Origin of the sequence: Gluconobacter sp. DsW_058, from assembly GCF_002153615.1 — a bacterium.
In the GTDB taxonomy this organism is placed as follows: Bacteria; Pseudomonadota; Alphaproteobacteria; order Acetobacterales; family Acetobacteraceae; genus Gluconobacter; species Gluconobacter cerinus.
In genome coordinates this window covers 56,130-286,815 of the sequence record NZ_JOPH01000005.1, presented here as the reverse complement: position 1 = coordinate 286,815, position 230,686 = coordinate 56,130, and the positions used below count along the sequence as shown (strand labels likewise).

General features: G+C 55.9%; 208 protein-coding genes, 3 tRNA genes and 1 riboswitch (2 of these 212 only partly in view). Of the genes, 124 read left to right on the top strand and 87 right to left on the bottom strand.

The genetic code is table 11. From position 1 onward, the window contains the following. The 11 genes from rapZ to HK24_RS04660 all read left to right on the top strand — a co-directional run. Nucleotides 1–926 carry the 3' portion of an RNase adapter RapZ gene (gene rapZ, locus HK24_RS04710; RefSeq protein WP_086633510.1) on the top strand. 43 nt of this gene lie to the left of the window's left edge, so only the last 926 of its 969 coding nucleotides appear in the window; the start codon falls outside the window, past its left edge; the stop codon is at nucleotides 924–926. Next, complete coding sequence (locus tag HK24_RS04705) at nucleotides 923–1,363, top strand: PTS sugar transporter subunit IIA (RefSeq protein ID WP_086633509.1); 441 nt, start codon at nucleotides 923–925, stop codon at nucleotides 1,361–1,363. Before rapZ ends, HK24_RS04705 begins: the two co-directional genes overlap by 4 nt. 1 nt (nucleotide 1,364) lies before the next feature. Continuing rightward, the gene (locus tag HK24_RS04700; protein ID WP_086633508.1) at nucleotides 1,365–1,649 is read left to right on the top strand and encodes an HPr family phosphocarrier protein; all 285 of its coding nucleotides are present in this window, start codon (nucleotides 1,365–1,367) and stop codon (nucleotides 1,647–1,649) included. Next, nucleotides 1,636–3,513 (top strand): phosphoenolpyruvate--protein phosphotransferase, encoded by a 1,878-nt coding sequence (gene ptsP / locus HK24_RS04695; protein ID WP_369826508.1) that lies wholly within the window; start codon nucleotides 1,636–1,638, stop codon nucleotides 3,511–3,513. Before HK24_RS04700 ends, ptsP begins: the two co-directional genes overlap by 14 nt. Nucleotides 3,514–3,576: 63 nt before the next feature. Further along, nucleotides 3,577–4,116, top strand: coding sequence for a Fur family transcriptional regulator (locus tag HK24_RS04690; RefSeq protein WP_046900634.1), 540 nt, complete (start codon nucleotides 3,577–3,579; stop codon nucleotides 4,114–4,116). Between the two features lie 6 nt (nucleotides 4,117–4,122). Continuing rightward, nucleotides 4,123–4,584: a hypothetical protein gene (locus HK24_RS04685; protein ID WP_086633506.1), complete on the top strand. Its 462-nt coding sequence runs from the start codon at nucleotides 4,123–4,125 to the stop codon at nucleotides 4,582–4,584. 18 nt (nucleotides 4,585–4,602) lie between these two features. Beyond that, on the top strand, nucleotides 4,603–5,628 hold the full coding sequence (locus HK24_RS04680; protein WP_086633505.1) for an asparaginase: 1,026 nt from the start codon (nucleotides 4,603–4,605) through the stop codon (nucleotides 5,626–5,628). An 84-nt stretch (nucleotides 5,629–5,712) separates the two neighbouring features. Continuing rightward, nucleotides 5,713–7,137 carry a sugar porter family MFS transporter gene (locus HK24_RS04675; protein ID WP_233126109.1) on the top strand — a complete coding sequence of 475 codons (1,425 nt, stop codon included), beginning with the start codon at nucleotides 5,713–5,715 and terminating at the stop codon, nucleotides 7,135–7,137. 88 nt (nucleotides 7,138–7,225) lie between these two features. Further along, complete coding sequence (locus tag HK24_RS04670; protein WP_086633503.1) at nucleotides 7,226–7,636, top strand: hypothetical protein; 411 nt, start codon at nucleotides 7,226–7,228, stop codon at nucleotides 7,634–7,636. Between the two features lie 130 nt (nucleotides 7,637–7,766). Further along, a complete protein-coding gene (locus tag HK24_RS04665; RefSeq protein WP_086633502.1) occupies nucleotides 7,767–8,177 on the top strand; it encodes a hypothetical protein in 411 nt (136 codons plus the stop codon). Next, the gene (locus HK24_RS04660) at nucleotides 8,138–8,935 is read left to right on the top strand and encodes a DUF4097 family beta strand repeat-containing protein (protein WP_233126108.1); all 798 of its coding nucleotides are present in this window, start codon (nucleotides 8,138–8,140) and stop codon (nucleotides 8,933–8,935) included. The genes HK24_RS04665 and HK24_RS04660 overlap by 40 nt, the downstream gene beginning before the upstream one ends. On the opposite strand, the gene HK24_RS04655 is transcribed toward HK24_RS04660, so the two are convergent. The 5 genes from HK24_RS04655 to HK24_RS04635 all read right to left on the bottom strand — a co-directional run bounded on the left by HK24_RS04655 (nucleotide 8,926) and on the right by HK24_RS04635 (nucleotide 14,589). Continuing rightward, the gene (locus tag HK24_RS04655) at nucleotides 8,926–9,648 is read right to left on the bottom strand and encodes an RluA family pseudouridine synthase (protein ID WP_086633501.1); all 723 of its coding nucleotides are present in this window, start codon (nucleotides 9,646–9,648) and stop codon (nucleotides 8,926–8,928) included. The genes HK24_RS04660 and HK24_RS04655 overlap by 10 nt on opposite strands. Continuing rightward, nucleotides 9,638–12,346 (bottom strand): DNA translocase FtsK, encoded by a 2,709-nt coding sequence (locus HK24_RS04650; protein WP_086633500.1) that lies wholly within the window; start codon nucleotides 12,344–12,346, stop codon nucleotides 9,638–9,640. The genes HK24_RS04655 and HK24_RS04650 overlap by 11 nt, the downstream gene beginning before the upstream one ends. A 117-nt stretch (nucleotides 12,347–12,463) precedes the next feature. Further along, entirely contained in the window at nucleotides 12,464–13,063 is a 600-nt protein-coding gene (gene rsmD / locus HK24_RS04645; protein WP_086633499.1) for a 16S rRNA (guanine(966)-N(2))-methyltransferase RsmD, read from the bottom strand. Between the two features lie 3 nt (nucleotides 13,064–13,066). Further along, the gene (locus HK24_RS04640) at nucleotides 13,067–13,852 is read right to left on the bottom strand and encodes a pseudouridine synthase (protein WP_086633498.1); all 786 of its coding nucleotides are present in this window, start codon (nucleotides 13,850–13,852) and stop codon (nucleotides 13,067–13,069) included. Further along, nucleotides 13,849–14,589 carry a gamma-glutamyl-gamma-aminobutyrate hydrolase family protein gene (locus HK24_RS04635; protein ID WP_086633497.1) on the bottom strand — a complete coding sequence of 247 codons (741 nt, stop codon included), beginning with the start codon at nucleotides 14,587–14,589 and terminating at the stop codon, nucleotides 13,849–13,851. The genes HK24_RS04640 and HK24_RS04635 overlap by 4 nt, the downstream gene beginning before the upstream one ends. A gap of 6 nt (nucleotides 14,590–14,595) precedes the next feature. Here HK24_RS04635 and HK24_RS04630 point away from each other — a divergent pair, with 6 nt between their 5' ends. From HK24_RS04630 to pgm, 3 genes are all read left to right on the top strand, one after another. Next, nucleotides 14,596–15,060 (top strand): nucleoside deaminase, encoded by a 465-nt coding sequence (locus HK24_RS04630; RefSeq protein ID WP_086633496.1) that lies wholly within the window; start codon nucleotides 14,596–14,598, stop codon nucleotides 15,058–15,060. Nucleotides 15,061–15,173: 113 nt separating this feature from the next. Then, the gene (locus tag HK24_RS04625) at nucleotides 15,174–16,697 is read left to right on the top strand and encodes a Do family serine endopeptidase (RefSeq protein WP_086633495.1); all 1,524 of its coding nucleotides are present in this window, start codon (nucleotides 15,174–15,176) and stop codon (nucleotides 16,695–16,697) included. 190 nt (nucleotides 16,698–16,887) lie between these two features. Further along, nucleotides 16,888–18,534, top strand: coding sequence for a phosphoglucomutase (alpha-D-glucose-1,6-bisphosphate-dependent) (pgm, locus tag HK24_RS04620; RefSeq protein WP_086633494.1), 1,647 nt, complete (start codon nucleotides 16,888–16,890; stop codon nucleotides 18,532–18,534). A gap of 111 nt (nucleotides 18,535–18,645) precedes the next feature. On the opposite strand, the gene hflX is transcribed toward pgm, so the two are convergent. Continuing rightward, nucleotides 18,646–19,998 carry a GTPase HflX gene (gene hflX / locus HK24_RS04615; RefSeq protein WP_086633493.1) on the bottom strand — a complete coding sequence of 451 codons (1,353 nt, stop codon included), beginning with the start codon at nucleotides 19,996–19,998 and terminating at the stop codon, nucleotides 18,646–18,648. Between the two features lie 191 nt (nucleotides 19,999–20,189). On the opposite strand from hflX, the gene HK24_RS04610 reads away from it, so the two are divergent. Further along, nucleotides 20,190–21,218: an MYG1 family protein gene (locus HK24_RS04610; RefSeq protein ID WP_086633492.1), complete on the top strand. Its 1,029-nt coding sequence runs from the start codon at nucleotides 20,190–20,192 to the stop codon at nucleotides 21,216–21,218. Nucleotides 21,219–21,287: 69 nt separating this feature from the next. Here HK24_RS04610 and HK24_RS04605 read toward each other — a convergent pair whose 3' ends face one another. Beyond that, nucleotides 21,288–22,352: a low specificity L-threonine aldolase gene (locus tag HK24_RS04605; RefSeq protein WP_143412291.1), complete on the bottom strand. Its 1,065-nt coding sequence runs from the start codon at nucleotides 22,350–22,352 to the stop codon at nucleotides 21,288–21,290. Between the two features lie 83 nt (nucleotides 22,353–22,435). Between HK24_RS04605 and folD the strand changes: the two genes are divergently transcribed. The 3 genes from folD to HK24_RS04590 are packed head-to-tail and all read left to right on the top strand — an operon-like array spanning nucleotide 22,436 to nucleotide 26,086. Beyond that, a complete protein-coding gene (gene folD, locus HK24_RS04600; RefSeq protein ID WP_086633491.1) occupies nucleotides 22,436–23,344 on the top strand; it encodes a bifunctional methylenetetrahydrofolate dehydrogenase/methenyltetrahydrofolate cyclohydrolase FolD in 909 nt (302 codons plus the stop codon). After that, complete coding sequence (locus HK24_RS04595) at nucleotides 23,344–24,093, top strand: 5,10-methylenetetrahydrofolate reductase (RefSeq protein WP_086633490.1); 750 nt, start codon at nucleotides 23,344–23,346, stop codon at nucleotides 24,091–24,093. The genes folD and HK24_RS04595 overlap by 1 nt, the downstream gene beginning before the upstream one ends. A 28-nt stretch (nucleotides 24,094–24,121) precedes the next feature. Continuing rightward, entirely contained in the window at nucleotides 24,122–26,086 is a 1,965-nt protein-coding gene (locus HK24_RS04590; RefSeq protein ID WP_086633489.1) for a M1 family metallopeptidase, read from the top strand. 84 nt (nucleotides 26,087–26,170) lie between these two features. On the opposite strand, the gene HK24_RS04585 is transcribed toward HK24_RS04590, so the two are convergent. Next, a complete protein-coding gene (locus tag HK24_RS04585; RefSeq protein WP_086633488.1) occupies nucleotides 26,171–26,581 on the bottom strand; it encodes a flagellar biosynthesis regulator FlaF in 411 nt (136 codons plus the stop codon). A 110-nt stretch (nucleotides 26,582–26,691) separates the two neighbouring features. Next, a complete protein-coding gene (locus tag HK24_RS04580) occupies nucleotides 26,692–28,620 on the bottom strand; it encodes a flagellin (protein ID WP_233126107.1) in 1,929 nt (642 codons plus the stop codon). Nucleotides 28,621–28,803: 183 nt separating this feature from the next. Here HK24_RS04580 and HK24_RS04575 point away from each other — a divergent pair, with 183 nt between their 5' ends. The 4 genes from HK24_RS04575 to HK24_RS04560 all read left to right on the top strand — a co-directional run bounded on the left by HK24_RS04575 (nucleotide 28,804) and on the right by HK24_RS04560 (nucleotide 34,385). After that, on the top strand, nucleotides 28,804–30,036 hold the full coding sequence (locus tag HK24_RS04575) for a putative DNA modification/repair radical SAM protein (RefSeq protein ID WP_086633486.1): 1,233 nt from the start codon (nucleotides 28,804–28,806) through the stop codon (nucleotides 30,034–30,036). Further along, the gene (locus tag HK24_RS04570; RefSeq protein ID WP_086633485.1) at nucleotides 30,037–31,470 is read left to right on the top strand and encodes a UdgX family uracil-DNA binding protein; all 1,434 of its coding nucleotides are present in this window, start codon (nucleotides 30,037–30,039) and stop codon (nucleotides 31,468–31,470) included. Between the two features lie 246 nt (nucleotides 31,471–31,716). Further along, complete coding sequence (locus HK24_RS04565; protein ID WP_046900655.1) at nucleotides 31,717–32,814, top strand: HlyD family secretion protein; 1,098 nt, start codon at nucleotides 31,717–31,719, stop codon at nucleotides 32,812–32,814. Next, nucleotides 32,811–34,385 (top strand): DHA2 family efflux MFS transporter permease subunit, encoded by a 1,575-nt coding sequence (locus HK24_RS04560; RefSeq protein WP_086633484.1) that lies wholly within the window; start codon nucleotides 32,811–32,813, stop codon nucleotides 34,383–34,385. Before HK24_RS04565 ends, HK24_RS04560 begins: the two co-directional genes overlap by 4 nt. Here the strand turns inward: HK24_RS04560 and HK24_RS04555 are convergent. After that, the gene (locus tag HK24_RS04555) at nucleotides 34,379–35,047 is read right to left on the bottom strand and encodes a TetR/AcrR family transcriptional regulator (protein ID WP_086633483.1); all 669 of its coding nucleotides are present in this window, start codon (nucleotides 35,045–35,047) and stop codon (nucleotides 34,379–34,381) included. The two genes, HK24_RS04560 and HK24_RS04555, sit on opposite strands and share 7 nt — an antisense overlap. Nucleotides 35,048–35,145: 98 nt before the next feature. Between HK24_RS04555 and HK24_RS04550 the strand changes: the two genes are divergently transcribed. Then, nucleotides 35,146–36,723 (top strand): efflux transporter outer membrane subunit, encoded by a 1,578-nt coding sequence (locus tag HK24_RS04550; protein ID WP_086633482.1) that lies wholly within the window; start codon nucleotides 35,146–35,148, stop codon nucleotides 36,721–36,723. Nucleotides 36,724–36,750: 27 nt separating this feature from the next. Here the strand turns inward: HK24_RS04550 and fbaA are convergent, their stop codons facing one another. Beyond that, on the bottom strand, nucleotides 36,751–37,824 hold the full coding sequence (fbaA, locus tag HK24_RS04545) for a class II fructose-bisphosphate aldolase (protein ID WP_086633481.1): 1,074 nt from the start codon (nucleotides 37,822–37,824) through the stop codon (nucleotides 36,751–36,753). A gap of 161 nt (nucleotides 37,825–37,985) precedes the next feature. Here fbaA and HK24_RS04540 point away from each other — a divergent pair, with 161 nt between their 5' ends. The 6 genes from HK24_RS04540 (at nucleotide 37,986) to HK24_RS04515 (ending at nucleotide 42,485) form a co-directional block, all read left to right on the top strand. Next, complete coding sequence (locus HK24_RS04540) at nucleotides 37,986–38,750, top strand: response regulator (protein ID WP_064274614.1); 765 nt, start codon at nucleotides 37,986–37,988, stop codon at nucleotides 38,748–38,750. Between the two features lie 20 nt (nucleotides 38,751–38,770). Beyond that, on the top strand, nucleotides 38,771–40,123 hold the full coding sequence (locus tag HK24_RS04535; protein WP_046900660.1) for an ATP-binding protein: 1,353 nt from the start codon (nucleotides 38,771–38,773) through the stop codon (nucleotides 40,121–40,123). Between the two features lie 96 nt (nucleotides 40,124–40,219). After that, nucleotides 40,220–40,783, top strand: coding sequence for a NifU family protein (locus HK24_RS04530; RefSeq protein WP_046900986.1), 564 nt, complete (start codon nucleotides 40,220–40,222; stop codon nucleotides 40,781–40,783). Nucleotides 40,784–40,786: 3 nt separating this feature from the next. After that, nucleotides 40,787–41,425, top strand: coding sequence for a malonic semialdehyde reductase (locus HK24_RS04525; protein WP_086633480.1), 639 nt, complete (start codon nucleotides 40,787–40,789; stop codon nucleotides 41,423–41,425). Beyond that, a complete protein-coding gene (gene tsaB, locus HK24_RS04520) occupies nucleotides 41,416–42,042 on the top strand; it encodes a tRNA (adenosine(37)-N6)-threonylcarbamoyltransferase complex dimerization subunit type 1 TsaB (RefSeq protein WP_198942054.1) in 627 nt (208 codons plus the stop codon). Before HK24_RS04525 ends, tsaB begins: the two co-directional genes overlap by 10 nt. Continuing rightward, on the top strand, nucleotides 42,039–42,485 hold the full coding sequence (locus HK24_RS04515; RefSeq protein ID WP_086633478.1) for a GNAT family N-acetyltransferase: 447 nt from the start codon (nucleotides 42,039–42,041) through the stop codon (nucleotides 42,483–42,485). Before tsaB ends, HK24_RS04515 begins: the two co-directional genes overlap by 4 nt. On the opposite strand, the gene HK24_RS04510 is transcribed toward HK24_RS04515, so the two are convergent. After that, complete coding sequence (locus HK24_RS04510; RefSeq protein ID WP_086633477.1) at nucleotides 42,469–42,711, bottom strand: sulfurtransferase TusA family protein; 243 nt, start codon at nucleotides 42,709–42,711, stop codon at nucleotides 42,469–42,471. The two genes, HK24_RS04515 and HK24_RS04510, sit on opposite strands and share 17 nt — an antisense overlap. A gap of 87 nt (nucleotides 42,712–42,798) precedes the next feature. On the opposite strand from HK24_RS04510, the gene HK24_RS04505 reads away from it, so the two are divergent. The 5 genes from HK24_RS04505 (at nucleotide 42,799) to HK24_RS04485 (ending at nucleotide 46,903) form a co-directional block, all read left to right on the top strand. After that, nucleotides 42,799–43,206, top strand: a complete 408-nt coding sequence (locus HK24_RS04505) for a MucR family transcriptional regulator (protein ID WP_046900664.1) — start codon at nucleotides 42,799–42,801, stop codon at nucleotides 43,204–43,206. A 100-nt stretch (nucleotides 43,207–43,306) separates the two neighbouring features. Continuing rightward, the gene (locus HK24_RS04500) at nucleotides 43,307–43,840 is read left to right on the top strand and encodes a Fur family transcriptional regulator (RefSeq protein WP_052750032.1); all 534 of its coding nucleotides are present in this window, start codon (nucleotides 43,307–43,309) and stop codon (nucleotides 43,838–43,840) included. A 74-nt stretch (nucleotides 43,841–43,914) separates the two neighbouring features. Further along, complete coding sequence (locus HK24_RS04495; RefSeq protein ID WP_174694812.1) at nucleotides 43,915–44,745, top strand: GNAT family N-acetyltransferase; 831 nt, start codon at nucleotides 43,915–43,917, stop codon at nucleotides 44,743–44,745. A gap of 55 nt (nucleotides 44,746–44,800) precedes the next feature. Then, the gene (gene lnt, locus HK24_RS04490) at nucleotides 44,801–46,327 is read left to right on the top strand and encodes an apolipoprotein N-acyltransferase (RefSeq protein WP_233126106.1); all 1,527 of its coding nucleotides are present in this window, start codon (nucleotides 44,801–44,803) and stop codon (nucleotides 46,325–46,327) included. A 57-nt stretch (nucleotides 46,328–46,384) separates the two neighbouring features. Then, nucleotides 46,385–46,903: a helix-turn-helix domain-containing protein gene (locus HK24_RS04485; RefSeq protein WP_086633475.1), complete on the top strand. Its 519-nt coding sequence runs from the start codon at nucleotides 46,385–46,387 to the stop codon at nucleotides 46,901–46,903. Between the two features lie 8 nt (nucleotides 46,904–46,911). On the opposite strand, the gene HK24_RS04480 is transcribed toward HK24_RS04485, so the two are convergent. Further along, on the bottom strand, nucleotides 46,912–47,574 hold the full coding sequence (locus HK24_RS04480) for a tyrosine-protein phosphatase (RefSeq protein ID WP_086633474.1): 663 nt from the start codon (nucleotides 47,572–47,574) through the stop codon (nucleotides 46,912–46,914). Nucleotides 47,575–47,677: 103 nt separating this feature from the next. On the opposite strand from HK24_RS04480, the gene HK24_RS04475 reads away from it, so the two are divergent. Further along, complete coding sequence (locus HK24_RS04475) at nucleotides 47,678–48,040, top strand: hypothetical protein (RefSeq protein WP_046900668.1); 363 nt, start codon at nucleotides 47,678–47,680, stop codon at nucleotides 48,038–48,040. Nucleotides 48,041–48,149: 109 nt separating this feature from the next. Further along, nucleotides 48,150–49,661: a globin-coupled sensor protein gene (locus HK24_RS04470; protein WP_086633473.1), complete on the top strand. Its 1,512-nt coding sequence runs from the start codon at nucleotides 48,150–48,152 to the stop codon at nucleotides 49,659–49,661. 13 nt (nucleotides 49,662–49,674) lie between these two features. Here the strand turns inward: HK24_RS04470 and HK24_RS04465 are convergent, their stop codons facing one another. Genes HK24_RS04465 through HK24_RS04455 form a run of 3 tightly spaced genes read right to left on the bottom strand, consistent with a single transcriptional unit; the run spans nucleotide 49,675 to nucleotide 51,480 of the window. Next, nucleotides 49,675–49,854: a Trm112 family protein gene (locus HK24_RS04465; protein WP_046900670.1), complete on the bottom strand. Its 180-nt coding sequence runs from the start codon at nucleotides 49,852–49,854 to the stop codon at nucleotides 49,675–49,677. After that, nucleotides 49,851–50,531: an LON peptidase substrate-binding domain-containing protein gene (locus HK24_RS04460; RefSeq protein ID WP_046900671.1), complete on the bottom strand. Its 681-nt coding sequence runs from the start codon at nucleotides 50,529–50,531 to the stop codon at nucleotides 49,851–49,853. The genes HK24_RS04465 and HK24_RS04460 overlap by 4 nt, the downstream gene beginning before the upstream one ends. A gap of 4 nt (nucleotides 50,532–50,535) precedes the next feature. After that, nucleotides 50,536–51,480 carry a co-chaperone YbbN gene (locus HK24_RS04455; RefSeq protein WP_086633472.1) on the bottom strand — a complete coding sequence of 315 codons (945 nt, stop codon included), beginning with the start codon at nucleotides 51,478–51,480 and terminating at the stop codon, nucleotides 50,536–50,538. 217 nt (nucleotides 51,481–51,697) lie between these two features. On the opposite strand from HK24_RS04455, the gene HK24_RS04450 reads away from it, so the two are divergent. Together HK24_RS04450 and HK24_RS04445 are read left to right on the top strand one after the other, a co-directional pair. Then, nucleotides 51,698–51,772: transfer RNA gene (locus HK24_RS04450), tRNA-Gly, on the top strand. Between the two features lie 151 nt (nucleotides 51,773–51,923). Then, nucleotides 51,924–53,291 (top strand): FAD/NAD(P)-binding protein, encoded by a 1,368-nt coding sequence (locus HK24_RS04445; RefSeq protein ID WP_143412290.1) that lies wholly within the window; start codon nucleotides 51,924–51,926, stop codon nucleotides 53,289–53,291. Nucleotides 53,292–53,338: 47 nt separating this feature from the next. Here HK24_RS04445 and HK24_RS04440 read toward each other — a convergent pair whose 3' ends face one another. From HK24_RS04440 to HK24_RS04425, 4 genes are all read right to left on the bottom strand, one after another. After that, the gene (locus HK24_RS04440) at nucleotides 53,339–54,871 is read right to left on the bottom strand and encodes a carbohydrate porin (protein WP_086633471.1); all 1,533 of its coding nucleotides are present in this window, start codon (nucleotides 54,869–54,871) and stop codon (nucleotides 53,339–53,341) included. Nucleotides 54,872–55,060: 189 nt separating this feature from the next. Further along, nucleotides 55,061–55,582 (bottom strand): inorganic diphosphatase, encoded by a 522-nt coding sequence (gene ppa / locus HK24_RS04435; protein WP_046900674.1) that lies wholly within the window; start codon nucleotides 55,580–55,582, stop codon nucleotides 55,061–55,063. A 204-nt stretch (nucleotides 55,583–55,786) separates the two neighbouring features. After that, a complete protein-coding gene (locus HK24_RS04430) occupies nucleotides 55,787–56,188 on the bottom strand; it encodes a hypothetical protein (protein WP_046900991.1) in 402 nt (133 codons plus the stop codon). A 115-nt stretch (nucleotides 56,189–56,303) separates the two neighbouring features. After that, nucleotides 56,304–58,442 carry an FUSC family protein gene (locus HK24_RS04425; protein ID WP_086633592.1) on the bottom strand — a complete coding sequence of 713 codons (2,139 nt, stop codon included), beginning with the start codon at nucleotides 58,440–58,442 and terminating at the stop codon, nucleotides 56,304–56,306. Between the two features lie 219 nt (nucleotides 58,443–58,661). Between HK24_RS04425 and HK24_RS04420 the strand changes: the two genes are divergently transcribed. From HK24_RS04420 to HK24_RS04405, 4 genes are all read left to right on the top strand, one after another. Next, nucleotides 58,662–58,735, top strand: a tRNA-Ile gene (locus HK24_RS04420). Between the two features lie 76 nt (nucleotides 58,736–58,811). Further along, complete coding sequence (gene ettA / locus HK24_RS04415; protein ID WP_086633470.1) at nucleotides 58,812–60,491, top strand: energy-dependent translational throttle protein EttA; 1,680 nt, start codon at nucleotides 58,812–58,814, stop codon at nucleotides 60,489–60,491. A gap of 74 nt (nucleotides 60,492–60,565) precedes the next feature. Beyond that, on the top strand, nucleotides 60,566–61,063 hold the full coding sequence (locus tag HK24_RS04410) for a GNAT family N-acetyltransferase (protein WP_046900676.1): 498 nt from the start codon (nucleotides 60,566–60,568) through the stop codon (nucleotides 61,061–61,063). An 85-nt stretch (nucleotides 61,064–61,148) separates the two neighbouring features. Next, nucleotides 61,149–61,505 (top strand): pilus assembly protein N-terminal domain-containing protein, encoded by a 357-nt coding sequence (locus tag HK24_RS04405; RefSeq protein ID WP_086633469.1) that lies wholly within the window; start codon nucleotides 61,149–61,151, stop codon nucleotides 61,503–61,505. Between the two features lie 77 nt (nucleotides 61,506–61,582). Here the strand turns inward: HK24_RS04405 and HK24_RS04400 are convergent, their stop codons facing one another. Then, the gene (locus tag HK24_RS04400; RefSeq protein WP_086633468.1) at nucleotides 61,583–62,179 is read right to left on the bottom strand and encodes a phospholipid-binding protein MlaC; all 597 of its coding nucleotides are present in this window, start codon (nucleotides 62,177–62,179) and stop codon (nucleotides 61,583–61,585) included. Nucleotides 62,180–62,189: 10 nt separating this feature from the next. Then, nucleotides 62,190–62,996 carry a VacJ family lipoprotein gene (locus HK24_RS04395; RefSeq protein WP_046900679.1) on the bottom strand — a complete coding sequence of 269 codons (807 nt, stop codon included), beginning with the start codon at nucleotides 62,994–62,996 and terminating at the stop codon, nucleotides 62,190–62,192. 317 nt (nucleotides 62,997–63,313) lie between these two features. Here HK24_RS04395 and HK24_RS04390 point away from each other — a divergent pair, with 317 nt between their 5' ends. Further along, entirely contained in the window at nucleotides 63,314–64,474 is a 1,161-nt protein-coding gene (locus HK24_RS04390) for an aldose epimerase family protein (protein ID WP_086633467.1), read from the top strand. Between the two features lie 75 nt (nucleotides 64,475–64,549). Here the strand turns inward: HK24_RS04390 and cysE are convergent, their stop codons facing one another. From cysE to HK24_RS04375, 3 genes are all read right to left on the bottom strand, one after another. Further along, the gene (gene cysE / locus HK24_RS04385) at nucleotides 64,550–65,326 is read right to left on the bottom strand and encodes a serine O-acetyltransferase (RefSeq protein WP_086633466.1); all 777 of its coding nucleotides are present in this window, start codon (nucleotides 65,324–65,326) and stop codon (nucleotides 64,550–64,552) included. Beyond that, nucleotides 65,323–66,540, bottom strand: a complete 1,218-nt coding sequence (locus tag HK24_RS04380) for a UbiH/UbiF/VisC/COQ6 family ubiquinone biosynthesis hydroxylase (protein WP_064274630.1) — start codon at nucleotides 66,538–66,540, stop codon at nucleotides 65,323–65,325. The genes cysE and HK24_RS04380 overlap by 4 nt, the downstream gene beginning before the upstream one ends. Nucleotides 66,541–66,605: 65 nt before the next feature. Next, complete coding sequence (locus HK24_RS04375) at nucleotides 66,606–68,798, bottom strand: TonB-dependent siderophore receptor (RefSeq protein WP_086633465.1); 2,193 nt, start codon at nucleotides 68,796–68,798, stop codon at nucleotides 66,606–66,608. Between the two features lie 415 nt (nucleotides 68,799–69,213). Between HK24_RS04375 and HK24_RS04370 the strand changes: the two genes are divergently transcribed. From HK24_RS04370 to HK24_RS04345, 6 genes are all read left to right on the top strand, one after another. After that, entirely contained in the window at nucleotides 69,214–70,419 is a 1,206-nt protein-coding gene (locus HK24_RS04370; RefSeq protein WP_086633591.1) for a mechanosensitive ion channel family protein, read from the top strand. A 171-nt stretch (nucleotides 70,420–70,590) separates the two neighbouring features. After that, nucleotides 70,591–73,116 carry a TonB-dependent siderophore receptor gene (locus tag HK24_RS04365; RefSeq protein WP_086633464.1) on the top strand — a complete coding sequence of 842 codons (2,526 nt, stop codon included), beginning with the start codon at nucleotides 70,591–70,593 and terminating at the stop codon, nucleotides 73,114–73,116. A 149-nt stretch (nucleotides 73,117–73,265) separates the two neighbouring features. Continuing rightward, nucleotides 73,266–73,604, top strand: coding sequence for a P-II family nitrogen regulator (locus tag HK24_RS04360; protein ID WP_029495718.1), 339 nt, complete (start codon nucleotides 73,266–73,268; stop codon nucleotides 73,602–73,604). Continuing rightward, on the top strand, nucleotides 73,604–74,947 hold the full coding sequence (locus tag HK24_RS04355; protein ID WP_086633463.1) for an ammonium transporter: 1,344 nt from the start codon (nucleotides 73,604–73,606) through the stop codon (nucleotides 74,945–74,947). The genes HK24_RS04360 and HK24_RS04355 overlap by 1 nt, the downstream gene beginning before the upstream one ends. A gap of 58 nt (nucleotides 74,948–75,005) precedes the next feature. Continuing rightward, complete coding sequence (locus tag HK24_RS04350) at nucleotides 75,006–75,548, top strand: hypothetical protein (RefSeq protein WP_086633462.1); 543 nt, start codon at nucleotides 75,006–75,008, stop codon at nucleotides 75,546–75,548. Nucleotides 75,549–75,684: 136 nt separating this feature from the next. Further along, nucleotides 75,685–76,728: a hypothetical protein gene (locus HK24_RS04345; RefSeq protein ID WP_233126104.1), complete on the top strand. Its 1,044-nt coding sequence runs from the start codon at nucleotides 75,685–75,687 to the stop codon at nucleotides 76,726–76,728. A gap of 11 nt (nucleotides 76,729–76,739) precedes the next feature. Here the strand turns inward: HK24_RS04345 and HK24_RS04340 are convergent, their stop codons facing one another. Next, nucleotides 76,740–77,525 carry an SDR family NAD(P)-dependent oxidoreductase gene (locus tag HK24_RS04340; protein ID WP_086633461.1) on the bottom strand — a complete coding sequence of 262 codons (786 nt, stop codon included), beginning with the start codon at nucleotides 77,523–77,525 and terminating at the stop codon, nucleotides 76,740–76,742. 77 nt (nucleotides 77,526–77,602) lie between these two features. On the opposite strand from HK24_RS04340, the gene HK24_RS04335 reads away from it, so the two are divergent. Further along, entirely contained in the window at nucleotides 77,603–77,887 is a 285-nt protein-coding gene (locus HK24_RS04335; RefSeq protein WP_086633460.1) for a helix-hairpin-helix domain-containing protein, read from the top strand. On the opposite strand, the gene HK24_RS04330 is transcribed toward HK24_RS04335, so the two are convergent. Then, nucleotides 77,884–78,783: a retroviral-like aspartic protease family protein gene (locus tag HK24_RS04330; protein WP_086633459.1), complete on the bottom strand. Its 900-nt coding sequence runs from the start codon at nucleotides 78,781–78,783 to the stop codon at nucleotides 77,884–77,886. The genes HK24_RS04335 and HK24_RS04330 overlap by 4 nt on opposite strands. Then, nucleotides 78,780–79,730: a tyrosine recombinase XerC gene (locus tag HK24_RS04325; protein ID WP_086633458.1), complete on the bottom strand. Its 951-nt coding sequence runs from the start codon at nucleotides 79,728–79,730 to the stop codon at nucleotides 78,780–78,782. Before HK24_RS04325 ends, HK24_RS04330 begins: the two co-directional genes overlap by 4 nt. Nucleotides 79,731–79,763: 33 nt before the next feature. Between HK24_RS04325 and HK24_RS04320 the strand changes: the two genes are divergently transcribed. Further along, entirely contained in the window at nucleotides 79,764–82,004 is a 2,241-nt protein-coding gene (locus HK24_RS04320) for a primosomal protein N' (protein ID WP_086633457.1), read from the top strand. Nucleotides 82,005–82,070: 66 nt separating this feature from the next. Here the strand turns inward: HK24_RS04320 and HK24_RS04315 are convergent, their stop codons facing one another. From HK24_RS04315 to ykgO, 3 genes are all read right to left on the bottom strand, one after another. Further along, nucleotides 82,071–82,301: a hypothetical protein gene (locus HK24_RS04315; protein WP_046900693.1), complete on the bottom strand. Its 231-nt coding sequence runs from the start codon at nucleotides 82,299–82,301 to the stop codon at nucleotides 82,071–82,073. Nucleotides 82,302–82,365: 64 nt separating this feature from the next. Beyond that, complete coding sequence (locus HK24_RS04310) at nucleotides 82,366–82,992, bottom strand: M48 family metallopeptidase (protein WP_233126103.1); 627 nt, start codon at nucleotides 82,990–82,992, stop codon at nucleotides 82,366–82,368. A gap of 41 nt (nucleotides 82,993–83,033) precedes the next feature. Beyond that, the gene (gene ykgO, locus HK24_RS04305) at nucleotides 83,034–83,159 is read right to left on the bottom strand and encodes a type B 50S ribosomal protein L36 (RefSeq protein ID WP_007281615.1); all 126 of its coding nucleotides are present in this window, start codon (nucleotides 83,157–83,159) and stop codon (nucleotides 83,034–83,036) included. Between the two features lie 142 nt (nucleotides 83,160–83,301). Here ykgO and HK24_RS04300 point away from each other — a divergent pair, with 142 nt between their 5' ends. The 5 genes from HK24_RS04300 to HK24_RS04280 all read left to right on the top strand — a co-directional run bounded on the left by HK24_RS04300 (nucleotide 83,302) and on the right by HK24_RS04280 (nucleotide 88,444). Beyond that, nucleotides 83,302–83,790, top strand: a complete 489-nt coding sequence (locus tag HK24_RS04300) for a hypothetical protein (protein WP_233126102.1) — start codon at nucleotides 83,302–83,304, stop codon at nucleotides 83,788–83,790. Between the two features lie 166 nt (nucleotides 83,791–83,956). Continuing rightward, on the top strand, nucleotides 83,957–85,966 hold the full coding sequence (locus HK24_RS04295; RefSeq protein WP_086633454.1) for an FUSC family protein: 2,010 nt from the start codon (nucleotides 83,957–83,959) through the stop codon (nucleotides 85,964–85,966). Further along, a complete protein-coding gene (locus tag HK24_RS04290; RefSeq protein WP_046900697.1) occupies nucleotides 85,960–86,160 on the top strand; it encodes a DUF1656 domain-containing protein in 201 nt (66 codons plus the stop codon). Before HK24_RS04295 ends, HK24_RS04290 begins: the two co-directional genes overlap by 7 nt. A 16-nt stretch (nucleotides 86,161–86,176) precedes the next feature. Next, on the top strand, nucleotides 86,177–87,127 hold the full coding sequence (locus HK24_RS04285; RefSeq protein ID WP_064274642.1) for an HlyD family secretion protein: 951 nt from the start codon (nucleotides 86,177–86,179) through the stop codon (nucleotides 87,125–87,127). Nucleotides 87,128–87,256: 129 nt separating this feature from the next. Then, nucleotides 87,257–88,444 (top strand): lipase family protein, encoded by a 1,188-nt coding sequence (locus HK24_RS04280; RefSeq protein ID WP_086633453.1) that lies wholly within the window; start codon nucleotides 87,257–87,259, stop codon nucleotides 88,442–88,444. Nucleotides 88,445–88,488: 44 nt separating this feature from the next. Here HK24_RS04280 and HK24_RS04275 read toward each other — a convergent pair whose 3' ends face one another. Then, nucleotides 88,489–89,604: a hypothetical protein gene (locus HK24_RS04275; protein ID WP_086633452.1), complete on the bottom strand. Its 1,116-nt coding sequence runs from the start codon at nucleotides 89,602–89,604 to the stop codon at nucleotides 88,489–88,491. Nucleotides 89,605–89,832: 228 nt separating this feature from the next. Here HK24_RS04275 and HK24_RS04270 point away from each other — a divergent pair, with 228 nt between their 5' ends. Continuing rightward, nucleotides 89,833–91,146 (top strand): lipopolysaccharide biosynthesis protein, encoded by a 1,314-nt coding sequence (locus HK24_RS04270; protein WP_086633589.1) that lies wholly within the window; start codon nucleotides 89,833–89,835, stop codon nucleotides 91,144–91,146. A 40-nt stretch (nucleotides 91,147–91,186) separates the two neighbouring features. On the opposite strand, the gene HK24_RS04265 is transcribed toward HK24_RS04270, so the two are convergent. Beyond that, nucleotides 91,187–93,298, bottom strand: coding sequence for a S9 family peptidase (locus HK24_RS04265; RefSeq protein ID WP_233126101.1), 2,112 nt, complete (start codon nucleotides 93,296–93,298; stop codon nucleotides 91,187–91,189). A gap of 232 nt (nucleotides 93,299–93,530) precedes the next feature. On the opposite strand from HK24_RS04265, the gene HK24_RS04260 reads away from it, so the two are divergent. Then, the gene (locus HK24_RS04260) at nucleotides 93,531–94,013 is read left to right on the top strand and encodes a DUF2501 domain-containing protein (protein ID WP_086633450.1); all 483 of its coding nucleotides are present in this window, start codon (nucleotides 93,531–93,533) and stop codon (nucleotides 94,011–94,013) included. 73 nt (nucleotides 94,014–94,086) lie between these two features. On the opposite strand, the gene HK24_RS04255 is transcribed toward HK24_RS04260, so the two are convergent. Beyond that, nucleotides 94,087–94,851 (bottom strand): SDR family oxidoreductase, encoded by a 765-nt coding sequence (locus tag HK24_RS04255; RefSeq protein WP_086633449.1) that lies wholly within the window; start codon nucleotides 94,849–94,851, stop codon nucleotides 94,087–94,089. A 105-nt stretch (nucleotides 94,852–94,956) separates the two neighbouring features. On the opposite strand from HK24_RS04255, the gene HK24_RS04250 reads away from it, so the two are divergent. Then, the gene (locus tag HK24_RS04250; RefSeq protein WP_086633448.1) at nucleotides 94,957–95,379 is read left to right on the top strand and encodes a helix-turn-helix domain-containing protein; all 423 of its coding nucleotides are present in this window, start codon (nucleotides 94,957–94,959) and stop codon (nucleotides 95,377–95,379) included. A gap of 36 nt (nucleotides 95,380–95,415) precedes the next feature. Here the strand turns inward: HK24_RS04250 and mdoH are convergent, their stop codons facing one another. From mdoH to HK24_RS04215, 7 genes are all read right to left on the bottom strand, one after another. After that, complete coding sequence (gene mdoH, locus HK24_RS04245) at nucleotides 95,416–97,590, bottom strand: glucans biosynthesis glucosyltransferase MdoH (RefSeq protein ID WP_086633447.1); 2,175 nt, start codon at nucleotides 97,588–97,590, stop codon at nucleotides 95,416–95,418. Further along, nucleotides 97,566–99,113, bottom strand: coding sequence for a glucan biosynthesis protein (locus HK24_RS04240; RefSeq protein ID WP_086633446.1), 1,548 nt, complete (start codon nucleotides 99,111–99,113; stop codon nucleotides 97,566–97,568). Before HK24_RS04240 ends, mdoH begins: the two co-directional genes overlap by 25 nt. A 168-nt stretch (nucleotides 99,114–99,281) precedes the next feature. Beyond that, nucleotides 99,282–99,932 carry a dethiobiotin synthase gene (bioD, locus tag HK24_RS04235; RefSeq protein WP_086633445.1) on the bottom strand — a complete coding sequence of 217 codons (651 nt, stop codon included), beginning with the start codon at nucleotides 99,930–99,932 and terminating at the stop codon, nucleotides 99,282–99,284. Further along, complete coding sequence (locus HK24_RS04230; RefSeq protein ID WP_086633444.1) at nucleotides 99,929–100,696, bottom strand: methyltransferase domain-containing protein; 768 nt, start codon at nucleotides 100,694–100,696, stop codon at nucleotides 99,929–99,931. Before HK24_RS04230 ends, bioD begins: the two co-directional genes overlap by 4 nt. After that, complete coding sequence (locus HK24_RS04225) at nucleotides 100,689–101,315, bottom strand: biotin synthase (RefSeq protein WP_086633443.1); 627 nt, start codon at nucleotides 101,313–101,315, stop codon at nucleotides 100,689–100,691. Before HK24_RS04225 ends, HK24_RS04230 begins: the two co-directional genes overlap by 8 nt. Continuing rightward, a complete protein-coding gene (locus HK24_RS04220) occupies nucleotides 101,312–102,493 on the bottom strand; it encodes an 8-amino-7-oxononanoate synthase (protein ID WP_086633442.1) in 1,182 nt (393 codons plus the stop codon). Before HK24_RS04220 ends, HK24_RS04225 begins: the two co-directional genes overlap by 4 nt. Further along, on the bottom strand, nucleotides 102,490–103,842 hold the full coding sequence (locus tag HK24_RS04215; RefSeq protein ID WP_086633588.1) for an adenosylmethionine--8-amino-7-oxononanoate transaminase: 1,353 nt from the start codon (nucleotides 103,840–103,842) through the stop codon (nucleotides 102,490–102,492). The genes HK24_RS04220 and HK24_RS04215 overlap by 4 nt, the downstream gene beginning before the upstream one ends. Nucleotides 103,843–103,968: 126 nt before the next feature. On the opposite strand from HK24_RS04215, the gene HK24_RS04210 reads away from it, so the two are divergent. Next, entirely contained in the window at nucleotides 103,969–104,172 is a 204-nt protein-coding gene (locus HK24_RS04210) for a hypothetical protein (protein ID WP_086633441.1), read from the top strand. A 6-nt stretch (nucleotides 104,173–104,178) separates the two neighbouring features. Here HK24_RS04210 and HK24_RS04205 read toward each other — a convergent pair whose 3' ends face one another. Continuing rightward, on the bottom strand, nucleotides 104,179–105,633 hold the full coding sequence (locus HK24_RS04205) for a YdiU family protein (protein WP_086633440.1): 1,455 nt from the start codon (nucleotides 105,631–105,633) through the stop codon (nucleotides 104,179–104,181). Nucleotides 105,634–105,976: 343 nt separating this feature from the next. Between HK24_RS04205 and HK24_RS04200 the strand changes: the two genes are divergently transcribed. The 6 genes from HK24_RS04200 to HK24_RS04175 all read left to right on the top strand — a co-directional run bounded on the left by HK24_RS04200 (nucleotide 105,977) and on the right by HK24_RS04175 (nucleotide 116,935). Continuing rightward, nucleotides 105,977–108,199: a peptidase domain-containing ABC transporter gene (locus HK24_RS04200; protein ID WP_369826507.1), complete on the top strand. Its 2,223-nt coding sequence runs from the start codon at nucleotides 105,977–105,979 to the stop codon at nucleotides 108,197–108,199. A 3-nt stretch (nucleotides 108,200–108,202) separates the two neighbouring features. Further along, entirely contained in the window at nucleotides 108,203–109,660 is a 1,458-nt protein-coding gene (locus HK24_RS04195) for an HlyD family type I secretion periplasmic adaptor subunit (protein WP_198942053.1), read from the top strand. A 63-nt stretch (nucleotides 109,661–109,723) separates the two neighbouring features. Further along, a complete protein-coding gene (locus HK24_RS04190; protein ID WP_086633585.1) occupies nucleotides 109,724–111,496 on the top strand; it encodes a tetratricopeptide repeat protein in 1,773 nt (590 codons plus the stop codon). A 6-nt stretch (nucleotides 111,497–111,502) separates the two neighbouring features. Further along, on the top strand, nucleotides 111,503–114,457 hold the full coding sequence (locus tag HK24_RS04185; protein ID WP_086633439.1) for a glycosyltransferase: 2,955 nt from the start codon (nucleotides 111,503–111,505) through the stop codon (nucleotides 114,455–114,457). 172 nt (nucleotides 114,458–114,629) lie between these two features. After that, the gene (locus tag HK24_RS04180; protein ID WP_086633438.1) at nucleotides 114,630–115,553 is read left to right on the top strand and encodes a hypothetical protein; all 924 of its coding nucleotides are present in this window, start codon (nucleotides 114,630–114,632) and stop codon (nucleotides 115,551–115,553) included. 146 nt (nucleotides 115,554–115,699) lie between these two features. Then, nucleotides 115,700–116,935: a glycosyltransferase family 4 protein gene (locus HK24_RS04175; RefSeq protein WP_086633437.1), complete on the top strand. Its 1,236-nt coding sequence runs from the start codon at nucleotides 115,700–115,702 to the stop codon at nucleotides 116,933–116,935. A 16-nt stretch (nucleotides 116,936–116,951) separates the two neighbouring features. On the opposite strand, the gene HK24_RS04170 is transcribed toward HK24_RS04175, so the two are convergent. Next, nucleotides 116,952–118,088, bottom strand: coding sequence for a hypothetical protein (locus HK24_RS04170; RefSeq protein WP_086633436.1), 1,137 nt, complete (start codon nucleotides 118,086–118,088; stop codon nucleotides 116,952–116,954). Nucleotides 118,089–118,306: 218 nt separating this feature from the next. Between HK24_RS04170 and HK24_RS04165 the strand changes: the two genes are divergently transcribed. After that, the gene (locus tag HK24_RS04165) at nucleotides 118,307–118,717 is read left to right on the top strand and encodes a hypothetical protein (RefSeq protein WP_086633435.1); all 411 of its coding nucleotides are present in this window, start codon (nucleotides 118,307–118,309) and stop codon (nucleotides 118,715–118,717) included. Nucleotides 118,718–118,762: 45 nt separating this feature from the next. Here the strand turns inward: HK24_RS04165 and HK24_RS04160 are convergent, their stop codons facing one another. From HK24_RS04160 to HK24_RS04150, 3 genes are all read right to left on the bottom strand, one after another. After that, entirely contained in the window at nucleotides 118,763–119,989 is a 1,227-nt protein-coding gene (locus tag HK24_RS04160; RefSeq protein ID WP_233126100.1) for a hypothetical protein, read from the bottom strand. 163 nt (nucleotides 119,990–120,152) lie between these two features. Then, nucleotides 120,153–120,692, bottom strand: coding sequence for a DNA starvation/stationary phase protection protein Dps (dps, locus tag HK24_RS04155; protein ID WP_046900719.1), 540 nt, complete (start codon nucleotides 120,690–120,692; stop codon nucleotides 120,153–120,155). A 59-nt stretch (nucleotides 120,693–120,751) separates the two neighbouring features. Beyond that, nucleotides 120,752–123,265: a glycosyltransferase family 2 protein gene (locus HK24_RS04150; RefSeq protein WP_233126099.1), complete on the bottom strand. Its 2,514-nt coding sequence runs from the start codon at nucleotides 123,263–123,265 to the stop codon at nucleotides 120,752–120,754. A 272-nt stretch (nucleotides 123,266–123,537) separates the two neighbouring features. Between HK24_RS04150 and pstC the strand changes: the two genes are divergently transcribed. The 6 genes from pstC to HK24_RS04120 are packed head-to-tail and all read left to right on the top strand — an operon-like array spanning nucleotide 123,538 to nucleotide 128,871. After that, nucleotides 123,538–124,506, top strand: a complete 969-nt coding sequence (gene pstC, locus HK24_RS04145; protein WP_046900721.1) for a phosphate ABC transporter permease subunit PstC — start codon at nucleotides 123,538–123,540, stop codon at nucleotides 124,504–124,506. After that, nucleotides 124,503–125,375 carry a phosphate ABC transporter permease PstA gene (gene pstA / locus HK24_RS04140; protein WP_086633433.1) on the top strand — a complete coding sequence of 291 codons (873 nt, stop codon included), beginning with the start codon at nucleotides 124,503–124,505 and terminating at the stop codon, nucleotides 125,373–125,375. Before pstC ends, pstA begins: the two co-directional genes overlap by 4 nt. 17 nt (nucleotides 125,376–125,392) lie before the next feature. Beyond that, nucleotides 125,393–126,163: a phosphate ABC transporter ATP-binding protein PstB gene (pstB, locus tag HK24_RS04135; protein WP_283092261.1), complete on the top strand. Its 771-nt coding sequence runs from the start codon at nucleotides 125,393–125,395 to the stop codon at nucleotides 126,161–126,163. Between the two features lie 6 nt (nucleotides 126,164–126,169). Continuing rightward, the gene (gene phoU / locus HK24_RS04130; protein ID WP_086633432.1) at nucleotides 126,170–126,889 is read left to right on the top strand and encodes a phosphate signaling complex protein PhoU; all 720 of its coding nucleotides are present in this window, start codon (nucleotides 126,170–126,172) and stop codon (nucleotides 126,887–126,889) included. Further along, entirely contained in the window at nucleotides 126,886–127,608 is a 723-nt protein-coding gene (locus HK24_RS04125) for a response regulator (RefSeq protein WP_046900725.1), read from the top strand. The genes phoU and HK24_RS04125 overlap by 4 nt, the downstream gene beginning before the upstream one ends. Before the next feature lie 3 nt (nucleotides 127,609–127,611). Next, on the top strand, nucleotides 127,612–128,871 hold the full coding sequence (locus HK24_RS04120; RefSeq protein ID WP_086633431.1) for a cell wall metabolism sensor histidine kinase WalK: 1,260 nt from the start codon (nucleotides 127,612–127,614) through the stop codon (nucleotides 128,869–128,871). Between the two features lie 61 nt (nucleotides 128,872–128,932). Here the strand turns inward: HK24_RS04120 and HK24_RS04115 are convergent, their stop codons facing one another. Together HK24_RS04115 and HK24_RS04110 are read right to left on the bottom strand one after the other, a co-directional pair. Further along, on the bottom strand, nucleotides 128,933–130,348 hold the full coding sequence (locus tag HK24_RS04115) for an amino acid permease (protein ID WP_086633430.1): 1,416 nt from the start codon (nucleotides 130,346–130,348) through the stop codon (nucleotides 128,933–128,935). A gap of 169 nt (nucleotides 130,349–130,517) precedes the next feature. Next, nucleotides 130,518–131,759 carry a lytic transglycosylase domain-containing protein gene (locus tag HK24_RS04110; RefSeq protein WP_086633429.1) on the bottom strand — a complete coding sequence of 414 codons (1,242 nt, stop codon included), beginning with the start codon at nucleotides 131,757–131,759 and terminating at the stop codon, nucleotides 130,518–130,520. A 63-nt stretch (nucleotides 131,760–131,822) separates the two neighbouring features. Here HK24_RS04110 and fliL point away from each other — a divergent pair, with 63 nt between their 5' ends. From fliL to HK24_RS04085, 5 genes are read left to right on the top strand one after another with little or no spacing between them, the layout of a single operon-like run. After that, entirely contained in the window at nucleotides 131,823–132,296 is a 474-nt protein-coding gene (gene fliL / locus HK24_RS04105) for a flagellar basal body-associated protein FliL (protein ID WP_086633428.1), read from the top strand. Continuing rightward, nucleotides 132,296–133,402, top strand: coding sequence for a flagellar motor switch protein FliM (gene fliM / locus HK24_RS04100; RefSeq protein ID WP_086633427.1), 1,107 nt, complete (start codon nucleotides 132,296–132,298; stop codon nucleotides 133,400–133,402). Before fliL ends, fliM begins: the two co-directional genes overlap by 1 nt. Before the next feature lie 18 nt (nucleotides 133,403–133,420). Then, nucleotides 133,421–133,924 carry a DUF6468 domain-containing protein gene (locus HK24_RS04095; RefSeq protein ID WP_086633426.1) on the top strand — a complete coding sequence of 168 codons (504 nt, stop codon included), beginning with the start codon at nucleotides 133,421–133,423 and terminating at the stop codon, nucleotides 133,922–133,924. A gap of 5 nt (nucleotides 133,925–133,929) precedes the next feature. Further along, complete coding sequence (locus HK24_RS04090) at nucleotides 133,930–134,649, top strand: MotE family protein (protein ID WP_086633425.1); 720 nt, start codon at nucleotides 133,930–133,932, stop codon at nucleotides 134,647–134,649. Next, a complete protein-coding gene (locus tag HK24_RS04085) occupies nucleotides 134,649–137,084 on the top strand; it encodes a lipopolysaccharide assembly protein LapB (protein ID WP_086633424.1) in 2,436 nt (811 codons plus the stop codon). Before HK24_RS04090 ends, HK24_RS04085 begins: the two co-directional genes overlap by 1 nt. A gap of 5 nt (nucleotides 137,085–137,089) precedes the next feature. Here HK24_RS04085 and HK24_RS04080 read toward each other — a convergent pair whose 3' ends face one another. Further along, on the bottom strand, nucleotides 137,090–137,746 hold the full coding sequence (locus tag HK24_RS04080; protein WP_232309175.1) for a TetR/AcrR family transcriptional regulator: 657 nt from the start codon (nucleotides 137,744–137,746) through the stop codon (nucleotides 137,090–137,092). A 115-nt stretch (nucleotides 137,747–137,861) separates the two neighbouring features. On the opposite strand from HK24_RS04080, the gene HK24_RS04075 reads away from it, so the two are divergent. The 5 genes from HK24_RS04075 to HK24_RS04055 all read left to right on the top strand — a co-directional run bounded on the left by HK24_RS04075 (nucleotide 137,862) and on the right by HK24_RS04055 (nucleotide 146,630). Then, nucleotides 137,862–139,070: an efflux RND transporter periplasmic adaptor subunit gene (locus HK24_RS04075; RefSeq protein WP_086633423.1), complete on the top strand. Its 1,209-nt coding sequence runs from the start codon at nucleotides 137,862–137,864 to the stop codon at nucleotides 139,068–139,070. A gap of 6 nt (nucleotides 139,071–139,076) precedes the next feature. Continuing rightward, complete coding sequence (locus HK24_RS04070) at nucleotides 139,077–142,253, top strand: efflux RND transporter permease subunit (protein ID WP_086633422.1); 3,177 nt, start codon at nucleotides 139,077–139,079, stop codon at nucleotides 142,251–142,253. Beyond that, nucleotides 142,250–143,704, top strand: a complete 1,455-nt coding sequence (locus tag HK24_RS04065; protein ID WP_086633421.1) for an efflux transporter outer membrane subunit — start codon at nucleotides 142,250–142,252, stop codon at nucleotides 143,702–143,704. Before HK24_RS04070 ends, HK24_RS04065 begins: the two co-directional genes overlap by 4 nt. Nucleotides 143,705–143,716: 12 nt before the next feature. Continuing rightward, nucleotides 143,717–144,058 carry a hypothetical protein gene (locus HK24_RS04060; RefSeq protein WP_046900735.1) on the top strand — a complete coding sequence of 114 codons (342 nt, stop codon included), beginning with the start codon at nucleotides 143,717–143,719 and terminating at the stop codon, nucleotides 144,056–144,058. Between the two features lie 355 nt (nucleotides 144,059–144,413). Continuing rightward, nucleotides 144,414–146,630 carry a TonB-dependent receptor domain-containing protein gene (locus tag HK24_RS04055; RefSeq protein ID WP_086633583.1) on the top strand — a complete coding sequence of 739 codons (2,217 nt, stop codon included), beginning with the start codon at nucleotides 144,414–144,416 and terminating at the stop codon, nucleotides 146,628–146,630. 64 nt (nucleotides 146,631–146,694) lie between these two features. Here the strand turns inward: HK24_RS04055 and pnuC are convergent, their stop codons facing one another. From pnuC to HK24_RS04040, 3 genes are read right to left on the bottom strand one after another with little or no spacing between them, the layout of a single operon-like run. After that, nucleotides 146,695–147,255: a nicotinamide riboside transporter PnuC gene (pnuC, locus tag HK24_RS04050; protein ID WP_086633420.1), complete on the bottom strand. Its 561-nt coding sequence runs from the start codon at nucleotides 147,253–147,255 to the stop codon at nucleotides 146,695–146,697. After that, nucleotides 147,246–148,388 carry a phosphotransferase enzyme family protein gene (locus HK24_RS04045; protein WP_086633419.1) on the bottom strand — a complete coding sequence of 381 codons (1,143 nt, stop codon included), beginning with the start codon at nucleotides 148,386–148,388 and terminating at the stop codon, nucleotides 147,246–147,248. Before HK24_RS04045 ends, pnuC begins: the two co-directional genes overlap by 10 nt. Nucleotides 148,389–148,392: 4 nt before the next feature. Then, a complete protein-coding gene (locus HK24_RS04040; protein ID WP_086633418.1) occupies nucleotides 148,393–150,768 on the bottom strand; it encodes a TonB-dependent receptor in 2,376 nt (791 codons plus the stop codon). A gap of 84 nt (nucleotides 150,769–150,852) precedes the next feature. Next, a riboswitch (TPP riboswitch) is annotated at nucleotides 150,853–150,985 on the bottom strand. A gap of 138 nt (nucleotides 150,986–151,123) precedes the next feature. Here HK24_RS04040 and HK24_RS04035 point away from each other — a divergent pair. The 3 genes from HK24_RS04035 (at nucleotide 151,124) to HK24_RS04025 (ending at nucleotide 155,131) form a co-directional block, all read left to right on the top strand. Then, nucleotides 151,124–153,205, top strand: coding sequence for a S46 family peptidase (locus tag HK24_RS04035; protein ID WP_233126097.1), 2,082 nt, complete (start codon nucleotides 151,124–151,126; stop codon nucleotides 153,203–153,205). A gap of 118 nt (nucleotides 153,206–153,323) precedes the next feature. Then, a complete protein-coding gene (locus tag HK24_RS04030) occupies nucleotides 153,324–154,553 on the top strand; it encodes an MFS transporter (protein ID WP_198942052.1) in 1,230 nt (409 codons plus the stop codon). Continuing rightward, complete coding sequence (locus HK24_RS04025) at nucleotides 154,550–155,131, top strand: YdcF family protein (RefSeq protein WP_233126096.1); 582 nt, start codon at nucleotides 154,550–154,552, stop codon at nucleotides 155,129–155,131. Before HK24_RS04030 ends, HK24_RS04025 begins: the two co-directional genes overlap by 4 nt. Here HK24_RS04025 and HK24_RS04020 read toward each other — a convergent pair. Further along, nucleotides 155,125–156,384: an AGE family epimerase/isomerase gene (locus tag HK24_RS04020; RefSeq protein ID WP_086633415.1), complete on the bottom strand. Its 1,260-nt coding sequence runs from the start codon at nucleotides 156,382–156,384 to the stop codon at nucleotides 155,125–155,127. The two genes, HK24_RS04025 and HK24_RS04020, sit on opposite strands and share 7 nt — an antisense overlap. A gap of 161 nt (nucleotides 156,385–156,545) precedes the next feature. Between HK24_RS04020 and rpe the strand changes: the two genes are divergently transcribed. From rpe to HK24_RS04000, 4 genes are all read left to right on the top strand, one after another. After that, on the top strand, nucleotides 156,546–157,220 hold the full coding sequence (rpe, locus tag HK24_RS04015) for a ribulose-phosphate 3-epimerase (protein ID WP_046900742.1): 675 nt from the start codon (nucleotides 156,546–156,548) through the stop codon (nucleotides 157,218–157,220). Next, nucleotides 157,220–158,887 carry a heparinase II/III family protein gene (locus HK24_RS04010; RefSeq protein WP_086633414.1) on the top strand — a complete coding sequence of 556 codons (1,668 nt, stop codon included), beginning with the start codon at nucleotides 157,220–157,222 and terminating at the stop codon, nucleotides 158,885–158,887. The genes rpe and HK24_RS04010 overlap by 1 nt, the downstream gene beginning before the upstream one ends. Nucleotides 158,888–158,897: 10 nt before the next feature. Continuing rightward, nucleotides 158,898–160,016, top strand: a complete 1,119-nt coding sequence (locus HK24_RS04005; protein ID WP_086633413.1) for a glycosyltransferase family 4 protein — start codon at nucleotides 158,898–158,900, stop codon at nucleotides 160,014–160,016. 105 nt (nucleotides 160,017–160,121) lie between these two features. Continuing rightward, a complete protein-coding gene (locus tag HK24_RS04000; RefSeq protein WP_086633412.1) occupies nucleotides 160,122–161,348 on the top strand; it encodes an SMP-30/gluconolactonase/LRE family protein in 1,227 nt (408 codons plus the stop codon). Between the two features lie 19 nt (nucleotides 161,349–161,367). Here the strand turns inward: HK24_RS04000 and HK24_RS03995 are convergent, their stop codons facing one another. The 5 genes from HK24_RS03995 to HK24_RS03970 form a co-directional block, all read right to left on the bottom strand. Then, the gene (locus HK24_RS03995; protein WP_086633411.1) at nucleotides 161,368–161,973 is read right to left on the bottom strand and encodes a response regulator transcription factor; all 606 of its coding nucleotides are present in this window, start codon (nucleotides 161,971–161,973) and stop codon (nucleotides 161,368–161,370) included. Continuing rightward, on the bottom strand, nucleotides 161,970–163,094 hold the full coding sequence (locus HK24_RS03990) for a sensor histidine kinase (protein WP_086633410.1): 1,125 nt from the start codon (nucleotides 163,092–163,094) through the stop codon (nucleotides 161,970–161,972). The genes HK24_RS03995 and HK24_RS03990 overlap by 4 nt, the downstream gene beginning before the upstream one ends. Next, entirely contained in the window at nucleotides 163,091–163,705 is a 615-nt protein-coding gene (locus tag HK24_RS03985) for a hypothetical protein (protein WP_086633409.1), read from the bottom strand. The genes HK24_RS03990 and HK24_RS03985 overlap by 4 nt, the downstream gene beginning before the upstream one ends. Nucleotides 163,706–163,730: 25 nt before the next feature. Next, nucleotides 163,731–164,981 carry a tyrosine--tRNA ligase gene (gene tyrS / locus HK24_RS03980; protein ID WP_086633408.1) on the bottom strand — a complete coding sequence of 417 codons (1,251 nt, stop codon included), beginning with the start codon at nucleotides 164,979–164,981 and terminating at the stop codon, nucleotides 163,731–163,733. A 553-nt stretch (nucleotides 164,982–165,534) separates the two neighbouring features. Next, entirely contained in the window at nucleotides 165,535–166,200 is a 666-nt protein-coding gene (locus HK24_RS03970; protein ID WP_064274695.1) for an alpha/beta hydrolase, read from the bottom strand. Between the two features lie 137 nt (nucleotides 166,201–166,337). Here HK24_RS03970 and HK24_RS03965 point away from each other — a divergent pair, with 137 nt between their 5' ends. Beyond that, nucleotides 166,338–167,429: a cysteine desulfurase family protein gene (locus HK24_RS03965; protein WP_086633406.1), complete on the top strand. Its 1,092-nt coding sequence runs from the start codon at nucleotides 166,338–166,340 to the stop codon at nucleotides 167,427–167,429. On the opposite strand, the gene HK24_RS13565 is transcribed toward HK24_RS03965, so the two are convergent. Beyond that, the gene (locus tag HK24_RS13565) at nucleotides 167,426–167,590 is read right to left on the bottom strand and encodes a hypothetical protein (protein WP_158092987.1); all 165 of its coding nucleotides are present in this window, start codon (nucleotides 167,588–167,590) and stop codon (nucleotides 167,426–167,428) included. The genes HK24_RS03965 and HK24_RS13565 overlap by 4 nt on opposite strands. Nucleotides 167,591–167,683: 93 nt before the next feature. Here HK24_RS13565 and HK24_RS03960 point away from each other — a divergent pair, with 93 nt between their 5' ends. From HK24_RS03960 to HK24_RS03945, 4 genes are read left to right on the top strand one after another with little or no spacing between them, the layout of a single operon-like run. Beyond that, a complete protein-coding gene (locus HK24_RS03960) occupies nucleotides 167,684–168,832 on the top strand; it encodes a cysteine desulfurase family protein (protein WP_086633405.1) in 1,149 nt (382 codons plus the stop codon). Nucleotides 168,833–168,849: 17 nt separating this feature from the next. Continuing rightward, on the top strand, nucleotides 168,850–169,164 hold the full coding sequence (locus tag HK24_RS03955) for a ferredoxin family 2Fe-2S iron-sulfur cluster binding protein (protein WP_046900759.1): 315 nt from the start codon (nucleotides 168,850–168,852) through the stop codon (nucleotides 169,162–169,164). A gap of 5 nt (nucleotides 169,165–169,169) precedes the next feature. Continuing rightward, complete coding sequence (gene mnmA / locus HK24_RS03950) at nucleotides 169,170–170,252, top strand: tRNA 2-thiouridine(34) synthase MnmA (protein WP_086633404.1); 1,083 nt, start codon at nucleotides 169,170–169,172, stop codon at nucleotides 170,250–170,252. A 2-nt stretch (nucleotides 170,253–170,254) separates the two neighbouring features. After that, on the top strand, nucleotides 170,255–170,911 hold the full coding sequence (locus HK24_RS03945; RefSeq protein WP_086633403.1) for a glutathione S-transferase family protein: 657 nt from the start codon (nucleotides 170,255–170,257) through the stop codon (nucleotides 170,909–170,911). 144 nt (nucleotides 170,912–171,055) lie between these two features. Here HK24_RS03945 and HK24_RS03940 read toward each other — a convergent pair whose 3' ends face one another. Then, nucleotides 171,056–171,202, bottom strand: a complete 147-nt coding sequence (locus HK24_RS03940; RefSeq protein ID WP_233126095.1) for a hypothetical protein — start codon at nucleotides 171,200–171,202, stop codon at nucleotides 171,056–171,058. 93 nt (nucleotides 171,203–171,295) lie between these two features. Between HK24_RS03940 and HK24_RS03935 the strand changes: the two genes are divergently transcribed. The 3 genes from HK24_RS03935 (at nucleotide 171,296) to HK24_RS03925 (ending at nucleotide 174,308) form a co-directional block, all read left to right on the top strand. Continuing rightward, nucleotides 171,296–172,381, top strand: coding sequence for a DNA topoisomerase IB (locus HK24_RS03935; protein WP_086633401.1), 1,086 nt, complete (start codon nucleotides 171,296–171,298; stop codon nucleotides 172,379–172,381). Nucleotides 172,382–172,530: 149 nt separating this feature from the next. After that, nucleotides 172,531–173,784 (top strand): sodium:proton antiporter, encoded by a 1,254-nt coding sequence (locus tag HK24_RS03930; protein WP_086633400.1) that lies wholly within the window; start codon nucleotides 172,531–172,533, stop codon nucleotides 173,782–173,784. A gap of 59 nt (nucleotides 173,785–173,843) precedes the next feature. Then, the gene (locus HK24_RS03925) at nucleotides 173,844–174,308 is read left to right on the top strand and encodes a hypothetical protein (protein WP_233126094.1); all 465 of its coding nucleotides are present in this window, start codon (nucleotides 173,844–173,846) and stop codon (nucleotides 174,306–174,308) included. 17 nt (nucleotides 174,309–174,325) lie between these two features. On the opposite strand, the gene HK24_RS03920 is transcribed toward HK24_RS03925, so the two are convergent. Together HK24_RS03920 and HK24_RS03915 are read right to left on the bottom strand one after the other, a co-directional pair. Beyond that, nucleotides 174,326–175,270: an SMP-30/gluconolactonase/LRE family protein gene (locus HK24_RS03920; RefSeq protein ID WP_086633399.1), complete on the bottom strand. Its 945-nt coding sequence runs from the start codon at nucleotides 175,268–175,270 to the stop codon at nucleotides 174,326–174,328. A 138-nt stretch (nucleotides 175,271–175,408) separates the two neighbouring features. After that, nucleotides 175,409–176,341 (bottom strand): hydrogen peroxide-inducible genes activator, encoded by a 933-nt coding sequence (locus HK24_RS03915; protein WP_086633398.1) that lies wholly within the window; start codon nucleotides 176,339–176,341, stop codon nucleotides 175,409–175,411. Between the two features lie 145 nt (nucleotides 176,342–176,486). Here HK24_RS03915 and HK24_RS03910 point away from each other — a divergent pair, with 145 nt between their 5' ends. From HK24_RS03910 to HK24_RS03880, 7 genes are all read left to right on the top strand, one after another. Further along, nucleotides 176,487–177,218 (top strand): SDR family oxidoreductase, encoded by a 732-nt coding sequence (locus HK24_RS03910; protein ID WP_086633397.1) that lies wholly within the window; start codon nucleotides 176,487–176,489, stop codon nucleotides 177,216–177,218. A gap of 119 nt (nucleotides 177,219–177,337) precedes the next feature. Next, nucleotides 177,338–178,462, top strand: a complete 1,125-nt coding sequence (gene add, locus HK24_RS03905) for an adenosine deaminase (protein WP_086633396.1) — start codon at nucleotides 177,338–177,340, stop codon at nucleotides 178,460–178,462. Between the two features lie 167 nt (nucleotides 178,463–178,629). Further along, nucleotides 178,630–179,193: an alkyl hydroperoxide reductase subunit C gene (gene ahpC / locus HK24_RS03900; RefSeq protein WP_046900770.1), complete on the top strand. Its 564-nt coding sequence runs from the start codon at nucleotides 178,630–178,632 to the stop codon at nucleotides 179,191–179,193. Nucleotides 179,194–179,291: 98 nt separating this feature from the next. Then, nucleotides 179,292–180,854, top strand: coding sequence for an alkyl hydroperoxide reductase subunit F (ahpF, locus tag HK24_RS03895; protein ID WP_086633580.1), 1,563 nt, complete (start codon nucleotides 179,292–179,294; stop codon nucleotides 180,852–180,854). Between the two features lie 35 nt (nucleotides 180,855–180,889). Continuing rightward, nucleotides 180,890–181,552 carry a LysE family translocator gene (locus HK24_RS03890; RefSeq protein ID WP_233126093.1) on the top strand — a complete coding sequence of 221 codons (663 nt, stop codon included), beginning with the start codon at nucleotides 180,890–180,892 and terminating at the stop codon, nucleotides 181,550–181,552. Between the two features lie 110 nt (nucleotides 181,553–181,662). Continuing rightward, nucleotides 181,663–181,995 (top strand): YegP family protein, encoded by a 333-nt coding sequence (locus HK24_RS03885; RefSeq protein WP_086633394.1) that lies wholly within the window; start codon nucleotides 181,663–181,665, stop codon nucleotides 181,993–181,995. A gap of 173 nt (nucleotides 181,996–182,168) precedes the next feature. After that, on the top strand, nucleotides 182,169–183,215 hold the full coding sequence (locus tag HK24_RS03880; protein ID WP_255376432.1) for a Hint domain-containing protein: 1,047 nt from the start codon (nucleotides 182,169–182,171) through the stop codon (nucleotides 183,213–183,215). Nucleotides 183,216–183,272: 57 nt separating this feature from the next. Here the strand turns inward: HK24_RS03880 and acnA are convergent, their stop codons facing one another. Continuing rightward, nucleotides 183,273–185,963 (bottom strand): aconitate hydratase AcnA, encoded by a 2,691-nt coding sequence (gene acnA / locus HK24_RS03875; protein ID WP_086633392.1) that lies wholly within the window; start codon nucleotides 185,961–185,963, stop codon nucleotides 183,273–183,275. 33 nt (nucleotides 185,964–185,996) lie between these two features. Then, nucleotides 185,997–187,019 (bottom strand): isocitrate/isopropylmalate dehydrogenase family protein, encoded by a 1,023-nt coding sequence (locus HK24_RS03870; RefSeq protein ID WP_086633391.1) that lies wholly within the window; start codon nucleotides 187,017–187,019, stop codon nucleotides 185,997–185,999. Between the two features lie 107 nt (nucleotides 187,020–187,126). On the opposite strand from HK24_RS03870, the gene HK24_RS03865 reads away from it, so the two are divergent. Continuing rightward, nucleotides 187,127–188,059, top strand: a complete 933-nt coding sequence (locus HK24_RS03865) for a LysR family transcriptional regulator (RefSeq protein WP_086633390.1) — start codon at nucleotides 187,127–187,129, stop codon at nucleotides 188,057–188,059. Here HK24_RS03865 and HK24_RS03860 read toward each other — a convergent pair. Beyond that, the gene (locus tag HK24_RS03860) at nucleotides 188,056–189,138 is read right to left on the bottom strand and encodes a putative zinc-binding metallopeptidase (protein WP_086633389.1); all 1,083 of its coding nucleotides are present in this window, start codon (nucleotides 189,136–189,138) and stop codon (nucleotides 188,056–188,058) included. The two genes, HK24_RS03865 and HK24_RS03860, sit on opposite strands and share 4 nt — an antisense overlap. A 39-nt stretch (nucleotides 189,139–189,177) precedes the next feature. Further along, complete coding sequence (locus tag HK24_RS03855; RefSeq protein WP_086633388.1) at nucleotides 189,178–190,026, bottom strand: transglutaminase family protein; 849 nt, start codon at nucleotides 190,024–190,026, stop codon at nucleotides 189,178–189,180. Nucleotides 190,027–190,287: 261 nt separating this feature from the next. Between HK24_RS03855 and HK24_RS03850 the strand changes: the two genes are divergently transcribed. Then, the gene (locus tag HK24_RS03850) at nucleotides 190,288–191,760 is read left to right on the top strand and encodes a circularly permuted type 2 ATP-grasp protein (RefSeq protein WP_086633387.1); all 1,473 of its coding nucleotides are present in this window, start codon (nucleotides 190,288–190,290) and stop codon (nucleotides 191,758–191,760) included. Nucleotides 191,761–191,786: 26 nt separating this feature from the next. Next, complete coding sequence (locus HK24_RS03845) at nucleotides 191,787–192,785, top strand: alpha-E domain-containing protein (RefSeq protein ID WP_086633579.1); 999 nt, start codon at nucleotides 191,787–191,789, stop codon at nucleotides 192,783–192,785. Nucleotides 192,786–192,861: 76 nt separating this feature from the next. Here HK24_RS03845 and HK24_RS03840 read toward each other — a convergent pair whose 3' ends face one another. Beyond that, entirely contained in the window at nucleotides 192,862–193,425 is a 564-nt protein-coding gene (locus HK24_RS03840; RefSeq protein WP_143412289.1) for a hypothetical protein, read from the bottom strand. A gap of 1,043 nt (nucleotides 193,426–194,468) precedes the next feature. After that, complete coding sequence (locus HK24_RS14025; RefSeq protein WP_086633385.1) at nucleotides 194,469–194,771, bottom strand: DUF6538 domain-containing protein; 303 nt, start codon at nucleotides 194,769–194,771, stop codon at nucleotides 194,469–194,471. A gap of 318 nt (nucleotides 194,772–195,089) precedes the next feature. On the opposite strand from HK24_RS14025, the gene HK24_RS03830 reads away from it, so the two are divergent. Next, nucleotides 195,090–195,287: an AbrB/MazE/SpoVT family DNA-binding domain-containing protein gene (locus tag HK24_RS03830; protein WP_008851648.1), complete on the top strand. Its 198-nt coding sequence runs from the start codon at nucleotides 195,090–195,092 to the stop codon at nucleotides 195,285–195,287. Nucleotides 195,288–195,289: 2 nt separating this feature from the next. After that, entirely contained in the window at nucleotides 195,290–195,718 is a 429-nt protein-coding gene (locus tag HK24_RS03825; RefSeq protein WP_086633384.1) for a PIN domain-containing protein, read from the top strand. Here HK24_RS03825 and HK24_RS03820 read toward each other — a convergent pair. Both HK24_RS03820 and HK24_RS03815 read right to left on the bottom strand, forming a co-directional pair. After that, the gene (locus HK24_RS03820) at nucleotides 195,704–196,858 is read right to left on the bottom strand and encodes a carbohydrate porin (protein WP_158092986.1); all 1,155 of its coding nucleotides are present in this window, start codon (nucleotides 196,856–196,858) and stop codon (nucleotides 195,704–195,706) included. The two genes, HK24_RS03825 and HK24_RS03820, sit on opposite strands and share 15 nt — an antisense overlap. Before the next feature lie 435 nt (nucleotides 196,859–197,293). Beyond that, complete coding sequence (locus HK24_RS03815) at nucleotides 197,294–197,935, bottom strand: TetR/AcrR family transcriptional regulator (RefSeq protein ID WP_086633382.1); 642 nt, start codon at nucleotides 197,933–197,935, stop codon at nucleotides 197,294–197,296. 206 nt (nucleotides 197,936–198,141) lie between these two features. Between HK24_RS03815 and HK24_RS03810 the strand changes: the two genes are divergently transcribed. Together HK24_RS03810 and HK24_RS03805 are read left to right on the top strand one after the other, a co-directional pair. Next, complete coding sequence (locus HK24_RS03810) at nucleotides 198,142–200,586, top strand: membrane-bound PQQ-dependent dehydrogenase, glucose/quinate/shikimate family (protein WP_086633381.1); 2,445 nt, start codon at nucleotides 198,142–198,144, stop codon at nucleotides 200,584–200,586. A gap of 228 nt (nucleotides 200,587–200,814) precedes the next feature. After that, nucleotides 200,815–201,396: a recombinase family protein gene (locus HK24_RS03805; protein ID WP_086633380.1), complete on the top strand. Its 582-nt coding sequence runs from the start codon at nucleotides 200,815–200,817 to the stop codon at nucleotides 201,394–201,396. A gap of 381 nt (nucleotides 201,397–201,777) precedes the next feature. Here HK24_RS03805 and HK24_RS03800 read toward each other — a convergent pair whose 3' ends face one another. The 13 genes from HK24_RS03800 to HK24_RS03740 all read right to left on the bottom strand — a co-directional run bounded on the left by HK24_RS03800 (nucleotide 201,778) and on the right by HK24_RS03740 (nucleotide 215,266). Next, a complete protein-coding gene (locus tag HK24_RS03800; RefSeq protein WP_086633379.1) occupies nucleotides 201,778–202,899 on the bottom strand; it encodes a DUF3800 domain-containing protein in 1,122 nt (373 codons plus the stop codon). Between the two features lie 261 nt (nucleotides 202,900–203,160). Beyond that, nucleotides 203,161–203,886, bottom strand: a complete 726-nt coding sequence (locus HK24_RS03795) for a hypothetical protein (RefSeq protein WP_143412288.1) — start codon at nucleotides 203,884–203,886, stop codon at nucleotides 203,161–203,163. Nucleotides 203,887–204,408: 522 nt separating this feature from the next. Continuing rightward, nucleotides 204,409–206,973: a DEAD/DEAH box helicase gene (locus HK24_RS03790; RefSeq protein WP_086633377.1), complete on the bottom strand. Its 2,565-nt coding sequence runs from the start codon at nucleotides 206,971–206,973 to the stop codon at nucleotides 204,409–204,411. Further along, entirely contained in the window at nucleotides 206,970–207,941 is a 972-nt protein-coding gene (locus tag HK24_RS03785; protein ID WP_086633376.1) for a DUF1837 domain-containing protein, read from the bottom strand. The genes HK24_RS03790 and HK24_RS03785 overlap by 4 nt, the downstream gene beginning before the upstream one ends. Before the next feature lie 99 nt (nucleotides 207,942–208,040). Beyond that, nucleotides 208,041–208,613 (bottom strand): recombinase family protein, encoded by a 573-nt coding sequence (locus HK24_RS03780; protein WP_086633375.1) that lies wholly within the window; start codon nucleotides 208,611–208,613, stop codon nucleotides 208,041–208,043. Nucleotides 208,614–208,805: 192 nt separating this feature from the next. Continuing rightward, entirely contained in the window at nucleotides 208,806–209,183 is a 378-nt protein-coding gene (locus HK24_RS03775; RefSeq protein WP_086633374.1) for a nuclear transport factor 2 family protein, read from the bottom strand. Nucleotides 209,184–209,383: 200 nt separating this feature from the next. After that, nucleotides 209,384–211,147 carry a DUF6538 domain-containing protein gene (locus HK24_RS03770; protein WP_233126091.1) on the bottom strand — a complete coding sequence of 588 codons (1,764 nt, stop codon included), beginning with the start codon at nucleotides 211,145–211,147 and terminating at the stop codon, nucleotides 209,384–209,386. 34 nt (nucleotides 211,148–211,181) lie between these two features. After that, a tRNA-Leu gene (locus HK24_RS03765) sits at nucleotides 211,182–211,267 on the bottom strand. Between the two features lie 7 nt (nucleotides 211,268–211,274). Further along, a complete protein-coding gene (locus tag HK24_RS03760) occupies nucleotides 211,275–211,958 on the bottom strand; it encodes a M48 family metallopeptidase (RefSeq protein WP_086633373.1) in 684 nt (227 codons plus the stop codon). A 4-nt stretch (nucleotides 211,959–211,962) separates the two neighbouring features. Further along, a complete protein-coding gene (locus tag HK24_RS03755) occupies nucleotides 211,963–212,451 on the bottom strand; it encodes a YcgN family cysteine cluster protein (protein WP_046900785.1) in 489 nt (162 codons plus the stop codon). Then, the gene (locus HK24_RS03750; protein WP_086633372.1) at nucleotides 212,448–212,879 is read right to left on the bottom strand and encodes a hypothetical protein; all 432 of its coding nucleotides are present in this window, start codon (nucleotides 212,877–212,879) and stop codon (nucleotides 212,448–212,450) included. Before HK24_RS03750 ends, HK24_RS03755 begins: the two co-directional genes overlap by 4 nt. Next, nucleotides 212,876–214,063, bottom strand: coding sequence for an extracellular solute-binding protein (locus HK24_RS03745; RefSeq protein ID WP_233126090.1), 1,188 nt, complete (start codon nucleotides 214,061–214,063; stop codon nucleotides 212,876–212,878). Before HK24_RS03745 ends, HK24_RS03750 begins: the two co-directional genes overlap by 4 nt. Nucleotides 214,064–214,105: 42 nt before the next feature. Continuing rightward, on the bottom strand, nucleotides 214,106–215,266 hold the full coding sequence (locus HK24_RS03740; protein ID WP_086633371.1) for an ABC transporter ATP-binding protein: 1,161 nt from the start codon (nucleotides 215,264–215,266) through the stop codon (nucleotides 214,106–214,108). 86 nt (nucleotides 215,267–215,352) lie between these two features. On the opposite strand from HK24_RS03740, the gene HK24_RS03735 reads away from it, so the two are divergent. From HK24_RS03735 to HK24_RS03695, 11 genes are all read left to right on the top strand, one after another. Beyond that, nucleotides 215,353–215,631: a hypothetical protein gene (locus HK24_RS03735; protein WP_046900788.1), complete on the top strand. Its 279-nt coding sequence runs from the start codon at nucleotides 215,353–215,355 to the stop codon at nucleotides 215,629–215,631. An 82-nt stretch (nucleotides 215,632–215,713) separates the two neighbouring features. Further along, nucleotides 215,714–216,148 carry a hypothetical protein gene (locus HK24_RS03730; RefSeq protein ID WP_086633370.1) on the top strand — a complete coding sequence of 145 codons (435 nt, stop codon included), beginning with the start codon at nucleotides 215,714–215,716 and terminating at the stop codon, nucleotides 216,146–216,148. Between the two features lie 171 nt (nucleotides 216,149–216,319). After that, complete coding sequence (locus HK24_RS03725) at nucleotides 216,320–216,514, top strand: DUF1656 domain-containing protein (protein ID WP_086633369.1); 195 nt, start codon at nucleotides 216,320–216,322, stop codon at nucleotides 216,512–216,514. A gap of 12 nt (nucleotides 216,515–216,526) precedes the next feature. Then, nucleotides 216,527–217,438 carry an HlyD family secretion protein gene (locus tag HK24_RS03720; protein WP_046900790.1) on the top strand — a complete coding sequence of 304 codons (912 nt, stop codon included), beginning with the start codon at nucleotides 216,527–216,529 and terminating at the stop codon, nucleotides 217,436–217,438. Between the two features lie 2 nt (nucleotides 217,439–217,440). Continuing rightward, a complete protein-coding gene (locus tag HK24_RS03715; RefSeq protein ID WP_086633368.1) occupies nucleotides 217,441–218,946 on the top strand; it encodes an efflux transporter outer membrane subunit in 1,506 nt (501 codons plus the stop codon). A 50-nt stretch (nucleotides 218,947–218,996) separates the two neighbouring features. Beyond that, nucleotides 218,997–219,965 carry an alpha/beta hydrolase gene (locus HK24_RS03710; protein WP_233126089.1) on the top strand — a complete coding sequence of 323 codons (969 nt, stop codon included), beginning with the start codon at nucleotides 218,997–218,999 and terminating at the stop codon, nucleotides 219,963–219,965. A 49-nt stretch (nucleotides 219,966–220,014) separates the two neighbouring features. Continuing rightward, nucleotides 220,015–220,173, top strand: a complete 159-nt coding sequence (locus HK24_RS13680; RefSeq protein WP_167386127.1) for a hypothetical protein — start codon at nucleotides 220,015–220,017, stop codon at nucleotides 220,171–220,173. Beyond that, the gene (locus HK24_RS03705; protein ID WP_086633367.1) at nucleotides 220,170–221,081 is read left to right on the top strand and encodes a DnaJ C-terminal domain-containing protein; all 912 of its coding nucleotides are present in this window, start codon (nucleotides 220,170–220,172) and stop codon (nucleotides 221,079–221,081) included. Before HK24_RS13680 ends, HK24_RS03705 begins: the two co-directional genes overlap by 4 nt. Before the next feature lie 2 nt (nucleotides 221,082–221,083). Continuing rightward, the gene (locus tag HK24_RS13675) at nucleotides 221,084–221,233 is read left to right on the top strand and encodes a hypothetical protein (RefSeq protein ID WP_167386128.1); all 150 of its coding nucleotides are present in this window, start codon (nucleotides 221,084–221,086) and stop codon (nucleotides 221,231–221,233) included. A 34-nt stretch (nucleotides 221,234–221,267) separates the two neighbouring features. Further along, entirely contained in the window at nucleotides 221,268–222,776 is a 1,509-nt protein-coding gene (locus HK24_RS03700) for a peptide MFS transporter (protein ID WP_086633366.1), read from the top strand. A 194-nt stretch (nucleotides 222,777–222,970) separates the two neighbouring features. Beyond that, a complete protein-coding gene (locus tag HK24_RS03695; RefSeq protein WP_086633575.1) occupies nucleotides 222,971–224,518 on the top strand; it encodes a carbohydrate porin in 1,548 nt (515 codons plus the stop codon). Between the two features lie 80 nt (nucleotides 224,519–224,598). Here HK24_RS03695 and HK24_RS03690 read toward each other — a convergent pair whose 3' ends face one another. Next, a complete protein-coding gene (locus HK24_RS03690) occupies nucleotides 224,599–226,848 on the bottom strand; it encodes a TonB-dependent siderophore receptor (protein ID WP_086633365.1) in 2,250 nt (749 codons plus the stop codon). Nucleotides 226,849–227,018: 170 nt separating this feature from the next. Continuing rightward, the gene (locus HK24_RS03685; protein WP_086633364.1) at nucleotides 227,019–228,587 is read right to left on the bottom strand and encodes a carbohydrate porin; all 1,569 of its coding nucleotides are present in this window, start codon (nucleotides 228,585–228,587) and stop codon (nucleotides 227,019–227,021) included. A 299-nt stretch (nucleotides 228,588–228,886) separates the two neighbouring features. Here HK24_RS03685 and HK24_RS03680 point away from each other — a divergent pair, with 299 nt between their 5' ends. Then, complete coding sequence (locus HK24_RS03680; protein ID WP_086633363.1) at nucleotides 228,887–229,543, top strand: POTRA domain-containing protein; 657 nt, start codon at nucleotides 228,887–228,889, stop codon at nucleotides 229,541–229,543. 13 nt (nucleotides 229,544–229,556) lie between these two features. Here the strand turns inward: HK24_RS03680 and HK24_RS03675 are convergent, their stop codons facing one another. Both HK24_RS03675 and HK24_RS03670 read right to left on the bottom strand, forming a co-directional pair. Continuing rightward, entirely contained in the window at nucleotides 229,557–230,165 is a 609-nt protein-coding gene (locus HK24_RS03675) for a DUF1643 domain-containing protein (RefSeq protein WP_086633362.1), read from the bottom strand. Nucleotides 230,166–230,191: 26 nt separating this feature from the next. Beyond that, nucleotides 230,192–230,686 carry the 3' portion of a peroxiredoxin gene (locus HK24_RS03670; RefSeq protein WP_046900798.1) on the bottom strand. Its footprint extends 51 nt past the window's final position, so the window shows 495 of its 546 coding nt (coding positions 52–546); its start codon lies beyond the right edge, outside the window; its stop codon occupies nucleotides 230,192–230,194.

Here is a 230,686-nt window from a genome sequence, read left to right as displayed (position 1 = left end):
ATGGTCCTGGTTCCAGACAGATCCTGATTGTCACAGGGCTTTCCGGTGCCGGAAAATCATCCATTTTACGTGTGCTGGAAGATCTGGGCCACGAAGTTGTGGACAATCCGCCATTGCATCTGCTCGAGGCTTTGGCTTCTCGAAGTGGTGAACGTCTGGCCATTGGCATTGACGTTCGAAGCCGCGGTTTCGAAGCCTCTGGTGTTCTCGATGAAATCGATAAGCTGAAAGCCTTGCCGGGAAGTCAGGTCCAGCTCCTTTACGCAACAGCAGAGCCGGAAATCCTGCTGCGCCGTTTTACAGCCACCCGTCGTCGTCATCCGCTGGTCAGTAGCGGAACGGTTCTTCCGGGTATCGAACAGGAAACGCGTCTGCTGGCACCTCTGCGTGCACATGCGGATTTTGTGATCGATACCTCTGATCTGCCTGCTCCGGAATTGCGTCAGCTCATCGAAACACGCTTTGGAAATGACGCAAAAGATGGCCTGACCGTGGCTCTCATGTCTTTTGCATATCCATCTGGTTTGCCGCGCGAAGCCGATATGGTGTTCGACGCCCGCTTTCTACGTAACCCTCACTATGACGCCACGCTTCAGCCCATGACGGGGCTGGATCAGGCTGTCGTGCAGCACGTTAAAGCCGATCCCGCCTACGGTGCTTTCTTCAGTCATGTGCACGGCCTGCTCGATCTGGTGCTCCCGCGCTTCGTTGAGGAGGGCAAGAAATATGCCACTATTGCTGTCGGATGCAGCGGTGGTCGCCATCGTTCAGTAACCATCATTGAAGAGCTGGCCCGTCTTTTGCCCAGAACTGCTCCTGTTGGCCCGATGATGGTCCTGCACAGAGAGCTCGCCCGAAAAGGACTGTCCTCATGGCGCTGGGCTGTTCCCCCTCATGATGCGTCGGTCCAGGACAAGTCTGCATGATTGGTCTGATGCTGGTGACGCACGGCAGGCTGGGTGAAGTTCTGCTTGAAACGATGGTGCACGTGGTCGGGCCTCAGGCTCAGATCGGCATTGTCGGTGTCGGCGATGACGATGATCCGGCACTTCTGCGGCCAGAGGCGGACAAGCTCCTGCATCAGCTTGATACAGGTGAGGGTGTTCTTGTCCTGACGGATATTTTTGGGAGTTCACCGTCCAATCTGGCCCTGTCCCTTCGGGAACCGGGGCATGTTGAAGTTGTGTCTGGTGTGAATGTTCCCATGTTGGTCAAGCTGGCCAAGACCCGTGTTGGGCTGGATCTTGAAGGCTGTATCGAAAAAGCAACCATGGCTGGGCGTAAGTATATCGCGGTGGCTTCCCAGCTCCCTGACCCCTGTCTGCATGGGGGGCCGCGCCCCTGTGTCATGCCGGTCCCATAAAATGAGCGAAACAACTCTCTCGCCCCGCACTCTGACCATCGTCAATCGGCTGGGGCTTCATGCCCGTGCCGCCGCTAAGCTCGTAACCACGGCCGAGCGATTTGACGCGGAAACCACAGTGGAACGCGGCGGCAACGTCGTCTCGGCTCTGTCCATCATGGGGCTCATGATGCTGGGGGCTGGGGAAGGCGAGACTGTTACCCTCAGGTCACACGGCCGACAGGCTGCTGAAGCACTGGATGCTGTCGAAGCGCTGATTTCTGACGGATTTGGTGAGCGTGACTGAAACGCCACTTCGGGCACCACGTCCAAGAGGAAGCCGTTCCCGCAAGGCGTCCAACACATCCCTGACCCTTCAGGGTAAAGCCATTACCCAGGCGATTGGTCTTGGCCCGGCAGGGCGTGTGGAAGAACTTCCCCTTCCGGAAATTGTCGAGCGATACAGCCAGATTGGTTCTGAGGCAGAGCTGGCAAGGCTTCAGAGCGCCATCACCCGCGCCCTGCGACAGATCGAGAAAATGCGCGACAGGCTTGTCGGGCTTCCTGAAGAAGGGCGCGAAGAGATCGCGACGCTTCTGACGGTTTATGAGCGCATGCTTGGCCCCTCGCGCCTGACGCGGCAAGTCAGGATGCGGATTGAGGAAGAGGGGCTCTGCGCTGAGGCTGCGGTCGCAGATGTGAGTGAAGCGTTGGCGCTTCAGGTTCTGAGAACTGCCGAAGCCATGGCTGGGGAGAATGGCGGGCAGGAGCAGGACGCCAATCTAAGGCTGGCAGGCGAGTTTGAGGAAATTGGGCGCAGGTTGATCCGCAACCTGACGGGCGTCTCTTACCGTGCATTCTCCAGCCTTCCTCCGGGGTCAGTGCTGGTGGCGGAACAGCTTCGTCCGGCGGATGTGGCGATGATTGATCCCGCCCGGATTGCCGCCGTCGTAACAGAAGGCGGTGGTGGCGCTGATCATACGGCCATCTTGCTGCGTGCGCTCGATATTCCAGCCATTCTGGCCGTACCAAACCTTATGGCGCAGGTCACGGAAGGCGATATGCTTGTCGTTGACGGGCATCTTGGCACCATCACTCTGTCTCCCAATGAAACAGAGTTGCGTCTGGCACGGGAAGCTGCCCAGAAAGAGGCCAAGGAAAAGCGCACTTTCGGTCGCCTGAAAAAGCTTCCTGCCCAGCTTCAGGGTGGCGAACCCATCGAGCTTCTGGCCAATCTGGAGCTCCCGGCCGAATTGCCCATGCTGTTGCGCAATGGTGCCAAGGGAATTGGCCTTCTGCGTAGTGAATTCCTGTTCGGCGAGCGGGACGATCTGCCGGATGAAGACGGGCAGACAGCAACGTATCGCTCCATCATTGAAGGCATGGACGGCCGACCGGTCACAATCCGTGTTCTGGACTGGGGCGGTGAAAAAGGGCGGGCCTGCATGCGTCGCCTGGGTCTCGCGGAACAGGTGGCGGATGGAGACAACCCCGCGCTCGGTTTGCGGGGTATCCGCCTCCTTCTGCGCGTTCCGGATGTGCTGGAGACGCAGTTTGCCGCCATTCTGCGGGCAGCCTCGCCTGCAGACGGCAATACGGCCATTGGCCCGGTCCGCATTCTCCTTCCGATGGTAACATCGGCGGATGAGGTGATTGAGGCGCGGGAAATTTATGACAAGGTCGCTCGCCGCCTCAAGCGCCGTCAGATCGTTTTGCCGGACCCGCTGCCGCCCTTAGGCATCATGGTTGAAACGCCCGCAGCAGCTCTGACGGCCAATACCATGGCCCAGCATGCGGACTTTATGGCCCTCGGGACCAACGATCTGACGATGTACACGCTGGCTGTGGATCGGGCGGATTCCATGGTGGCGGACCGCTACAGCCCGCTGCACCCTGCCGTACTTCAGCTGATTGCCCTGACAGCAGAGTCCGCTTTGCGAGCTCATCGTCCTATCTCGGTATGTGGAGAAATGGCATCGGACCCGCGGGTGGTCGCGCTGCTGATTGGACTTGGCCTACGGTCGTTTTCCATGAATTCTGCCTCTCTTCCACGCGTGAAACGCCTGATCAGAACGCTGAAGATGGAAGACTGTGATCACCTCAGACGCCATGTGATGATGGAGACAGATCTGGCTTCCATTCAGTCGCTGATCCGTGATTTCGCACTCTGATTCTGGTCCGCTTCAAGGCTCTCTATCGAAAAACAGTCGGCATGATGCCATATAGGAGAGACCATGCCGGATTCGTCTTTTGAGACCTCCTCTGCGGAGGACCTGTCCTTTTCCCCATCCATCACCTCCCGTCTTGAGCGGGCTGGGGACTGGTGCCGTCACCGTGGCCAACGCCTGACGGAGACGCGACGTCAGGTTCTGGGGCTGATCCTGTCTTCCGATAAGCCGTCCGGTGCTTACGATTTGCTGGCGCGATTGCGACCAGCGCACCCCAATGCCGCTCCTCCGACCGTCTATCGTGCACTGGATTTCCTTCTGGAACAGGGGCTGATCCATCGGCTTGAAAGACTGAGTGCTTTCGTTGCCTGCTCCCATGCGACAGACTGCCACCATGGGTGCGATCATGGAGAATGGGGCGTTCATCGTGCTCAATTCCTGATCTGCAAATCCTGTGGGCGGGCGTGGGAGCTTGAACAGGAAACGATTGTGCCGGCCCTCATGCTGGCGGCCAAGGATGTTGGATTTCGGGCTGAGGCTGCGACTGTAGAAATTGAGGGTGTTTGCGCAGCCTGCCAGAAAACCGGCGCTCGAAGCGGGAACTGACCCATCATGGGCGTGAGACGTTCTCCACCGCCCGCCCTGCCGTTTGACACTCTTCCAGAGCGCTCATCACCTCCGCCCCAAGTTCGCCGCGCAAAAAAAACGCAGGCTATCTCTCAGCCGGATCTTTTGGACTGGCAGCCTCCAGTGACACATCTGACTGCTGAAGATGTAGGCGCCGTCATGCTTGATGCTGAGGCGTTCCATCCCCCGGCTGGTGAGACCTTTCTGTACGCCCTGATGGGCCGCGCAGAGGGACAAGCTATTCTCGACGGCGGATTACCCCTCGCAGACCGGTTGATTTTTCTTGAGGGATCTCTGGCCGCACTGGCTCTAGCCGATATCCCGCCCGAGCAGGACATCGGAATTCTGCGTGTGCGACGCCGGTTGATCCAGTCCTGGCTGGAGGTGGCTCACGAGGGTCACGGGCCGTGCTATGTGCTGGTCGCAAAAGATCCATCAGGTCGCTGACAACAAAGGTTAAAAGACATGACAGCACACACGGGCTCCGGATTGCTCGCGGAAGTCACGCGCGGAAAACAGGTTGAATCACGGCATCTGGGCCGGGCTGTGGTTGTGGATGCCGATGGCTCTGTCGTGTGGTCCTGCGGGGATGTGGATGCAGCTGTCTTTCCGCGTTCGACCGTCAAGTCCCTGCTGGCAATTGAACTCGTCGAAAGTGGAGCGGCTGATCGGCTGGGCCTTTCCGACGAAGCCCTTGCGCTCGCCTGTGCCTCTCATAATGGCGAAGAGGCGCACGCCAAGGCTGCTGCTTCCATGCTCGCCGCCGTGGGACGGGATGTCGCGGCCCTGGAATGTGGAACTCATTGGCCAACGTATGAGCCTGCGGCCCGTGCCCTGGCCGCCGCGCATCAGTCCGCATGCCCGCTTCACAACAACTGTTCCGGCAAGCACGCCGGTCTCATCTGTCTGGCTTGTGACCAGGGGGTTGATCCTGTGGGCTACATTGATCCCGCTCATGAGATCCAGCGCCGTGTGACAGATGTTCTGGCCTCCATGACCCAGACGCCTCATACAGATGCCAACCGCGGAACGGATGGCTGTTCGATGCCAACATATGCGGTGCCTCTAAAGGCTCTTGCCCATGGTTTTGCCCGGTTCGGGAGTGGTGTCGGCCTTTCTTCTGAAAGAGCCAAAGCGACAGAGCGGCTTCGGGAGGCTGTGGCAGCTCATCCGTTCATGGTGGCCGGAACCGGACGATACGACACAACGGTCATGAACAATTTCGAAACTCGTGCGTTCATCAAAATGGGCGCTGAAGGTGTCATGATCGCAGCATTGCCGGAACAGGGACTGGGTTTCGCCATCAAGACGGATGACGGTGCCAACAGGGCGGCAGAAGTGGCCATGTCGGCTCTGCTGCATCATTTCGGTGGTGAAACGATGTGCCGAACGGCAAAAGATCATGCGATTTTCGCTGACACCAAAACGCAGACACTGCGTAACTGGCAGGGCGTTACGGTGGGTGAAATCAGGGCTGCCCTCACGATCTAAGCGAGATCGTGCTATAAAGATGACAATTCAGGCATCCACCAGAACTGGTGGGTGTCATTTTTTTGCGAAGGATACCCGCCAAGCATGACGGATCAGGTCAGGACCGAAGAGACCACCCAGCCAGATAACAGTGGAACATCTGTTTTTGATCCAACACGGTTCAAGATCATCGCCATTGGAGTGATTGCCGCCCTCGCAGGGTTAATGTCCGGTCTGGATATCGGTGTTGTTGCGGGTGCTCTGGATCTGATCGGTCAGGAATTCCATGCGTCTACGCTGGCGCTGGAATGGGTCGTCAGCTCCATGATGGCAGGTGCCGCCGCTGGTGCTCTTGGTGCAGGCTGGCTTTCCCATCATCTTGGCCGCAAGCGATCCCTTATTCTTGGCGCAGCAGTGTTCGTGGTTGGAACGCTGGGCTGTGCGATGGGATGGTCCCTTCCATCCATCATTGTCTTCCGCGTCATCATGGGAATTGCGGTGGGTATTTCAGCCTTTACGGCGCCATTATACCTGTCGGAAATCGCCAGCGAAGAGTCTCGTGGCGCCATGGTCTCGACCTACCAGCTGATGGTGACGGTCGGTATTTTCGTCGCGTTCCTGTCAGACACCTATTTTTCCTACAGTGAAAACTGGCGCTGGATGTTTGGTGTCGCAGGTATTCCTGCGGTCCTGTTTCTGATTGGCGTTCTGTTTCTGCCATACAGCCCGCGCTGGCTGATTATGCAGGGACGTCACAAGGAAGCCCGTGAGATCCTCGTGGATCTGCGGAATGACCCGCTGGAGGCTGCCAAGGAAATTCGCGCCATTCGTGAGCAGCTTGAAACCAAGCAGGAAGGCTTCAAGCTTTTCCGTACGAACAGCAATTTCCGTCGTTCTGTCGCTCTGGGCATCATGTTGCAGGCGATGCAGCAGCTCGCGGGCATCAATATCGTGATGTATTACGCCCCGAATATCCTGGCGGCGGCTCATTTCGATGCGCATTCCCAGATGTGGTGCACGGCCATTATCGGCCTGGTCAACATGCTGGCAACGTTTGTGGCGGTTGGTCTTGTGGATCGCTGGGGCCGTAAGCCAATCCTGTATGCTGGCTTCACAGTCATGGCGATTGGAATGGGCGTGCTTGCCATGCTGCTTCAGGGCGGCATGACAACGCAGTCTTCCCAGATCGCAGCCGTGTTCCTGCTGATGATCTTCTGTGCCGGATTTGCGATGTCTGCTGGCCCGCTGATGTGGGTTCTCTGTGCGGAAATTCAGCCTCTTGGCGGTCGCGATTTCGGTATTGCGATGTCAACATTCACAAACTGGATGACCAATCTTCTGGTGGGTGTGAGCTTCCTGTCGCTTATGAAAGCCATTGGAACAGGCGGAACATTCTGGCTCTTCGCAGGCCTGAATGCACTGTTTTTGCTGCTGACAATCCTGTTCGTGCCAGAAACAAAGGGTATGTCTCTGGCCGTTATTGAGAAGCGACTAATGCAGGGCACAAAGCTGCGCAAGCTCGGCCGCTAATCTCCCAAAATATATTCTGCCCGATAGAAACGTTCGGCTTTTGGTCGGACGTTTCTGCTATAAAGGGGACCAGCTGAAGGAGGCTGTCATGACCAATTTTTCTCTCTCGTCCGAAGGTCCGGGTCGTGGAGGCGTTCTCCTTGTTTATGGGCTCTATATCGCCCGATTTTTCACGGGCATTTCCCTATTGGCGGGAGTAATTCTCGCTTACGTCCTGAAAGGCTCCAGCCACGGTGTGGTTCGAACGCATCTGAGCTGGCTCATTCGTTTATTCTGGTATGACGTTGCCTTCATCATCGGGTGTGCTGCTCTTTTCGGCGCCTGCTTCATCACTGAACCTCCTGGAAGTTCCGGGCCAGGACAGCTCCTCTTCCTGATTCCGATTGGTATTTTTGCTCTGTGGAACATCGCTCTGCTCCTGTCGCTGTTTTATGGCGTACGGTCCCTGACGCAGAACCAGGGGCCACTACCTGATCGCTTTCGGGCGCTTGGCGAATAAACTGGCGAATTACGCCATTCTCAGTCTGTCTTGCAGTGAGTGGCAAGGCAGGCTGATAGGAAAATCGGGAACTGGCACGGTTTCTGCATGAGCTCTTCTGTTGAGGATCATCCTCCAGAGGAGTTCATTCATGTACACCACGACGATGTCCGGTTATGGAGCCGCCCGACAGGATACGGGCCGTGACTACGTCCTGCTGATTTATGCGCTGTATCTCGCCGGCTTCTTTACGGGAATTACGGCATTCGTGGGCGTAACACTCGCCCATGTAGCGCGCCGCTCCGCAACTGGCCTGAAACGTGCCCAGCTGGACTGGCAGATCAGACTGTTCTGGTATGGGGTATTTGCGCTGACAGTTATTGGCCTGATTCACCTGATGGTCGCAGGGCTTGGCGCCATCACGGGTGGTCTTGGTCTGGTCTTCATGGTCGTGCCGTGGGGACTGACCCTGACATGGGGTATTCTCACCGCCTGGGCCGTCGTGCGTGGAATGTATGCAGCATGGATGAACCGCCCGGTTGCATCATCCAACTCCTTCTGATGCCAAAGAAAGCGAATACAATGCCTGTTTTCCGTGCCGTTTTCCCTGTGCTGCTTGCTGCAACCTGCCTGACTTCCAGCGCGCTCGCTGCTCCGCTCAGTCAGAGCACATCCAGCGAAGATCTATCCTACGCAACCCTGCCGGAAGGGGGGATCATTTCCACCATCAGTGGGGATGTAGAAGTCAAAACCTCTTCCGGGCCGCTGTCCATCCGAAGTGTCAGTGGTGATACGGACGTTTCATCATCCAATGGCCCTGTATCCGTCTCAACGGTCAGTGGTGATACCCAGATTGGTCAGATTCAGGGTGCGCTTCAGATCAAGTCCGTTAGCGGCGATATCACTGTTGCCGGGGCAGCTGGGGCCGCGATACTGATGACTGTGAGCGGTGACGCGCATCTTGAGAAAGCAGCCGGGGACGTCACGGCCAAAAGCTCCAGCGGCGATCAGGACATCACCCTGATTTCAGCACCCAATGCGCGCACTGCGCTTTTGGAATCTGCGTCCGGCGATATCACGCTTCACTTGCCGAAGGGTTTCGGTGGAACCTTCGACATCCAACTTCGTCAGGGACGTTCGCAGAAAGACTTTCCCCTTGAGCAGTCCCTAGGTCTGGCTGTGAATGTTGGTCCATGGGAGAAACCGAGCCTTGTCTCAAGTGAGTCCCGGAAGATTGCAGCAAGTGGAAAGGTCGGTGACGGGAAAGACCATGTCACGCTCCGGAATGTCTCCGGAACCATCCGTATCGTTCAGGACTGACCGTCCCATCCTAAATGACGCAGCGCCTCGGCCATGGCTGGGGCGGGTGGCGCAACAGCGTCGAGGGTTTCTTCAGCGAGCGGTACGTGAAGGCTACGAGCCAGAAGATGCAGGCCCCCTGCATTTTCTGAGCCGTAAACCCGGTCACCCACAATCGGCGTCCCGAGATGCGCACAATGGATGCGGGCCTGATGGGTACGTCCTGTCAGAAGTTCCAGCTCCAGCCAGCTCCGGCTGCCTGCCTGGCCCAGAACGCGCCACCGCGTGATGGCAGCATCGCCTTTCGGGTCCACAATCATACGCCAGCCTGAGGGCATCGAATGTCGGAGCAGGGGAGCGGAAATTTCGCCTTCCTGCTGAGCTGGGACGCCTTCAACAACGGTCCAGTACAGTTTGCGGACCTGGCGCGCCTGAAAAGCATTCTGAGCTTCGATCAGAGCCGTCTTGCGGCGTGCAATCAGCAGGCAGCCAGATGTATCCGCATCAAGGCGGTGGGCCAGCCAAGGCCCGCCGCGTGGATGGGTCACAAGGCGCGTCTCTACCGAATCCTGAGTGGATGGACCGGGATGAACAGCCAGCCCGGCGGGTTTGTTCAGGATCAGGAAGCGCGAGGTTTCCAGCAGAACAGGAAGATCCTGCCCCAGATAGAAAAGACCACGCGGGGCAGGGGAGGGGGGAGTTTCGCCGCGGCTTCTGCGTCTGTCAGTCCTCATGGGATGCCGGACGACGGGCTAGAATTTCACGTTTGCCCACATGGTTGGCTGGCCCGATGATGCCTTCCTTTTCCATCTGGTCAATCAGTTTCGCTGCGCGGTTATACCCGATCGAGAGATGGCGCTGGATAAAGCTGGTCGAGGCGCGACCTTCCGTCATGACAATGTCTACGGCCTGTTCGAACAGGCTACCTTCACCATCTCCACCGCTTCCGCCGCTGCTCATGCCGCCACTGGAGGAGCCACCTTCTTCATCTTCCCCGGAGACAACGTCATCGTTGTAGATCGGATCGCCCTTGGAGCGCAGATCTGCCACGACTTCTTCAACCTCATCATCCGCCACAAACGGGCCATGGACACGCGTAATGCGGCCGCCGCCCTGCATGAACAGCATGTCACCCTGGCCAAGAAGCTGCTCGGCACCCTGTTCCTGCAGAATGGTACGACTATCGAACTTGCTGATGACCTGGAAGGAAATACGGGTTGGGAAGTTGGCCTTGATGGTGCCGGTAATCACGTCAACGGACGGGCGCTGCGTTGCCATGATAACGTGAATACCAGCAGCACGCGCCTTCTGCGCAAGGCGCTGTACTGCCGTCTCGATTTCCTTGCCAGCGACCATCATCAGGTCAGCCATTTCGTCGATCACCACGACGATATACGGCAGGTTTTCCAGCGGAACCTGCTGTTCGTCAAAGACGGGCTTGCCTGTCTCAGGATCAAAGCCGGTCTGAACGCGGCGGGTGACCATCTCCCCGGATGCCCGAAGCTGGCTGACGCGTTCGTTGTAGCCGTTGATATTACGGACCTGAAGCTGCGCCATCAGACGATAGCGACGGTCCATCTCCTGCACGGTCCACTTGAGAGCACTGACAGCCTTTGCCGGTTCCGTCACCACAGGGGTCAGAAGATGCGGAATTCCGTCGTAAATCGACAGTTCCAAGATCTTTGGATCAATCATGATCAGACGGCACTCTTCCGGGCTAAGCCGATAGAGCAGTGACAGGATCATGGAGTTGATACCAACGGACTTACCCGATCCAGTCGTACCAGCGACCAGTAGATGCGGCATTTTTGCCAGATCCGTATAGACCGGAACGCCAGCAATATCCTTGCCCAGCGCAATCTGGAGGCGGCCCACGCCATTGGTCCATTCCGGCGTCATAAGCAGTTCGGAGAAGAACACCATCTCGCGCTTGGCGTTCGGAACCTCGATACCAATGACATTTCGGCCCGGCACCGTCGCGATGCGCACACTGAGAACGGAGAGGGACCGCGCCACGTCATCTGCCAGACCGATCACACGTGACGATCGGATACCCGGAGCAGGTTCAAGCTCATAAAGCGTGACAACCGGACCTGCGTGAATGTCGCCAATCGTGCCCTGAACGCCGTAATCCGCCAGAACACTTTCCAGCAGTCGTGCATTGGACTGAAGCGTTTCCTGCGAGGGACCTGTGGAGGCGTGTGCAGGCGGTGGGTTCAGCAGAGACAGCGGGGGAAGTTCCCAGCCTGTTGCTGCGGGGGTGCGCGGTGGCATCGGGCGTGCCGCAGGTTGTGGCTGAGCCGGGCGCTCAGGACGACGCATTCCGAAGAGGCTGCGGCGCTGTTCCGGCTCTGGTGCAGGCGGCTCGATGCTGCTCTGCGGCCCATCTTCATCCGCATCGTCTTCAACATGCGAACGCTGGATTGTTTGAACATTCCTCTGGCGGGCAATCTGCGCCAGTCGTTCAGCATAAGGGTTGGACGGCGCTTCTTCCTCTTCCGGCACCTGCGGATCCGGGGCCGCGGCGTTGGCAGCTTCTTTCCGCATGACTGCCGGATGCTCGTAAGGATCCTCCGCCGTTTCCATGGGAGGCTGCATCCAGCCCGTGTTCTGCGGCACGAAGGGAGACGGGCGCGTGCTTGGGTCGCTCTTGCCGAAGCTGCGACGCAGAAAAGACAGGGGCGCTGCATCTGGTGCAGGGCTGCTTCCCGTATTGCCGCGCTGGAATTCGTACTGACGCGGGTCGGGAGCAGGACGATCGGACGTCTGCGGGCCGTTCATGCGTCGGGCAAGAGCCACGGGCTGGCGGGCCAGCAATGCGGCGCCCTGTCCCATGGCGCGCCATTCGCGCCACTGAAGCCCCATGGCAAGTGGCAACAGAATGCCCATCAGGAGCAGAACAAGAAACACTGCCAATGCGCTGCCTGCTGAACCGGCTTCAGCGTGTGCGGCGTCAAGCAGACGATGAGCACAGGACACGCCCATTTCGCCGCCCAGACCGGCCGCGGTCGGCCAGGCTACTTCAAGCCCCGGAATAAGCAGCTGGAGCGTGCCAATGAACGTGGCGCCGGCTGGAAGAAGCAGAAGTGCAGCAATAATCCGGACGATGGGTGCGCTCATGCCGTGATGGCGGACCATACGCCAGGCCCAGGCCAGCAGCACGACAATCGGCAGACCACTTCCCAAGCCCAGCCACTGCACCAGACCGTCCGAAATAGTGGCGCCGGTCCGGCCCAGAAGGTTCGTAGGTTCTGTTCCCGTGGACGTATTGAACGACGGATCGTGCGGGTTGAAGCTCCACAGCGCGATGCCGATGGCAACAGCCGCAATCAGAAAGCCCAGTCCCAGAAGCTCCATGAGGCGGGCGTTCAGCGCACTCCGGAGCTTTGGTGTCATGTGACGGTCGTGTGCTTCACGAACGATGTTGCGCACTGTGCTGGTCGAACGGCTGAACACGGCCAAGTCTCGTCACCCCGTCGGTTTTCTGGATTACGGCTTTCAGATCAAGACTGAATTATACCTGACAGGCCACTGAATACAGTAGGAAAATTAAGGAACAGTGGATGAATGTCGCCAGATGGTCACCTTTGCCGCGCCGAATTTCCGGATCACGAGTGGCTCGGCAGGAAGTGTGGGGGAAAAGTGTTCGGAAGGTGGCACAAACGGGGCAAAATCTTCAGTCGCTCCCGTCTCTGCAACGATCAGTGCACCTTCAGCAATCCAGCCCCCTCGCGCCAGAGCGCGCAGACCCGATTCGACCAGTGTTTTCCCGTAAGGTGGATCCAGGAAAATCAGCGTATGCGACTCTGTTGCGCGGGGTGGATGTGTCACGCTGCAACTCAGCACGCGGGAGATGTCCCGAGCGCGGCAGATATCGAGATTGGCGCGCAGGGCGTTCAGGGCATTGCGGTCCCGCTCAATGAAAGATGCGCGCTGAGCACCGCGGGACAGGGCTTCCAGGCCCATCGCCCCTGTTCCGGCATAACCGTCCAGAACAATGGCCTCTTCAAGCTCATCATGCCCGTACCACGGGGCATGAGCCAGCATGTCAAAGATGGCCTGCCGCGTCCGATCAGATGTCGGGCGCGTTCCTTCTCCCCGTGGGGCCATAAGTGCACGGCCCTTGTTCTCTCCGCCAACAATCCGCATGAATCAGCGGGTCCGCTTACGGGTCGGAGCAGGTAGATCGGGGATCTGCTCGCGCAGCGTCTTCCCGTTGACTTCCTCAAGCTCACGCGCCTTCAGGGAGCCGAGTTGAAACGGACCATACGACAGACGGATCAGACGGCTCACATGAAGGTTCAGTCCGCGCATGACCTGACGAATTTCCCGGTTCTTGCCTTCACGCAAAGAGACGGTCAGCCAGGAGTTGTCACCCTTGACGGAATCCAGTTCGGCTTCGATCGAGCCGTAACGGATGCCTTCAAATTCAAAACCATCGACCAGAGAGGCCAGACGTCTCTCGTCCACCATGCCGAAAACGCGCACACGGTAACGGCGGACCCAGGCATTGCCGGGCAGTTCCAGACGACGTGCCAGTTCGCCATCGTTTGTCAGCAGCAGCAGACCCTCGGAATTGATATCCAGTCGGCCGACGCTGATAACACGCGGCATTCCCTCAGGCAGGGAGTCAAAAACTGTCCGGCGTTCCTGCGGGTCACGATGCGTGGTCAGAAGGCCGTCAGGCTTGTGATAACGCCACAGACGGGTACGCTCGGGATTATCCACGGGCTTACCGTCAACCAGCACGATATCACCCGGCTGAACGAATGTTGCGGGATGCGTGACGGGTTGGCCGTCCATCTTGATCCGGCTGTCTTCGATCATGCGTTCCACGTCACGACGGCTGGCAACGCCAGCGCGCGCAAGGAACTTCGCGATGCGTTCGCCTCTTGGGCCGTCGGATGTTTCAGGGGTCGGGTTAAGTTCTTCGGTCATCGTGCTGCTGCCTCCACCAGCGCCGCATACAGGCGACGGTCGCCGGGGTCGAGGGTGAATTCAGGATGCCACTGTACACCAATGGCGAATTTTGCGTCGTCCAGTTCGATTGCCTCGATCACACCGTCCGCCGCTACAGCCGAGATTTTTGCCCTTCCTGCCGTCCGCACAGCCTGATGGTGGGACGAATTGACGTGCATGATCTCGGTGTCAGCAATGCGGGCCAGGCGGGTGCCAGCTACAACGGAAACCGTATGTCCGGGTTCATGGCGCGGGTTGGGCTGCTCGTGTTCCAGTTCGGGTGGAAGATGCTGGATCAGCGTCCCGCCCGCATTCACGGCCATAAGTTGCATGCCGCCACAGATTCCCAGAACAGGAATGTTCCGCTTGAGTGCAGCACGCAGAAGGGCAAGCTCGGCAGATGTTCTGGCGGGACGGGGGGTGGTCAGAGGATGAGGCTCTTCCGCATACAACGCCGGATCAACGTCAAACGCACCGCCAGTGATAACGAGGGCGTCCAGGCGCTCTACCATCGCTTCCGCGTTCCCCACATATCCCAGGCAGACTGGTAAGCCGCCAGCGTCACTGAGGGCCGTGAGATAATTTTCTCGCAAGGCATGATAAGGATAGCGAGAAAATTGCCCCGGACCGCCAGGCTCATGATCGAGCGTAAGACCAATGAGCGGAGCTGTGTTCCGGGAAGGGGATGGACGGGCGGTGGTCATACGCCCCATCATCGCATCATGATTCAGGCCGATACAAGCCGGGCCATGCAGTTGGCTCTTGATGCCGCAGACGAAGCGGCCCGACAGGGTGAAGTTCCCGTGGGGGCGGTTGTGCTGGATGCGGCGGGAGATGTCGTGTCCGTGGCGCGCAACCGCGTAGAGGAACTGTATGACGCCTCTGCCCATGCTGAACTTCTGGCCATGCGTGCGGCGGCGGTGAAGCTTGGCTCGTCGCGCCTGACAGGATGTACGCTTGTTGTCACGCTGGAACCCTGCCCGATGTGCGCGGGCGCCATTGTGCATTTCAGGTGCGAGCGTGTCGTGTTCGGTGCTTATGATCCCAAAGGTGGCGGGGTCGAACATGGTCCGCGTGTGTTTGAACGGCCGACCTGCCTGCACAGGCCGGAAGTGATCGGCGGACTACGTGAACGGGAAGCTGCTCTTCAGCTCAGGACATTCTTCCAGCGGCTGCGGAAAGGGTGACAAACAAAGACTTACGGATGTTTCACCTCCCGGTCAGCTTGGTGAATGGGAACGCAGTGCATAGTGCGGACTTATAACGACCGAACCGTTCTTCTGTAACAATCGGGACTGACATGACCACACGCTTCCGCGCTTCCCTTGCTGCCCTCGCTGCCACGACCTTTCTGGTCGCCGCTCCCGCTGCCATGGCGGATAACGGAGCCATCAAGCCGCAGACCAATGTTCAGGCGCTGCCCAACTTCGTCACTCTTGTGAAGCAGGTGAAGCCTGCCGTTGTTTCCATCACGGCACACATCAAGGCCGATGTTGCCGAGCAGGAAGAGAACGGCCCAGGCGGTGATGGCGGCGGAATGCAGGGCTCGCCTTTCCCGTTTCCTTTCCCGTTCCAGATGATGCCGCAGCAACAGCAGCAGAACCGCACGGTGGAAGCTCGCGGATCAGGCTTCATCATCTCGGCTGATGGTTATGTGGTAACCAACAACCACGTTGTGAATGGCGCCACGAAGGTGACGGTCACGCTGGATGACGGGACCACATTGCAGGCCAAGATCATTGGCCGTGATCCGAAGACGGACGTGGCTCTTCTGCGTGTGAAGCCAACCGGAAAACTGCCGTTCATCGACCTCGGTGATTCTGATGATGTCCAGCCGGGCGAATGGGTCGTTGCCGTCGGCAATCCTTACGGTCTTGGCGGAACCGTGACGGCAGGTATCGTCTCGGCTCTGGGCCGTGATCTGCATTCCGGCGCGTATAACGACTTCATCCAGGTTGATGCGCCGATCAACCACGGCAACTCCGGTGGCCCGCTGTTCACGCAGGATGGCAAGGTCGTGGGCATCAACTCCATGATCATTTCGCCGAACGGTGGTGGCTCAATCGGTATCGGCTTTGCCATTCCGTCCAACACGGTGCGATCTGTCGTCGATCAGCTTGAAAAGACGGGTCATGTGACGCGTGGCTATTTCGGCATCGAGGGGCAGGATATTTCTCCGACGATGGCTCAGGCGCTCAACCTGAAGTCCCCGGAGCCCGGTGCTCCGCCGCATGGTACGCTGGTGGCGTCCGTCTCCAAGGGTAGCCCGGCTGAAAAGGCTGGTATCAAGAGCGGTGACGTCATCCTGACGCTGAATGGCCATCCGGTGAAGAATGGCCATGATCTGGCTGTGAAGGTTGTCTCCATTGCGCCTGGGACAGACGCTACGGTGAACCTGCTGCGTGACGGCAAGCCGATGGATGTGAAGTTCACGGTGGGCAACCTCGCCAATCAGGATCATGGCAGTGGTGGTGCAGATAGCAGCCAGTCCGCCGGTGCTGGCAAGCTTGGTGTGTCTTTGGCATCCCTGACGCCGCGCGCGCGACAGGAGCTGGGCTTGGATGACAGCGTGCAGGGTGCCGTCGTTGCTGACGTTGTTCAGGGTTCCCCGGCTGATCAGTCTGGCATTCGTCCGGGCGACATTATTGTGGCCGTGGGAAATCACGTCACGCCGTCTCCGAAGGCTGTGGTAGCGCAGGTGCGTGACGCTTTGTCCCGCAAGCAGCCCCCTCTGCTACGCATCCTGCGTGACGGGCAGCAGCTCTTTGTTGCTGTCTCGCCTGATGGTTCGGATGATGGCAGCTCAGGCGACGATCTCCAGTAATTCTCGTATCGGGTTTTACGAAACAGAGCGGGGGGACAGATGTCTCCCCGCTTTTTTTATGTTCGCCACAAGGGAAGGCGTCAGAGTTCTGTAACTGGACAGAAGGCCCGAGATAAGTTTTTCTGAGCCGCAATTGGCGTTCGTGCGTTACGGTCGCTTAAAACGCGGATCTGTTAAGGATTTTGGATTAATGGCCAATATCAGCCCCCTCGCCGGAAAAACGCTCGATCAGTCGCAGTTGACGGATATATCGGCCCTGGTTGCCGCTTATTATGATCGCAAGCCAGACGTCTCCATCCCAACCCAGCGTGTTTCGTTCGGTACTTCCGGACACCGTGGTTCGTCTTTACATACCAGCTTCAATGAAGGCCATATCCTCGCTATCTGTGAAGCAATCTGTCGGTATCGTAAGGCGGAGGGGATTGATGGCCCGCTTTTCATTGGCATTGACTCGCACGCCCTGTCGGCCCCGGCACAGCGCTCGGCCATTGAGGTTTTCGCGGCCCACGGCATTGACGTCCGCATTGACCAGAACGATGGCTACACGCCGACGCCTGTCATTTCCCACGCCATTCTGACCTACAACAAGGGCCGCACAGCGGGGCTGGCCGATGGTGTTGTCGTCACGCCGTCCCATAACCCGCCGACGGATGGTGGTTTCAAGTACAATCCGACGAATGGTGGTCCGGCAGATACGGCCGTGACGAAAGCCATTCAGGACATGGCGAATGACCTGCTGGCGAATGGCCTGAAGGACGTAAAGCGCCTGCCTTACGACGAAGCCAAGAACGCACCGTCCATCAAGCGCTATGATTACGTCACGCCGTATGTGGCCGATCTGGAAAACGTCATCGACATGGCGGCCATCCGTGATGCGGGCGTGAAGATTGGTATTGATCCGCTGGGTGGCGCTGCTGTTGGTTACTGGAAGCCGATTGTTGAGAAGTATGGCCTGAACGCTACGATCGTCAGCGATGTTGTGGACCCGCAGTTTGCGTTCATGACGGCAGACTGGGACGGGCAGATCCGTATGGACTGTTCTTCGCCCTATGCCATGGCGCGTCTCATCAAGATGGGCCAGGATTTTGACGTTGCGTTCGCCAATGACACGGATGCAGACCGTCATGGCATCGTGGCCATGCCGGATGGCTTGATGAACCCGAACCACTATCTGGCTGTGGCGGTTTCGTACCTGTTCCAGAACCGTCCGGACTGGAAGCCTGATCTGGGTGTCGGCAAGACGCTGGTGAGCAGTGGTCTGATTGATCGCGTTGTCGCGGATATGGGCCGCAAGCTGGTCGAAGTGCCGGTCGGTCTGAAATGGTTCGTGCCGGGCCTGATGGATGGCTCGCTAGGCTTCGGCGGTGAGGAAAGTGCCGGCGCAACTTTCCTGCGCCGGGATGGCTCTGTCTGGACGACCGACAAGGACGGTCTCATTCTCGGCCTTCTTGCTGCGGAAATCACAGCCAAGACGGGCAAGAATCCAAGCCAGCACTACCATGAGATCATCGCTCGCCTCGGAACGCCGTACTATGCGCGGATCGACGCAGCGGCAAACCCGGAGCAGAAGGCCAAGCTCAGCAAGCTGGCGCCTGAGCAGTTCCCGCTTGAAGAACTGGCTGGTGACAAGATCATTGCCAAGCTCACGAAGGCACCGGGCAATGGCGCGGCGATCGGCGGCCTAAAGGTTGTGACGGAAAACGGCTGGTTCGCAGCCCGTCCATCCGGCACGGAAGATGTCTATAAGATCTATGCCGAGAGCTTCAAAAGCCCAGAGCACCTGAAGGCCATTCAGGAGGAGGCGCAGGCTGCGATTTCCAAAGTCTTTGCGTCTTGAAGGTGTCGCCTTCAAAAGCGCAGTAACAACATTGGGCCACCATCTTTAACGAGATGATGGCTTTTTTTAGAATGTTATTCCTGCTCGGTAAGTTATGGGCAGTACGAGCCTTTATTTTCCCGAGAGGCTTCGGTGCAACCGCGCAATGGCACCCGGCAGGCCCCGGATTTTCAGAATACGACCTGTCTCGTCGTGATCTTCGGACAGGACGCGGGCGCTCTCGTAAATCTCGCCGATCAGTCCCTGTTTCGAGTAGGGCAGTACCAGAACATCATCGACCATTTTCGTCTCGAAGAAGGCGATCAGGCTCTCTCGTAGAGCACTCACATCGTCCGGCCGATGTGCAGACAATGGAATGGCGTCTGGATGCCTTTCAAGCAGTTCAGCGCGCCGGGCGTCATCCACCTTATCCATTTTGTTCAGAACAAGCCGGGACGGCACAACATCCGCTCCGATTTCATGCAGAACACTGCGGCTAACCTCAAGCTGCGCTTCGTAAGTCGGGTCCGAGGCATCTACGACAAACAGCAGTAGTGACGCTTCCAGTGCTTCAGACAGCGTAGAGCGGAACGAGGCGACCAGATCATGGGGGAGCTGTTTGATGAAGCCCACCGTGTCGGACACAAGAATACGCGGACGTGTCTCGGGCTGAAGCGTCCGAACTGTCGTATCGAGCGTAGCGAAGAGCTTGTCCTGCACCAGAACTTCGCTACCGGTTAGCGCGCGCATCAGGGAGGACTTGCCAGCATTGGTGTAACCCACCAGAGCGACGCGGAGCTGATCCCGCCGTGCAGAACGCCGGTTATCGCTATCGCGTTGCACGGCTTCCAGCTGGGTTTTCAGCTCGGCAAGGCGGTCCCGGATCTTGCGGCGATCAAGCGACAGATTGGTTTCGCCAGCCCCAGGCCCCTGCTGTCTGCCGCCACCATTCGAAGATTCCCGCAGGCGTGGTGCAACGTATTTCAGCCGCGCCATCTCCACCTGAAGCTTTGCTTCGCGGGTATTGGCGTGACGATGGAAAATTTCAACAATGACACCCGTACGATCCAGCACCTGCGCGCCGGTAGCGCGTTCGAGATTGCGGATCTGACTGGGTGTCAGTTCGTGGTCAACAATGACAAATTCTGGCTTGCGGGGGCCATCTGAGTCTTCTTCATCGGGCTCTGATGCTTCAACGGTGCCCTCAAAGCGTTTGCGGGCCTTTGTCATCGGGGTCTTGACCATCGGTGTGATGATCCCGCGGCCGCCGGTAATGTCTGCGAGCTCTTCCAGCTTGCCAGCGCCAAGGAGCGACGCAGCACCCGTACCTTCGCGCTTTTGCGAGACGGACCCGATGACGTCATAGCCAAGGGTTTTAACCAGTCTCCCAAGTTCTTCCAGGCTGGCTTCGTGTGCGACGTCATCGACGTCAGGGGTCTGGATGCCGACGAGAACGGCGAGCGGAATGGGGAGCTTTGTTTCCATTCGCCCTTACATAGCACGGATTATGACAACGCCATCGAAATGCATGGACGGCGTGATTCACTGTTTCGATGAAGCGGAAAACAACGCATTTTCTGCACGTTTCTGACGAAGTTTGTTGTCTGGGGCTGGGGGGTGCGGCATGAGAAGGCACAATCAGAAACCACCCCTTTGCCGTCAGCAGGTCCGTACAGATGTCAGAACACACCCCAATTGGTCTCGGAAAAGAAGCCAGAACCGTCAAGGCATTGACCCATTCGGGCAATTTCCATGCCGACGAGACGCTGGGTTACGCCATTCTTCACTACGCTCTTTCGCCGGAAGGCAGCCTGCGTGGCCGTGTGCTCGGTGAGGACGCAGACAACCGCCTGCAGTTTGTTCGCACCCGGTCGCCGGAGCGTATTGCAGAAGCCGATATCGTTTTTGATGTCGGCGGTGTCTTTGATCCGTCCATCGGGCGCTATGACCATCACATGAAGGACAAGCCCCTGCGTGAAGACGGGACGCCGTATAGCGCTGCGGGTCTGTTGTGGAAGGACTACGGTCACGCAGCCATCCGCAATATCGTCACCACACCGGTGACCGAGGACATGGTTGCCGCCATCTGGCAGTCGCTCGACAAGTCCCTGATCATTCCTGTTGATCAGGATGACAATGGTGTAGCCAAGATGGGCAAGCTGTCTCTTGCGGATATTGTTTCTGCGTGCAGCCCGGCCTGGGATACTGCGGAGCTGTACGGAGCGCAGGAAGCCAAAAAGCGTGAAGCTTTAGGGTTTGCGAATGCGGCAACGGCCGTCGCATCCCATCTGGTCAATATGGTTGACCGTGTACGGGCCAGCCTCAAGGCCGCTAACCGCGTTGTGGAAGCTTACGAGGCTGCGGAAGACAAGCGCATCCTTGTCATGGAAACAGGAATGCCCACGGAAAAGGTCATTTTCGAGCGGGATCTTCCGGTTGTGTATGTTGTCTCTCCAGCAGGCCCGGAGCAGTGGAACGTGAAGGCCATTCCCCCTGTGCGTGGCGATTTCGGGCAGCGCGTCTCTTTGCCGGAGGCCTGGGGTGGGCTGGAAAAAACTGCGCTAGCGGCCGTTTCGGGCGTTCCGGATGCAGTTTTTGCTCATCCGGCCCGTTTCATCTGTGGTGCGGGAAGCCGGAATGGGGCCATCACCATGGCGCGCCTGGCGTTGGAAATCGATGCGGCCCTGAAATCTAAAGCTGACTGATCACCGGCATTAGAAAACCGTTGATCCGGAAAAAGCGCCCGGATCAACGTCTTGTTTGTAAATGCTGGTTCAGGCTGCAATTTCTGCAAGCAGCGCGTCTACATCTTCTGGCCGGGTGTAGTAACTCGTGACCAGACGGATCAGTGTGCCAGAGACGTCTTCCGGTGTAGGCCAGCGGTAGAATGTGTAGCCAACGGTTTCCAGATCTTTCAGAACCAGATCTGGCAGAATGACGAAAACCTCGTTGCTCTGCCGCTCATAAGGCATCTGGGCCGCCGGATGGCGACGAAGCCCATCGACAAGGCGCTGGGCCATCTGGTTCGCATGCGCGGCGTTCTGGAGCCACACATCGTTTTCCAGCAATGCGTGAAGCTGCGCACTCAGGAAACGATGCTTGGACCACAGATTGCCACTGCGTTTGATGCGACGCAGAAACTCTTTAACCAGTGGGCGTGTCCGCTCATTGAGGAAAAAGACCACGGCTTCCGCCGCCATTGCGCCAGCCTTGGTGCCTCCGAAGCTCAGAACATCCACACCTGCTTTCCACGTCACGTCTGCCGGAGAGCAGCCAAGATGGGCCACCGCATTCCCCAGGCGCGCGCCATCAAGATGCACACTTAGGCCATGGTCGTGTGCGATGCGCGTCAGTGCGGCCAGCTCCTCCAGACTATAGACAAGTCCCCATTCGTTCGCCTGTGTGAGTGACAGGGCCTGAATGACAGGGCTGAGAATGCCGCGTTCCTCATTATTCCTGAGAACGGCAGGCATTGTCGCCGGGTCCAGCTTTCCTTCTGCGGACGGGATGCAGACGAGCTTGGCGCCATGCATGTAGAATTCCGGAGCGCCACCTTCATCCGTGTTGATATGGGCGCTCTGGTCGCACAGCACGGCTCCGTAAGGTGAGACCAGCGCGGAAAGCGCGATACTGTTGGCGGCAGTTCCAGTCGCGATCGGGAAAACAGCCACTTCCGTCTCGAAGATGTCCCCAAACCGTTTGTTCAGGGATTGGGTAAGATCATCTGCTCCGTAAGATCCAACACTGCCCGCATTGGCGGCCAGCAAGGCTGCCATGACTTCAGGGCAGATGGGGGTAACATTGTCACTGGCGAAGTTCTTGCGTATTTCCTCGGACATAAAACCATCCTTTTCCTGCGCACGACGCGGGCTGTAGCCTGAATCGTAACTGAAACTGCAGCCTGTTGCCATCCGGAGAGCCCATGAGCACGTTTCCCCCTGAACTGGCCGGCAAACTCATAGATGGCAAAGGTATTGCCCGGTCTCTGACAGACCGTATCGGTCGTGAAGTTTCCAGCTTTATCGAGCAGGGCAATGCCGTGCCGGGTCTGGCGGTTGTTCTGGTCGGCAACGATCCTGCATCTGAAGTCTATGTGAAGAACAAAGCTATTCAGACGCACCGTGCAGGCATGCGCTCCTTCATGCATATGCTGCCGCAAAGCACGAAGCAGGAAGAGCTTCTGGAGCTCCTTGCACAGCTGAACGCGAACCCGCAGATTCACGGTATTCTCGTCCAGCTTCCGTTGCCGCCCCAGATTGATCCGGTTGTCGTGACGAATGCGATCGCGCCGCATAAGGATGTCGACGGGTTGGGTGAAGTAAATGCCGGGCGCCTGTCTCTGGGCATTGACGGGCTCGTCCCCTGCACGCCGCTGGGATGTCTTATGCTGCTACAGTCTGTTCATAAGGACATGACGGGCAAGCATGCTGTGGTGATCGGGGCGTCCAGTCTGGTTGGAAAGCCCATGGCGCAGCTTCTGTTGAAGCAGAACTGCACGGTCTCGGTCGCGCATATCCATACGCGGGACACACGAGCACTGGCACGTGAGGCAGACATTCTGGTTGTGGCAACTGGCAAGCATGGTCTTGTTCGCGGAGACTGGATCAAACCGGGCGCCACCGTCATTGACGTTGGTATTACGCGCGTCCCGACGCCTGAAGGGCGGACGCGGCTTGTGGGAGATGTTGCTTTTGAGGAAGCGCTTCCGATTGCAGGCCATATTACGCCTGTTCCGGGTGGCGTTGGCCCAATGACCATTGCCTGCCTCCTGCACAATACGCTTCAGGCTGCGCGCGTTACACAGGGGCAAAGCAAGGGTGAAGCCCTCTGATGCGTGTTTCTGTTGAACTTGTTCCCCGCTCGGAAGACGCGCTGTTTGATGATGTTGCGGTGGTACAGAAAGTGCTTCCGCAGGTTGATCTTCTGAACATTCCAGACCTGATCCGTTTCGACCTGCGCAGTGACGATGCTGCTGCACAGGTTAACCGTCGGTCAGGCATGGATGTGATTCCGCATATTCGGGCGATTGATATCGCTCCTGGAGCACCTCTTCCGGGCGCAGATCGTCCAGAATTGAAATCCGTGCTTGTGGTGGCAGGCGATCCACTGCCTGCGGGAAGTGATCGAGTTTCCTACCCTAATACTTCTGCGGAAATCATTGCGCGGTATCGCAAGGAAGCGCCGCATCTGGACGTTTATGCGGTATTTGACCCTTACCGCCGGGCTCCCTGGCGGGAGCTGGAAGATATCGCCCGGAAGAAAGACGCCGGGGCCTGCGGTTTCTTTACTCAACCGCTGTTTGATCTGCACATGCTCCAGCTCTCCATGGACTGGTTGCGGGACGACACGGTGTTCTGGGGCGTTTCACCCGTCTTGGGCGAACGATCCCGTCGATACTGGGAGCGCGTTAACCATGTGGTGTTCCCCAAAGACTATGACGATACCCTTGAAGGGAACGTGCATCTTGCGCGCCAGATGCTGACACTGGTGCGCGAAAAGAACGACAATGCCTATCTTATGCCTCTGAAAGTTGATCTTGCATCTTATCTAGGCGGCCTAGGTGATATTATAACGGGGTAGGAACTAACGAGCGGAGATCATAGCCCGGATGCGCGTATGCCTTTTTCTCTTACCCCTTCTGGGAGGCGCGCTGGTTCCGGCCGCTCTTTCGGCCAAAACCCTCTCTGATCCGGCTCCGGTTTTTGCTCCGCTGACACTGCCTGATGCCCCGAACGTTTATCGTTCGGGCTCTGGTCTGCCCGGACCACAATACTGGCAGAACCGAACGGATTACGTCATTCGATCCCGCATCGACACGCAGGCGCATGTCCTGCATGGGGCCGAAACCGTCACATACAGCAACAACAGCCCGGAAACGCTAGACGTTCTGTGGGTTCAGCTTGAGCAGAACCTCTATCGCACAGACTCACGGGCCTCGTTCTGGGGTAAATTCCCATCGGGTGGTCATCATACTTCCGGCATGGAAATTGAGCGTGTTTCCATTGTGCAGGGCGGCCATGAAGTTGATGTCACGCCGCTGATTACTGACACTCGGATGCAGCTTCGACTACCCCGAGCTCTGGATGCTCATGGCGTCGCAGTCATCAAAATTGAGTGGCACTATACAATCCCGGGAGAGTGGGGAGGTCGTACAGCTGTCACCCCGTCTCGCGAGGGTGAAATTTACGAGATTGCTCAATGGTACCCGCGCCTGAGCGTGTATGATGATCGCGCGGGATGGAACACTCTGCCCTATCTCGGGCAGGAGTTTTATCTGGAATATGGCAATTTCGATTACACCGTCACTGTTCCGTGGAACTTTACGGTCGTTGGGTCCGGGGCACTCCTGAATCCGGAGCAGACCCTGACGACAACCGAGCGCGCGCGACTGGCTCAGGCAGCGCAGAGTGACAATCGCGTCATGATCCGGACCATTGATGACGTGACAGATCCCAAAAGCCATCTCAGGCAGTCTGGGGAAGTGTCCTGGCATTACGTTATGCGCAATAGCCGCGACGTGGCCTTTACGGCATCGCCGGCGTTCCTCTGGGATGCTGCTCGTATTAACCTACCGCCGGTTGCGCCCTGGGCCAATTATCGCCCGGCTCCGCGGCTGGCGATGTCCGTCTATCCCCGCGAAGGCATTGGCCCGCATGGATGGGACCGATCAACGGAATACGTCAAACACGCCATCGAGTATTTTTCGTCTCAGTGGTACGAATATCCATGGCCAAATGCCGTCAATCTGGGCGGGCACGGGGCCGGAATGGAATATCCGGGTATCGTGTTTGACGGCATGAGTGACCGGGACCCGGAGCTCTTCTGGATTACGACGCATGAGTTGGGTCATGACTGGTTCCCGATGATTGTGGGTTCTGATGAGCGGCGTAATCCGTTCATGGATGAAGGGTTCAACACCTTTATCGATGCGTATGCGTCAGATCATTTCCACAACGGGGAATTCGCGCCAAAGCGGGACCCGGAATTTGCTCCAAAAACGGGCAATCCTGCGCAGGATATCGTTCCTGTCCTGACGGATTCAAAAGCACCTAATCTGATGGCAGGGGCAGACGAGGTCTCCGAAACTTACCGCCATAGCGTTGTCTATTTCAAAGGAGCTTACGGGCTGAAGCTTCTGCGAGAGCAGATTCTCGGGCCTGTGCGTTTTGACGCTGCCTTCCGTCGCTATATTGCCGTCTGGGCTTTTCATCACCCATCGCCCTCGGATTTTTTCCGCTTGATGAGCAGCGAAGCCGGTGAGGATCTCTCATGGTTCTGGCGCGGATGGTATTTCTCTAACGCCGCGCCTGATTATGCTGTTGGAACTGTGGAGCAGAAAGGAACGGACCCTGTGTCTGTACAGGTTCTGAACTACGGCACCTTGCCTCTTCCTGTTGTTCTGCGCGTCGAATATCAGGACGGAACAACGCTGGACCGCCGTATCCCGACGGAAGCCTGGCGGCAGACCAGCGATTTGAAGGTCACGTTTGAAGCCCATGGTTCGGTGAAGGCCGTAACGCTTGATCCGGACCATGTCATTCCGGACATTGACCGCAGCGATAACCGTAAATGATGCTTCACCGTTCCTGACATGCAATGTGTGTCAGGAATGGAAAAAACCTCCCATGTCCTGCCAAAGGCATGGGAGGAGTAGTTTTCACCCGACCATTTGAATAGCTGCGCGAGTTTCGTTGGATGCCGCAGGTCCCGCATATGGTGAAGGGGCAGCAGACGCTGACAGACCTTCAATCATGTCCATGTTGATATCAATGAGAGCCTGAAGGGATGTATCCGAGTTTAGCGCAACATTGGCGTAACGCATGGACCAGGTTCCGACGGTCGTCAGGTCTTTGCGCAGAATGGCATCCAAAGGGCAGTCCGCCCGCTGAACCCCCTGCATCAGAATGCCCCAGAGTTTGAGGTTGGCAGACAATGCGGCCTGTCGATCTGAGCGTGTTTTTGCGGCCGAAAGCAGCCCATTAACGTGTCTGAACGCCATGGCTTCCACTTCTCGCGGTGGAAGATAGGTGCCGGACTGGTTCTGGTATTGTGACATGCCATAGGTCACGGATATGATGCTCCTTTACAAAAGGACTGTTTCAAAAGGCTCCCGGGAAACGGGAAACTTTTGGAACAGTTCAGGAAGGGGCGCTGGCTTTCACCTGCGCCCCGCCGACATCAACCGCGGAAGAGCGACATGATGTTGGAAGACTGCGAATTCGCAATCGAGAGCGACTGAATGGCCAGCTGCTGCTTCGTTTGCAGGGACGTAAGCTTGGCGCTTTCCGCTGCAAGATCAGCATCCGTCAGAGCGCCTACGCCCGTCGTCAGAGCATCCGATAGCGTGCTGTTGGACGTCTGAAGCTGTGTAACGGTATTGGAAGCCACACCAATGCTGGAAGAAATGCGGCTCATCTTGTTGATGGCGCCCGTGACAACAAGCTGTACGACATTCGTGCCAGTGGTGGAGGCAATCGAGACAGGTTTCTGAATGCTGGCACCCACAATGCCATCACCTAGTGTCAACGTTGTGCCCTGAGCCACGCCCGTCAGCTTGCCGCTTGAGTTTGTTAGGCCCGTGGCCGTTGCCAGTGAGGCTGTGTAGCTGGCTTCTGTTCCATCTGTTGATGTGACAGCATCGAATTTGGTTGTCTGGTTCGTCGTTGTGTTTGTAACGGTGTAAGAACCAGCGGACCCACTGACAGTATAACCCGCCGTTGCAGTGGGAGCAGCCGTCAGGGTGCCATCGGCAGCGATGCTGATCTTGTGATCGCTATCCGTTGCGCCAAGAATTGCGTTGATGCTGTCGGTCATTGCCGAAGCTGCATTGCTAGACAGCGGGCTGCCAGCACTTGCCACATAATTGGTGACGTTCCCGGTGCTGTCGGTGGCGGTGAGCGCTGTATGACCGTCAACATATGCTGCAGAAGACGGAACTGACAGGGTCGTCGTTGCTGCGCTGCCGTTGGAGAGGTTGACGCTGGAAGAATCCAGGTTGCCGCCAGCGACTGTCAGCGTACCGTCGTTTTCCAGCTCTGCGCCAAATCCGGCATTTCCAATGGCTGTGACAAGCGTGGAAAGTTGATCGGCCTTCGTGTTCGTCGCGGAATCCGTGCGTGCACCGCTGATATTGACGTCCACGATATTGGTCATGGCTTTTGCATTGCCATTCGCATCAAGGTCCGCAGCCTTCGTGACGCTGTAGGCCATATTGCCACTGGCGTCAGCTTTGGCAGAAATGGAGTCCCCGTTTTTGAGCGTATAGACTGTTGTGCCGTCGGACTGACTCTTCGACGTAGCGCCATCAATGCTCAGAGCGCCGTTTGACCCGACGGTAACAGTCGCTGCCGTCGTCAGTGCATTGGAAATTGCCGATCCAACTGCTGAGGATGCCCCCTTTGCTGAGGAACCGGGCTGAGAATCCATTACAAAAGACGTCGTAATGGCCGGGTTGGCAGCAGTTGCACTGGAGGCACTTGCTGCAGACAGGTTCTTCAGTGTCAGGCTCGTCGCAGTGGTGCTGTCGCCGGTGCCCGTGATGCTCATGGCCGTGGCATCAATGGTTGCGCCCTTCATGTCCGTGCTCAGCCCCTGCAAGCCCAGACCTGTCGAGGTGGCATCAGCGCCATTCAGCGTGAAGAGGTTTCCGTTGATGTCCTGAGCAGCAGAAATCTGCGTGTACTTCACGCTGCTGCTGGTTGAGCCGGACAGCAGGTTCACACCCTGGAAGGTGGAGTTCGAAGTCGCCACATCAACCTGGGACAGGTAGCTGCTCAGCTGGGTGTTCAGCGTATCCTGATTTTCACCGTTATTGGCAGCGTTCGTTACGGTCTCGGAGATGTTGCTCAGGACGGTCGAGATAGACCCGGCCTGCGAAGAGGCCGTGCTGAGAACCTGCCCTGCGAACTGAAGACCTGTCGAGACACCGGACAGGGCCGAAATCTGGGAATTCATTGTCTGGGAAATGGCGTAAATGGCCGGGCTGTCAGAGGCGGAGCTGACGCTCTTGCCCGTGGACACGGCGTTCTGCGTCTTGCTCAGCTGGTCCGTCGTCTGGTTCAGGACCTGAAGAGCCGACATGGCGGCTGTATTTGTATTGATTGACATGGACATCGAGACATTCTCCGTCGGTGCAGTTTTGCTCCTTCACGATAGGCCTCGAATGGTTAAGGGAACCTGAATCTTCATCTTTAAAAAACGGTGACAGGGTTTGACAGGAAATAGGCAAACAACCGGTAAATTTTCAGCAGTTCTTGCATTTTATAGACAGGAACGAAATAAGAACAATGCATGAAGAAATCTCTGTCTGAACGTCTTGCGATTCTGTCCGATGCGGCAAAATATGATGCGTCCTGCGCGTCCAGTGGATCGACGCGCCGGGACGCTGCCAAAACGGGCGGTCTGGGCTCCACGACCGGGAACGGGATCTGTCACGCCTATACGCCGGATGGCCGTTGTATTTCGCTTCTCAAGATCCTGCTGACCAATTTCTGCGTTTATGACTGCGCCTATTGCATAAACCGCTCGTCCTCGAATGTTGAGCGGGCGAAATTTACGCCTGATGAAGTGATCTGGCTGACGCTGGAGTTCTACCGTCGGAACTGTATTGAGGGGTTGTTCCTGTCTTCGGGGATTATCCGGTCGTCCGATCATACGATGGAGCAGCTTGTTCAGGTCGCGCGGGACCTGCGGCTCAAGCATGGTTTCCGCGGATATATCCATCTCAAGACGATCCCGGACGCGTCTCCCAAATTGCTGGAAGAAGCTGGGCTTTATGCGGATCGCTTATCGATCAACGTCGAGATGCCAACAGAAACGGGCCTGAAGGATTACGCGCCGGAGAAGGATGCCGGAAATATCCGCCGCGCGATGGGGGATATGCGTCTCAAGATTGATGCAGCCAAAGAAAAGACACATACAGGCAGGCGTGCAGGGCGCTTTTCGCCGGGCGGTCAGAGCACACAAATGATCATCGGGGCAGACGCTGCAACGGATCAGGATGTTCTGGCCAGTAGCTCAGGCCTTTACGGGTCTTATGGTCTGCGCCGCGTTTACTATTCAGCCTTCAGCCCCATTCCGGATGCTTCAGCGATCCTGCCTGTGCGTAGCCCCCCGTTACAGCGGGAGCACCGGCTGTATCAGGCGGACTGGCTGTTCCGGTTCTATGGCTTTGATTTTGGCGAACTGACAGCATCACGGCCCAATGGAATGCTGGATCTAGAAATTGATCCCAAGCTGGCCTGGGCTCTGGATAACCGCGCGCAGTTTCCTGTAGACCTGAATCTGGCCTCCAAAGAAATGCTGCTACGGGTTCCCGGACTTGGGGTTCGGACCGTTGCTGCGCTGCTGTCTGCGCGAAAGCACACGACAATCCGTCTGGAAGATCTGGCGCGGCTGAACGTGTCCATCAAAAAGGTGCGTCCGTTCGTCAAGGCATCCGGATGGAGCCCCGCGCGTCTGACGGATCGTCAGGATTTGCGCACTCTTTTTCTGCCGGCTCCACAGCAGATGCGGCTTCTGTAAATGCCGGTGACAGTCAGGCTCGCGGATACCAGCGCGTTTGAAGGCTGGCGCGAAAAGGCCAGAATGGCGCTTCAGCGTGACATTCCTCCAGACCAGATCCTCTGGCGCTATCCTGAGGCCGATCTGGATCTTTTTCACGCCGCTGAAAATCAGACGTTTGAGGGCGAAGTCGTGCGGGATGTTCGCCTCAAAGCGTCGAGCCTGCCCCTTTTGAAAGATGTTCTCTGCCACTCCAGTGCTGAGCGGTTCGCATTAGCTTATCGGCTGCTCTGGCGTCTTCAGAGTGATCCGAACCTGTTGTCGGTGGTGACAGATCAGGATGTGGCGCAGGCGCGTCGCATGGTGCATCAGGTTCGCCGGGCGGCTCATAAAATGACGGCTTTTGTGCGCTTCCGGGAGCAGGGAACGTCGGAGACGGGTCGGCGGCGTTTTCTTTCCTGGTTTGAGCCGGACCATCATGTGCTGGAAAAAGTCTCTTCTTTTTTCGCGGGCCGTTTCGCGGATATGGACTGGATGATCCTGACACCGCGCGGCTCTCTGCGATGGGATGGCAAGACGGTACATTGCTCTTTCGAGCCCTGTGAAAAGCAGGTGCTTGATGATGACGTGGATCAGCTCTGGCAGACCTATTACGCCTCGACTTTCAATCCTGCCCGTGTCCGGACGAAAGCGATGCGCAATGAAATGCCGCGGCGCTACTGGCATAACCTGCCAGAAGCGAACCTGATTCCCCATCTGGTGGCTCAGGCGGAAAAACGCGTGGCTGAAATGGCGGCACAGGAGGCTCTTCCCGCGCCTAAATTTCATCAGGCTCTGCAGAATCGCCAGAAAGCCGTTCCGGCTGCGGTGCCAACAGCAGGCAGTTGGGCAGATCTGAAACAGCAAATTCGCACCTGTCAGGCCTGCTCGCTTCACTGTCATGCTACGCAGGCGGTCCTTGGGGAGGGGCCTGAGACGGCAAAAATCATGCTGGTCGGTGAGCAGCCGGGCGATCAGGAAGATCTGGCTGGGCGTCCTTTTGTCGGTCCCGCAGGCTCTCTTTTAAAAGAGTTTATGGCGGAGGCGGGCGTTGAACCCCAGGCCCTCTACATGACGAATGCTGTAAAGCATTTCCGGTCCACCACGCGTGGCAGACGGCGCATTCACCAGACGCCTGGCGCTGAGCATGTTCAGGCGTGTCAGCCCTGGCTGCGGCAGGAAATAGCCTTGGTTCGGCCGCAACTTGTCGTGACGCTTGGGGCGACAGCATTGCGCGCAGTTGCGGGGCCTACGGCTCAATTGAAAGACTTTCGGGGGCTTATGCGTGAGGACGCGCAAGGCGGACACCGTCATCTGAGCCTCGCTCATCCCTCATGGATTCTGCGTCTGGGACCAACCGAGCAGGAACGTCAGCGCCTGATTGAGGGTCTTAGAAAGATGCAGACCGCCCTTTAAGGGCAACATTCTGCTCAGGCGTTGCGCGGAGACCCTTTCAGGATAAGAAAATTTCGTCTCACGGATGAGCGCACGCAAGGAAAAATCTTCCCGGCCTGAAAGGAAACGCATCAGTTTTTTCCGGCTTGAAGACGGCCATACAATATGTCATGGATGACCGAACCGATCGGTCAATCGGCCTTTTCACGAGGCCATTTCATTCAGCCGGTCACTTCGGACAGACCCGTTTAAAGCGAGAGAGACGATATGGCGCAGGGCGACCAAGCGCAGGCCGAACAGCAGTCCGGAGCGTCCGGAAAACCGCAGAAAAAGCGCAATCCCCTTGTACGGGTGCTTTTGATCTGTCTGGTTGTTCTGGTGCTGGTAGGGATTGGTTCATACCTCTTCCTGACCCGCAATAACATCGAGACGGACGACGCTTATACGGCCGGTCGCAAGATCGCCATTGCGCCGCACGTGAACGGGTATGTGACGCAGCTGCTGGTGAACGATAACCAGTATGTGCATCGCGGTGATCTTCTGCTGACCATTGATGACCGCGACTACGCGGCATCCCTGCACAAGGCACAGGCGTCAATCCAGCAGGCACAGGCCAACATGCAGGCCTATCAGTTGATGGTTGAAGTGGCGCACAAGAATTTCCCGGGTCAGCTCGTAACGGCTCAGGGCAGTCTTTCTGCCGCTCAGGCCCAGCTGACGAAGGCTGAAGCAGATTACAAGCGCCAGCGCAGTGTTTCACGTGCCGCAACGTCCCAGCAGGACATTGACTACGCTCGTGCAGCTCTTGAAGAAGCGAGAGCCCGTGTCATGCAGGCGCAGGGTCAGTTGACGCAGGCTGAGCCCGTGAAGGCCAATGTCGCGAACGCGGATGCCCGCGTCTCGCAGGAAGAAGCCAATCTGAAGTCTGCCCAGGCATCCCTGGAACAGGCTGAGCTCAACATGGAATGGACGCAGGTTCGTGCCCCTCATGATGGTTGGGTGTCCCAGCGTAGTGTCGAGCGTGGCAACTTTGTCCAGACCGGCCAGCAGATGTTCACGATCGTCCAGCCAGAAGTCTGGGTTGTGGCCAACTACAAGGAAACACAGCTGACCCACATGCGTCCGGGTCAGAAAGTGGACATCGAAGTTGACGCGTACCCACAGCTTAAGCTGCAGGGCCACGTGGATTCCATTCAGCTTGGCTCGGGTGAATCCTTCAGCACCTTCCCGCCAGAAAATGCGACAGGCAACTTCGTGAAAACGGTGCAGCGTATTCCGGTGAAGATCCTGATCGACAGTGGTCTTGATCCGCAGTTGCCGCTCGCTCTTGGTCTTTCCGTCGTTCCTACGGTCTATGTGAAATGAGCGATACTGCCGGGCATCAGGACTGGAAACCCAGTCATAATCCGTGGGTTGTGGCCATTACGGTCACGCTGGCGGCCTTCATGGAGGTGCTGGACACCACCATCGTCAACGTGGCGCTACCGCATATCGCGGGATCGCTCGGCAGTTCCTATGACGATGCCACCTGGGCGCTGACGTCCTATCTGGTGGCAAACGGTATCGTTCTGACGATTTCCGGCTGGCTTTCACGCTTGTTCGGACGCAAGCGCTACTTCCTCATCTGTATTGCGATGTTCACCGTATCGTCCTTCCTATGCGGTCTGGCGACATCGCTGCCCATGCTGGTGGTCTTCCGACTGATGCAGGGCTTCTTCGGTGGTGGCCTGCAACCCAGTCAGCAGTCCATCATCCTTGATACCTTCCCGCCCGAAAAACGTGGTGCAGCCTTTGGCATGACCGCGATTGCGACCATCGTCGGACCGGTTCTCGGTCCGATGCTGGGTGGCTATCTGACGGACAACTTCTCCTGGCGCTGGATTTTCTTCGTCAACGTTCCCTTCGGGATCCTGACAGTCATGGCCGTAACGGCTTTCGTTGAGGATCCGCCATGGGAGCGGAAGAAGCGTGAGAAGGTGGATGTGATCGGCATCAGTCTCATTACGCTGGGGCTGGGCTGTCTTGAGGTCATGGTCGACCGTGGTGAAGATGATGACTGGTTCGGCTCGAACTTCATCATCACCATGGCTGTTCTGGGCGTGATCGGTGTGCTCGGTGCCATCGTCTGGCTCTGCTATGCCAAGGACCCGCTGGTGAAGTTGACGGTTTTGAAAGACCGCAACTTCGCAACCGGCATGTTCCTGATCTCCATGGTGGGGGCGACCCTCTACGCGTCTGCCATTATCGTTCCGCAATTTGCGCAGCAGGTGCTTGGTTATACGGCAACCACGTCTGGTCTGCTGCTTGCACCAGGTGGGGTCGCGGTAATTTGCCTGATACCGATTGTTGGTCGCCTCATGAAGGTCATTCAACTGAGGTATCTGATTGCCTTCGGGTTTTTCTGTATGGGCATGGCCATGTTCCAGGCTGCCCATCTGTACGCGGCAATCGATTTCAAACACCTGATGTTTTATCGAATCAGTCAGACCGCGTCTCTGGCTTTCCTCTTTGTGCCGATTTCAACGATCGCGTATTCGACGCTGCCACGTGAGTTGAACTCGGACGCATCAGCCCTGTTCAGTATGGCGCGAAACTATGTGGGGTCGATGGCCATCTCGCTGGCAACTGCTGCAATTATTGAGACCCGTCAGCGGCACCAGGGTTATGTGGCCGATAATATGACGCCGGGGCGGCAGGAGTTCACGAACTATATCAATCATGCGCAGACCGTTGGGGAAGCGCATGGCCTGACGCCGGCGGCCGCGCATACGTTTGCGATCCATCGTCTGTTCATGGACTTCACGTCCCAGATCTCGATGCTGGCCTACAACGAGGTGTTTCGCTGGGTCGGCATCATTGCGATGTTTGTTGTCCCGCTCTGCTTCCTGCTGTCACCGAACAGCACGAAGAAGACGAAGCCGGCGGGAGGTCACTGATGATGCGGGCCGTAGATCTTCATGAAGGAATCGGCCGTAATGTTGGCCAGTCGGCTGATGGCTTCCGGGCTGTCATCGACGGGCAGCATGAGCCGGCGGCGATGCACGATACGGGCCTGGCACAGGATCATAAGCTGTTCGGCAGCGAAATCCGGGTCTTCGATCTGGAGCTCGCCCGCATCCCTGCGGCGACGCAGCCAGTCGGAGAGGTTGTTCAGGGTGCGCCCAAAACCGTAGCGCCAGAAGGCGTCAGCAAGGTTCGGGAATTTTCCCGCTTCGCCGACGATGATGCGATACAAATCCATGGACGTCGAGTGGAGCATCATTTTGATGGCAGTTTCCGTCAGGCGGCGCAGACTCGTATGAACGTCCGGCCCATCCTCTCGGGAAATGGCCTCAATAGCCGCCAGCTTGGTTTTGCTGCGTTCTTCGAAGAACGCGGAGAAGAGCGACGCCTTACCATCGAAGTGATTGTAAAGCGTGCCCTTCGAAACACCGGCTTCCCGCGCAATCTGCGACATGGACGCGCCTTCATAACCGTTTGCGAGAAAGACCTTTTCCGCTCCCTGCAGAATCTGCTCGCGCTTGGCGCGCATCTGGCACAGAGATGCGCTGGCCTCGTCAGGCATACTCTCGGGGCGGTCAGTCGGCGTGCTGGTCATGAGTGGGCAAGGTCCTTTTCCGGAAAAAATACCATCTCCAACATGCTGACCGAACTGGTCGGTCACCGCAAGATCATTTCCGTTTCAGGAGTTTCTTTGTGAGCGCAGCCTTTCTATCCCGCGCGCTGCTGTCTGGCTGCGCCCTTGTTGCTCTTTCCGGCTGCCTGCGGGTCGGACCGGAATATCATGAGCCTCATCCCTGGTCTCCAGCACACTATGCCGATCACATGGCAGGAGCCCCTGACAGTGTGACGAGCGAAGCTGAAGCTGCCAGCAAATGGTGGACAGTCTTCAATGATCCGGAGCTGGTTTCCCTGGAAGACCGCCTGGTTCAGCAGAACCTGTCCTTCCGTCTGGCAACGGCCAATCTGGCACAAAGCCGCGCGCAGCTCATGATGGCGGGGGCCGAGCGCTTTCCTGGATTGAGTGCTTCTGGCTCCTACACGCGGAGCCAGTTCAGCACGAAACAGATGCAGGAAATCATCAATCGTGTGGGCGGCAATATTGCCAAGTCCGACAACGGGCTTTTGGGAGATCAGGGCAGTAGCATTCTCAGTGGTGCAGCTAGTGGGGCCACGATCCCTCTGCTGAACCAGTGGAAGACATCGATTGATGCCAGCTACGAAATCGATCTCTGGGGCCGCGTGGCCCACCAGTACGATGCTGCCAAAGCAGACCTTCAGGCAACGGATGAAGAGCGTCGCTCGGTCCTGATTGCCCAGCAGGCCGATATGGCGCGTGGATACATGACGCTCCGCGGGGACCAGAAGCGCCTGAAGGTCCTTCAGGACAATCTCGGAACGCTGAAGCAGATCGTGGATATTTCCCAGAGCCGCTATCGCAGTGGTCTGGTCACGGAAGTGGATGTCGATTCCGCGCAGGCCCGGCAACATGACACCGAAGCGCAGGCTGCTCAGCTTCAGCAGGGTGTGGCGCAGGAAGAAAACGCACTCGCGCTGTTGCTGGGTGCGCCTCCGGGTAGTCTGAATGCCGAACTGAACAACGACGCAGGCATTCCTGTGGTGCCGCCGGTCGTTCCTGTCGGGTTGCCGTCTGAATTGGCGCATCGCCGTCCCGATATCCGGGAAGCTGAAGCCAAACTGCGTGCCTCTGTCGCAGAAGTGGGTGAAGCCACGGCCGATTTCTATCCGAAGATTACCATCAATGCAGACTTCGGATTCCAGACCCTGTCATTCCGTGATCTCGGATTCTGGAATGCGCGGGCGTGGAACGTTGGCCCGTCCATTTCCTTGCCGATTTTTCAGGGAGGACGTCTGCGCGGCCAGCTTGAGCTGAAGAAATATGCCCAGAAAGCTGCGGCAATTTCCTATCAGCAGACGGTCATTCAGGCGTGGCATGATGTCGATAATGCGCTGATCGCTTACCGGGATGAGCAGCTCCGTCATCAGGGGCTTGAGCGGGCTGTGAACGACAACCGCAAGGCGCTCCAGTTGGCCCAGAGCCAGTATCGCAGCGGTCTGACGAACTACCTGAATGTGTTGAACGCGCAGGGTCAGCTACAATCCGCTGAAATGAGTCTTGCTGACAGTGATGCGACTGTCGCGACCAATTTGGCGCGTCTCTACAATGCGCTTGGCGGAGGCTGGGAAGAGGTTGTCCCCGCAGCGCAGGACGTGACCAAGACGAAGCTTGCCTCGGCAACGCCGGGGCCCTGAGACCCGGCGCTATCGCTGGGAGCTGTTTCAGCTCCCAGCGATGGACTGACCTTTGGAGCCGAGGATTTCAAAAGCCTCGCTCATCCGCTCCACGATAGACTTCTCACCCGCACGCAGCCATTTGCGAGGGTCGTAGAAGGACTTCATGGGTTTGTCCGTGGCGGGATCAATCTGGTGCTGGAAAGCGACCGGGTGCGTGCTCACATAGGAGCCGACGCCATGAGCAAATGCGAACTGGATGTCCGTATCCAGGTTCATCTTGAAGGTCCCGTAGGACACTGCATCCCGGATTTCTTCCAGGCTGGACCCTGATCCACCATGGAAGACCAGCGGGAGCGGCTTCGGCCCGCTTCCTGTGGCTTTCTGTACGGCGTCCTGAGAATTTTTCAGGATTTCTGGTCGAAGTTTGACGTTGCCTGGCTTGTAGACGCCATGAACGTTGCCGAAAGACGCGGCGATGGAAACCATGCCAATAGGCGAGAGCAGTTCCCAGGCTCTCAGCACGTCTTCCGGCTGGGTATAGAGATGCGCATTGTCCGCACCTTCTTCCAGATCATGGCCAACGCCATCTTCTTCACCGCCCGTAACGCCAAGCTCGATTTCCAGACCCATACCCAGCGGGGCGAGGCGCGTCAGAAGTTTCTCGGAAAGGGCCAGGTTGTCATCCAGTGTTTCGGCCGAGAGGTCGAGCATGTGGGATGAAAAAAGCGGGCGGCCTGTATTTTTGAACTCTGCTTCACTTAGGGAAATCAGGTCTTCCAGCCAGGGAATCAGCTTTCGATCAGCATGATCCGTGTGAAGGATGACGGCGATTCCATACTCTTTGGCCAGCAGATGGACATGATGAGCCATCGATGCTGCGCCAAGAACACGGGCGCGATGGGCATCCGGAAGACCCTCGCCCGCGAAGAAGCGTGCGCCACCGTTTGAAACCTGGATGATCACGTCCGAGCCGTTGGCTGCGGCCGCTTCCAGAACGGCGTTGACGCTGTTCGTACCAACGACATTGATGGCTGGAAGGGCGTATCCGCCGTCCCTGCACGCCTGAAGAAGAGTTTGGTAGTCGGCGCCCGTTACGACGCCGGGAGAAACGCTTGTCATGGGAGACTCCGGTCGAGTGCAGGAACCGAGATAGGCTGTTCCTGCGTTTCGTGTATTGTAAGCCAGAAAATGTTTTCCGTCATGAGCGCTAAAGATGAGGGAACAGTTTCAGCCCAGATTTGTTGCTTGTGGTATCTGCCCTGCTGCGATTATGGAAAAGTATGGTGCCAAATCTTTCCGATCCCGATCTTCCCGCCCGTATCCTTGTTGTCGAAGATGACGCAGGAATGCGGACCCTCATTCTGCGCGCATTACAGGGCGGCGGTTTCCGCGCCCGTGGTGTGGCAAGTGGAGATGAGATGTGGGCCGCTCTTGAAGTGGCTCCGGTTGATCTCATCATCCTTGACATCATGTTGCCAGGCACGAACGGCATTGAGCTGTGCCGTGCCCTGCGCAATGGCCAGGGGGCCAGTCATGTTGACGAAACGCCCCCCTCGCAGGTTCCCATCATCATGGTGTCTGCCCGTGGTGAAGAACGCGACCGTGTGACCGGCCTCGAATCCGGTGCGGACGACTATGTGCCGAAGCCTTTCGGCCAGCGCGAGCTTCTGGCCCGCGTTAGGGCAGTGCTCCGTCGTGGAAGCCCAAGTGCGGCACCGGAGAAGGTGCGGCGTGAAAGACTGCAATTCGCAGGCTGGATGCTGGACCTGCGCCGTCGTGAACTGACAGACCCGAGTGGGGCGACTGTCGATATCTCAGGCGCAGAACACGACCTTCTGACCAGCTTCCTCGACAACCCGCAGCGCGTTATTGCACGTGATCGTCTGCTGGAACTGTCACGGACCCGTTTGGGCGATGTGTCTGACCGCAGCATCGATGTTCTGGTCAGCCGCCTTCGTCGCAAGCTTGGTTCTGATGCGGACCAGTTGATTCGTACAGTCCGTGGGCTGGGATATATTTTCGTGGCCGAGGTTGAACGGGTCTGAATATTCAGAATCGGATCCTGCTGTGGCCGCTGGGGCTGGTCGGTCGCGTTTGCGTCGTCCTGACCGTAGCGGTCACGCTGGTCTTTCTGGCCAACGCCGTTTTTTATGGTGAGGCTGAAACCTACATCGTGGATGATGTGCGCATTGCGCAGCTTGGAGAGGCCCTAAGTACAGATCTGAGGGTTCTCGCTGCTGCGCCTGTGACGCAGCGCTCCTTTCTGGCAGTCATGCTGTCAGGAAGTGAACTGAGTGTTGCTTGGCAACCCTCAACGGCCCTGCCGCACCTGCCGGGATATCGCCCTACTGTTCTGAGGGATCTCACGGCACGCTTGATCAAGGATGATCCCATCCTCGCGCAGGCCCAGCTCGATCTTTACACGCTGGGAACAGGTACACCCGATGTGCTCGGGTCCGAGCGCCTTCCTGATGGCACATACATTCATTTCCGTGTTCCCGGTCTTCTGGGGCACCACCATTTTACGCGCGGACTCGCCTCCGCAGCGATTGCGGCAGGTGCTGTTGCGATCGCTGCAACCATGCTGATTCGCGGACTGAGCATGCCCCTGCGGGCTCTGGCTTCTGTGGCAGACAAGATTGGCTCGAACGAAACCTGGGTTCCGCTGGCAGAACGTGGCCCGCGTGAAGTTCGCGGGGTTGCACGGGCCATCAATGCCATGCAGCGCCGTATCCAGAGCCTGATCAACGACCGAACGCAGGCTCTTGCTGCCGTTTCACACGATCTCCGCACGCCTCTGACGCGTTTGAGACTCCGGTGCGGATTTCTCAATGATGGGGAAGCGCAGGCCGCCATCGAGTCGGACCTCGATGAGATGGAGGGGATGGTCAACGGTATTCTTGCCTATCTTGCAGGCGCAGATGATCCGGAAAAACCTCGCACCATCAATATTGTCGCCACCCTTGCGACTCTGGTTGATGACCATGCGGATCACGGCAAGGACGCTCGTTATGAGGGACCGGACCGTGCCCTGGTTCACGTCCGCCCTCTGGCCATCAAACGCGTTCTGTCCAACCTGATTGAAAATGCCCTGAACTACGGGGGAAATGCCCTCGCAACGCTGAGGGTTCAGGAAGACGGCGCCATAGAAATTTCCATTCAGGACAACGGCCCCGGCATTCCTGAGAGCGAATACGAGCGGGTTCTGGCGCCATTCTATCGGCTCGAAGGATCTCGCTCTCGGCAGACAGGTGGGATTGGTCTCGGCCTGGCTATTGTAACCCGCGAGATTGCCCGGGAAGGGGGCTATCTCAAGCTTGGGCGGGGAGACGCTGAAAAGGGCTATGGAGGTCTGTGTGCGACGATTGTGTTGCCGCCAGCGCGCAAGCCTTCGATTGGTGCCCGTCCTCAGAGCTGACGGGCAAGAAGTGGGACTACGTTGGTCCAGACCCTTGCGCCAGCGGCTGAAGTGGCACATGTCAGGTGCGGACTGGCCATTGAGGACATGATGACGATGTTCATTGAAACCGAAGATACTCCGAATCCCGCCACGCTGAAGTTCCTTCCGGGTCGACCGGTCACGAATGACACGCGCACGGTTGATTTTGGCGAAGCTTCTGCTGCCGAAGGCCGCTCTGAGCTTGCTGAAGCCCTCTTTGCCCTGCCGGACGTCAAGCGCGTCTTTCTGGGAAGTGACTTCGTGTCCATCACCAAAGCGCAGGACGTCAGCTGGGGCGATCTCAAGCCTGTTGTCCTCAGCGCTCTGACGACGTTTTTCGAAAGCGGAAAGCCTGTTCTGGCTGGTGATGACGAAGCGCTGAAATATGATGTTGCGCCGGAAGATGCGGATGTCGTGACGCGTATCCGCGATCTGCTGGACACACGTGTTCGTCCCGCTGTTGCCGGAGATGGTGGTGACATCGCGTTCCGTGGTTATCGGGACGGGATTGTCTACCTTACAATGCAGGGCGCCTGTTCTGGCTGTCCGTCTTCCCGCGCGACGCTGAAGCATGGTGTGGAAAATATGCTTCGTCATTACGTGCCGGAAGTGCAGTCCGTCGAGCAGGTCGAGGACTGATCCATGGATGGCCAGACGTCTCTTCCCGTGACTGACGATCTGGCTTCCGGTCCCGTGCCGGGAGCCGAAGTGCTTTTCACGCAGGCCCGAACACCGCGTGCGTTTTCACCGCGTCCGGTCGGGGAAGATGTTTTGCGTCACCTTTACGATCTGGTGAAGCTTGGCCCCACGTCGGGCAACTGCTCTCCGGGACGGTTTGTGTTTCTGACGACGCAGGACGCTAAAGAACGCCTGCGCCCGGCCCTTTCACCGGGAAATGTCGCTCGGGCCATGGCGGCACCGGTTCTGGCCGTTGTCTGCCATGATCCCCTTTTCTTCGAGGCTTTGCCGCGTCTGGGCGCAGATGAAGGCCTGCGGGACTGGTTTGCGGCGGATGTCGGGCTTTCGGAAGAGACGGCTTTCCGGAACGGTACGCTGGAAGGCGGTTATCTTATTCTGGCGGCACGGATGCTCGGACTGGCAGCCATGCCGATGTCCGGGTTCGATGCGTTCATGGTGGAAGACGCGCTGCTGACAGCCTCGGGCTGGCGGGCGAATTTTCTGGTGGGACTTGGTTACCCTGCTGAAAATGAGCCTCATCCTGACCATGCCGAACCCCGTGCGCCACGTCTCGACTTCGGCGAGGCGTGTCTGTGCCTGTGAAGACCGTTGTTTTTAACGGCGCAGGTGCCGGAACGGGATCGACCAATCTTGTAGCGCTCGTCGAAGATAGTCGTATCGTTGCTGAACAGCATTTGGCGGGGAGGGGGGCTTCCGAGCACTTTGCTCCGGCACTACGGACTGTTCTCGAAGCTGGTGGTTGGTCTGGCTCGCCTGACAGGGTTGTGGCTGTAATCGGCCCAGGGTCTTTCACCGGCTTAAGAGCGTCACTCTCTCTTGCTGCAGGTCTGGCCGCAGGATGGGGGTGCCCGACGATTGGTGTTACTCTGGGCGCTGCCATTCGGGCTACGCTCAGTCAGCCTGATGTAACCTGCATCAGTGTTGCCAGACGCGGTCGTTATTTTGTGGACCCACCGACGGGCGAGGTTTTCGCAGTTTCTGCTGATGATCTCGATGCGTCTGCATTTGAGGTTATTGCCGGCGACGCAGTGTCTGAGCGTGAGACGTGGCCTTGTCGTGTTGTGGCCTGTGTCGCTCCGGATGCTCTCGGTATTGTCCGTGCCGCTGAGACCCAGTCTTCGGGGCCACTGATGCCTCTGTATGTTGACCCGCCCGAAGCCAAACCGCCCGCTGCTGGACTTCGCCCTCTCCCTCAATGACGCCGTCTCTTCCGGATTTAATATTTCAAGTCACGGGCGTGGAAAGCGCTCCGTTACTAGCGGCGCTTCATGAAGAAGCGTTTGCAGGAGGAGAAGTGTGGGATGCGGACTCCTTCACATCTCTTCTCGGTCTTCCTGGCACAGAAGCTCTGGTTGTTCTTAAAGGGAATGAGCCAGCGGGCTTTATCCTGACCAGAACCGTCATGGATGAAACAGAGGTCCTAACATTGGCTGTTCGACCGTCATTCCGACGTCTTGGTCTGGGAAAATCTCTGGTTGAGCAAATACTTCCAAAAGGAAAAATATTTCTGGAAGTATCAATAAGTAACAATGCAGCAAAAAAACTTTATGATCGGTGCGGTTTCATAAAGGCCGGCCATCGACGTCGCTATTATCGTGATGGAAGCGATGCTCTGGTTCTGGTCTCTACGCCTTCAGAATGAGTAGGCAGTAAAGATCAGCGTCTTCCTGGTGTGGTAAATTTTCTATTATTTTATGCCCAAGTGCTAGTACCGATGCGGTTACATTTTTTCTGGGCTCATCGCCTTTAACGATCACTTTTATTTTTTGACCAGAAGTCATGATGTCGAGGCGCGCGCGGACATATACAGTCGTCATCGGACAAATCTTGCTGCTTACATCAAGAAGAAATGTTTCATATTTTGTCATATTCTGGTTTTTCCTTGTTTTTGCTTGATGGTAATGAGCTTCTACTGATAGAGAATTCGTCGTTTCCGGATGAAGGACTATTACACTATGCCGCATGAGACTGCAGACCTCGATCTGCGCCATCTGACCGCCCAGATCGTTACCGCCTACGTATCCAGCCATGACATCGGAGCCGACGCGCTGCCGGGTCTTATTCGTGCGGTACATGATTCGCTTGCAACGGTTGATGTGCAGGAAGAGGTTCCCGCTGAGAAGCCGGTGCCAGCAGTTCCGCCCCGCAAATCAGTATTTCCTGACTACATCATCTGTCTTGAAGACGGGAAGAAGCTGAAGCTGCTTCGTCGTCACCTCAAGACAGCCTACAACATGACGCCGCAGGAATACCGTGAGCGTTGGGGTCTGCCGCCGGAATACCCGATGGTTGCTCCGAACTACGCAAGCCATCGTTCCTCCCTGGCACGCAAGATCGGCCTCGGCCGTCGTCGCGAAGACTGAGGATGTTTCCCGGCTTCCTGATCTTCATCCGCAGGAAGCCGGTTCTTTTATTTGCATCTCTGATTGGACAAATGGTCCGGTTTTCGGCTAGGCCGCTGATATGGTCGTAGATATGAAAATCGCGGACAGACGCGCTCGCACGCAAGGTCGGAAGCCAGAAGGTTCCGTCGTTGTCGATGATTCTCCCATTGCACGCCTCTGCGTGGAAAATGGTTTGAAGATGACAGGACAGCGTCGGGTCATTGCCCATGTTCTGTCTGAAGCCAGCGACCATCCGGACGTAGAAGAGCTTTATCGGCGCGCATCCGCCATAGACAGCCGTATTTCCGTTGCTACGGTTTATCGGACCGTGCGTCTTCTGGAAGAAAAAGGGATTCTCGAACGCCGTGATTTCGGCGGTGGGCGTGCTCGGTATGAGGCCAGCGACAGTGGCCATCACTATCATCTGATTGATGTGGACAGTGGTCGTGTCATCGAATTTGAAGATGACGAACCTGTCCGTCTGCTTACGCAGATTGCAAAACGTCTCGGATTCGATCTCGTCTCACACCGCATAGAACTCTTCGGTCATCGTCTTGAAAAAGAAACTCCGAAGCAGACTGTTGCCAAGAACAGGAACAAGAGCGGATCATGAGCACCAATCCGGCCGAGGAAAAAGCCTCACCGACAGCCCATTCGCTCATCAGTAGTGAAGAAACACTCAAACAGATGGAGACCCTCTCCACGCTGGCTCTGAACCGTGACGGCGGTTTCCAGGAGCTTCGGGGCGGTTCTCTGGGTGTTCGCATCGCTGTTACCGAGGCTGAGCGGGATGCGGCTCAGGCCCTGCGGTATCGTGTGTTTTTTGAAGAACTTGGCGCACACCCGGACGAACGCGCATTCCGTACAAAGCGGGATGTGGACGAGTTTGACGAGGTTGCCGACCATCTTCTCGTCATCGACCACAGCATTTCTTCTGGTGCAGAAGGCGTTGTCGGAACCTATCGCCTTCTACGTTCCGATGCTGCCGAGAAGATTGGCCGTTTTTACACGGCTTCCGAATACGATATTTCGACCCTGACGGAATTTCCGGGACGTTTGCTTGAGGTTGGCCGGTCCTGTGTGGCTCGCGAACATCGTGGACGTTCTGCAATGCAGCTCCTCTGGCGTGGCATTGCATCCTACATCTTTCTTCATCGCATCGACGTGCTGTTCGGTTGCGGAAGTCTTCCGGGCACAGATCCTGACGCGCTCTCCGATCAACTGACCTATCTGCACCATAATCATCTGGCGCCTCCGGCTCTTAGAATTCGGGCGCTGCCAGATCGTTATGTGGAAATGCTGCGTACTGACCCGCACACGCTTGATTACCGGGCCTGCCTGAACAAGCTGCCGCCTCTCATCAAAGGATATCTTCGTCTTGGGGGATATGTTGGAGACGGCGCTGTTGTGGACGAGCAGTTCAACACGACGGACGTAGCCGTTCTGGTAAAGAGTGAACTTCTGGCGGATAAATATTACCGCCATTACGAGCGCCGCCTTCGGGACGCTCTGGACTGATTTCCGGCTCGGGCCTCTGTGGCCCGGCCGTTTTTTCTAACGGATAATCATCTCCATGATTTCGACGCTCCCTGTGCGTGGCTGGCGACTTGCCGGCCTGATGGTGCTGGCAGGGGCGTTTTCTGCCCTGTCTCTTCCGCCTGTCTGTGCGCTTTTTGTGCTCCCTATCGGGCTACTGGTCCTCTATCGCGCCTCTGAGGATGCGGCATCTTGGAAGCAGGCTGCTCTTTGCGGCTTCCTGTTTGGAATGGGATTTCACACGGCAGGCCTGTATTGGCTGACCAATGCCATTCTGACTCGTATCCATCAGTTCTGGTGGGTCATCCCGTTCGCGGCTCCGGGTGTTGCGCTCATTATTGCCCCGTTGATGGCTGTTCCCGCGGTTCTCTGTCGTCTTGTGCCAGCGGGATGGCGCCGTATTCTGATGTTCGCCGGAAGCTGGACAGTCGTTGATATGGCGCGCGTCCTGATTTTTTCAGGCTTCCCCTGGAACCCGCTTGGCAGCGATCTGGAATTGCCGGGTTCGATCGGCAATGCGCTGATCCAGCCCGCGTCCATTCTGGGTGTCGACGGCCTGACTCTTGCACTGGTCCTGGCATCTCTGGCGCTTTTCCGTGGGCGTGTTGCTGTTTTAAGCGTGCTCGTGTGCAGCGTGCTGTGGCTCGGTGGCGGCTACTGGCGGCTTGCCACAGTGGCTCCTTTGCCGATCAGTAATCCGCGTGCGGTTCTGGTTCAGGGGAATGTCTCGGAAAATGAAATCATCAACCGGCAGCAAAGCGTCGAAAATTTTCGCCGCTATCTCCGTCTGACGGCTCAGGGCACGCAGAAGGCCAGATTGATGGGCGATGACCGGCCTGTGGTTGTCATCTGGCCAGAATCCGGCTTTCCGGGCCTTCTCGATGAGGATGAACTGGCCCGAGAGGTGATTGCCCACGCAGCCGGTGGTGCTTCGGCAATGATCGGGTCAGATCGTGAGGAAAATGGCCACTGGTACAACAGCCTCGAACTGGTGGATCAGGATGGCAAGATCACATCCATCTATGACAAGAGCCGCCTGGTGCCATTCGGGGAGTACCAGCCCTGGATTATTCCCTTCAACGTGCTTCCAGGAGTTTTGACTCCAGGCCCAGGGCTCAAGACATGGGATCTGCCTGATATTGGCCGTGTTGGCCCAATGGTTTGCTACGAGATCATTTTCTCGGGCTCTGTCGTTGCGCGGCATGATCGGCCTGACTGGCTGGTCACCATTTCCAATGATGCCTGGTTCGGCAACAGTGCTGGTCCACGGCAGCATCTTGCCACGGGCCGTCTGCGGGCAGTGGAAGAAGGTCTTCCGGTTGTCTTCGCGAACAACACGGGCATTTCGGCGATTTATGATGCTGTTGGCCGTGAAACGGTTCGTCTGGGGTGGGGACGGGCAGATGTCATTGTGAGTGATATTCCGTCCCCCCTCTCACCAACGATATTCTCTCGGTATGGACGCGCTATTCCCCTGTCTCTGTCGATACTGTGCGTCTTGCTCTCGTTTTGGCCAACGGTTCGCCGCAAGAGAGAACGGGTTGTAATGCGTCAAAAAGGTTAATATTGACAATCTAGGGTTGTTTTATTTACCTTCTCTTGGTCTCAAGGGAGGATCATCATGTCTACGGGTCACGTTAAGGCCGAGCCAAAGAGTGCTTCGGCTGCTGGCCCGGTTGATGTGCATGTCGGAAACCGCATTCGGCTGCGACGCACGCTGATGGGGCTTTCACAGGAAAAGCTTGGAGAGGCGCTGGGGCTGACGTTCCAGCAGATCCAAAAATATGAACGTGGTGCTAATCGTGTAGGGGCAAGCCGCCTCTATGATCTGGCGCGTGTTCTGGATGTGCCGATCGGTTTTTTCTTTGATGATATGCAGGATGTGGCCCCCAAAACGGCACCTGCTCCCATTCAGCCTTCGGTCACGACGGGCTTTGCGGAAACGCAGGCCACTTTCGGCGGTCCGCCCCGTAAAGCGGTTCAACCGCCTCGGCTGTTTGATCTGCCAGCCGATGAGGCGGCGCTGTTCAGCCGTCGTGAAACGGTTGACCTGGTGCGATCCTATTATCGCATTCCAGATCCCTCCGTACGCAAGCGAATGCTGGACCTTATCCGCAGCCTCGGCCCGGCAGAAGAATAAGCCAGAGCCTATTCGCGGCGCAGGACGCTATCGTTCAGGAAGGACGAAATCTTGCCCGCTTTGAAATCGGCCCGCAGCCGGTCTTCATCGTATTCGGTCTGAAGCCAGTCCATAAAGGAAAGACGCCCTTCGGCTTCAGCGCGGTAACGCAGGAAAAATGCGTCTAGGATGCCCGTGCGGGACCGGTTGAAATGTCCGAAGCGCCAGTGCAACTGCCTGAGAGCATCTGTTGCCGTTCCCCCCTCGAACATCACGACCAGCCCTGAAGCCAGTCCTGCGCGGTCAGCGCCTGACTTGCAGTGCATCAGCATTGGAAACTGAAGAGTCTGATACATGGCATGAAAGCGTAGGATGCGATCCTTGTGGGGCGCCCCCCGGCTCTCAAATGCCATATCCAGATGCGTCAGACCCAGCTTTTCACTCGTGCTGCGGGACAGGGCATCGGACCCGCATCTACGATGTCCGCGCAGATTTACGAGCGTCTTGAGGTGAAGCTTCTTTGTCAGTCTGCGCAGACGTGAAGGTGTTGGGTGGTTGCAACGCCATACCTTGCCAGGAACGACTTCCGAAAGATTTGTCCAGCCGAGGCGGAAGATGGAGTGGTCCACAAAGAGACTGTCCCACCAGGCCCGTCGCAGCGTGGCGGCAGAAGTAATCCGGCCTTCAAACATCAAAAAACGTCCTCGACTGTGGGGCATGAAGCAGCTTCAGGCAGCGCTGTGTCCCATTTGAGATGGGGATGCGTCAACCGCAAGGAAATGGTAATGTCAGCTTATGCGGTGGCTTTCTCTTTCCCTGATGGTGTCCTGCCTGTCCCTGACGGGATGTGGTGTTGGTTCAATGTTTGACGGACCGGCTGCGGATATGACCGCGCTGCCCCCGCCGGGAGCTGCGCCGGATAGAGCTACTCATCGCCGGCCTCATGCCAGTGGCATGTCCTATGCGGACGATGCGCCCGTCATGCCGATGCCGCCTGGGGGGATGAGCGAGGAAAACCGTCCCCGGGAAAGCAGCGCTCCGTCCTCTGAAGGAATGACCTTTGGGACGAGTGGTGTAGGTGGCAATACAGCTGATATCACCCCGCGCCCTGCCGTGCCGGATACGGAAGTGTCATACGGGAAGAATAGCGGAAATTAAGGACAGCGAGGCCGTCTGACGGTCCGGTCTTCATGATTGCGTAACTATTGGCGTGGTAGGGCGAAAGCGTCCTCACCAGTGGGCCGAGTTGACGTCTTGGAGACCAGAAATGACCGAGCAGGTCGCGGCAGATATGAAAGAGCGCCTTACCTTTTTGGGGATTGGAGCCAGTGAGAAGGCCCTGATAGCGCGAATTGGCCAGCAAGTCCGCCGGATTTTGCCTCCCGCGCTTGACCGGTTTTATCGCCGTGTGGACGAGACCCCAGCGCTTGCACGTTTTTTCTCAAGCTCTTCCCATCAGAACTCAGCCCGCACCCAGCAGGAAATGCACTGGAGCCGTATTCTCGAGGGCGATTTTGGCCCTGACTATGTCCAGAGTACACGGGCGATCGGGAATACTCACGCCCGGATTGGCCTGGACCCACAGTGGTATATCGGCAGTTATGGGCTACTGGTCGAAGGTATTGTCGCCGGCGTTATTCAAGATGCTTGGCCAAAGCAGAAACAAGGCTCGCTTGGCAGGCTGTTCGGTAAGCGCCCATCAGGTCTAACCAGTCAGGATGTTGCTGCGCGGGTAGGCGTTTTGGTGAAGGCCGCGTTTCTGGATATGGAGCTTGGCCTTCAGACATACACATTGAATCTGGATGGGCAGGAGCGTTCGCGCGCCGAGAAGGAGCGCACTGAAAGTTTGTCAGCACTTTCAGAAGCTCTTGCAGACTCGCTGGACCGCATGGCCGAGGGAGATCTTGTACAGGATATTGACCCGGAGCTCGCCAGTCAGGCGGCACGGATGAGCGGAGCCTTCCAGCGTGCCTGTAATGGGCTAGGGCGAATTGTGCAGGGTGTACGCTCTACGTCGGGCGTGGTGGAGCATCGCGCCCGAACACTCAGCAGTTCGTCCGAAGACATCGCGTGTCGTATCGCGGAGCAGGTCGACGCACTGGGCACAGTATCGCGCAACATCACTCAACTGACGACGTCCGTAAAGGAAGTGGCTGAAGAGGCGCGGCAGGCGGATGAAACGGTTGAAGCCTGCTGTCAGGAGACAGGGCAAAGTACGGAAGTTGTCGCTCGGACAGTTGAAGCGATGGCCAAAATTTCGGAATCATCCACGCGGATTGTTCAGATTATTGGCGTTATCGATGAAATTGCCTTCCAGACAAATCTTCTGGCTTTAAACGCAGGCGTAGAAGCTGCGCATGCCGGGGATGCCGGGCGAGGTTTTGCCGTTGTTGCTCAGGAAATACGCGCGCTTTCCCAGAGATCCAAGACTGCAGCTTGCGAGATCAAGGAACTGATCAGCAGCAGTATGGAAGACGTGGAGCGTGGCGTGAAGATGGTCGATGAGACAGGGGCTGCACTCGGCAACATCAGTGCATCTGTGAATCGGCTGGGAGAAGCTGTGGGGCAGATTGCTTCAGGTGCGGAAGCTCAGGCGCAGCGGATCATGGATATCAACACCAGCACCACACAGCTTGAAGCTGTGACCAAAACCAACGCCGCGATCGTGAGGCAGATGAGCAACTCCAGTCAGGAGTTGGTTGGGGATGCTGCTCAGCTGATGAAGATCGTCATGAACTTCAAGGTTCAGAACGATCTTCCAGCACAGCATCAGCTCTGAAGAAAATCTTCAGTCAGAGCGAACGTGCTTCTTCCGGCAACATGATGGGGATGCCGTCCCGGATCGGGAATGCCAGCTTTGCGCGCGGGCTGATGAGTTCCTGCGTGTCACGGTCATAGGTGAGCGGCCCTTTGGTGAGGGGGCAGACCAGAAGAGACAGGAGGCGAGGGTCAAGTTCAGTATTCATGGTCATTCCATGCCTTTTGCCAGAAGATCCAGCAAGACCCCGGCGCGGTCATCCAGCGTGCTTGCTTCAAGAAGGGCCTGTTTCTGCTCAGAACTGAACGGAACAAGCATCGGCAGGATGACGAGCAGCATGTCATCATCCAGTTCATCAAGCAAAGACCAGTCGGTCTGGAGCTGATGTGCTGTCAGATAGCTTTTCAGACGGCTTAACAAGCGTGCCCGGTTAATCGGGGAGGGGTCGCTTTCCAGCAGATCCGAGAAGAAAGGGGAGGCGTCGATGGTGCCTTCCCTCCAGCCGCGCTGCGTCAAGCCTTCCATCAGCAATCTGAAGCGCGTGATGCCCAGAAGCGTGATGGAGAACGTGCCGTCAGAATATTCCGTAAAGCTGGTAATTCTGCCCAGTGTCCCGATGTTATGCAGGACCGGTAGAGGATCGGATTCGTCCTCTTCCTGAGGCTGAATCATCCCGATGAGGCGACGCCCCGCAAGCGCGTCTTCCAGCAAGGCGACATAGCGGGGTTCAAAGACCGTTAGAGGAAGATGCCCGCCAGGCAGGATCATGGCCCCGGAAAGTGGGAAAAGCCCGACCCGCGGTGGAATGTCCGCAAGAGTGAGGTCCGCAAGAGCTGGAACCCTGCGCGGGATATCATTCAGATCCAGAAAGGTGTCGGGCGTTTTCGTCATGGGATTACGAGAACAGGAGAGAAGAGAGCTTGCGACGCGCAGCAAGCGTTACAGGGTCCGTATGGCCCCACGCTTCGAAGAAACGAAGCAACTCGGTTTTGGCAGCACCTTCGTTCCAATCACGGTCCTGACGGATAATACCCAGCAGAACATCGGCAGCATCAGCGCGATTTCCCGCAGCATTGAGTGCCCCGGCCAGTTTGAACTGGATATCAAAGCCAGCCGGTGAAGCGGCGGCCTGTTGTCTGAGACTATCCAGTTCGGAAACTGCCGCTGCACCTTCTATTTTGAGGGCGAGTGCCGCACGTGCCCCTGTGATCTCAGGATGGTTATTAAGCTTGGCAGGGATCTGGCTGGACGCTTCTTCTGCGCCTTCTAGTTCATCGAGAGCCAGAAGCGCGCGGAGCATCCCGCCCCATGCTTCAGGGTTTTCCGGTTCTGCATCGAGAACCTGCGCGTAGAGGCCGACAGCTTCCGCAGTTTGATTGTCCGCGAGAGCTGTCTTGGCTGCTGCCAGAATATCTGCTGCGGGCATCGTGCCGCCAGAAGCTTTCAAAAGCGATTCGACAAAATGACGAATTTCACTTTCTGGCTGTGCACCCTGGAAAAGATCCAGAACCTGACCCTTCCAGAACGCGACAACAACGGGAATGGATTGAAGCGGAAGCCCCATCTGAGCCAGTTGAGCCGCGAGGGACTTGTTGGCCTCTACATCGACCTTGACCAGACGAACGCGTCCGTTGGCAGCATGGACAATCTTCTCCAGAACGGGCGTCAGCTGTTTGCAGGGGCCGCACCACGGGACCCAGAAATCCACCAGAACCGGGATCTGCTGGCTGGCCTCAACCACGTCCGCCATGAACGTCGTCTGATCTGCTTCGACGATGTATGCGGCCTTGCCTGAAGACGGGGACTGGCCAATCAGATGTTCGTCAAAAGTGCTGCTCATGGAATGGAAGCCATCCTGCTGGGAAAATCTAGTTCCGTTGAAGATCGGGCCTGATGGCTCTGTGTGCAAGGGCGCTTTCACGGGAATGCTTTTCATCTCGCCACGAGATCATGGCGCTTTCTTCATAAGAAACGGTGCAGATTGAAAAATTGACTGGGAGGTCCATTTTCTCTCTTGCATGTCCCTAAAAGTTCAGTAATAACACCGCCCACGGAACGCGGGTGTAGCTCAGGGGTAGAGCACAACCTTGCCAAGGTTGGGGTCGTGGGTTCGAATCCCATCACCCGCTCCAGTTTGAAAAAGGCGCCTTAAGGCGCCTTTTTTCGTTTCTGGAACCTGAAGTGCCCCAAGGTGGCGTTCTGTTACGATAAAAGTCGCATGGTTGCAGAAAACGCAGCGATGATCAGGGCATTGTCCAGCCCCGAACAGAGTGATGCGCCTCCGTGGAAAATCCTGATCCATCCTGTCCGGTCATTGCCATTATCGGAAGTGGCGCCAGCGGAACGCTTCTGGCCTGGTATCTGCGCAAAGCCGGCTGTGCTGCGAGACTGATTGTTGTTGGAGATGCGCCAGAGCCGGGGCTAGGGCTGGCATACGGCACTCCCTGTCTCACACATTATCTGAATGTCTGCGCGGCCGGGATGAGCGCAGTTACGGATGACCCATCGCACTTTCTGGCGTGGGTACGAGACCATCATGATCCAGATATCAGCGCTTCAGATTTTGTGCCCAGAGCGATTTATGGGCGCTATCTCCAAAGTCTGTGGACAGAGGCCGCGCCAGAATACCATCAGGGCCATGTTCTTGCCTGCGACAAGGCGGATCAAGGGTGGAATCTTACCCTCGCTGACGGGGCCTGTATTGCAGCGTCCTATGTCGTTCTCGCGACTGGCAATTTTTCGCCCGTCGTGTTGTCAGACCCGCGGCGTTTGGTGCCCGGATACTCTCCTTCAGCGTGGCAGGATGATCTTTATAGCCGTATTCGCCTTGATGATGACGTTGCTCTGATTGGAACCGGGCTGACAGCTGTTGATGTTCTGGTTCGTTTGAGACAGCAGGGGCACAGAGGCCAGATTACCGCTATTTCCCGGCATGGATGGTATCCGACCTCACATGCAGAGGCGCCTGCGGCGGGGGTGGATGATGTGTGGTTCGCCACGCCCCCGAGTGCGAGAGCTTATCTTGCTCTATTCCGAGCGTGTCTGCGCAAAGGTATTTCCTGGAGGAGCATGGTCAATGCTCTGCGGGCCCATACGAACGCACTCTGGGGCCGACTGCCAGCAGAAGAAAAACACCGCTTTGCGCGCCACCTTCAGCGGCGGTGGGACATCGTGCGGCATCGAATGGCGCCAGCACTTCGATCAGTGCTCGATCAGGAAACCGAAGCCGGGACTTTGAAGACCCTAAAAGGGCGCGTGGAGCAGGTCTCCGCGGTTTCAGGCGGGGTGCGTCTTAGCATTCAGGGAGCAGAACGGCTTCGTTGTCTCGACGTAGATCACGCGGTGAACTGTACGGGGCCAAGTCGTGATTATCGGACAGTCGGCTCAGCTTTGTTAACAGGATTACTCGAGGTAGGGTCGGCAACACAAACCCCATTGGGTGGTTTGGTTTGTGATGACAGGGGCGCTTTACAGGATGCCTCGGGCAGGTGGAGCACGAGCCTGTATGCCATTGGCCCGATGCGCTGGGGGACTATCTTCGAAACAACAGCCATACCCGAAATTCGCCAGCAGGCTGCTGAACTGGCTTATCATTTGGCTGCTCAGGTGCAGTCCTCGTCTTTCCAAAACAGTCTGGCCGACGAGGTCTGAGTACCAAAAGCGGCCAGTCACGATATCTGACTGGCCGCTGAAAAAGCTTAGAAGAACTGGATGTGGCTCTTGAAGCCGAGCATTGCTGCATTATGCAGTGCAGCTTGGCCACCGGGACGGAAGTAGTACTGGAAGTCCGGTGCGAAGGTCACGCCACGCATCACGTGGATACGGTAGTTCGCTTCAAGAACTTCGCCATAGTTCTGGATCCCGTAAGATCCGTTCATGAGTGACATCCCACGAGCAAGCTGAAGGCGCTGAGTATCGGACACGCTGCCTGCAACACGAACGTAGGTGAAGTTCACACCAATGCCGTCCAGCGGGCGAGCTTTCCAGAAGCCACTGTCCACAAACCCGATTTCATACTGCTGGGCACGTGTCTGGGTGCGGGGGCTGTTGGCGTAGAAGCCACCCAGCACGACAAGGCCTGCGTCCGGATTTCCGGGCGTATGATGGCGCCAGACCATCTGATCCGCCAGGAACCAGGCTGCCCAGGAGTAATTGACCGTACGCTGCGCCAGACCTGAGATGACATACGGGTTCCCGTTGACATCATAGTAGTTGTCTTTGTGCGGTGCATTGTCGATGGCGTAGCCAACCTTGTAGTGACCCGGCAGGTGGTCCTTGCCCACCAGCGGCTCCCAGCCAGCTTCCACTGGCACAGCTTCGCCATTGATGTCTGCACCGTTGAGCTTGAAGCCCGTCCGGTACTGAACGTTGTTGTAGATGCCTGCCTGCGCGAAATACACGCCGGTCTGGATGTATGTGCTTTTTGTTGGGCGAACGCGGATACGGGCCGCCCACACGGCATCTGGGTAGGACGAATGGGTAGTGTTGTCAGACGATGCCTTCGGGTTACCGCAGAAGGCATTGTTCTGGAAGTTGCAGTACAGCGGGTTGGCGGAGAAGTCGTTCAGGAACGGAATACGTCCGGCAGCGACGTCAAAGTGACCGTTTCCAAGCGTCTCCTCACCATAAGCATAGACAAGGTGAACGACCACGTTACCGCCTGCGCCGTAGATTTCGGAGCTGGGGTTCAGGTTGTCACCGAACATGCGGCTGGCAGGAATACCGTAACGGCCGACAACGACGGCATGGGTTGAGAAGCCGCGGATACCAGCGAGCTTTTCCCAGTCGATATCGTTCTCAAGGCTGTACTGGCCTGCGTTGCTGCTACCCTGACGAAGCCCATAACCCGGTGTCGGCTTGGTGATGGCGCCCGTGTATTCGTTGGTGTTGTCCATCATGATCGCGATGCCGCGGTCACGAAGCCACTTGTTCCAGCCAAACGGGTTGGTCAACAAGGCCTCAGGCTTGGGGAGCGGGGGTACCTGCTCTTTGTCGAACGACATGATGGTAAGCGGGGTGTTAACGCGGACACTCGGGTTTTCCGAGTTCTGGTCTGGCCAGTCCATAACCGTAATGGGCGCGAGAACGCGCACGGTCGTAACCTTGTCGCCAGCCTTTGACTGAACGACCGTCGTGACAGGTGCGGGAGCCTTGGTCGCGCCTTCAGCGGCGGCGATGGCGGGCGTAAAACAAACCGCACAGGCTGCGGCATAGAGATGCAGGCGAGACAAGTCTCTTATCCTCGGGTATCAGGTTGCGAGATCTTCGTAACACTTTTTCCGGGATAAAGAACAGAGATTATGAGATAAATTTCTAAAAAATCACGTTCATATGATATAGGCTCCATTTTTCAGGAAAAAACAAAGCCTATACCAAGCGATGTAAACTATAACCCGTATAAAACGGATCACAACATCGTATTATTTGGCTGCTGCGAGTGCTGCCTCGATGACTTTACCAGCCTCTTCCTTGCCAGCCCAGCCTGTTACCTTAACCCATTTGTTGGGTTCAAGATCCTTGTAGCGCTCAAAAAAGTGCTCAATCGCCTTGCGTGTGATCTCTGGCAGATCGTCGATGGACTTCACGTCCGTGAACTGCGGGTGGATCTTGTCGTGCGGGACGCAGATGATTTTCTCATCCTGGCCGCTCTCATCTTCCATCTTCAGCATGCCGATCGGACGTGCACGGATCACCGCACCAGGAACGACGGCTGCCGGAGCCAGAACGAGGGCGTCAGCCGGGTCGCCGTCAGCCGCGAGGGTGCCAGGAATGAAGCCGTAAGCTGCCGGATAGGCCATCGGCGTGAACAGGAAACGGTCCACGAAGATCGCGCCGCTATCCTTGTCCACTTCGTACTTGACCTGAGAGCCCTGCGGGATCTCGATAACTACATTAATGTCGTTCGGCACGTCTTTGCCGGGCGAGATCTTGGAAACGTCCATGATGTTCACGTCCTGAACTGGTTTTAAGACGGCGGAACCTTAGCTGTCCTGCGCCTTTCTGCCCAGAGCGGAAGCAAAAACATGATGGGGAGCTAATGCGCTGATCGCCGGATTGAGGACAGTTGCCAGATCGCCAGAAACGCAAAACGCTCCAGCACAAGGCTGAAGCGTTCGTAGAAGCCGATAAACTCGGAAAGTCAGGGGTCAGAGAAGCGGCTGTGCGGCCTTCAGGGCATTGTGGCAGGCTGCGCGACGATCATCTTCGTTGGTGTAGGCCACCAGATAATAGCGCTTGCCGTTGCTGTTGAAGAAGCCAGCGGTGCCAAGAGCATAGTCTTCATTGCCAACCGTCTGTTCGGTGGCCTTGTACTTTTCGCTCAGGCCATAGAGAGCCGGGTTGCCTTCATCATAAGAGAGATACTGCAGTTCGACGCAGTAGTTCATGATTCCTGCAAGATTGGCAGGAGAGACGCCCGTGAAATCTTTGCCAGGCGTGCCCTGAACGGCAGCAGGAGGCGGTGGCGACTGTTCCTGGGCCATAGCAGCCGTGGACATCACGCCGAGGCCAAGAGCTAGGCCGAGAGCGGGCACGATACGACGAAACATGACGGTATCCTTTCTGAAGACCCTGTCTTCCCGCGGCACTCCGCGGTTGAAACGGAACATTTCCCCCCTTTTCGTGAAAAGAAAAGTCTATTTCAGAACATTTCTTCGTGAGCACTCACACGGGAGGGTCGAGATAGGGGCTCTTTGTGTCAAAGAATATCTTGTTGGTGTTCAGTTCCGTTGCAATGACGTCCAGAGCCGTCAGGGCAGCGATCAATACGAAGCGCTGACGCGGGCGCGATTCGGTTGTCTCACAGTCTCGCAGTCTCTGAATAGCTAGGAGCGTGGCGCGCAACGTTCGCCCATAATGCCCGTGATAACGCCCACTGAAATGGCTCATCCGTGCCAGCACCAGCTCAAGAGCCTGATGTGCGCGGGGATTGAGAGACGCATCATGGTTGATAGCGCGAAGTCGAAGCAGGTTCAGCATGACGCGCATCGCTGAAAGAATCCCCGCCAGATAGGCATGAACCACGGGAGACGGTGTATTCCCCGAATTGGTCATCAACCGGACGAAGCGATCCACGTTGCGTGAGACCACTGTATCAAGTGTGGCGTTCGTTTTCCCTTCTGCAATGTGATGCAGATCCTGAAGGATGTGTTCGCGCATGGTCCAGCGTTGGTGCGCCGGGTCATAAGGCAGGAAAACACGGTACATCCATGATGTGTAAAGCAGGCCCAGAACGAGCGGCATGGCCGTATTGAAATAGACGATTTCATCCGTTCGGCCCTGATTGGACGGGCCTAGAAGGATGGGCAGGAACAGGTTGTAAGAGACGGCCGGAAGCGTCAGTGGCGGATAGGCGAAGGCCAGCCCGCCCAGCATCATGGCAACGCCAGACCACATTCCGAGCATCTCGAATGTTGTGGGTTTTCCCAGCAAAAGCAGATCGAGCACGCCCCCGGCCAAAACAGCACAGCAGGCGCCATGCAAAAAGGCCTGTGTCGCGAGGGCCGGGCGCTCCAGCGTTGAGAACAGGCTGCATGCAATCGCGACAAACATGATGAATGTCAGGCCGCTGGGCCACGCTGTTGCAATCCAGATTACACCGGCCCCAAAGACAGTCACCGATGAGCGGAGGCTGTTAACGATGGCCTGCCGCCAGTCCCGATAGGAGCGGATAGGCTCATGGAAATGATCGTGAGGCTGAGGATTGCGGCTGGCTTCGAACTGCCGCAGGGCCATTCTCAACGCATCGATCAGTTCGACCAGAGACTGCTGCAACATGCCATGGCGAAGCATGGCAGCGCGGTCCTCTGCTTTGGGAAGAACAGTATCGAAATCTTCCACGACCCGGCGTCGGCAGTCCCGCCTGATGTCTCGCAGGTCGCTCAAAATTGCGTCCATGTTCTCGGTGCTTTCCAGCCTCGCGGGCAAGGCGAGAAACATGTGCTGGATCGTTTTGGCCTGTTCGAGGAACGCGTCATCCTGACTGAGGGGAAGACGCATCAGCGTGGCAAGGTCCATGGCCCGCGCCAGGAGAACAGCGATGTTCGCCAGCGCGGCGCGCGTATGATCGCCCGCATGATCCTGTCGTCCCAGCTCGACCTCAGCAAATTCAACCTGATCCCCTAAAGTGGTGATCCGGGTGAAGACAGATTGCATGGTTTCCAGAGCATCCGTCTTGCCCGCAAGGATGTCTGCGATGGTTGAAAGCGCTGGCTTTAGAGTGTCTTCAAAAGTGCTGGTAAGTTGTTGGCGCGTTCGTTTCGTGAGGCCGAGCTGGAACAGTCCGGAAATCGATGCTTCCAGAACAATGCCCAGCACAATGTATGTGGCGCGCGAACTGGCAATTTCGAAAATGTGGTGCGGGTCCGCAATCCCATCGAGGGAGACAATGGCGTAGGTGAAGCCGGTCGCCCGCATACCGTGAATACGGTAGTTGGTCATGGAAGCCGGCCCCGGCATGAACGTGCCAATCAGGCAGAACAGCCCGATGCCTGCGGCCAGAAGCAGAATGAACATCAAGGGCGCCTGAGGGCAGACTGCGACGAGGATCACGCCGCAGATCACGCCCAGCACCATGCCGAACAGATGCCACTTCGCCTTTGCCAGACTGCGCCCACGTGTGCCCTGCGCGACCATCCAGACGGTCAGGGCTGCCCACTGAGGGCTACCAAGCTCCATCTTCAGTGCAATCCCCAGCGCGAGCAGGGACGTCAGAGTAGTTCGGAGAGCGTAGCCGGCCATGACCGGGTCCGGGCTGTAGAGCCAGCGGAATTTTTGCAGAAAAGCTGTCGCGCTTGCCTGCATCACCGAATGTGCGGTGTTGTAATGTGTTTCAATGAGCGTCCAGCCACGTCTTCCCCCAGAATAATGAAAACCGGTAGGTGCCTTCTCGAAACGGCGGCAATGGCCTTCTGAGGCCAGTCGGGGACGGGAGGCGTTTTGACACATAATGCAAAAAAAGACATTTCACCATGTCAGCCCTTGCAAAAATGCGTCAGGTGAGCGATTTCGTGCAGCTACCGCGCGCCTGTAGCTCAATTGGTTAGAGCCGGCCGCTCATAACGGCTTGGTTGGGGGTTCGAGTCCCTCCGGGCGCACGGTGTTCTATTTTGTCTGGCGAGCCTGTCTGCCGCCGCTCATTCCGCACTCCACCACCGAACAGGAGACCTCATCATGGCCGCCTACCAGTACGTCTACGTCATGAAGGATCTTACGAAGGCCTATCCGGGTGGACGTGAGGTCTTTAAGGGCATCACCCTTTCCTTCCTGCCCGGTGTGAAGATCGGTGTTCTCGGCGTCAACGGCGCGGGTAAGTCCACGCTGCTCAAGGTGATGGCCGGGATCGACAAGGAATTCGGCGGTGAAGCCTGGGCGGCTGATGGCGTCAAGATCGGCTACCTCGAGCAGGAGCCGCAGCTTGATGAAAAGCTGACGGTTGGTGAGAACGTCGCTCTCGGTTTTGGTGAACTCAAGCGCGCACTCGATCGCTTCAACGAAATTTCCATGCTGTTCGCTGAGCCCATGTCCGATGAGGAGATGACCAATCTTCTCTCGGAACAGGCTGAACTGCAGGAAATCATCGATGCCGGTGACGGCTGGGAGCTGGATCGGAAGCTGGAGATCGCTCTCGACGCGCTGCGCTGCCCGCCGGCAGACAGCCCGGTTGATAAGCTTTCCGGTGGTGAGCGTCGCCGCGTTGCTCTGTGCCGCCTGCTGCTTGAGAAGCCTGACATTCTGCTGCTCGATGAGCCAACCAACCATCTTGATGCCGAGAGCGTCAGCTGGCTCGAAAAGACGCTGCGTGACTATCAGGGCACCGTCATGGTCATCACCCATGACCGTTACTTCCTCGATAACGTCACGAACTGGATTCTGGAACTCGAGCGTGGCCGTGGCTATCCGTTCGAAGGCAACTATTCGTCCTGGCTGACCCAGAAGCGCAAGCGTCTGGCCCAGGAAGAGAAGGAAGAAAGCTCCCGCCAGCGCGCTCTTGCTGCCGAGCAGGACTGGATCAACAGCTCACCGAAGGCCCGTCAGGCCAAGAGCCAGGCTCGTATTACCAAGTACGAAGAGATGCTGGCAGCCAACTCCGAGAAGGTTGGTGGCACGGCGGACATCGTTATCACGCCGGGCCCACGCCTTGGCGGTACGGTGATCGAAGCTGAGAACCTGACGAAGGGCTTTGGCGACCGTCTGCTGATCGATGGCCTGAACTTCAAGCTCCCGCCTGGTGGCATCGTGGGTGTGATCGGTCCGAACGGTGCGGGTAAGTCCACGCTGTTCAAGATGATCACAGGTCAGGACACGCCGGATGGTGGCTCTCTAAAGGTCGGCGAGACGGTGAAGCTCGGCTATGTCGATCAGTCCCGCGATACGCTGGATGGCAACAAGACGGTCTGGGAAGAAATTTCCGGCGGTACGGACGTCATTCAGCTTGGCAAGCGGACGGTTCCGTCCCGCGCCTATGTCGGGGCGTTCAACTTCAAGGGTTCTGACCAGCAGAAGCGCGTTGGCATCCTGTCGGGCGGTGAGCGTAACCGCGTTCATCTCGCCAAGATGCTCAAGGAAGACAGCAACGTTCTGCTGCTCGATGAGCCGACCAACGATCTTGACGTTGATACGCTGCGTGCCCTCGAAGATGCTCTGGCAGACTTCGCCGGCTGCGCCGTGGTCATCTCCCATGATCGCTGGTTTCTTGACCGTCTGGCCACGCATATCCTGGCCTTCGAAGGCGACAGTCATGTTGAGTGGTTCGAGGGTAACTTCCAGGACTACGAAGAAGACAAGCGCCGCCGTCTTGGACCGGATGCGACTGAGCCAAGCCGCATCAAGTATCGCCCGCTGGCCCGCTAAGACGGACCGTTCCTTTTGCACGTCACCGGGGTAGGCTATTCTGCCCCGGTTTCTGACGGTTTGAGGAGGCCCGGTTGTTAGGGCGAGAACTCCGTACAGCACGTCTCGTCCTCACTCCGGTCAACTGGCCGGACCTTGAGGACATGATCGCCCTTAAGGCTGATGCTGGTGCCTTTGGCCGTATGCTTGGTGGTGTGCGCAGCCGGACCGAAGCAGAGCAGGATATGGCTGAAGACGTCGCCTTCTGGGCTCGTCGCCGTATCGGTATTTTTGCCATCCGTGAAAATGGCCGTTTCGTCGGGATGACGGGCGTGCATGAACGCCCCGATGGGCGCGGCCTCGGCCTCAGATTCTCTATTTTTCCGTGGGCTGCTGGCCGGGGACTTGCTCGTGAAGCTGCGGGTGCCGCGATCCGGTATGTCCTTGATGAGGGTGAGCCTCGGATCGTAGCCGTTGCCCGCGAAGATAATCTTGCGTCCCGTATGGTGCTGGGAAGTATCGGCATGCGTCATATCGATACTTTCAAGCGGGATGGCGATACGATGTTCCTCTACGAAATTGCTCCTGCCTGAAACGGTGCAGAAAGCAGGGAATTTTTCCTTTCGCTTTTAGGTGCTGGCGTTTGAATTAAGGCGACGCGGTCGTCGAGGAATAAATATGGTCGATTTTCTGAAAAACATACGAACAGCAGGTCTTGTTGTGCTGGCCTTGGGCATGGCCTCTCTATCGGCCGCTCGGGCCGCAGACCCCAAACCTGCTGAGTCAGCGGTTGGCGGTATGCGCATCATTGAGCATACGCTCGTTATGACGTTGGGAGGAACGGAGATCGTAGCTCTTCCTCCTAACCTGCAGACGGCGTCTATCAGCCTGCCCGCAATTGTGCATATCAATCTCGTGTCCCAGAAAGTGGCGGAAATTCTGGCCCATCAGGAAGGCCGGACCGATGTGCTGTTCACTGGGAAAGACACAATCTGTCGGTTCCACATCACCGTGCAGCATGTCGCCCCGCGATAAAGGCTTGTAGTGCAGAACCAAAAAAGGCCTCCCGTTCAGGAGGCCTTTTTCAGAGTATCAGCTTCGATGTGCAGCACTCAGTGGTGATTGCTGAGCTGACGCTCCAGAGCGGAGTTCAGAGCACCAACATCGCCACCGTGGCGAGCCAGATAGGAGCTGTAATCGCCGCGCTGGTTCATGCGCAGGCTGGCACCTTCACCATACATGTCCACGACCTTCGGTGGGTTTCCACCGATGATGAGCTGCATGTTGACCTCTGGCTGGCCCGGACGGTCAATCAGTGCATTGACCCGTTCGCCATCCGGCGTTGAGCTCGTGCCGGTGACCCGGAAGCTTACGCCCTGATAGTTACCGATCTGATCCGTGATCGTGTTGACCAGAACCTGATCGAAAAGCTGCAGGTACTTCTGCTGTTGAGCCGGGGTGGCGGTGCGCCAGTAGCGGCCGAGGCAGTAGCGGGCAATGCCCTGAATATCCACGTTGGACTGAAGAAGCGGAAGGACTTCGCGCTTCTTTTCACCCAGTGGCTTGCCGGAATTAACGATGCTGACCAGCTGGCCACCAAAGGAATTCACGAAATCTATTGCCGGATTGGCATGAGCGACGCCAGCCCCGAAAGTGAGGGCTGCAGCAAAAGCACCAAGAAGGGCCCGGCGCGAAAAGGCTTTAAGCATGCGTTTGTCCTCAGTTGTACCAGTCTGGGGTGGTGGCGCGGTGATCGTTCGTCATAGCGTCAATCTGGCTCTGGCGGTTTTGCTGCCAGGCACTACGGACGTAGGAGTACGGATCAAGGCTGTCCTGCTCCAGATGGTCGATCTGATCCACACTGTTGGCAAAGCCATCAACCGTTCCAAGAATATTGTAGGCCCAGTTGAATGTCAGCAGACCATAACCTCTTGGCACATAATTGATCGGGGTCAGAGCCTGCCCGATCCCATAGCCGATACCATCGCGGAAGTTGCTGGGACCGACAAACGGGATGAAGAGGTATGGGCCGCTCTTCACGCCCCATGTTCCCATCGTCATCCCCGGGTCAGTCTCATGCTGTTTGTAACCAACCAGACTGGCAACATCGAAGAAACCCGCCACTCCCGCACTCATGTTGATCGTGAAGCGCATGAACGAGTCACCCGCACGACGGGGCTTTCCAGCCCCAACATCAGAGAAGAACACCGCAGGCTCACGCCAGGTTTCATTGATGTTGGAAATACTGTGCCGAACTGGCTTCGGAACAGCCCAGATCCAGGCCTTGGCCACGGGACGCAGGGCCACGTGATAAGCCCACATCTGGACGTTATACATCTTCCGGTTCAGCGGCTCATACGGATCGTTGGCAGCCTTGTAATCAGCAAGGTCGTCCGGATCTTTCGGCGGGGGATTATGCAGGGAGCCACAGGCCCCCAGCGTCAGCAGTGCCAAAACGCCTGCAATGGCTCTGCCACGACGCGAGCGCGTCGCCCTGATACCGATTCTGTCCTGCCGAGAGTCCATAACCATTCCTCAAAAACCCCACTCCGCGGGCGTGCTCACAAAGACTTCATCTGAAAACGGAAATTTTCGAAATCCGTTCCCATTCAATTGGTGTGCCGCCAGCGGAGCCATGAGCCGTCCGTCGCGGAAAACTGCGGAAGGCCGTAGTCATAGCCTATACTGTGCCAAGCTGCACCCCTCTATGTATCCAAATTATGACACAGGGAAGGGACGAGATCCTTTAACGATCCAGAAGTCAGAAGGACACTCCGGCCACTTTGACGGCTGAAATATTTTGAGAGCAGTGTGGCGGCAACTCAACACCAGGGAATTTTCCAGTGTCCAGATTTTCTGCCTGCAAAGCACCGCTTTTTGCCACCGTGGCCCTAGTCGGCCTGTCTCTTGGGGCTGCTCAGGCGCGTCCAACGGCACTCTCTCAGCCATGGGGCAACACGCCCGATGGTAAGCCTGTCCGTATTGTTACCCTGAAGAATGACCATAACGTGACGGTACGCGTCATTACCTATGGTGGCATTATTCAATCTGTTGAAACGCCGGATCGTAACGGGCATCCGCAGGACATCGTCCTCGGGTTTGGCGATCTCAAGGGATACACCGTCGATAGCGCCAAGGGTGGACTGTTCTTCGGGGCGATTATCGGCCGTTACGCAAACCGTCTCGCAGGCGGCAGCTTCCCGGTAGATGGGAAAATCTACCACACGGACATTACGGCGGCTCCGAATGCTCTGCATGGTGGCAAAAAGGGATTCGACAAGAACGTCTGGACGCTTGAAAAGACAGGCGTCTCTGCAAGCGGCTCCTATGTGACGCTGAAGCTGGTCAGTCCGAACGGAGACCAAGGCTTCCCCGGAATATTGACGACGCACGTGACCTACACGCTGGGGAACGACAATGCTCTGTCGCTGCATTATGTGGCGACAACCGATGCGCCGACGGTTCTGAATCTGACGAACCACAGCTACTGGAATCTGAATGGCGAAGGCTCCGGCAGCATTGAGCCGGAAATCCTTCAGATCAACGCAGACAGCTATACCCCGACCGATAGCACCTCGATCCCAACGGGCCAGCTTGCACCCGTTGCAGGCACTCCACTCGACTTCAGTAAGCCAACTGAAGTGGGCGCACGCCTCCGCAGCAATGACATCCAGATGATGTATGCGCGTGGTTACGACATGAACTGGGTCGTCAACGGAGCATACGGACAGGCTCCGCGTCTGGCTGGAAAAGTCTATGACCCACGCTCGGGCCGCAGCATGGAAGTTCTGACCAACCAGCCGGGGCTACAGGTCTATACGTCCAACTCACTGGACGGTGGGTATGCAGGGATTTCCGGCCACGCCTATCGTCAGACAGATGCTATCGCTTTTGAAGCCGAGCATTATCCAGACAGCCCGAACCATCCGTCCTTTCCCACGACAGAGCTGAAGCCGGGTCAGACATTCGACTACACGACGACGTTCAAGTTTTCGAATCAGTAAGCGCTTAACGCTGACGTGGCCTTGCTTGAGAAAGAGGCTGTTCTCCGAAAGGAGGCAGCCTCTTCCTGTATCCGCTCAGGATGGAAGTTTGGCGCCTGTTGCAGCACTGACTTTGGAAGGCTCCAGAATCCTGGCCGGATTTCCGACTGCCGTCGCATTCGCAGGGATATCTTCCAGAACAACTGATGCCGCACCAATACGGGCATTCTCGCCGATGATGAGGCGCCCCAGCACCTTGGCACCTGATCCAATCATGGCCCCTCGGCGTACGATCGGATGTCTATTCCCGGTCAGTTTCCCTGTGCCACCCAGCGTGACGTCCTGGAATAGGGAGACGTCATCTTCGATGATGCAGGTTTCCCCGATCACAATCCCCGTTCCATGGTCGATGCTCAGGCGCCGACCAAGGCGCGCGGCCGGATGAATGTCGATTGCGAACAGCTCATTGACCCGGCTTTGAAAATGATAGGCCAGATGCCGTCTGTTTTTCTGCCAGAGGTGATGCGCGATACGATGAACCTGTAACGCCTGCCAGCCTTTGAAGAACAGGAACGGTGTCACCAGATCCGGGCAGGCCGGATCACGGTCATGGATTGCCAGAATATCTTCAGCGGCTGACTCGGCTATGCCGGGGACTTCCAGAAGAATGGAAGTGACCAGCCGTGTGATGGCCGTAGCAGAAATGGACCGATCCGCCAGCTTGGTACCCAGAAGAGACGCAAGGCCCGAGCTGAAGCTGTGATGGTCTCCGATATTCGTAGCGAAAACATCCTGAATCAGAGGGTCATGGCAACTGCAGGCCTGTGCCTGCATATTTCGCCAGAGCTGATCAAGATTTACGGTTGAACTCATACGCCCATCGCCTTGCGAACAAAGGCGCGTCTCAGGCGGGGCAGGCGATGAACGCCCGCAATGCCCAGGTCGCGCACGCGCCGCAGAACCGGATTATCGTTGCCAAAAAGACGTTCCAGAATGTCCGTGGCGGCCAGCATGGCCATATTGCCGGGCCGGGCTCGGCGCTGATAGCGGACAAGGAGTTCCCGGCTGCCCGGATCTGTACGTTTCGTATGGGCTTCAATCAGCAGGTCTGCCAGAGCAATGACATCCCGAAAACCGATATTCAGCCCCTGACCCGCAATCGGGTGAATACCATGGGCAGCATCTCCAACGAGAGCCAGACGTGGCGCAATATATGTCTGCGCATACTGCGCTGACAGCGGATAAATCCAGCGGCGGCCAATGGGTGTGATGGCGCCCAGATCCTCATCGCCCATGCGGGCACGGATTTCGCGGGCAAAGATTTCATCGGGAAGGTCATGGAAGCGCTGGGCGCGGCCTTCGCCTTCTGCCCAGACAATAGCGGACCGATGCGGATGCTCAGCCGTTCCTGGCATTGGCAGTCGGGCGAAAGGGCCTTCCGGCAGGAACTGTTCCAGCGCCACGCCGTCATGGGGCTTTTCATGTGCGATTGTCGCAACGATACCGCACTGATGATAAGGAAGTTTGGTCAGGCCGATGCGGGCCTGGTCGCGCAATGGGGAACGACGTCCCTCAGCGGCGACAGCCAGTTTGGCCGTCACGGTTGAACCCGATGCCAAACGGATCGACACATGATCCGGGTGGAACGTGAAGGTTCCTGTGTCTGGCGCGCGGACGTCCAGCGTCTCGTATTGTTCAAGCGTCCGGTTAATGGCGAGACGCAGATCGCGTGCTTCTGCCATCCAGCCGAAATTCATGCCTTCAGGGGCATCGTCCACACCGAAATGCAGGAAAAGCGGTGAGGGAGCCTCGTGCGGGCGGCCATCCGAGACGCGGATTTCACGGATCGGCTGGGAAACACCGGGAAGATTGTCCCAGATACCCGCGGCTTCCAGCATCTGGCGTGAGCCTTCCGCAATGGCGTATGCCCGGCCATCGAGAGAGGGATCTTCCATGCCCGGGAGAGCTGCACGGTCAATGAGCAGAACCCGTACACCTTCGGCTGCCAGACGACAGGCCAGTGTCGCGCCAACAGGACCAGCTCCGTTAATGCACAGGTCGTAATGTGTCTTGGTCATCGTGCTCATCTCCCTGCCCCTGTCCTACTCCTGTGACGTGTGGAGCGGAAGAGGGCAGGAAGGGGCAGAAAAGATCAGAGATCGAAGCGTGCGTTCAGGAAGACAGCGCGCGGTGTCCCGACAAAGAAGTAATCAGAGGCCAGAAAGCCCCAGTAATGAAGGTTTGTGGCGTTATCGAGTTCAGCGCGTAACGTCACCTTGTGACGGCCGATGTTGGTGCGATAGCTGGCCCGAAGATTGAGCAGCGTATAGCTCGGGACATGGAAGCTGTTGGAACTGTCCCCCCACATCGACGCAGTATAATGAACTTCCGCAGTCGCTGAGAGGCCCGGCACGCCCGGGATACGGTCCGTCAACTGAAAGACATTCTGGAAGAGCGGAATGCCTTCGATCTTGTTTCCTTTAACGCTGGCATCTGCCTTGCTGTATTTTCCGCCTTCGGCACCCAGACTGTCCGTGAGGGTAATGCCAAACGGAAGATCGACATGACCGCTGAGTTCCGCGCCCTGATATGTGACGGTGCCGTTCGACACATAAACATTGTCCGCATTGGCATATTGCGCGCCTCGCGTGATGCGATAGAGCGCGCCTGTCAGATCCCAGGTCTGGCGCGCGATCTTTGCACCTACTTCAACCTGATCAGAACGGATGGGCGGAAGGGTCTCGCGTGCGTTCTTATAGGTGTCTCCCACGGTCCCACCGTTTTCCAGCGCCTGAACGTAACTGGCGTAAATGGTGGTGTCTTTCCACGGATGGAACATCAGGGCGGCAGTTGGTGTCAGTGGCGTAGTGCGCAGCGCTGTTTTTGTTCCGGCGGACGTCCAGGTCAGCTGGTGAAAATCGGTAAAGCGGATGCCGGCGAGCAGTGACCAGTGTTTATCAAACGTCAGGGTGTCGCTGCCGAAAAGACCAACCTGATCGGAACGATAATTGCGATAGGTCGCGGTGTCCCAGCTTCCGCTATAAGAGCGGCTGGTGATCGGCGAGTAGAGGTTCTGGCCTCCGATGTTCACGTAATCAGAGTCATATGGAAGATATTTGCTGAGCCCCTGCCAGGCCGCTCCCATCGTGAAATCATGCCGGATAAAGCCTGTCCGGAACTTGCCTTCCAGAATGGCCTGAACCTGATCATATTGTGCCCAGCTTCCAGGATTGGTGCTCATATAGGTGTCATAGTTGCCACCCTGATCCTGCAGGGACATCCACTCTCCCCGGTAGCGGCGATAGTCCATGCTGTGGCTGTAATCGATGCGCGCCGTCCAGTTCTTTGTAATGTCCCAATGCAGCCCGGTTGAGACAAACAGGGTGTGGGACGTAAACATGCTTGCCGGAGATGCCGTCAGGTTCTTGTGTCCGCTGATGGCATCGGGAAGACGGTTGCTGCCATAGGCGGACGGATCATCAATAAAGAAGTCCTGCACGCCACCACGGACCTGACGATCCTGATAAATGGCGTCAGCGGTCCACAGCAGGTTGTGAGCCAGCCGCACATCCGTGGATAGGGAGCCTGAAAAGCGCGTGACGTGCGATCCGTTATAGGTTTCGCCATTTTCGTGGGTGAGGTTGAGGCGATATCCAACAATATCGTTCCGAAAGAGGCGCCCACCCGTGTCGATGTGCTGACTGCCCACGGCGCCTGAGCTGTATCCGGCATCAAAGGAAAATGTACGCGCGTCGGTCGGCTTCTTCGTCTGGAAATCAATGATGCCGCCGGGCGCATTGAAGCCGTACATGAAACCGGAAGCACCCTTGAGAAGCTGCACCGCTTCGAATGACTCGAGCGGAAGTTCCACGGTTGTCATGAAGAAGGGCGTACCGTTGATCTTGTAGCCGTTATAATCGTCAAGCGGTACGCCCCGGACCGTGACGGAATAGGCGTTGAACGAATACGTGTCGCCGTTTGAAATGACCGATGCATCCTGTGAGAAAACGCGCGCCAGCGATTTGACCTGCCGCTCCTGTAGTTCTGCGGCCGTCACAACTTTGATCGAAAATGGCGTATCCAGAACGCGGCGTGTTCCTAGCGCTCCGCCGTCAGCCTGATGGGCGTGACCGAGAACCGTCACGCTTTCGCTTTTTGAATTGGGTTGTTTATGCGGCGTGGGGACAGGTTTGGAATGTCTGTTATGACGGGGTGCGACAGAGGGTTTTCGCCCGGATTGAGAATGCTCGTCCTGAGCGTCTGCTGCCAGGGCAATGGCCGAGGTGCCTGACATGAGCAGAGCAAACGAAAACACAGATGACAGAACGGAAGTGGCGGCGGCCATAAAACTACACCAAATAGTTATAATATGAAACAACCAATAAAATATGTTTATAATGATAAATTACAACATGAATCGGTGTTTGTGGTTTGTTGTGATAAAGAACTGAAAAGGCTTAAAAATACTGATTTTCTCTTAAAGTTTTTGCTTTGGCTGTTTGGTATCTGTGGAGCCGAAAAGACGGGTAAATCAGTGTCTCATTTCGGCAACATAAATCGTACAACAATATAATAACAATTTAAAATAGTGAAAACGGAACTGTTCGTATTTCGGGAACAGTTGGGTCTGCCTGCTGTTGTAGTCTGACGTCCTTGGCCTAATGCGCGCCGATGGACGCCGCTTACAGCATTTCATTCGCTCAGGATGCAGCCTCCGCGTGACCTGATGGTGGATGACAGGTGATCGTCTAGGGAGACCAATGTTCAGACAGAATTATGTGGACTCAATGTCCAGCCTTCGTCACCAGTTCGACTGGCTGCCTGACCCGCTGGGTTCTGTTCTTTTGCTGATTGCAGCGGCGCTGATTGCTCTTCTGTTCAGTCGGATCATCACGGATGCGCTGCCCCGCCTGCCGGGTCTGAGGAAGATCCAGTTCATTCATGCTTTAACCATCAGGTTAAGGATGAATGTCCGCTATTTTCTGATGATCATAGCCGCCAGCGCAGCTTTGCCAGCGACGGAGGGCTTCTCCCCCGAGACTGAAAAGCTTCTCGCGCACGTGCTGGCCTGTTTGTTCATCATGAACCTGGGCTTCGGCATTATCAGGGCATTTCGTCTGGCGACCGATCAGTACCTGAACCGGATCAGTGCCAAGGAAAACGTGGATGATATCACTGTCCGGTCTCATCAGACGCAGATCCGGGTGCTCCGTCGTCTGATTGAGATCACCTTCGGAGTGCTGACCGTTGCTGCGTCTCTGATGGTTTTCAATTCCGTTCAGAAATTTGGCGTTTCGCTCTTTGCCTCTGCTGGTGCCGCCTCCCTGATCGTGGGTCTCTCCGCCCGACCGGCCCTGTCCAATCTGATTGCGGGTATTCAGATTGCCATTACGCAGCCGATCCGTATGGAAGATATGCTGATCCTGAACGGTGACTGGGCTTGGGTTGAGGAGATCAATGCAACCTACGTCGTCCTGCGGACATGGGATCGCCGCCGCTATATCGTGCCTATTTCCTATTTCCTCGAAAACCCGTTCCAGAACTGGACTCATAGTTCGCAGTCTTTGATCGGCTCCATCTTTCTCTGGCTGGATTACCGCACACCGATGGACCGCTTGCGGGCAATGTTCATGGAAGAAATCGAGCACTGTCCGGACTGGGACAAGGACCGTTCCTCCATTGCCTGCCAGATTGCAGACAGTAATGCTCAGGTCATTTCCATCCGCATCATCGCAGGGGCGGCAGATGCAGGAAACATGTGGAACCTGTCCTGCGATATCCGCGAACGCATGCTGCGCCGTATCCAGGTGGAAATGCCGGAATGTCTGCCGCGCGGCCGAACTGCGGTCGTATCGGATTCTCCGTCTGACACGCCGTGGCCCGAAAGCCTCATGTCACCGCCCGTCAACCGGCCAGGCGACGGAAAATATCGCGGACCGGACCTGAACACACCATCAGTTTCCTGAAATTTCTCAGTTCCGTACTCCTGGGTTCAAAAGTTTCGTTTTGACCCCACAGGAGTGTGGCATTTATGCACTAGAAGTCCTGTGATACATTCTGACAAAGGAATAATCGTAGACACATTTTAAAACGTTTCTAATCTGAACCGAACACCGGATCTGATTAGGACTGCCTGAATGCGCCTCAAGTCACTTCTTCTCGCTACTACAATCGTTACGGTTTTGCACCCAGCACATCAGGCCTCTGCTGCCGTGCATAAAACGACCAAGGCCACGGCGCCTGCAAAGGTGACGGCCAAGACCACAGGGAAGAAAACAGTCGTCCGCCAGGCTGCCGCCACGCCGCGTCGCCCACATGCGGTTGATAGCAACAGCAATGAACAGATGATCGTGACGGGAACGCATGCGTTTAACCGCCGCGCCCGGGATTCCACGAGCCCGATCAGCGTTCTTACCGCTGCCACGCTGCGTCGTTCCGGTCAGATGAATCTTGCGGACGCTATCGTCCGTACGGATCCGTCGATCACAGTAAACGCCATGGGCAGTGATGCCGGTGCGCTGACGTCCTCGATCCGTATGCGCGGTCTGAACCCGAACGAAGTTCTGGTTCTCGTGGATGGAAAGCGCCGTCATACGACAGCCAACATCTATGCCGATGCCGGTCCGCAGCAGGGCTCAACGCCCGTCGATCTGAACATGATCCCGGCTTCTGCAATCGATCACATCGAAATTCTGCGTGATGGTGCGGCCGCCATGTACGGCTCAGACGCCATTGCAGGCGTTGTGAACATCATTCTGAAAAAGACGCCGCATGGCCTGAACATGACCGCGCAGACGGGTGCAAACGCCTATAACGGCGATGGCTGGCAGTATCAGCTTGGCGCGGATGGTGGCTTCGGCTTCTTGGGTGATGGGTATGTCCACATCAGTGGGCAGATGTATCACACCGACCACATGGTCCCAAACACGACAGACGTGCGAACTGTTCCGGGGAATTCTGAATACAAGGGCTATAATGTCCCGCACGATTCCAACAAGATCCTGAGCACACCAGAAGAAACCCGCGAAAATCTCAGCATTGAGTTTGGCAAGACGCTGACGGAAGGTGTGACTGGCTATGGCCTCATCACCTATGCTCACCGTCATTCCGAGGCTTACGAAAACTATCGTATGCCGTCTGTTGCCCCGACGCTGTATCCTTATGGTTTCTCGCCGCTCGAAACCATTGAAGAGAACGATTATGCCGCGACACTGGGTCTGAAAGGGGACAATTTCTTCGGTTTCTCCTGGGACCTCAGCTCCACGTATGGTGCGGATGAAGACGATGTCGGCAACAAGAACACTGCCAACCCGAATCTGATTGCAGCTACGGGAACGTCTCCAACAACGGTTCGTGCCGAGACGTATCGCCTATCTCAGTGGACCAACAATCTGGATTTCCGCCGGCAGTTAAAGATCGCTGATCTTGTACCGGTCACGGTGGCTTTCGGCGGCGAGCATCGTCTTGAAACCTACCAGATCTGGCCGGGCGAAGTTGGATCTTATGCTGACGGCGGAACGCAGGGTTATGCGGGCCTGATGCCAGAGAACGCCGGTAAGTGGAGCCGTGACGTCTGGGCTGCCTATCTTGATGGTGACTTCCATCCGCTGAAGCACTGGGATCTCGATTTTGCAGGCCGTTTTGAGCACTACACGGACGTTGGCAATACCGAGAATGGCAAGGTTTCCACACGGTACGACATCACCAAGCGCATTGCCGTTCGCGCTACAATCAGCAATGGTTTCCGTGCTCCGACCCTGCCGGAAGAAAATTTCAGCTCTCTGAATGTGTCGCCGACGGGTGCATCCGGTCTGCTGTCCACGTCCGGTGCGGCTGGCAAGAGCCTTGGCGCGCAGCATCTGAAGCCTGAGCGCTCCACGAGTGCTGAGGGTGGTATTATTCTTGAGCCTGTTGATGGCTGGCATCTCTCGGCGGACGTTTATCAGATCAACATTCGTGATCGGATTTCCGGCGCCGGTTCTGTTTACGGTGATTCCGCCATCTCGGCGATTGCAATGACGGGCGCGACACTGCCAACGGGTATTACGACGTCTGACGTGTCTGCCAATTACTTTGCCAACGTTGGCAGCACCCGGACCCAGGGTCTCGATATCCAGTCTGACTATCTGCTGCACATGCATCAGTATGGTAACCTGGACCTGACCATGGCTCTCAACCTCAACCGGACCCGTGTCAGCCACATCAACACGAACTCTCAGGGCAATCCGTATCTTAATGAGCAGAGTATCGCGTATCTGACGTCCACCTCTCCGCGGAGCAAGATCATCCTGAACGCGTATTGGACGATCGGGAAGTGGGATGTGAACCTCCGTCAGACGCGTTACGGCGAAACGACGTCCATGCTGACCTATCAGGATCAGACGCCTGCCAGCCTGACCTGCAAGGGGCAGAGCCTTCAGTATTCCAACGTCTGCTGGGGACAGTTTAAGAATACGCCAGTCTGGCTGACGGATCTTGAGGTCGGGTACCGTCTCAACCACATGTGGCACTTCGCTGTGGGTGCCAATAACATCTTCAACCAGCGTCCGCGCCGTCTGACCAAGTATCTGAACTACCTCGGGGCGAATGCTTACGACACGGACTCTTCCGGTATTGGAATTGCTGGCGGTTATTATTACGGCCGTATCAACGCCACGTTCTGATTGTCCTTCAAGACCCAGACGGAGCAGAAATGCCCGGAGGTGCCGGTTTTCCGGTGCCTCCGGGCTGTTTCGTATATTGTTGTTGAACTGGTACAATCTGGGCCATACTGGCCACCAGTCTTCTGATTCCCAACGAGGATATGCCGTTCGTGAAGCTCGTCACCGCAATTATCAAACCCTTCAAGCTTGACGATGTCCGGGAGGCGCTGACGCCACTGGGCGTGCAAGGTCTGACCGTGACGGAAGTCAAAGGTTTCGGCCGTCAGAAAGGCCAGACGGAAATCTACCGCGGCGCCGAGTATCACGTCAGTTTTCTTCCGAAGCTCAAGATTGAGATCGCAGTGGCGGATTCCGTGGTGGAAGATGTTATTGAAGCAATCATGACGGCAGCGCGTACCGGCAAGATCGGGGACGGCAAGATCATGGTCTCCAATCTCGACCAGCTCATTCGCATCCGCACGGGAGAGACCGGGGAGGGCGCTCTGTGATGAGACGTTCCGGTCTTTCGATCATGGCTGCTGGCGCACTTCTGCCAGTATCCGCGATGGCTGCTGATGCGCCTGCGGCCATCGACACAGGTGATACAGCCTGGATGCTGATCAGCACGGCACTCGTTCTGATGATGACAGTGCCTGGTCTTGCGTTGTTCTACGGCGGCATGGTTCGCAAGAAGAACGTTCTTGCGACCCTGATTCAGTCTTTCGCCATCTGTTGTATCGCCAGCCTCGTCTGGATGGTTGCGGGTTACAGTCTGGCCTTCTCGAACGGCACGCCGTGGATTGGTGATCTGTCCCGCGCATTACTGAACGGTGTGGCAGCAAACTTCCACAACGGCGTTGATTCCGCTTTCACGCTTGGCGCAGGAACGGCAGCCGCCGTTCCGATGACGATCCCGGAAAGCGTCTACATGATGTTCCAGATGACGTTCGCCGTCATCACGCCAGCCCTGATTACAGGGGCCTACGCGGAACGCATGAAGTTCTCTTCCATGTGCGTCTTCACAATTTTCTGGCTGCTGCTGGTCTATGCGCCTGTCGCTCATTGGGTCTGGAGCCCGACGGGCTGGGTCGCTGGCCTGGGCGCTGTGGACTTTGCCGGTGGCACGGTGGTGCACATCAACTCCGGTGTGGCTGGCCTTGTCTGTGCGTATGTTCTTGGCAAGCGCCGGGGCATCGGAACGGATGACATGTCTCCGTTCAACCTGACCTATGCCATTATCGGTGCGTCCCTGCTTTGGGTTGGCTGGTTTGGCTTCAACGCAGGCTCCGCGCTGGGCGCTAACGGCCGTGCAGGCATGGCCATGCTGACAACGCAGCTTGCCGCTGCCGCCGGCGGTGTTGCTTGGATGGCTGTCGAGTGGGCACGGACGGGTAAGCCAACGGCACTTGGCATTATTTCCGGCGTGGTCGCCGGCCTCGTCGCCATTACGCCCGCTGCGGGCTTTGTCCTGCCGGGTGGTGCTGTGGTGATTGGTCTGATTGCCGGTGCAGTCTGCTTCTGGAGTGCAACATGGCTCAAGCACGCTCTCGGCTATGATGACAGCCTCGATGCGTTCGGTGTTCACGGTACGGGTGGTATTATTGGGGCTCTGCTGACAGGCGTTCTGGCCTATGGGCCGCTCTCTGCGACGGACGCCAACCCGTCCGGTACGGTTGGAAGCCTTTCACAGCTTCTGGCTCAGGCGGAAGCCGTCTGCGTGACGATTGTCTGGTGTGTCATCATGACATTCGTGATCCTGAAGGTTCTGGATCGTGTCATGGGTCTGCGTGTTTCTGCAGAGGAGGAACTTGAAGGCCTCGATACGACCATGCATGGTGAACGCATCAACTGATCGTAGTCACCGGCGTTTCTGAACCGGGAGGCTGCGACTTCCCGGTTGACAGACAAGGATGTTTTTCATGGTTTCCAGCCGTATGTTGTCCCGCCTCTCCCTAGCCGCTGTTCTGGCTGCCGGTCTTGCCTCGGTTCCTGCACACGCGATGACGGCCAAGGAATGCCATGCTGCATTCCAGTCCGCCAAGAAGGGCGGCACCCTGAACGGTCAAAGCTACAAGGCTTTCAAGGCTGCAAGCTGTGGTAGCGAAACGGCTGAAGCCGCGTCTGCGACAACTGCTGCCCCGGCAACGGCTGCGACAGCACCAACAACGACGGCGCCTGTTACGACGGGTAAGGCGAACCCGCCTGATTCGTCTGTTGCAGGCACGAAAGCCCCGATTGCATCCAAGAGTGCTCCGGTCACGTCTGGAAACGTTGTATTCCCAACGGCTGTGTCGTCCCAGTTCTCCAGCCTGTCCGCTGGCAAGGCTCGTATGAAGACCTGTGTTGCCCAGTATAATGCGAACAAGGCGAACGGCGGCAACGGCAGCCTGAAGTGGATCCAGAAGGGTGGCGGGTACTGGTCCCAGTGCAACAGCCGCCTCAAAGGCGAATAACTCCCTACGCTCCAGTGGGTGTCAGAAACCTCCGTTCCTTTACCGGGACGGAGGTTTTTTTATGCCGGTCATTCAGGATTGAGAATGCTGTTGGAGAGTTTCGGTGTAAGGGGAATGGTCAGGCGTTGGTGTCATCATGAGGTGTCATGTTCTGGTCGCGTTCGGAAAGTCACGATCAGTGATCAATAGAGGCTTTCTCTTTATTGGGCTGGTAGCTCTTACGGTCATCCTGGGACTGATGCCGCCTGCGTCTGCGGAAGAGCAGTCGGACTGTGTCACTGCACCAGTTATTCTCCCATTACTGGGAGGCGAGGGAGATGCGCCGCTGATACCAGTGAAAATCAACGGCAAACCCGCTGCGATGTATGTCAGCCCGGCCTTCGATTACATTTACGTCCGGAATTCTGAAGGAATACAGTTTCCCAAGGGCTATGATGACGCCAAAGTTGTTATTAACGGCACCTATAAGGAAAGCGCCTTTCATTCCAAAATTAATGAACTGGTTCTGGATGATATTCCGCTGAAAGATGTAGACGTCGTCTTGCTCGCGAAGGCCAGTACGCAGGTGGTTGACGGGCGACCGATTGTGGGTGTGCTCGGACGCGCGGCGTTATCCCGCCTGGCAGTTCTGATCGATATTCCGGAAAGACAGTTCGCGTATCTTGATGTCAAAGATACGAAAGCCTGCAAGCTGGCGTTTAAAACATTCCTAGGAAATGACAGTCATTCCGTGGACATGGAAGACGACTTCACAGTGCATATTCGAGTTGGCGAAAAGAAGAAGCGCGTCAGTCTTGATCCTGATCTGACATACACGACATTTCCGTCTTTCTGGATTTCATCACTAAAAGAAAATCTGGAAGGTCTGGGAGATCAGAAGAAATTCACTCACTATGATGATTTTCTGAGTGTGGGGCAGGGCGCGCTTGTCAAAAACCTTTTTATGGGTGGCGCGCCGATAGAGAATGAAAAAGTTGTCTTTCAGGATGAAGTAGAAATTGGAAGTCTGGGACTTCCGTTCTTTACGGACAAAATCATCATCTGGAGTCTGGAAAACAACCGGATGTATTTCGCCATCCCGGCCCATATGCGCCCTCTTTCCAAAGGGCAGGGGCTGCATTTCTTCGCCACACATTCAGGAAACGTCTCCGTGCGCGACCGGCGCGGAGACGTACAGTAATGTTCTGCAGATCAGCTCATAGGGAATGGTGGCTGCCCGTTTGATGCGGTCACGCCGCCATCAACAGGCATAATCAGTCCGGTAATGTAAGCCGCGTCCTCACTGGCCAGAAATGTGATTGCTGCGGCCATATCTTCAGGCTCTCCCAAACGCTGCAACGGGACGCGGTCTTCGACGCTTTTGACGAAAGCCGGATCCTTAAGGGCGTCCGCCGTCATGGCCGTGCGTGTGACCGACGGACAGATGGCATTGACGCGAACGCCGTCCTTTCCGTGATCCATCGCCAGAACGCGCGTCAGGTTCACAACGCCGCCTTTGGCAACATCGTAATAGGCCGTGTTCCAGTCTCCCCTCATTCCAGAAACAGAGGCTGTGTTGACGATGTTGCCTTTGCTCTGGATCAGCGAGGGCAGAAAGGTGCGGCTAACATTCAGGGTCCCGGTCAGGGTTGTGGCACACACGGTCTGCCAGGCGTCCAGATCGCCGTCCAGAACCGTGCCGATTGTGGTGACACCGGCGTTGTTCACCAGCACATCCAGTGTGCCGAACGTCTGTTTGGTGAGGTCCAGCAGTTTCTGAACTTCGTCGGGTTTTGAAATGTCTGTCAGAGAGGCCGTAGCTTTGTTCGGGTCGAGGCTCTTCATGACCTCGTCGAGCTTTTCCTGATCCCGGTCCACAAGAATGACATGCGCGCCTTCGTCAAGGAAACGAAGGGCTGTCGCGTGACCAATACCCGATGCCGCCCCCGTCACGAGAACCTTGCGGCCAGTGAAACGTGATAGTCCCTGCGTCGCCATGAATAATGTCCTTTTGTTGCTAGGACTTTAAAGTGCCGCTCGCTACAATGGTTGCCTCAAATAAAGGGCGAGCAGGTATGAGTGATCTCACAATGCTGAAGAATGTTGGCAAAGCAGCACTCGCAGATTTTGCCATATTGGGGATTACCTCAACTGCGCAACTGGCATCCTGTGAGCCGGACGATCTTTATCTGAAGCTCTGTCACCTAACGCAGCAACGCCATGATCCCTGTGTGCATGACGTGTTTGCAGCCACCATCCATCAGGCGAAAACAGGAGAGGCCCTGAACTGGTGGGCTTTTACCGCCGCCCGCAAGGAACGGATGAAAGCCGGGACGTTCTGTACGCTCCCAACTCCTTAACGAACGAAAATCTGGTTTGTGGCGTAAGAGAGCCAGATGTCGTGTTTGGCGAACCAGTCTGAGCCCAGCAGCATGTCGGCCTGATCATGAACCGGGGCGACAGTCAGAACGGGATCAACCCAGACCGTCCCCCCCATGGAAAAGCGCTTGAAGCGATGCCAGTGGTAGCGGCGTTCATGCAGGTCCACACCGGCAGTAATACCGCCAGGGTCGAGCGCGAGCAGCTCATCCGTGAGGCCGAGGCGATAGGCGAAATCGGTGCTGACAATATGGGAGCGCGCACCGCTGTCGAGAAGCGCCGTTCCGCGCGTTCCATCAAGCGTGAAGGTTACCATCAGGCGTCCGTCAACCTGTCGGGCCGGAACCGTGTTCCACTGGCCTTTCCAAGTGGGCTGAAGCTGGCAGGACGAGCTGTTTGAGGAAACTTTCCAGAAAATGAGCTTCTGATGGGGGACGTCAAATTCCAGATCATACCCATCCAGAACATCTGCCCCGAGAAGCCCCAGAATAGGCGGATGAATCATCGGGGAACCAGGAAGAGAGCCTATGGGCATGGACCCGGCTCCCAGAGAAAGATGCCCCAGTTGCAGATCGGCAATACGGACGTTGGCTACAAGACGTGGTGTTCCATTGGGCCCCTGCATAACAGTGTGACGGTCGGGGTCCTGAGGTAGATGAAGCGCTGCAACGCCCTGCGGTGTCATCAGGCTACCCTGTGAACCCGTGTCTACGATCATGGAGACTGCATGACCGTTAATCTGGGCAGGAATGCTCAGATATCCACCATCATCGCGCAGCGGCAAAACGGCCGCTTGTACCGTGTGGCATGGCACTGCTTCAGCCTTTCCGGTCAGAGCCATAAGAGCAGCTAAAATGCCCCATGTCAGTCTTTTCATTCCTGCTCCGCCCGTGGGTGTGCCTTGCGCCAGACGTCCAGCAGGTGCTTTTCGTCTGCTAGAGTATAAGCCTGGGTGGTGGAAAGACTGGCATGGCCCATGAGTTCCTGAATGGCACGCAGATCAGCGCCACCTTCCATCAAATGGGTCGCAAAAGAGTGGCGAAGAGCATGCGGTGTGGCGGAATCCGGCAGACCTTCTCCCTTGCGCCATTCGCGCATGGCCCGCTGGGCGACGCCGGGATTTAGGCGGCCTCCCCGAACACCGCAGAACAGCGGAGCGTCCGGGGCCGGAGAAGGGTGAACGCCTTTCCATAACTCCAACGCGTCACGGACAGCCGGAAGCAGTGGAACCAGACGTTCTTTTTCCCCTTTGCCCACCACGCGCAGCATGTTCTCCCCAGCGTTGGTCAGGTCCCGCACATCAAGGGCTAAAGCTTCACCAATCCGCAAGCCCGTCCCGTACAGAAGCGTAAAGAGTGCTTTGTCCCGGATGGAGGCAGCGCTCGTAAAAGCATCGTCGGAAATCCCTTCCGGCGCGGCCAAGGCCTGTTCTTGTCCAAGAGGACGTGGAAGGCGCTTTTTCAGCCGTGGGCTCGCGAGGAGCCCCGGGGCAGGATTCGAGACATCATGGCGCATGGCCAGATAGCGAAAGAACGACCGCAGGGCCGAAACATGTCGTGCTCTGGAACGAGCGCGCGCATCGGCATTCGTGGCGCGACGTGTGGGTTTTTCGCTCCGGGCGGTCTCATGAGCCAGCCACGCCCGGAGATCAGCAAGGGAGAGCTTTGCCAGAGCAGTCAGATTAACCTCGCCCCCCAGATGCTGCTCAAAGAAAGAGAGGGCCATAACGATATCATGGCGGTAGGCCTCAACCGTTCGCAGGCTGGAGCGCCGTTCATGGGTCAGCCATTCGGTCCAGTCGCGTAATGCGTCATGGGCCATCATGGCATTTCGGGCTCAGGGAGGTTAGACACAGGCATGGCATCCAGCAGCCTACCCAAGCCTGACCTCTGGCGAAAGCCACCCTCCACCGGAACGCGTGTCTCGGTGCTCGTTCCGCTGCCTTTTCCGGGTCCGTTAGACTATCTGGCACCCATGGCGCTTCAGCCGGGCGATCTGGTGTCAATTCCTCTGGGAAAGCGCGAGACGATCGGATGTGTCTGGGATACGACCAGCACAGTCCCTGCTGACTTCGCGACAGCTCCGGGGCGCGAGGTTCCGCTGTCCCGCCTGCGTCCAGTTGTCGAAAAACTGGACGTACGCCCCCTGCCGGGCAGTCTGCGGCGTTTTATTGATTGGGTTGCGGCATATACCCTGACGCCGCCTGGGCTTGTACTGGCGATGGCAACCCGCATTCACCTGAAGGACGCACCAAAGCCTGCGTTGGGTTGGGTCAGAACGGAACAACCGGAAGAAGGCCTGCGCATCACTCCGGCCCGTCGTTCCGTCCTCAATGCGGCGTCCGATGCGCCGATGACGACGTCTGATCTCGCGGCGGCCAGCGGTGCCAGTTCCGCTGTGATCCGAGGGCTCGCGACTGCGGGGCTCCTTCGGGAAGCCGTCATCTCTGTCGTGGCTCCTTTCGCAACGCCGGACCCAACCCACGGCGCACCGCAGCTGTCTGAAGAGCAGGCAGACGTTGCCGAGCAGCTGTGCCGCCCGGTGAAAGAGCAGCGTTTTGACGTCACTCTGCTGGAAGGTGTGACAGGATCGGGAAAGACCGAAGTCTATTTCGAGGCTGTCGCAGCCTGTCTGGCGCAAGGGAAACAGGTTCTGGTCCTGTTGCCGGAAATTGCTTTGTCAGCTCAGTGGACGGATCGGTTCATCCGTCGTTTCGGTGCAGACCCAGCCGTATGGCACTCCGACCTCGGAACCAAGCGCCGACGCGAAACATGGCGCGCTGTAGCGGACGGGACGGCGCGTGTCGTTGTGGGCGCACGATCAGCGCTCTTCCTGCCGTTTGAAGATCTTGGACTCGTCGTGGTGGACGAGGAGCATGAGAGCGCCTTCAAGCAGGAAGAAGGCGTCATGTATCATGGGCGGGACATGGCTGTGGTTCGTGCCCGTCTGGCGAATGCTCCAGCCATTCTCGTGTCTGCCACGCCATCACTGGAGACGCTGGCGAATGTGGAAAGCGGCCGCTATCACCATGAGCTTCTGACGGCCCGGCATGGCGGAGCGACGATGCCGGACGTCTCTCTGGTCGATATGCGGGCTGATCCGCCAGAGCGTGGGCTCTTTTTGTCCCCGGTGCTCTGCAATGCCATTGATGAGACCCTGAAGAACGAGGAGCAGGCGATGCTGTTCCTCAACCGTCGTGGTTACGCACCGCTGACACTCTGTCGCGCCTGCGGGCACCGAATGCAGTGCCCCAACTGCTCAACCTGGCTGGTAGAGCACCGCGCGCGTGGCATCCTGACATGCCATCATTGTGGTCACACCGAGAGTATTCCGTCAGACTGCCCGCAATGCCACGCCGAACACTCGCTCGTACCCATTGGGCCGGGGATCGAGCGCATTACGGAAGAGGCAAAGCTACGTTTTCCTGAAGCAAAGATCCTGGTCATGTCATCCGATACGCTGGGCTCCCCGGCGGCTACGGCTGAAGCCGTACGAAAGATCACGGATGGCGAGGTCAATCTCATCATCGGCACGCAGATCGTTGCCAAAGGCTGGCATTTCCCGAAGCTGACGCTGGTCGGTGTCGTGGATGCGGATCTGGGGTTGGGCGGCGGCGATCTAAGGGCAGCGGAACGCACGGTTCAGCTTCTACATCAGGTCGCGGGTCGTGCAGGGCGTGCGGAGCGTCCTGGCCGTGTCCTGCTTCAGAGCTATGTGGGTGAGCACCCTGTCATGACGGCGCTTGTCTCCAATGATTTCCAGACCTTCATGGAGCAGGAAGCTGAGCAGAGACGCCCTTCTTTCTGGCCACCATACGGCCGTCTGGCTGCGCTGATCATCAGTGCTGCGACAGCAGACGCGGCAGATGCGCTGGCAAAGGAAATTGCGTTTGCGGCGCCGGAGCGGGAAGGGGTGCAGGTTCTTGGCCCAGCCCCCGCGCCCTTGGCTGTGCTGAGAGGGCGACACCGTCGGCGACTGTTGCTGCGAACAATGCGTGGCATCGCCGTACAGCCGATTCTGCGAGACTGGCTGAAAGATATCAAGCCGACTGGCAGTGCCCGGATCGATATTGATATTGATCCAATTTCGTTCCTCTAAGGGCTGCGAGGAACGGGGAAAGGTGATCTGGCCAGCAACCTGAAAAGGTGTCTGGCCAAACCAAACTCAGGCCTTCCGGTTGCGGAAGAACTGGATGGTTGCTGCCACGACGGAAATAACGGCGAGTGCCTGCTGGAAATAGGGGCGGAAACGCTTGGGGCCGATCGTGGCCATGCCGGTCATGACTGCCAGGCTGATTTCGCGGGCGCGACCAGCATGCTTGCAGCAGGCTTTGACTTTGCTGCAGCAACCCTGTTTTGCGGGAGCCTGATCGGCGGGAACTGTTTTGGTTTTCATGAAGGTCCTCCTGAATAGAGTGAATCAGGGAATGAACGCTGACAAATACAAGAGGTTGTGTTCGTCAGTCTTCCTGTCCGTCTTTCTCTGTCTGAAGGATTTTGAGTTGCTTGTCTGCATCAGGAGCATGCGGATCAAGCTGCATCATCTGTTTGTAAGCACGAAGGGCAGCGTCTGGCTCGTGCCTTTCCCGCTCTGCATCCGCCAGCATTCCCCATGCCGTCGCGTCACCGGAGTCTGCCTGAATAACCACCCCGAGATCGGAAATTGCACCATTGTTGTCGCCCGCGGCAAGGCGCACGGCAGCACGATAACGGCGGAGAATGGATTGGTCAGGCTGGATGGTGATGGCGGAGGTCAGGTCGTCTTCCGCGTTCTGGAAATCGTGTTTGCCCAGTGCATCCTGCGAATCGGATAGTAGCATCCGTACAGCGCCTGTCAGGCTGCGGCTGCGCAGGCTTTCAGCCTGGTCAGCAAGCTGACGCGCAATTTTTTCATTTCCAGCGAGAGCGAGAGCCTTTTCCGCCTCAACAAGACGTTCCTGAACGGTCTTGTGGTGTGGATGTGTCTTGCTGGAATCGTTTTTTGCAGGGGGAGGAGCGCTGGCCGGTCCGGACGTTTGGGACGGGGCAGGGGTCGGCGGTGTGGCAGAGGAAATGGCCGGTGCACAAAGCAGAACGGCGCCAGCCATCAGCCAGCGCCGTCTGTTTGATATCCGGCGGATCAAAGCTATTAGCCCTGACGTGCCTTCATACGCGGGTTCTTCTTGTTGATGATGTAAACGCGTCCACGACGGCGGACAACGCGGCAGTCCTTGTCGCGGACCTTTGCGGACTTCAGGCTGTTGCGGATCTTCATGATGTTTCCAGGCTCTCGACTGTATGGCCCACAATGGACCGGATAGCGGGCCGAAACGCCCGCAAAAGGATGGCCTCGCTTAACGACCGTCCCTTAAGGAGTCAAGGTCAACAGCGTCCCGCAGCGCGGAAAAGCTGCCAGAATGCGTTCTGCAACGGTGTGTGACTATCATGCCATGAGGCTTGTCCGGAGATTATTTTCCCCTAATCATGCCGTCATGATCAAGCGTCGCTTTGTGGCCTCCCTCCTTTTGGCCGTCCCGCTCGCCTTTCCATCCCTGGCTCACGCCGAGGATGGAGGGGCCAAAACCAATGATGACGACCCGTCGATCAATGCTTTGGGCATCGGGGTCAATCAGGTCCTCAAGGTTCTGCAGACTCACCCCGATTCTGCCACGGATGCCTGCATCAATGCCCTCAAGGAAATGCATGCTGCGCAGGACCAGCTCAGCAAGGAAGAGGGCCATGAAAACAATCAGGACGTTGAGGTGGCGCGGGACGTGACCTCGTCCACCATGGAAGACGTGACAACAATCTGTGGTGCGGATGCACGGACGCTGTGCAGGGAGTCGGCGGAAAGTAATCCGAAGCTCGACGCAGCGTGCCATGCTTTGCCCCATGAAGACGACTGAGGATTCGGTACATCACGTTCAGGCGATAAAATCCGTCAAATCATGTCAGGGGCAATACAGGGCTAACCTTCTTCTAAAGTGAGGAGTAGGGTTTTCAGTCTGAGTTGATGACTGGAACTGTAAGCTGCGCCGGAATGACCCGTTTGCCTGGCAGGGATAATCTGTCTTGACCGCCACGTTACAGTCGGTCTTTCGCCCGGGATGGATCCAGTTCAGCCTCCGAACCTGGATTGCGCTCGTTCTGGCTTTGGCCACGGCGTTCTGGGCGCAGGTCGATACACCGGCCGGCGCTGGCGTGACTGTCATGATCCTTGCCCAGCCCCTGAGAGGGCAGGCCCTTTCCAAGGCATTTTATCGCTTTCTCGGGACCCTGCTGGGTGTCGGCGTTTCTATCCTTCTGATTTCCATGTTCAGCCAGGATCGTGGCCTCTTTCTGGGAGGCGTCGCTCTCTGGATGGCTGGTTGTGCCTTTGTGGGGACGCTGGAGCGCGACTTCCGGGCTTATGGTGCCCTTTTGGCTGGCTACATGGTGGCACTTGTTGCTGTTGCCAGTATTGATGCGCCCCAGAACATCTATCATGTCAGTGTGGCACGTGCCTCAACTGTCGCTATCGGCGTTGCATCCATTGCGGTTGTCAATCTGCTGTCTGGCTCACCACAGGCCTGGCGCAATCTCGCCAAGGGGCTCCAGAATCTGGGGCAGAGAATCCGTGGCCTGAGCCACTCCGCCATCATGGGAGAGCCGTCCCCCTCCGCGCAGGGGACAACGGCGCTGGCCTCCGAAATCCTGTCTCTGATGACGCAGATTTCTTACGCCCGGACGGAGTTGGATCGTAGCCGCCTGCGGATGGCAGGAGCCAAACTCAGCATCGTCGGTATGTTGACGGTTCTCACCTGTAGCCGTGCGATTTCTACGTTGCTGAGTGAAGGTGGGGTAACGGATATTCTGGTCCGCTACGTACGCCAGTGGCACGAGCGTGTTGAGGATGGCACGAACCGTCAGGAAACGATGGGCACCATCCTGTCCAACATCCGACGGGAAGATCCGGAGTATTTCCCGACACCTCGGGATGCCTGGTTTCTGGAACGTGCTGCGACGCTTCTAAGTAACCGGCTGCATATCCGCACAGGTATCAGTACACTCATGAAGGCAACCCCGGCAGGGGAGGCGCTGAAAATGGCGACGCTTTCAAATAATCCAGACTACATTACAGCGTTCATCAACAGCATGCGTGTGCTGCTTGGTTTCAGTTTTATAGCAGCATTCTGTGTGGGAACGGGCCAGCCAGCTTCTGCCACCGCCCTTTCCCAGAGCGCACTCGTTCTTGTCCTTGCATCTTCGTCACTGGACACAGCCGTGTTCGGTAAGGGCGCGATGATCGGGACGCCTTTGGGAATTCTTGCGGCCGGGTTTCTGTCTTTCTGGGTCTTACCCCACGTCTATACGCTTCAGGGGCTGGCTTTTGTTCTGCTTCCCCAGACCGTTATTGCCTGCCTGCTTCTGATGAATCCGAAAACAACCGCTGTGGGCTTTCACTATGGTGCGTTCTTTCTCGTCTTCGTAGGCTTGGGGAACCACCACAGTTACGATCCAGGCGCGTTCCTCGAACGCAACACATTCTATTTCCTGTCAGCGGTTCTTTCATTCATCCTTCTGGTTCTGCTTTGGCCCCCAACGGCGCGCCGACATCGGTTCCGCATTGCCGTGACCATCTCTTCGGATCTGGAATCGCAGCTGAGCGGTCATGGCGAGGCTATGGGCCCCGCGTTGCTCAGCCGGAAATACGATCGTCTGAGCCAGCTTCTGTTGTGGACAAAGCGTCTCCCGAAGCGCGGTACGGCCTCAGAGCATGTTTTTGAGCGCCTTGTCGCGCTGGAGGATCTGTCCAGCACGATTGCCCGTGTGCGTCTGTACCTCGATCAGGCGGCACGGATGCCGTCTCTCAGGCACCTTGTGAGGCCTGCGCGTAAAGCGCTCGCACAGGATAGTCTGGCGCTGCTGGAGAGTGAACTGGCAGATATGACGCAGGCCTTTCTTGACCGACTGCGTCTGGGCGCTCCCAGTGAGGAAATTCTGATCCTCAACTGTGTTGGTGGGCTGGAGTCCGTGCGCGTCATGCTTCTGCGAAATCGGACAGCCGTTCATCATTATCGAATAGGACGCAAACGATGGTGATGAGACAGGTCGTAGACCTTGGCGGTTTGCTTGTGTCCGCGTTCGTCGTCAATCTGGCGTTGTCACTTCTGACGCTGGCCATTCTCCGCTGGCTCATGGGCTGGCTCGATCTGTGGCGTTTCGTCTGGGATCCGCCGCTTGCCCAGTTCGGCATCCTTATCTGCCTGCTTGGGCTCTATACCCTGATCCTCTGATACAAGGCCGTTTCAAGTGCTATCCAGTGCTCATCGTCTGATCCGCCTGACCATTACGATCTCCATTCTTGTGGTGGCTGCCGTCGTGGTGGTTATCCTTTGGGATTACTACACGGCCTCTCCCTGGACCCGGAACGGCCAGGTGCGTGTTCAGGTCGCCAATATCGCGCCACGTGTTTCAGGGCAGATCCTGCATGTGAATGTGCTGGATAATCAGCCTGTTCACCATGGAGACGTCCTGTACGAAATTGATCCATTCGATTTCCAGGTTGCGGTGGATGCGGCCAAAGCCAAGGTGGCCGAACGCAAGGCAGACATGGAGTTCAAGGAAGTTCAGGCCCAGTGGCGTAAGGCCATTCCCGGTGTGGCGGTCTCACAGGAAGAAAAGAAGCAGTACGTTGCACTGTCGCAGCAGGCAGCGGCGCAATACGCTTCTGCTCAGGCAGACCTGCGTCAGGCAGAAATCAATCTGGACCGTACAAAAGTCCGCAGTTCCATCGACGGTATTGTCACAAACCTGATCATGCGACCGGGTGACTTTGCAACGGCTGGTGTCGTGAACATGCACGTCATTGATACCAACTCATACTGGATCGACGGCTATTTCGAAGAGACCAAGGTCCATGATCTGGACGAGGGCGATCTCGTTCGTATGGATCTGATGGGCTACCACGACCCGCTTTTCGGACATATCGAGAGTATTACGCGCGGTATTGCCAGTAACAATGCACTGGTGAATGAGCAGGGTCTGCCGACAGTTGATCCGGTTTATACATGGGTGCGTCTGGCACAGCGTATTCCTGTGCGCGTGAAAATCGACAAGGTCCCGTCCGATCTCACATTGGCTGCCGGCATGACCGCAACTGTGACGGTCGTTTCAGAGACGGGAAATCGTCGTCATCGTTCAACGCAGGATGCATTTCAGCATTTCGGTGATGATGTTCGTCATCTCTTTGGTCACAAATAACCAAAATTCCAGTATCCGGGGCGAAAAGGCCCCGATTTTGGTTGGCACAAGATTTTCACACAACTTTTTCCGTCAGAACCCGTACCTTACTGCGTCAGGCCCACAGAGCATTTCAGGTAAGGAAGAATTGTGCGCGTATCTTTTTCCCGTAAGACGATCAGTCTGGTTATGGGTGGCGTTTGTATTGCTGCCATCTCAGCGCAGGCGAATGCCGCACCTCAGAACAGCGCACAGAAGCCGGGTGTTCTGCTGAACTCTGCTCCGCTGGCAGAGACCCTGAGCCTTCCGAATGCTGCTCGTTCCCTGCGCATCACCTATCTTTCCACAGATGGTGTTACGGGGAAGGGGCTCGTCCCCGTGACTGCCGAAGTCATTGTTCCTGCTGGTGAAGCGCCTGCAGGCGGGTGGCCGATTGTTGCCTGGGCGCATGGTACGGTTGGAAATGATGACAGCTGCGCACCGTCTCTGAACCCCTACAGCGAGCGCAATACTCATTACCTGTCCGAATGGATGAAGCGCGGTTTTGCCATCGTCGCAACGGATTACCAGGGGCTGGGAACACCGGGCGTGCACCCTTATCTGAATACACGGGCCGAAGCTTATAGCGTGCTGGACTCTGTGCGGGCAGCGTTGAAGTCTGTGCCGGGCCTCCAGAACAAGGTGATGATCGTCGGGCAGTCCCAGGGCGGCGGTGCAGCCTTTGCTTCTGCAGCGTTTGCACCGACTTACGCTCCGGATATCAATGTGCGCGGGACTGTGGCGACAGGAATCCCGTACATGACGCCGGAAATACTGTCTGGCCTGTTGCAGGAAGCTGGCAAGTCATCAGGATATAGCCCGTTGGTGGCTTACACGCTGCTGATTGGTTCGTCCTATGCTGGTCTGCATCCGACCTTCCGTCCCGAAGACGCCTTTACGTCCAAGGCTATGCCGGCGTTCAAGGCAGCGGCTGACTCCTGCCTGACGGGCCTCTCAGACATGGCGGAGAAAGACGGTCTGACGCTTGCGAATGCGCTTCAGCCTAAGTTTGTGAAGGCCATGACGCCCGCATTCAAAACAATGACGTACCCGACCCTGAAACTGGCTCAGCCACTTTTTGTTGGAACGGGCACCGCGGATCAGGATGTTCCGCCGCAGCTTCAAGAAGGCCTGGTCAAAGCCGCCTGTGCAGCTGGATCAACAGTACAGGCGCATTTGTATAAAGGGCTGGACCACTCCCAGACAGTCAATGCGTCCCTGCCGGACTCAGCCGCCTTCACAAAAGCTGTGATGGCCGGTGAGCCAGTCACACCGCAGTGCACGCCGATTCCTCAATAATCAATTAGATCACCCTGAGGGAGAGCACTCTTCCTCAGGAATTTTCAGACGTTGTTCATAAAACTGATGATCGCGTCAGCCGCTCGCTGCGATGCCCCGAGCAAGGGCTCCCCAAATGTTTCCCGGAACAGTTTTTCCTGCACTGGCCTATAGAACGCATGCCGTTCCTCCGCCCTTGCAACCGCAGGCATGATGTCGGCGGGGTCATCGACCACGTCTCCGAGTGTCCAGTGTAAAAAATACGGATCGTCACGCCATAGGAGCTTATGAGGATTCAGGAAAACACAGGGGCGCGGGATGGCCAGAAACTCATAAACCTGGCTGCTGACATCCCCAATATAAAGGGCTGCCTGAGACGTGTAGGTCATGTCCAGCATGGCATTTGAGCCAGTGTCCACGAGCACCTCGGGGCTTTGCTGGCGTTGAAGCAGACGCTCCCGGATGCCAAAGCCTTTGTGGAACATCTTGATGTGAGGGGCCACGACCAGATTGTAATCGTTCTGTGCCTTAAAGCCTTTGATGATGGTGTCCATACACGTGGGTGCAGATGTCAGAACACGCTGATAGTGCGGATTATAGAGCGCGAAGGGACGTTCGTTGCTGAAAGAAACGGCATTTTCCCGGCGGACGGCTTCGAATACATCGAATTTGGGATAACCCACGATGCGTGACGCCCCGTTCTGGAGAAGCCCTTTGTCCCGGAAGTAAGTCTCGACTTTCGGACCGGGCACAAGCGTCAGATCAAACTCTCGAACAAGATGCTCGTCATTAACGTAACGGTCTCCGGCTCCGTGCATCAGCAGGATAAGTTTCGGGCCGTTCAGCCCCATGTCTTTCAGGACGCCTGCCGTATATTCCGTTGCGACAACCACATCGTACTGGTTTAACTCTTCAACGTTCTCTCGAAGAATGACCAGTCGCTCCTGATCCAGCCGCCGTGCGCGTTTCAGGATGTTTGCTTTCCAGGATCTGGGAAACGGCAGCAGCGGAAGCGGCGGAACATTCAGGGCGCGTCTGATGCGGGCCAGATGATCAATGGTCTCTGGAAAGCTGTAGTATTCCGTGACGTCACATCCCGGTATTGCCGCAAGTGCACTGGCAACGGATGCGGTGTGATAGCACTGATAAGGCTCGGCAATATAAATAAAGGCGATTTTCATGAGCGTCTTTTGCGTCCTGCCCGGAGCAGACTGCCGGCTGCTCTTGTCCGGAACGCCGTCTGCTGGAAGGGCGCCATCCCGGTTATGAATAGCCTCTGAAACACTTCGGAGGCTCGGAATAGGGCCCTGTTCATAGCCCTCGGGTCTTCGCTGTCAAGAACGCGGCAAAACGCAGGGATGCATGTTCCGGCATGGACACTCCCGGGGCTTTGTGGTCAGAAAGCCCGCATGTCCGCCGAGCGCTCTGTTTTCAGATCCATTTTCCGAAATGTCAGTGTTCTCACCCTTGGCCGTGTGGTCAATGCCCTGTGCAGCTTTGTCTATATTGCGTTCACTGTGCGCGCTTTGGGCCTCTCTGACTTCGGATTGCTGATCCTCATCCATTCTCTGGCTTCGACCGGGTCCGTTCTGTCACGGATGCAGTCTTGGCAGACGCTGATCCGCTTTGGCAGTGACGCATTCAGCAAGAACGAAACGGACCTGCTGCGGAAGGTCGTTCATTTCTGTATCCGGCTGGATACGATGTCTGCGGCCGGGTCCATTATTTTCGGGCTTGTCGCGGTGCAGATTTATGGTGTGACGGCACACTGGTCCAGCCATGTCCGGTTTCTGGCAGATCTGTACGTGATCGTGAGCCCACTGATGTATTCAGGCTGGGCCAACGGTATTCTACGAACGGCAGGGAAATTTCACCTTGTCCCGATCATTGATACTTGTGCCGCGATCGTAAAGACGGTGGGAGTTCTGGTGGGATATGCCCTGCATCTGAAGCTTGGATATTTCCTGGCGATGTGGGCGCTCGCGATCATCATTGATTACGGTTTCTACTTCTATTACGCGATGGATATCCTGCGAAAGAAGTTCCGGTTCCGCTATTTCCAAGCCTATCGCAGCTGGCGCTGGCAGATCCCTGGCATGTGGCAGTTTACCCGTGCGGCCAGCGTGAACCAGACACTTGGTAACATTTCCGGGCATGTTGCAACGCTTTTGGTCGGTAACGGCCTTGGCCCGGCGGAGGCTGCCGTTTTCCGCGTTTGTCGCCAGATTGCGGACGGGATTGTTACGCCTGCCCAGCTCATTTCGCCGGTGCTGTACCCCGAACTGGTCAAGATGCGGGATAAGCAGGACTGGAAAGGCCTCAAGCGCGTTACATGGAAAATGTTTGGCGTGCTGACTGCACTGTCCCTGCTGCTTCTTGTGCTGTCTGCGTTTTTGGGCTCAAAGATTTTCCGTCTGATGCTGCATGTTCATGTGCATCACACATCGCTTTACATTTCCATCATGCTGATGGCCGCCGTTTTCAGCCTGCTGGTCATCCCGTTGGAGCCCCTGCTGATCGTCGTGGGGCATGTGAAGTTCCTGATGACCAGCCGCACGGCCATCATGGCGATCTATTTTCCTGCGCTCTATGTCCTGACCATGCATTTTGGTCTCGCCGGTGCCTGCCTGACGACGGCTGCCTGTAACGCGGCTATCTTACTGTCACGGTTTGCCGGGGTCTGGATATTTGGCGGACGGATCGGGAAGCCGAAACCCGAGTGATGTCTGGCCCCCCGTAGGTGTGGGCCAGACTGTCATCCCTTTAACGCAGTGGCGCGCGATCCATCGCCCAGATGGCGAAAGCCTGCACCAGCGCAACTTCTTCCAGTCGTTTGAAGCGCCCGGATGACCCACCATGGCCAGCATCCATGTTGATGCGGCACAGGAATGGGCCGCCTGAGGCCACTTCACGCAGCTTGGCAATCCATTTTGCAGGTTCCCAATAGGTCACTCGCGGATCTGAAAGGCCCCCCATGGCAAGAATGGGCGGATAGGGGCGCGCCTGAATGTTGTCATACGGGGAATAGCTGGCAATGAGATCGTAGGCCTCTTCGTGTTCGAGTGGGTTTCCCCATTCAGGCCATTCTGGCGGCGTCAGCGGCAGGGAAACGTCAGACATGGTGTTGAGCATGTCTACGAACGGTACCTGCGCGGCGATCCCGGCGAAGAGGTCCGGCGCCATGTTGGCGACAGCGCCCATCAGTAGGCCCCCCGCTGAGCCCCCATGAGCAACAATGCGCCCTGCTGAGCCATAGCCCTCTTTGGCCAGATACTCTGCGGAAGCAATGAAGTCCGTGAAGGTGTTGGGTTTGGTTTTGCCACGTCCTTGAAGGAACCAGTTCCAGCCTTTCTCGGACCCACCACGAATATGCGCGATGGCATAAACCCATCCGCGGTCAACGAGGCTGAAGACTGTTGTGGAGAACCCTGCGTCCATCGCAATGCCGTAGGAGCCATATCCGTAGAGCAGAAGGGGGGCAGAGCCATCCAGCGGCTGGCCTTTTCGCATCAGAACGGTGACGGGAACCTGCTCGCCATCCGCCGCCGTCGCGAACAGACGCCGCGTCTCATACTGCGCCGGATCATGGCCAGACGGGACATCGCGAACCTTCTTCAGGGTTCGCTCGCCTGTTGCCAGATTGTAGTCATACCAGTGCGCTGGTGTCGTCGGGGATTGATAGACGTAGCGCAGAACAGAGCCGTCATATTCCAGAATGCCCTGAAGGGTCAGATCATATGCGGGTTCGTCCATTCCGATCGTGGCGGCCTGCGCACGAACATCTCCTGTTACGCCTGTCTTTACGACGCGGATATAAACGTTTCCGTCTTTCCGCTCTGCCCATGCCAGATAATCACGCGACGCCGTAGCCGCCAGAAGGTAGTGCCCCTCCAGATACGGGACGAACGGGCGCCAGTTTTCCCGATCTGTGGCCGTATCTGGCGTTTGCATGAACTGGAAATCGACAGCGCCGCCCGCGTTGGTGAGAATGATGAAACGATCATTCCAGTGCGTGAAGGAATAGCGCTCTCCCCGGACCAGGGGGGCCGCAACAACAGGCATTGCTGTCGGCTCGGCAGCAGGAATCAGAAGCGTCTCATTCGTATCGTGATCCCCGCGTTCGATGACGATCCACTTGCGAGAGGCGCTGGTGCCGATGCTAAGGAAAAAGCCTGCATCGGTTTCATCGAAGACGAGTACGTCCGTCCCGCCGGTCAGAGGACGGCGGTAAATCCGCGAGGGGCGGCCATTGTCGTCCCGGAAGATCCAGAACAGCCATGCACTGTCAGGGGAAAGAGCAAAGCTTCCAGTCGTGCTTTCAACCGCCTCGGAGCAGAGTTCTCCGGTTTCCAGGTCCTTGACCTGAATGCGATAAACTTCAGAGCCCTGCACGTCTTCGGAATAGACGAAGTAGCGATGATCCGCGGAATGGGCCGTCCCGCCGAGCGCATAATAGTCAAACTGCTTGGCGCGGGCGTCCACATCCAGAAGGATCTGCTCTTCTCCGCCGTCGCGCGGACGCCGTGCCCGGAGAGGATGCTGAGCCCCATCTTCGAAGCGACTGTAATAGGCCCAAGGCCCATCAGGCACGGGAATGGACTCTTCGGCAGGGGGAATGCGACCGATCATTTCCTGCAGAAGCTCTTTGCGAAGCGGCTCCATGCCAGAGAGCACCGCTTCGGCGTAAGCATTTTCTGCTTTGAGGTGATCGGTGATGTCCTGGCGAAGGACAGATGGATCCCGCAGAACCTGCTGCCAGTTCTCGTCCTTCATCCAGGCGTAGGAGTCAGTTCTGGTCCGGCCAAGCTGCGTTGTTGACAGGGGCTCCTGCTTTGGAGCCGGCGGAACGGGGAGGGATTGCATCGCGTCTGACATATCCGAAACCTTGGCGCAGAAATGCCGGGGACTCAATCCAGCGTTAATGGACCGCCTGAATGCCGGTCCTCATGGCGTTATAAAATCAGGAAAGATGATTCGAAAAGAAACCAAGTCGGCTCTCAAGTGTTTCTAGAAAACGGCCGTGAGATAGCCAACAGAGTATTGCTCTGGTGATTATATTTCTGAATAGCCGCTTTGTAGTAATATCGAACATGGAAAGACTCCATCCATGAATACCAATAAGTATTTTGCCGCCGTAGCCGCACTTGGCCTCGCTGTTTCCGGAGCTGCCTTTGCACAGACAGCACCGCAGCCAGGACAGCCGATTGTTCCACCAGGAACCCAGGCCGTGATTACGCCAAATCATGTGCAGGCCGTCGGTAATCTCAACGGTATTGCAACTGCATCAACACCTGGTACGCTTGGCGAAAACGGCATGCCGTCTATCGATAATGCCCAGGCCGGCAACGTGGCAGGCCTGACGTCCTATTGCATTCATAAGAAGCTTTCGCTGGGTACAGGGCCGCGCTCGGCATCCCGTAAGCTTGCCAAGCGCTCTGATGTCCAGAATGACCAGTACTACTCACTGGGTGGCCGCGGTCTGCTCCAGACGAGCAGCAACACGCCGTTCGACATCTCTACACTCCCGAAGGACAAGCAGGTTCTGGTCTGCCGCGATCTCTTCAAAAAGGCTCAGAGCCTCGGCAACTGATTCTTCTGAGTTTTCGTCCTGAGAAAAGCCCCGGAGCAACTGCCCCGGGGCTTTTTTTATGAGCATTGACGTCTTAACCGTTGCGGGCTTGTGCGGCAAAAGCATTGAGCTTGGTCAGTGTTTCATCAAACTGGCCATTGGCCTCTGCAAAGCGCAGAAAGCGCACGCGTTCGACAAGAATTTCCGGTGGCGTGGGCTGTTGCGTCAGCAACGCCATGACTTCATCCGTAAAGTCCGTCAGAGGCTGATAGCCGGGGCGCGTTTCTTGGCCAGGCGTGAGGCCTGTCTGCACTGCGGGTGGTGCAAGTTCGATAACCTCGACTTTCCCTTTCAGAACCTCTCGGAGGGTAATCGTGTAGGAATGGATCGCGGCTTTGGTGGCATTATAGGTGGGTGTTGTCGTCAGCGGCACGAATGCCAACCCGGATGTTACATTGATCACGACGGCATCCGACTGCTTAACCAGATGATCCGTCAGGCTATTGATCAGGCGGATTGGCCCGAGGAGGTTGGTCGTAATCGTCGCTTCAGCGTCCGTCAGATCATGCGTCTGCGCCAGATCTTCAAATCGCATGATGCCGGCATTGTTGATCAGAACATTAAGTGACGGATATGCGCCCAGAAGCCGTTCTGTAAAATCAGCAATTCCCCCCCGGCTTTCAATATCCAGCACCAGTGCGTGCATGTTCGCCCGACCGGCGATCGTTTCATCCAAAGCATTTTGGCGACGCCCGGCGACGATAACCGTGTTGCCAGCATCATGCAGTCGCTGTGCAAGAGCCTGGCCTATGCCTGAGCCACCACCGGTGATCAGGATTGTGTTTCCGTTCGGTTTCATTGGAGTTGCTCCATTGAGAATTGGAACACTCTATCTAGCGGGCTATCGTCAATTCGAAAGAAGGCACCTCAAAGATTTATACGCACCGAAAAGAGAGTGACCCCTATGACGGATAACCCCTACGAAGCCTCGCCTGAACGCCGTGCCAAGCGTTTGGCCGAAGCAACGCCACCTACGGAGTGCGATGCGCGCGTTGAGCGATTGGTGACGGAGCTCATTGGTCGCGTTGCTGACAAATGGACGATGATCATTCTGGAGGTTTTGGAAGAGCACAAGGAATTGCGCTTCACGCAGTTGGCACGAAAAGTCGAGGGTATCAGCCAGAAGATGCTGACCCAGACACTCCGGCAAATGGAACGGGACGGAATGGTGACCCGTAAGATTCACCCGGTTATTCCGCCACGGGTGGACTATCGTCTTACACCGCTGGGACTAAGTCTGGGCGCAGCGTTTTGTGGGGTGTGGATCTGGGCGGAGAAAAATCTGTCTGAAGTGGAAGCAGCCCGGAGTGCGTTTGACAGCAAATAATCTGTGGCTGGCATACTTTGCCAGCCACAGAGAGGGTTAGTCCGGAAGGTTCTCGACGAGTGCGACGCCTTCGGTCGTCCCGAGGACTGAAGCCTTTTCCTGTCGGGTCAGTTTGGAAAGGGCGGCCTTGATGGAGGGCGCCTCTTTCAGCTTGACCAGTCCAACCAGCAGGTTGGCATCAATCGCACTGCCAGCCTTGCGGGTTGGCGGAAGTGCGCCAAGGTGGGCATTTAGAAGTGTCCGATCCGTTCGCAGAAGGGCGAATGCCTCGCTGGGCGGCTGATGAGGCGCGTGCAGAGCCTCTGTGCGCAGACGTTCGTTCTCTTCTGCAAGGCGAAGAATAGGCGGGGGGGCCGTTTCTTCTTCGATCAGCAGAAATCCAGCCCGACGGAGTCCCAGTCCAACATCGCGGCTGGCTGTCACGGCCGCGAGTGGAATAGCAAGCACGAGCCCAAGCAACACTGGTGTCATCCACAGGAAGAGTGCGTGTGAAACGGACCATGCGGCTGCGGCCAGCAGAAGGCCGAACACTGTGTAAACCCAGTATCCACGTGCAACTTCACGGAGCGAAACACGCCCGTCTTCACGGTTCTGGGCATTCCAACCAGAATCCCGGCCCAGCAGAATGGAGATGACACCAGACGTCTGGATCAGCATGGCAATCGGCGCAATCAGGCCACCAATTAGGGTTTCCAGAATGATGGAAAGGAAAAGCCGGATAGCACCGCCGGAACCGCGCAAGGCAGCGCGATCAAACATCATGGCGATGAACGCCAGAAACTTTGGCGCCAGAAGGATGCCCATCGTGCCGATGAACACAAACTTTGCCTGCACAGGATCGACGCGTGGCCAGTGCGGATAAAGCGTCGGCTTCGTGCCGAAATATTCCGGATGATAGAAATGCGACTGAAGGGAAATCAGGATCCCGAACAGCAGGAACAACAGCCAAAGGGGAGACATGATGTAGGAACCAATGCCCGTCAGCATGTGTGTACGGCTGACCCAGTGCAGGCCTTTGGTTCCAATAATCTTGGCGTGCTGGAGATTGCCCTGACACCAGCGCCGGTCACGGATGGCCACATCCGTTAGGGACGGGGGGCTTTCCTCATAAGACCCGAACAGGCCAGGCACCATGTGAATGGCCCAGCCACCGCGTCGCATGAGCGCTGCTTCGACAAAGTCATGGCTGAGAATATGGCCGCCGAAGGGTGGTCGGCCTTTCAGATGGGGCAGGCCCGCCTGTTCGGCGAAAGCCCGTGTCCGGATAACGGCGTTATGGCCCCAGTAATTCCCTTCCGAGCCATGCCACCAAGCGATGCCATGGGCAATGAGTGGGCCATATACGCGGCCTGCAAACTGCTGCATGCGGGCAAATAATGTCCGGCCGCCCACAATAACCGGAAGGGTCTGGATCAGCCCGACGCCTTCATGGTTCTCCATGGCGGAAACGACACGCACGATCAGGCTGCCGTCCATCACGCTATCAGCATCAAGGGTGAGCATCTGCTGGTACGAGTCACCAAAGCGTGTCACCCAGTCGCCCAGATTGCCTGCCTTGCGATCTGTATTCTGATGGCGGCGGCGATAGAAAATGCGCCGATCGTCCCCAGTCGCCCGACGGAGGGCAAGGAAGGCACGCTCTTCCTGTAACCATACGTCCGGATTGGTCGTATCAGACAGAATGAAGAAGTCGAACGCATCAATCTGGCCGGTGGCAAGAATGCTGTCATAGATGGCCTTCAGGCCGCCCAGAACGCGTTCCGGATCTTCATTATAAGTCGGCATCAGCACGGCAGTCCGTGCTTTGAGCACCGGAAGAGCACCATCCCGATGAATGCCGAGCCCAAGGCCTCCGCGTGTGATCAGGGAGACGAACCCACCAAGACTTGAGGTGAAGGAGAGTGCGATCCAGAAACCGAGAATGGCGAACAGAATCAGCACAATCACGCCAAGCGTAGACACGCCTAACGAGTTGAAAACCTGATTGATCCTGTAGATGCCAAACCCGGTCAGCGCGAGCGCTGAGCCAAACACGAAAAGCCGTCGCAGCCAGAGTGTCTTCGGCGTCGTGTCCAGAACCCTGAACGGGCGACCATGCCGGTCAGGCTGCTGATGGAGGTTTTGAGGCTCCATCCTGAGTGGAGCCTCATGAGGCAGGAACGGTGCTTCGGACGGAGACATATTGGTTACGGCGTCCAACGGTACATCCATTTTTCTGAGATCGGACCCTGATCGCTTGCAAGCTGCGCCTGGAGTTCAGAGGCTTTGGCATCGCCCGGCACGAATTCAAAGGTTGTTCTCCAGCCTTTGATGTTCGGGTTGGGCTCGACAACAACATTCCGGATGGTGCCGGGTGAAGCCTGTGAAATCAGGTGGAAATGTGCGTCCTGCGGAATGTTCTGGAATGGCGCGCCCGTAAAGTCGATCACGAACATTCGTGCATCGGCGTGGTCAGTGACTGCACCGATACGGGTTCCAGCGACACGTGCCAGCGGTGTGGGCCACGGCGTATCCCAACCCCAGTACATTCGGTAGGTAAAGTTGTATTCCTGACCGGCCTTAAGAGCGTCTTTCGGACGCCAGAATGTCACGATGTTGTCGTTGACCTCATTGGGCGTCGGAATTTCCACGAGATCAACCGCTCCGTCACCCCAGTTGCCAATGGGCTCGATCCACAGGGACGGGCGCTTCTCGTAGTTGAGAGCAAGGTCCTCGTAGTCATGGAAAGAGCGCTTGCGCTGCATCAGGCCAAAGCCGTGCGGGCTGCTATCCTGAAAGGCCGAAAACTGGAGGTCCGTCGGGTTGACCAGTGGACGATAGAGCTGCTGCCCAGATCCGGTCCACACCTGAAGCGCCTCGCTGTCATGGGCGGCCGGGCGCCAGTCATCGACGTGATTATGTTCGTTGGCATCGAAATAGAACATGCCCGTGAGAGCCGCGATGCCGGACTCGGTAATATCCTGCCGGGGAAAGAGCGATGACTGCACATCAAAGACGGTTGTGTCGCCGGGGCGGATCGTGAAGCTGAAAGCTCCCGTAACGGACGGACTATCCAGAAGGGCATGAATGACAACGGACTGAACGCCAGGCTCCGGCTTTTCCAGCCAGAATTCGCGGAACAACGCGAACTCCTCGCCTTTCGTGTTGCCAGTGCCGTTGGCGAAGCCGCGGGCGGACAGACCGTAATTTTGTCCCTTGGCCACTGCACGGAAATAGGACGCGCCGAGAAACACGGCGCATTCTTCCATTTCGCCCGGTGTGTTGATGGCATAGCGCAGACGAAGACCGGCAAAGCCCAGATCATCGGTAACGCGCAGCATCGGGTTGGCATAGCTGAACAGGTCAGGGTCGTAGGCAATCGGTGTCGATTGGCCACCGATGACTTCATTCATTGCAATCCGGGGCTTGTAGAGAAAGCCGCGCGGGAAAAATTCGACCTCAAACGCCAGGCTCTGCCCATGCCAGAGGGCACGGTCCGGATTAAACGTAATGCCCCGGAACTGGTCAAAATCCAGAGTGGAAATGGCAGAGGGCAGACTTTGCGGAGGTGGAGCGTAAGGAGATCTGGCCAGTTTCTGCGCAATGGCGCGGACAGTTCCATTGTCGAACGGAACAGTCTTTGGAGCCTGCTTGGCAGCAGGCGGCGCGGACTGGGCATAAGCGAAGCGGCCAGACGTTCCCATCAGGGACAGGCCTGCCCCAAGCTTTACCAGATCACGACGCAGGATACTCATACTTTTCCCAACAGTTCCAGTTGTATGCCTCCCCCTGAAATCAGAGGGCGGTCTTTGATCAAGCGATACGCCGGATGCACTTCGTTGCGAAGAGACGTTCTATGATTACGCAGCTATTTCACAAGGGTCGGATGTGTTCTTTTCATGGCACATCCCAAAAAGAACACATCATTGTGAATTCTGTTGCTGCAAGACACAAAGCGGCGGTACACGGCCAGAAATTTCAGAAACGACGGTTTCATTTATGCTCTCTAGACGTGGAACGCTGAAAAGGATCCGAACGTTCCCGAAATGAGCAATGTCGCGTGCATTTCCTGGATTTTCAGGCCCGCTGAGGACGACACCTAGAACAGGAATACCTCTGCGACGAAGCGCTTCGAGACTCAGGAGCGTATGGTTGATGGTTCCCAGCCCGCTGCGCGCAACAAGAACGACGGGAAGATCCAGTCGCTGCATGAGATCAATCATCATCATGTCGCTTCGGACAGGCACCATCAGGCCGCCCGCACCCTCAACGACAAGGGGCGCTTTGACGGCGGGAAGAACAAGACGTCCGGGATTGATTGTAACGTTTTCCAGCGCGGCCGCTGCGTAGGGTGCGAGAGGGGCCTGAAGCGCATATGCCGGAGGAATAATCCGATCGGGCGGAAGGACAGCCAGAGTTTTGACGGTAGAGGTATCGCCTGCTTCGTCAGAAAGGCCCGTTTGAAGCGGCTTCCAGTACGTCGCATTCCAGGCTTTCGTCAGGATTGCACTGACAAGCGTCTTACCGATTTCGGTGTCCGTACCGGTGACGAACACACCGCGAAAGCTATTCATGGCATATCCTTCCTGAAAATTCCGATCCCCAAGGCGTAGGTGACGCTGGTGTGCTCTTTGTCAAAACAGGACATGGCGCGCCTGAGTGCGTGTACTCCCGCAGGAGTGCTTCCTTTGCCAGGGAGAGACGCGCCGATCTGCTGCAATCTGCGGAGGAATGTTCTGGCGTTTGGGACCGGATCTTGCATGTTTGCCGTATGCCATTTGCCGTGCCCTCCAGAGGGCCATTCCTGCTGAAGCATGGGGGCGCCGGGATAGGATGGAACGCCGCAAGGGGTGTCTGTCTTCTGGCAAGCTGAGCGCCACTCTTTCAGGCTCCCTTCAAGGAGCGTTGCAATCATCAGAGTGCCACCCGGCGCCAGTGAGAGGCAAAGACGTTCGAGCCCCTTGCTGCGGTTTTCAAACCATTGGAAGCACAGGCTCGATGCGATCAGGTCAAATGGTCCCGTCGCATCCGGGCGCTCTCCATCCATGACCTTGAAGGCGATATTTTGCCCGTGAAGGCGTGATCTGGCGCGTGCGAGCATAGTCGGGGCGAGATCGGTGGCGAGAATAGCGCTGTTGGGGAAGTCTCTGGAGAGATGCTCTGTGAGGAAACCCGTGCCACACCCGAATTCGAGAATATGGGCAGGCTGAGTCTCGGTCAGCTCAGCGACAATTCGTTCGGCCAGAAAAGCGGCGCAGCGGCGTTGGATATCTGCCGCAGCGTCATAGTCCTCCGCCTCATTAAACCGGGTGACGATTTGGCGTTTGCGCTCATCCATGCTGTTTGACCTGACGCAGCACAAAATCAGCACAGAGTTCCGGCTGTTCGAGAGGCAGAAGATGGCCGCCTTCAACCCTTTTACCCGGAACACTGAAACCTGCCTGAGAAGGAGGAAACGGATCTGACAGTCCTGTCATCCAGTGAAGCTGGTTCCCCCAGCGGGTCGCTGCATTGCGTTCATCGTTCTGAATCAGATGTTCCAGACCCTGATTCAGAACGGCCGTCACGGGATCTGACGGAATAGGTTTGTCCGTTCCGCATCTCTGGCGGAAATCGTTCAGGACCGTTTTAGGGGAGCGTTGCAGCTGGCGCTTCATTCTTTCCAGAACGCGAAGGGGCACGCCTTCCGGAAAATCGTTGCTCTCAGAAAACCGTCCAAACCCATTGAACATGATGAGCCCCAGGCATCCGGGAAGATCCTGCCCCAACAGGTCCAGTGTTCCTGCGGAATGGCCGATCGCCAGATAAGGTTGCTCCGGTCTGGGGGCTGCGTAATGGCATCCGAAATATCCCTTATCCACGACGGACGCTTTGAGGTCAGGCAGGTGCTGAAGCATCGGGTCCCAGAAAGATGCGTCAAATCCCCAGCCATGAACAAGATAAAGGGAGACGGTCATGGTGTGTGCTCACATGCCAGCCGGACAACAGCTTCGCCTAATTGGGTAATCTGTGAGTCTGTCAGTCCAGTGTGAAGGGCCAGACGCAATCGTGCCGTTCCCTGAGGCACGGTTGGTGGGCGAATGGCTACGGTGAGGAAACCTTCGTTTTCCAATGCGCTGGCAACATCCAGCGCTCGCTGGGATTCACCGATCAGGACCGGCACAATCTGCGTGGACGACTCTGCTGTCGAAAGACCAGCCACGTTCAAAATTGTTCGAAGGTGTGCTGCCTGACCCAGCAGTGTCTGCCGTTCACGACCCATCGTCGGAATAATGTCCAGTGCGGCATCAATGGCCCCCAGGACAGCGGGCGGAAGGGCCGTACTATAGATAAAGCCTGAAGCGTGATTGAGCAGATAGTCACAGAGAGGCCTGGAGCCCGCGATATAAGCCCCCATTCCCCCAAGGGCTTTGCTGCATGTGCCCATTGTCAGGTCAGCCAAACCGCCGGAAAGCCCATGCCCATGGGCTCCAAGAACGCCCGTGGCATGGGCCTCATCAACATACAGGAACGCATCGTAGTGATCGGCCAGAGCGCGTAGGGCGGGAATGTCTGCGCGGTCCCCATCCATGGAAAACACGCTCTCTGTTACGATCATCCGCAAGCCAGGCTTGGCGGCTTCCCGTTTGAGCAGTGTCTCCAGATGCGCAAGATCATTGTGGCGAAAACGATGCTGTCGGACGCCCGCTGCTGCGCATCCGTGATGGAGGCTGGCATGGTTCAGGCGGTCGGAAAAAACCAGCATGGGATGACCGGTCCGAGCAGTCGAGAGGGCGCACAGGGCAGGGACCACCGAGGCATTGGCTTGCCAGCCCGACGCAAAAAGCAGCGCGGCCTCATATCCTTTGAAGCGCGCCATCTTCTGCTCGACAGCCTGATGGATTTCCAACGTTCCACTCACAAGGCGGGACGCCCTTGCTCCCGTTCCAAAGCGCAAAGCCCAGTCAGAGGCGCGTTCTTTGAGTAGTGGGTGGTCGGCAAGGCCCAGATAATCATTTGAGGACACATCAATCATGCGACGGTTGTCTCGCAGGATGGTCTGTCCGTCCCGTGTGACCGGACGCAGTGTTCGCCGTGTTCCCGCAGTCTCGCGGTCGTGAAGAGCGGATGTGAAATGGGCGTCAAACAGGCTCATGCGTTGTTCCGGAGAACAGTGACAATGCTGGCTGTCAGAAGAGACAGATCTTCCTCGCTAATCGTGAACGCTGGCGTCAGATACACAATGTTCCGGAATGGGCGGATCCATGTCCCCTGGTTCACGAACGCGCGGCGGAGGACGTCAGGGTCCGCAATGTTTTCCAGTTCCACCACGCCGATTGCACCCAGCACGCGAACATCTTTCACGCCTGGAAGTCCGGGGCATGGTTCCAACTCCCGTTGGAGTTGAGCTGAGATGCGAGCAACCTGTTCCAGTCTGGGTTCCTGTTCGAACAGATCCAGTGACGCATTCGCCACGGCGCAGGCCAGTGGGTTGGCCATGAATGTTGGCCCGTGCATGAGAGCCTTGCCAGCTTCCGTGGAGAGAAATGCTTCGAAAACACCTCGTCTAGCCACGGTTGCAGCCAGAGCCATCGTCCCGCCGGTCAGGGCCTTGGAGAGAGCGATGATATCGGGGACGATCTCAGCCTGTTCACAGGCGAACATTGTTCCGGTTCGGCCAAAACCGGTAAAAATTTCATCCAGAATGAGCAGAATGCCGTATCGGTCACAAATGCTGCGAAGGCGCTGCAGAACGTCCGGGCTGTGGAACAGCATTCCGCCTGCCCCCTGAACCAGCGGCTCCGTGACGATAGCGGCTACTGTATGCCCTTCAGCGTCCAGCAGGGCTTCAAGTCTGGCCGTGCTGTCATCATCAACTGGAAGATCCGCAAGGATCTGGCGGGGAAGAACGCCCGCGAAAAGGCTGTGCATGCCCTCTTCCGGGTCGCAGATGGACATCATGCCCAGTGTGTCCCCGTGATAGCCGCCCCGGAAAGACAGCATCTTTGTCCGGCCATGCGTGCCACGGTTGATGTGATACTGAACTGCCATCTTGACGGCGACTTCCATCGCCACCGAGCCGGAATCCGTAAAAAACGTGCGTTCAAGGTCGCCGGGCAGAAGTTCAGCCAGACGTGCTGCCAGACGCCGGGCCGGTTCGTGAACCATTCCTCCGAACATCACATGAGGCATGTCGCTGGCCTGCCGAACCAGTGCCTGCTGAATGTGGGGGTGGCTATAGCCATGGCAGGCGGTCCACCAGGCGGCGACTCCGTCCACGAGTTCGCGCCCGTCTGACAGCGTAATCCGGCTTCCGGACGTGCGGATGGCTTCCACAGGAAAAGGAGCCGTCTGCATCTGGGTGTAGGGCAGCCAGAGATGGGGAAGGTCGGCAGCGGACCGGTTCGCCCCGGCGGATGATGATTTGCAGGACATGCCAGCGTTTTCCCGCATGGCTGGAGGCAAGTCCATCCCCCCGGTCATGATGCTGTCACAGGCTATCATAAAAAGGTCACGCTCTAACGGGAAACGATCTGGCATGAACCCCGTTATTGCAGCGCCCTGGCTGGTGTCAGTGGCGTGGAAAGATAGGTTCTTCCTGGGGCGGAAGGGCAACTGAGGTCAAGACTGATGCTGAATTCCAAGGTTATTCATGTGAACGGCGTGTTTCTGGGCACGGCCATCATGAATCGTGGGATGGATACTCTCCGGTTCTACGCAACGCATGAAAGTGTACGCGCACTCCACAACACCTGCATGCCGGATCTTCTGGCTCTGTACTGTCAGGTCAGACGCCTGTTCAACAACAGTCGCCTGATATTTCAGCCAGCCTGAAGATTTTCAGGTCCCACAGAACGTATTGCGGACATGCTCGTTCGAGGCTGGTGGCAGATCGAGCCCGTCATCGGCATCCTCGAACGGGCGAGCGAGGGCTGCGGTGAGTTGGTAGAAGAGGGTATAATCCCCAGTTAGTGCAGCTTTGATGGCTGCTTCAATCCGGTGATTGCGGGGAATAATTCGGGGATTGCTTGCCTGCATGAGCGCAAAACGCTCGTCAGCCGTTTGATCTTCCGTATCCAGTCTTTCTTTCCAGCTTTGTAGCCACGAAGTGGCAGCTTCCCTGTCTTTGAACTGAGTCAGAAAACCTGTGGCGTCGTCTGTGCGTGCCACGGTGTTCAGGTGCCGGAACGTGAGCGTAAAGTCCGCCTCGTCACGATGCATCATGGTTAAAAGACGGGAGATAAGGGTCGTATCCGTCCGACCTTCCAAAAACAGGCCGAGCTTTCGACGCCATCCGGAAAGATAAGCCTCCCCGAAAATGCTATCGAAACGGCTCAGCGTGTCTGTCGCAAGGTTGACCGCCTGATCAGTATCCGCACCAATGCATGGCAAAAGTGCTTCTGCCAGACGACCTAAATTCCAGAGCGCCATATCCGGCTGTTGTCCGTAGGCATACCGGCCATTCTGATCAATGAAGCTGAAGACTTTTCCGGGATCGTAGTTATCAAGGAAGGCGCAGGGGCCAAAGTCGATCGTTTCTCCCGCAATGGACATGTTGTCGGTGTTCATGACGCCATGAATAAATCCGACCAGCATCCACTGAGCAATCAGCTGAGCTTGGCGGTTAACCAGAGCATTTAAAAGCGCCAAGGCCCGGTTCGGGCTGTCTGCTAATTCAGGATAGAGCCGTTCAATAACATGATCCACGAGGATCGTCAGGCCCTCCCGATCCTGGCGTGCAGCGAAGAACTGGAATGTCCCGACCCTGACGTGCGTAGAGGCAACCCGTGCAATTACGCCCCCCGGCATAAGCGTCTCTCGAACGACGTTCTCACCTGTCGTGAGGGCTGCAAGCGCACGTGTTGTGGGAATGTCGAGTGCGGCCATGGCTTCGCTGACCAGGTATTCCCGTAAAACAGGCCCCAAAGCCGCATGGCCGTCCCCCCGACGGGAAAATGGCGTAGGGCCTGATCCCTTGAGGTGCAGATCCCACACTTTGCCCTGTCTGTCCGTCAGTTCTCCGACCAGCATTGCGCGGCCGTCCCCGAGCGAAGGAACAAAATGCCCGAATTGATGCCCGGCATAGGCCATAGCGACGGGTGGCGCTCCGTCAGGGCGCTGACCTTGGCTCAGGAAGGCAAGGCCATCTTTTTGGCGAAGCCAGTGAGTATCGAGCCCGAGACGTGTGGCGAGCGGTTCGTTCAGGGCAACCAGTTGCGGATTACGAAAGGGGCGGGAGGCCAATGCGCTCGAAAAGCGCTCGGGCAGGGAGGCATAATGCCGGGAGATCTGCATGCAACATCCTTGTGTGCCCGTGTGACAGAGCTTCGAGAGATAGGTTTCCCGATGGAGAAAGAAAAGAAATCAAGAAATTTTCCGGTCACTCATTGTTCGGAAAACATGGGCATCCGGATGCAGAGATGTGAGGTCACAACAGTTCAAGCAACAGTTGTTGGCTTTATCTTTATGTAAACCTAAGCAGATTCGAGCCGGGAGTGACTGTATTTTGTAAAGATTTTTCCATTCGCGAAGACAGGGGGAGGTGACGGAAAAGACAGTATTCTCTATTCATGAAATATGAACGGGCATTTCTGCCTTTGATGCCGCCTGTGCGGGACCACAGCATAGAGGACGTTTCGTGGATCAAACCCAGCGCGTGTCTGGCCCCGGAAGGGACGTAAGCCCGGCAGTCATCCGACTATATGCCGCTTTGGCTGCAGCCCGGTTTCATGGGCTTGAACTCGATATCCGAGATTTTGCTGCGGAGCCTGGGGAGAACACACCGTCTCCCGCATCTCTTGCGCGCTGGCTGAACGAACAGGGCGCGGTAGCCAAGGGAATGCGTCTGAAGTGGCGCTATCTTTTGCGCCTGCAGAACTCTCCTCCTGTTGTTCTGATGTTCAAGGACGGCTCGGCCGGCCTCATGGTGGCGACAAACCCTGAAAAAGGCGTTGTCTGGCTCCGTGATCCGATGGGAGGGGATGGCGATACGCCAATCCCGGTAGATGAACTCCGTCTGTCGCAGGTTTGGACAGGCGATGTGCTTCTCGTAAAGCGTCGTCGTGATGAATCCGAGGCTGATGCACGGTTTGATCTGCTCTGGTTTGCCAAGATGGCAATGCGAGAGAAGAAGATCCTTCGGGACATCGCTTTTGCATCCATGATCCTGAGTATTCTTCAGATCTTCCCGGCTCTGATTGTCATGCAGGTGTTGGATCGCGTCGTAAATTACCATTCCATGGCGACGCTGGTCTCGTTGTCGTCTTTTGTGCTGATTCTGACGTTCTACGAAATTCTTCTGACGTATGCGCGGCGGGAACTGTCTCTTGTTCTTTCGTCCCGGCTGGACGCAAGAATTTCGTTGCACGCTTTCAATCGTCTGCTTGCCCTACCGCTGGAATTCTATGAGCGCGAGCAGACGGGTGAAATTCTGGGCCGCTTTGTTGCGGTCTTCAAAGTCCGTGACTTTCTCACCGGCCAGTTGATGTCCACAATGCTGGACCTCTTTACACTGGTTGTGATTCTTCCGGTCCTGTTCCTGCTGAGTTCGACACTAGCCTGGCTGACGCTCGCTTCCGCAGGTTGTATCGGCCTGATCGTGGTTCTTTTCCTCCCTGCTGTGACGCGCGTTATGGGGCGGCAGATCCGCGCTGAAATGAATCGTGGCTCGACCCTCTATGAGACAGTCGCTGGTATTCGAACCGTCAAGACCCTTGCGCTGGAATCGACCCGTCGCGAAGAGTGGGATCAGAAAACGGCTGATGTGGTTCGCTGGAAGCTGGCAGCGGGACGTATGTCCAACTGGCCGCAGACGCTTGTCATGCCGTTTGATGCGTTCATCAACCGTGGTGTGATCCTTGTTGGTGCGTATCTTGTGCTGACCAATGCAAGCAACATGCAGGCCGGTTCGCTGGCAGGCTTCATGATGCTGGGTGGCCGTGTCGCAGCTCCTCTGGTGGGGCTGGCGAAGTTGATGGAAGCCATCAATGAAGTAACGGTCTCGCTGGTTGAGGCGGGTGCAGTGCTTAACCAGCCGACCGAAACGAAGGCTCTGACGACAGGAATGCGGCCCCGGATCAAGGGTGCCCTCTCCTTCATGGACGTCAACTTCTCCTATCCGGGGTCGACTACGAAAGCTCTGGATAATGTGGCGTTCGAAGTTCCAGCTGGCACCATGCTGGGGCTGGTGGGACGTTCAGGTTCGGGTAAATCGACCGTTACCCGTCTCTTGCAGGGTGTCAGCCGCAATTATACCGGGTATCTGCGTCTGGACGGTGTAGATCTGCGTGAAATCAATCTGACCCATCTGCGCCGTTCTTTCGGTGTGGTTCTGCAGGATAACTTCCTGTTCCGTGGAACAGTGCGTGATAACATCACAGCAGGCCGCCCAGGCCTGACGATTGACGATGTCGTTCGTGCTGCTCGTCTTGCGGGAGCCGAGGAATTTATCGAAAGAATGCCGGCCGGGTATGATACCTGGATTGAAGAAGGCTCCACCAATATCTCTGGTGGTCAGCGACAGAGACTGGCGATTGCCCGTGCTGTCATTTGTGATCCGAAACTGATGATTCTGGACGAAGCAACGTCGGCGCTCGATCCGGAATCCGAAGCGCTGGTGAATGCCAATCTTCAGCGGATTGGTAAGGGGCGCACGATGGTGATCGTTTCCCATCGCCTTTCTTCCCTTGTGAACTGCCATCAGATCGCTGTGATGGACAGAGGCAAGCTCATGGATATCGCACCGCATCATGTTCTTCTGGAACGCTGCGAAATCTATCGCACGCTCTGGATGCAGCAGAACCGTCATATGAATGCTTCGGCGTCTCCAGATGATGCAGACCAACTGGCCGAAGGAGAATAAGACATGAGCTCCTCCGACATGATCCCGAACAACGACCAGTCTCCTGAAGAGAATGGTAGTGAAAACTACACCAGCCATGTTCCGCGGACGGCAACAGATCCGTTTGCTCCGCAGGGCATGCCTATTGCGCTGCTGGAGTTTCATTCTCCGACGGCTGGTCTGGTCAATCTGCCCGCCACGGCATCTGCACGGTACACAATTTGGCTGATTGGAGGCCTGTTCCTCGCGTGTCTGGCAGGAATGGCTTTGTTTCCGCTCAATCGAATTGTCAGCACGACCGGACGTCTGGTTTCTACCCAGCCGACCATTGTTGTTCAGCCGCTGGAAACGTCGATTGTTCATTCGATTGATGTTCAGGTCGGCGATTTTGTGAAGAAAGGCCAGGTGCTCGCACATCTGGACCCGACCATCACGAAAGCTGACATGACCAATATGGCCGAGCAGCGAGATTCATATCAGGCTGAACTGGATCGTCTGAAAGCAGAAGCTGACGATCAGGACTACCATGTTGATACGTCAAACCCTGCATCTGTTCGGCAGGGTGCAGCTTTCCTGCGCCGTCGCAATGAATATCGCGCCCATATCCAGAATTACGATCAACAGATCGCTGGCTTGCAAAGCGATATGCAGGGATACCGTGCCAACGCAGCCATGTATGCCAGCAAGATGCGGGTCGCCGATGAAGTTCTGAAAATGCGGCAGCATGAGCAGGCGGATCAGGTTGGATCACGTCTCTCCACGCTTGCCGCGCAGAACGATATGATGGAAGCAGAGCGGGCCGAAATTTCTGCCCAGCAGAACGCCAATTCTGCCGAAAACAAGCTTGCAGCCATGCGGGCGGAACGCGACAGCTACATCGAGAACTGGAAGGCGCAGGTCTACACGACCCTGACCGAGACCCAGCATCATCTTGATGAATACAACAGCTCCTACGAGAAAGCGCGTCTGCGGCAGGACCTGATTCTGCTGAAGGCACCGGAAGATGGCGTTGTCCTTACGATTGCGAAGGCATCCATTGGCTCTGTCCTTCAGTCGGCGGGTCAGTTCATGACGCTTGTCCCCACGGGGTATGGTGTTGAAATGGAATCTGTGGTTCGCGCCTCTGACGCGGCCTTCATCAAAATCGGTGATCATGCTCTCGTAAAGTTTGCTGCATTTCCTTTCACCCAATATGGCGGTGCTGAGGCAACTGTGCGGGTTATCAGCGCAGACTCCTTCGATAAGTCCAGCGCTGGAGCGGGAGGTGATGCCAGTGCGGTTTCCGGTGGCGCCAGTGATGAGGTCTATTACCGGGTCCGTCTCCGGATTGATCGTTACACGCTCCACGGGCAGCCAGATTTCTTCCATCCGGCACCTGGTGTTCCGACGACAGCTGATATCGACGTTGGAAAGCGGACCATTCTCCAATACCTCTTCAGTCGTCTAACACCGACCCTGACAGAAGGTATGAGAGAGCCATAAGGCTGAGAAAATGCCCGGCCAGTCCGGGCGTTTTACATTTTTGCCGTACCCGAGTTGAGCAACATGACATTCAAGCGCCGCATTACGTCTCTCCTCTCTTCCAAAGGAAAGCTGGAGCAGGCGATCCATTTGATGGAGACGGGGGAAACCGTTCGTGGTTTCGCTCTGTTGAGCCGTATGGCGGCTCAAGGCGACATGGAGGCGTCCTTTCGCGTCGGGCGGGCCTATCTGGACGGAGCGGGCGTTCCACCCAGCCTGGAGGAAGGTGCTCGCTGGATTCTGGGCGCTGCGGAAGCCGGTCATGTCGAAGCGACCTTTGTGCTGGCCACGCTTTATACCGTTGGTCTTCCCGAAGGCTTCGAAATCCGGGCGCAAACGGCAGGACTGGATCTTTCTGCCCGTCCCGTCTCTGGCGAAAGGCATCCTGATTTTCATCAGGGCCGTCACTGGGCACAGGTCGCCGCAGATGCGGGTTCGGCCGATGCTCAAGCTTTGCTGGGCTATATTCTTACAAATGGTCCGGAAGACCTGCGTGATCTTCCTCGTGCTCGTGCTTTGTACGAACAGTCTGCTGCAGCCGGATGCTCTCAAGGGCATCTGGGGCTGGCACTGGCTATTTTACATTCAGCAGAGACGGAGGATGCCCGGAAGATTGCTGCATCCCATTTAAAAGAGGCAACCCAGGGCGGTTTAGGCACTGCCTTCGATATTCTTGGTCGCATGAGTGAGGCCGGTGCAGGTGTTCCACAGGATATGGGTGCTGCTGCGCGCTATTATCGTCAGGCTGCTGAGCGCAACATTGTCGGCGCACAGGCACGCTATGGCCTGTTTCTGCTGGAAGGCGTTGGCGTTGAGCTGCACTATGGTCGGGCTGAAACCTGGTTGCGCCGTGCTGCCCTGAACGGAGATGCAGAGTCTGCTGCGCTTCTGGGGGACCTTTATGCCAAGGGTGGAGAGCTGCCACCTAATCTTATGGAGGCGGCGAGCTGGTATCGGCTGGCTGCAGAGCAGAAACACGGTGGGGCAGCACGCGCCCTTGGATTGCTTTACCTGACTGGGAATGGTGTCCACCGAGACCCGGATGTGGCGACGCACTGGTTTCGTGTAGCCTCAGAATCAGGAGACCATCATGCCGATGCAGATTTCGGCAATCTGATTTTGACGGGCGCGTCAGCTACAGATGATCAGAAGCAGGCCCTGAAGGAACGTTTTGAGCGTGCTGCCGAAAAGGGTGATCTGGTTGGTGCCTTTAATCTGGGCGTATGCTTTGCAGAAGGGGTCGGCAGCACGCAGGATGCAGCGGAAGCAGCCCGCTGGATGCAGAAAGCCACGGATGGCGTTGTGAATGCGCAGTTCTGGTACGGACGGATGTTGTTGGAAGGGCGTGGCGTTCAGCCCGACCCGACACAGGCAATGCACTGGATGGAAAAAGCTGCCGATGCAGGGATGGCTGAAGCTCAGGTCGCCGTTGCGCAGCTTCTGGTCACGGGGCAAATCAATGGTCGGCGTGACCATGCGCGGGCTTTGAGTCTTTACCAGGCAGCAGCAGACAGCGGAAATACAGACGCAATGTTCTCATTGGCTGCAATGTATGGCGGCGGTCATGACGTTGAAGAGAACCGGCCAGACGCACAGAAATGGTTTCGAAAGGCGGCCCAGCGGGGAAATGGCCTGGCGCAGCTGATGTTGGGCCGATATCTGGTGCGTGGCATTGCGGGTGTGACGGATCTCGTTGAGGGACGGAGCTGGCTGGAACGCGCCAAGGCTCAGGGCATTCAGGACGCTGAAGCCGAACTTATTAATCTCGATGATGCCCGCGCCGACGAGGACGATTGATTTTACGTGTCTTCTGACAAAGAGCGCCCGGATCTGACTGGTACGACCTCCCGCGCGGCTTTTGGTGGGTACGGTCACGAAGTTACAGATCAGGAAAGGGCAGAGTGGCGGGACGTCATGAACGCCCGGGCGCAGACGGCTTTCAGACGTGGGCAGGAGGCAATGCAGACCGGGCGTTTGCAGGATGGCCTCTTCTGGCTCGAACGGGCCGAGCGCATGGCCCGTCAGAGCCCAAATGTGACATGGGCTCTGGCGCTGGCTTATTTGCAGGTAGGCCGGGTCGCTGAATGTCTCATTCGTATGGAGCAGTTGTATCACGTCTTTGGACTGCGTGAGGCTGCCTTCCTGTCAGTCGTGTGTCTGGTCAGACAAAAGCGGACAGAAGAAGCGGCGTTCCGTATGGGGCAAACCCTGTCACGTTTTCACATCCTGCCAGAGCTTCGGGAGCTTGCGACGCAGCTTTCGATACAGAGTGGACTGGCGGGCTGGTGCACGGCTTCAAATGGCGGTTGGGTCGACGTTCACGCATCTGGAATCTGCCGTGTTCTGCTGGATGGCGTGGCCGTTGGGCGCGGGGTCAGTGGACGCCACACTTTACCTGACGGGTGGCAGAAGGGTGGCCGTCTGGAAGTTCGGTCAGGGCGAAAGCATGTTCTGGGAAGTCCGATCGACATTCAGGCATTAACGCGCTGTGAGTCTCTTGTGCAGGCAACAGCTAATGGTCTGGACGGTTGGATCTGGTATCCGGCCGAGCCTGATCATGTGCCGTCCCTTCGACTTTGGGACGAAGACGTCTTGCAGGTTCCGGCCCTGGCGACGACCGTGGATAGTGACGTTCCCCTCTCAAGGCCTCGTGTCTTTGCCATTCCAAGGAATGCGCTGCCAGCTAGGGATAACGGCCTTCTGATGGTCGAGGATGAACATGGGAGGCCGTTGTCCGGTGCACCAGTTGATCCGATGATCGGTCAGCTTCTGGAAGGAGATAATGATCTTCCAGCGCGCCTGTCCCCTATTCCGGTTGTGCCGTGGGACCATCATCCGGCTTATGACCGGGTGAGTCCCGGATGCGCGATTGTCATTCCGGTCTATCGTGACAAAGCAGGGACGCTCGCCTGTCTGCAAAGTGTACTGAAAACCGTCCCTGCGGATGTTGATGTTATTGTGGTGGACGATGCCACACCAGAGCCTGCCTTGGCCGCTGCGTTGGATGATCTTGCTTTAAAAGGGAAGATTACTCTCCTTCGCCACGCCTGCAATCTTGGTTTTCCCGCCTCCGCGAATGATGGAATGCGGGCAGGGTCTGGCCGGGATATTATTCTCCTGAACAGCGATACCATTGTGTTTCCGGGATGGGTCGAGCGTTTGCGCGCTCGTCTGACCACAACGGATGTTGGCACACTGACACCCTTTTCAAACGATGCCAGTATCCTGTCCTATCCGGCAGTTGACCAGACAAACAACGTTCCTGCCAGAGTTGAGGCTAGAGAGCTGGATCGTTTGTGCGCGCGTCAATTTTCCACGGATGTCGCCCAGATAGATCTTCCGACGGGCAATGGCTTTTGCATGGCTATTACGGCGGACTGTCTGGCTGAAACAGGCTTATTTCGCGAAGATCTGTTTGGCCAAGGATACGGGGAGGAAAACGACTTTTGCCTGCGAGCGTCGGCTCTGGGTTTTCGTCATTTTCCTGCACCTGATGTGTATGTCGCCCATGTGGGGTCAGTGTCTTTCGGAAGCAGCCGCAAGGCGCTGATGGCGCGAAACCTCGATATTTTGAATGCCCTGCATCCCGGATATGATGCCGTAGTTGCCGCTTTTCTGAAGTCTGACCCTCTTTTGGAGCTCCGCAGAACACTGGATGTAGATCGTTTGGCGCAACGCCGAGGTAACCGGCCGTCAATTTTACTTATTCAACATGATGCTGGCGGTGGCGTAGGGCGTGCGGTTCATCACAGAGCAGTCAACTTTGAGCGACGGGGTCTCTTGCCTCTCGGGTTGCGGCCGACGGAGCAGGGCTGCCTGCTAGAGTGTTTGTCGGACGAGACGGAGACTTTCCCCAATCTGAAATTCAAGCTGCCGGAAGAGCAGCCATTTCTTGTGGATGTCCTGTCTCGGCTTGGTATGCAGAAAGTGGAATGGCACCACCTTGTCGGTCACGCGCCCTGCATTCGGACGCTGCATCACGCGCTGAACGTTCCGTATGATATCTTCATTCATGATCATATCTGGTTCTGTCCCCGTATTTCGCTTCTCAATGGGGAGGGTCGATATTGCGGGGAACCGGATGTCACTGGATGTGAAGCCTGTGTCTCACGCTGGGGAAGCTATCTTGGGGAAAATATCACCGTCCCCGAGTTGATAGAGCGATCTGCCCGGGAGTTTCGTGGCGCAGAGCAACTACTAGTGCCGTCACGAGATACTGCACAGCGTCTGTCACGCCATTTTCCTGGTATGGATTTCCGTGTCACACCCCTGGAAGACGATGTCGCTCTACTGGCCAATCTGCCTGAAAAGACAATAATTGTGCCGGGTCGCCCATTGCGAATCTGTATTGTCGGTGGATTGAGTCAATGGAAAGGCTATGACGTTGTTCTGGCAATGGCCCATCATGTTGCAAGAATGCCCGTCCAGATCGAGTTGATACTTGTGGGACATACGCCAGATGATGACGCTTTAATTGCAGCTGGCGTCCGAGTTACAGGAGAATACCGGGAGGACGAGGCTGTTAGCCTTGTTCAGAAGCAATATGCCGATATAGGCCTTATTCCTTCTATTGCGCCTGAAACCTGGTGCTATGCATTGGGGTTATTATGGAAAAGCGGCTTGCCTGTGGTGTGCTTCGATATCGGTGCGCAGTCAGAGCGTGTGAAACGTAGTGGTCGCGGGGGCGTCATGCCCTTGGGTATGCCTGTTGAGTTAATGCTGGCTTTTATTTTGCGTTGCTGGCGCGAGGGAAGTTGAGATGAACGGGTTTACGCTTCGACTGGAAAGAGTAAAATATAAAACAGGAACAGAGCAGATCATCCTTCCTGAAGACAGCTCATAGACTGGTCCTCCAGTTATGGAGTGTCTGGTGTGGCGCGGACCTGAAGATTTTTTTCCTCCCGATAGACGGGAACAAGTGGAGTAGGGAATGTCAAAGACGGCTGAAGCACCGACGCAGAATCGGGTCATTGACCTCAAGGCTGGTGCTCACATGATGGTGCTGGATGCAGGTATCTTCTGCATCTTCCATGCCGCCGGGCAACCTGCACCGGGTCCTGCCGGTCTGCCTGGCGTCCGTATCTCCCGCGCACCCGGGACGCCCGCTGGCATCGTAACAGTCAGCACCTTTGAGGAAGATGGCTGGATCGGTGCATCCAGTGGTGCTGCTCTGGTCCGCGTGACGCGTGGCCCCGCGGCTGTTCTGGTGACGACGTATCAGGAGCCGAATAGCCAAGCCGAAGCCCCAAAGATTCAGGTCGCTCAGCTCGCCGGTCCTACGTCGACAGCTCCTGCCGCTGTTGTTGCGGCAGAATCTGCAGCGGCTCCTGCACCAGCAGCATCTGGCGTGGCAGAAATCTCTGCCCATGTTCAGCGTCAGGGCGACGTCGCTGCTCCGATCGGGGAATGGATGGGCACGCCGGGCAGTCAGGCGTGGATCGAAGGTTTTGCCATCGCTCCGAAAACCAGTATTCCGACGTCCGACATCGAGTATCAGGCTGTTCTCGGTAAGGGATGGCTTTCCCCTTGGTCCGAAGGCGGTCAGTACTGTGGTTCCCGTGGAATGGCACTGCCAATTCTCGGACTGCGCGTGCGGTTGAAGGGTGAGTCAGCGCAGACGCATCATGTACGCCTGTCTTCCACGTTCACGGATGGCACACGTCTGGGCCCTGTAGACGGGACGGATGCACTCGAAGCAGACAGCCTTGCTCCGCTTGAGGCGTTCTTGCTTGAAATTATTCCGAATGATGCCGCCGAAGAGGCTCCGGTGAAGGCCCCGGCAAAGGCCGCTGCGAGCAAGGCCACAAAGATAGCCAAGGCGCCTGCCAAACGCAAGGCAAGCTCTGCAGACTGAATTGAGTAGAGGCTGTTCACTCCCCGGAGTGAGAACAGCCTCTACGGGCTCTTGCACATGACAAGGGTCGCTTCATACGGCACCTGAGGTCTTTTGTTATTTAGACCTTTTAGGGGCTAGATCTTCTCCAGCAGCCGGGATTTGGTGTGCGCTTCCTTTTTGTTCATCAGAATTTTCCCGGCCAGTTCTTACATTTCGTGCGCCACCTGCATGAGCAGGGTGGCCATGAGATTGTTTTCATTTCCGAGGCAAATGCGGGTGAGGTGCCTGGAGTCAGGCGCGTCATCTATCGGGTGCCTCGTTTGCCATCCTCATCTACACATCCCCATCTCAGAGAATTTGAATACGGGATACTCCGAGCAGAAGCCGTTGCGACCGCTGCTAAAACCCTTAAGCAGTTGGGGTACGAGCCTGACATCATCATCGGGCATCACGGCTGGGGAGAGCTCCTGAACCTTGGAGATGTTTTTCCAAGGTGTCCAATACTCGGATATTTCGAGTTTTTCTATCACGCCGACAGGAACGATGTTGGGTTTGATCCTGAGTTTCCGTCCAGCCCGGACCTTGCGGCTGCCGTACGAATCAAGAATTCGATCAATCTACAAGCTCTGTCCCAGGCCAATGGCTACGGTCAGACGCCAACGCAGTTCCAGCGATCAACTTATCCTGCCTGGGCACAGGAGAAAATTTCGCTTCTTCGCGAAGGTGTAAACCTCGATCTTTGCAAGCCAGAGCCACAGGCTCGGAAGCGCAATCTCGTCATTAATGGCGTCAAGATCAGTCCACGTGATGCTCTTATTACGTATGTCGCGCGTAATCTGGAGCCCTATCGTGGTTTTCACTCTGTAATGCGCGCCCTTCCACGTATTCTTGCTGAACGTAAAGATGCTCATATCATCATGGTGGGCGGTGATCAGGTAAGCTATGGCGCTCCTCCGCCGGGGCGGGGAAGCTGGCGCGAGATCCTGCTTAGGGAGCTTGAGGGTCAACTGGACCTCAGCAGAATCCATTTCGTGGGCAAGGTTGCCTATGATGACTTCCGAGCCCTGTTGAAGCGCTCAGACGCGCATCTATACCTGACATATCCATTCGTTGCGTCCTGGTCCCTGAGAGAGGCCATGGCAACAGGCTGTCCGATTGTTGGAAGTGATACAGCGCCTGTCAGCGAGTTTATCACAGATGGCCTGACAGGACGGCTAGTACCGTTCCTTGAGCCGGATCGTATTGCGGATGTGGTTCTGGAACTGCTCGAAGACCGCAAGCAGGCGCGTCGTCTGGGCCAGGATGCGCGCCGTTATGCTGAAGCTGAGTTGTGTCTACAGGGTTACCTGAAGCGCTATGACGCTCTGGTGCAGGAGATCGTCAGCGGGCACTACCGCTGACGAGACAGTCAGTTTCTTACTGACTGTGCCAGGATGCGTTACCTTTGTAATGCACCTCATACTCTTCAACGAAGTCATTGAAACGGGCTTGGTCATCTATCCGAAGCACGGGAAGCTGTGCCTTGAGTTCCAAGCTCTGGAAGAGCGCCCGACTCACGGCACGGTTCAGAACGCCTGGGCCGGTCTTGAAGGCAATGTAGAGGCCGGGATGACGGAACATGTTGGCCCAAGCCGTCATGAGGGCATTGGCAATGACTGGATGCGAGGCAGTCGCTCCAAAAAAATCATTGTGAAGGACGTAGTTGTCGGTGGTGAATAGCTGGCAAGTCGTTGGAATGGTGGCGAGGGCATTCCATTCTTCATCAGACTTGATGCGCAGGTCCGCATCAATCCACCAGCCGCCTTTTGCCAAAATGACATGCAAGCGCAAGAGATCAGCGCCTTCTGCCGGGTGACGGACCTGCTGGAAAAGGTCGGATGCTTCCTTTCCGTAGTGGTCGTACAACCACTTGGTCGCTGTTTCCCGTGTGAAGATCGTAAAGCGATCTCCTAGCATGTTCTGATGATATTCAATATTCTCGCTGATCTCTACGGGCGGGTTCGCGTCCCAGTACATGTAGAGGTGATGGGGTATTTGAGGCTGCGACTTTGGAAAGCCATCTTCACCGAAAGAGCGGATCCAGCGGAGAGCGATTTCAAGATAAAGGCGATCGATCTCTTCGCCTGAGTGAAACTCCTCAAAGCAGTTTCCGATCAGTTTCAGGCTTTCATCGAAATTATTTTCACGCCAGGCCGCCCGAATTCCGCGGATATAATTTGCCTGCGGGAACGAATACTTTTCTAATTCAAGTATTTCTTCTTCAGGAAGCGCTTCACTGGCTTTGAGAAGGCATAGGAGCCGAACTTGTAGAAGTGATTGCGGTAAAGGATATTCTGTTTGGCTCTTGCTATGTAGATCCAGGGCGCGTCTATAGAAAAATGAAGCTTCTTTAACGTTGCTGTGGATATGGAGAATATTTGCGATGGCAAATGAATGCTCTACCGTATCTGCGCCATGTTTCTCGAAATATGCGAGGGCTTGTCCGTCACCTGCGAGGGTTGCCGCTGTGATGGACGGAGCATTATCGGATTCATGGTCAATATTCTGAGTCATCAATACCACTTGCGCGAATGTGTGAGCTAATCCGTAGCTTTGTCTCCTTGCAGATAGGACTACTCTGAAGCCAGGCGCAATAGGATCTTCAATTTGATTATATCTAAGACGCGCAACTCACATTTCCTGTGATCCTCAGGCATGCTATTTTCCAAACCCAATAAAATGGCGGCAATCCTCCGGAATGATAGATTCGGGGGCAGCAGGGAGAAAATTTTATGTCTGGCGAAATGCTTCCTGGCCTTGCGGTCTTGGTTGAGGGCTGGGTTATCAAGAAAGATGCAACGCTGGCTCCTCAGCGCATGACCAGCGACGATATTCAAGATCTGGCCAAGGCGACCGTCGAAACCTTGAAAGAGCGCGCTCTGGGCGATGTGGAAAACGGCTGGGGCAGCTTGCAGACATTAACGGGCGGCTGGGTTGTGCAGCGCGAGCGAGGCAAAGTGCCCACCCCGTTGGGAAAAGAAGATTTTCGGAAATTTGTGATGCTGGCGCTTGAGGGAATGGCTCAGCAATCTTCAGGCACGTCTGTTCTGAGCGATGATGTCGACGACGTGTCTCTTGAAGATGAAGCACCGTCCTTGGATGCTTTTCGCTTTGCCAGAGAGCATCTCCAGCGCTGCCTGTGAAGGAAACCTGGCCCCGGAAGAATATCTTTCGGGGCCAGTAGACCCTCAGGCTGTGTACCAGGAAGGTAGCTGGGTTTTGTAAGGTGTATCAAATTCTTCAATCATGTCGTTGAAGACATGGTGGTCGAAGATTTCAATAGATTTTGCCGGTGTCCGGCCCTTGAGGGACCGATGGGCAATCCGGTTCAGTGCACGGTTAAAGATGCCTGGACCCGTTTTGTAGGCAATGAAAAGCCCTTGGTGCAGATAGCAGTTCCGATACAGGGACAGCAGGCAGTCCGTCAGGACGTCGCTGTTGGCAACAGATCCGAAAAAGTCATTATGAACGACGTGATTGTGCGTAAGGAAGAAGGCTGAACCTTCCTTGCGCTCTGCCATGAACTGTAGCGCTGCATCGCTCTTGACCCGAATGTCGGCATCCAGCCACCAGCCGCCAAGGAGCTGGATGACGTGAACGCGCAGGAAATCAGCCGCCTCAGCTGGGTGTCGGGCACTCAGGAACAGTGTGCGGGCTTCAATCCCGTAATTGTCGTAAAGCCATTCAGCAGCTTCTTCCTTATCGAAGGTTTTGACTTCAAAGCTGGAGATCGCTTTGTGATAGTCAAAATTCTTCTGGATTTCTGCTGGCGGGTTTTTGTCCCAATAGAGAAACATCTTCCGCGGAATACGATTATAGATATCGTCGCCCTGAGGAGTTGCTGAAAATACAGAGGGGGAGGCTCTAAGCGCGACTTCCAATGCGACAGAATCAACTTCTTCGCCCGTATGGAATTCGTCGTAAGCATTACCCATAATGTTCAGGGCATCACGTGGTGGCGTTCCACGCCAGGCGTGGGATGTCCCATCGATATAATTTGCAAATGGGATGTTCAGGCTGCGCAGCTCAGCAAGTTCATGTTGCGGCACAGGCTGACCTGCCTTGAGCAGGCAGAGAAGTCGGACCTGCAAAAGGGATTGTGCCAAAGGATACTGCGTCGGAGACTTGGAGTGCAGTTCAAACGCACGGCCGTAATATGTCGCGGCTTCGGCTACGCTGTGGTTTGTATGCAAAATATTGGCAAGCGCAAAAGCATGTTCAACAGTGTCTGCGCCATGCTGTGCGAGATATGCCGCAGCCTGAGGGTCCGGTAGTTCTGCTGAAGCGGGCGCCGGTGGCGCTACAGGTTCTTCGGCGGCATTGGAAGGTGGCGTATCTTCTTCTCTCAAGGCTTCCCATTCGGACAGATCCCAAGCCGCGCTGTCTTGGTGTGTCGTTTGATCTTCGGAAGTCATGCCTATTGTCCCGCTTCAGGAAAGTCGTGATCAAGGCTCACCTCAGGCGGCGCCTTTTGTGCCTTTATTGGTAATCGCGATATTGTTGAGGGGCAAGTGCCACAATAAAAAACGGAGCGGCCAAAGACCGCTCCGTTTTCAGGCTCAGTAATGCAGGCGCGTATTAGGCGCGCTTGCCTTCGTGGTCACCATCACGCATCTGGCCGGTCGGTTCCTGCACGTGGGCTTCCAGGAACCACAGGTGCTTGTCCAGACCACGGGAAACCTCGGTGAAAAGGTCGGACGTGTCATCGTCGCCTGCTTCGTCCGTGATCTTGATGGCTTCACGCACGTTGTTTGCAACAGTGGCGTAGCGATCAATCAGAGCGGCAATATGGTCTGCAACCCGGTAGATGTCGGTCGGGTATGGCTTGCAAGATGAATTCTTGGAGACATCCTGCACAGTCCCATATGCCGTGCCGCCGAGCTGCGTTGCACGCTCTGCTGTTGTGTCCACAAAATCGTCAATGCTGGTACGGAAGCCATCCAGCATTTCGTGGACACCGATGAACTGTGGTCCCTTGAGGTTCCAGTGTGCCTGCTTGGTGATCAGGGCAAGATCAATCAGATCGGCCAGACGGGCGTTAAGCGTTTCGATTGAAACGCTTTTCGTGTTGTCCGCTGTATCGTTCTGCGTGACATGGCGATTGGACTTGGTGGCCATGATAGGTCTCCTGCAAGAGGGTTCGTTATCCGGATAAACGCCGAAACCTCAATTTGGTTTCACAGTGTTTCCGGATCCACAAGATCGAAAAATGGCTGCTGATCTACTGTAAAGTAGCGAGGATATGACGGATCCCGTTCGAAAAGTGGATTGTCACTCCAACGAGCCAGCATGGTCTGGGTTTCATGAAAGAAGCGGGCTTCATGTTCCGGGCGATCATCGCTACCCCGGGACAGGCTTTCATGATGATAGGCCACCACTTCTGCAGAGAAGATGATCCGATAACCTGCATCACGAATTTTCAGGCAAAGATCGACGTCGTTATAGGCGACTGTCAGTTCTTTTTCGTCGAAACCACCAATTTCATGAAAGACGTCTGACCGGACCAGCATCGCTGCTGCCGTGACGGCGGTGACTTCATGTGAAAGCATGGTGCGTCCAATGTAACCATATTCCGTCACTGGATCACCACGGTGAACATGAGCGCCTATGCCCGCTGGCCCGACGATCACACCTGCATGCTGGATCGTATCGTTCGGATAGAGGAGCTTCGCGCCGACTGCTCCGATATCTGGCGCGGCGAGGGCTTCTCCGATGGCAATATGAAGCCAGTTGGAATGTTCAACGAAAACATCGTTGTTCATGAACATCAGATAGTCGGCGCTGGTCTGTTCAACAGCAAGGTTGTTGAGGCGTGAATAGTTAAAGGGTTCCTCAACCGTCAGGACTGACACACGCGGGTGCTTCTGTATCTCGCTGATGAAATCAACCGTCTCATTTTCGACTGACCAGTTGTTGACCAGAATGATATCAAAATTTTTGTATGCGGTTTTATTGAGGAGGGCATCAACACACTGACGCGTGGTTTCAACCTGATCTTTGAACGGAATGATAATAGTAACTTTTGGGGCTTTTTTTGTCAGCCACTCAACGCCATAGAGCGTTAGCCCACGGATTGAAGAGACTTTGGCTTTGATCTTTCGGCGTTTGAGATGGTCATGCACACACCGGACGCCTGCTTCGATGGCATAGGTCTTGTTGGCGACATTAACGGCTGTGGAATTGGGTGTTTTACGCCAGTGATAGAGAACTTCGGGAACGTGATGAATTTCTGAAGGCGACAGGATTTCCGTTGCCCGCAGAACGAAATCGTGGTCCTGCGCGCCATCATAGTCGGACTTCAGGTGGCCGATTTTACGCATGGTTTCTGCTTCAACCATCGTCAGGTGACAGATGTAGTTGCAGCCCAGAAGATAACGATAATTGAAATCGGGTTTGAGGTTAGGTTCCAGGAAATATCCGGCCTGATCGATCTTGTCTTCGTCCGAATAAAGGAGCTTGGCCCCTGTCTCCAAAGCCGCATGAACCATCACTTCAACGGCGACATCGACCATGAGGTCATCATGGTCAAAAAAGACCACATAATCGCCTAGGGCCGCATCCATTCCGGCATTTGTTGCACCCGAAATGCCTGCATTTTTCGCGAGCGGCACAGCGCGGATGCGCTGGTCTGCTTTGCAGAACTGCTCAATGACTGCAGTCGTCTGTGCGCATTTCCCGGCATCATCAACGATGAGGAGTTCCCAATTCGAATAGGTCTGAGACAGGACTGAATTGAGGGCTGCTTCAAAGTCGCTTTTTAAAGGCCGATAGGTCGGACAAAGAATGGAAACCAGAGGTTCAGTGCGGGTGCTGCCCTGGAGTTGACGCTGTTTGGCGACGCGCTCTCTCAAAAGAGGGTAGTATTTATGTGCCCAGCGATTGTAATCGCCAAGGTTATAGCCGCGTCTCGGAACAAGATCCCTGACTTCCTGACGCAATTCAGAAAGCTTCCGGTGGAGCCCGTCTATGGTTCCCAGAAGGTCAACGAGGCGTGTTTCCAAAGCATCGTCAGCAAGGGACGTGATAAAAGGACTTCCGTTCAGCTCGGTCCGGTCCGGAAGGGTGACAACCTGGAATTTATGCGGCGCGCTGCCCCGAAGCCGTTGAGGAATGGGAATTTCGAAGCCGCAGTTCGGGTCGCACCCCAAAACGGCTGCGACATCTCCTCGATATCGGTCTGCTCTGGTTTGCGCCATTGGAACACCGTCAACAATGACGGAGATCATGCATCGACCGTGCTGCTCGGCGCCCGGCTTATCAGCGCAGAGAATCCAGCCCCGAAGCGCGCCTTGCTTCACGCCATCAACAAAGCTTTGATACTGGGGTAGAAATTTTTCAGAAAAATGAATGGTGGCGGCTGGGGGCGCTTCAGGGGTCGCGGAGTCAGTTAATGGGAGAGCTGAGCGATCCGGAAACCGAATGGAAAATTCGTGACGTTTGCCGTCGATAAATTTTTCAGGGACGGAAAATTCGAACCCGACTTTTGACGTTGGGAGCTGAAGGGCGGCCTGAACATCTTGTCGCTCTTGATCGCATACGATCTGCATGACTTCTTGTTGGTCAATCAAGACGTGAAGCAGGACCAATCCTTGTCCACGGCTATCTACTGCCCAGCCGCGAGCCTTGCCGTTCTCGAACTGATCAAGATGTCCAGTAAAAGGGCCGAACGTCGTTGGGAGTGATTGCTTCAACGCCACTGGATTCCTGCTCCGTTCTATGTCTTCGTATTTTACCGAAAGACAAAATTAAGGCCTACTTTCTGGCATGTTAAATCGATTGCCGAAATGGGTCTTGGTAATCTGATTTCGCATCGGGCGAAAAAAATGTGTCGCGAGTGACATAAATCTTTCATGCCCTGCCTGGTCCACGCCGGTTGTCCTTCTGGGTTGGGACGGCTAATGCACGGAAGTGGCGGCATCTGCCGTCAGTGTGCACCAGTTATCACAGCCAGAGCCTTTGACGCATGACACTTGCCCCAGCCAGGCAACCCGAAAAGGTTTCCGTTTCCGAACATACGGAAAAGCGGAGTAACGCAGATACCGCATTTCAGGCGGTGGTCGGTGGATGCTCTCTGCTGGTCCTGATTGTCCTCGGTGGCCTTGTTGTGTTGATGGGTGTTGGTGGGCAGGACGCCTTCAAGACGTTTGGTCTTGGGTTTGCGTTTCGGGATGTCTGGAATCCGGTCTCCAACGAATACGGCGCCTGGGCTCCTCTGTTCGGTACAATCATCAGCACTCTGATTGGTGTGCTGATTGCGACGCCACTGGCATTTGGAACGGCCTTCTGGCTGACGGCCATCGCTCCTCCAAAAATTTCGGCAATTGTCGGAACGGCTGTTCAGCTTCTGGCAGCAGTGCCGTCCATCATCTTTGGTATGTGGGGCTTCTTTACGATCGTGCCTTTCATGGCGCGGCATGTGCAGCCCTTTATGATGCACCATTTCCGGCATGTTCCCGGCATCAATATGCTGATCCATGGTGCGCCTTTCGGAACCGGCCTGATGACCGCGGGTCTTGTTCTGGCCATGATGATCGCGCCTTTCATGACGGCGGTCATGCGGGATGTTTTCAGCGCCATGCCCGGTATGCTTCGTGAAAGCGCCTACGGGTTGGGAGCAACGCGCTGGGACGTGATGTGGAAGGTCGTCGTGCCCTGGTCCCGGTCGGGCATGATCGGCGCTATTGTTCTGGGTATGGGGCGCGCTCTGGGTGAAACCATGGCTGTGACATTCGTGATCGGAAACGTGACAGCCGTCGGCTGGTCTTTGTTCGCCCCGCGAAGCACCGTGGCCTCTCTCATTGCACTGCAGTTTCCGGAAAGCCCGGCCGGGTCGCTTCGTTTGTCTTCTCTGCTGGCACTGGGTTTCATTCTCATGTTGCTGTCGTTTGCCAGTCTGTCTCTGGCCCGGATGCTGAGAGGGGATAGCAAATGAGCAACATGACCACGCTTTCTCCCGGTTGGGCTCCCAATCCTTGTGGCGCGCGTCGCCGCCGGAAAGATCGTGTCGCGACTATTCTGGGCATGATTGCGGCGGGCATTCTCGTGCTGGTTCTGACGTCCATTCTCTGGACGCTTCTGGCGCGCGGTATCGTTGGCCTGTCCGCAGGTGCTCTTTTCAAACCCATGGGCCCACCAGGTTCTGGAGGCGGTCTGGCAAACGCTATTCTTGGTAGCGTGATTCAGACGGCGATGGCGCTTGCTATGGCCACCCCCCTAGGGCTGGGTTGCGGCATCTATCTGTCCGAGTATGGCTCCAAGCAGAACCGTTTTGCCTCGTGCGTGCGTTTTGTTTCTGATGTGCTGATGTCTGTACCGTCCATTCTTGTGGGGCTGTTCGTCTATCAGGTTCTGGTGGCGCCGTTTGGTCACTTCTCTGCTTTTGCGGGCTCCGTGGCCCTAGCCATTCTTGCTGTGCCCATCATTGTGCGCACAACGGAAGATATGCTGCGTCTCGTACCGGTCTCGATGCGCGAAGCCGGAGCGGCGCTGGGTGCAACGCGCTGGCGCGTTACCCTTTTTCTCTGTCTGCGTTCGGCTAAAACCGGCGTTTTGACAGGTATTCTTCTGGCTCTGGCCCGTGTGAGTGGCGAGACGGCTCCCCTGCTGTTTACATCACTCGGTAATCAGAACTGGTCCTTCAGCCTGAACCACCCAATGGCCAGCCTACCGGTGACAATCTACCAGTATGCAGGTGCATCTTACGACGACTGGGTACAGCTTGCTTGGGCTGGTGCTCTTCTGGTGACACTGGGTGTTCTGGCCATCAATATTGCCGTTCGTTTTTCGGCCCGGCGCGGATGACTTTACAGGATTTCAAAATGAACGAGACCAAGCCGCAAGTGGCCCTCGCCGTTCGCAATCTGAACTTCTACTACGGGCAGAACCATGCCCTGCACGATATCAGCATCGACTTTCCCGCCCGGAAAGTGACGGCGATGATCGGCCCCAGCGGGTGTGGTAAGTCCACGCTTCTGCGGATCTTCAATCGTATGTACGATCTCTATCCGGGACAGCGTGCAACGGGAGAGGTGATTTTCGACGGCCGCAATATTCTTGAAACCGGACTGGATCTGAACATCCTGCGCGCGCGGATCGGAATGGTGTTCCAGAAGCCGACACCGTTCCCGATGTCGATCTATGACAATATCGCATTCGGTGTGCGTCTCCATGAGCGCCTGAACAAGGCTGACATGGATGTGCGTGTGCAAGACGTGCTGACACGTGTCGCCCTATGGAACGAAGTGCGGGATCGCCTGAATGCGCCGGCTGCGGGTCTCTCGGGTGGCCAGCAGCAGAGACTTTGTATCGCACGTTCCATTGCGACCCGCCCTGAAGTTCTGCTGTTGGACGAGCCGACGTCCGCGTTGGATCCGATCTCTACCGCACGTATTGAAGAACTGCTGGACGAGCTCAAGGAAGAGTTCACGATTGCGATCGTGACGCACAATATGCAGCAGGCGGCACGGTGTGCTGATCAGGTTGCGTTTTTCTACATGGGACGGCTGATTGAAGTGGACGCGGCAGACCGCATCTTTACCAATCCAAAGCAGCAGCAGACCCAGGACTACATCACCGGAAGATTTGGATAATCCGCCATGGCTGACAGATCTCATATCGTCAAAAGCTACGAGCAGGAGCTGGGTCAGCTCCGGTCCATGATGTCCCAGATGGGTGGCATCGTAGAAAATCAGGTCGCGTTGGCGCTTTCGGCCATCGCAGACCGGAATGAGGAAGCTGCCGATGCCGCAGCCCGTCAGGATCCGGACGTCGATGAGCTGGAGCGGGAAGTTGAAAGTCTCGCCATTCGCCTCCTGGCCCTGCGAAGCCCGATGGCCAGCGATCTGCGTGAGATCGTTGCGGCGCTGAAAATCACCGGCGATCTGGAGCGTATCGGCGATTATGCCTCGTCCATCGCGCGTCGGTCCCTCCGCATTCGCGGCGCTGACGGGCAGATTTCGCTCTCAGGTCTGCGGAGCATGGGGCGTCTGGTGCAGGACAATCTGCGCCGGTCTATTGATGCGATCACGCAGCAGGATTCCAACCGGGCCATGGAAGTCTGGCACGCCGACCGCGCGGTCGATGAGTACTACACCGCGTTGTTCCGTGAACTCGTAACGTACATGATGGAAGATCCACGAAACATCCGTGCCTGCACGGAGCTTCTGTTCATTGCAAAGAACCTTGAACGGATCGGTGATCACGCCACCAATATCGCCGAGCGCGTGTTCTACGCAGTGACCGGAGACAACCTGCCAGCCGTTCGTCCGCGCGGTGCTCCAGCAACTGCCGATACTTCAGAACAGCCAGACCGGTGAGCGGAAGCACCCAAATCAGGGCAAAAGGCCTTATCCTCGTTGTCGAGGACGATCCCGCTTTGCTCCTGATGATGCGATATAACCTCGAGCAACGGGGTTATCGTGTCGAATCTGCGGCCGACGCTGAGACCGCACTTCAGTTCCTCGAAACGGCGCGTCCAGACGCGGCTGTTCTGGACTGGATGCTCCCGGGAATGTCTGGGCTTGACCTGTGCAGGCGTATTCGCAGTAACCCGATCCTGCGTGATCTTCCAGTTCTGCTGCTGACAGCGCGGTCAGGCGAGCAGGATGCGATCCGCGGGCTGGATACAGGCGCGGATGACTACCTGATCAAACCCTGTAGCGTTGACACTCTGGATGCCCGCCTGCGTGCTCTGCTGCGGCGACACCAGTCTTCTTACGACGTGCTGTCTTTCGCGGATATTACTTTGGACCCTGAAACCCACAGGATTGAACGGGCAGGCCGTCTGCTGTCGCTGGGACCGACGGAATATCGTCTTCTGGATCTGTTGATCCGGAATCCCCGCAAGGTTTTCTCCCGGGAAGATCTGCTGCGGCGGATCTGGGGACAGAATATCCATGTGGAAATTCGCACAATCGACGTGCATATCCGCCGGCTTCGCAAGGCAATCAATGGCCCGAACGAGCCGGATCTGGTGCGCACTGTCAGGGCTGCGGGCTATGCTCTGGATGACGGCCCTGTCACGGATGGACTTTGACGGGTGAGGGCTGAAAGCCTGGCAGCCGTCTCTCATGAAGGTCTGCCTTTCTGGGCAGGGCTTGTTCTTGTGGGAGCCGCGGTTGCCGGGTGGGGATGTGCATTTCTGGCCTTCCGGCGACCGGCATTACCCCTGCCGGTACTGACGGAACATTCAGCCCTGCCATCCGCAGTCCCAGCGTCAGAGACTGCGCTCCCTATCGAGATTTTCCCGGGCAGTGTTCTTCTGCTGGACCGTTTGGGGGCAGTTCTTCAGGCGAACGAAGAAGCACTCACACAGTTTGGCGATAGTGTTGGCGCCATTCTCCGTCATCCTGCCGCGCGTTCAGCTCTCTCGGCCGCATTGCGCGTTGCCTCTGACAGCGCAGATGACCTGCCTTCAATGTGTTCGACGACGTTTACGTTGGACGTTCCTGTCCCGCGTACGCTTCACCTGTCACTCAGGAGAATTCCTGCTCAGCACGACCGGCATACACGCGTGCTTGTCATGCTGTCGGATCGGAGTGAAGCACAGGTCCTGGACAGGATGCGGATCGATTTCGTAGCCCATGCCAGTCATGAGCTTCGCACGCCTCTGGCCTCTCTGAGTGGCTTCATTGATGCCCTGCGCACCGGTGGAAGCAGCATGAATGAAGGGACGCGGCAACAGTTTCTCGATATTATGGCCCAGCAGTCTGCTCGGCTGAAACGCCTGATTGATCGGCTGCTTTACCTGTCGCGCGTGCAGGCTCACGAACATCAGCGTCCCCGTGATCTGGTCGAAGTCGCGGATCTGATGGCCATTGTGCTTGGCGAAGTGGCTCCCCGGTTTGATGAGCCGGGATGTTCCCTGAATCTTGCCATTGAGGATGACCTGACGATCCGGGCCGATGAGGATGAGATGGTTCAGGTGCTTCTGAACCTGATCGAAAACGCCTTGCGCTATGGCCGTGAAGAGGGGCGGCCGTTTGCTGTGACGCTGTTCGCCCGACGGGCCCCTGAACGGGATGACCGCTGGCCTGAAGAAGGGGGCGTCCTGCTTGGAGTGGAAGATAATGGTCGCGGCATGGAAGCGCATCATCTCCCACGGCTGACAGAACGATTTTATCGGGTGGTGGACAAGGTTGAGCCTGCCAAGCAGGGAACGGGCCTCGGCTTGTCTATCGTTCGGCATATTCTTGACCGCCACGGAGGAAGACTCAGGGTTGCGAGTGCCCCGGGGCGCGGTACGACGTGTCTTGTGTGGCTTCCGCCTGTTGGCGCATTGCCCGCCGAGAACTCCTGATTTCAACCTGAGCCCATAAAAAAGCGCCCCGATAAGGAGCGCTTTTTTTTAAAGTCGTAACTCAGTGGGCTTTTCGGGTCCGCGCCAGAAGAAGCCATCCGCCTACGAGGATAAGGCCAATGAGCGGAATGGCGCCAATGGTGATTGTGCCATCCGGATAATCGAAAGCCATCATCAGAAGAACGAATGCCAGAAACCCCAGTGTTGCCCAGTTGGTATAGGGGGCACCAGGCATGGCAAAAGTTGTCGGAGCGATTTCGCCACGATTAATAGCTGATCGTAGGCGAAGCTGGCACAGCAGAATGAAACCCCATGTGCTGATGATTCCGATGGCAGAGAAGTTCAGAACCACTTCAAACACGCGGGACGGGATCAGATAGTTCAGGCCAACGCCCACCAGATAAACAGAAAGCGTTGTCAGAATGCCCATGTAAGGCACGGAGCTCTTGTTCATCTTGGAGAGCATCTGAGGGCCAGATCCCCCAAGGGACAGAGCGCGCAGGACGCGGCCCGTGGAGTACAAGCCTGAGTTGAGGCTGGACAGAGCCGCAGTCAGGACAACGATATTCATGATCGTGCCAACACCCGGAATTCCAAGTGCCTGAAAGAACGTCACGAACGGGCTGACGCCAGCATGGTAAGCTGTCCATGGCAGCAGGCAGACGAGCAGGACAACCGAGCCAACATAGAATAGACCGATACGCCAGATGACGCTGTTCACAGCACGCGGCAGAATTTCACGCGCATCGTGGCATTCGCCAGCGGCAGTGCCGATCAGTTCAATGGCGGAATAGGCAAATACGACACCTTGCAGCAGCAGAAAGACTGGCATGATTCCATGTGGGAACAGGCCACCGTTTTCTGTGATCAGATGAAGGCCTGTGGTGTGCCCGGCCACCGGCATCCGGCTGCCGAGAATAAGCGTTCCGGCGATGAGGAATGCAGCAAGCGCCACGACCTTGATGAGCGAAAACCAGAACTCCATCTCACCGAAATAGCGGACGCCGATCATGTTCATCGTGCCAACGATGCTGAGAGCGCCAAGAGCAAAAACCCACTGGGGGACGTCCACGAAAACGGCCCAGTAGTGCATGTAAAGGGCGACGGCGGTGATATCGACGATACCCGTCATGGCCCAGTTGAGGAATGAGAGCCAGCCCGCGGCATAAGCGGCTTTTTCGCCAAGGAATTCGCGGGCATAGGTCACGAAGCTACCGCTGGTCGGGCGGTACATGACCAGTTCTCCGAGCGCACGGAGAATCAAGAAAGAGAAAACGCCACAAACGGCATAGATCAGCGCAAGGGAAGGACCGGCAACCTGAAGGCGGGAGCCAGCACCAAGGAACAGTCCGGTTCCGATGGCGCCACCGATGGCGATCATCTGAACGTGTCGACGACCAAGATCCTTGTGATACCCTTCCTCGCTGATGACATCTTCCGATGGTGGAGTGTGATCGTGAGCAGGGCTGGTCGTCATCTGCGCATCCTGAGGGCCGGGATCGGCGTGGTGAATCAATGTCTGGACGTGGGTCACCTACACTTCGTGCGTGGCAGGTATGTCCAATCTGCATGGGAACATACGGCAAAGTCTGCCCATTGCCAACGAGCATTGAGTTTCCTTACGGAAATTAAGACTTTTGAGACATTTAATGTCCGGGTGGGACCGCCATGCAGGCCATCCCCTGGGCTGTCAGGCTGCTACAGGCACTGGCCGCGCCAGCCCGACTGATGCCAGCAAGACGGGCTCTATAGAAGCGTGTCCCGTGCGACAGAGTAGGCTGGACCTGAATTTGCGAAGCCTGAAGCGGAGAGAATGCAGACTGGCGAGCCATATTCGCTGCAAACCGGGCTTGCCCGGGATTCGCGAATGCTCCGACCTGGATACCCCAGTCTCCGTAAGTTCCAGGGGCGCGATAGCTCACGGCCGTGGGCGTCAGGCTCGCAGAGGAATGGGAGGTTCGAGGCGGTGTGGGAATAACCGGCGCGGGCGGCAAAAGCGTGCTGGCCACGGTCGATTGTTCGACCGTGGCGGCCGGGGCTTCAAGTTGACGGTTGGGGGCCGATACCGGGGTGCAGGCCATGCTCGGGTCATAGGCCGCATCTGGGTCACAGGGACCGAGAGGGGGAAGGTCCGGCGGCATCGTATCTGAGGGTACGGAAGTAATGTGCCGTCTGGACCAGGCTTTCTGGACGCTCTGTTGTGTTGAACCGTACTGCCCTGAAGGCTGCGCCATGGCCAGTTGGGTGCTGGTATCAGGCGCTTCTGCGACTTCCATGGGAGATGCGTTCAATTGCTGTGACGACGCGTAGGCTGCCAGTGGACCCGTCATGGCGATCTGTGTGCCCAGATGCGGCGTGATACTTGCGATGTAATTGACAGTCTCGTTGGGGAGTGCGCGCCCTTGGTAGAGGTAATCTTCAAGGCGTTGTGGTCCAGCATTGTAAGCCACCAGAAATGCGGGAGCTCCGTATTTGCGAGACAGTATTTTGATATATCCGGTTCCCGCCATGATGTTGTCATGCGGTTCATACGGATCAGAACCCAGCCCAAACCGGCCCTGCATTTCAGCATAGGTCTGCGGCATGAGCTGCATCAGGCCCATGGCTCCGGCGCTGGACGTGATGGGTTGGCCATTCAGATACTGGTGTCCCCCCGATTCCTGGTGAATGACCGCTCTGATCCAGGCTTCGGGAATCGAGAAGCGACTGGCAGCCTGCTGAATGTATGGCCCCCAGGGATCACTGGCTGTGCCGGGGGCTTTGTAAGCGCCGTTTGCTGCATAATATCGATTGTAGGGCGAGGGTTGGGAGGCGCATCCAGCGAGAAGGATTCCCGTCAGGCAAAGGCTTCCAGCATACAGGGCAAGGGGCCTTTTCCGACGCGTCATAAACCCAATGTTAATCTTTTGCTCAGATGATGCCGTCTGTCCGAAAGAGAAGGCAGACAGGCAGTGACGACGGAGACTCCGGAACTTGAGATCCCGGCGAAAGCTGGCGGAAAACGCAGGATTATCCTGATCGCAGCAGTGCTCTGTGCCATGCTGGCTGGAGGCGGCGTATTCGCCTGGCGGCATTTCCAACATCCTGCGTCCCGTCCCGTAAAAGCGGCGTCCCAGCCGATATCCCTAACACTCATTACCATCCCGACGCTGGTGTCCAACCTCGATACCGGAGATGGCAGGGCGCGTTATGTCCGGATCAGTGCGCGCCTTCAGGTTGAAGACAGCAAAGATACGGCAAAAATCGGGCCGCTCATGCCTCAGATACAGGATGCCTTCCAAACCTGCCTGCATGGGATGCGCCCGGACGAGCTAACCGGAGCGGGAATTTATCGTCTGCGGGAAACCATGTTGGCGCAGATTTCCAATATTCTTGCTCCCTTGTCGGTGCATGATCTCTTCTTCGTGGAAGTGCTGGTGCAGTGATGCCAGACGCACAGAAGGCTACGTCGGAAGGTGGTGCAAACGATGCGCCGATGCCACGTTTTGCCCTTTCAATGGATGATCTTGGTTTTTCAGAGGATGACGGTGCGGACCGGATTCTGAACCAGGACGAGATTGATAGTCTCTTCGGTAGCGACGCCCACGTGAGCGGTGGCGGCGAAGGGAGTGGTCTGGAAAAGCTGCTGAGCACGTCGTTCGTCTCTTACGAGCGGCTCCCTATGCTCGAAGTGGTTTTTGACCGCCTCGTCCGGATCCTCACGACCAGCCTACGGAACTTCACCAGCGATAACGTTGAAGTCTCAATGGATCGCCTGGCTTCCCAGAGGTTTGGAGATTATCTGGAGAATGTTTCCGGGCAGTCCATGTTCGCCGTCTTCAAGGCGGAGGAATGGGACAATTACGGGATTCTCGTTCTTAGCTCGTCCCTTGTTTACAGTATCATTGATGCATTGCTGGGAGGGCGTGATCGTGTTCGTCCTCATGGCGATGGGGGGAGGCGCGCAGAAGGCCGACACCATACGGCGATCGAGCGCGCACTGGTTGAGCCTCTGATCCGTGTGATCCTCTCGGACCTTTCCATGAGTTTCAGCCCCTTATGTGCTGTGAATTTTCGTTTTGAACGGCTGGAACTGAATTCCCGCTTTGCGACTATCTCCCGGGCGGCAAATGGCGTGGTGTTGGCGCGATTTGGCATCGATATGGATGGGCGCGGTGGGGATGTGGATCTCATTCTGCCGCATGCAACGCTGGAGCCTGTTCGGGAAATTCTGCTGCAGCAGTTCATGGGCGAAAAATTTGGCCATGACGGCATCTGGGAAAGTCATCTTGCCCAAGAGCTCTGGAATACGGACGTCACGCTCGACGCTGTTCTGGAAGAGCAGAGCATGAATCTGCAGGACATCATGTCTCTTTCGCCCGGCGAGATGCTGGTGCTGCGCCGTGATCCAACGGCTCTCGTTCAACTGCGCTGCGGCGGGAAAACGATTTTCCGGGGGCGGGTTGGCAAAAAGCAGGGTCATGTCGCGGTTCGTATTGAAGAAAATCTTATTGGCGGAGGGGCCGGTGATCGCCCTTCCGCATACAGCTGAAAAGGCGGAGCACTCTCCATGGACAGGTTCCAGATCGTACTTGAAGTTGCTCTGTCAGCCCTGCTGTTGATTACGATTTTCTACAGCCTCTATCTTGGCCGAGCGCTGTCGGTCATCCGTCGAAACCGGGGAGAGCTGGATGCCCTGATTGCGAGTTTGCAAAGCAGTAGCCAGCAGGCTCAGTCTGGTATCGACCATCTGCGTCAGACAACTGAAATGGTTGGACGGTCGCTCGGTAAAACGGTGGAGAGCGGAAAGAGTCTCAAGCGTGAACTGACGATGCTTTGTGAACGATCAGAAGCTGTCGCTCAGGTCTTGGAAAAAACAGCTTCAATCGGTCGTCCCGCCAACCCGGAGCCTCTCAGGGAGGCAGACGCGCCGGATATGGAGGGCCCTCGTTTTTCTGCCCGTCTCAGGACAGATGAAGGACGATGGGGGTCACCCAGCACATTGAAAACGCCATCCGGTAAGACTGCGGCAGAGCGTGAGCTGCTGCGTGCCCTTCGTCAGAAGCAGGTGTAACGCTCATGCTCTTTCGCTTGCTGCACATTGCCTGTGGTTTGATGATCATCCTGCTGGGTGTAAAGGTTTACGATCTGGTTGGGTATGTCGATGCCTCAACGGATTCATCGTTGATGTCGTCTGCCATGGCGCAGCCGGCCGCGATGCAAGTTGTCCCTAAAGCTGCTGCTGGCGAGGCTGCGAGCAAACGCGCCGATGCAGAGGACGGGAAGCCTGCTCAACAGAAGGCCCCCTCCTCGGACCTTTGCAAGTCAGGGGGCTGCCAGGGCGCATTGTCTCCGACAGGCACGGTGGACGCTATAACTCCTGACCCAACACTGAAAACAGAGCTGGCTGCACGGCAGCAGGAACTGGATCGCAAGGCTGCGGCGTTGGAAGATCGGCAGCGACTGGTGGATGCAGCAGAAGAAGAGCTGCAACGTCGGATGACCGCACTCCAGACATCCCGTTCGCAGTTTGAAGAGACAGCACGACATTCGGACGAGCTTCTGAACCAGGATGCGGAAAGACTGGTCAGGATTTATGAGGCGATGAAGCCTGTCGATGCGGCTGCTATTTTCAATATTCTTGATCTGCGGGTTGGCGTCGGCCTCTTGAACCGTATGAGCCCGCGGAAGGCTTCAGCGATCATGGAAGCCATGTCTCCACAACGAGCCATTCTGGCTACGCAGCTTCTTGCCAATGCTCATGCGCATCCAGGTATGCATATTGGGGATAACGGGTGATGTTGGCTCGGGGCTGCCTCTTCGCTCTGACAATGCTGCTGCTCCCACAACACGCAGTAGCTTTGCCGCCCGCCGCAAGTGCGCTTCTTCCCTCAGGATGGTCATTCCTGAACGATCCATCTCCACTTCTATCCGGTCAGGAAAAGGCTGGAGCGTCGGTCGGGCGTACAGATCTCAGTGCCCGGCCTGTCATGCCGGCGAATGAGCGCGTCGTCCCGTCTGCCACTGGATTATGGTTGCCTCTGGGGGAAATGACGCCCGTTGCCGCATTTCAAAATGGTCGACGTCTCCTGATCGTTGCTGCCGGTCGCCACGTCATCGACACCGCAGGGCTAACGAATGTTGCTCCATTCGAAGGTGTATCTGCTCGCATTATGGCGGATGTGACAGCTGTCAGCATCCTGTGTCCTGAAGGATCCAGTCCATTAATCAGACCCGTCGGGCATGGATGGACGGTGTCTTTCGGACGTCAATCAACTGCATCCCCAGATGTTATGTTGTTAGGGCAAGATGAGGGTGCCCTGACCTTCACGCCGCCTCGGGAGGACGGAGCTCTATTTGTTGTCACGTTTCGGGATCCGGATTCGGGCCGGCGGCTGCTGCTCGGTCTCTCACGGTCTGGTTCTGTCTCAGGTGATTTGATCCGGCGGGGAGCTGGCTTTGAGGTGCGTCCTAGTCTGATGGGGCTGGTCATTGCCGCAGATGCCGATGCAATCGAGCTCAGGCAAAATGGAAAGCAGTTTTTTCTTGATAGAGTTTGCCCCAGCGATACTCCGCTGCTTGCTGGAGGGAAAGTTGCTGCTTATGGGGCTTCGGATGCCGGAGTAGCGTTGGCTGGCAGCCCACCGGAAGGTTTGCGAGAGAGTGTGCGTCGCGCTCAAATTGCGGCGGCCATGGCATCGGCGGGCCAGCGTTTTGATGCGCGGATCCGTCTGGCGCAAGCCGCGGCAAGGCTAGCTAATGGTGCATTGGTTTCACAGGTTCTGCAGGTAGCATTGGAAGACCAGCCTGAAGGGAGCACCCGCAAAGATGTACGAAGGCTGAGACAAATTTCGGCTGTGCTAAATGGTCGCGCGGATCCGTCTCTGTTGTCAGAGGAAGAAGGGGCAACGCCGGAGGATCAGTTCTGGCGAGGAATGGTACGCGGGCAGCTCCCCATTACGGGAGAAGGACCTGATGTCGATGTACAGCGCACCCGCACGGCCAGGTTGATTGCGGCGGGACTACCTTCTGTATCGGGATATTCTAAACCTTTGCGGCATCGTCTGCTGCGGGCGGCTGCAGAGTGGGTTGTGCGGTATGGCACAGCAAAAGATCGGGGCGTTCTCTTATCCCTTCCCTTGGTACCGGAAACCGTTCTTGCACGTGCCTTAGCAGCAGTTGAGACACATGCGTTGGATGCAAGAGGGCAGCTTGAGACGCTCGCTCATGATCCTTCTCCTATGGTGTGGCCGGTTGCCAGCGAAGCTGCTCTTCGCTTCGATCTTGAAAAAGGTGCATCATCCGCGAAAGCAATTGGTGAACGTGTGGATGGTCTTATGCCTGCCTTTAGAATGGCCGGAAGGGAGCGTGAGGCACGACTGCTGAGTATTGATGCGTTCATCAAAGGGAAAGAATGGCGCGCCGCTCAACAGGGCGTGCAAGACGGGCAGGCTGTCTATGGGAAAGCTGGTTTTCCTGGTCATGACAGGTTGCTCGTTATTGCCCGTGGGTTCGCAGAACAGAAAGACATTGAAGCAAAGAGTGCTCTTGCTGAGGTCGAACTGTTGAAAGCAGCACTGACAATTGAGCCGAATGACCCGACATTACAGGCTTATTTTCTGAATGCTCTGGAGCGTCGATATGCGGTGCTAGGCCTTCCGGACGCTCAACGGACGGTATTGCGTGGTCTTCTTCAGAACCAGCAAGAACCTGAACATCAGGATACTATGGTGAAGCTGGTTCGTCTGGATCTTGATGCGAAAGACCTGAGCGCTGCACTTCATGATTTACCGTCGGAAAACCCCGCCGATGTATCTGTGCTGCCGGGAGGTCAGCCAGAAGCATTAGAGGTATCGTTGCTTCGTGCTGAAGTCGCGCGTGAGCAACACGATTTGCCTAAGGCTGCGCACTACCTCACAGGTCGGACAGAGACACAGGCATTGAAAATGCGTGGGCAGTTGATGGAGCAGGCGAAGGACTGGGCTGGCGCAGTCTCTGCTCTGAAACCTGTCATCGATGCAGCCTGGACAGGGCGTAAAGAGGCTTCAGCTCTGTCGCCGGATCTGGAAGCGTTGGTTCTGGAGCTGGCTGGCGATGCCTCAAGGGCCCATGATGATACCACCCTATCTGCTCTAAAAAGGCAGTATGCTTCTCTCATGGAGCGTTCGGCGTCCGCAGGGGTTTTTAAGCTTCTGGTTGGTGAAAGCTCGGCCAAGCCGCCTGCCGGTGGATAAGGCCTTTAGGTGCTATGAGCCTTGAGAAAGGTCTGTATGCCGTATGCGATGAACTGGACCAGGTTTTCGCCTTCTTTGGGCGGCTTGCAATGCGTGAGGTGCGCCAGGAGCGGGCCACCCAGGGTCATACTGAAAAGCAGATCTGCCGCTTCTTCAACGTTCTCGATATGGAGATGGCCGGCCTCGGCCTGTTTGGTCAGCCACTGCTGAACGGGGAGGGCCCTTCCGGAAAGATGAAACAGGTCTGTCACGATTTGTCGTACGGCAGGATTTCGCGTGGTTTCCGTGATGATGGACTTCAGAAGGCCAAGGCGCTCTTCATTTAGGAGTTGCTCCGCGAGGAGCGTCATCATCATCTGGAGCTGTTGGGGAAGAGGGTCTGTTTCAACCGGGGTATATGGAAGCGGAGCGAAAAGCCGCTCTATGATAAGGGTCTCGAAAAGAGATTTTTTAGACTCGAAAAACTGGTAGAGCGTCTTTTTGGACATTCCGGAGCATGCGGCAATGCTGTCCATGGACGCTGCATGATACCCATGAGTCGTGAGCATTGAACTTGCAGCATTCAGGATCCGCGTCTTGCGCTCTACGTCATCCACTGAACCGTTATGATCGCAGCACCGCAGCTTGCGGGTATCGGGTAGGGCGGAAGTGGGACTGTTCAAGATCAACTCCGGGATTATTCGTACCGGCCGAATTGACGTTCATCAAAGAAACCGGCTAGTTTCCGGAACAACTGGAAACTGCGTGGTTTCTGTATCACAGGATAGCGGCTGTATCATGCCTTCTTTTCAGAAAACATTTTGGATGTCGTCCGCGACTGTCGTCTTGGAGAAAGGTCAGATGCGCCGTCAGGCCAAAACAATGATCCCTTTGCTGGCAGCCGTGCCTTTCTTGGTTGCTGGCTGTCAGAAAAAAGCCGCCGCTCCGCAATTGCCGCCACAGCCTGTTGGCGTCATGACGCTGCAAACCCAGCCGGTTACGCTGGAGACGTCTCTTCCCGGCCGAACGGATGCCTATGAACAGGCGCAGATCCGTCCGCAGGTGAATGGTGTGATTGTCTCGCGTGACTTTGAGCAGGGTGCGGACGTCAAAAAAGGGCAGCAGCTGTTCCAGGTTTATATTGCGCCGTATCAGGCCGCTTATGACCAAGCCAAGGCGCAACTCATGAATGCTCAGGCCGTTGCCACGCGCGCGGCTGGTCAGCTTCGCCGTTATGCGCCGCTGGTGAAGGCGCATGCTGTCAGCTCACAGGACTATGACAACACGCTTGCAACGGCCCGCGAAGCTGAAGCGCAGGTTGCTCAGGCGAAAGCCAATCTTGAGGCCGCCGCAGTCAATCTGAATTACACGCATGTCCGCGCCCCGATTGATGGCCGTATCGGCCGTACGCTTTATACGCCGGGTGCGTTGCTCACGGCAGGGCAGACACAGCCGATCGCAGTCGTGACACGGCTTGATCCAATCTATGTGGACGTCAATCTGGCCGCCTCTGACATGCTGCGTCTCAAGCATGAACTGGCAACGGGGCAGGTTGAGCGTAAAGGCGATGATGCCGCTGCTGTGGGTTTGAAGCTGGAAGATAATTCAGATTATCCCCAGCGCGGCAAGCTCCAGCTTTCGGAAGTCACGGTCGATCCTGCAACGGGAACGCTTGTCATGCGAGCTGTTTTCCCGAACCCGGATCATCTGCTTCTGCCGGGAATGTTTGTGCATGCCCATATCCGCGAAGGTATCGACCCGAACGGCATTCTGGTGCCGCAAGTGGCCGTGCAGCGTGACTCGAAGGGCAATCCTTTCGTGATGACCGTTGATGCCGAAAACAAGGTGCAGCAGCGCCCGATCCAGACGACCCGGACGATTGGCAAAGACTGGCTGGTGACGGGCGGCGTCAAGGCTGGCGACAAGATCATCGTGAACGGTCTGCAGAAGGTTCAGCCGGGTGCGAAGGTCGCACCTCAGGAAGTTCCCGCGGGAAAGGCTGAGTAACAGCACATGACGCTCTCACGCTTTTTCATTGATCGGCCGATCTTTGCATGGGTGATCGGGCTGATCATCATGCTGGTTGGTGGCGTTGCCATCACCCGCATGCCGATTGCCCAGTATCCCAGCATCGCACCGCCGCAGATCGCCATTTCTGTCATGTATCCGGGCGCTTCGGCGGAAACCGTGAATAACACGGTTGTCCGTCCGATTTTGCAGCAGATGTATGGTCTGGATCATCTCGAATATCTGTCTGCCTCGTCCTACGCGAGCGGACAGATGGAAATCGATCTGACCTTCGAGCAGGGGACCAATCCTGACATTGCTCAGGTCCAGGTTCAGAACAAGCTCCAGCTGGCGCAGCCGCGTCTGCCGTCTGAAGTGACCGCGCAGGGTCTGGGTGTCACGAAGGCCACCAAGAACTTCATGATGGTTCTGGCTTTTATTTCCGAAGACGGAAGCATGTCCGGCCAGGACATTGCCGATTATGTGGCGTCCAATATCTCTGATCCGCTGTCGCGTGTGTCAGGTGTGGGCGATCACACACTGTTCGGCTCAGAATACGCGATGCGTATCTGGCTTGATCCGTCCCGGCTGTATAATTACGGCCTGACGGTCGGCGATGTGCAGTCCGCCATTCAGGCCCAGAATATTCAGGTTTCGTCCGGTGAGTTGGGCGGTTTGCCCGCTAAAAAAGGCATCGGATTTGACGCAACGGTTATTGGTCCGACGCGTCTGAGTTCGCCTGAAGAATTTAACAAAATTCTGCTCAAGGTTCAGCAGGACGGCAGTCAGGTTCGCCTGAGCGACGTGGCCCGTGTTGAACTTGGTGCACAGAGTTACGCTCTCGGTTCCGTCTATAACGGTCATCCTGCATCTGCGATGGCTCTGAAGCTGGCGCCGGGCGCCAATCAGCTTCAGACGGAAGCCGCAGTCCGTAGTCGAATGACAGATCTGCAGCGCTATTTCCCGCATGGTCTGAAGCTGGTTTACCCGCTTGATACGGAGCCGTTCATTACGCTCTCGATCAAGGAAGTTATCGAGACGCTGGTTATCGCCATCATTCTCGTGTTCTTCGTGATGCTGATCTTCCTTCAGAACTTCCGTGCCACGCTGATCCCTACGATTGCTGTCCCGGTTGTTCTTCTGGGCACGTTCGGGCTGCTGTCCGTGATGGGATACAGCATTAACACCCTGACCATGCTGGCTATGGTTCTGGCTGTTGGTCTGCTCGTGGACGATGCGATCGTCGTTGTTGAAAACGTCGAGCGTGTGATGACGGATCAGGGCCTGTCTCCCAAGGAAGCTGCTCGCCAGTCCATGGATGAGATTTCCGGCGCCCTGATTGGCATTGTGCTGGTTCTGACGGCTGTGTTCCTGCCGATGGCCGCCTTCGGTGGTTCTACCGGTGTGATTTATCGCCAGTTCTCTATCACCATTGTTGCCGCCATGTGGTTGTCTGTTCTGGTGGCTATGGTCATGACGCCGGCACTCTGCGGGTCCATGCTGAAGCCTACCCATAAGGGACATGAGCGTGGTCCGGCAGCCTGGTTCAATCGCAATTTTGACCGCCTGACCAATGGTTATCTGAGCGGTGTGAAGTGGCTGATCCGCGCGCCTGTTGTCAGCATGGTTGTCTTCCTGCTGCTGACTGCCGGTGTGGTGTTCCTGTTCAATCGCGTGCCTGGCGGGTTCCTGCCTGACGAAGATCAGGGAATCATCTTCGGTCAGGTCACGATGCGCAATAACGCAACGCAGGAGCAGACCGCTGCCGTCAACAAGAAGATCACGGATTACGTCCTGAAAAATTACGGGGACTACGTTCAGTCAGTCTTCACGATGAATGGCTTCAGTTTTGCCGGGCAGGGTCAGTCTGCGGGTGCGTTCTTTATTCGAATGAAGCCGTGGGATCAGCGCCCCGGTGCTGCCCATACGACGATGACCGTGTCTCGTGAAATCATGATGCACTTCTGGATGGATCCGGATGCGCAGATCTTCGCAGTCAACCCCCCAGCCGTGATGGAGCTGGGTAACGCTACCGGTTTCGATCTGGAGCTTGAGGACACAGGCCATCTGGGTCACGCAGCCCTGCTGGCTGCGCGGAATCAGGTGCTGATGGAAGCAGCTAAAAATCCGCTCCTTCAGGCTGTTCGTCCGCTCGGCATGGAAGATGCGCCGCAGTTCAAGCTGGACATCAACCGTGAACGTGCGAATGCACTTGGTCTGACCAACGCTGACATCAACACGACGCTGGAAGGTGCTCTTGGCTCCATCTACGTCAACCAGTTCATGCGTGATGACCGTGTGAAGCAGGTCTATATTCAGGGTGAACCCTGGGCGCGTATGACGCCGGAAGATCTGAACCGCTGGTACGTCCGCAATACGACGGGCACGATGGTTCCGTTCAATGCCTTTGCTTCCGGTACGTGGGAAAGCGGCCCCCAGAAGGTCGAAGACTACAACGGCATGAACTCCTATGAGATTCAGGGGCAGCCCGCCGTTGGGTCCAGTTCCGGTCAGGCTATGAGCGAGATGGAAAAAATCCTCGCCAAGCTGCCACGTGGCATCGGGTATGAGTGGACGGGTCTGTCCTACGAGCAGCTTGCATCCAGTGGTTCAACGGGGCCGCTATATGGTCTGGCCGCTATCGTGATCATGTTCTGTCTCGCCGCGCTCTATGAAAGCTGGGCCATTCCGTTTGCCGTGCTTCTGGTGCTGCCACTGGGTGTTCTCGGAGCGATTGCTGCAACGTTGGGCCGTGGCCTTTCCAATGACGTTTACTTCCAGGTTGGTCTGCTGACGACAGTTGGCCTGTCTGTGAAGAACGCGATCCTGATTGTGGAATTTGCCAAGGCTTTCTTTGAAGAAGGGCAGTCTCTGGAAGAGTCCGTGATTGAAGCCGGGCGTGAACGTCTGAGGCCAATTCTCATGACGTCCATCGCGTTCGTCTGCGGTGTGTTCCCGCTTGCGATCGCAACGGGGGCAGGCTCTGCTGCACGTGTGGCCATCGGCACCTGCGTGGTTGGCGGCATGCTGTCTGCAACCTTGCTTGCGATTTACTTCGTGCCGGTATTCTTCGTGGTGGTGCTGCGTCTGTTCCGTGTGGTCCGGATCCGGGACCGGAAGGACGCCTATGCCCATCTGGATAATAAGGCGACACCTGCCATTGAAGGGGAGCACGGCGCATGAAGGCCCGTCTTGGATTTGCCGCGCTGCTGATGCTTTCCGGCTGCAACATGGCTCCCAGATATCATCAGCCGACGCAGGCTGTGCAGAATGCTTACCCGCAGGATACAGGCGCTAAGAACGTCTCTTCGGTGGCCAAATCCTATAATCTGGGATGGGAAGATTTCTTCACGGACCCTCGTCTGAAAGCTCTGGTCCAGTTGGGGCTCAGGAATAACCGGGATTTAGCCGCTCAGGCCGCGGCTATTACGGTGGCTCGTGGGCAATATGAAATTCAGAACGCATCCCTGTTCCCGATCATAACGGCCGGCGGGCAGGGCATGTTCATGGCGCCGTCAAGCACGGCAGGCTTCTCTTTTGCGCCAGGGCTTGGGACGAGCGTTTCGACCCTGCGGCTTTATCAGACGTCCATCGGCTTCTCGTCTTACGAGGTGGATCTCTGGGGCCGTATTCGCAACCTGACGAAGCAGCAGGCCGAGACGGTTCTGAACAGTGTAGAGGGCGCGCGGAACGTTCTGATTACGACAGTCTCGCAGATTGGCACGACCTACATTCAGTGGCTTGCGGATCGGGAACAGCTTCGCGTTACACGCGACACCCTGAAGTCCCAGCGGGATACGCTGCGTCTGACGCAGCTTTCCTACGACAATGGCGAGACAGATGCCCTGACGCTTGCGCAGGTCAAGACGCAGGTCGAGCAGGCTTCTGCGTATGAGGCGCAGTATTTGCGTGCCGTAGCGGATGACGAGCATGGTCTTCAGGTCCTGGTGGGTGTGCCGTTGCCGGCCGATCTGCCGCCGCCAGCACCATTTGGTGCTCAGACGATGATCAGTGATCTGCCGGAAGGGTTGCCGTCGGATCTTCTGGCCCAACGCCCTGATATTGTCGCGGCGGAGCACACCCTGATTGGTGCCAATGCAAGTATTGGTGCGGCGCGCGCAGAGTTTTTCCCGAAGGTCACGCTGACGGCGTCTGAGGGGACAAGCTCCCTTCAATTCCGCAAGCTGTTTACGCCGGGTGCCGAAACATGGTCGGTCTCGCCGTCCATCAGTTTGCCCATTTTCACCTGGGGGCAGAGTGAGGGAAATCTGCTGATGGCGAAGGGGCAGAAGCTCCAGTATGCCGCGCAGTATGAGAAAACTGTGCAGACAGCTTTCCGGGAAGTGTCCGACGCGCTTACGGCACGTGAGACCTACACGGCGCAGCAGCAGCATATGCAGTCGCTCGTTGACCAGTCACAGAAGGCCTATGACTTGGCAAAGATGCGATATGATGCAGGGATCGACAGCTATCTGACGACGCTTGAGCAGCAGAGAACGCTTTATCAGGCTCAGCAGAATGTCATTCTGGTGCAGGCTGCCCGATTCCAGAATCTTGTCACGCTTTACCGTGCGCTTGGCGGTGGGTGGAGCCAGAAGACGGTTTCGCCTACAGTGCCTGCCGCAACGCACTGACCGGAGAGCATCATGCGCAGGATCCTGACTACCACTTTGGCCGTTCTAGCCCTGACGGGCACGGCTGTCGCGCAGGATGCCGATGGTGACGGGCCCAAGAAGCCAAGCATGCATGAGCTGTATCATAGCTCTTCGCTGCCCCGGAGCCATGCTGACTTCAGTCGCTTCAAGTATCGCCCGCCAGGGGACAAGGTGGTTGAACAGCCGGATGCGTTTCGGCTGCTTTTCCGCACCCGTGACGGCCAGCCGGATGGTTATGCCGAACGTCGTGGTGATGCCGTGATCTACTATGATCGGTATGGCAAAGTGACGCATGTTCAGCCGCTTGCCCCGGACGATGAAACGCCGAACTGATCTGTTTCTTCGGCGACTGTTTTAGAAAGCCGCGCCCTATTTCAGGTGCGGGGCTTTTTTTTTTATTCGTAAGGAAATACGGGCTTATTCCGCTTCGTTCGTGACGAGGTTTATCGGAAATGAGAAACACTTTATCAAAAACCAGTTGAGAATGTTTCTCATTACCAATATAGGGGTTTTGAAATGTAAAGTTGTTTATCTGAATGAAGAGGTTCCGGTGACTGGTTCGCTGCGCACACACATCACGTCTCTTTCAGTTGCCGGTACGCTCCTGATGTCTTCGCAAGGCTATGCCGCTGCACCTGTGAAGCATGAGAAAAAACCAGATCGCAAACCGGAGTCATCAACGCGGCATCTGGAAGACAGTGCTGGGGTTGAAGGGTCGGATGTCGAACATCTGACAGTTCAGGGGCATGGCTTTAACACCATGCATCAGTCTCTCGGGTTGTCCCGGATGCCACAGGACGTGATGCACACGCCGCAGAACATCAATGTTGTGCCGCAGGCCCTGATGCAGCAGCAGAATGTCAAATCTCTTGATGAAGCTCTGAGGAATGTGCCGGGCGTAACAACGTCCATCGGTGAGGGTGCTGGTGGCATGAATGGGGATCAGTTTCTGATCCGCGGTTTTCAGGCCCAGAATGATATTTATGAAGATGGACTGCGGGACTTCGGTGTCTATTCCCGCGACTCATTCAATTTCGAAACTGTGTCCGTCATCAAGGGACCGTCTTCCGAAGTGTTTGGGAATGGCACGACAGGCGGTGCTATCAATATGGTGACCAAAACTCCTGGTTTGAAAAATCACTATTCGGCTGATTTTTCAGGCGGTTCAGGCAGTTATTATCGCGGCACATTGGATGTGAACCAGAAAATCAATGACTCTACGGCCTTCCGCATCACTGGAATGGGCGATGAGCATAATGTTGTGGGACGAGATTATATCTTCTCTCATCGCTGGGGTGTTGCTCCGTCTCTTGCATTCGGGATTGGCAAGAGAACAACGCTTGTTCTGCAATACATGCACCAGCAGGAAAACTCCGTGCCTGATTTCGGTGTTCCGGTTGTCACGAAACCGGGGGCAAAGTACGGGCAGCCTATTACGGAATACGGTATCCGCCGGACGAACTGGTACGGCACGGATAACGACCAGAACGCCACAAATTCCAACATGGAAACAGCGCAGTTCAGCTTCAAACTGAACAGGCATGTCACGTTCTATGATGATTTGCGGGGCGGTGAGTATTATCGCTCTTTCGCGGCTTCAAAAGCGACCTGCGATACGACGTGCGTGAACAACTACTTCAACGGAGATGCGTCAAAAGCGCTCGTTGCACGCTCCGGGCCAGTGGGTGCGGGGGCGGGCACAGGAACCGGCACCTACATGGCGCCGCTGCCGTATGAGCAAACGAGCTGGTCTGTGCAGAATGTCGGCTCAATGGTTGCAGACTTCCATACAAGCTTTCTCAGACATCAGGTTGTCGCCGGGTTTGATGTCGAACGCGTCAATGATGTTCGCTCACAGTCGACGTATCTGAAGCCAAAACCGTATGCGAACCTCGTTAATCCGAAGGGAAATGTCGGCAATCTTGATCTGGTACCGGGTGATATGAACCCGGCCGGTCTTGTGTCTCTGGGGTCACTGGGGGCGAAGTCGCATAGCAATGGCTACGGGTTCGATACGGGTCTGTTCCTGTTCGATCAGATCTGGTTCACCAAGTGGCTTTCTGTGAAAGGGGGCTTCCGCTGGGATCGTTGGCAGACGAGCTACAACCTAACGGGAGGAAATGTCGCGAAGAACCCCGATCAGCATTTTCATGATGTGACGGGTGTGTTCAATCCGAATGTCAGCCTCGTTGTCACGCCGGACGACCATCAGACTTATTATTTTACGTGGGCCAATTCCACGACCCCGATGGGAATGTACGTCACCAATGGGTCTGTTCCCATCCGTCCGGGGACCAATTCTTTTGCCAGTCCTGAGAAGGCTCAGCTTTATGAGCTTGGCGCCAAGTACAGCATTCTGCATGACCGGTTAGGTCTGACGGCCTCCTTGTTCCGTCTGGACAAAGGGAATGCATTGAACGCTGATCCCGTGACCGGTGAAATTCAGGGCTCTTCTGACCGGCAGCGTAATCAGGGTCTGGAATTGTCCGTCGGCGGTGTCATTCTGCCGGGCTGGAACGTGTCCGCGACCTATGCCCTTTATGATAGCAGCACGACGTCTTCTGCGACCAAGGCGAACCGCGGCAAGAATGTTCAGTATGTGCCACACAATCAGGCAACCCTCTGGTCAGCGTACAGCGCTTTCCCGGACAAGCCCTATAACCTGACAGTCGGTGGTGGGCTGACCTGGCGTGAGCATGTCTGGCTCGATACCGCCAATACTCTGCGTGCTCCGGCCAATCTGGACTTCAGTGCCATGATTTCCCATCGCTTTAACCGGCACTGGAAAATCTCCATGAATGGCTACAATCTTGCCAATAAACTCAATTACCAGAGCCTTTTCTCGAACCGTGCGACCCCCTCTGCAGGGCGTATGTTCCTGGGCGAAGTCAGCGTTGCGTATTGAGCGGCCAGGTTTTCGATTTGGAGCCAGCGCTTGGCGTAATGGGAAAACGCATTTTGTTTTCCCATTACGCTTGGGAGGCTTTTTGCCATTTGCGCAGTCCATGAACCGCCAGAACGACGAATATCGCGTAAAGGGCAGCTGTCGGGTAAAGGTCGCGACTGACGAACATGGCAACGTAAGCTGTGTCGATCACGATCCAGCAGGCCCAGCTGATCGTATGCCGCCGCGCAGCCCAGATCTGTGCAACCAGACTGTAACTGCTGAGCAGGGCATCAGCCACGGGGGTGGGATCGTCTGTAAAGCGAGCCAGACAGAAAGCCCACAGTCCGCCCCCAAGTGCGCCGATCAGAAGGCCAAAGAGTAACCCGCGTTCCGAAAGTGGCCGAATATGCAGGGTCTCATCCCCCTGCGCACCGTCTTTCATCCAGCGCCACCACCCATAGAGCAGGCAGCCACAGAATACGGCCTGAAGGCAGGCGTCGGCGTAAAGATGGGCTTTAAAAAACACCAACCCGTATAAGAGAGCGGCAAGAAGAGAGAGTGGCCAGCAAGCCATAGTGCGGCGTGCCGTCAGCCACACGCCGATGGCACTCAGAAGGGCCGCGATGAGTTCCGTCAGGGACATGCGGCAATGGCATCCAAAGTTTCGCGGAGCCAGTTCAGAAGGTGTTGACCGTCACGGCCTGCAAACCAGTGTGCATGCCCTAAAAGATAGTCTGCGTAGGCGACATGGGCTGATGCCTCATCCTGAACAAGCGTGCTGTAATACGCGACCTCAGATAATGCGAATTCGACATGAACAAGCGGCAGGAACGCAACGACCAGTTCGCGTTCTTGCGGAGTGAGGGGACGAACCCTGTGATAGCCCGCTAACAGGGCGCTCAGCTGGCTCCACGAGACAGCAAAGTGTGAGGACAGCCAAGAGATGGCAGTGCGCTCGATCGCCACTGCGAGATCGTACGCAGCGCAGGTGAGATCAGACATACCAAAATCAAAGATCCCGCAGATTTCGGCGTCTGGAGTGGCGGACGTCCAGAACTGGTTAGATGGATGCCAGTCTCCGTGTCCCCAACAGGGGATAATCTCTGTCAGGAGTGGTCGCAGTTTTGCGTGGAAAGGTTCCAGGACACGTAGGATCTGCTGCCAAGCCTCTGGATTGAGCGTCGTGTTGAGGCCCGGTTGAGACGCAGCCCAATGACGGAGGCCAGTCTCAAGATCGGGGTTGGTAATAGCGTTGAAGCTGGATAGCAAAAGCCGATCAGGCCGGGCGGGGGCGGCGTAATCTGTTGCAGCCAGATGAAGACGTGCGAGTGTGCCTCCTGCGGCATGCGCATGTTCTGAACAAAGAAACGGCTCCCAGGACTGAACATCTCGATAGAGATCCAAGCCGGGTAAGGGAGGGAAAACCTCATAAACCCAACCATGATCTGTCAGAGCGCAGTGTTGTTCCCGCGTTGTAAGCGCCGCAGTGACGGGTAAGCCATGGTGGCTAAGATGCGCCATGAAAGCATGTTCTTCCGTCAGGGCGTTCTGATCGCGCAAGCGTGGATCATGACGCTTCAGAAAAAGCATCGTGCCGTCGGTAAGGCTGATCAGGGCTGTCGCGGAGAACGGGCGTTGTCCATGCCACAGAACAGTTTCCGGAACGGCGGTAATGGGAAAAAACGCCAGAACACGTTTCGCCTCGGCGAGCGTCAGCGGCGGCCAATGCCGTTCAGCCTGCACACCATTGACGCCGAACTGTCCGGGAGCAGTCACGGGTTCAGAAGCCTGTGGACGCTGTGAACAGGGCCGCGAAACCGCCGCCGATATAATAACTCGGGGCGCTTCCGCTGATCGTGCTGCCGTAAATGCCAGTCGTGTCCTTTGCGTTCAGGGTCGGGCTGGCAACGCCGGACAGGGAGCGCTCATTAGTGATGTTGATGAAGTTCAGGCGTAGAGTTGGTTTGTGTAGGCGAGACAGATCACCGAAGCGGTAGCCGACGGAAATATCGCCAGTTGTGCGGTCTGACATCCGCTCATCATTCATGAACGTTGCGTATTGGTGCCCGGTGTAATGCAGGGTGGCCACGCCGAAGATGTGCCCGTCATCGTAGCTGATGCCAGCAGCGGCCTGAAGTGTCGGGCTGCGAACGGCGATTTTGCCTTTGGTCGGCAGAAGATCGCCACCTGAGGCGATGTTGTTATCAATGGTGGCGTGTAGATACTCGCCGGAAACATAGGGGCTGAAATGGTGCCAGGGGCGGAGGCCGATTTCCACATCCACGCCGCGAGAGGTCTGACCTCCGGCATTCATGGTCGTCTGAATGATGGAGCCGTTCTGGGAGGCCAGCGTTGAGATCTGGCGGTTGGTGAAATTGTAGTTGAACAGCGTCAGACTGCCGATGATCCATTGTCCCGTGCGGCGATATCCCAGTTCTTCGGAAATGGAATATTCGTTGCGGACATCCGCACTGCCTGTTGTCGCGAGTGCGCCGGAGGTCGGGTCGTAGGTGTTGTAAAGTGCCGTCTGGTCCGGGGCACGGAAGTTGGTCGTGGCGTTGAAGAAGATCTGGTTCTGCTCATCAATGCGCCAGCGGACGCCAAGACGCGGTAGAGGCTCCATGCTGTTTGACGCCACACGATACTGAGGGCCGGGAACATTGTTCGTGCCAGCGCGGCTCATCATAACGGCTTTGAAACCCGCTTCGATGGTCAGGCGATCATGAAGGAGCGAGATGTGATCGCCCACATACAGTGCGTTGGTCTGGGAAATGGTGTGGAAGCTGCCGCCCAGCAGTTTCTGTCCGTTCGCAAGATGGATCAGGCTGCTGCTGTTTTCTGCCCAGATATCGCCTGAAGCGCCGGTGGCGGAAACGGTTGTGAAGGGCTGCTGCTCGTTGTCGTCTCCGTAATCATACCAGTAACCGAGGACGAAATCGTTCCAGCCGGTTTTGTAATGCAGGGTGGAATTGAAACCGGAGCGATAACTGCGTTGCGTGTAGTTAGCACGTACGACAGCGGTTCCATCCTGTGCATTGGGGAGCGTGAGCGTGTCACTTAGGGGCTGAGTGCCGTTATAGAGACCTGTTTCCGTCAGTGTGGAGCCACCCGGAACGTTGCCATAGGCGAACTGTGCGTAGGGTGTGACGTCGAGGGAAAGCTGATGCGTCAGATGCAGATGGACTGGCGCGCCTGCATAGAAGGTGCGTTCCGGCGCGCGCCACAGACGCCAGTAATTGACGGCGTTGTCTGCGTTGGAGGCGTCATAATGGCCTGCAAGGTTGTTCGCGCCATGGATGCCATCGACTTTCCAGCTTTCCATCGTGACCTGCGGATAATAGCTGGTGACGGTGGTGTTGAAGGAGCCGATGAGGCTGGCGCGGTTGCCTTGGCCCCATTCCTTCAGGAACTTAAAATCGACATGCTGGCGCTTGTCCCCCCCCGGCCCACGCCAGTTGTCGCTGGCGCTGTGGGAATAGGACACAAAGCCACGAATGCCGGAATTGCCGATGTTGCCCGTTTCAAGGCGAATGAATTCGCGATTGGTGTCAAAGGAGCCATAGGAGACGCTGGCGAAGCCCCCGGCCTTCTGTGACGGATCGAGAAAGGACAGGCTCATCAGCCCCCCGGCAGCGTTTAGGACGGGACTATCCAGATCGGCCGACCCTTGGGCGAGCGCGACCTGACTGTAGTTCTCACTGTCGGCGAACTGGCTCGGATAGCCGGAATAATAGGCGACATCGTTCAGCGGTGTGCCTTCCAGCACATAGCCGATGGCATCATTGTTTAGGCCGCGAACGGTCAGGTTGGTGTTGGGCGAAAAGCCGAACGGATCGGATGTGGCGACATTCGCACCGGGCAGCATGGAGGCAAGCTGATAGGCCGTCGCCATCGGGGGCTGCTTGTCCATGTAATCGCGGCTGACTGTGCTGATAGAGCGCACACTGTTCTCCGGTCGGATCAGTCCACCGCCGGGCTGGTGCCCGGGTGCGCTGTCAGAAACGCGGTGAACGGTGATGTGCTCGGGCTTCGGGGCGATGGACGCAGGCGGGGTAAGGGCTGTGGTATCCGCCGCGCGCACTGTACCGGCACAAACGGTCAGGCCGAGCAGGAAGACAGGAACCTGGCGGGATTTGCGCGCAAATACGGTGGTCATGATGGTGCTGTCCCGCCTGCAATACTGCGATCCCCCCCATGCGCAGCGGGGACGACGAGAGACACCGAAAATCCAGTCTTTGGATCTGTCAGTAGCCACCATCCCTCCGCCAGCATGAACTGGATCAGGTTCTATGGGTCACTGCGCTGGTATGGCTCTAAAGCGCATACCCTCAGCAGTCTCTCAGCCCTTTGTCAGGGCACCCCAAGGTGAAGAAGCACTCCTTCATGGGCTGCGAGAGAATGTCAATAAATTCCGTAAGGCGTGGGGGGATCAAAATTTCGTCGGGAGGGATGGAGCGGCGATGCAGAGCAGGATAGAGTATTGTTATAAGATAACATTTTTAGGATCTGTCATGCGTGTTGTGAAGCGCTTGTTGCCTGTTCTGCTCATTGCCAGCCCGGCCCTCGGTTCAGCTCAGGCTGAGGAAGGAATGTGGACGTTCGATCATCTGCCAGCCCGTCAGTTGAAGCAGCAATATGGCTTCGAGCCTTCGGCTGAATGGATCAACCACGTCATTCAGTCTTCAGCACGTCTGGCAGAAGGATGCTCGGCGTCTTTTGTCTCTGGTGATGGGTTGGTGATGACAAATCATCATTGTGCCAATACCTGCCTGACCGACCTCTCGGACAAGACGCACGATTATTTTCATGATGGTTTTTCGGCAGCAGATGTTTCCAAAGAGCCGCAATGTCCGGGTATGGAGCTGGATCGTCTGGATCAGGTGAAAGACGTGACAGGCCGTGTCGCTGATATGACCTCAGGCAAGCATGGTGCGGATTATGCAAAGGCGCTTCAGGCTGCCAGTAGCGTTCTGACGAAGGAATGTGCGGGCGGAGACGCAACACACTGGCGGTGTGATGTTGTGACGCTCTATCACGGTGGTCAAACTGCGCTCTATCGCTATCGTCGATATCAGGATGTGCGTCTTGTGATGGCGCCGGATCAGGATATCGCATTCTTTGGCGGCGATCCGGACAATTTTACCTTCCCACGGTATGATATCGACCTGTCGATGTTGCGGGTGTTTGAGGACGGTAAGCCGGTCCACACACCTTTCTTCAAGTTTGATCCGAAGGGACCAAAAGCGGGAGAACTGGTATTCACGTCTGGTAACCCAGGGCGAACGCAGCGGTCTCTTCCGGCCAGTGCATTGACGTTCCAGCGGGACGTTATCCTGCCAACCATCATTGGGGTGTATTCTACCAGTGAAGGGGCGCTCTGGCAGTATTCGCGTGAAAGCAAGGAACATCTGATTGAAGCGCAAAATACGCTGTTCGGCGTTCAGAACGGCCTGAAATCTCTGTCTGGCACCGTGAAGGCCCTGCGGGAGCCCGGCGTCATGGAAAAGCGTGAAGCGGAAGATCGTGCTCTACAGGCCTGGATTGATGCGGATGCCGAGCGCCGCAAAATCTATGGCGAGCCGTTCAAAAAAGTGGAGGCTGCACTGGCCATACAGCGCCAGTCTTACGTCCATGACTTTGCCATTGCCCGTACAGTTCATGGCCTGCTGGGTGATGCTGTCATGCTGGTATCAGCCGCGCAGGAGCGACAGAAGCCGGATGCCGAGCGTCGTGCGGGCTACCACGATGCCGAACTGGCTGAACTTGAAGCTGAAATTTCTGCCAAAGTGCCGGTGCATGTCGATCTGGAAACTATGACGCTGGCTCTGGGCATGACCACGATGCGTCAGATGCTGGGTGAGGATGATGCTGCCGTGCATCTGGTTCTCGGCACAAAAAGCCCGGATGAACGCGCGGCAGAACTGATGCAGGGAACGAAGCTTGCTGATCCTGCGCAGCGCCTTGCGTTGTATAAGGGTGGTGCAAGGGCCATTCAGGCTTCTACGGACCCGATGATTGTTCTGGCACGTCAGTTGCAGCCGGTTCTGGATGTGATCCGCAATCGAAGCCGTGATCAGATCGAAGCACCAATGCATGAAGCTCAGGGTGCGATTGCCCGTGCCCAGTTTGCGCGCGCCCAGGCAGAAGGAAAGGCAGATACGCTTTATCCGGATGCTACATTCTCACCAAGACTGTCTTACGGCACCGTCAAAGGTTGGCAGGAGGGTGCCACGACGATTGCGCCCTTCACAAATTTTGCCGGGATGTACAAACATGCGACCGGGAGCGATCCGTTCCGCCTCCCGCAGGTCTGGCTGGATGCGAAGCCTCATCTGACACTTTCCACGAATCTCGATTTTGTTTCGACGAATGATATTGTGGGTGGAAATTCAGGCTCTCCGGTCATTAACCGGCAGGGCGATGTGGTGGGCCTGATTTTCGACGGTAATCTCGATAGTCTGGCTGGCGATCTTTATTACGATGGCGAGCGCAATAGAGCGGTTTCGACGGATACAAGCGCTATCATGGCTGCACTCAAGACCGTTTATCATGCCGATGCCCTTGCTCAGGAACTGGAACAGGGACACCTGTAATCATGATGTGAGGGTCATTCCTGCGGAATAACCCTCGACATCCAATGTAAGATTCCTGACAGTGGGTGGATGCCAGTCTGTCCGTCTTCCTGTTGTTTTCAGCCTGGAGTGTCCCCTGATGCTGGGTGACACTTTCCGCTCTCTGGGGCGGCGCAATTATCGTGTCTGGGTCTGGGGAGCACTGTTCTCCAACATCGGAACATGGATGCAGTTCACGACGCAGGACTGGCTTGTTCTCACTGAATTGACCCATCACGATGCCATGGCCATTGGCATCGTGATGGCCCTCCAGCTTGCGCCACCTCTTCTGCTTATGCTCTGGACCGGCCTGATCGCGGACCGGGTTGAGAAGCATCGATTTCTGCTTTTTACCCAAGGTGCCTTGGGTGTGCTGGCCGTTGCACTGGGCCTCCTCGTTGTTACGGGATCGGTCCGTCTCTGGCAGGTGGATCTGTTTGCTTTCCTGAGTGGCTGTGTCGCCGCGTTTGACAGTCCTGTTCGTCAGACATTTGTCGGTGAGTTGGTGGGAGAGACTGACCTTCCAAATGCCGTGGCCATCAATTCCATGTCCTATAATGCTGGGCGGATGATCGGGCCTGCGGTCGCAGGGTTCTGTATTGCGGAAATTGGTTCAGGCTGGTCGTTTGTTTTGAACGGGTTTTCGTTTTTCGGCGTCATGGGCTCTTTGCTCTTTATTCGCCGTGAAGACCTGTTTCGGCATGCCAAAGCGAGAGAAACCGAGCGCAATGCCCTGACCAGCGGACTGCGCTATGTCTGGGCGCGCGAAGACCTTCGGACCATTCTGATTATGTTGTTCATTATCGGAGCGTTTGGTCTCAATTTCCCGATCTTTATTGCGACTATGGCAGTTGGCGTGTTTCACGTCGGCGCGCATGGGTATGGAATTCTGAATTCCGCCATGGCCGTGGGCACCATTCTGGGGGGCTTTCTGGCAGCAGGCCGTAAAAAGGCAGATTTTGATGTTCTGCTGAATGGCTCATTGATTTTTGGTGTGGGTTGCCTGTTGGGAGCATTGGCCCCGACATACTGGCTTTTTGCCTGCACGTTGCTCATTACCGGCGTATCATCTCTGACATTTACAGCCACCAGTAACAGCTTCATGCAGCTTTCGAGCGATCCATCCATGCGAGGACGCGTGCTGGCCATCCGGTTTGCTGTTTTTGCAGGGTCATCCCCATTTGGTGCCCCTGTTGTGGGGTGGGTTGCCAATTATTTTGGGCCACGGTGGTCTCTGGGTGTCGGAGCGCTGTCGGGCTTTTTGGCGGCAGTGGTGGCGTTGTTATACATCCTGCGCATGCGGGAGCAGCAAGGCGAGGAGCACTCGTGACCTTTCGCTGGGGAAAGCGGATTGCGGCAGGGGCGTTGGCTGGCGGTATTGTATGTATGATTTGGTGTGCATGCGTTGCCGTAACGGGTATGCGTGCTTCTGCCAGCCCCGCAGAAATGGGCGTCATTTTCGGCACAGCCGTCACGGATGCGGGCGTGCCAAAGCCAGCTTTGCAGGACCGTCTGGAAACCGGATTGTTACTCTGGAAAGAAAAGCGCGTTCGGGAACTGATGGTGAGTGGAGCTGTGGAAACTGCCAATCATCAGGATGAAGCTGAAATCATGGCGCACTGGCTGGAAAATCACGGTGTTCCGGCAGAAGCAATCATCGTTGATTCACAGGGAAACAATACCTGGCTGACGGCTCTGCATGTTGCGCAGGAAGCGCCGGAAGGAGCAGTCGTCGTTTCGCAATGGTTTCACATCATGCGAGCAGAATGGGCATTGAGGCATGCTGGCGTGAAAGACGTGTCAGGCGCATATCCAAAAGTCTTTCGGCTGCCAGAGCTCTACTATCTGTTCCGGGAGGCCGTGGCGCTCCCGGTGTACTGGGTGACGAAACCGACCCCTGCTCAGTAAAGCACACCAATCTGTTCGATCGCTGTTGCGAGTGACGGAGCCAAGGGCATCATCGGTGCCAGAGTGGACTGGTAGGCGTGGTAAAGGTCGCCTTTACCTTTGTAGATATACTCTGTCGGCTCGCCTTCCGGGCTGACTTCGTTGAACCAGCTTCCAAAATCCCGATCGATGAGGGTTGTGTCGATATAATCCCAGATCGTGCGATACCAGTGCTCGTAATGTGGATTTCCCGTGCGCTTATACAGGTTGATCGCCGCAGTTAGCGCTTCTGCATGAGCCCAATGGACGCGGGAAGGCACATGCGGTTTGTGATCCCAGTCGATTGTGTAAACCATTCCGGGAAGACCATCGACGTTCCAGCCTGACTTCATTCCGGTCTCGAAGAGCGCCTGTGCGTCATGAAGCATCCAGCCCGGTGCTGTTTCGCCTCTGCGGAGTAAAGCTGCTTCCAGTTTCACGGTCAGGTGAGACCATTCAACGAAATGGCCTGGTGTCATGCCGTAAGGGCGTAGATCGTCCGTAGGCTTGTCTTCATGATAATTCTGCAGCAGATCCCAATTTCGGTTGAAGTGCTCGGGCATTGCGAAGCCCTGTTGTGGGGCCAGTTCATGCACAAACCGGGTGACGATCCGCAGCGCGCGGCGCAACCACTTCACATCACCTGTAACGTCCGCAAGGGCCATAAAGGCTTCTGTGGAATGCATGTTGCTATTGGCGCCGCGGTAGTTCTCTTCGTCTGACCAGTCGTCTGCGAAGCTCTCGCGCATCACGCCTTCGTCTTCAGACCAGAAATGCGTCTCGATCTGATGGATGGCATCCTTGAGAAGTGCGTTGGCACCTTCCACACCGATAAGAACAGCAGAGGACGCGGCCAGCGCGACGAACGCATGCAGATAGGCCTGCTTGCGCTCATGAGGCTGATCCGCGAAGTGGTTCCAGCCTCCGTGCTGCTGGTCCCGAAAGGATGTCATGAGCGCATTCACGCCATGTGCGACGAGCGGCGCGCTTCCTGGAATGCCCTGGAGTTCCGCAGTCGCATAAGCGTGCACGCATCGCGCAGTCAGGGTTGCTTCTGCCTTGGCGCCTTCAGGAAGATGCCCTTCCATATCCAGCCCTGCAAAACCCCCGTCGATACAACCTTCCTTGCTGAAATCCAGTAACCGACGGCCCTGCATTTCGAGCCATGCCCGGTGAGATGGTCGGCGGATCCAAGCGTCTCTACTAAGCAGAATGGGGGAAAGGCGATCGGTCATAAAAACTCCATACTACGGTGGTAGTAGTCAGACAGTCTGATGAGGACGCATCAGCAGCGGTTGGGTTCCTGAGGGCCTCGTCGGGGGTGCTCGCTCACGAACGCGCGGGGATGTGCGGAACTGTCTTGCGTCTGGAGGTTGCTTTGCCGATACATAACAACATGACAGAACGATCCCCGATCATTGTCGCCCCCAGCCTGCTGGCTGCCGACTTCGCCCGTCTTGGAGATGAGATTGCATCCATCTCCCGCGCGCCCTGGTTACATCTGGATGTAATGGACGGTCATTTCGTGCCGAATATCTCGTTCGGTCCTGGGGTGATCTCGGCCTTGCGAAAGCATACCGATGCGAAGTTCGACGTGCACCTGATGATCGACCCAGTGGACCCGTATCTGGAAGCAACAGCCAAGGCTGGCGCGGATCACATTACGGTGCACGTGGAAAACGCCCCCCATATTCACCGGACGCTTCAGACCATCCGTGCGCTCGGTTGCCGCCCGGGAATTGCGATCTGTCCGGGGACGCCGCCAGAAGCACTGTCAGAGGTGCTTGATCTGGTAGACATCATTCTGGTCATGACAGTGAATCCCGGGTTTGGCGGTCAGAGCTTTCTGGAGAGCCAGCTGCCAAAAATCCGAACCCTGTCGCGTATGATTGAAGACAGCGGCCGTGATATCGTGCTGGCGGTTGATGGCGGCATTGACCCGGTCACGGCCCCAAAAGTGGTGGCTGCCGGCGCGCGAATGCTGGTGGCAGGGTCTGCCGTCTTTGGTAAGCCGGACCGTGATTCAGCCATTCATGCACTTGAAGGCCCGTTCAAGGAAGACAGCGCCTGATGCCCATTCGTCGCTGGATTCAGGACGCACGACTTTCACTCGCACGACTGCCCGTTGGTGGCGGAACTTCAGAGGGACCGGTTTATATTTATCGTGACCCGTGGAAGGGGGACGCCGAGCAGGGCGCCCGCCTTGTCGCGGGTCGCTTTCGGTTTGAGCGGCAGGACTACGATCTGCCACGCGGAAAGTGGGAACGTGGCCCTTGGCCGGAACCGGCAAAACAGTGGCTGCAAAGTTTTGCATGGCTGCGGGATCTGCGCGCATTAGGCAGTGACGATGCCCGCATGACGGCCCGCGCGCTTGTCGCGGACTGGGTATCGCATCCTCCAACAGATCCGCTGGTCAAGGATGCCTGCGTAACAGGTGCGCGCCTTTCATCCTGGCTGGCAAACCACGAATTCTGCCTGGCTTCGGCGGACCGTAAACTTCAGCAAAAAATCATGGACCGGATGCTGGTAGAGGGGCGGACCATTGCCGCCCTTTTGCCACTGGAACCGCAAGGCTGGCGCGGGCTGACGGCCCTGCGTGGCCTGCTTGCTGCTGCTCTGGCTATGCCGGATCACAGCGGGTTCATGACGCGCTTCCTGCGTTACCTTCCAGCGGAAATTGAACGTCTGATTCTTTCCGATGGGACGGTTGCTGAACGGTCTCCGGAGGCACAATATCAGACGGCGCGTGAGCTGGCAGAAATGTCCGTGATGTTCCGCACAGCGCATTCGAGCGTACCGCCCTTTATTGACGTTGCCCTGGACAGAGTCTGCCCGGTGTTGCGTGCCATGCGTCATGGGGATGGTGGCCTGGCCGTTTTTAATGGTTCCAACGAGCGTTACAGCGCGATGGTAGAAGATGTTCTGGCGCAGGGCTCCAGGCAGAAGCTGATTGCACCCGCCATGCATCAGGGGAAATTTACCCGGCTGGCTCTCGGGAAGTCTCTGTTGATTGTGGATAGCGGCGCGCCTCCACCGACCAGTTATGATCAGGCAGCGCATGCTGGCACGTTGTCTTTCGAGTTTTCAAACCAGCGGCATCGTCTTTTCGTTAATTGCGGCAGTGCGCAGGTGGGGGCATGGGCGCAGGCGCTGAGGGCCAGTGCAGCGCATACGGTTCTGGTTGCGGATGGTCTGTCGTCCTCAGACTTCGGGCCTGACGGACATGTCACGCGGCGTCCGGCGCATGTCACATGCGAGCATCAAAGCAGTGGGGAAGCCCATTGGCTGGATCTGTCTCATGACGGATACCATCCACCGCTTGGAATGAAGTGGACGCGGCGCCTCTACCTTGGGGCGGACGGAGAAGATCTGCGCGGGCAGGAAGTTCTTGAAGGTGAGCGCGAGACGCCGTTCGCCCTGCGGTTTCATATTCATCCGGACGTGCATGTCACACGGGACGACGAAGATATCATTCTTCAGGTGGGCGGCATGATCTGGCGCTTCCGTCAGAAGGGCGGCATGCTGCTGCTCGAAGATGACGTCTATCTGGCGCGCGGCCGGCGTGAAAAGACCAAGCAGATCGTCATTGCTTCTCTCAGGCGCGTTGTTCCTGCGGCGGAAGAGACAGCCGAGAATGGTGGAGAAGTGCAGGAAAGTGCCAAACCTGCGGCACCCTCAAAACCACTTCAGGTTGTCTCCCAGACTGTCACCTGGCTTCTGGAACGTATCCCGGAATAAAGGTGCTGTTGTGAAAATCCTTGAAATCACAAACGTTGATTTCTCCCTGCGCCAGTTCCTGTTTCCCTTGATGAAGGCGCTTCGTGCCGCCGGGCATGAGGTTCAGGGGGCCTGTGCGGAAGGCCCCCATCTGGCGCCAGTACGTGCAGATGGGTTTGTCGTTCATGCCGTGCCGATGGCGCGGTCATTGTCACCGGTTGCACAGCTTCGCGCGTTTGTCGCGCTGATCCGGCTTATTCGCCGGGAAAAGCCTGACGTCGTGCATGGACATATGCCCATCAGTGGCATTCTGGCGCGGTTTGCTGCGCGTCTTTGTGGTGTTAGGATCATTGCCTACACCTGTCATGGCTTTCTGTTCAATCAACCTGGATCTTTGGCCCGCCAGGTGCTCTCCGTTGTTCTGGAATGGGCCGCAGGTCGGATCACCGATCTGTACATGACCGTCTCGGTTGAAGAGGCACGGGATGCACGACGCCTGCACCTGAATGCGCATCCCGTTGCTATTGGTAATGGACGTGACCCCAAGCGCTATCATGCTAATCCCTTGGTGCGGGCCCGTATCCGCAGGGAGTTGGGTGTTCCGGAGGATCGCCCCGTGGTCATCGTGGTTTCGCGACTGGTGCGCCACAAAGGCCATCCCGAACTTTTGCGAGCCATGGAAGATGTGCCAGGAGCTGAACTCTGGGTTGTGGGGGAGCGGCTGCCATCTGATCATGGCGATGCCCTCGGGCCCGCGTTTGACAGAGCCAGACAGCTTTTAGGCCCGCGGTTGCGGATGCTGGGTTATCGGGAAGATGTGCCAGATCTTCTTGCCGCCGCAGACGTGTTTGCGCTTCCAAGCCACTTTGAAGGGCTTCCCATGTCCGTCATTGAAGCGATGCTGACGGAGTTGCCTGTAGTGGCGACCAATGTTCGCGGTCCACGAGAACAGGTCGTGGATGGGCAGACCGGCTTTCTGGTGCCTCCCGGCCTGTCTGCGCCCTTGGCCCGCGCGCTGAGAACAGTGACACAGGATCTGCCTCTGGCGCGCGCTATGGGGGAGCGGGGGCGTCAGCGGGCGGTTGCGTCCTATAGCGAAAAACGGATCATGGACCTCGTGGTGCGTCTGATCGAGGCTGAAGCGCGATAGACGTTTTTCTCGAAATTCTCTGGTATTTTCTGGTTATTCCGAAATTTTGATTTTCGCCTTTCAGGAAAACAACGAGAATAGGCACGTTCTATTTGGAGAGGGACGATGTCTGACGAAACGAGTGTTCAGACTGACGGGAATAGCCGGTCAGGTGTTCTTCTGGCGCGCCGCACGGTTCTTTCGGGGGCGGCGGGGCTGGTCTGTCTTAGTGCCGCCAAAGCCAAAGCGGCTCAGCCGCAGGGGGCAGTAGAACCGCCGAGTGTTGTCAGCCAGCCCCCTAGAGCGTGGGGCGAGAAAGCAGGTCCCAGTTATCTGCCTGACCCTGACGTGGTTGCGATTGATCCCTCGTTTCGTGATCTGACGTATTTCGCGGCCCCCATTCGTCGCGTGTGGGATCAGGGCGGTTGGCTGGAAGGCCCTGCATGGAGCAGTGAAGGGCGCTTTCTGGTTCTCAGTGATGTTATTCGCTCCCGTGCGTTACGCTATATTTGGGAAACTGGAGAAATCACGGATTTCCGCCCCGATGGCTATGCAGCCAATGGGAACTGTTTTGATTTCGATGGGCGGCTTGTTGTCTGTGAAGATTTTTTCCGGCGCGTCGTGCGGTGGGAGCATGACGGAAGCGTTAAGGTTCTCGCGGATAAGTTCGAAGGGAAAGGGTTAAATTCCCCCAACGATGTTGTGCCTCACCCCGACGGGAGCTTGTGGTTCACGGACCCCGGTTACGGCACGAATATTACGGAAGGGCATGCAGATGAACCCGGGGGGCACACCAATCCGGACGGAAAAATTCGTTGGAATATTGGCCGTGAGCTTACGGGTGAAATTGGCGGGACCAAACGACAGAGTGACCATGTCTTTCGCATCGCCCCGGATGGAACGCTTCAGGCCGTTTTGCAGGAAAAGGATCTACTTGATCCGAACGGGCTGTGTTTTTCTCCCGACTACAAAAAGCTTTACGTCGTTTCGACGCCTAAAGGGCCGGGGCAGAAAGCGGGTGGCGATCAAGCCATCCATGTCTATGACGTGAATGGCAGCAGCCTTACCAACGGGAGCATTTTTGCCGACATGAAGCTGAATGGCGCGCAGATGAACCCGGATGGCATTCGTGTGGATGTATTCGGGAACTTGTGGTGTGGCGCGTCGGGTCCGCTCGGCTTATGCGGGGTGTTTGTTTTTAATCCGGCGGGCAAGCTCGTTGGTCGGCTTCGCTTGCCGCAGGGGTGCTCGAACCTGACGTTCGGTGGCCCGAAACGCGACCATCTATTCATGTGCGCAGCCGGGTCACTGTTTGTGCTTCAGGTTGGCGTGCAGGGATTTTCGCCGTCCTGAACCGTCGTTGCGGCTGAGGTCAGAGCCAGCCGTTCTGTCGGGCGACGCGTCCGGCTTCAATCCGGTTACGGGCATCGAGTTTCTGAACAATTTCCGAGAAGTAGTTACGGACTGTCCCGGCTGACAGCGAGAGCTCTTCGGCAATCTCCTTGTTCGTGCGCCCGGCTTCAGCCAGACGGAGCATGGACCGTTCACGGTCTGACAACGGGTCGGGCAGGGCATCCCAGACAGACTCTGCCAGATCTGACGCAATAGCCCGGCCACCAGCAGCGACTTTCCGAATAGCATCGGCGAGTTGCGTAATCGGGGCATCCTTGAGCATGTATCCGCGCACGCCTGCCTGAAGAGCACGGCGCAGATATCCGGCACGGCCAAAAGTCGTTACGATCATGACGCGGCTTGGAAGGCCCTGCTCCCGGATTCTTTCTGCCAGTTCAATGCCTGTCATGTTCGGCATTTCGATGTCCGTGATGATGACATCCGGGCGCAGGTCGGCTGCGAGCTGGAGCGCCCGTTGTCCATCTGGTGCGCGTCCCACGATCTGAATGTCTTCTTCAAGGCCAAGAAGCGCTTCAAAAGCATCCAGAAGCATGGCTTGGTCTTCAGCCAGGATAAGGCGGATCATGGGGTAATACTCGCTGTGAGTCGGAGGCCGATGGAGGTATGGCTTAGCATTAAGGAACCACCCGCAGCGGCAAGACGTGTTCTCATGCCACGAAGGCCGTTCCCTTCCTGCGGAGGAGCCGGAGACCGGCCTGACTGCTGGGCGCCATCATCTTCAATGCGAATGGCACAGGGTTGACCCGCAGCATCACAGTCAAAACTGATGGTGCAATGTCGCGCACCGGAATGACGGATCACATTCGTGACGGCCTCTCGCAATGCCATCGCGAGAACGCTGCTTTGTGGGTGATCTTCGAGACGCTCAGCGTGATGAATGGTCAGACTGATGGACGCTGCTTCAAGCGCCTTGCGGGCACGCTCCAGCTCATGCTGCAGGGAGGCACCGTTCATGCCGGTGACAGCCTCGCGGACTTCTTTCAAAGACGTTCGGGCAATCTGTGTGATGTCCTGAAGTTCCCGCTGTGCGCGGTCGGGGTGCGTCTCGAACAGGCGGTTGGCCAACTCGGCTTTGACTGAAATGACCGTTAGGGAATGGCCCAGAAGATCATGTACATCCCGCGCGATACGCTCGCGCTCTGCTGTGGCGGCCAGAGTCCGGATTTCGTGTTGTGCCTTGCGGAGTTGCAGGTTTTGCAGACCCAGCTTCCACTGCATCCACGTCCCGATATAGGTGATGATGCTAAAAAAGGCTCCGATGCTCGCTTGGAGCATGGATTTGTCCTGAAGCCAGACAAACGCGAACAGGGCGATCTGCAAACATACAATTGTCAGGACAGCTTGCCGCATCTGCCTGAAACAGGCGCACATGGCGGTGGCATAAATATTGAAGACCAGCCAGTCGCCCTGCGTCCATGCGGTCGCAAAGCCGATAAGGGCCGTGAAGATGATTTCTGGCAGCCCATAATACCGGTCATTGCGGTAGGGCGCGAAATACAGCAGCAGGAAAATGCCCGTTGCGCCCGCAGAAAAGAGGGCTGCCGGAAGGGTGGGTGCTCCATGGATCAACCAAGGAATAGGGTAGATCAGAAGATAAACGAGATAAGAGACCCGATAGCGGTTGAAGCTCGGCCAGTTGTCTTCCTTGTTTCCAGGAAGCGGGATGAAGGTCTCTATTTCTGTCATGAGGGCAAAGCGTTCTTCGGCAGAAAGGACAGGGTTCCGGAATTACGCAGACGGATAACGGCACCGACCCAGATGGCCAGAGCGGTTCCAAAGCCCGCGACTTCAAGATGTAGCGGTTCTGGAAGCAGGAAAGAAAGAGCTGACACGCTGACAATCACAAAACCCATGATGACGTGAATGGGTTCGTGCATTGCGCGGCCCATAGGGATGTACGAAAGGCCAATAATGCATCCGAGCAGCGGGTAAAGCAGTTCCGGATGATGAGTGCTGCGGACGGAAGTAATCATCACAGTAATGGCAATGATGCGCATGATCTTCACACGGCGCAGCAGGGCCGCGTCCCAAATGCGCTCGGGGCGACATTGGATCAGGTCGCGTCTGGCAAACCCGGCAAGCAGGACTAGCGTGATGACAGCAATCGGGATGGCCATGGCCATTGTGGAGACATGCGCTGCCATGGCACCGCGTGCTGCCCAGATGACGGCGAACAGCAGTCCGGCGGCATCGGTGGAAAGAGCTTTCCAGTTTTTCTGACTTGTCACAACCGCAGACTCCACTGTTTCGGAAAGATTATGACACAAGCCATGATCCGAAACAGTGAAGGACGTCATGACAAGGTCATGACATCTGTCAGGTTCAGACCGGACGGATAAGAATGTGCTTCTTCTTGCCGGACGAGACCTTCAGCGTACCCTCGCGGAGATCGTCAAGGGTGAAGGTCTGGTTCTCATCGGAAATGACGACGTCATTGACGCGGCCACCACCGCCACGGATCAGCCTACGGGCCTCACCACCACTGGCGGCCAGTCCGGCCTCCTGAAATACTCGGAACGCCGGAAGGCCTTCGGCCAGCATATTGGCGGGAAGATCAATTTCCGGAAGAGCTGCCGTTGTGGAGCCCTGTTCGAAGACTTTGCGGGCCGTCTCGGCAGCCTCTTCTGCAGCCGTGCGTCCGTGACAGATCGCAGTCGCTTCCGTGGCGAGGATCTTCTTGGCCTCGTTGATCTCGGCCCCTTCAAGGGCGCCCAGACGTTCGCATTCTTCAACAGGAAGATCCGTGAAGAGCTTAAGGAAGCGGCCGACATCGGCGTCTTCCGTGTTGCGCCAGAACTGCCAGTAGTCAAAGACCGAGCGCTTCTCGGCACGGAGCCATGTGGCGCCCTGTGCAGACTTGCCCATCTTCACGCCGGACGATGTGGTGACGAGAGGCGTGGTGAGACCAAACACCTGCTTGCCATCAGTACGACGTGTTAAATCGATACCGGCAACAATGTTGCCCCACTGGTCCGAACCGCCCATCTGAAGCACCGCACCATGGCGACGGTTCAATTCACGGAAGTCGTAGGACTGAAGGATAGAGTAGTTGAATTCCAAGAACGTCAGGCCCTGCTCACGGTCCAGACGCTGCTTCACACTCTCGAAAGACAGCATACGGCTGATGGAGAAATGAACGCCGACGTCCTGTAGCAGATTGATGTAGGACAGCTTGTCCAGCCATTCCGCATTGTTGGCGAGGATCGCGCCGCTGGATGGGTCTTCGTCGCTGAAGGTGATGAACTGGCGCAGGGACTGTTCAATGCCAGCGATGTTGTGCGCGATGGTGTCGTTCGTCATGAGCGAACGGGCTTCGTCACGGAAAGACGGATCACCAATCTTTGCCGTGCCGCCACCCATCAGGGCAATCGGGCGATGACCATGCTTCTGCAACAGGCGCAGCGCCATAATGGACATGGCATTGCCGACATGCAGGGAGTCCGCCGTCGGGTCGAAGCCTACATAGGCAGTAATCGGTCCAGCCAACATGGCTTCATCGAGGGCGTCGAGGTCGGTGCACTGGAAAATCAGGCCGCGTGCCTGGGCTTCGAGAAGGAACGGACTCTTTGGCATGGATCGGTCTTGCTGCTGCGCTGTCGGAAAAGGGGAAGGTCTGTCTATCATAACATCGCGCAAAGCACGACCATGTGCCCCATGACACCAGACGCAACGGGATGGTCATTGTTTGCTATATTGGAGTGTGGAGTTTCCAACGTTATTGCACTGCGGCCGATCGATCAGAATAAGCTTCTGAAAGAAGATTAAAACTTTCTGGAGGGACTGACTGCCTCAAGCATATCGCTAACTACAACATTTTTGGAACGTGTTGCAGTTTAATTTTAGACTATGGATGATCTGTTAAGCGGGCTTATGCTTAAGATCTCTGATTCGAGAAGAACCCTATCTCCTATTTTATTTCAGTACCCTTTCACGACTATCTTCAGTCTTAAAGAGTTGGAACCAAGCAGGGGCATGTTCAACGTTGTCAAGCGCAATGAAGATGCTGAAGCGATTTTGAGGTTCGTCACTCCGAACTGACAGGGTCAGAGCTTCAATAATAAAAAAATAGCCTGCGATCCGGAGAGGAAAGCAGGCTATTTTTATAGTCCTGGTTGAAGAACCGGGATCAGTCGGCGGCCAGTGCGAGAGCCTTGCGGCCACGCATGGTCATGACGTGATCTTCCAGTGCTTCTCCGACGCGCTCAGCCTGCTTGGCGAAAATGTGGTCGGCATCGTCGAAGATACGATAATCGACCGTCACATTCTTCTGCGTGTTGAGCTTGTCGACCAGCTTGCGGATGCCTGGCTCGGGAGCCATTTCGTCCTTGCCGCCAGCGATCATCAGACCACTACACGGACAAGGTGCAAGGAAGCCGAAGTCATAATCATTGGCTGGAGGCGCAACGCTGATCCAACCACTGATTTCAGGGCGGCGCATCAGAAGCTGCATGCCGACAAACGCCCCGAACGAGTATCCGGCGATCCACAGTTCGCTGGAGTTCGGGTTGACCATCTGCATCCAGTCAAGTGCTGCAGCTGCATCGGAGATTTCTCCGATACCGCCATCGTAACGCCCCTGGGAGCGGCCGACGCCGCGCGAGTTGTAGCGCATGACCGAGAAGCCCATCTTCTCGAAGTGGCGATACATCGTGTACGTAATACGATTATTCATGGTGCCGCCGTGAAGCGGGTGTGGGTGCAGCACCAGGGCGAGGGGAGCGTTTGGTTCGCTGGAGTGGTGGTAACGACCCTCAAGCCGGCCATCTGGGCCGGCGAACATCACTTCAGGCATGAATACTCTCGCTCTATGTCCGGCAGGATTACGGCCCTGCCTTCCGGTGGGCGTCTGTATATCGAGTTGAAAGCCAGAATTTCCACCAAAATCGACTCGGGATTGCGATTCCTGCAACTCTGCACGATCTAGAGAACATGACGAACGCATCTGCTCCGACCTATCTTGACGCCAATGCAACCGAGCCTCTGCGACCCGCAGCGAGGGAGGCTGTGCTGTCCGGTCTGCTGCTGTCCGGCAATCCGTCTTCGGTCCACGCGGAAGGGCGCGAAGCCAGGCGATGTCTTGAAGATGCCCGTAGTCGTATCAGTGCGAGTTTCGGGCGGATTTCCGGGACCTGTGTGTTCACATCAGGTGGCACGGAGGCTGACGCAATGGCCATTCATGCGTTCGGTCAGGGGCGTCGGATCCTGATCGGCGCAACCGAGCATGATGCCGTTCGTAAGGCCGCCCCGAATGCGGACGTTATTCCGGTGAATGACCAGGGCATTCTGGACCTTGAAACTCTCCGTCAGCGTCTCGCGGATGGGGCACCAACACTTGTCTGTGTCATGGCCGCCAATAACGAGACAGGGGTTTTGTCGCCACTGGAGGATGTGGCTGCACTCTGCCGCGACTCGGGCGCACATCTGCATGTGGATGCGGTTCAGAGCGCTGGGCGACTGCCTTTCAGCCTGACTGAGTGCAGCGTTGCTCTCTCGGGGCACAAGATGGGCGGACCAAAAGGCGCAGGCGCGTTGCTGCTGCCACGGGATGAACCGATTGATGCCCTGATGGTGGGCGGTGGTCAGGAGCGCGGTCGGCGAGGAGGAACGCAACCTTTGCCAGCTATTCTGGGCATGGCTGCTGCTTTTGACGAGGCGCAGGCGCAAGACTGGTCCGCTATTGAGGCACTGCGGGAGCACGTCGAACAGGTGGCGATGGCAGCGGGAGCCCGTGTTGCCGGGCGTGAGGTCGCCCGCCTGCCGAACACAAGCTGCCTGATCCTCGACGGGGTTGCCGCACAGGTGCAGCTCATGACGCTTGATCTGGAAGGGTTTTGTGTGTCTGCCGGATCGGCATGCTCTTCTGGAAAGGTCGCGGCATCTCATGTTCTGACGGCGATGGGAGAGACGACCGGGGCCTCTCAGGCCATACGAGTGTCGTTGCCGTGGAATGTGAGGGCAGGGCAGGTTGACGCGTTTTGTGATGCCTATGAGCGTATGGCGCGTCGTTTAAGTAAACGTTAAGGCGCGCTCATGTGGTCATTTTCCAGCCTGAGTTTCCGGGCCTGCTCTTCCAGAAGGGCGCTGCGGGCGTTGATCCATCGGCCTAAAGGAGAAATGAGGCTGAGGAGTAGAATACCGAAGGCGATGGCAAACAGTGTGCTGCCAAGGGCGCGCGCGTCCATGAGGCATCCTCTGCCTGAAACAGGGTTCGAGGCTGAAAAGCCCATCTATATCTGGAACCGTAAGGATCTGTGTTGGTTAGTGGAAGGTATAGCGTGATTTATCTGGACTATTTTTCCACAACGCCCTGCGCCTCTGAGGTTGTGGAAGCAATGCTGCCCTGGTTCACAGAGGATTTTGGTAATCCACATAGTGTTCATGGCCCGGGCCAGAAAGCGGCGCAGGCTGTCGATGCAGCCCGCCAGACTATCGCTGACCTGATCGGGGCTGAAGCCCGGGAGCTCGTTTTTACGTCTGGAGCCACGGAAGCCAACAATCTTGCCATTAAGGGAGCCGCTCGCCACCTGAAGCGCATGGGCAATGAGCGTCGTCGCGTCATTACCGTCTCTACTGAGCATAAATGCGTTCTGGAATCCGTGCGGGATCTGGAGACTGAAGGCTTTGACCCTCTTATCCTGGGAGTGGACGGGCAAGGGCGTGTTGATTCCGAGGCTCTGCGGGAGGCACTGGCGGTGCCGACACTGCTTGTCAGCATCATGACGGCCAATAATGAGACGGGCATCCTGCAGGACATTCCACTCCTGTCACGAATCGCCCATGAGGCTGGAGCGTTGTTTCACACTGACATGGCGCAGATGGCGGGGAAGTTGCCTGTTTCGCTGGATGGTATCGATCTGGCGTCTTTTTCCGCGCACAAAATGTATGGCCCCAAGGGGATCGGTGCCCTGTATGTGCGGCGTCGGCCCCGTGTGCGACTACAGTCGCTCTTTTCCGGGGGAGGGCAGGAACGGGCCTTTCGTTCAGGCACATTGCCCACCCCTCTTGTCGTGGGGTTCGGGAAAGCTGCGGAGCTGGCGAAACAAAGATTGGATACGGATATTTTGCAGATTTCCGCCCTGCGGGATGATCTGTGGCGCCAGATTGAAACGGCACTTCCAGGGTGTGAACTGAATGGACGTGAAGTCTCGCGCCTGCCGGGTGCACTGAATTTCTGTCTGCCGGAAGGCGTGCGGGCGACGGACATCCTTGAACGGGTCCCGGAAGTTGCCATGTCTACGGGGTCAGCCTGCTCGGCCGCAGAAATTACCCCCTCTTATGTGCTGACGGCGATGGGACTTTCTGCAGAGAAAGCATCGCGGTGCTTGCGCCTGTCGGTCGGACGCTCTACCTCCAAGCCCGGTATTGACCGTGCGGCGGCTCTTCTGATCGAGGCTGTCCGTACCTGCCAACCTTCAAGAGACTGAAACAAGACGGACAGCCCATGCCCAAGATGACCTTTATCGAACGTGACGGTTCCCGCCGTGAAGTTGACGCGCCTGTCGGCCTGTCGGTGCTGGAAATCGCTCACAAGCATGACATTGACCTCGAAGGCGCCTGCGAAGGCTCCCTGGCCTGTGCGACGTGCCATGTCGTGGTGGACCCGGAATGGGCTGGTAAGCTGTCCGAGCCGACCGACGATGAAGAGGACATGCTGGATCTGGCCTTCGGCCTTGAGCAGACGTCCCGTCTGGGTTGTCAGATCGTTATGACCGAAGATCTGGACGGCCTGACTGTTCAGCTTCCAAAGGCGGGCTGAAGACCATGCGTATCCTCGTTGCCATGTCGGGAGGCGTGGACAGCTCCGTAGTGGCCGCGCTGCTCAAAAGGCAGGGCCACGAGGTGATCGGCGCGACCCTCCAGCTTTACGATCACGGTCAGGCGTCCAAGCCGGGGGCCTGTTGTGCCGGACGCGACATCATGGATGCCCGCGCCGTGGCGGATAAGCTGGATTTCCCGCATTACGTCATTGATGCGGAAAGTCGCTTTCGTGACAGCGTGATTGAGAACTTCGCGGATGCGTATGCGCGTGGGGAAACTCCCGTGCCATGCGTGGCCTGCAATCAGGGCGTGAAGTTCACGGATCTTCTGGGCATGGCCCGCGATCTGGGTTGTGAAGCGATGGCGACCGGACATTACGTCCGGCGTGTTGAAGGTCCGTCTGGTGCTGAAATGCATCGCCCTGTTGATGCAGAGCGGGACCAGACCTGGTTCCTGTTCGCGACGACGAAAGACCAGCTTGATTACCTTCGCTTCCCGCTCGGCGAGATGCCGGACAAGGCGCATGTGCGTGAACTGGCGCAGGAGCTAGGGCTGGAAATCGCGGCCAAGCCGGACAGTCAGGATATCTGCTTCGTTCCAAGCGGGTCTTACGTTGATATCGTGGAGAAGCTTCGTCCCGAAATTCGGGGTGAAGGCGAGATCGTGGATGAACAGGGCAAGGTCCTTGGGCATCATGAAGGCGTTGCGCGCTATACGGTTGGGCAGAGCAAGCGGCTGGGAGACATCCATACGGCCGTTGGCGAACGCCAGATGGTAACTCGGATTGATGTGCCAAAGCGCCGGATTGTTGTTGGACCTCGCGTTCAGGCGACCGAAGTTGAAACGCGCAAGGCGATCCGTCTGCGGGACATGAACTGGCTGATTGATGCTCCGCCGGAAGGTGTATCCTGTGGTGTGCAGATCCGTGCCCGTGAGAAGCTCCGGGATGCAGTGGTGAAGCCATTGGCGAATGGTGAGGCACTCGTTGAGCTTCTGGAGCCAGCCATGCCAGCCCCGGGGCAGGCCTGTGTTCTGTATGATGGGAGCCGTGTTCTGGGCGGCGGGTTTATTCTGGCGGGAGCGTAAGCATGGCGGGGACACTTCTGATCGGGTCGCGGCGGTATTCGTCCTGGTCTTTGCGTGGCTGGCTGGCCGTCAAGCTGGCGAAGCTGGATGTGGAAGAGAAGGTCATTGCTCTCAAGGGCGGTGGCAAGACTACGGAAATCCACGCACTGTCGCCCAACAAGCTGGTACCGTATTTGCAACATGATGGCGCGCATGTTTGGGAAAGTCTGGCCATCTGCGAATACTGCGCCGAGCACGAGCCCGCTCTTTGGCCGCAGGACCGTGTGGTGCGTGCTCATGCCCGCAGCATCAGCGCCCAGATGCACGCCGGTTTCCGCCCAATCCGGCAGAATTGCCCGATGGATGTGGAACGTGTTCCAGCGCCTTTGTCAGAAATCAGCGAAGACCTGGCCAAGGATGTTGCTCTGCTGAGTGAGACCCTGAAGGGGGCACTTCTGCGCTCCGGCACGGCCACGCCGTATCTGTTCGGGGACGTCCTGACGGTGGCTGACTGCATGTATGCGCCCGTCGCTATCCGGATTCACACGTATCAACTTAATGTTGACCCCGTTGTGAAAGCTTGGGTTCAGAGCATGTTGCACCATCCGCTCATGAAGGAATGGTACGGCCTTGCGGATGCAGAGCCTGTTGAGTGGCGACTGAACTACGAAGACAAGTAAGAGTCTGGCTTCGTTCAGTGGTGAACGAAGCCCATTCCAGTTTGAAGGGCGGTGCGAAACACATTAGACCAGATGCTGTTACCGCCGCCGCGGCCTCCACCAGGGCCACTGCCCGTCTGATTGAACGACGGGGCATCGTTGCTGTCAGCAGTTTCTGACATATCGGACGGTGCATGCGATGCGCAGCTTGCGAGCAGGAGCATACTGCATCCCAACAACAGTCGTTTCACATCTGTATCCCTTACCCGTAATGCCCTTCTTGTAAGTCACCTGTGGAAAAGCAGGTGTCATGTCAGGAAGTATCAGGAAGCGTAAGCAGATCTGACGAAACTCCGGTTCCAGCAGCACGCTGTTACAGTTGGACGGACAGGGAACCGCGAAACCGTGACAGCAAGACTTTCACCTGAGCAGAAACAGGCCCGGCGCGCGGGTTTGCATTATGTGGACAGGACGGAACCAGGAATTACCCGCAGACGAGCCGGCAAAGGCTTCGCCTATTACGATTCTTCCGGAGAGCGCATCACGGACCAGAGCGTTATTGGGCGCCTGAAACGCTTGGGAATTCCTCCGGCTTATCGCGATGTCTGGATCTGTGCTGATCCCGATGGTCATTTGCAAGCTGTTGGTACAGATGCGCGGGGGCGGTTGCAGTATCGCTATCATCCTAAATGGCGGGAAACCCGGGACGTCGCCAAGTTCGGTCGAATGCTTGTCTTCAGTGAGCATCTTCCTGCCTTGAGAGCGCAGGTGGCAAGGGATCTGGCGCGAAAGAAGCTGGACCGGGACCGCGTTCTAGCCGCGATTGTCTTCATCATGGAACGGACGATGGCCCGTATTGGAAATGACCGGTACGCACGCGAAAACCGTAGTTATGGCCTGACGACGCTGCGGCACCGGCATGTGGATGTGATCGGAAAGCACGTCACGCTTGATTTCAGGGCCAAACATGGGATTGAGCAGCATCTGGATTTGTCCGACGCTCGATTGGCGCGGCTTGTGTCACGGCTCGAAGATCTGCCGGGGCAACGTCTCTTCCAGTATCTGGATGAAAACGGTGAACGGCACGATGTGCACTCACAGGACGTGAACGACTACCTTCAGACCATCACTGGTGAGGACATTACGGCCAAAGATTTTCGCACTTGGGCTGCCACGCAACTGGCTGCCGTCACGCTCTGTGCCTTCAGTGGCTACGATACGAAAGCGAAAGCCAAAAAGCAGGTTGTGGAAGCGGTGAAGTCCGTGGCTGCCCGGCTTGGAAATACGCCTGCGGTCTGTCGCAAGAGCTATATTAATCCCTGTGTGGTGGATGGGCACCTGGACGGGACTTTAAGGGCCGCGTTTCAGAAACGGGCGCAGGATGTTCTGGATATGCCGGAGCATGGATTATCGGCTGAAGAAGCAGCGGTGACGGGCTTCCTGGCAAACCGTTTGCCGCATCTTCGAAATAACGGCACATCAAAGTCCTGAACCGCAGTATGTTGAAATCTTTCGCAGGAAACTCTGCCTGTTACAGAAGCTTCTGTTTCTGACGGACCGTATAAAAATGCGTCGCAACGGAATTGATGGCTGGCGACGGAAGGTCAGTGCATGATGCACTGTCAGGAGGAGAAGAACGGATGAACTCGCTGGGTCTCTTTGCCTTGCTGATGCTGGGAGCAACGTGTTTCGGGGTTTTGAACGAGCGCCTTTTCAAGCTCCCCCTGACCATCGGTATTCTCCTGATTTCCATGGTCATTTCGATGCTGATCATGCTGATCAATCCTCTGGTGCCAGGCTACGACCTTCAGCACATTCCCCGGACCCTTCTCGGGCAGGTCAATCTTCCAGAAACGCTTCTGGAAGGGGCTCTGTCCTTCCTTCTTTTCGCTGGGGCCATGCAGGTTAATCTCGGACTACTGCTCTCCCGCGGAAAGGCTGTAGCTGCACTGGCTATCTTGGGAACGGTATTGGCCGTAGGGCTGTTGGCAGGCGCAGCATGGTTAGTCTTTCCGCTGCTAGGCATGAATGTTCCTTTCAGCTGGTGTGTCGTTCTGGGGGCCATCCTCGCGCCGACGGATCCGGTTTCCGTCGTGGGAATGTTGCGTCGGCTAGGGTTGCCAGAAGCTCTTCAGGCCACCTTTGCAGGAGAAAGCCTGTTCAACGATGGCGTAGGCATTGTGATGTATGGGACCGTCATCGGTCTTGCGACTGGAGAGGTCCATAGCGTTGCAATGACGGATTTCATCGTTCGTTTTCTTGTGGAAGCGGTCGGTGGTGGTGTGCTGGGAGGTGTGCTGGGCTGGGTCGCCCTGAAAATCATTCGGGGCGTGCAGGACATGCAGATTGATCTGCTGGCTTCGCTGGCCTTGGCAACGGGCACTTACAGCCTCGCCAGCTCTTTGCACATGTCCGGCCCGATTGCCGTGGTTGTGGCAGGGATGTGGCTGGCGACCGATACAGGCAAGCGTGCAATTCCGGAGCATTCCCGCCAGGAGCTCACCACGTTCTGGGGGCTGATCGACGAAATCCTGAACGCATTGCTGTTCCTGCTGATCGGATTTGAGCTTCTCGAAATTACTCCACATCTGCCCAACCTTGTGGCGACACTCATCATCATTCCACTGTCCGTGATTGTTCGCGGACTGAGTGTGTTTCTGTCCACAATGCCGGTTCACCTGAAAAAAGGTGAGCGTGGCAGAGCTCTCGGTGTTTTGACCTGGGGTGGGCTTCGGGGCGGGATTTCCGTGGCATTGGCCCTGGGGTTGCCCCCGGGAGAACTGAGGGAGACGCTGCTGCCGGTTTGCTACGGGGTGGTGGTCTTTACAATCATCGTGCAGGGACTGACGATGGAGAAGGTGGTCAATCGGCTTTACCCGAAAGCCGCCAGTTGAGTGTATGCCTGCTGAGAGATTTTGGCAGACTGAAAATGGATCGGCAGGAGTGCGATAAAATGGTGACTTTAAAGCGGATGATGGTTCTACTAATCGTGACGGGTGCGGTCATGGGCGTGTCCGGGAATGCGTTTGCCGCCAAGGGGTTCCCGGGACAGGCAGGATGCTGGGCCGCTCTTCCGGGTGAAGACGAGCGACCGGAAGTGACGTGTCGGAGCTTCACGGAAGATTTGTTGAAAAGTCTTGAGAAAGCCACGCCTGCACAGGTGACGTCTATTCTGGGTGTTCCAGGCAAGGACCATAAGCCCACCTATTTCGAGAGCGCGAACAAAACGCCCGGAGCCTATAACGGCTACGTTGAGCTGACATACACGGCCGGACACGTCTCGGATCTGTCTGCTGTTTTGACGCAGGTTCAGCCGAACGGCATGGCAAGTGACGAGAAGGATTATCAGTGGGGCGTCAGTAAGGCTGGTTGCTCCGATTTTCCGGGAAGCAAGAAAGCCTGCGATACGTCCAACTAAAGAACTGCGCTCTGGATTCAGTCTCTCAGATCCAGAGCCACCAGTTTTTCGCGGCAGGTAATGAAGAGGCGCCTGCTCTCCGGGCCGCCAAATGTGCAGTTTGTTGGTGACCACGGAAGAGGGATGGACCCAAGCGTACAGCCCGAGGCGTCGAGCACGTAAATCCCATTATCTGCGGTGGTCCACACCCATCCGCGATGGTCTACGGCCAAGCCATCAGGGACGCCGTTTTCCGTGCTGTAGAAGGGGCGCTTTCCTGTCAGCTTTCCATGGCGGCCGACATCAAACGCATGAATGTGGCAGCCGGGCCCGCCAATTTTTCTGGATGTGTCCGTTACGTATAGGGTTTTCCTGTCTGGCGAAAAGGCCAGAGCGTCGGGCTGATCCAGATCAGCCATGCGCGTCAGATCCCCAGTTTTTCGATCGTATCGATACACGCTGCGATGGGGAAGTTCTGGTGCCGCGATATACCCTTCTCTCGCAGAGTGGATGCCGAAGATTGGGTCAGTGAACCAGAGGGTATGATTGGGGCCAGTGATAATGGCATTTGGGGCGTTAAGGCGGCCGCCCTGGTAGTGCGTGATGAGGGGCAGGGTTTCCTGACCGTCCTGTGAAAGACTGATGCAGCGACGTCCCTGTTCGCAATGCACCAGCGTGCCATCCGGGAGGAGGGCATTGCCGTTGATGAACCACGTGGGATCAATAATGGTGTGGACATGGCCGTCCGGGTGCCATGCCATCACTCTGCGTGAGATGACATCTGACCAGATGAGCCTGTTGCGGTCCTGATCCCAGACCGGGCTGTCGCCCAGCGTTGTTCCCTCGTGGAGCAGCAGAAGCGGAATATCGAAATCCAGAACGGCAGCGAGTGCCGGGTCATCAATCCGGATGCCTGGAAGAGGGCCTGATGTTTCTGGTGCACCCGGTAACCGCAGGAATGTACCAATCAGAGCGTTCTTCACGCGGCGCGTCTTATCTGAATACGCATTGCGACTTTCTCAGCCATATTTGTGGCGCAGGCCTACAGCAGTGTTTGGCTTCCCCGGACAGAGCCTTCGGAAAAGCGATATTTTACAAAAACGCCCTGATGTTCACGGGGTTCATGCCGGATACATTTTGCATCCTTCGGGGGTGGCCTGCCGTAGAAAGATGCCGAGTTCCCGGAATGTGCTGGCACGTGGATCTGAGGCGCGCCACACGAGGCCGATTGTCCGACTTGCTTCGGGTTCGGAAAGGGGGCGAACGGTAATGAGGTTCTCAAAATCCATCCGGTTGCGCAGAGCAAGCCGGGGAATGAGCGAGAAGCCTTCGCCCGCACCAATCATGTGCCAGAGCATCTCCAGGCTTGTGGCCAGTCTGGTCTCGCGCTGTCTGGGAATGGTTGGGCAGATGGACAGCGCCTGATCGCGAAGACAGTGGCCGTCTTCCAGTAACAGAAGATCAGGTCGACCCAGCTGTTTCAGGGAGATCCTGTTCTTGCCAGCCAGTTCGTGCGTAACCGGAAAAACCCCCAGAAAAGCCTCTTCGAAAAGAGGAAGTGCTTCCAGCGCCTCCGACGGAGCAGGCAGAGCCATCAGAGCCAGATCGAGTTCGTTGTTTCGCAGAGACTGGACCAGCGTATCCGTCGTTCCTTCTGTCAGGCGCAGATTCAGGTTCGGATAGGACTGCCGCAGATGGGGAAGCGTGCCGGGAATATAATACGGGCCAAGCGTCGGGATGACGCCCAGGCGCAGGATGCCATCCAGCGGGCTGGTGCGCGTCCGTGCGACTTCCAGAAGATTCCGGGCTGCCGTTAAAACTTCACGGCCAAGCGCAATCAGGCGCTCTCCATCAGGTGTGGGGGCAACATGCCTGCGCGAGCGCTCGAACAGCGTAACGTCCAGAAGCTGCTCCAGCTTGCGGACCTGCTCGGAAAGGCCCGCCTGGCTCACACCACAGCGTTCTGCCGCGCGGGAGAAATTGCGCAGGTCATCCACTGCCACGACATATTCGATGTCCCGAAGGGACAGGCCGGAAAGGGGAACGTAACTCATGAATTATAGATAATACCGAACACCAAAATATGGAAGTGCGGTTTTTCCTATATTTGCATGAAAGCGTCATCGGCCTTGGCAAGACACATCTGCTGACGAAGCGTATAAGGTTTCAAAGAATTTCCACAGCAAGGATGAAGACTCCATGACACAGCGCGCTGCTCTCGTGACCGGTGGTTCCCGTGGTATCGGGGCCGCAATCGCCCTTCGTCTGGCCACAGACGGATATGACGTTGCGATCTCTTATGCCAGCAACGAAAGAGCTGCTGCGGATATCGTCAGCAAGATTGAAGCCAAGGGCCGCAAGGCTGTTGCCATCAAGGCCAATGGCGGAACAGCGGAAGGTAACCGCGCTGTTGTCACGAAGGCCGTGGAAACATTTGGTCGGCTGGATGCACTCGTCTGTAACGCCGGCATTTATCCTTATGGGCCGATCGATCAGATGACTGTTGAGCAGATCGATCAGGTGCTGAACCTGAATGTTCGTGCCGTTATGATCGAGACGATGGAAGCTGTGAAACATCTGGGGCAGGGTGGTCGCCTGATTTACATCGGCTCTGCTTTTGGTGCTCGCGCACCTTTCCCGGGTATTTCCCTTTACTCCGCTACCAAGGCGGCTCTGGAAGGCTTTGCCCGCGGCGTAGCGCGTGATGTGGGGCCGAAGGGGATTACCGTTAATGTGGTCGAGCCAGGTCCGATTGATACGGATCTGAACCCGGCTGACGGCGAAGGTGCGGCCCTGATCAGCAGTTTCACTGCGACGAATTCCTACGGCAAGGTTGCTGATATTGCGGATTTCGTAGGCTTCCTTGCAAGCCCTGTGGCCTCTTACATTACGGGCGCGTCCCTCCCGGTAGATGGCGGTCTGACGGCCTGATCTAAATTAACGTGCGGTCTATCCTGTTTTCTCTCCTTGTTATCGGAGCGGATGCGCAACATTCTCCCTGCGAAAGTCGTGGGCAGGGGGATGCCGCGTAAACGCTAAAGGAAAACAGGATGACGTTCGGGCGCAGGTTTTTTCTGGCAAATACAATGCTGTTTTCAGCCAGTATCGCTTTGACCGGGCGTGCATCGGCTGCGGCAGCTTCAGATGGAGCGGGCGATGACATGACCCGCTTCATCTATGCAATGCCAAAGGCCGAAATGCATGTGCATATTGAAGGCACGCTTGAGCCGGAAATGAAGTTCCGTCTGGCCCAGCGCAATGGGGTCTCCCTGCCGTACAGCACGGTTGAAGACATGCGGGCCAGTTATAACTTCCACGACCTTCAGAGCTTTCTGAAGATTTTCTATGAGGGCAAAACCGTTTTGCTCAAGGAGCAGGATTTCTATGACCTCACATATGCCTATCTGACCAAAGCAGCCTCCCAGAATGTGCTGTATGCGGAGATATTCTTCGATCCGCAGATGCATACGGATCGTGGCATCCCATTCGCTACGGTTATGAATGGTCTCACGCGGGCGCAGGCTGATGGCCGCCGCAATCTGAAGATCGACTCCCAGCTCGTTCTTTGCTTCGAGCGGGAACTGACGGCTGAGTCTGCCATGAAGACGCTGGAGGCAGCGCTTCCGTACCGTCAGCATATTGTCGGCATTGGGTTGGACTCTGACGAGAAGAACAATCCCCCTGACAAATTCCGGGAGGTGTTTGCCCGCGCCCGTAAAGCCGGTTTCCACCTGACGATGCATTGTGACCTGAACCAGCTCGATACGCATGAACATATCCGGCAGGTGCTGGAAGACATTCAGGCAGACCGCATTGATCATGGCGGCAATATTCTGGAGCGTCCGGATCTGGTGGCTGTGGCAAAACGCAGAGGCACAGCGTTTACCGTTTGCCCGGTTGCCTGTGGCTGGCTGCGGGAAAATGGTGAAAACATCAACATCATTCGCGGAATGCTCGATCAGGGGCTGAAAGTTACGGTCGCATCTGATGATCCTGCGTACATGAAGAGCAATTATGTGGCGGAGAGCCTGGTCGTGGCGCAGGGCGATGGCGCGTTGAGCAAAGGCGATCTTCTGACGCTGGCGCGAAACAGTTTTGAGGCTGCCTGGATCAGCCCGGCGCAGCGCAAAATCTATCTGGGCAAGCTGGAAGCCTTTCGTCGTCAGTGGGCTTGAAGGACTGGTCAGTGGGGCTGATATGAAATAGGTAGTGGTGATGAGGGTTTGATCTCTGTTCGGTTTGACCGATCAATCATATTGACAGGAACTGTTTCCTGACCTTCTCATTTTGTGGGACATAGGTTCCGCAACCTAACACGAGCGACAAAGCAGGAGACCTTCTGATGGTTCGCATTAACTCCACACTGGCCCCGTTCTCGACCGATGCATTCCGCAACGGCGAATTCCTGACGGTCACGGATGCAGACGTCCGTGGCAAGTGGTCCGTCTTCTTCTTCTATCCGGCAGACTTCACGTTCGTCTGCCCGACGGAACTCGAAGATCTGGCTGACAATCAGGCCGCTTTCGACAAGCTGGGCGTTGAAATCTATTCTGTTTCCACGGACAAGCATTTCACGCACAAGGCCTGGCACGACACGTCCCCGGCTATTGGCAAGATCAAGTACACCATGCTGGGCGACCCGACGGGCGTAATCTCCCGCAACTTCGGTGTTCTGATCGAAGAAGCTGGCCTGGCTGATCGCGGCACGTTCCTGCTCGATCCGGAAGGCAAGGTTCAGTACATCGAAATCACGGCTGGTGGCGTTGGCCGCTCCGCGACGGAACTGCTGGAGAAGATCCAGGCTGCACAGTATGTCGCCACGCATCCGGGTGAAGTCTGCCCGGCCAAGTGGAAGGAAGGCGGCGAAACGCTGAAGCCTTCTCTCGACCTCGTCGGCAAGATCTGATTTTGCCGGGTGAGGCGGGATCGCCTTACCATTCCCTGTCCCTTCATCGGGACAGGGCTCTTCAAGATTTCACCAAATTTAAATTGCTGGAGAAAACGATGCTTCAGGACGACCTGAAAACCCAGATGCGCGCCTATATGGAATATCTGCGCAGTGACGTCGTGCTGGAAGCTACCCTTGGCACCGACGAGCGCTCCGCCGAAGTGCGTGGATTGCTGGAAGACCTTGCCAGCCTGTCCAACAAGGTGACGTTCTCCGACGCCGGAACTGCTTCCCGTCGCCCATCTTTCCTGATTCGCCGGGCCGGTTCGGTTGAAGCCGTGACATTCGCCGGCCTCCCGATGGGGCATGAGTTTACCTCGCTGGTCCTTGCGCTGCTTCAGGTAAGCGGTCATCCGCCCAAGATCGACGCTGATCTTGTTGAGCAGATCAAAGCGCTGGACGGGGATTTCCATTTCGAGACTTATTTCTCCCAGTCCTGCCAGAATTGCCCGGATGTTGTGCAGGCGCTGAACGCCATGAGCGTCCTGAATCCGAAAATCCATCACGTCGCGATTGATGGGGCGGATTTTCAGGAAGAAGTCGAACGCCTTGGCATTCGGTCTGTGCCGCAGGTCTATCTGAATGGGCAGCCATTTGCCTCTGGTCGCATGGAAGTCGCGGATATTCTGGCAAAGCTGGATGCGTCTTCTGTTGAGCGTGCGGCTGCCAAGCTGAACGACGTTGCACCATTTGATGTTCTGGTACTGGGCGCGGGCCCGGCGGGTGCATCCGCAGCGATTTATGCTGCACGTAAAGGCTTGCGGACGGGCCTCGTTGCGGACCGTTTCGGTGGTCAGGTGATGGATACGGCTGGCATCGAGAACTTCATTTCCGTCAAGGAAACAGAAGGCCCACAGCTATCTGCTGCGCTTGAAGCCCATGTGCGCCAGTATGACGTGCAGATCATCGCGTCCCAGAAAGCTGCCAAACTTGTTCCGGCGGCTCAGATTGGTGGCTTGCATGAGATCGCTCTGGAAAGTGGGGCGAGCCTGCATTCCAAGACGGTCATTCTGGCAACCGGTGCACGGTGGCGGCAGCTAGGCGTTCCGGGTGAAGAGGAATATCGCACCAAGGGCGTGGCCTACTGCCCACATTGCGATGGCCCGTTCTACAAGGGGCGCCCTGTTGTTGTGACGGGCGGCGGCAATAGCGGTGTAGAAGCAGCGATTGATCTGGCGAATATCGTTTCACACGTTACGCTTTTGCAGCGCGGTGCGCACCTGAAAGCGGATAAGGTGTTGCAGGACAAGTTGCTGAGCCTGCCCAATGTCACGGTTCTGATGAGTGCGCTCACCACGAAGATCGAAGGTGACGGCAAGGAAGTCACGGGCCTGACTTACAGCGATGCTGATGGCGGCCTGCACCACATCAAGACGGACGGCGTATTCGTTCAGATCGGTCTGCTGCCAAATACGGACTGGTTGAAGGGAACCCTGGATCTGAGCCCGTATGGTGAGATCGTAATCAACGATCATTGCGCAACATCAGTGCCGGGGATCTACGCTGCGGGTGATGCGACGACAGTGCCGTATAAGCAGATTGTCATTGCCATGGGTGAAGGTGCAAAGGCCTCCCTGTCTGCCTTTGACTACCTGATCCGCTTGCCTGTGCAGGCATAATTGGTGAGGCCTTGGGGAGAAGGAAAAGGATGTATATGGTTCAGGCCATGCATCCTTATCTGCTTCCCCTCCTTGCCTTCGCACTGACTGCCGCCGTTTTCACCATTACGCCGGGCTTGGATACCGCCATGACCCTCCGAACGGCCACGACGTCTGGCTGGAAAGCCGGACTGGCAGCGGTTATGGGAATCTGTCTTGGGCTTGGTGTCTGGGGCCTGGGAGCGGCTTTTGGTCTGACCGCCCTTTTGGCGGCGTCAGAGACAGCATTCACAGCCGTCAAATGGGCAGGTGCTCTTTATCTGGGATGGATAGGCATCAAGCTGCTTCTACATCCTCGATCATCCTTGTCGAAAGAAGAGGCTGAAGCAGCCATTGAGCAGCCGACGAACCGTCCAGAGGCAGGACTGGCCTTTCGGCGCGGTTTGCTGAGCAATTTGCTGAACCCCAAGGTTGGCGTCTTTTACATGACGTTTATGCCGCAGTTCATTCCGCCTCATGTCAACGTGCGCGAATTTTCGCTCCTGCTAACTGCTATCCAAGCGTTGCTGTCTTTTGCATGGCTTGGACTGCTGGTCGCCTTGACCATTCCCCTTGGACGCTTTCTGTCTAGCCCGACTGTCGTACGGCGTATGGACCGCCTGACCGGCAGCGTTTTCTTGCTGTTCAGCCTTAAGCTGGCACTTGCCCGTCGGGCTTGAGAGCAGACTCGATTTCTCAGCACTTTTTGTGGCAGGCTCACAGCAGCAGGTCTTCTTGAATCTGGTATGCGGGGTCTGCTGATGAATGCTGTTCTGAAAGGAGCTCGATCATGAGTGCAAAATTTGAACTCTATACCGACACTGCTGGCGAATATCGTTTTCGCCTGAAAGCAGCTAACGGAGAGAATATTCTTGCCAGTGAAGGGTACAAGCAGAAAGCCAGTGCGGTGAATGGTATTGCTTCCGTTCAGAAGCATGCCCCTGACGACGCCCATTATGAGCGTAAGATTTCAGCGTCTGGAAAGCCGTTCTTTAATCTGAAGGCTTCAAACGGGCAGGTGATTGGCAGCAGTCAGGCGTACAGCAGCGAGAGTGCGCGGAATGCCGGGCTTGAATCCGTTAAGAAAAATGCACCGTCAGCTGTGACAGTGGATACTGTATAAGAAGATCTGTTAATCTGCCTCTGCATCATTTTGGTACTATTGATGCAGGGGTATGTAGTAAAATCTAAGCTATAAAACTTATATTTTTAACGAAAGCCGTAAGTTGGCTCCGGCTAACCACCTTCACGGTTTCGACGATCAACGGCAAAACTTATCTGAGAACACTGGTTGTCGTGTGCTTTTTGCGGGGATCAATGGTCCGCACCGCACAGGGAGAGGTCGCTGTTGAAGATATCTGCATTGGCGATGAAGTTACCGTTTATGACTGGCAGGCTCAGGCCGAAGTAAATCGTCCGGTCGTGTGGGTTGGAACCAAAAAGGCCTTTGTCTGCCCAGGACTGCCTGATGACAAAGCTGGTTATCCGGTCCGTGTTCTCAAGGATGCCATCTCAGATGGTGTGCCCTATGAAGACTTGCTGATCACCGCTGAGCATTGCCTGTTCTTCGACGGTAAATTCGTACCTGTGCGGATGCTCGTAAACGGTCGCTCCATTTTTTACGACAAGAGCATCACGTCTTACGACTATTACCATGTAGAGACGGAGCAGCACTCTGTTATCACTGCGAATGGCGTTCTTACAGAGAGCTATCTGGACACAGGAAATCGTCGCTCATTTGCTCAAAGCGGCAATGTCGTCGCCTTGGGTGGCCGTGCTAAAACATGGGCTGAAGACGGGAATGCGCCGCTGGATGTCAGGCGTGAGTTTGTGGAGCCGCTATTCCACCAGTTTGATGCGCGTGCCAGCAAGGTCTGCTCAGAGACGGTTTCCGAAGATGCACCTCTTACGGACGGTGCCGATCTTCACCTGGTGACGGACACGGACATGGTTATTCGCAAGACCCGTGAAGCCAATGACCGTGTCATGTTCATGATCCCTGCCAACGTTAAAAGCGTGCGGATTGTCTCCAGGACCAGCCGCCCGAGTGACGTTATCGGCCCGTTTGTAGATGACCGACGCAACCTCGGTGTTCTGATTGGTGATATCACTCTGTTTGAAGAGAGCCGTACTCACAGGATTACAGCTCATCTGAAGACTGAGACGCTGGAAGGCTGGAGCAATCCGGAGAAGGGTAACATGCGCTGGACAGCCGGTCGTGGTCTTCTGCCGCTTGGTAGCCGCCCTTCCAACAGCATTGCCATTCTTGCTCTGCAGATCAAAGCTGGCGGACCATACAAACTGGCCCCTCAGAACAACGCAGGCCTATCGCTTACAGCCTGAGGCCCGGTATTTCCTGCTTTGGCTCTGTCCCCTTGTCGGGGGCAGAGACTTTTTTGTTCAGGCCGCAGCCATACCGCGCAGGACGTAAGGCAGGATGCCGCCATGGCGATAGTAATCTGCCTCGTCCACCGTATCGATGCGACACAGGAGGGGAACGTTTTCCTGTGTGCCATCGCGACGGGTGATGGTCATAACCAACGTTTTGCGAGGAGTCAGATCACTGATGCCCGCAATATTGATGGTTTCAGTCCCATCCAGATTCAGTGTCTTACGCGTCGTTCCAGGTTCGAACGTGAGTGGCAGAACGCCCATTCCCACAAGATTTGAACGGTGAATGCGCTCAAAGCTCTCGGCGATGACGGCTTTGACACCAAGGAGACGCGTGCCTTTCGCGGCCCAGTCGCGGGACGAGCCCATTCCGTATTCCTTGCCGCCAAACACGACAAGCGGTGTTCCTTCGTCAGCGTAGCGCGTGGCCGCATCATAGATGGACATGAGTGTCCCATCCGGCTGATGACGTGTCATGCCACCTTCGGTACCCGGCGCCATCTCATTGCGGATACGGATATTGGCGAAGGTGCCGCGGACCATCACGCGGTCATTGCCGCGGCGTGACCCATAGGAGTTGAAGTCTTTAACCGCGACCTGATGTTCCTGAAGGTATTCGCCTGCAGGAGAGGACGTTGCGATGGAGCCGGCAGGCGAGATGTGATCGGTGGTGATGTTGTCACCAAGCAGCGCCAGAACGCGTGCGCCTGATATGTCACTCGTTGTCTGTGGGTCAGCTGTCAGGCCGGAAAAATATGGTGGATCCTGCACATATGTGGAGCCAGGCTGCCATTTGAATGTGGCTGAATCACTGGCTGTTCCAAGCGCCTGCCATTCCGGCGTGCCTTCCGTAATACGACCATACCGTTCAACGAATGCATCCCGGGTAACCGCGGACCCAACCAGTTCTGCAACATCATGGTTGGAGGGCCAGAGATCCTTCAGATAGACGGCCTTGCCGTCCGGCGTGTGGCCCAGAACGGCTGTCGTAATGTCCTGACGCATCGTCCCGAGCAGCGCGTAAGCAACCACGAGTGGCGGGCTTGCAAGGTAGTTTGCGCGAACGTTGGGTGAAATACGGCCTTCAAAGTTCCGATTGCCGGACAGGACAGATGTCGCCACGAGGTTATGTCCCTCAATGGCATCAACTATCGGCTGGGCCAACGGGCCTGAGTTTCCGATGCAGGTCGTGCAGCCATACCCAACGGTTTCGAAGCCCAACGCATCCAGATCTGCTGTCAGGCCTGCACGATCCAGATAATCGGTCACGACCTGTGACCCAGGCGCGAGCGAGGTCTTGACCCATGGCTTGGGCTTCAGGCCGAGTGCACGTGCCTTACGGGCAACCAGTCCTGCGGCAATCAGAACGGCCGGATTGGACGTGTTGGTGCAGGACGTGATGGCTGCAATGACGACCGAGCCATGCTCCAGCGCGTAATCCGTTCCAGCGACCGGAGCGGTGACGATGGTATTTTCCGGTTTGACGCCGAGCGTCTCCGTTAGGGCCTTCTCGAAAGCCTCGGAGGCAGAGCGGAGTTCAACGCGATCCTGTGGGCGCTTCGGGCCTGCAAGAGACGGCGTGACGGTGCTGAGATCCAGCGAAAGCGTGGAGGAGAAGACTGGCTCTGGCGTAGAGGCATCACGGAACATGCCCTGCGCCCGTAGATAGGCCTCGACAAGCGCAATACGGTGTTCGTCACGGCCGGTCTGGCGCAGATAATCCAGTGCCAGCGCATCAACAGGGAAGAAGCCGCAGGTTGCGCCGTATTCCGGAGCCATGTTGGCAATGGTGGCGCGGTCTGCAACCGGCAGATGGTCCAGTGCGGGGCCATAGAACTCGACGAATTTGCCGACAACGCCTTTGGCGCGCAGCATCTGCGTGATGGTCAGGACGAGGTCTGTAGCTGTGGTGCCTTCGGGGAGCTTGCCATCCAAACGAAAACCGACGACATCCGGAATGAGCATGGAAATTGGCTGGCCGAGCATCGCGGCTTCGGCTTCAATACCACCAACGCCCCAGCCCAGAACACCTAGTCCATTGACCATGGTGGTGTGGGAATCCGTGCCATACAGCGTGTCCGGATAGGCATAGGTCACGCCATCAATCGTGCTGGTCCAGACGACCTGAGACAGATATTCCAGATTGACCTGATGGCAGATGCCCGCACCCGGCGGCACAACGCGGAACTGGTCGAATGCCTGCTGGCCCCAGCGGAGAAACGCATAACGTTCGCCATTCCGCTCGAATTCCAGAGAAACGTTCTGCTGAAGGGCGTCTGCACGGCCTGCCACGTCGACCATGACGGAATGGTCGATCACAAGATCAACTGGCACAAGCGGATTGACCTTCCGCGGGTCTCCGTTGAGCGCCAGAATGCCATCGCGCATGGCGGCCAGATCGACGACAGCTGGAACGCCTGTGAAATCCTGCATCAGAATGCGGGATGGCTTGAACGGCACTTCCTGCGTTGAACCCGCGTATTGCAGCCAGTCTGCGATGGCCTGTGCATCTTCAGTTTTGTAGCTCGTGCCGTCCGTGAAACGCAGGACGTTTTCGAGCAGAACCTTGAGGCTGACGGGAAGGCGCGAAATGTCCCCGATTTTCTCCGCTGCGACGGGTAGAGAGAAATAGCGATAGGTCTGTCCGTCAACGGACAGGTCGCGCTGGCTGCCCAGAAGATCGCGTCCAACCTGTTTCATGATGTGTGTTCCCTGCTGGTCGTGTCGTCTGGTTTAGTGAATGGCGCGCAGGAGGGCCTGCGTGACGTCTTCTGTTGTGGCCGTGCCGCCGAGATCGCGGGTGCGGATATTGTCTGTCGTCAGGATCTGCTTCATGCCGGCATCAAGACGGGCGGACAGGTCCTGACGTCCCACATGGGCCAGCATCATGCTGGCTGCCATCATCAGTGCGAGCGGATTAGCAATGCCCTGACCTGCAATGTCGGGTGCCGATCCATGAACGGCTTCAAAAACAGCCATTTTCTCGCCAATATTCGCGCCTGGTGCCATACCCAGTCCACCGACAAGCCCCGCAGCCAGATCAGACAGGATATCGCCAAAAAGATTGGTCGTGACGAGAACGTCGTAATTTTCCGGCTTGATGACAAGTTCCATCGCGCAGGCATCGACAATGCGCTCCTCAAGTTCCACGCGACCTTCATATTCTGCGGCTACGCGGCGGCCTTCATGCAGAAAGATGCCGCTCAGGATCTTGAGGATATTGGCCTTGTGAACCAGCGTAACCTTCTTGCGGCCGTTCTTCACAGCGTACTCGAATGCAAACCTTACGATCCGGTTACATTCCGCTCTCGTGTTGAACCCGGCACCGTATGCCACAGCTTCCGGATCGTCCCCAACGCGCATGTAGTGTTCCATAGCGGCGTAGAGGCCCTCAACGTTTTCCCGGATCACGACCAGATCGACGTTCTCATAACGACCGCCTGGCACGATGGTCTGCGTCGGACGAACATTCGCATACAGATCGAACTGCTGACGAAGTGTCACATTGATAGAGCGGAAGCCTTTGCCAACAGGTGTTGTCAACGGGCCTTTCAACACCAGGCCCGTACGGGCGATGCTTTCCAGCGTCGCATCAGGCAGGGCGCTTCCCAGGCTCTCCAGAGCGCCCATGCCTGCGCTCTGATGGTCCCAGACAAAAGGCGCTCCCAGAGCATCAAGTACTGTCGTCACAGACGCCATGATTTCTGGTCCGATACCATCACCGGCGAGAAGGGTAGCGGGGATCTTGTCGGTCATGGGGGCGTCCTGTCTGTCCGTATGTGAGAAGGCGTGCGGACTTTAGAGAGGAAAACTGTTAGATCCAATATTTCCATACAGGTTTCATCATACCTTAAAGGTATCGCATGGTTGAGCTCCGTCATTTCCGCGCCGTTGTTGCCATCGCGGAGGAAGGCACCCTGACACGAGCCGCAGAACGGCTGGGGATTCAGCAGCCTCCTCTGACGCGGATGTTGCGCTCCTGTGAAGAAACCATGGGCGTTCAACTTTTTGAGCGTCATGCCAAAGGGATGCGCCTGACGGCTGCCGGACGCAGCATGCTCAAAGGGGCTTATGACATTCTCGACCGTGTAGACGAGACGGTTGAAGATGTCCGTCGTGTCGTGCGGGGCGAGAGCGGAGAGCTATCGGTCGGCTTCACCAACTCAGCAATGTGCCACCCCAGTTTACCAGCTGTTTTGGGGTATTTTCGCGAAAGCTGGCCGGATGTCACGCTTGGCCTGGCAGAGGGGAATTCCAGTCAGTTGCTCGGCGCCTTGCGAGACGATCTGGTGGATGTCGCGTTTGTCCGTGCGTCCATCCCGGATGTTTCGGACGTTATGGTGGAGTTGATTCTGGAAGAGCCCATGGTTGTGGCTGTGCCCAAGGCCCATCCCCTTGCGGACAATCCTCCACCAGAGGGGCTCAGACTGGCTGATCTGGAGAATGAAGACTTCATTCTTTATCAAAGCCAGTACAACAACGGTCTGTACAAGACGATCGTGGATGCCTGCCTCGGGGCAGGTTTTATGCCCAATATCCGCCAGAAAGGGCCGCAGCTCATGGCGGCCCTCAGTCTTGTCGCCGGGGGGTTGGGGATTTCGGTCGTTCCTCATTCCATGCAGCAGCACCATGCGGGGCAGATCACCTATATTCCGCTTTCGTCCCGCACGGCACTGACCGCGCCGGTTTATCTTGTGTTCAGGTCTGTCCGTATGACGGGCGCCAAACTGTACTTCATCCATCAGGCTCGGCAGATGCGCACGCGCCAATTCGGGACAGGAAAGGCGGTTTCCTAGCCGAGCGCCTGTGTCTCGCGGATCAGGGAGTGAATAAACGCCAGCTTTTCCCGCACCCCTGACGTCAGCACGAAGGGATAAAAGTCTGAGAGGCCCATGGAGCGGTTAAGGCTGTTGACTGCTGATGTCAGGGGGACCCAGGCCTCCATGATTTCGTCAAATGTGGACGTCAGATACGGATCGTTTCCGGGGCCGTTGGTTGAGAGGGGTGATGCATCCGGCAGAACGGGGTGAATGGTCACGCCATAGACCCATGCGGTCTCCAGAGTGGAAACGATATGGAGGTAATGGGCCCATGTTTCTGCAAAATCTTCCCAAGGATGGGACGTCGCATACATGCTGACATGCCGTTCCCGCCAGTCTTCCGGTGGTGGGTTGTTGTAATGATTTTGCAGGGCCTCCTGATAGTCCTGCTGGTCATCGCCGAACACTGCGCGGCAACTCTCCAGGCGCCCTGCATCCCGAACCAGAACATTCCAGTAATAGTGTCCGATTTCGTGCCGGAAATGGCCGAGAAGCGTGCGGTAATACTCGCCCATCTCCACCCGCATGCGCTCGCGCTCGGCGTCATCCGCTTCACGGATGGCTAAAGTAATCAGACCGTTGTTATGGCCGGTCATAATGGGGGCAGAGCCGTCTGCGGCATCATCCAAAAAATCAAATTCCAAGCCGTTATGAGGGTCTTCCCAACGGCTTCGGATTGGAAGCTTGAGGCGAAGCAGTGTGTAAAACAGTCGGTGTTTGGCGACTTCTATCTTCCGCCAGCGTTCGAGATTTTTTGGATTGTCGAGATTGGGAATTGTCCGGTTGAAGCGGCAGGCAAAGCAGATGGCGGCCCTGCCGGATCTGTCTGGTGTCGTCAGCCAATTGCAGGCGTCATAGGCATGGTTCGCACAGTAGACGAGTTCTGCATGTTGGACCTGCTCTTCCACGGGGTGCCAGCGGCCCGTTCCGGTCGGTTCCAGCGCAGTCAGCGTTGCCAAACCGGGGAGATAGCCCACGGGATGATGGCAGGATTCACACGCAATATTTTCGAAATACAGAGCTTGCTGGCAGCACTGACATGAGAAAAGCTTCACTGTTTCGGCACCTTATTGCAGCTCTTGCGAAGCATGATGTCAGGTATTGGTCTCTCTGTGCAAATGTTGTGCTTCCATCAAGACATCAAACCGCGCCTGACAGTGATCCAGAAGCCCTGAAACAGGGGCAGCCTCTTCCGGTGTCGCCGAAACGGCGAGGGGAATATGGTTCTGGGCTGTGACCAGACCCGAAGTCGTGTCGAATCCGAACCATCCTGATTCCGGTACCCAGATTTCAGCCCAGGCATGCAAGTCACAGGTCAATGTCTGGCTGCCTGTATCCAATGGCTTTGGCTGAATCAGGTATCCAGAGACAAACCGAGCTGCGAAGCCCAACCTGCGCGCGAAAGCAACCATTAACCATGCACTATCCCGGCATGAGCCCGTCAGGCGGGAAAGGGTCTCAGCTGGAGCCCAGGTGCCGGGCTCCATGCGCGTCTTATAGTGCAGAGATTGTGCCAGTCTGCGATTGAGCCAGATCAGGCGAGCCAGATCTGTTTCTCCCGCTGAAAGGAATTGACCGTCAAGAAAGCCGTCCAGCAGGTCTGGCTCAGACGTAGCCACTCTGTAGGCGGGATTGTCGGGTGTTTGTGAAAGCGGCTGACCACCCTTCTGAAAGGGGTCATACGGCGTGATATCCACAGTCATACGGACTTCGATATCGAAGTGAGAGACCTGCTCGGCAAAGATGGCTTCGGCAACCGTATTTTCGTGTGCGTCCAACCGCCACGCGATCTGACCTTCGCCAGGACCGACGTTCAGGGCATAGGTCAGGACGGGGCTGCGTGCGTTAACGGGCGGCCGCAGCCGGATGGTCTGAGGGCCCAGGAAGACGGGACGGTCATAGCGATAGGACGTGTGGTGGCGAAGCGTCACGAGCGTGTTCATTGTGGCAGATTTCCGCGATCCACTCTCATGACCTGATGTTCCCTGCTCCCCTGGTGTCCCGTTAGCTCGGGATTATCCTTCCTTTATCGTAACAGGAAGAACGGCAACGGCAACTCTCTTGATATATTCTGGGAAAAACAAAACTGCTCGCTGCTTTTATTGCTTGGCAAACAGAAGGGAGTTGATAGGTTAATAAATAATCGTAATGATCCGGCCGGGTATGGTTCATACAGCTGTCGGGTAAGGAAACGGGGCAAACAGATGAGGTCCAACGTCTTGCAATCCCAGGTCCAGGAAGCCGGCATTTTCTCCGCTTATCTCAAGCCCGCGTTTTTCTGTGAACTGATGAACCGGGGAGAGGCGTTACCTGAGGCCCTGCAACTGGTTCAGGAAAGGCTGTCCCAGTTCGACATCAAGGAACTCCGCCACCGTACATCCAACGCGGAAACCCAGTTGTACCGTCTCGGTATCACCTTCACGGTTTACTCTGACCGGGAGGCCATTGACCGGGTTTTACCTTTTGATGTGATCCCCCGCGTTCTGACAGCCGACGAATGGGCGTTTATCGAAAAAGGCGTGCAGCAGCGCGTCAAGGCGATCAATCTTTTCCTTTGGGACATCTATCATGATCGCAAGATCCTGCAGGACGGTATCATTCCCGCGGATCTGGTTCTGAAAAATGCCAATTACTGTCAGGCTATGGTCGGCGTGGATGTCCCGGGTGGCGTGTATGTCCATATTAATGGAACGGATTTGATCCGCGATCGCAGCGGGCAGTTCCTTGTTCTGGAAGACAACGCCAGAACCCCGTCAGGTGTGTCATACGTCATTGAAAACCGACACATGATGCTGCGATTGATGCCGGATCTGGCATCAGGCATGCCTCTTCGTTCGGTAGAGGATTATGGGCTGCGTCTGCATCGGGCGCTTTGCGATGTCGCTCCGGAAGGCGTAACCAACCCGCAGGTCGTTCTTTTGTCTCCCGGGATCTATAATTCAGCGTATTTCGAGCATGTCTTTCTGGCACGCGAGATGGGTGTGCCTCTTGTTGAGGGGCGCGATCTCCTCGTTGAAAACAATCATGTTTACATGCGAACTGTCGCTGGGCTCCGACCTGTGCATTCGATCTACAGACGCATTGATGACGCTTTCCTGGACCCGCTGGCTTTCAATCCGGAAAGTCTTCTGGGCGTTCCCGGACTGGTGGAAGCTTACCGTCAAGGCAACGTGACGATTGCCAACGCACTCGGGACCGGCGTTGCGGATGACAAGGCCGTCTACGCGTATATGCCACGGATTATCCGGTACTATCTGGAAGAAGAACCCATTCTGGGAAGCGTTGAAACGCACATCTGCGCTGAGCCAGAAGGGCTGGCCTTTACTTTGGCTAATCTGGAGAAGCTTGTCGTCAAACCTGTCGGGGAGTCCGGAGGCTATGGGCTTCTGATAGGGCCACACGCAACGGAAAGCGAACTCGAGGACTTCAGGCGCCGACTGACGGAGAACCCTTCCAATTATATCAGCCAGCCCGTGATCGATCTTTCAGTGACGCCAACCCTGTGTGACGCAGGCGTTGAGGCGCGGCATGTTGACCTACGTCCCTTCGCATTAACCGGAAAAACGACATGGGTGCTTCCGGGGGGCTTATCGCGTGTGGCTCTCCGTAAAGGATCTCTGGTTGTTAATTCCTCCCAGGGCGGAGGATCGAAGGATACATGGGTGATGTCCGTATGACACAGCTTTCCCCAACGGCATCAGGCATGCTTCCCGGCCTGAATACCCTTCTGTCCCGGTATGCCGAAAGCATGATGTGGCTGGCGCGCTACATGGAGCGGATTGAAAATCTGGCACGTCTGATTGAGGTGACCGAGGCGTTCGTACGAGGCCCGGACGGACGGACGTCCTGGGACACAATCGTTCAGATCAATTCAGACGAAGAGCGGTTCAGTGCTCTTTATCCAGCGGCTACCGAGCAGGATTATCTACAGTTTTACATTACGGATGTTGCAAATTCGAGTTCCATCAAGGCGATGGCCAACTCTGTTCGTGAAAATGCCCGCTCGGTTCGTCCATTGATTTCCACAGAAATGTGGATGCAGTTGAACGTCTTCACCCGTTGGGTCCTTGATCTTCAGGCGTCTGATATCCGCAGGACTGGCCTTTCTGCGTTGTGTAATCGCATCAAGCAGGACTGCCAGACCCATACAGGCGTAACAGAAGGCACGTTATACCGCGATCAGGCATGGCTCTTTTACCTTCTGGGACGGCATATGGAGCGGAGTGACCAGATCACCCGTCTCATAGATACGCGATACCACACGCTGCTTCCCCAGGAAGAAGTCGGCTCTGAAATCGATACGACACAGTGGGCATCTGTTCTGCGATCTGCGGCTGCATATCACGCATTTCGACGCTTGCAGCCGGTCACGACAACGCCAGCAAATGTGGTCGGATTTCTACTGAAGAACGAAGGGTTTCCTCGGTCTCTCGCCTTGAATTTACGGCAGACGGATAGCGTTCTGGGCGCATTGTCCACGCACTACAATCTGCGCAAGCAATGCTATGCCGTGCAGGAACGTCTGGCGGACCTACGCGCGAGCCTCGAAGATCAAACAGCAGAAGAGATCATTATTCGTGGGCTGCATGAATATATGCACTGGATTCAGGGGCAGATAGAAACAATCCAGACGGAACTGGTGACTGCTTACTGGCCCCCAGCAGCTACGCAGCACGTGTCGGATGCCAGTGTCGCGCAATAAAACAGGAAGGGGCTGATCGCTCAAATAGGGGAAGAAGTGGAAATCCTTCCTCTCGGGCATTGAGGATAAATATGAATTACTTATTGAGATCCATATTATGGATGAAGAAATCCACAACTTCTGAAACCAGTTTCTTCGAATCTTGCCGCCAGTAGACTCCCACGTTTAGCGTAATATCGGATAGATCTTCAACGTTTTTATTATCTTCAAATTTATATTTTACTGATTTTAAATAGGATATCGTAGACATTCCTATAGTATCAGGATTATCTATCAAGCTGGATGCACCAATGATTGAGTTTAGTTCAATCAGGTTTTTCGGTGTTTTTAATCCATTATACTCGAGAATAGAGTCGAATCTATCGCGCATAGCGGTTCCACGAATGGGTAGAACCCATACTTTCGATTGAAAGCTATCCCAGTTTCTAACTATCTCTTTCATTGGATAGGCACGATCTTTATCGATAATAACACATTTATCTTGGATGAGATATTTATAGTTAATCCTATCATCTATTATGTCATTATAAGCACTGGCAAATATTATATCTGTCCTTCCCTTCAAAAGAGAGGAAAATAGGTGCTCTCGTGACCCATAGTTTACTGTAAAATTTACATTTTTAGATGAAACTATAGACAAGACACATTTCATCATCTCTGAAATAATAGAGTTTGACTGGAATGATATATTTACATAGTTTTTTCGTTATAGATATTATCTATATCAATAATCATCCTATCTATTTCTTTTTCAATTAAAATGCTAGATTCTACAACACGTTTCGCAATCTCATTGGGTATAAGGCCATGTATAGTTCTTGAAAAAAGTGTTTTTCCAATAATTTTTTCAAATTCTATGCATGTTTTGGATATTGCGGCGGGTGTTAAAGACATCACTTCGGATGTTTTTTTAAGTTTTGTATTTTATAAATATGTTTTATTACGTTTAAATGACGAATTTTAATGTTGGATTTTCTATTCATTTAAATTCTTCCCACGAATTTTAAGAATTATTGAATGTTTACCGTGTGCTATCGAGTGGATTTCTTTGTTTTTCTGGGCTCATTCTTCGTTGCAATAAGAAATATTCATCTCTTTTTCTGGGGCGCTTTCTTATTTCGTGGACGAAGATCAATAGCATTTCTTAAAAGTGTGGATATCAACTTTTTTTGACATACAAAAGATTATCTATTTTTTCGGATTTTTAACTAATTTTACCGATTGAAAAAAATGTAAAATTAAAACGGATAAATATAATATTCCGAAAATATCATATATGTTTTAATAATTATAATTTATTTAATGTACACTTATTTATGTATTATAATTTTTATTAGAAATATATCCGATTTTAAAATTTACAATTAATTAAATTAAAAATAAAACTATTCCGTAAACTTAGTTTTTCTTGGTTTTTATTTTTCAGAAGAATGATGCATTCGAAAAACCTTTGATGAGTACCCTTACTTTTTTAACTCAGGGTCACTCGCAGTGGGGGGAAGGACCGGACAAGCCATGTCCAGTGCGGCTCGCAGATTTTCCCAGCTTGTGAATGATGTCGGTCAGAGCACTGATTTCGAGAGCAATCTTTTCAAGCACGCTGGAAACCCACTGATGGTCTTCCATTCTTGCCAGAAGTGCTCGGCGTTCATGATTTTGTAGCAGGACTTCAGAGCCTGAATCTCACTGTCGTAGGTCTGGACAATGGACTGGAACAGGTCCTGCTGAACAGGATGCAGCCAGAGCCTCCTGAAAGGTCTCAACCGCCTTGTTGAGCGAGGATGTTTCTTCCGATGGAGACATGGCCAGACTGATGCACTCGAAAAGCTGAGAGGTCAGTCCATACATGGCACAGGCACGGGTTCTGGCAAGATTTCTGTCGAGGGTCTCCAGGGAGTGCCAGATTTCCCGTTTCCCCAGAGCGGGCCGAAAGCGAACGGGAATCCCGCGTCTGAAATGGAAACCGGATTGCAGACGAATTAGCACAACAGGGCTCGTTTTGTAGAAGCCCTGTGTAGAAGAATGGGGGCTCCGGGTTGCTGAAAACCCTAAAAGCCGTTTATTTTCAATAACTTATATGTGGTGCGAGCTGCGGGACCCGAACCTAGTGTTGCGGGACGCGTCCCGCAGTCAAACCCTTGAAAATACGTCGAAAACGCCGACGCCAGTCTTTCCGTGATCAAATCTGAACCTATTCTCTGGCAAACATTCTGGTAAGGCAAGCCTCTCTCTGAGAGCGGATTTTCCTTGCAGAGTGACGGATATCCAAAATATATAAATGTTTATCCAAAAAGGGAGGGCATCATGCAGGTTTCAAAATGGGGAAACAGCCTTGCGGTTCGTATTCCTGCTCATATCGTGCGCCAGCTTGGCTTGCAGGAAGGTGACAACGTCGAAGCCGTCTTTTCTCGCCTGAAAAGCCATGAGGAGGCTTTGCAGTCTCTCAAAACGATAGGCCGTAAACTGCCTAAGGATTTTCGTTTTGAACGTCCTCAAGACTGAGCATGTCTGTTTTTCTCGATACCAATATCCTGCTCTATGCCTGCCTGGAGCAGGACGCAGAGAAAATGCGTATTGCCGTCGACCTGCTACGCCAATCGGATTGCCATATCTCGGTTCAGTCCCTCAACGAGATGACGAACACACTGCGACGTAAGACAAAGCTGTCGTTAGACGACATAGGGGAACTGGTCTCTGACATCAGAAGCCTGACCACCGTGCATGACCTTACGACAAGCGTTTACGCCAGAGGCTGGGCGATTGTGCGTCGTTACGGCTTGCAGACTTATGACAGCATGATTTTGGCCTGCGCCATTGAAAACGGGCATGAGACTGTTCTGTCAGAGGATATGCAGAACGGTCTTTCCATCTTCGATATGACGACTATTCGGAATCCGTTTGAAGAAATTTATAAATATTTAGAGGTCAGCTAAAATTCTAAATCCGGTTACGACCGCATTTTTGTAATAATCTCCAGCATCTGGGCGAAATATAATTTGTAAATCTGGAACTATGGATATTCCGGAATATAATTTAAAAGAGTAGTTCATTTCTAAGACCTGAATATTGGTTTCTACGGCATGAACGCCATTTTGTAATTTAATTCCAAGATCCTGCTGAAGCTCCTGCGTTCTCGTGAGGTTGGGGTTAACTTGAAGATTTGAAAAGAAAATCGATGCATAATCCGCATCTCTGCCTGGAATAAAATGCTGGGCAATCAATCCAGCAGTATATTGGTGCCGAAAGGGCAAAGATGATCCTGTTGCATCTGTCGCGATACCCATCAAAATTAGACCGTCTCGTGGTCCCGGTCCAAAGCGAAACAACATCTGATCGCCACCAATATAGGCGGCTCCTCTCTGACGCTCTATACGAGCTGGCGCATGCGAAGTGACGATTGGTTCTCCCGTAACGGACACGTAGAGATCTTTATTGTCAGACGTATCCACATAACCTCCGATCTTATAATGTCCGGGAAGTTTTTTTCGTCCCCATTGGGGATTCCAACCTATTTCCATAGGAATCATGATCCCGAGTGAGGCTGTAGTAATTGTGAAACCAGCAATTCCACCGTCTTTTTTTGTGTCCTGAAATAGTCCGACGCGGGTATAAACGGATTTTATTGGATCATACTCTACTTGAGCCCCGAGTTCTGCATATGGCCAGGAGCGCCAATGCGATGAAACCGAAACAGCTGTGGGGTGTGAGCATGTCACGTTGTCTAGCGCATAGCATCCAAGTGGGAATGAACCGAAACTCATATTTGGTGGATAAAAACCAGCAGTAATTGTGACACGATCGTTTGCGATCTTCTGCTGCAGATATAGCTCCACAAGGTGGTATAGAACATTGCCGCCGACACCAAAGCTTTGTTGAGGCTCAAGTAGTGTTAAGTCTCCGACATAATTCTTGGCGACGTCACGTCCAGCGCGCTGGACGCCAAGCATTCGGAAACTCAGCCCTTTGACATCAATTAATTTTTGCAGATCGATATCAACGCCCATCGTGATTTGATGGTCATAAGCTATGCCTTTGCGCCGTCCGCCAGCTACGTCAGCCAGTGTTTCAGTCAAATATGTTAATGTTAAATCTATCCCTTTTTTATGAAGCCATGTTCGGGCCCCAAAGGGATCTCCTAAAGCTTTATTGCTGAAAGGCGATTTGGTGGTTGATAGATCAACAGGAGCTTTTGGAGGCTTTACAGAAACATTTCCGGGATCAGCGTTAGGGGGCTCTGTGGGAGTGTACGTGCTACTTCCCGGAGTGGCATGTGCTGGATTTAATGCTCCCCATGAGCATAGCGCTACGCAGAGCAGACTTACGGCAGCTACGGAATGATGAAGGGTACGGCAAATGAGAGGCATCGACTTTCAACTTAAATCTCGTGAATGATAACCAACTAGTCAGTCAGTAAGATTTTTAAGCCGATAGGACGAAAATAAATTCTACAAAAATCACGCTTCTGAGATCAGGGTATTGATAACAAGAAAGTGAATATGGATACCTGACTACTGATCTGGTGATGATAAATACGTAATTATCATGGTTTTCACCAAATTCTTGTGTCTTATGCTATTTGACGAACTTAACATATTTATCCCAAGTACAGTAGATACTGTATGGTGATTGCTAACTCTATAAAAACAAAAAGATGTATACAATAAGTGAAGATCAATAGGGGTAATTGAGCGTTTAAATACCCCTAAATCTTGACCTCTTTTTAATATGGAATTCAATTCCATAAGAATATTTTGACTTAATACAGTATCTATATCGGTGCTTCTGAGTGTTTTTCCATTATTTATATTTTCTATCATAACCATTCTGACAAAATTCTCATTATTTTTATGGTAATCGAATGTAAAATCTATTATTTTCTCAAGTTCTTCGATAGGATTTAAATCGGATTTATCTAATTTTTCCTCTAAATTTCTGAGTTTAGGATATATTTCTTCTAGAACGGCTTTATATAATCCGTCTTTATCACCGAAGTGATAGTAAATCATTCCTTTGGTAGTCCGGGTGCCTTTGGCAATCCTATCAACACGAGCGCCAGCTAAGCCATATTCCGAAAATTCTTTAAGGGCTACCTCTAGAATGTTTTGCCTTGTCTGATCTGCATCACGTGATGTCGTTATGTCGCCACTCATAAAAACTCCTGTATTTTTAGGTTTGTCCGAATTTTTTGCGTTACGAAGCTCTTAAGTGAACCTATCACGAGGAGTTGACCCTCCAAAAGACAATTGAAGGTTGGGTCAGGTCCGGTATTTGGCTTATTCGACAACTTAACTGACTATCTAGTTAGTATGAAAATACTTTTAGAGCAGCTTCATGTTGTTGCGATTAGGAGGACGTTATGTATCAGCTTGATAAGCCTGACAGTCGGATCGGGTTGGCATTAGCTTGGCTGCTGAGTGCTGTTTTGACGATAACCGGATTATATTTTTTGATTGGAGGTGTTTGGTTACTATCTCTGCGGGGTAGCCCTTATTTCGCTCTTGAAAGTCTGTTCCTTTTGTCTTCGGCATATTTTCTGGCACGCCGTCAGATGCTGGCATTTCCGCTTTTTATAGCCTTTTATGTCACAACTGCTTTGTGGTCTTTCTGGGATGCAGGTTGGGATTTTTGGCCATTACTTTCACGTTTGATGGTGCCTTCTGTTTTTCTGCTTATCTTCCTGGTTCTCCTTCCATATCTTCGACAGGTTAACGGTAAAACTGCTTTGCGTACGGTGTCTTATGGGCTATCGGGCATCACCTTTGCAGGCATCGCTGTAGCATTTGCCGAAATGTTTGTGCCTCATGCGCCGGTGGCAGGCCCTGACGCAGAGCTGCCTCTTGCGAGTACTCAGGACGGTCATGGTGACTGGGGGGCTTACGGCCGTACGGCTGAAGGAACGCGCTTCGCACCGTTTTCTGAAATCAATCGGAAGAATATTTCTCATCTGCATCAGGCATGGGTCATGCATACTGGTGATATCCCCGTTAGCCCGGGTGGGAACGGTGCGGAAGATCAAGAAACTCCGCTACAGATAGGCAACAGTTTATATCTGTGTACCCCACATAACGACGTCATTTCAGTGGACGTTGATAGTGGTAAGACTCGCTGGGAAGCACAGGTAAATTCACAGTCAAAGGTTTGGCAACGGTGCCGGGGATTGGGGTATTTTGATGCGACCGCTGCGCGTCCTGCCACCCTCAATGCGGCTTCAGATCCGGCCCCTGTGAACTATGATCCTTCCGCTTCATGCCAAAAGCGGCTTTTTACCAACACACCAGACGGGCGGTTGGTCGCCATAAATGCTGACAATGGCAAACTCTGCACAGAGTTCGGTAATAACGGAACGGTCAATCTTTTAGAAGGATTGGGTAATGCGCCTGATCCACAATATCAGCTCACTTCTGCGCCCACTGTAGCTGGTACGACCGTTATTGTAGGTGGACGCGTTGCAGACAACGTTAAAACTGATATGCCTGGTGGTGTCATTCGGGGCTATGACGTCATAACGGGAGCTTTGCGTTGGGCGTTTGATCCCCGCAACCCAGATCCGAATCATGTTCTGGCGCCCGGAGAGACTTACCGTCGGAGTTCAGCGAATTCCTGGGCTCCCATGTCGTATGACGCTGCGATGAACACAGCCTTTATCCCGATGGGTAGTTCTTCGGTAGACTTGTGGGGTGCTAATCGCCTTCCAGAAGATCATAAGTACGCAACATCTATCCTGGCCCTGGATGCCACCACAGGTCATCTGCGTTGGGTATATCAGACAGTGCATAATGATCTATGGGATTTTGATATTCCCATGCAGCCTTCTCTTATCAATGCTCCGACTAAGGATGGACAAAAACCGGCAGTCGTTTTCGGAACCAAATCCGGACAAATTTTTGTTTTAGATCGTCTGACTGGAAAACCGATTACCACAGTAAAAGAAATTCCGGTTCCAAAAGCTGATATCCCGAACGAACAATATTCTACTACACAGCCTTTCTCTGTAGGAATGCCTCAGATTGGCGCTGGTCCATTGCATGAATCTGATATGTGGGGAGCAACGCCATTTGACCAACTCGTATGTCGGATCAATTTCCGCTCAATGCGATATACAGGATTATTTACTGCTCCAGGTACAGATACTTCGCTAAGCTTCCCTGGTTCGCTGGGGGGCATGAATTGGGGCAGCATATCTTCAGATCCTAATAATGATCTTATCTTTGTAAATGATATGCGTCTGGGTCTATGGGTGCGGATGGTTCCAAACGCGCCCAAAAGCGGGACTGACCCTCACAATTCGCAAAAAGAATCTGATGGTGGTGAATCAGTCAATGCTGGCATGGGAGCTGTTCCTCTTGGTGGCACTCCCTATTCGGTTGTTAAGAATCGCTTCATGTCACCACTGCAAATTCCCTGCCAGAAGCCGCCTTTTGGTACTTTGTCAGCAGTGAGTTTGAAGACGCATAAAATTCTTTGGCAGGTCCCCGTCGGAACTGTGCAGGATACTGGTCCATTTGGCATCAAAATGCATATGAAAATGCCTATCGGCATGCCTACACTAGGGGGAACTCTTGCGACGAAGGGTGGTCTCGTATTCATAGCGGGAACGCAGGATTACTATCTCCGTGCATTTGATAGCTCGACTGGAAAGGAGGTTTGGAAAGCACGCCTACCGGTTGGAAGCCAGGGTGGGCCCATGTCGTATATCTCACCAGTAACGCACCGGCAGTATGTTGTTGTTTCTGTTGGAGGAGCTCGGCAATCACCGGATAGAGGCGATTATGTAATTGCCTTTTCGTTGGACCAAAAATAACGCACAACAACCTAACGCTGATGCTTTGTGTAGGTGATATGATTATTTGGTCCAATTCCTCTCATATACTGCACATTAAACTGTGTTTGGATAATAACGACTCAAGAGAAGCTGCTTCTCTTGAGTCGCGTTGAAGTGTCCCGAAACCGGTCGGTTTTGGGACAGCGCGGGGAAAATGGGCCCGGCTGTTCCGAAACCCTGTTCCGGAATGCCGGGAGGGAAAAGGCGATGACACGGTATGGCTATGCACGGGTCTCGACCGGAGACCAGGTTTGCGATGGGCAAGTCGCAGCCCTTCAAAAGGAAGGCGTGACCGATATCGTTTTTGATACGGTGTCCGGCAGCGTGCCTGCTGCCAGTCGTCCAGGCCTCTCCAGTCTGCTGAGCCGCCTCAAGGAAGGGGACAGTCTGGTTGTGGTGTGTCTGGACAGGCTGGGCCGTAACACCCTTGACGTGATGGGGTTGGTGAGCAACCTGACTGAGCGGCGCGTTCGAGTGCGTATTCTCAATATCGGGATTGAGACGGGCACCCCGAATGGTCAACTGTTCCTGACCATCCTGGCAGGCTTTGCTCAGTTTGAGCGGGAGCTCATTCGCGAACGCACAAGGGCGGGGCTTGCAGCGATCCGGTTGGCCGGAAAACAGCTCGGGCGACCGCCTGTTTTGACTGTTCGGCAGAAGAAACACGTCAAAGAGCTGAGCGCTTCTGGACGGTCACTGGGAGAAATCGCAGGAATTTTCCGGGTCAGCCGCACGACCGTCTGGAGGACGGTTCACTGCGGCCTGCACTGTTCCAATACCCGGAGTTGAGGGACAGTCCTTGTGCTCTCCCTTCCTCGGTCATTGACAGCATTCCGCAAATGACCGGTTTCGGGACAATCTAACGCCGATAAAGTAGTCAGGTTGCTAAAGCAGAAGGCAATGTGATGTCAGTTACAAAAGGGGTGAACGGAATGTCTGTTGTCGGGAAGGGATGACCGAAAACAGACATACGTTCGCAATAGAGCTATCGTCCTGAATATGCCGTTCCGACGCGGTTTTGAGAATGTTGGCTCATCCCGAAGCCTATCTTTCTCCACCTATGGATTACTGGTGAGGGGAGTTGCCAAAGAATTTCTCTCGTACCTTCAACCACCTCGTCAACGGCTATGTGAGTTGAGTGTGAATGAAGTCGGGTTGTGATAAATCGCCTTAAAGTGCGAGAATATCACCCTCAAGCAGAAGAGCCGCGCGGTGGCGATCTGTTTCGGAAATGAGATGCTGCGCAAAAGCAGGGCTTGCGTCGGTCGATCGGTCAAGTAGGCGCGCAAGCAGCCCTAGCGTTGATCGTTGCCGATCACTCAGCTGCTCGAGGTCGAGCGCGATCTGGGCGGTCGATGTCTGGTTGACGTAGCTGAAGATCTTGCCGAGCAGGCCTGCAACTGGGTCAGAAAGTTGGATGCCGGGCTCGTTTTTGGAATTCGCGAACCGGAAATGGCGAAGCGACGCACCTTGGTCGGTCAGAGCCAAACCGGAGAGGTAGGTCTCGATCTGTTTCTCATCATCAAGAATGTGATGCGCCTTGTTGAACAAGCAGAGACGGTTGAGGAAGAAACTGCCAAACCCGTCGATCAGAATGTTCGGTTCTTCGTCCTCGAGATAAGGAAGCCGTTCAAGGTTTCGGGCGATCTGGAGTAACCCCTTGAGCATGTAGAACTCAAAGTGAGGCAGTTTGTCCTCACTGGCCTCCAAGAGATCGAGCAATTCGGCGATGAACGCACCACGACGGGCGCGACCGACATTGGGGTAGGAATAGCGTTCGAGAAGCATGGCTGTCGCATCCACCTCGTTCCGAAGTAGCCCATAGAGGCTGTTTTTGAGCATCATGTGGACCATCAGCAACTGGGGGGCGTGCGCTTCGGTCAGGATAGAACCGACGATGTCGACGATTGACCAATAGAGCAGGTCGGTCACCTGATAATGGATGAGGAATCCCTCTTCCGAGATCCAGCGCAAGAAGGTCTCAAGTTTCGGTGAACTGAGAAGATTGAGAAAGTCACCTTTACCGAGATGTTTGAGCTTGAGCTCGGTGACTGTCGGCTGGATCCGCAAAACATCGCGCAAGGGTTTAAGGTCGATCTGGTGTGGCGCTCCGGAATGAAGGATGCCGCCTAGAACGAAGCTATCTGGCCGCCGGACGTTCATGCCATCCGGTGTCAGCAGAAGCCTACGAATGTTGTTGGTTTCGTCATAATAGAAAGTGAATAGCCCATCAGCACTGGGCAGATGGTGTAAGGCTAAGATCCGGCCCCTCAGAGTCTGGATGTCTATCATCGTGTTTTTCCTGTTAGATGCATCCCCTGTGGGCGGGCAGAAGACGACCAAGCGTGCAGCAGTCGAGCTTGTATTCTGCGACCACCCACCCATGGCTGCGGTCGGCGGCCTTTCATGAGCGAGTGCCACATATCTTGCGCTGCATCACTAAATAGAGGAATGTCTGGCCAAATAGAGAGATTTGTAGAAATAGATACGAGCTATGATTATTTTCTGAATTCCGACACTTCATTATAAACAACGATAATGTCACCCTGAGTTTCAACTTAAGGTATTTTTAACACAAACATCTAAAGGTTTGGGATTATTTTTATCCCGATACTTATCAAGTATAACACCTTCAAAGTACAAGTGCTTGTCAGCAATACGACGCAGGAAAAAGTTCGTATTGAGGTGGGGGTGTTCCTGATGGTATTCAGAAACCGTCGCCATCCAGAATCCGTTATGTTTGCTCACTACGTCTAAAACACCGTTCACGTAATCTTGAAAACCATTGCTTGTATTTTGGAAGTTTAGAGACTGTCTTTTTCCTGACAAAGCGGACTTAAAACGTTCCTTGATCGCTGTACAAGCTCTGGAATCAAAAATTGCCAATCTGGCGTCGGGGCAAAGGAAGAACAGGAATTTGGATGAAGCCGAGACTTGCCGAGATGTAAATACACCTTCTTTAACCCAATTGTTAGCTAGAGAGATGGGGTCGGGTTTTTCCGCCCTTATTTCGCGCTCGAGAACCCTAAGAAATCCTTCATTCGGTACAATGATCTCATCTGGACGCGGCTTTTTCCAACGAAATGCTCTCATCAAACCATAATCTGTGACGAATTCTCTGCAATTTAGGAAATTAATTTGATTTCCGCGGGCATTTTTAAAAATATCTGCCCACTCAGAATCTGAGTGAAAAATATAAGGCTGCTTCCAGCAACAGGTGAAGCTATCGAGAGCTTTCTGGGCAATCTGGTCTTGATAGGCCTTGAGCACATATTTCACAGAATTTTCCTCGTCATTTAATAATATTTCGGTCGAATATGCAGTGTGATTTAACAAACCGTCAATCCGAAGCAAGATTTTGGACAGTCATCTGAGCCTTACCGACATACTTTATTTACGTGACGGTAAAAAATAGTTAATCTCATTACTACTATGGGCAATAAGAGACGAAAAGGATGTTTACTCATATCTGCTACGCAGAAAGTGATTTAAGCAACTGTATGCCCGACATGTAGGCGACTACAGCCCGTCTGCTCTGTTGTTGATGAGCCGACAGGTTGTTTGGGAGGGTAAACGGACTGTCCGGTTTCGGATGGAAACTTAAAAAATCGGACATTCAAGAGCGCGAAATAATCTCGACTACAATCTCCACTTTATTGTTTGTAAGTGTAATTTATTTAAATCTATCAATATCTTATAATAACACCATTGGCCCATGCTATGATTGCTACCATGCTCCGAACTGCGGACCGTTAGACAGTTCCTTTCATGGGTTGAAAACAAAGCTTCGTCCGCTCGCGCTCAGACGCTTTGAAGCACTCGTCTAAGCTCGTCAGCCACGTATGGTGATAGCCCTGCTGTCTCGGGTGTCAGTCGGGAGAGGAAGCCTCGCGCTGACTCTAGATCCATGTCCCTGTTGATTGTCAGGCTGGACAGGACGTGCGCCGTGTGGCGAGAGAGGCCGAGGCTGATAAGCTGGATCATCGTTTGCGATGCTGCCCCAAGCTCCAGATATAAAGTCAGTGCCGGTATCTTCGCGGCGTAGGAAGCGTGCCCCGTTGCGGTCAGGGCCTCTTTGAGCACAGCTCCGTAACAGCCCAGCATGTTCACGTATTTGAACCGGAGGCTGCTTTCCACATCCGTCAGTACCTCTCGAATGACCGTCCGGTTGGACCGGTTCTTTCCCTTGCGCTTATGGTAATTGATCGCATCGTCGATGATCATCGGCAGCGGCTCACCACGCATCCAGCGAAGAGCGAGAGGAGCCCAGTACCGATGATGCTGGCCACTCTTCAGCTCAAGATATTTGTGTACCCGGGCAAAGACAGGTCGCAACTTGTCAAGCGCTTCCCTCCACCCCGCGCTCGGATGAAGCGGGATGAGATAGTCTGGACCCTTTTCCGCGATCTTCTCGATCATATAGTCGTACAGTTCTTGCTGCCGGTACCCTGAAATTTGCGGGCTGGCAGCCAGCGTTTCCATATTCAAACCGATCTGATTGTCAGCGGTCGCCAAGGCAGAGGTAATGCTAGCTCGTGTCTGCATCGACAACCCGCTTAAGCGGTCAAAAGTGTTATCAAGCTGACCTTGCCGATAGTCTCGCAATAACTTTGAGAAGGCGGCTTCCAGATTCGGAGTCTCGCCCGATGGACGGTCAGTCGCCGCTATATACTCAAGCAACTCGGCCGATGTGTCGGTCAGGGCAACCTCAAGCGACGGCTTGATAGGCTCATCCTTTGGCCCGGAGAGCGGACTTGATTCCCATTCATCGTAATCGACGAGAAAAACGTTCCCCTGAAAGTCCTTGCCGAGGCGACCGGCACGTCCCGCGAGGTTCCAGAAATCGACGGGTTCGATTGGGTTCTCTTCCCCCTTATGGGGGTTCTGCATGAACACGTTGCGCGCGGGCAGATTAACGCCTTGCAGCAGCGTGCTTGTGCAGACAATGTAATCGAGATGCCCGTCAGCAAATGCGCTTTCAACAGCGTTCCTCAGCAGCGGAGGAATGCGGCCGTAGTGGAAGCCAACTCCTCCCTCTATGGTTTCAGCAAGCACGTAGCTCGGATGGACAGCCTCTTTCGCAAAGGCAGTCAGCTCCTTGCGAACCTGTACCGATAGCTCACTTAGTCCGGAGGAGGTCACCACTTTAGCAACCGCTGGATCTTGCGACAGCTCTTTGATCTTGAACGCGACGTCCTCACATGCCGCAGGACCGGCGGCATAGACGAGGCTTTGAGAGGCGTTGCCAAGAGCCCAACTCAGATATACGAGCCCATCATAGGAATTATAGATCGGTATCGCGGCATCGATCTCCGCGAGCGGGGTCTTCTCGCCGTCCCGCCACAGCAGCATATCAAACTTCTTATCGTCGCCCGCTCTGCGGTTCAGCAGAATGATGTTCTGGGCGACGGGAGAATCTTTGGTCTTGACCACTTTGACGCTGTCGCGGCCGACCACCGTGCCGAAGACGGCCGGTTCTCGAACTTGCGGGGACGAGAATAGGAACTGCATGTCGGGGTGACGCCGTTGCAAGTCCTGCAAGACTGAATGCAGGACCACTCCCCGGGCCCCCTCGCCGATAAGATGCGCCTCATCGACGATCGCTACGTCGAATCTAAGTTCAGGAGCAGTATGAAACAGCACTTGGAGCCGTTCCGGCGTGAGCACATAGATCGGTGTACCTAATACTGTCGACGCAGCCGGTATCGGCACCGTCGTCACCCCGAACCCCTTGTCGAGGCTGGCTGCGCGCAAATCGGCGGCAACTTGGCTGATGAGGGCGCGGCTCGGCACCAGATAGACTAGGTTGGCGTTCGGACGCGTTCGCTTGAGCTGTTCGATATACGCCAAAAAGACAAACGACTTACCCGCCGAGGTGGGCGCGGAAAGCGCCAGCGATGAGCCAGCCGCTAGGGCCTCCCAGACAGTCCGCTGCATATCTGTGAGGACAGCGCTGCGCTCGCCAATGCGCACGGTATTGTCCAGCTGACGGCCGAGGATCTCGTAAAAAATCGCTTCAGTAAGCGTTCTTGGCTCCGCCTCGCCCTTGAACGCGAATTTGATCGCGGGGTAATTTCCAAGTCGCGCCAAGATAAGTCTGGACGCCACCCTGATCCCGGCGAGGGTTTTGCTATAGGCTAGCGATCCGACACTAATGCGATACGCCAGCTGCCGCCATTCCGCTTCTTCAGATTGGGCGAATATCGTGGCGCTTTGAAGGAGCCGCCGCAGGACTTCTTCTTCAAGCGCGGGGCCGTCAGCGAAGCCCGCGCCGCTCAAAATCGATTGACGCAGTATGGCCTCATAGTCGGCCGCGAAGCGGGGATCGCCGCTGATCTTTTCGCAAAGTCCGTCTACGAAGCTCATGCCGCCACTCCGAGCTTCCCATAGAAGGCCGACCTGAAGACCTTTAGAGACGGGAACGGCAGAAGGAAGAGATGCAAATTGGTTGTGACCGGCAGGCGTTTACTGTAGTGGCGCTCTATCACGCGGCAGGCACTGCCGATCCTCTTCTTGTACTTCTCCTCGAATGCCGAGGCGACTTTGTCGGGTTCAAGCGCAAGTATGCGGTTGTAAGCGGCATATTCAAAGCCAAGCAGGCATGCGTGAACGATACGCTTTTGCAGCGTTAGCTTCGACGTTGAGTACGGGTTGATATAGTCCGCGATCTTCGCCTGAAACGCCGGGTCCAGGCTGTTGAGGTCGGACAGGTTGTTCAGGATCTCAATCTCACGAGAGATCTGACCGGAATTAGCCAGGAGTTCCGCCATGGAGGTGAACGCTGCATCAGCCGCCGACGAAAAACTCTGATATATTTTGGACTCCCCAAAATAGATGGTCAGAAGGTCCTTGGCTTCATCGTAGCCAAGATGAATACCATCCGTGCCGTGCACGGGCATGTTGTTATTGGTCTTCAGGTACATCTTCGAGACCAAGCGCGGTGCCTTAAGCACCCATTCCAGCAAAGCATAGAGGATTAGTTCTCCCGGCTCTCCGCCGGACTCGAGTTGATTCTTCGCTTTGATAAATAAGCTCTTCGCATCGTCGCCAAGTCGGACGATGCGGTGATAATCGAGAGCGGGATCGATCCCCTGCAGCGCATCCCGGACTTTGCTCTTTGGCAGGCAGTACGGGATCAGACAGTCGTAAAGGTATTCGACTAACTCCTGAACCGTCGGGACGCCATCAGCGAAGGTGATGTAGTGGAAGCTACCGGTGAGCCGGTGCATGCCAGACGTCCAGTCAAACGGGACCTCTTTCAAGCGGATGCCGAGGCCCGCGTGATCCTTCAGAAGCGCAGTCATCGCGCCAGCGAGAGCCAATTGGTCATTCACCGACGCAGTTTCCTACAATTGCTGTTAGGTCATTTCTGGCCAAGCCACCCTCCTCAGGCATGATAGGTCAACATTCTTTTCGACTATGCGCAATGAACGTCATGGGTGCCGTGGGGCCGCGACACTGACATGTTTGTACAGGGTGGTTCGGGACACGCCGTAGCGCCGGGCTACATCGGCAACCTGTATTTCAGGGTCACGAAGTAGCACTTTGATCTCGCGGACCTGCTTGTCCCCAAGCTTCGGTTTGCGGCCGCCAGAGCGGCCTCTGGCACGTGCTGCGGCGAGCCCAGCATGGGTGCGCTCACGGATCAGACTACGCTCGAACTCCGCGAGAGCTGCAAACACATGGAAGACCAGCTTGCCCGCTGCGCTGTTCGTTTCGATCTTCTCGGTAAGCCTCTCGAAGCCAATTCCCGAGCGCTCCAACTCAGCCATGATCTGCACGAGATCCGGCAGGCTGCGCCCTAGGCGGTCCAACCTCCATACCACCAGCGTATCGCCGTCGCGCAGAGCCTTGCGGCACTGCTCCAACTCTAGGCGCGAAGCGTTCTTTCCGCTCGCCGTTTCTTCGTAGATGACATGGCACCCGGTCTGCTGAAGCGCATCGCGCTGCAAGTCCAGATGCTGGTCCTCCGTGGAGACGCGTGCGTAGCCGATCCGCTGTTTCATTGACACAACCGGGACGTTAAAAACTTGACGAGAACGTTAACTCGACAGTTGAGGTTCGGATAGTCTCAGGCGCAATTTTTTGACATATCCAGAAACCCACCGTTTTCTCGACATTTCCTGACTGTTTGCTATCTGTAGATCAAACTGCGATGTCGCACGTCCGGGATGAGGGAGACAGCAGCCAATGTACCTTCAATCTGTTAACACAGGCGTGCCCTGCTTAAACCAAGCGCGTTTTATTTTGTTGCTTTCCAGTTCGTATATGCCAATGACATCCAACGTACCGCGTCCTTCGGGGAAGTTCCGGGTCACGACTTCACGATCTATCACTAATCCACCCACGCCCACTCGACTGATCAGTTTGGCGAACAGATCTGGATCTTTAAAGCGTTCAACGTGTCGCGTTCTGATGGCCTCCGCGCCTGAAGCAAGCAAAGTATCTGGCCAAGCATAAACCTCTGCATCTGGTGCCCAGCATGCCATAAAGGCTTTGATGTCACGTGCATTATAGGCATCCAACTGCCGACGGATAATTTCAGCTTCGCCGCATGACTGCGTATCGATTTCCAATGTTATCAGCCCCCTATTTGCACAGATCGATTACCTTCATCGAAGTCTGCTTTCGGGATGAAGTTAACAGACTTGGAATGAGCGTAAAGAGGCGAAAGCAGAAGGTCTTCTATTCTACCCACAACAAGAAATTAGTTCCTACATGACACTTTGTATGAAGTGGGTTTTGCCGTGGAATAAAGGAAGAGACACTTGAGTCCTCATCCAAGCGGGGGAAGGTTGAAGGCGGGATACTGAATTGATTCGACCGTTCTCTTCAGGTTCTGCATCTCAATGCCGCTCAGATATGTCGTGGCACCTTGGCTCTTGTGACTGGCCTCATGTCCCAGCAACGCATCAATCCAAAGCTCCCGGATATCGCTGTTCTGGTTTCGCAGAAGTGTTGAGACAGTATGCCGGAACCCATGGAATGTGACTACTGGCGGAAGCTCCATCATCATTTTGTAGCGGGAAAACGCTCGACTGAAGTCAGCACCACGATTGCCATCCGTTGATGTCTTCAACTCAGAGAAGAGATATTTCTCGCCTGCGTTCTGGAAATTCAGAATACCCCAATCGAGGAGGACAGAATGGATAGGAACAAGACGTTCTCCGGCCTCAGTCTTGGGAGACCAGTTGTCTTCAGGATGAGCACAAACGCGGAAGCATGAAACGCCATCGATAGTCTGAACGTCTTCATTGCGGAGATTGCAGATTTCTCCCAAGCGCATACCGCTATAAGCAGCAATCATCGTGATGCCTTTGAAAGTATTAGCAGGAATACTGCACAAGGGCCATGGCGTTTGCAGGAGTTTGCCCATCTCCTCTGCTGTCCAGGCGCGACGCGGGTTTTTCTTGGTCAGATTGAAGTCCCAATTTCCCCACGGATTTTTTTCAACCATATCTCTTCGAAGCAGGTCGTTCCAGAGCGATGAGAGCCGCATAAAATGGTTCTTCACAGTCTTTGCGCTCAGCGTCGATACATCGTGAGATGCGGCTCTTTCGATTTCGTCTTGTAGAGAGAGGTTTTTGGTTTTGCCGTGTGATGCTGGCAACGAGAATAAGACATCCCTGAAATCACCGGCGATTTTGCCATCGATGTTCCGTATCGACAGGTCTCCGAAAGCTTCGATGAAGAGCGCCACGGTTCTGCTGGTGTCTCTCTGAGTTTCGAGGCTTTTGGTAGGCTTGCTGTTCAAAAAGCGGTTGAGAGCCTCAGTGAGCAAAATGGCGGGCCGTGTCTTCGGTGTTGCGGTGACCTTTTTGGGCTTTGTCTCAGTTTCAGCAGTTGCAGGAACTGATGTCTCAGTTGCAGCACTCCGATTGTCGAGAGCCTTGGTGAATGTGCTCAGAAGGGTATCATGAAGACGCTTGATTTCGTTCTCGAGAACTTTTTTCTCAGCGGAATTGATATTGGCTGCTTCGATGAGCTTTCGCGTCATTGCTGTCATATGGTTCTGGCTGTCGAGCGCGACGGCAATGATTTTTTCGATACCTGCGCTCAAAGCCCGTACATCGTGAGCGTGTTGCATTACGCTTTTGTAGTATTTGATTTGTCCAGCCATTTCCGCAGATGAGACGTCATTCTTTCGAATAGTCTCCTGCGTTGCGAGCATGTTTTGGTATTTTTCCAGAAGCGCTCGATAGACGTCGTCTTTGGTTTCAAAGCCGTGTTTCTTCATGAAATCTGCACTCTCGTTCGGAGAGAGTATGGAGGTTTCAGAAGGTGGTTTGGAACGGCTCACGCTGCGAAGTCCTCTGAAAACATCACTCGTCTGCGCATGCAGCTCTGCTGCGCGACGTCTGGCTTCAACTTTGCCTGCTGTTCCCAGCGAGATCCAGATCTCGCTTTTTCCGAGAATCGGACGGAGCGCTTGAGGCACAACACGGCGGAAGTGGAATCGTGAACCGACTTGCTTGAGCACGAAGCTTCTCCAGATTTTGGAGAAGAGCTTTGGAGAACCAACCCGCAGATTGCGGGTCATATCCTCACATTTTCAATGAAATCAGAGAGTTATGTGGTGCGAGCTGCGGGACTCGAACCCGCACGCCCTTACGGACTCGAGATTTTAAGTCTCGTGCGTCTACCATTCCGCCAAGCTCGCACACGCCTCATGCTGCTCGCAGCAGGGCGGTCCCGTTTTGGCTCAGCCAGCGCTCTGCTGCAAGACGTCCTGTGCGCCCATTTGTGCAAAATCTGTCAACTAAGCTCCAAAAAGCAGCGCTATGATCAAAATGTTGAAGATGAGCGAGTTCATGGATCACGACGTAATCTCGAATTTCCGGCGGCGTCATGACCAGACGCCAGCTCAACATGATGCGTCCTTTTCGGGTGCAACTGCCCCAGCGAGACCGGACTTCCCGCAAATCGACACGGGACGGCACAAGCCCCATTCTTTTACTGTGCAGTGCAACAGCATTCGAGAGATGCTCTTTTGCTAGGGTGTGCAGAAAATCCTTTACGCGACGTTCGGTATGAGCCGCATCTCCGCTGACATGAAGGCCATCTGAATCCAGCCATGTGCCACGACGGGCATCTGGCTCGTGCAGAATGGGAACCGGTGATCCTTCGATCATGACTTCGTGGCCGTTAGCCAGTACGCGTTTTTCAGGCAGAGCAGCCAGAGAGGATGTAATCCAGTCAATATGCTGATGGACGAACGCAAGACCCTGCCGCTGGCTGGTGCGCTCCGGCATTGTAACAACAACACTGCCGTCTTGAGCATCAATGCGGAGGGTCATGCGGCGTGCACGAGGCGAACGTCTCCATACGAGAGGGACGGTCGGCGGAAGCATGGGGTTAGCCGGAGCGCTTTCTGGAAATGCACGCGGGTGCATTCGCAGGCCACTCACCGGGCCATGCGGTAATGTAATTCTCCAATGGGCCCGCGCGACGCTCACTTACGCAGCGCCCGCCTGCTGAAGCACCGGCAAGCAGAACGCTGTCCTGCGTTCCGGAGCGCAGAGGGTGCCATTCTGGAAGATCGAACCCGTCTCGCAGCAATCGATAAGCACAGCTTGGTGGAAGCCAGTCGATCTCCGCCAAGAGTTCAGGCGTTAGAGTAACGCAGTCCGGCACCTTGCGATGGCGCTTCGGATAATCTGTGCAACGGCAGGTCTGTGTGTCCAGAAGTCGGCAGGCAACGGTCGTGTAAACGATCTCGTCTGTATCTTCGTCGCGGAGCTTGTTCAGGCAGCAACGCCCACATCCGTCACAAAGGGATTCCCATTGTTCGGACGTCATCTGATCTAGCGGCGTGGTTTGCCAGAAAGGAGAAACTGAAGTCATGGCCGATCCAGTATCACACAGCCGAGGCACAACAGAACCGCTATTGTCAGGGAAAACAGGGCGGCGGGTAAAAGCAGGGGAAGCCATATTAATTTCAGGCGGGTCGTCAGATCTGCGCCTAGACCGATTGCTGCGCGTGTTGTTCCGATGGGCAGTCCAAGTAACGTGGCTCCGAACGGCATCATGACAGCTGGGGAAATCAGAACACCCTGGAGGATGTCATAATGTCGGCTGATAAAGCTTAGTCCAGCGCGATGAAGTTCAGGCAGCGCAAAAGCGAGAGCCGGGCCGGGCAGTAGAACCAGCAAACCAAGAAGGCGTACGTGTCGGGCTGGCAGAAGACGCATCAGCAGCGTGATAACGCCACAGCCAATGAGCAGGCCAAGTATAATGGCGGGCAAGTGAAGCCGCATGGAAATGGCCATCATGGCTTGCTGCTGCCGTACCAGTCCTGAAACCGCTGCTCCAGCTGATCACCGTATTTCGTCCAGAACGCGTCATTGACGGACAAAGCTGTTCCTCGCGGATCAAGGACGCTGTCGGGCATGTCGTTCAGGTGTGGAGACTGAGTATGTAGTTGGGTCAGGGTTTTTTGGGCTGTCGTCGTCGGGTTGTTAGCCGGGATTGCCCAATAAAGTGCAGTGCTGAGAGTTTGCTCTGGCTGCGCGACAAAAAGGGAAGCCGCTGGCCCCGCTTTGACTTTCATGCTGACGCTGGAAATTTCCGTCATGGGGGCGCTGGTCATGAGCGCGCTGCTTTGTTCCATAATCCGGGCGGCATCATCGGGTGTTTTCCACCACACAATATAGGGTCGAAGCAGATCCAGCTTGTGGAACGCACGACTAACACCCGCGGGCGTGGACAGCGCAGTATAAATGTCACGCGCGTCTATGCCGTCTGCAAGAAGGGCAATTTCCAGCGTTGTACGTGCACCCAGATAAAGACCGCGGCGTCCTGGATGACGTGCAACGTCCCAGAAGTCTTTCCAGTCAGGGGCGGCAGGTAGTCGTGAACGATCCCATGCGAGTGCCATGATTGTCTGGCCTCCGGGCAGGCCACATCCCTGAGTGCCATCCAACGGGTGAACCCAACCTTTCTGACAGGCATCTGCAAGCTGGCTGCCGTTTAACAGGATAGCAGCCCAACTAGGGTTCGATGAATGAACGCCCGCGTCCAGCGTGCTGTATTGGCCGTCCCATTCAACCTGCTTCAGCGACTTGTCGCTTGTGATCAGGGCATTCGCAGTCACCGCACCTTCAGGAATGGCCCAGCCGGGGGCGGGAGGAGCAGGTTTGGCTGCACGACGATGTTTTGTGGAGTGGTGTGTAACCGCTCGTTTATGCGCGTGCGCCGAGGCTTCGGATGGTGAGAACACAGAAGCGACACTCTGGCCGACATGGGAAAAGAAATCCCCGATGTCATCGGAAGGGCGGGTGCTGCTCGCGGATGTGGCGTGCGCGTGCATGTTGGCAGGTAGAACCTGTATCGCAAGCAGGCCCACCAGAAATGCTGCAGGACGCATGATACGACCGAGACCCGCCCGGCATCGTGCCGGGAGCGTATGTCGCAGAAAGAAAGCGGGCCGGGTCAGAATGGTGTCCTCAATCAGCATGAAGAAGTCAGGCGCCGATGCCTGACCGAATGCGGCGGCACTTTAATACAGGTCGGCACGAAGCGGAAAGGCCGTTGCATGGCCGGCGGGCCAGGCGAGCTGAACGGCGGCTCCGGCTCGTGGCAGCTTCTGGGCCTGAAGGGGCGGGCGCCGGAGTTCAATCTCGGTACCATCCGGGCAGCGCACCCGCATTCTGATATGATCGCCAAGATGAACGCTGTCCGTCAGTGTGCCGCGAACAGGTGGCGCTTCCTCATCATCAAGACCAAGAGACTGGCTGCCGAAAAACGGCGAGATCCGATCCGGGCGAACGCACACCAGGCAGGCGTGACCTTCTTGAAGCGTATCGTCGGATGCGAGAGCTTCCACAATGCCGCCGCAGGCAAGTTGAACGCGCGCGACGTCATCCGCAATATCCAGAACCTGCCCGGTCAAGGCATTGGCTTCACCAAAGAGTGTCGCCACTCCAACGTCTGGTGGGCGATCATACAGTTCGGCCGCTGTTCCGCACTGAAGCAACGCCTCTTCATTAAAGAGGGCGATCTGCCCTCCTGCGCGCAGTGCGTCTTCCTTGCGCGTGACGCTTTGCAAAACGCTGAGATTTCGCGCGCGCGACAGTTTCGACAGTAGAGACGCGATGCGTCGACCCGCGTGGATGTCCAGACCACCGTATGGGTTGTCGAGCAACAGAATGGTTGGGGCAGTTACGAGTGCACGGGCCAGCATTGCACGGAAGGTCTGCTCTGGATTGAGGTTCTGCGGAGAAAGATTTCCCAGTCCATCCAGTCCCAGAAGAGACATCATGCGGCCTGCACCAGCATCGGCTTCTGCGCGGCTTTGTCCTTGGGCGCGCAGTGCGAAAACGATGTTACTGCGCGTATCGAGGTGAGGAAACAGCGGATCTCGGGTGCTGATCAGGACAATGCTGCGTTGGCCGGCGGGACGGGATGTAACATCCGTTTCCTGCACAAGGACTCGCCCGCCCATGGGGGGAGAGAAACCTGCGATCAGATCCAGTAGGCCAGATAATGCGGCTTCATCAGTCCCATAGGCGGTAACCGTTTCCCCCTCGGAAACCGTGAGGTCAAACGCTTCTCCCCGTAGACCAGCGCGTAAAGCTTCAAGCCGGAGAGCCGGAGCCAGGCGTGTGGCGGGCTTCTTGCGGCGTATGGGAGATGGTGGGGCGCCGGGTGGGCGGGACATGCAACCTCTGATAATGCTTTTGCGTTTGAAGCCAGATACCGGGCCTGATTCCCAGGTCCCTATTTGATTGCAATGAGGGTTTGAACATGAGCCGCGATACCGTCAAGAAGAACATCGAAGCTGCAGCCGAGACAACGCAGGATCAGATCGAGACGCTGCGCAAGCAGGTTGAGCAGATCCTGAACGACTATGTTAACCCGGCTCTGCTTCAGGCAGCGGACCGTACAGAGCATGCCGTTGCAAATGCCCGCAAAATCACAGATCATGAAATTGAAAATGTATCGACGCGTGTGCAGTCGCGGCCCATCGCCGCTATTCTGATTTCCGCTGTGGTCGGTTTCCTGGCGGGCCGTTTCTCCAAGTAATCGGCACGTGACCTTTCAGGCGGGAGGCAGGCCATTCACAGACCTGCGCCCGTCCTGTTAGAAATAAAGGCAACGATCCTCCATGAAGCCCATCGAACTCGGTCAGGAAGTCCTTTCCGCCCAAGGCCAGATTCTCTCCCGCTCCGCCATGCGAATCGGTCGGAGAGTTGCGTGCGCGCTTGTTGCCGTTGTCTTCCTGCTGTTCGCAGCCATTTCTTTTCACGGCTTTCTGTGGGCGTTCTTCATTAGCGTTGCAGGCCTGAGCTACGTCAAAGCCAGTCTGTGCGTTATTGGCGTTGATCTGTTCTTCGTGCTGATTTTTGCAGTTCTTGCTGCATGGTCGATCCCCGACGTTGTTGAGATCGAGGCGCGTATTCGTCGCGACCGCAAGTTGATCGAACTGAAGCAGTCTATTGCCATTACAGCCGTTACTGGTCTTCTGCTGGGGCCAATTGGCCGTTTTACGGGCAAAAGCTTCCTGTCCATTCTGAAGAGTTTCTTCAGTCATTCCAAATAAGACATTTTATGACTGATTTTTGTCAAAGCCATCTGGCCAGTTGTAGGTTAATGGCGTAAGCACTTCGCCTGTGCCGTGATTACGCCCTTGGGGGAGTCGTCACGGACTTGCGAGGAGTCCCGTGGAAAGTTCGTCGAACAGTCCGTTAGTTGGCACCAAGGTCACAGCCTGATGCTGACGGAAGTTAATCTCTTCGGCGTCTTTGTCGCACCCCTCTCAATTTACGCCGTTGCAGCAGTGTTTGTAACACTTCTGTTGAGAAGCATTCTGTGGCGAACCGGTGCTCTGAACTGGTTCTGGCACGTCGCCCTCTTTGAAATAGCGCTCTATGTCTGTGTTCTCTGTCTGCTCATCCTTTACGTCTAGGAGGGGTCGGCTATGAACTGGACCCGCAGTGTGATCCGCGTTCTGCTGACTCTGATTGTCCTGGCGATGGCCATTGGCCTCGGTCGGACCATGTGGGACATTTACGTTCTGGCACCATGGACGCGCGATGGTCGTGTTCGTGTTTACGTCGTAGATGCAGCCCCTGAAGTTTCCGGAACCGTTGTTTCTGTTCCCGTCGTGGACAACCAGTTTGTCCATCGCGGTGATCCGCTTTTCGTTCTCGATCCCGTTCGCTTCCGCCTTGATATTGACGCCGCCCGTGCCCGCCTTGCCGGTGCGGACGAAGACCTCAAGCTGAGATCTTCTGATGCCAAGCGTCGTATGGGCCTCGGTGGCATTGTGTCTGCCGAAGAGCAGGAAGACTTCAACTCGAATGTTGAAACCCAACGCGCCAAAGTAAACGCAGCAAAAGCCGAACTGAATACGGCACTGCTGAACCTTCAGCGTTCCACGGTTTATTCGCCTGTTGACGGGTACATCACCAACCTGAATCTTCGCGTCGGTGATTATGCCCATGCTGGTCAGCCTGGTCTCGCAGTGATTGATGCCCATAGTTACTGGATCAACGGATACTTCGAAGAAACCAAGATGCACGGTGTGCATGTTGGGGATGCGGCCCGTGTCAAACTCATGGGTTACAAGCAGATTCTGCCTGCCCACGTAGTCAGCATTGGTCGTGGTATTAACGACCGTAACGGCGTGTCAGACCGTCTTGGTCTGCCAGACGTGAACCCGATTTTCACGTGGGTCCGACTGGCGCAGCGTATTCCGGTTCGTCTGGAACTGGATAACGTTCCACCAGAAATCACTCTCGCGGCCGGTATGACCGCGACTGTCACGATCGGCCGCGAAACGCCTGGCGCCCGTGGCAAGCTGACCACCTGGCTGCAGAATCATCTTTGATCATGTCCCGCAAACTCCTTACCCTCGCGCTTAGCACCTGTCTGTCGCTGACGGCCTGCACCGTCGGGCCGAATTTCAAGCCAGACAGGATCAAGGTGCCTGACTCTTTCGTAGAGCAGCCACAATCGGTGACGGCAGCTGAGATTGCCCGCACGGAAGCGGACATGAAGGACTGGTGGGCGCAATTCCACGATCCCATGCTGAACGAACTGGTCGAGCAGGCTATCAAAGGGAACTACGACCTTCAGATTGCGTCCCAGCATATCGTGTCCGAGCGCGCTGTCCGTCGGCAGGCTCAGGCAGCGTGGTATCCGCAGCTTGATGCAGCTATGGGCGGTGGCGATGACCGGTATTCCATCAATGTAGATAACTGGCCATTGCGCCCTGGAAATCCGGCAAACCGGCCACAGGCGTCTGTCCTGACCTATGGTGCTCGCGCCAGCTGGGAAATCGATCTGTTCGGACATATCTCCCGGCAGGTCGAGGAGCGTAAGCGGCTCGTTGAGGAATCTCTGGAAAACCGTCGCGCCATTCTGTTGTCGCTGCTGTCCGAAGTCGCATCAGACTACGTGACGTTGCGCGGCATTCAGGAACGGCTTGCAGTCACGGAACACAGCATCGATGTAGCGCAGCGTTCCCGCGAGCTGACTGAAAAGCTTTATACGCACGGCCTGGGCAATACACTGGCTGTAGCGCAGGCACAGACGGAAGAGCATCTCGAGCGCTCGCGTCTTGCTCCACTGCACTCGCAGGAAGAGCGCCTGATCCATGCCATTTCAATTCTGCTGGGTGAGATGCCCGGCAAGTTGGAGGAAGAGCTGGACGTGCGGCGCCCTCTGCCGTCTGTTCCCGCGTTCCCGGCGTCTCTGCCGTCCATCGTCTTGGCAAATCGCCCGGATATTCGGGCGACGGAAGCGCATTATGCAGCGGACATGGCTCAGGTCGGCGTAGCGGTTGCCAACCTCTATCCGAAGTTCATGATCCCGCTGACGTTCAATCCGAACGCTTCTGCCGCCTATCAGGCGTTTCAGATGGGAGGTATGGCCTGGAGCTTCATGATGATGGCTTCGCTGCCCATCATTCATGGCGGTCGTTATACAGCAGAAATTGCTCAGGCTCGTGCAGAAGCCGAGGCGAGCCGTCTGGTGTATCGTAAAACCGTGCTGAAGGCCTTCGCTGAAGTTGAAGATTCAATGGGTGACTGGCGCCATGACAATGAGCTTGTCACGCAGCTTGAAGAGGCCGCGACGGATTCCGGTCTTGCCCGTGACCGAGCGCAGAAGCTGTTTAGCGCTGGTCTGACCGGGTATCTGAATGTTCTGACAACTGAGCAGACCGCACTTTCTGCTCAGGATCAGGCAGTCGTGGGGCGCATGGCCCGTCTGCGTGACGCCATTTCGCTTTACACGGCGATGGGTGCGGGCTGGCAGGGCCGTCAGCTCACCGATACGCGTCTGCCGATTGAAGTTGGAAAGCAAAACGCGCTGGTACGGGCCTTTACGCGCTAGGACAGGATTGGCTCGCAACAGGGCAAGAACAGTTTGAACGGAGTCCTGCCATGATGCCTGTCTTTCTGCGATCATTTGCTCTGATGGCTGCTGTTATGTTGGGAACTGGTCTTTCTCAGGCAGCAACCGAGCGTGATCTTGAAGCGCCCGGCCCCCTTGGACCGTTATCTGGCACTTATCTTGACGCGGGGAAAACAGCGCCCGTTCTTCTGCTCGTCCCTGGCTCTGGCCCCACAGACAGAAACGGGGATTCAGCGTCTGGCCTCAAGCCGGGAACACTGAAGCTGTTAGCTGAGGGACTAGCTGGTCGGGGTATTTCAACTGTCCGCGTTGATAAGCGTGGTATGTTTGGAAGTGCACGAGCTGTCGCAAACGGGAACCACGTTACCATTCAGGACTACGTGACGGACGTTCAGAACTGGATCTCTGTCATTCGCAAAGAAACGGGGACACGTTGCGTCTGGCTTGGTGGACATAGTGAAGGTGCACTGGTCGTACTTGCTGCATCTCAGCATAGCCAGGGTGTCTGTGGTTTGATCCTGTTGTCAGGGCAGGGGCGACCAATGGGTGAACTCATCCGGGCGCAGCTTCACGCCAATCCGCGCGCGCACACGGTTCTTCCACAAATTGATAGCACCATTGATGCTCTTGAAGCAGGCCACCGTGTTGACCCGCTAACATTACATCCCGGTTTACAGGCTTTGTTCAACGCGGACGTGCAGGGATACCTGATTGATGTCATGCGTTATGATCCCGCTGCGCTTCTGAGGGCGTATCATGGGCCCGTTCTGCTGGTGCAGGGTGGGAAGGATCATCAGATCAGCCCGACAGAAGATCTGCCTTTGCTGCAGGCTGCTGACCCTCGCGCGACGACTGTTTATCTGCCCTCTGCAAGTCACTTTCTAACGGACATGCCGGGTGTTGATTCCAAAACCATGACCGGAGCTGGCCTTCCTTCTTTCGGCCCTCTTGATCCAGATCTGGTGCCGCATGTCGCGGAGTTTGTCCTCGGTCATTGACCCGAAGCGATCAACGTCACACATCTGAAAGTAATGGAGGAATAAACCAATGGCACAGGATGGTCACCCGGCTGAGGATTACCTCAGACCAAAGCTGGACAGTTTGATTGAAGAAGGTGTGAGCGCGGGATTTTCGCGTGATGTCGTACTTGCCGTACTGATTGATCTTCTGGATGACGGCGCAGCAGATGATGCGGAGTTGAGATGAAAGACCCTTATTCAGTTCTTGGGGTTTCCAAGACGGCCACGGACAAGGAAATCCGCAGCGCATACAGGAAGCTGGCCAAGCAGTACCATCCGGACCACAACCCTGACAGCAAAGACGCGGAAGAGCGCTTCAAGGCTGTAGGTCAGGCGTATAACATTGTCGGGGACAAGGAAAAGCGTGCGCGCTTTGACCGTGGCGAGATTGACGCCGAAGGGCAGGAGCGCGGCCCGTTTGGCGGCGGTGGCTTCGGTGGCGGCGGCCCGGGAACCGGGGCACATGGCTTCCAAGGAAATTTCAATCAGGAAGATCTGGGAGCTTTCTTCTCCGACATGTTTGGTGGCGGCGGATTTAGTGGGGACTTCCAGCCCGGTGGTGCGGCAGGACGTCGAGCCACGAAGGGCTCTGACCGCCGTTTTTCGGTGACCATCACCTTTGAACAGTCCGTTCTTGGGACGTCTCTGGATCTGGCTTTGGGCGAAGGCGGTCATACGGAAGTTCGTATTCCGCCGGGCGTCGAAGAAGGGCAGACCCTGCGTGTACGGGGTAAGGGCGCGCCAGGTCGTCCGGGGATGGATGGTCAGCCGGGTGTTCCAGGTGATGCGCTGCTGACGATTTCGGTCACGCCAGACAAGCGTTACGTCCGCGATGGTCGTAATCTGCGCATGACCCAGAATGTCGATCTCAAGACAGCTGTTCTGGGTGGGAAAGTGACCGTGGCGACACCGAAGGGAGACGTCGCGGTGAAGGTGCCCAAACATTCCGACAGCGGGAAAGTTCTCCGTCTTGCCGGTCGTGGTATTGGCGCTGACAAAAAGAACCCCGCAGGTGACCTGTTCGTGACGTTGCAGGTGCATATCGGGACGGTTTCTCCTGAACTGGAAGCCTTCTTCGCTGAGCAGGAGGCCTGATCATGGGAATGATCCGTCGCGCAAAAGCACGTATTCCAGACTGGCCATGGCGTCAGATTATTGGTGGCATTTTCGCCATCATCTTCGTTGTCGTGCTGAGCGTGATCGGATCCCATGCCCTCATCCTCGCCGGGGAGTGGCATTTGCCCTAAGATAAAGCCCGTCTTTGTTTCTGACGGGTTTTTCATGACCTCTTATTCTACACCTGCCTCCGGGCAACCGCTGGCGACGACACGTCGTCGCGCCTTTACCGTTGTGCTGGCAATCGAGCTGTGGGAACGGTTCGGCTATTACGGCATGCAGGCAGTTCTGACGCTGTTCATGGTCCAGCAGCTTCGAATGGCCGATACCACGGCCAATCTGATGCTGGGGGCCTTCTCCGCCCTGACCTACATCACGCCTGTTCTGGGTGGCGTGCTGGGAGATCGTTTTCTCGGCACGCGGCGCACTATGGTCATGGGAGCCATTTCCCTTGCCATCGGCTACGCCTGCCTTGCCGCTTCTCTGACATCACCGACATTGCTCCTGCTGGCCATGGCGCTGATTTCTACAGGAAATGGCCTCTTTAAACCGAATGCGGGTAATCTGGTTCGCCGGATTTATGAAGGGGATAATGCCGCCCTCGATGCGGCGTTCACCCTCTATTACATGTCCGTCAATGTGGGCTCCACGGTGTCGATGCTGCTGACCCCGTGGCTACAGGTTCACTATGGCGCACCCGTTGCTTTCGCGACCTGTTCGGTCGGGTTGGTGATTGGATTGCTCTATTATGTCTGGCGTTCGGGATGGCTTGCCCAGACAGCCAGTCCTTTGGAAAAAGAGCGCGTGCCTGCCAGCCGTTTTGCTCTTGTGGGGTTCGGACTCCTTGCGCTGACCGTTTTTAACGCCTGGATCATGAGCAGCGACGGCCTTGCCCGGATCTGTATTTTTGCTGCCGCTGTGTTGCTGTTCCTGTCCTGGGTCGTCCTGTACGTCCGTGCACCGGGAGAAGAGCGACCGGGTTTGCGGCTTACATACATGCTGTGCCTGCAGGGAACGATTTATCTCGTCTTTTATCAGCAGATGATCACGTCCTTGACGTTGTTCGCACTGCGAGATGTCTCGGGCGACTTCAGCATCGGCGGCGTAACGCTTTTCCATATGTCGGCCGGCCAGTTTCAGGCGCTCAATCCGATCTGGATCATGGCGATCAGCCCACTATTGGCGATTTTGTACAATCGGCTGGGCGCACAGGGGCGGGACCTGTCGCTGGCTCGGAAAATGCTGATTGGCTACGTGATGGTGGCTATGGCTTTCGCGGTTTGGTGGCTCTCTGCCGTCGGAACGACAGGTTTGGTTTCCCCCTGGATTATGGTCGCGGGCTACGGACTTCTGTCTTTCGCCGAGTTGCTGACAAATGGTTTGGGTCTGGCGATTGTGGCCCGCTATACGCCAGCGCGTCTGAGTGGCTTCATGATGGGCGCACTTTATCTGCTCTGGGGCATTGCGATGTATGTGGGCAGTGTCATCGCCAACCGGGCGGCCATGCCAGCCGATATGGCAGCTTCCGCTGGAAATGCCCTGTATGCCAGTTTGTTCCGGACGTTGTGTGAAGTGGCGGTTGTTGTGGTGGTGATTCTGGTCTGTCTGGAGCCTTTGACACGCCGTTGGGACCGAGAACACATAACTGTGAACAGGAAACTTTCGCCGAATTGAACCATGTGAAGGTTTTGTAATTCGGGAGAAAACCTAGGAAAAAGATTAGACATGATCTGAAGTAATGCGGCGGAAGTGTCGCATTACGAAAACAACCGTCTTCCTCTCTCTATTCCGGACCGGCATCGGCCTGTATGGGAAAGTCATTCATGATTTCCGGTTACAGGCGACGTGAGAAGGAGACGCGGGAAAAGATGCAGAGGTTTAAAAGCGGTTTGACGAAGGCTCTGGGGGCGGCCTGTCTTTTGAGCACGACGCTCTCCACACCCCAGATTGCATACGCCGAGACGGCTTCTGCATCTGATCAGGGAAAACCTGGTCAGCCTCGCGCCCATAACAGTGCGGGGCACCCGGTTCTTCGCACCCGGTCCATCCAGCCGACCCCTCTGCTGGTCAAACCCGCTACGACCCCGTCGCACCTTGCTGACGTGCAGCCTTCAGATACGACAGAAAACCGCTTCTTTCCGGCCAGTTTCCATGACTGGCTGACGCAGAGCACCATGACCGGTGACTGGGGCGGATATCGCACCTGGCTTACGGAAAAAGGGATCAACATCGGTGGCCACTTCCTGCAGGACAGCGCAGGAAATCCGATGGGTGGTAAGGCCAAGACCGTTCGTTATGCGGATGAATTCGGCCTTAACATTGATCTCGATCTGAAGCGCCTGACCGGCTGGAACCTTGGCCTGTTCCATTTCCTCAGCACTGCACGTCAGGGTCTGGGTATTGGTGCCAAGCTTCCGGCGCTGGATAGCCCGCAGCAGATCTTTGGATCTGGTGAGACCGTACGTCTGACCCGTCTTTCGTGGGAGATGCCGTGGAACCGTTATGTCTCCACCGAAGTCGGCGAAATCAACACTGAGAACGATTTCGAGCAGTCGTCCATGTACTGGGGCATGAGCCAGTACTGCCAGTTCGAGTCCAACGCCATCTGCGGTATGCCGCAGTCTGTCGCAATGAACTCGGGCTACGGATATTACCCGACGGCGCATCCGGGTGCGTGGGTGAAGTTCTACCCTGCCGGAAACAACCATTACCTGATCCAGTTCGGTGCGTATTCGGTCGATCCGACCATCGCCAACACGCATAATGGCTGGAAAATGAACCTTCATGGTGCAACGGGGACGTATGTTCCGTTCCAGCTTGGATGGCATCAGGGCGGTAAGGACGATTACAGCGGCCCGCTTCAGACCAACATCAAGATTGGCGGCTACTGGGATTCTTCTCAGGTCAAGAACGTCTATGGCCAGCTTGGCACATTCGGTGTTCCGACAGAGTATCTGATTTCAGCGCCGACCCAGCAGGTTCGTGGCCGTTTTGGTGGCTGGTTCCAGTTCGACCGTATGCTGGAACGTGACAAGGCTGATCCGAACCGTGGAACATCGTTCTTCGGATCTTTCACCTGGGGTGATCCCCGCACCGCGATTGCACCTTACTTTATTACGTGGGGCATCACGCGTAAGGGGACCTTCCCGAGCCGACCCAATGATACGATCAGCCTTGGCATGAAGATGCTGTGGGTGAACCCGAAGCTGACGATCTGGGCGCGACAGATGCAGGCTGCCGGGGCAACAAACCTGTTCAAGCCGTCTGAAGAGCACGCCATTGAATTGAACTATGGCTGGCGCCCGACCCCGTGGCTCGTGATCCGTCCTGGTGCTCAGTATCTTATGCATCCCGGGGGCACCAACCGCTACAAGAATGCTCTGCTGCTTGATTTTGAGACGGGCATTACCTTCTGATTTTCCGATAAAGCCAGACATGAAAAACGCGCCACCCGATCAAGGTGGCGCGTTTTTTGTGCCTGTAATCTGATGTGAAATCAGAGGTCAGTCGTGAAGGAGAACTTGAATGTCCGGGGCAGGCCTTCAAGCAGATAGCCGTTGAAGGACGAAGACCAGTAGCGTGTGTTGGCAATGTTATCGACGCCAAAGCGCAGGGTGACAGGCTTGTGGTACGTCGTGAACGTATAGCGTGCGGCCAGATCAAAGCGCGTCCAGACGGGCAGATGCAGGGTATTGGCTGTGTTAACCCACTGCTTGCCTGTATTGACGACGCGCCCGACGACCGTGGCCCCTTTCAGGAACGGGAGATCGTATTCCAGATTGCCGTTGATCGTGTAATTCGGAATGCCGATCGCTGAATTGCCATTCTGCAGGCCGCCAGCCGTGTGGCGCAGGTCTGCATCAATCAGCGTGCCGCCGCCATTGAATCTCAGTCCCGGCAGGATTTCTCCATTCACGGTGAGTTCGATGCCACGGTTCCGTTGCAGGCCGTCCTGTTTATAAACGGAATACCCCGTGCCTTCGATCGGCACATTATAAGAATTGGGGCGTGAAATCTGATAAAACGCCAGAGCAGCGCTAAAGCGACCAATGTCGTACTTGGCGCCGATTTCATACTGGGCAGACTTATAGGGTGGGAAAATCTGTCCGACGTTCTGGGCACTGGCAGGGGCGGTATCCCCCTGAGACATGCCCTCAATCCGGTTGAAGTAAATGGACGTCTGACGCGTCGGGTGAATGACAAGTCCGACAACAGGCGTAATGGCATCCTGGTTATACGGAGTGCTTAACGAGCCTCGTCCGGTTGTGCTGTAGTTATACCCGTTGATCATCATGTTCTGGTAGCGGAAGCCCCCGGTGAGGGCGACGCGACCATTCAGGAAAGACATCGTGTCAGAGAAAAACAGGCTGTACAGGCGTGTCCAGTTTGTCGTCTGCGGGTCGTTTAAAACACCCCCGACGAAAGTCTGAGCCGGGGAGGCAAACTGCGGCGTCTTGTAAATGTTGGTGGTCGGAGAGGTCAGGGCCATCGCGTAGGCCGCAGCCGAATCTTCCCAGAGCGCAGAGCCACCAGCATTGACTTCGTGCTTGATGAAGCCCGTTCGGAAGTGCGCCCGAACGCCGGCGCGGGTGCTCTCATTCGTCTGATTGTAAGGCACATACATGCTGCCCGCAGTTGCGGCGCCGGTGGCTGCATCCGTTAGGGTCGGGCTGGAATAGTTGCCCTTCTCATTCGCGTTCAGGGCACCAAAGGCCCCATACAGGGTCACATTTTTGGAGAGATCATGCTCAATGTTCAGCATGCCAAAAATGTAGTTCAGGTCATTATACGCCCATTTCTGACCGAAATTGTGAGACGGGGCGACCGGGCGCGGAACGCTGGTGACAGATGAACTCAGCATCAGCCCAGGGCGGCCACCATCAACGCCCTGATTCTGATAGTTCATGTCCATCGAAATACGTGTGCTGTTATCGCGGCTGTGCCAGTCAAAATCAGCCCCCAGAGCGGTGGAGTGCCGGTATTCATTATTGATGGAATCTTCGCCGGATTGTCCGGCAACGTTCAGGCGAACACCGAACTGCTTCTCCGTTCCAAAACGGCGGCCCACGTCAATGCTGCCACCTCCCATGGCGCTGCTCGTGTAGTCTCCCGTCAGGCGGGTGATTGGGGCATCCGTTGCATGTTTGAACATCAGGTTGATGTTGCCGCCAATAGCAGACCCACTCGGTGCAGCGCCGTTCAGGAACGCACTGGCGCCGTTGAGAACCTGAACACTGTCGTAGAGCTGGGGTGAAACAAGCTGCCGGGGCGTGATGCCGTAAAGACCATTGATGGCCACGTCATCACCGTTGACGGCGAAACCGCGGATGACAAACATTTCCGAGAAGTTGCCGTATCCATACGTCGTGCGAACGGATGGATCATTTTCCAGAACCTGTCCCAGTGTCTGGGACTGCTGGTTCAGGATCATGCTGGAAGAATAACTGCGAATGTTGAAGGGTACGTCCAGGCCCTTCTTGTTTCCCAGTGCACCCAGCTGTCCGCCACTCGTGACTTCCATCTGGTTCCGGCGCTTGGCCTTTACGATGATTTCTTCATCGGTCGGCGCGGATGATTTGGCCGCGCTGGGCGCTGCCACAGCCTTGTTGGACGCGACCTGGGTCTGGTTCGGCAAGGGACTTGCTGCATAGGCGAAAGCGGGAAGGGTTGTTCCGGCCAGAAGCAGACAGGCCAGGTGCCTGCGATGGCGAGCAGGTCTGGGGCGGGAAAGCAGATATGCGCGCACGGAAAGAAGCCTCGATTGGAGGGGAAGATGTGCGCTACATACGGTAATGAGAATTAATCTCAAATAAATCAATGTAACTTAATATGACTGCGTCTGTGTGCAGGATGCGGGCACAAAAAAAGCGAAGCCTTTTTCGGGCTTCGCTTTGTCGTGGTTGGTTCGTCGCTAATTCAGAGCACGACGGTGAACTGAACCCCCAGCACAGCGGCATCGCGAAATGTCGTCGTCGCGCTGGGGCGTTGGATGTATTGGAAGTCGGGCTGGATCGCCATCGCACGGGCCACATGCGCGCTATAAAACAGTTCGTACACGTTCTCATGGCTCTGCGGGCCATAGACTGTGCCCCACTGGTTATCCTGATAGGGCAGGTTGAGCTGCTTGGAGGATTCCTGCTGCAAGGCTGCCGTGGTGCTCATGTCGAAGTGCTGCCACATGGCGCCGACAGTATCGAGCGGACGCCCCCACGCTTTGCCCGTATCAATCATGCCGACCCATGTGTGGTCTCGCATGGCGACGGTCTTGCCGTCACTGTACATGGCGCCCGCCATAAGGATCAGACCGTTGGTATCACCCGGACCGTTGCGCATCAGCATCTGATCCATGATCAGCCACGCACTGTTTCGCCCGGCTTCATAGCGGCGAGGTAGGCCGGTCTGCTGCCATGAGTTCCCGTGAATGTCTTCGTACAGGTTCAGATAGCGTGAATTGTCGTAGGAATATCCAAGCTCGTAATGACCAACGAGATGGTTTTTCCCAAAACGGGGAATCCAGCCGATTTCGACAGGGGTTGAGAACTTCCCCAGCCCCGATTGCGCCCAGGACCAACCGGAAATGCCGCCGTTGTAAGCGTGTGGGCTTACGGCGAAGAGGCCACCCATAATGTATGTATTGGCCGTTGGCATGACTCGGGCAATAGCTGCAAGGTTACCGGACGGCCAGTCGCGGTTGCCTTCCGTGTACTTATTTGGTGCTGGATTTCCGCAGACGGCGACGTTCATGAAGTCGCAGAAAAGTGGCGAGGCAGCAAAGAATGAACCGACCGGGATCCAGCCAGCGCTGATGTCGATACGGTTATGGTAAAAGGATGCCTCTCCATACATTGACACGAGATGCGCTACGACGTTGCCACGTGCACCATAGATTTCCTGCACAGGCGCAATGGAATCTCCGAACATCCGGGACACGTTCTGGCCATGTCCGTTGACGATCAGCGTATGCGTCCAGAAATTTTTGATACCGGCCATCTTGTCCCAGTCGATATCCACTTCGACGCCGACCTGCCCCGTATCCGAATAGGCGCGGTCTTTACCGCCCGTCACGTTGCCGGCGAATTCTTCGTTAACTGCGGCGAGGAGATGAATGCCATGATTGACAAGCCATGGCTGGATGCCGCCCCAGTCTCCGAAGAAATGCTGTGATCCCATTGGGGCTGCGAAAAACGCCCCCGGATCTTCAACTTCGTCAGGAGTGCCAGCGCTGCGTACGCCGCGCATGTTGTTTTGCAGGATGGGAACGCGTCGCCCTGTATCCATAGGGTGTGACGTCAGTTCGGATTTGCTGTTGCCTGCCGAGGGTTCCGCCGACGGGCCTGCCGTTGGGGTTGAACCTGAAGGCGAGGCCGACTGACCCCAGGCTTGGCCTGGCGCAAAAGCCAGTGTCGAGGCGGACAGGAGTCCCAGAAAAACGGTCCGCAGATGTCCGGAACGAAAAAGGCGAGCGTGATCAGTCAGCACGACCATAAGGCAGCGAATCTCTCTTCTGTCTGATGATGGCGAACAGGAAGACGGTCTTCTTCGAAGACTTTCCCACAGGGTGGGACGAAGAAAATGAATTCCAATTTATGGAGTGAGAGGTGGTGTGTCGCAGACCGCCCGACCCGCTGTCAATGCGTGCAAGGGAACTAAAGTGGTTTGGTCTTTGACCATGAGAAGTGTGACATTGTGTGGATGGAGACCATCATGGTCCAGATAAAGGGCAACTCCCGGAGCATTATGGCGTAAGACAATCTCTTGATTTTTTGTTTTTTACAGGAGGCAGCATGAGGTTCTCTCGTTCCATGCTGACACGTGCAGGAGTGGGTCTTGCCGTGGGAGCGATTTTAACGACCGGTTCGGTTCTGGCCGAGCCCGCTACAGGTCCAGTCGCTCCCCCACCTGTTCCCGCTCTCGATTCCCCTCTTCAACTGGGCTCGGTGTCTGTGGAGGGAAACAAGCGTGTCCCATCTGCGGATATTCTCGCAGCATTCGGTTATCACGACGGCGAGAACGTCACACGCGCGAAGCTGGCAGACGCACAGAAACAGGTTGCGACGCTGTATCAGTCACGCGGCGTTGGGGCGGACCTTGGTGAGCAGTTGCACATTTCCGCCAACAAGGTGGATGTGAAGCTGCTGATGAGGGAGCACGATCAAAGGACTGCCGAGGTTGGCACTGCTGGACTGATCGTGGACAAGGTTGCTTTCGAGGGTAACCGAAAAGTACCAACGCCTGCTCTGGCAGCAGCAACCACCCTTCAGGATGGCGCAGCGATCTCGGATCAGGCTTTGGCGGCGGACGAAGTGGCGATCGAGAAAGTGTATCGGGAAAACAAGCTCGGCGCTCAGATCCAGCCACAGGTGGTCTATCCGAACCATGACAATCATCTGGTTCTGGTCTGGCAGATCCGTGAGCAGAGCCCGCGCTCAGACGGGGAATAACCCGCCTGAAGAATTAGGTCAGGGTCTCCGGATCCAATGACCGGGGGGTCAGTACACCCGGAAGATAAAGCGGGTGCTCTGGCCGTCCTGTCTTGCTCAATCTTAATGCCGTCACCTTCACGCCATGGTGCGCCAGCATCCGGGCCACAGCAGTGCCGCGAGGTCTAAGTGCCTTGGCCTGAGGGGCACCGTAAGCCAGCACGACAAGATCAGCTGCCTTCGCCATTTCAAGAAGATGCCTGTCGTTGTCGGGGCCAATGGGATCATCGACTTCCAGAAGGCGTTTCTGATCCGTGCAGCGATAGGCAAAACTGTTGCCGACGAAAATTCCACCGTAGCCCCATGCACGCGCATAGCGCTGGCATTTGGCGACCGTTCGGTCGTCCCCGAGTTCTGTGGCGACTGAAGGATTCATCATCAGCCACATGACCATGGGCTTCGTCTCATCCCATACGCGCTTCAAGGTGTAACGGTAACAGTCGCCCGGGCCGTCGTAGTGGGCTGTACTGATGACGTCTTCCGAAAGCCGAAGTGGGCGTGAATCACCAACATGATGCTGCCCAAAAAGGTCAGCAGGCTCCCCTCCGCTCTGGAACGGTGTGGAGCGGGAAGGGCGCGACATAGAAGACATTCCGGTGTTTGGTGAGCTTAGTGGGCAGCCTGAAGCGCCTTGACGGCAGCCAGTGTCCGCTCGACATGGCCATCCGGGGACATGGATGCATAGGAGAGGGCAACATGCCCATCCGGCGCAATCACGTAAGAGGTGCGGCTGGCCATATGCAGAAGAGGCATCTTGGCCTTGTAGGAATTGGTGATGGTCCCGTCAGGATCCGCGGCAACAGGAAATGCGCTCCGGCATTCACTGACGGAGAAACGGGTCAACTTGTCGATCGGGTCCATGGAGATCCCGATAACCGTTGCGCCCATCGCCTTGAATTCGGGAATTGCCTCAGCGAATTCGTGCGCCTCGATGGTGCAGCCCTTGGTGAAGGCGGCAGGGTAAAAGTAAAGGACGACCGGACCCGTTTTTAAGGCCTCGGCCAGATGGTAGCTGAACTCATGTCCTGCCATGCTCGCCTTGGCCGTGAAGTCTGGAGCATGGGCTCCTGATTCCAGAGCAGCGTGAGCTGGAGAAGGGAGAGT

Bases quoted from the DNA above. Each gene is read 5' to 3' on its own strand.
- HK24_RS04705 (WP_086633509.1), top strand. From the start codon at position 923: ATGATTGGTCTGATGCTGGTGACGCACGGCAGGCTGGGTGAAGTTCTG.
- HK24_RS04700 (WP_086633508.1), top strand. From the start codon at position 1,365: ATGAGCGAAACAACTCTCTCGCCCCGCACTCTGACCATCGTCAATCGG.
- HK24_RS04690 (WP_046900634.1), top strand. From the start codon at position 3,577: ATGCCGGATTCGTCTTTTGAGACCTCCTCTGCGGAGGACCTGTCCTTT.
- HK24_RS04685 (WP_086633506.1), top strand. From the start codon at position 4,123: ATGGGCGTGAGACGTTCTCCACCGCCCGCCCTGCCGTTTGACACTCTT.
- HK24_RS04680 (WP_086633505.1), top strand. From the start codon at position 4,603: ATGACAGCACACACGGGCTCCGGATTGCTCGCGGAAGTCACGCGCGGA.
- HK24_RS04675 (WP_233126109.1), top strand. From the start codon at position 5,713: ATGACGGATCAGGTCAGGACCGAAGAGACCACCCAGCCAGATAACAGT.
- HK24_RS04670 (WP_086633503.1), top strand. From the start codon at position 7,226: ATGACCAATTTTTCTCTCTCGTCCGAAGGTCCGGGTCGTGGAGGCGTT.
- HK24_RS04665 (WP_086633502.1), top strand. From the start codon at position 7,767: ATGTACACCACGACGATGTCCGGTTATGGAGCCGCCCGACAGGATACG.
- HK24_RS04660 (WP_233126108.1), top strand. From the start codon at position 8,138: ATGGATGAACCGCCCGGTTGCATCATCCAACTCCTTCTGATGCCAAAG.
- HK24_RS04655 (WP_086633501.1), bottom strand. From the start codon at position 9,648: ATGAGGACTGACAGACGCAGAAGCCGCGGCGAAACTCCCCCCTCCCCT.
- rsmD (WP_086633499.1), bottom strand. From the start codon at position 13,063: ATGCGGATTGTTGGCGGAGAGAACAAGGGCCGTGCACTTATGGCCCCA.
- HK24_RS04640 (WP_086633498.1), bottom strand. From the start codon at position 13,852: ATGACCGAAGAACTTAACCCGACCCCTGAAACATCCGACGGCCCAAGA.
- HK24_RS04635 (WP_086633497.1), bottom strand. From the start codon at position 14,589: ATGATGGGGCGTATGACCACCGCCCGTCCATCCCCTTCCCGGAACACA.
- HK24_RS04630 (WP_086633496.1), top strand. From the start codon at position 14,596: ATGATTCAGGCCGATACAAGCCGGGCCATGCAGTTGGCTCTTGATGCC.
- HK24_RS04625 (WP_086633495.1), top strand. From the start codon at position 15,174: ATGACCACACGCTTCCGCGCTTCCCTTGCTGCCCTCGCTGCCACGACC.
- pgm (WP_086633494.1), top strand. From the start codon at position 16,888: ATGGCCAATATCAGCCCCCTCGCCGGAAAAACGCTCGATCAGTCGCAG.
- hflX (WP_086633493.1), bottom strand. From the start codon at position 19,998: ATGGAAACAAAGCTCCCCATTCCGCTCGCCGTTCTCGTCGGCATCCAG.
- HK24_RS04610 (WP_086633492.1), top strand. From the start codon at position 20,190: ATGTCAGAACACACCCCAATTGGTCTCGGAAAAGAAGCCAGAACCGTC.
- HK24_RS04605 (WP_143412291.1), bottom strand. From the start codon at position 22,352: ATGTCCGAGGAAATACGCAAGAACTTCGCCAGTGACAATGTTACCCCC.
- folD (WP_086633491.1), top strand. From the start codon at position 22,436: ATGAGCACGTTTCCCCCTGAACTGGCCGGCAAACTCATAGATGGCAAA.
- HK24_RS04595 (WP_086633490.1), top strand. From the start codon at position 23,344: ATGCGTGTTTCTGTTGAACTTGTTCCCCGCTCGGAAGACGCGCTGTTT.
- HK24_RS04590 (WP_086633489.1), top strand. From the start codon at position 24,122: ATGCGCGTATGCCTTTTTCTCTTACCCCTTCTGGGAGGCGCGCTGGTT.
- HK24_RS04580 (WP_233126107.1), bottom strand. From the start codon at position 28,620: ATGTCAATCAATACAAATACAGCCGCCATGTCGGCTCTTCAGGTCCTG.
- HK24_RS04575 (WP_086633486.1), top strand. From the start codon at position 28,804: ATGAAGAAATCTCTGTCTGAACGTCTTGCGATTCTGTCCGATGCGGCA.
- HK24_RS04570 (WP_086633485.1), top strand. From the start codon at position 30,037: ATGCCGGTGACAGTCAGGCTCGCGGATACCAGCGCGTTTGAAGGCTGG.
- HK24_RS04565 (WP_046900655.1), top strand. From the start codon at position 31,717: ATGGCGCAGGGCGACCAAGCGCAGGCCGAACAGCAGTCCGGAGCGTCC.
- HK24_RS04560 (WP_086633484.1), top strand. From the start codon at position 32,811: ATGAGCGATACTGCCGGGCATCAGGACTGGAAACCCAGTCATAATCCG.
- HK24_RS04555 (WP_086633483.1), bottom strand. From the start codon at position 35,047: ATGACCAGCACGCCGACTGACCGCCCCGAGAGTATGCCTGACGAGGCC.
- fbaA (WP_086633481.1), bottom strand. From the start codon at position 37,824: ATGACAAGCGTTTCTCCCGGCGTCGTAACGGGCGCCGACTACCAAACT.
- HK24_RS04540 (WP_064274614.1), top strand. From the start codon at position 37,986: ATGGTGCCAAATCTTTCCGATCCCGATCTTCCCGCCCGTATCCTTGTT.
- HK24_RS04530 (WP_046900986.1), top strand. From the start codon at position 40,220: ATGTTCATTGAAACCGAAGATACTCCGAATCCCGCCACGCTGAAGTTC.
- HK24_RS04525 (WP_086633480.1), top strand. From the start codon at position 40,787: ATGGATGGCCAGACGTCTCTTCCCGTGACTGACGATCTGGCTTCCGGT.
- HK24_RS04515 (WP_086633478.1), top strand. From the start codon at position 42,039: ATGACGCCGTCTCTTCCGGATTTAATATTTCAAGTCACGGGCGTGGAA.
- HK24_RS04510 (WP_086633477.1), bottom strand. From the start codon at position 42,711: ATGACAAAATATGAAACATTTCTTCTTGATGTAAGCAGCAAGATTTGT.
- HK24_RS04505 (WP_046900664.1), top strand. From the start codon at position 42,799: ATGCCGCATGAGACTGCAGACCTCGATCTGCGCCATCTGACCGCCCAG.
- HK24_RS04500 (WP_052750032.1), top strand. From the start codon at position 43,307: ATGGTCGTAGATATGAAAATCGCGGACAGACGCGCTCGCACGCAAGGT.
- HK24_RS04495 (WP_174694812.1), top strand. From the start codon at position 43,915: ATGGAGACCCTCTCCACGCTGGCTCTGAACCGTGACGGCGGTTTCCAG.
- lnt (WP_233126106.1), top strand. From the start codon at position 44,801: ATGATTTCGACGCTCCCTGTGCGTGGCTGGCGACTTGCCGGCCTGATG.
- HK24_RS04485 (WP_086633475.1), top strand. From the start codon at position 46,385: ATGTCTACGGGTCACGTTAAGGCCGAGCCAAAGAGTGCTTCGGCTGCT.
- HK24_RS04480 (WP_086633474.1), bottom strand. From the start codon at position 47,574: ATGTTTGAAGGCCGGATTACTTCTGCCGCCACGCTGCGACGGGCCTGG.
- HK24_RS04475 (WP_046900668.1), top strand. From the start codon at position 47,678: ATGCGGTGGCTTTCTCTTTCCCTGATGGTGTCCTGCCTGTCCCTGACG.
- HK24_RS04470 (WP_086633473.1), top strand. From the start codon at position 48,150: ATGACCGAGCAGGTCGCGGCAGATATGAAAGAGCGCCTTACCTTTTTG.
- HK24_RS04465 (WP_046900670.1), bottom strand. From the start codon at position 49,854: ATGACCATGAATACTGAACTTGACCCTCGCCTCCTGTCTCTTCTGGTC.
- HK24_RS04460 (WP_046900671.1), bottom strand. From the start codon at position 50,531: ATGACGAAAACGCCCGACACCTTTCTGGATCTGAATGATATCCCGCGC.
- HK24_RS04455 (WP_086633472.1), bottom strand. From the start codon at position 51,480: ATGAGCAGCACTTTTGACGAACATCTGATTGGCCAGTCCCCGTCTTCA.
- ppa (WP_046900674.1), bottom strand. From the start codon at position 55,582: ATGGACGTTTCCAAGATCTCGCCCGGCAAAGACGTGCCGAACGACATT.
- HK24_RS04430 (WP_046900991.1), bottom strand. From the start codon at position 56,188: ATGTTTCGTCGTATCGTGCCCGCTCTCGGCCTAGCTCTTGGCCTCGGC.
- HK24_RS04425 (WP_086633592.1), bottom strand. From the start codon at position 58,442: ATGCAGGCAAGCGCGACAGCTTTTCTGCAAAAATTCCGCTGGCTCTAC.
- ettA (WP_086633470.1), top strand. From the start codon at position 58,812: ATGGCCGCCTACCAGTACGTCTACGTCATGAAGGATCTTACGAAGGCC.
- HK24_RS04405 (WP_086633469.1), top strand. From the start codon at position 61,149: ATGGTCGATTTTCTGAAAAACATACGAACAGCAGGTCTTGTTGTGCTG.
- HK24_RS04400 (WP_086633468.1), bottom strand. From the start codon at position 62,179: ATGCTTAAAGCCTTTTCGCGCCGGGCCCTTCTTGGTGCTTTTGCTGCA.
- HK24_RS04395 (WP_046900679.1), bottom strand. From the start codon at position 62,996: ATGGACTCTCGGCAGGACAGAATCGGTATCAGGGCGACGCGCTCGCGT.
- cysE (WP_086633466.1), bottom strand. From the start codon at position 65,326: ATGAGTTCAACCGTAAATCTTGATCAGCTCTGGCGAAATATGCAGGCA.
- HK24_RS04380 (WP_064274630.1), bottom strand. From the start codon at position 66,540: ATGAGCACGATGACCAAGACACATTACGACCTGTGCATTAACGGAGCT.
- HK24_RS04375 (WP_086633465.1), bottom strand. From the start codon at position 68,798: ATGGCCGCCGCCACTTCCGTTCTGTCATCTGTGTTTTCGTTTGCTCTG.
- HK24_RS04370 (WP_086633591.1), top strand. From the start codon at position 69,214: ATGTTCAGACAGAATTATGTGGACTCAATGTCCAGCCTTCGTCACCAG.
- HK24_RS04365 (WP_086633464.1), top strand. From the start codon at position 70,591: ATGCGCCTCAAGTCACTTCTTCTCGCTACTACAATCGTTACGGTTTTG.
- HK24_RS04355 (WP_086633463.1), top strand. From the start codon at position 73,604: ATGAGACGTTCCGGTCTTTCGATCATGGCTGCTGGCGCACTTCTGCCA.
- HK24_RS04350 (WP_086633462.1), top strand. From the start codon at position 75,006: ATGTTTTTCATGGTTTCCAGCCGTATGTTGTCCCGCCTCTCCCTAGCC.
- HK24_RS04345 (WP_233126104.1), top strand. From the start codon at position 75,685: ATGAGGTGTCATGTTCTGGTCGCGTTCGGAAAGTCACGATCAGTGATC.
- HK24_RS04340 (WP_086633461.1), bottom strand. From the start codon at position 77,525: ATGGCGACGCAGGGACTATCACGTTTCACTGGCCGCAAGGTTCTCGTG.
- HK24_RS04335 (WP_086633460.1), top strand. From the start codon at position 77,603: ATGAGTGATCTCACAATGCTGAAGAATGTTGGCAAAGCAGCACTCGCA.
- HK24_RS04330 (WP_086633459.1), bottom strand. From the start codon at position 78,783: ATGAAAAGACTGACATGGGGCATTTTAGCTGCTCTTATGGCTCTGACC.
- HK24_RS04325 (WP_086633458.1), bottom strand. From the start codon at position 79,730: ATGATGGCCCATGACGCATTACGCGACTGGACCGAATGGCTGACCCAT.
- HK24_RS04320 (WP_086633457.1), top strand. From the start codon at position 79,764: ATGGCATCCAGCAGCCTACCCAAGCCTGACCTCTGGCGAAAGCCACCC.
- HK24_RS04315 (WP_046900693.1), bottom strand. From the start codon at position 82,301: ATGAAAACCAAAACAGTTCCCGCCGATCAGGCTCCCGCAAAACAGGGT.
- HK24_RS04310 (WP_233126103.1), bottom strand. From the start codon at position 82,992: ATGGCTGGCGCCGTTCTGCTTTGTGCACCGGCCATTTCCTCTGCCACA.
- ykgO (WP_007281615.1), bottom strand. From the start codon at position 83,159: ATGAAGATCCGCAACAGCCTGAAGTCCGCAAAGGTCCGCGACAAGGAC.
- HK24_RS04300 (WP_233126102.1), top strand. From the start codon at position 83,302: ATGCGTTCTGCAACGGTGTGTGACTATCATGCCATGAGGCTTGTCCGG.
- HK24_RS04290 (WP_046900697.1), top strand. From the start codon at position 85,960: ATGGTGATGAGACAGGTCGTAGACCTTGGCGGTTTGCTTGTGTCCGCG.
- HK24_RS04275 (WP_086633452.1), bottom strand. From the start codon at position 89,604: ATGAAAATCGCCTTTATTTATATTGCCGAGCCTTATCAGTGCTATCAC.
- HK24_RS04270 (WP_086633589.1), top strand. From the start codon at position 89,833: ATGTCCGCCGAGCGCTCTGTTTTCAGATCCATTTTCCGAAATGTCAGT.
- HK24_RS04265 (WP_233126101.1), bottom strand. From the start codon at position 93,298: ATGTCAGACGCGATGCAATCCCTCCCCGTTCCGCCGGCTCCAAAGCAG.
- HK24_RS04260 (WP_086633450.1), top strand. From the start codon at position 93,531: ATGAATACCAATAAGTATTTTGCCGCCGTAGCCGCACTTGGCCTCGCT.
- HK24_RS04255 (WP_086633449.1), bottom strand. From the start codon at position 94,851: ATGAAACCGAACGGAAACACAATCCTGATCACCGGTGGTGGCTCAGGC.
- HK24_RS04250 (WP_086633448.1), top strand. From the start codon at position 94,957: ATGACGGATAACCCCTACGAAGCCTCGCCTGAACGCCGTGCCAAGCGT.
- mdoH (WP_086633447.1), bottom strand. From the start codon at position 97,590: ATGGATGTACCGTTGGACGCCGTAACCAATATGTCTCCGTCCGAAGCA.
- HK24_RS04240 (WP_086633446.1), bottom strand. From the start codon at position 99,113: ATGAGTATCCTGCGTCGTGATCTGGTAAAGCTTGGGGCAGGCCTGTCC.
- bioD (WP_086633445.1), bottom strand. From the start codon at position 99,932: ATGAATAGCTTTCGCGGTGTGTTCGTCACCGGTACGGACACCGAAATC.
- HK24_RS04230 (WP_086633444.1), bottom strand. From the start codon at position 100,696: ATGGATGAGCGCAAACGCCAAATCGTCACCCGGTTTAATGAGGCGGAG.
- HK24_RS04225 (WP_086633443.1), bottom strand. From the start codon at position 101,315: ATGACCGTCTCCCTTTATCTTGTTCATGGCTGGGGATTTGACGCATCT.
- HK24_RS04220 (WP_086633442.1), bottom strand. From the start codon at position 102,493: ATGAGCCTGTTTGACGCCCATTTCACATCCGCTCTTCACGACCGCGAG.
- HK24_RS04215 (WP_086633588.1), bottom strand. From the start codon at position 103,842: ATGATAGCCTGTGACAGCATCATGACCGGGGGGATGGACTTGCCTCCA.
- HK24_RS04210 (WP_086633441.1), top strand. From the start codon at position 103,969: ATGCTGAATTCCAAGGTTATTCATGTGAACGGCGTGTTTCTGGGCACG.
- HK24_RS04205 (WP_086633440.1), bottom strand. From the start codon at position 105,633: ATGCAGATCTCCCGGCATTATGCCTCCCTGCCCGAGCGCTTTTCGAGC.
- HK24_RS04195 (WP_198942053.1), top strand. From the start codon at position 108,203: ATGAGCTCCTCCGACATGATCCCGAACAACGACCAGTCTCCTGAAGAG.
- HK24_RS04190 (WP_086633585.1), top strand. From the start codon at position 109,724: ATGACATTCAAGCGCCGCATTACGTCTCTCCTCTCTTCCAAAGGAAAG.
- HK24_RS04180 (WP_086633438.1), top strand. From the start codon at position 114,630: ATGTCAAAGACGGCTGAAGCACCGACGCAGAATCGGGTCATTGACCTC.
- HK24_RS04170 (WP_086633436.1), bottom strand. From the start codon at position 118,088: ATGACTCAGAATATTGACCATGAATCCGATAATGCTCCGTCCATCACA.
- HK24_RS04165 (WP_086633435.1), top strand. From the start codon at position 118,307: ATGTCTGGCGAAATGCTTCCTGGCCTTGCGGTCTTGGTTGAGGGCTGG.
- HK24_RS04160 (WP_233126100.1), bottom strand. From the start codon at position 119,989: ATGACTTCCGAAGATCAAACGACACACCAAGACAGCGCGGCTTGGGAT.
- dps (WP_046900719.1), bottom strand. From the start codon at position 120,692: ATGGCCACCAAGTCCAATCGCCATGTCACGCAGAACGATACAGCGGAC.
- pstC (WP_046900721.1), top strand. From the start codon at position 123,538: ATGACACTTGCCCCAGCCAGGCAACCCGAAAAGGTTTCCGTTTCCGAA.
- pstA (WP_086633433.1), top strand. From the start codon at position 124,503: ATGAGCAACATGACCACGCTTTCTCCCGGTTGGGCTCCCAATCCTTGT.
- pstB (WP_283092261.1), top strand. From the start codon at position 125,393: ATGAACGAGACCAAGCCGCAAGTGGCCCTCGCCGTTCGCAATCTGAAC.
- phoU (WP_086633432.1), top strand. From the start codon at position 126,170: ATGGCTGACAGATCTCATATCGTCAAAAGCTACGAGCAGGAGCTGGGT.
- HK24_RS04115 (WP_086633430.1), bottom strand. From the start codon at position 130,348: ATGACGACCAGCCCTGCTCACGATCACACTCCACCATCGGAAGATGTC.
- HK24_RS04110 (WP_086633429.1), bottom strand. From the start codon at position 131,759: ATGACGCGTCGGAAAAGGCCCCTTGCCCTGTATGCTGGAAGCCTTTGC.
- fliM (WP_086633427.1), top strand. From the start codon at position 132,296: ATGCCAGACGCACAGAAGGCTACGTCGGAAGGTGGTGCAAACGATGCG.
- HK24_RS04095 (WP_086633426.1), top strand. From the start codon at position 133,421: ATGGACAGGTTCCAGATCGTACTTGAAGTTGCTCTGTCAGCCCTGCTG.
- HK24_RS04090 (WP_086633425.1), top strand. From the start codon at position 133,930: ATGCTCTTTCGCTTGCTGCACATTGCCTGTGGTTTGATGATCATCCTG.
- HK24_RS04085 (WP_086633424.1), top strand. From the start codon at position 134,649: ATGTTGGCTCGGGGCTGCCTCTTCGCTCTGACAATGCTGCTGCTCCCA.
- HK24_RS04075 (WP_086633423.1), top strand. From the start codon at position 137,862: ATGCCTTCTTTTCAGAAAACATTTTGGATGTCGTCCGCGACTGTCGTC.
- HK24_RS04070 (WP_086633422.1), top strand. From the start codon at position 139,077: ATGACGCTCTCACGCTTTTTCATTGATCGGCCGATCTTTGCATGGGTG.
- HK24_RS04065 (WP_086633421.1), top strand. From the start codon at position 142,250: ATGAAGGCCCGTCTTGGATTTGCCGCGCTGCTGATGCTTTCCGGCTGC.
- HK24_RS04060 (WP_046900735.1), top strand. From the start codon at position 143,717: ATGCGCAGGATCCTGACTACCACTTTGGCCGTTCTAGCCCTGACGGGC.
- pnuC (WP_086633420.1), bottom strand. From the start codon at position 147,255: ATGTCCCTGACGGAACTCATCGCGGCCCTTCTGAGTGCCATCGGCGTG.
- HK24_RS04040 (WP_086633418.1), bottom strand. From the start codon at position 150,768: ATGACCACCGTATTTGCGCGCAAATCCCGCCAGGTTCCTGTCTTCCTG.
- HK24_RS04035 (WP_233126097.1), top strand. From the start codon at position 151,124: ATGCGTGTTGTGAAGCGCTTGTTGCCTGTTCTGCTCATTGCCAGCCCG.
- HK24_RS04030 (WP_198942052.1), top strand. From the start codon at position 153,324: ATGCTGGGTGACACTTTCCGCTCTCTGGGGCGGCGCAATTATCGTGTC.
- HK24_RS04020 (WP_086633415.1), bottom strand. From the start codon at position 156,384: ATGACCGATCGCCTTTCCCCCATTCTGCTTAGTAGAGACGCTTGGATC.
- rpe (WP_046900742.1), top strand. From the start codon at position 156,546: ATGACAGAACGATCCCCGATCATTGTCGCCCCCAGCCTGCTGGCTGCC.
- HK24_RS04010 (WP_086633414.1), top strand. From the start codon at position 157,220: ATGCCCATTCGTCGCTGGATTCAGGACGCACGACTTTCACTCGCACGA.
- HK24_RS04000 (WP_086633412.1), top strand. From the start codon at position 160,122: ATGTCTGACGAAACGAGTGTTCAGACTGACGGGAATAGCCGGTCAGGT.
- HK24_RS03995 (WP_086633411.1), bottom strand. From the start codon at position 161,973: ATGATCCGCCTTATCCTGGCTGAAGACCAAGCCATGCTTCTGGATGCT.
- HK24_RS03990 (WP_086633410.1), bottom strand. From the start codon at position 163,094: ATGACAGAAATAGAGACCTTCATCCCGCTTCCTGGAAACAAGGAAGAC.
- HK24_RS03985 (WP_086633409.1), bottom strand. From the start codon at position 163,705: ATGACGTCCTTCACTGTTTCGGATCATGGCTTGTGTCATAATCTTTCC.
- tyrS (WP_086633408.1), bottom strand. From the start codon at position 164,981: ATGCCAAAGAGTCCGTTCCTTCTCGAAGCCCAGGCACGCGGCCTGATT.
- HK24_RS03970 (WP_064274695.1), bottom strand. From the start codon at position 166,200: ATGCCTGAAGTGATGTTCGCCGGCCCAGATGGCCGGCTTGAGGGTCGT.
- HK24_RS03965 (WP_086633406.1), top strand. From the start codon at position 166,338: ATGACGAACGCATCTGCTCCGACCTATCTTGACGCCAATGCAACCGAG.
- HK24_RS13565 (WP_158092987.1), bottom strand. From the start codon at position 167,590: ATGGACGCGCGCGCCCTTGGCAGCACACTGTTTGCCATCGCCTTCGGT.
- HK24_RS03955 (WP_046900759.1), top strand. From the start codon at position 168,850: ATGCCCAAGATGACCTTTATCGAACGTGACGGTTCCCGCCGTGAAGTT.
- mnmA (WP_086633404.1), top strand. From the start codon at position 169,170: ATGCGTATCCTCGTTGCCATGTCGGGAGGCGTGGACAGCTCCGTAGTG.
- HK24_RS03945 (WP_086633403.1), top strand. From the start codon at position 170,255: ATGGCGGGGACACTTCTGATCGGGTCGCGGCGGTATTCGTCCTGGTCT.
- HK24_RS03940 (WP_233126095.1), bottom strand. From the start codon at position 171,202: ATGACACCTGCTTTTCCACAGGTGACTTACAAGAAGGGCATTACGGGT.
- HK24_RS03930 (WP_086633400.1), top strand. From the start codon at position 172,531: ATGAACTCGCTGGGTCTCTTTGCCTTGCTGATGCTGGGAGCAACGTGT.
- HK24_RS03925 (WP_233126094.1), top strand. From the start codon at position 173,844: ATGGTGACTTTAAAGCGGATGATGGTTCTACTAATCGTGACGGGTGCG.
- HK24_RS03915 (WP_086633398.1), bottom strand. From the start codon at position 176,341: ATGAGTTACGTTCCCCTTTCCGGCCTGTCCCTTCGGGACATCGAATAT.
- HK24_RS03910 (WP_086633397.1), top strand. From the start codon at position 176,487: ATGACACAGCGCGCTGCTCTCGTGACCGGTGGTTCCCGTGGTATCGGG.
- add (WP_086633396.1), top strand. From the start codon at position 177,338: ATGACGTTCGGGCGCAGGTTTTTTCTGGCAAATACAATGCTGTTTTCA.
- ahpC (WP_046900770.1), top strand. From the start codon at position 178,630: ATGGTTCGCATTAACTCCACACTGGCCCCGTTCTCGACCGATGCATTC.
- ahpF (WP_086633580.1), top strand. From the start codon at position 179,292: ATGCTTCAGGACGACCTGAAAACCCAGATGCGCGCCTATATGGAATAT.
- HK24_RS03890 (WP_233126093.1), top strand. From the start codon at position 180,890: ATGGTTCAGGCCATGCATCCTTATCTGCTTCCCCTCCTTGCCTTCGCA.
- HK24_RS03885 (WP_086633394.1), top strand. From the start codon at position 181,663: ATGAGTGCAAAATTTGAACTCTATACCGACACTGCTGGCGAATATCGT.
- acnA (WP_086633392.1), bottom strand. From the start codon at position 185,963: ATGAAACAGGTTGGACGCGATCTTCTGGGCAGCCAGCGCGACCTGTCC.
- HK24_RS03870 (WP_086633391.1), bottom strand. From the start codon at position 187,019: ATGACCGACAAGATCCCCGCTACCCTTCTCGCCGGTGATGGTATCGGA.
- HK24_RS03865 (WP_086633390.1), top strand. From the start codon at position 187,127: ATGGTTGAGCTCCGTCATTTCCGCGCCGTTGTTGCCATCGCGGAGGAA.
- HK24_RS03855 (WP_086633388.1), bottom strand. From the start codon at position 190,026: ATGAACACGCTCGTGACGCTTCGCCACCACACGTCCTATCGCTATGAC.
- HK24_RS03850 (WP_086633387.1), top strand. From the start codon at position 190,288: ATGAGGTCCAACGTCTTGCAATCCCAGGTCCAGGAAGCCGGCATTTTC.
- HK24_RS03845 (WP_086633579.1), top strand. From the start codon at position 191,787: ATGCTTCCCGGCCTGAATACCCTTCTGTCCCGGTATGCCGAAAGCATG.
- HK24_RS03830 (WP_008851648.1), top strand. From the start codon at position 195,090: ATGCAGGTTTCAAAATGGGGAAACAGCCTTGCGGTTCGTATTCCTGCT.
- HK24_RS03825 (WP_086633384.1), top strand. From the start codon at position 195,290: ATGTCTGTTTTTCTCGATACCAATATCCTGCTCTATGCCTGCCTGGAG.
- HK24_RS03815 (WP_086633382.1), bottom strand. From the start codon at position 197,935: ATGAGTGGCGACATAACGACATCACGTGATGCAGATCAGACAAGGCAA.
- HK24_RS03810 (WP_086633381.1), top strand. From the start codon at position 198,142: ATGTATCAGCTTGATAAGCCTGACAGTCGGATCGGGTTGGCATTAGCT.
- HK24_RS03805 (WP_086633380.1), top strand. From the start codon at position 200,815: ATGACACGGTATGGCTATGCACGGGTCTCGACCGGAGACCAGGTTTGC.
- HK24_RS03800 (WP_086633379.1), bottom strand. From the start codon at position 202,899: ATGATAGACATCCAGACTCTGAGGGGCCGGATCTTAGCCTTACACCAT.
- HK24_RS03790 (WP_086633377.1), bottom strand. From the start codon at position 206,973: ATGAGCTTCGTAGACGGACTTTGCGAAAAGATCAGCGGCGATCCCCGC.
- HK24_RS03780 (WP_086633375.1), bottom strand. From the start codon at position 208,613: ATGAAACAGCGGATCGGCTACGCACGCGTCTCCACGGAGGACCAGCAT.
- HK24_RS03770 (WP_233126091.1), bottom strand. From the start codon at position 211,147: ATGACCCGCAATCTGCGGGTTGGTTCTCCAAAGCTCTTCTCCAAAATC.
- HK24_RS03760 (WP_086633373.1), bottom strand. From the start codon at position 211,958: ATGCTTCCGCCGACCGTCCCTCTCGTATGGAGACGTTCGCCTCGTGCA.
- HK24_RS03755 (WP_046900785.1), bottom strand. From the start codon at position 212,451: ATGACTTCAGTTTCTCCTTTCTGGCAAACCACGCCGCTAGATCAGATG.
- HK24_RS03750 (WP_086633372.1), bottom strand. From the start codon at position 212,879: ATGATGGCCATTTCCATGCGGCTTCACTTGCCCGCCATTATACTTGGC.
- HK24_RS03745 (WP_233126090.1), bottom strand. From the start codon at position 214,063: ATGCTGATTGAGGACACCATTCTGACCCGGCCCGCTTTCTTTCTGCGA.
- HK24_RS03740 (WP_086633371.1), bottom strand. From the start codon at position 215,266: ATGTCCCGCCCACCCGGCGCCCCACCATCTCCCATACGCCGCAAGAAG.
- HK24_RS03735 (WP_046900788.1), top strand. From the start codon at position 215,353: ATGAGCCGCGATACCGTCAAGAAGAACATCGAAGCTGCAGCCGAGACA.
- HK24_RS03730 (WP_086633370.1), top strand. From the start codon at position 215,714: ATGAAGCCCATCGAACTCGGTCAGGAAGTCCTTTCCGCCCAAGGCCAG.
- HK24_RS03725 (WP_086633369.1), top strand. From the start codon at position 216,320: ATGCTGACGGAAGTTAATCTCTTCGGCGTCTTTGTCGCACCCCTCTCA.
- HK24_RS03720 (WP_046900790.1), top strand. From the start codon at position 216,527: ATGAACTGGACCCGCAGTGTGATCCGCGTTCTGCTGACTCTGATTGTC.
- HK24_RS03715 (WP_086633368.1), top strand. From the start codon at position 217,441: ATGTCCCGCAAACTCCTTACCCTCGCGCTTAGCACCTGTCTGTCGCTG.
- HK24_RS03710 (WP_233126089.1), top strand. From the start codon at position 218,997: ATGATGCCTGTCTTTCTGCGATCATTTGCTCTGATGGCTGCTGTTATG.
- HK24_RS13680 (WP_167386127.1), top strand. From the start codon at position 220,015: ATGGCACAGGATGGTCACCCGGCTGAGGATTACCTCAGACCAAAGCTG.
- HK24_RS03705 (WP_086633367.1), top strand. From the start codon at position 220,170: ATGAAAGACCCTTATTCAGTTCTTGGGGTTTCCAAGACGGCCACGGAC.
- HK24_RS13675 (WP_167386128.1), top strand. From the start codon at position 221,084: ATGGGAATGATCCGTCGCGCAAAAGCACGTATTCCAGACTGGCCATGG.
- HK24_RS03700 (WP_086633366.1), top strand. From the start codon at position 221,268: ATGACCTCTTATTCTACACCTGCCTCCGGGCAACCGCTGGCGACGACA.
- HK24_RS03695 (WP_086633575.1), top strand. From the start codon at position 222,971: ATGCAGAGGTTTAAAAGCGGTTTGACGAAGGCTCTGGGGGCGGCCTGT.
- HK24_RS03685 (WP_086633364.1), bottom strand. From the start codon at position 228,587: ATGGTCGTGCTGACTGATCACGCTCGCCTTTTTCGTTCCGGACATCTG.
- HK24_RS03680 (WP_086633363.1), top strand. From the start codon at position 228,887: ATGAGGTTCTCTCGTTCCATGCTGACACGTGCAGGAGTGGGTCTTGCC.
- HK24_RS03675 (WP_086633362.1), bottom strand. From the start codon at position 230,165: ATGTCGCGCCCTTCCCGCTCCACACCGTTCCAGAGCGGAGGGGAGCCT.